The sequence below is a fragment of the Rhabdaerophilum calidifontis genome, assembly GCF_008641065.1.
GTDB lineage: Bacteria > Pseudomonadota > Alphaproteobacteria > Rhizobiales > Beijerinckiaceae > Rhabdaerophilum > Rhabdaerophilum calidifontis.
The window spans coordinates 1-224,699 of record NZ_VTRS01000003.1 but is presented as its reverse complement, the minus strand read 5'-3'; the positions used below and the strand labels follow the sequence as shown (position 1 = coordinate 224,699).

Annotated in this window: 205 protein-coding genes, 4 tRNA genes and 1 riboswitch (1 of these 210 running past the window's edge); of the genes, 117 read left to right on the top strand and 92 right to left on the bottom strand. The window is 69.1% G+C overall.

Features of this window, described 5'->3' with window-relative positions; all coding sequences use genetic code 11:
- The 4 genes in view from FWJ24_RS07480 to tgt are tightly spaced (at most 60 nt apart) and all read left to right on the top strand, a layout consistent with a single transcriptional unit that may run on beyond the window.
- On the top strand, positions 1–107 hold the end of the coding sequence (locus FWJ24_RS07480) for a peptidylprolyl isomerase (RefSeq protein ID WP_150287178.1). The gene continues 448 nt to the left of window position 1, outside the view; the window shows 107 of its 555 coding nt (coding positions 449–555); its start codon lies off the left edge, out of view; it ends in the stop codon at positions 105–107.
- Between the two features lie 24 nt (positions 108–131).
- Positions 132–596, top strand: a complete 465-nt coding sequence (locus FWJ24_RS07475; protein WP_150287177.1) for a peptidylprolyl isomerase — start codon at positions 132–134, stop codon at positions 594–596.
- A 60-nt stretch (positions 597–656) separates the two neighbouring features.
- Complete coding sequence (queA, locus tag FWJ24_RS07470) at positions 657–1,760, top strand: tRNA preQ1(34) S-adenosylmethionine ribosyltransferase-isomerase QueA (protein ID WP_150287322.1); 1,104 nt, start codon at positions 657–659, stop codon at positions 1,758–1,760.
- On the top strand, positions 1,757–2,893 hold the full coding sequence (gene tgt, locus FWJ24_RS07465; RefSeq protein WP_150287176.1) for a tRNA guanosine(34) transglycosylase Tgt: 1,137 nt from the start codon (positions 1,757–1,759) through the stop codon (positions 2,891–2,893). Before queA ends, tgt begins: the two co-directional genes overlap by 4 nt.
- A gap of 69 nt (positions 2,894–2,962) precedes the next feature.
- Here the strand turns inward: tgt and FWJ24_RS07460 are convergent, their stop codons facing one another.
- The 3 genes from FWJ24_RS07460 to FWJ24_RS07450 all read right to left on the bottom strand — a co-directional run bounded on the left by FWJ24_RS07460 (position 2,963) and on the right by FWJ24_RS07450 (position 8,250).
- Entirely contained in the window at positions 2,963–3,508 is a 546-nt protein-coding gene (locus FWJ24_RS07460; RefSeq protein ID WP_150287175.1) for a hypothetical protein, read from the bottom strand.
- Positions 3,509–3,727: 219 nt separating this feature from the next.
- Positions 3,728–6,574 carry a molybdopterin-dependent oxidoreductase gene (locus FWJ24_RS07455; RefSeq protein WP_150287174.1) on the bottom strand — a complete coding sequence of 949 codons (2,847 nt, stop codon included), beginning with the start codon at positions 6,572–6,574 and terminating at the stop codon, positions 3,728–3,730.
- Positions 6,571–8,250, bottom strand: a complete 1,680-nt coding sequence (locus FWJ24_RS07450; RefSeq protein WP_246155598.1) for an NAD(P)H-dependent oxidoreductase subunit E — start codon at positions 8,248–8,250, stop codon at positions 6,571–6,573. The genes FWJ24_RS07455 and FWJ24_RS07450 overlap by 4 nt, the downstream gene beginning before the upstream one ends.
- A 303-nt stretch (positions 8,251–8,553) precedes the next feature.
- On the opposite strand from FWJ24_RS07450, the gene FWJ24_RS07445 reads away from it, so the two are divergent.
- From FWJ24_RS07445 to folD, 6 genes are all read left to right on the top strand, one after another.
- Positions 8,554–9,807, top strand: a complete 1,254-nt coding sequence (locus tag FWJ24_RS07445) for a sarcosine oxidase subunit beta family protein (protein ID WP_150287321.1) — start codon at positions 8,554–8,556, stop codon at positions 9,805–9,807.
- Between the two features lie 11 nt (positions 9,808–9,818).
- Positions 9,819–10,295, top strand: a complete 477-nt coding sequence (locus FWJ24_RS07440) for a hypothetical protein (protein ID WP_150287172.1) — start codon at positions 9,819–9,821, stop codon at positions 10,293–10,295.
- A gap of 3 nt (positions 10,296–10,298) precedes the next feature.
- Positions 10,299–10,592 carry a sarcosine oxidase subunit delta gene (locus FWJ24_RS07435; RefSeq protein WP_150287171.1) on the top strand — a complete coding sequence of 98 codons (294 nt, stop codon included), beginning with the start codon at positions 10,299–10,301 and terminating at the stop codon, positions 10,590–10,592.
- Positions 10,589–13,528: a 2Fe-2S iron-sulfur cluster-binding protein gene (locus FWJ24_RS07430; protein WP_150287170.1), complete on the top strand. Its 2,940-nt coding sequence runs from the start codon at positions 10,589–10,591 to the stop codon at positions 13,526–13,528. The genes FWJ24_RS07435 and FWJ24_RS07430 overlap by 4 nt, the downstream gene beginning before the upstream one ends.
- Positions 13,521–14,096 carry a sarcosine oxidase subunit gamma gene (locus FWJ24_RS07425; protein ID WP_166443619.1) on the top strand — a complete coding sequence of 192 codons (576 nt, stop codon included), beginning with the start codon at positions 13,521–13,523 and terminating at the stop codon, positions 14,094–14,096. Before FWJ24_RS07430 ends, FWJ24_RS07425 begins: the two co-directional genes overlap by 8 nt.
- 88 nt (positions 14,097–14,184) lie before the next feature.
- Positions 14,185–15,051 (top strand): bifunctional methylenetetrahydrofolate dehydrogenase/methenyltetrahydrofolate cyclohydrolase FolD, encoded by an 867-nt coding sequence (gene folD, locus FWJ24_RS07420; protein WP_150287168.1) that lies wholly within the window; start codon positions 14,185–14,187, stop codon positions 15,049–15,051.
- Between the two features lie 28 nt (positions 15,052–15,079).
- Here folD and FWJ24_RS07415 read toward each other — a convergent pair.
- A tRNA-Lys gene (locus FWJ24_RS07415) sits at positions 15,080–15,154 on the bottom strand.
- A 147-nt stretch (positions 15,155–15,301) separates the two neighbouring features.
- Positions 15,302–15,748: a peptidoglycan-binding protein LysM gene (gene lysM, locus FWJ24_RS07410; RefSeq protein ID WP_150287167.1), complete on the bottom strand. Its 447-nt coding sequence runs from the start codon at positions 15,746–15,748 to the stop codon at positions 15,302–15,304.
- 137 nt (positions 15,749–15,885) lie between these two features.
- Between lysM and glmU the strand changes: the two genes are divergently transcribed.
- Entirely contained in the window at positions 15,886–17,265 is a 1,380-nt protein-coding gene (glmU, locus tag FWJ24_RS07405; RefSeq protein ID WP_150287166.1) for a bifunctional UDP-N-acetylglucosamine diphosphorylase/glucosamine-1-phosphate N-acetyltransferase GlmU, read from the top strand.
- Between the two features lie 137 nt (positions 17,266–17,402).
- Positions 17,403–19,229 (top strand): glutamine--fructose-6-phosphate transaminase (isomerizing), encoded by a 1,827-nt coding sequence (gene glmS / locus FWJ24_RS07400; RefSeq protein WP_150287165.1) that lies wholly within the window; start codon positions 17,403–17,405, stop codon positions 19,227–19,229.
- A 130-nt stretch (positions 19,230–19,359) separates the two neighbouring features.
- Here glmS and gltA read toward each other — a convergent pair whose 3' ends face one another.
- Together gltA and gltX are read right to left on the bottom strand one after the other, a co-directional pair.
- Positions 19,360–20,652 carry a citrate synthase gene (gene gltA, locus FWJ24_RS07395; RefSeq protein ID WP_150287164.1) on the bottom strand — a complete coding sequence of 431 codons (1,293 nt, stop codon included), beginning with the start codon at positions 20,650–20,652 and terminating at the stop codon, positions 19,360–19,362.
- Positions 20,653–20,820: 168 nt separating this feature from the next.
- On the bottom strand, positions 20,821–22,254 hold the full coding sequence (gltX, locus tag FWJ24_RS07390) for a glutamate--tRNA ligase (RefSeq protein WP_150287163.1): 1,434 nt from the start codon (positions 22,252–22,254) through the stop codon (positions 20,821–20,823).
- A gap of 125 nt (positions 22,255–22,379) precedes the next feature.
- Between gltX and FWJ24_RS07385 the strand changes: the two genes are divergently transcribed.
- On the top strand, positions 22,380–24,563 hold the full coding sequence (locus FWJ24_RS07385) for a ComEC/Rec2 family competence protein (protein WP_166443618.1): 2,184 nt from the start codon (positions 22,380–22,382) through the stop codon (positions 24,561–24,563).
- Here FWJ24_RS07385 and lexA read toward each other — a convergent pair.
- The 8 genes from lexA to FWJ24_RS07345 all read right to left on the bottom strand — a co-directional run bounded on the left by lexA (position 24,557) and on the right by FWJ24_RS07345 (position 33,150).
- The gene (lexA, locus tag FWJ24_RS07380) at positions 24,557–25,258 is read right to left on the bottom strand and encodes a transcriptional repressor LexA (RefSeq protein ID WP_150287161.1); all 702 of its coding nucleotides are present in this window, start codon (positions 25,256–25,258) and stop codon (positions 24,557–24,559) included. The two genes, FWJ24_RS07385 and lexA, sit on opposite strands and share 7 nt — an antisense overlap.
- A gap of 125 nt (positions 25,259–25,383) precedes the next feature.
- Complete coding sequence (locus FWJ24_RS07375; RefSeq protein ID WP_246155597.1) at positions 25,384–26,631, bottom strand: molybdopterin molybdotransferase MoeA; 1,248 nt, start codon at positions 26,629–26,631, stop codon at positions 25,384–25,386.
- Positions 26,628–27,116 carry a cyclic pyranopterin monophosphate synthase MoaC gene (gene moaC / locus FWJ24_RS07370; protein WP_150287160.1) on the bottom strand — a complete coding sequence of 163 codons (489 nt, stop codon included), beginning with the start codon at positions 27,114–27,116 and terminating at the stop codon, positions 26,628–26,630. Before moaC ends, FWJ24_RS07375 begins: the two co-directional genes overlap by 4 nt.
- Positions 27,113–27,925: an indole-3-glycerol phosphate synthase TrpC gene (trpC, locus tag FWJ24_RS07365; RefSeq protein ID WP_150287159.1), complete on the bottom strand. Its 813-nt coding sequence runs from the start codon at positions 27,923–27,925 to the stop codon at positions 27,113–27,115. Before trpC ends, moaC begins: the two co-directional genes overlap by 4 nt.
- Positions 27,922–28,959, bottom strand: a complete 1,038-nt coding sequence (trpD, locus tag FWJ24_RS07360) for an anthranilate phosphoribosyltransferase (RefSeq protein ID WP_150287158.1) — start codon at positions 28,957–28,959, stop codon at positions 27,922–27,924. The genes trpC and trpD overlap by 4 nt, the downstream gene beginning before the upstream one ends.
- Positions 28,960–29,071: 112 nt before the next feature.
- Entirely contained in the window at positions 29,072–29,668 is a 597-nt protein-coding gene (locus FWJ24_RS07355; protein WP_150287157.1) for an anthranilate synthase component II, read from the bottom strand.
- 25 nt (positions 29,669–29,693) lie between these two features.
- Complete coding sequence (trpE, locus tag FWJ24_RS07350) at positions 29,694–31,217, bottom strand: anthranilate synthase component I (RefSeq protein ID WP_150287156.1); 1,524 nt, start codon at positions 31,215–31,217, stop codon at positions 29,694–29,696.
- Positions 31,218–31,227: 10 nt separating this feature from the next.
- On the bottom strand, positions 31,228–33,150 hold the full coding sequence (locus tag FWJ24_RS07345; protein ID WP_166443617.1) for a peptidylprolyl isomerase: 1,923 nt from the start codon (positions 33,148–33,150) through the stop codon (positions 31,228–31,230).
- A 165-nt stretch (positions 33,151–33,315) separates the two neighbouring features.
- Here FWJ24_RS07345 and tpiA point away from each other — a divergent pair, with 165 nt between their 5' ends.
- The 8 genes from tpiA (at position 33,316) to kdsA (ending at position 40,599) form a co-directional block, all read left to right on the top strand.
- Positions 33,316–34,065, top strand: a complete 750-nt coding sequence (gene tpiA / locus FWJ24_RS07340) for a triose-phosphate isomerase (RefSeq protein ID WP_150287154.1) — start codon at positions 33,316–33,318, stop codon at positions 34,063–34,065.
- 87 nt (positions 34,066–34,152) lie between these two features.
- The gene (gene secG, locus FWJ24_RS07335; protein ID WP_150287153.1) at positions 34,153–34,536 is read left to right on the top strand and encodes a preprotein translocase subunit SecG; all 384 of its coding nucleotides are present in this window, start codon (positions 34,153–34,155) and stop codon (positions 34,534–34,536) included.
- 115 nt (positions 34,537–34,651) lie between these two features.
- The gene (locus FWJ24_RS07330) at positions 34,652–36,280 is read left to right on the top strand and encodes a CTP synthase (protein WP_150287152.1); all 1,629 of its coding nucleotides are present in this window, start codon (positions 34,652–34,654) and stop codon (positions 36,278–36,280) included.
- Positions 36,281–36,417: 137 nt separating this feature from the next.
- Positions 36,418–36,840 carry a DUF350 domain-containing protein gene (locus tag FWJ24_RS07325; RefSeq protein WP_150287151.1) on the top strand — a complete coding sequence of 141 codons (423 nt, stop codon included), beginning with the start codon at positions 36,418–36,420 and terminating at the stop codon, positions 36,838–36,840.
- 19 nt (positions 36,841–36,859) lie between these two features.
- Positions 36,860–37,603 (top strand): DUF1190 domain-containing protein, encoded by a 744-nt coding sequence (locus tag FWJ24_RS07320; RefSeq protein WP_150287150.1) that lies wholly within the window; start codon positions 36,860–36,862, stop codon positions 37,601–37,603.
- Positions 37,604–37,607: 4 nt separating this feature from the next.
- Complete coding sequence (locus FWJ24_RS07315) at positions 37,608–38,768, top strand: glutathionylspermidine synthase family protein (RefSeq protein WP_150287149.1); 1,161 nt, start codon at positions 37,608–37,610, stop codon at positions 38,766–38,768.
- Positions 38,769–38,892: 124 nt separating this feature from the next.
- The gene (locus FWJ24_RS07310; RefSeq protein ID WP_150287148.1) at positions 38,893–39,753 is read left to right on the top strand and encodes a VOC family protein; all 861 of its coding nucleotides are present in this window, start codon (positions 38,893–38,895) and stop codon (positions 39,751–39,753) included.
- A gap of 12 nt (positions 39,754–39,765) precedes the next feature.
- Positions 39,766–40,599: a 3-deoxy-8-phosphooctulonate synthase gene (kdsA, locus tag FWJ24_RS07305; protein ID WP_150287147.1), complete on the top strand. Its 834-nt coding sequence runs from the start codon at positions 39,766–39,768 to the stop codon at positions 40,597–40,599.
- A gap of 6 nt (positions 40,600–40,605) precedes the next feature.
- Here kdsA and FWJ24_RS07300 read toward each other — a convergent pair whose 3' ends face one another.
- Together FWJ24_RS07300 and queF are read right to left on the bottom strand one after the other, a co-directional pair.
- Positions 40,606–41,157 carry a TlpA family protein disulfide reductase gene (locus tag FWJ24_RS07300; RefSeq protein ID WP_150287146.1) on the bottom strand — a complete coding sequence of 184 codons (552 nt, stop codon included), beginning with the start codon at positions 41,155–41,157 and terminating at the stop codon, positions 40,606–40,608.
- 40 nt (positions 41,158–41,197) lie between these two features.
- On the bottom strand, positions 41,198–41,656 hold the full coding sequence (queF, locus tag FWJ24_RS07295) for a preQ(1) synthase (RefSeq protein ID WP_150287145.1): 459 nt from the start codon (positions 41,654–41,656) through the stop codon (positions 41,198–41,200).
- Between the two features lie 73 nt (positions 41,657–41,729).
- On the opposite strand from queF, the gene eno reads away from it, so the two are divergent.
- The 12 genes from eno (at position 41,730) to FWJ24_RS07235 (ending at position 52,383) form a co-directional block, all read left to right on the top strand.
- Positions 41,730–43,016, top strand: coding sequence for a phosphopyruvate hydratase (gene eno, locus FWJ24_RS07290; protein WP_150287144.1), 1,287 nt, complete (start codon positions 41,730–41,732; stop codon positions 43,014–43,016).
- 74 nt (positions 43,017–43,090) lie between these two features.
- A complete protein-coding gene (locus FWJ24_RS07285; protein ID WP_150287143.1) occupies positions 43,091–43,405 on the top strand; it encodes an FtsB family cell division protein in 315 nt (104 codons plus the stop codon).
- 248 nt (positions 43,406–43,653) lie between these two features.
- Complete coding sequence (gene pdhA, locus FWJ24_RS07280) at positions 43,654–44,733, top strand: pyruvate dehydrogenase (acetyl-transferring) E1 component subunit alpha (RefSeq protein ID WP_206110809.1); 1,080 nt, start codon at positions 43,654–43,656, stop codon at positions 44,731–44,733.
- Between the two features lie 39 nt (positions 44,734–44,772).
- Positions 44,773–46,149, top strand: a complete 1,377-nt coding sequence (locus FWJ24_RS07275; protein ID WP_150287142.1) for a pyruvate dehydrogenase complex E1 component subunit beta — start codon at positions 44,773–44,775, stop codon at positions 46,147–46,149.
- Between the two features lie 24 nt (positions 46,150–46,173).
- Positions 46,174–47,529, top strand: coding sequence for a pyruvate dehydrogenase complex dihydrolipoamide acetyltransferase (locus FWJ24_RS07270; RefSeq protein WP_150287141.1), 1,356 nt, complete (start codon positions 46,174–46,176; stop codon positions 47,527–47,529).
- Positions 47,530–47,553: 24 nt separating this feature from the next.
- On the top strand, positions 47,554–48,201 hold the full coding sequence (locus FWJ24_RS07265; RefSeq protein WP_150287140.1) for an SGNH/GDSL hydrolase family protein: 648 nt from the start codon (positions 47,554–47,556) through the stop codon (positions 48,199–48,201).
- 65 nt (positions 48,202–48,266) lie between these two features.
- A complete protein-coding gene (locus tag FWJ24_RS07260) occupies positions 48,267–48,503 on the top strand; it encodes an HP1242/YdcH family protein (RefSeq protein WP_150287139.1) in 237 nt (78 codons plus the stop codon).
- Between the two features lie 36 nt (positions 48,504–48,539).
- Entirely contained in the window at positions 48,540–49,979 is a 1,440-nt protein-coding gene (gene lpdA / locus FWJ24_RS07255) for a dihydrolipoyl dehydrogenase (RefSeq protein ID WP_150287138.1), read from the top strand.
- A 7-nt stretch (positions 49,980–49,986) separates the two neighbouring features.
- Positions 49,987–50,298, top strand: a complete 312-nt coding sequence (locus FWJ24_RS07250; RefSeq protein WP_150287137.1) for a hypothetical protein — start codon at positions 49,987–49,989, stop codon at positions 50,296–50,298.
- A gap of 83 nt (positions 50,299–50,381) precedes the next feature.
- The gene (locus FWJ24_RS07245; protein ID WP_150287136.1) at positions 50,382–50,633 is read left to right on the top strand and encodes a GlsB/YeaQ/YmgE family stress response membrane protein; all 252 of its coding nucleotides are present in this window, start codon (positions 50,382–50,384) and stop codon (positions 50,631–50,633) included.
- A gap of 124 nt (positions 50,634–50,757) precedes the next feature.
- Positions 50,758–51,819, top strand: a complete 1,062-nt coding sequence (gene lipA / locus FWJ24_RS07240) for a lipoyl synthase (protein ID WP_150287135.1) — start codon at positions 50,758–50,760, stop codon at positions 51,817–51,819.
- Positions 51,820–51,912: 93 nt separating this feature from the next.
- Entirely contained in the window at positions 51,913–52,383 is a 471-nt protein-coding gene (locus FWJ24_RS07235; RefSeq protein ID WP_150287134.1) for a type II toxin-antitoxin system RatA family toxin, read from the top strand.
- On the opposite strand, the gene FWJ24_RS07230 is transcribed toward FWJ24_RS07235, so the two are convergent.
- Entirely contained in the window at positions 52,375–52,890 is a 516-nt protein-coding gene (locus FWJ24_RS07230; protein ID WP_150287133.1) for a CinA family protein, read from the bottom strand. The genes FWJ24_RS07235 and FWJ24_RS07230 overlap by 9 nt on opposite strands.
- A gap of 24 nt (positions 52,891–52,914) precedes the next feature.
- Positions 52,915–54,132, bottom strand: coding sequence for a bifunctional 2-C-methyl-D-erythritol 4-phosphate cytidylyltransferase/2-C-methyl-D-erythritol 2,4-cyclodiphosphate synthase (locus FWJ24_RS07225; protein WP_246155596.1), 1,218 nt, complete (start codon positions 54,130–54,132; stop codon positions 52,915–52,917).
- Positions 54,133–54,345: 213 nt separating this feature from the next.
- Here FWJ24_RS07225 and dusB point away from each other — a divergent pair, with 213 nt between their 5' ends.
- From dusB to hflX, 7 genes are all read left to right on the top strand, one after another.
- Entirely contained in the window at positions 54,346–55,347 is a 1,002-nt protein-coding gene (gene dusB, locus FWJ24_RS07220; protein WP_150287132.1) for a tRNA dihydrouridine synthase DusB, read from the top strand.
- A complete protein-coding gene (locus FWJ24_RS07215) occupies positions 55,347–56,447 on the top strand; it encodes a two-component system sensor histidine kinase NtrB (protein ID WP_150287131.1) in 1,101 nt (366 codons plus the stop codon). Before dusB ends, FWJ24_RS07215 begins: the two co-directional genes overlap by 1 nt.
- Entirely contained in the window at positions 56,431–57,960 is a 1,530-nt protein-coding gene (ntrC, locus tag FWJ24_RS07210) for a nitrogen regulation protein NR(I) (protein WP_425468910.1), read from the top strand. Before FWJ24_RS07215 ends, ntrC begins: the two co-directional genes overlap by 17 nt.
- Before the next feature lie 125 nt (positions 57,961–58,085).
- Positions 58,086–60,410 carry a sensor histidine kinase NtrY-like gene (locus FWJ24_RS07205; RefSeq protein ID WP_150287129.1) on the top strand — a complete coding sequence of 775 codons (2,325 nt, stop codon included), beginning with the start codon at positions 58,086–58,088 and terminating at the stop codon, positions 60,408–60,410.
- Between the two features lie 2 nt (positions 60,411–60,412).
- Positions 60,413–61,777, top strand: coding sequence for a nitrogen assimilation response regulator NtrX (gene ntrX / locus FWJ24_RS07200; protein ID WP_150287128.1), 1,365 nt, complete (start codon positions 60,413–60,415; stop codon positions 61,775–61,777).
- Positions 61,778–61,947: 170 nt separating this feature from the next.
- Complete coding sequence (gene hfq / locus FWJ24_RS07195) at positions 61,948–62,190, top strand: RNA chaperone Hfq (RefSeq protein ID WP_150287127.1); 243 nt, start codon at positions 61,948–61,950, stop codon at positions 62,188–62,190.
- Positions 62,177–63,604 (top strand): GTPase HflX, encoded by a 1,428-nt coding sequence (hflX, locus tag FWJ24_RS07190; RefSeq protein WP_150287126.1) that lies wholly within the window; start codon positions 62,177–62,179, stop codon positions 63,602–63,604. The genes hfq and hflX overlap by 14 nt, the downstream gene beginning before the upstream one ends.
- Positions 63,605–63,651: 47 nt before the next feature.
- Here hflX and mazG read toward each other — a convergent pair whose 3' ends face one another.
- The 9 genes from mazG to FWJ24_RS07145 form a co-directional block, all read right to left on the bottom strand.
- Complete coding sequence (mazG, locus tag FWJ24_RS07185) at positions 63,652–64,515, bottom strand: nucleoside triphosphate pyrophosphohydrolase (protein ID WP_150287125.1); 864 nt, start codon at positions 64,513–64,515, stop codon at positions 63,652–63,654.
- Between the two features lie 10 nt (positions 64,516–64,525).
- Positions 64,526–65,677 carry an iron-containing alcohol dehydrogenase gene (locus tag FWJ24_RS07180; RefSeq protein WP_150287124.1) on the bottom strand — a complete coding sequence of 384 codons (1,152 nt, stop codon included), beginning with the start codon at positions 65,675–65,677 and terminating at the stop codon, positions 64,526–64,528.
- 149 nt (positions 65,678–65,826) lie between these two features.
- The gene (locus FWJ24_RS07175) at positions 65,827–66,660 is read right to left on the bottom strand and encodes an MBL fold metallo-hydrolase (RefSeq protein ID WP_150287123.1); all 834 of its coding nucleotides are present in this window, start codon (positions 66,658–66,660) and stop codon (positions 65,827–65,829) included.
- 7 nt (positions 66,661–66,667) lie between these two features.
- A complete protein-coding gene (locus FWJ24_RS07170) occupies positions 66,668–67,447 on the bottom strand; it encodes a TatD family hydrolase (protein WP_150287317.1) in 780 nt (259 codons plus the stop codon).
- A gap of 11 nt (positions 67,448–67,458) precedes the next feature.
- On the bottom strand, positions 67,459–69,012 hold the full coding sequence (metG, locus tag FWJ24_RS07165) for a methionine--tRNA ligase (protein ID WP_246155595.1): 1,554 nt from the start codon (positions 69,010–69,012) through the stop codon (positions 67,459–67,461).
- Between the two features lie 65 nt (positions 69,013–69,077).
- A complete protein-coding gene (locus FWJ24_RS07160; RefSeq protein ID WP_150287121.1) occupies positions 69,078–70,148 on the bottom strand; it encodes a DNA polymerase III subunit delta' in 1,071 nt (356 codons plus the stop codon).
- Positions 70,145–70,837 (bottom strand): dTMP kinase, encoded by a 693-nt coding sequence (gene tmk / locus FWJ24_RS07155; protein WP_150287120.1) that lies wholly within the window; start codon positions 70,835–70,837, stop codon positions 70,145–70,147. The genes FWJ24_RS07160 and tmk overlap by 4 nt, the downstream gene beginning before the upstream one ends.
- A complete protein-coding gene (locus FWJ24_RS07150) occupies positions 70,834–72,159 on the bottom strand; it encodes a D-alanyl-D-alanine carboxypeptidase family protein (protein WP_150287119.1) in 1,326 nt (441 codons plus the stop codon). Before FWJ24_RS07150 ends, tmk begins: the two co-directional genes overlap by 4 nt.
- 61 nt (positions 72,160–72,220) lie before the next feature.
- Positions 72,221–73,336 carry a septal ring lytic transglycosylase RlpA family protein gene (locus FWJ24_RS07145; RefSeq protein ID WP_150287118.1) on the bottom strand — a complete coding sequence of 372 codons (1,116 nt, stop codon included), beginning with the start codon at positions 73,334–73,336 and terminating at the stop codon, positions 72,221–72,223.
- 315 nt (positions 73,337–73,651) lie between these two features.
- On the opposite strand from FWJ24_RS07145, the gene FWJ24_RS07140 reads away from it, so the two are divergent.
- Positions 73,652–73,741, top strand: a tRNA-Ser gene (locus tag FWJ24_RS07140).
- Between the two features lie 51 nt (positions 73,742–73,792).
- Here the strand turns inward: FWJ24_RS07140 and FWJ24_RS07135 are convergent.
- Positions 73,793–74,233 carry a helix-turn-helix domain-containing protein gene (locus FWJ24_RS07135; protein ID WP_150287117.1) on the bottom strand — a complete coding sequence of 147 codons (441 nt, stop codon included), beginning with the start codon at positions 74,231–74,233 and terminating at the stop codon, positions 73,793–73,795.
- Between the two features lie 69 nt (positions 74,234–74,302).
- On the opposite strand from FWJ24_RS07135, the gene FWJ24_RS07130 reads away from it, so the two are divergent.
- A complete protein-coding gene (locus FWJ24_RS07130) occupies positions 74,303–75,532 on the top strand; it encodes an MFS transporter (protein WP_150287116.1) in 1,230 nt (409 codons plus the stop codon).
- 66 nt (positions 75,533–75,598) lie between these two features.
- Here the strand turns inward: FWJ24_RS07130 and FWJ24_RS14590 are convergent, their stop codons facing one another.
- A complete protein-coding gene (locus FWJ24_RS14590) occupies positions 75,599–81,046 on the bottom strand; it encodes a 3-keto-alpha-glucoside-1,2-lyase-like domain-containing protein (protein ID WP_166443616.1) in 5,448 nt (1,815 codons plus the stop codon).
- 383 nt (positions 81,047–81,429) lie between these two features.
- On the opposite strand from FWJ24_RS14590, the gene FWJ24_RS07115 reads away from it, so the two are divergent.
- From FWJ24_RS07115 to FWJ24_RS07105, 3 genes are all read left to right on the top strand, one after another.
- The gene (locus FWJ24_RS07115) at positions 81,430–82,323 is read left to right on the top strand and encodes a LysR family transcriptional regulator (protein WP_150287115.1); all 894 of its coding nucleotides are present in this window, start codon (positions 81,430–81,432) and stop codon (positions 82,321–82,323) included.
- Between the two features lie 115 nt (positions 82,324–82,438).
- Complete coding sequence (locus FWJ24_RS07110) at positions 82,439–84,208, top strand: type I secretion system permease/ATPase (protein WP_150287114.1); 1,770 nt, start codon at positions 82,439–82,441, stop codon at positions 84,206–84,208.
- A 9-nt stretch (positions 84,209–84,217) separates the two neighbouring features.
- Positions 84,218–85,552 carry an HlyD family type I secretion periplasmic adaptor subunit gene (locus tag FWJ24_RS07105; protein ID WP_150287113.1) on the top strand — a complete coding sequence of 445 codons (1,335 nt, stop codon included), beginning with the start codon at positions 84,218–84,220 and terminating at the stop codon, positions 85,550–85,552.
- 8 nt (positions 85,553–85,560) lie between these two features.
- Here FWJ24_RS07105 and FWJ24_RS07100 read toward each other — a convergent pair whose 3' ends face one another.
- Positions 85,561–86,478, bottom strand: a complete 918-nt coding sequence (locus tag FWJ24_RS07100) for a diguanylate cyclase domain-containing protein (RefSeq protein ID WP_150287112.1) — start codon at positions 86,476–86,478, stop codon at positions 85,561–85,563.
- A 460-nt stretch (positions 86,479–86,938) separates the two neighbouring features.
- Positions 86,939–87,958, bottom strand: a complete 1,020-nt coding sequence (locus FWJ24_RS07095; protein ID WP_150287111.1) for an ABC transporter substrate-binding protein — start codon at positions 87,956–87,958, stop codon at positions 86,939–86,941.
- A 186-nt stretch (positions 87,959–88,144) separates the two neighbouring features.
- Between FWJ24_RS07095 and FWJ24_RS07090 the strand changes: the two genes are divergently transcribed.
- Positions 88,145–88,933: a creatininase family protein gene (locus FWJ24_RS07090; RefSeq protein ID WP_150287110.1), complete on the top strand. Its 789-nt coding sequence runs from the start codon at positions 88,145–88,147 to the stop codon at positions 88,931–88,933.
- On the opposite strand, the gene FWJ24_RS07085 is transcribed toward FWJ24_RS07090, so the two are convergent.
- The 3 genes from FWJ24_RS07085 to FWJ24_RS07075 form a co-directional block, all read right to left on the bottom strand.
- Positions 88,921–89,298, bottom strand: coding sequence for a glycosyltransferase (locus FWJ24_RS07085; protein ID WP_150287109.1), 378 nt, complete (start codon positions 89,296–89,298; stop codon positions 88,921–88,923). The genes FWJ24_RS07090 and FWJ24_RS07085 overlap by 13 nt on opposite strands.
- A 15-nt stretch (positions 89,299–89,313) precedes the next feature.
- Entirely contained in the window at positions 89,314–90,144 is an 831-nt protein-coding gene (locus FWJ24_RS07080; protein WP_166443615.1) for a glycosyltransferase family protein, read from the bottom strand.
- 63 nt (positions 90,145–90,207) lie between these two features.
- Positions 90,208–91,713, bottom strand: a complete 1,506-nt coding sequence (locus FWJ24_RS07075) for a leucyl aminopeptidase (RefSeq protein ID WP_150287107.1) — start codon at positions 91,711–91,713, stop codon at positions 90,208–90,210.
- A gap of 248 nt (positions 91,714–91,961) precedes the next feature.
- Here FWJ24_RS07075 and lptF point away from each other — a divergent pair, with 248 nt between their 5' ends.
- Genes lptF through rsmA form a run of 5 tightly spaced genes read left to right on the top strand, consistent with a single transcriptional unit; the run spans position 91,962 to position 98,611 of the window.
- Entirely contained in the window at positions 91,962–93,134 is a 1,173-nt protein-coding gene (gene lptF / locus FWJ24_RS07070) for an LPS export ABC transporter permease LptF (RefSeq protein WP_246155594.1), read from the top strand.
- Positions 93,131–94,213, top strand: coding sequence for an LPS export ABC transporter permease LptG (gene lptG / locus FWJ24_RS07065; protein WP_150287316.1), 1,083 nt, complete (start codon positions 93,131–93,133; stop codon positions 94,211–94,213). Before lptF ends, lptG begins: the two co-directional genes overlap by 4 nt.
- A complete protein-coding gene (locus tag FWJ24_RS07060) occupies positions 94,213–96,789 on the top strand; it encodes an LPS-assembly protein LptD (protein WP_150287106.1) in 2,577 nt (858 codons plus the stop codon). The genes lptG and FWJ24_RS07060 overlap by 1 nt, the downstream gene beginning before the upstream one ends.
- Positions 96,789–97,775: a peptidylprolyl isomerase gene (locus tag FWJ24_RS07055; protein WP_150287105.1), complete on the top strand. Its 987-nt coding sequence runs from the start codon at positions 96,789–96,791 to the stop codon at positions 97,773–97,775. Before FWJ24_RS07060 ends, FWJ24_RS07055 begins: the two co-directional genes overlap by 1 nt.
- Positions 97,772–98,611, top strand: coding sequence for a 16S rRNA (adenine(1518)-N(6)/adenine(1519)-N(6))-dimethyltransferase RsmA (gene rsmA, locus FWJ24_RS07050; protein ID WP_150287104.1), 840 nt, complete (start codon positions 97,772–97,774; stop codon positions 98,609–98,611). The genes FWJ24_RS07055 and rsmA overlap by 4 nt, the downstream gene beginning before the upstream one ends.
- Before the next feature lie 14 nt (positions 98,612–98,625).
- Here the strand turns inward: rsmA and gmk are convergent, their stop codons facing one another.
- The 7 genes from gmk to FWJ24_RS07015 form a co-directional block, all read right to left on the bottom strand.
- The gene (gene gmk / locus FWJ24_RS07045; protein ID WP_150287103.1) at positions 98,626–99,297 is read right to left on the bottom strand and encodes a guanylate kinase; all 672 of its coding nucleotides are present in this window, start codon (positions 99,295–99,297) and stop codon (positions 98,626–98,628) included.
- 43 nt (positions 99,298–99,340) lie between these two features.
- Complete coding sequence (gene mltG / locus FWJ24_RS07040) at positions 99,341–100,690, bottom strand: endolytic transglycosylase MltG (protein ID WP_150287102.1); 1,350 nt, start codon at positions 100,688–100,690, stop codon at positions 99,341–99,343.
- Between the two features lie 102 nt (positions 100,691–100,792).
- Positions 100,793–102,058, bottom strand: a complete 1,266-nt coding sequence (gene fabF / locus FWJ24_RS07035) for a beta-ketoacyl-ACP synthase II (protein ID WP_150287101.1) — start codon at positions 102,056–102,058, stop codon at positions 100,793–100,795.
- 12 nt (positions 102,059–102,070) lie between these two features.
- Positions 102,071–102,307: an acyl carrier protein gene (locus FWJ24_RS07030; RefSeq protein ID WP_150287100.1), complete on the bottom strand. Its 237-nt coding sequence runs from the start codon at positions 102,305–102,307 to the stop codon at positions 102,071–102,073.
- Between the two features lie 159 nt (positions 102,308–102,466).
- The gene (gene fabG, locus FWJ24_RS07025) at positions 102,467–103,204 is read right to left on the bottom strand and encodes a 3-oxoacyl-[acyl-carrier-protein] reductase (RefSeq protein ID WP_150287099.1); all 738 of its coding nucleotides are present in this window, start codon (positions 103,202–103,204) and stop codon (positions 102,467–102,469) included.
- A gap of 145 nt (positions 103,205–103,349) precedes the next feature.
- Positions 103,350–104,285, bottom strand: coding sequence for an ACP S-malonyltransferase (gene fabD / locus FWJ24_RS07020; protein ID WP_150287098.1), 936 nt, complete (start codon positions 104,283–104,285; stop codon positions 103,350–103,352).
- A gap of 99 nt (positions 104,286–104,384) precedes the next feature.
- Positions 104,385–104,993, bottom strand: coding sequence for a uracil-DNA glycosylase family protein (locus FWJ24_RS07015; RefSeq protein WP_150287097.1), 609 nt, complete (start codon positions 104,991–104,993; stop codon positions 104,385–104,387).
- Between the two features lie 211 nt (positions 104,994–105,204).
- On the opposite strand from FWJ24_RS07015, the gene rpsF reads away from it, so the two are divergent.
- The 6 genes from rpsF (at position 105,205) to alr (ending at position 110,505) form a co-directional block, all read left to right on the top strand.
- Positions 105,205–105,657 (top strand): 30S ribosomal protein S6, encoded by a 453-nt coding sequence (rpsF, locus tag FWJ24_RS07010; RefSeq protein ID WP_150287096.1) that lies wholly within the window; start codon positions 105,205–105,207, stop codon positions 105,655–105,657.
- A complete protein-coding gene (rpsR, locus tag FWJ24_RS07005; protein WP_150287095.1) occupies positions 105,657–105,893 on the top strand; it encodes a 30S ribosomal protein S18 in 237 nt (78 codons plus the stop codon). Before rpsF ends, rpsR begins: the two co-directional genes overlap by 1 nt.
- 190 nt (positions 105,894–106,083) lie before the next feature.
- A complete protein-coding gene (locus tag FWJ24_RS07000; RefSeq protein WP_150287094.1) occupies positions 106,084–107,007 on the top strand; it encodes a YybS family protein in 924 nt (307 codons plus the stop codon).
- Between the two features lie 44 nt (positions 107,008–107,051).
- Positions 107,052–107,618: a 50S ribosomal protein L9 gene (gene rplI / locus FWJ24_RS06995; protein WP_150287093.1), complete on the top strand. Its 567-nt coding sequence runs from the start codon at positions 107,052–107,054 to the stop codon at positions 107,616–107,618.
- A 212-nt stretch (positions 107,619–107,830) separates the two neighbouring features.
- Positions 107,831–109,312: a replicative DNA helicase gene (locus FWJ24_RS06990; protein WP_150287092.1), complete on the top strand. Its 1,482-nt coding sequence runs from the start codon at positions 107,831–107,833 to the stop codon at positions 109,310–109,312.
- 80 nt (positions 109,313–109,392) lie between these two features.
- Positions 109,393–110,505, top strand: coding sequence for an alanine racemase (gene alr / locus FWJ24_RS06985; RefSeq protein ID WP_150287091.1), 1,113 nt, complete (start codon positions 109,393–109,395; stop codon positions 110,503–110,505).
- 3 nt (positions 110,506–110,508) lie between these two features.
- Here the strand turns inward: alr and FWJ24_RS14585 are convergent, their stop codons facing one another.
- Together FWJ24_RS14585 and FWJ24_RS06980 are read right to left on the bottom strand one after the other, a co-directional pair.
- Entirely contained in the window at positions 110,509–110,679 is a 171-nt protein-coding gene (locus FWJ24_RS14585) for a hypothetical protein (RefSeq protein WP_166443614.1), read from the bottom strand.
- Positions 110,680–110,808: 129 nt separating this feature from the next.
- Positions 110,809–111,033, bottom strand: a complete 225-nt coding sequence (locus tag FWJ24_RS06980) for a hypothetical protein (RefSeq protein ID WP_150287090.1) — start codon at positions 111,031–111,033, stop codon at positions 110,809–110,811.
- Positions 111,034–111,174: 141 nt separating this feature from the next.
- Between FWJ24_RS06980 and radA the strand changes: the two genes are divergently transcribed.
- The 4 genes from radA (at position 111,175) to FWJ24_RS06960 (ending at position 115,646) form a co-directional block, all read left to right on the top strand.
- Positions 111,175–112,584: a DNA repair protein RadA gene (gene radA, locus FWJ24_RS06975; protein WP_150287089.1), complete on the top strand. Its 1,410-nt coding sequence runs from the start codon at positions 111,175–111,177 to the stop codon at positions 112,582–112,584.
- A gap of 142 nt (positions 112,585–112,726) precedes the next feature.
- Positions 112,727–113,311 (top strand): CvpA family protein, encoded by a 585-nt coding sequence (locus tag FWJ24_RS06970; protein ID WP_150287088.1) that lies wholly within the window; start codon positions 112,727–112,729, stop codon positions 113,309–113,311.
- 54 nt (positions 113,312–113,365) lie between these two features.
- Positions 113,366–114,853, top strand: coding sequence for an amidophosphoribosyltransferase (purF, locus tag FWJ24_RS06965; protein WP_425468909.1), 1,488 nt, complete (start codon positions 113,366–113,368; stop codon positions 114,851–114,853).
- A 46-nt stretch (positions 114,854–114,899) separates the two neighbouring features.
- Entirely contained in the window at positions 114,900–115,646 is a 747-nt protein-coding gene (locus tag FWJ24_RS06960; protein ID WP_150287086.1) for an SDR family NAD(P)-dependent oxidoreductase, read from the top strand.
- Positions 115,647–115,655: 9 nt separating this feature from the next.
- Here FWJ24_RS06960 and der read toward each other — a convergent pair whose 3' ends face one another.
- Genes der through FWJ24_RS06945 form a run of 3 tightly spaced genes read right to left on the bottom strand, consistent with a single transcriptional unit; the run spans position 115,656 to position 118,347 of the window.
- Positions 115,656–117,029, bottom strand: coding sequence for a ribosome biogenesis GTPase Der (gene der / locus FWJ24_RS06955; RefSeq protein WP_150287085.1), 1,374 nt, complete (start codon positions 117,027–117,029; stop codon positions 115,656–115,658).
- 2 nt (positions 117,030–117,031) lie between these two features.
- Positions 117,032–117,703 carry a tetratricopeptide repeat protein gene (locus tag FWJ24_RS06950; protein WP_150287084.1) on the bottom strand — a complete coding sequence of 224 codons (672 nt, stop codon included), beginning with the start codon at positions 117,701–117,703 and terminating at the stop codon, positions 117,032–117,034.
- A 47-nt stretch (positions 117,704–117,750) separates the two neighbouring features.
- Positions 117,751–118,347, bottom strand: a complete 597-nt coding sequence (locus FWJ24_RS06945; protein WP_150287083.1) for an NnrU family protein — start codon at positions 118,345–118,347, stop codon at positions 117,751–117,753.
- Between FWJ24_RS06945 and FWJ24_RS06940 the strand changes: the two genes are divergently transcribed.
- Positions 118,346–119,659 carry a hypothetical protein gene (locus FWJ24_RS06940; RefSeq protein WP_246155593.1) on the top strand — a complete coding sequence of 438 codons (1,314 nt, stop codon included), beginning with the start codon at positions 118,346–118,348 and terminating at the stop codon, positions 119,657–119,659. The two genes, FWJ24_RS06945 and FWJ24_RS06940, sit on opposite strands and share 2 nt — an antisense overlap.
- A gap of 127 nt (positions 119,660–119,786) precedes the next feature.
- Positions 119,787–121,292, top strand: a complete 1,506-nt coding sequence (gene guaB / locus FWJ24_RS06935) for an IMP dehydrogenase (RefSeq protein WP_150287082.1) — start codon at positions 119,787–119,789, stop codon at positions 121,290–121,292.
- 12 nt (positions 121,293–121,304) lie between these two features.
- Here guaB and FWJ24_RS06930 read toward each other — a convergent pair whose 3' ends face one another.
- Positions 121,305–122,192, bottom strand: a complete 888-nt coding sequence (locus FWJ24_RS06930) for a hypothetical protein (protein ID WP_150287081.1) — start codon at positions 122,190–122,192, stop codon at positions 121,305–121,307.
- Between the two features lie 133 nt (positions 122,193–122,325).
- Positions 122,326–122,484, bottom strand: a complete 159-nt coding sequence (locus FWJ24_RS14580; RefSeq protein WP_166443613.1) for a hypothetical protein — start codon at positions 122,482–122,484, stop codon at positions 122,326–122,328.
- A gap of 273 nt (positions 122,485–122,757) precedes the next feature.
- Between FWJ24_RS14580 and FWJ24_RS06925 the strand changes: the two genes are divergently transcribed.
- From FWJ24_RS06925 to FWJ24_RS06905, 5 genes are all read left to right on the top strand, one after another.
- The gene (locus tag FWJ24_RS06925; protein WP_150287080.1) at positions 122,758–124,065 is read left to right on the top strand and encodes an RsmB/NOP family class I SAM-dependent RNA methyltransferase; all 1,308 of its coding nucleotides are present in this window, start codon (positions 122,758–122,760) and stop codon (positions 124,063–124,065) included.
- Positions 124,066–124,072: 7 nt separating this feature from the next.
- Positions 124,073–125,623, top strand: coding sequence for a glutamine-hydrolyzing GMP synthase (guaA, locus tag FWJ24_RS06920; protein ID WP_150287079.1), 1,551 nt, complete (start codon positions 124,073–124,075; stop codon positions 125,621–125,623).
- Between the two features lie 68 nt (positions 125,624–125,691).
- Entirely contained in the window at positions 125,692–126,105 is a 414-nt protein-coding gene (locus FWJ24_RS06915) for a hypothetical protein (RefSeq protein WP_150287078.1), read from the top strand.
- 69 nt (positions 126,106–126,174) lie between these two features.
- Positions 126,175–127,551, top strand: a complete 1,377-nt coding sequence (locus tag FWJ24_RS06910; protein WP_150287077.1) for a PepSY-associated TM helix domain-containing protein — start codon at positions 126,175–126,177, stop codon at positions 127,549–127,551.
- A 161-nt stretch (positions 127,552–127,712) separates the two neighbouring features.
- A riboswitch (cobalamin riboswitch) is annotated at positions 127,713–127,918 on the top strand.
- Positions 127,919–127,997: 79 nt separating this feature from the next.
- Positions 127,998–128,384 (top strand): DUF1636 family protein, encoded by a 387-nt coding sequence (locus FWJ24_RS06905; protein WP_150287076.1) that lies wholly within the window; start codon positions 127,998–128,000, stop codon positions 128,382–128,384.
- A gap of 23 nt (positions 128,385–128,407) precedes the next feature.
- Here FWJ24_RS06905 and dmeF read toward each other — a convergent pair whose 3' ends face one another.
- Complete coding sequence (dmeF, locus tag FWJ24_RS06900; RefSeq protein ID WP_166443612.1) at positions 128,408–129,421, bottom strand: CDF family Co(II)/Ni(II) efflux transporter DmeF; 1,014 nt, start codon at positions 129,419–129,421, stop codon at positions 128,408–128,410.
- 201 nt (positions 129,422–129,622) lie between these two features.
- On the opposite strand from dmeF, the gene FWJ24_RS06895 reads away from it, so the two are divergent.
- The 3 genes from FWJ24_RS06895 (at position 129,623) to FWJ24_RS06885 (ending at position 133,102) form a co-directional block, all read left to right on the top strand.
- Positions 129,623–130,585, top strand: coding sequence for a TAXI family TRAP transporter solute-binding subunit (locus tag FWJ24_RS06895; protein ID WP_150287074.1), 963 nt, complete (start codon positions 129,623–129,625; stop codon positions 130,583–130,585).
- Positions 130,586–130,691: 106 nt separating this feature from the next.
- On the top strand, positions 130,692–132,863 hold the full coding sequence (locus tag FWJ24_RS06890) for a TRAP transporter permease (RefSeq protein ID WP_150287073.1): 2,172 nt from the start codon (positions 130,692–130,694) through the stop codon (positions 132,861–132,863).
- Positions 132,860–133,102, top strand: coding sequence for a hypothetical protein (locus FWJ24_RS06885; protein ID WP_150287072.1), 243 nt, complete (start codon positions 132,860–132,862; stop codon positions 133,100–133,102). The genes FWJ24_RS06890 and FWJ24_RS06885 overlap by 4 nt, the downstream gene beginning before the upstream one ends.
- Positions 133,103–133,112: 10 nt before the next feature.
- Here FWJ24_RS06885 and FWJ24_RS06880 read toward each other — a convergent pair whose 3' ends face one another.
- Positions 133,113–133,796, bottom strand: coding sequence for an RlmE family RNA methyltransferase (locus FWJ24_RS06880; protein ID WP_150287071.1), 684 nt, complete (start codon positions 133,794–133,796; stop codon positions 133,113–133,115).
- A gap of 9 nt (positions 133,797–133,805) precedes the next feature.
- A complete protein-coding gene (locus FWJ24_RS06875; RefSeq protein ID WP_150287070.1) occupies positions 133,806–134,924 on the bottom strand; it encodes a Ppx/GppA phosphatase family protein in 1,119 nt (372 codons plus the stop codon).
- A 180-nt stretch (positions 134,925–135,104) separates the two neighbouring features.
- Here FWJ24_RS06875 and FWJ24_RS06870 point away from each other — a divergent pair, with 180 nt between their 5' ends.
- On the top strand, positions 135,105–135,482 hold the full coding sequence (locus tag FWJ24_RS06870) for a hypothetical protein (protein WP_246155592.1): 378 nt from the start codon (positions 135,105–135,107) through the stop codon (positions 135,480–135,482).
- A 4-nt stretch (positions 135,483–135,486) separates the two neighbouring features.
- On the opposite strand, the gene ureG is transcribed toward FWJ24_RS06870, so the two are convergent.
- The 10 genes from ureG to FWJ24_RS06820 form a co-directional block, all read right to left on the bottom strand.
- Entirely contained in the window at positions 135,487–136,113 is a 627-nt protein-coding gene (ureG, locus tag FWJ24_RS06865; RefSeq protein ID WP_150287068.1) for an urease accessory protein UreG, read from the bottom strand.
- Positions 136,110–136,802, bottom strand: coding sequence for an urease accessory protein UreF (locus FWJ24_RS14795; protein ID WP_150287314.1), 693 nt, complete (start codon positions 136,800–136,802; stop codon positions 136,110–136,112). Before FWJ24_RS14795 ends, ureG begins: the two co-directional genes overlap by 4 nt.
- Positions 136,795–137,427, bottom strand: a complete 633-nt coding sequence (locus tag FWJ24_RS06855; protein WP_150287067.1) for an urease accessory protein UreE — start codon at positions 137,425–137,427, stop codon at positions 136,795–136,797. Before FWJ24_RS06855 ends, FWJ24_RS14795 begins: the two co-directional genes overlap by 8 nt.
- A gap of 17 nt (positions 137,428–137,444) precedes the next feature.
- Positions 137,445–138,338: a protein-methionine-sulfoxide reductase heme-binding subunit MsrQ gene (locus FWJ24_RS06850; protein WP_150287066.1), complete on the bottom strand. Its 894-nt coding sequence runs from the start codon at positions 138,336–138,338 to the stop codon at positions 137,445–137,447.
- Between the two features lie 42 nt (positions 138,339–138,380).
- Complete coding sequence (locus tag FWJ24_RS06845; RefSeq protein WP_150287065.1) at positions 138,381–138,692, bottom strand: putative quinol monooxygenase; 312 nt, start codon at positions 138,690–138,692, stop codon at positions 138,381–138,383.
- A 62-nt stretch (positions 138,693–138,754) separates the two neighbouring features.
- Positions 138,755–140,464 (bottom strand): urease subunit alpha, encoded by a 1,710-nt coding sequence (ureC, locus tag FWJ24_RS06840; RefSeq protein WP_150287064.1) that lies wholly within the window; start codon positions 140,462–140,464, stop codon positions 138,755–138,757.
- Entirely contained in the window at positions 140,464–140,769 is a 306-nt protein-coding gene (locus tag FWJ24_RS06835; RefSeq protein ID WP_150287063.1) for an urease subunit beta, read from the bottom strand. Before FWJ24_RS06835 ends, ureC begins: the two co-directional genes overlap by 1 nt.
- 19 nt (positions 140,770–140,788) lie before the next feature.
- The gene (locus FWJ24_RS06830) at positions 140,789–141,358 is read right to left on the bottom strand and encodes a HupE/UreJ family protein (RefSeq protein WP_150287062.1); all 570 of its coding nucleotides are present in this window, start codon (positions 141,356–141,358) and stop codon (positions 140,789–140,791) included.
- Between the two features lie 21 nt (positions 141,359–141,379).
- The gene (locus FWJ24_RS06825; protein WP_150287061.1) at positions 141,380–141,682 is read right to left on the bottom strand and encodes an urease subunit gamma; all 303 of its coding nucleotides are present in this window, start codon (positions 141,680–141,682) and stop codon (positions 141,380–141,382) included.
- Positions 141,683–141,721: 39 nt separating this feature from the next.
- Positions 141,722–142,591 (bottom strand): urease accessory protein UreD, encoded by an 870-nt coding sequence (locus FWJ24_RS06820; RefSeq protein ID WP_150287060.1) that lies wholly within the window; start codon positions 142,589–142,591, stop codon positions 141,722–141,724.
- An 87-nt stretch (positions 142,592–142,678) separates the two neighbouring features.
- Here FWJ24_RS06820 and FWJ24_RS06815 point away from each other — a divergent pair, with 87 nt between their 5' ends.
- Positions 142,679–143,083 (top strand): DUF2177 family protein, encoded by a 405-nt coding sequence (locus FWJ24_RS06815; RefSeq protein WP_246155591.1) that lies wholly within the window; start codon positions 142,679–142,681, stop codon positions 143,081–143,083.
- Positions 143,084–143,168: 85 nt separating this feature from the next.
- Positions 143,169–144,983 (top strand): ABC-F family ATP-binding cassette domain-containing protein, encoded by a 1,815-nt coding sequence (locus FWJ24_RS06810; RefSeq protein ID WP_150287059.1) that lies wholly within the window; start codon positions 143,169–143,171, stop codon positions 144,981–144,983.
- Positions 144,984–145,010: 27 nt separating this feature from the next.
- Here FWJ24_RS06810 and FWJ24_RS06805 read toward each other — a convergent pair whose 3' ends face one another.
- Together FWJ24_RS06805 and FWJ24_RS06800 are read right to left on the bottom strand one after the other, a co-directional pair.
- Positions 145,011–146,243 (bottom strand): BaiN/RdsA family NAD(P)/FAD-dependent oxidoreductase, encoded by a 1,233-nt coding sequence (locus tag FWJ24_RS06805; protein ID WP_150287058.1) that lies wholly within the window; start codon positions 146,241–146,243, stop codon positions 145,011–145,013.
- A gap of 30 nt (positions 146,244–146,273) precedes the next feature.
- The gene (locus FWJ24_RS06800) at positions 146,274–147,467 is read right to left on the bottom strand and encodes a pyridoxal-phosphate-dependent aminotransferase family protein (RefSeq protein ID WP_150287057.1); all 1,194 of its coding nucleotides are present in this window, start codon (positions 147,465–147,467) and stop codon (positions 146,274–146,276) included.
- Positions 147,468–147,646: 179 nt separating this feature from the next.
- On the opposite strand from FWJ24_RS06800, the gene FWJ24_RS06795 reads away from it, so the two are divergent.
- Together FWJ24_RS06795 and FWJ24_RS06790 are read left to right on the top strand one after the other, a co-directional pair.
- On the top strand, positions 147,647–150,541 hold the full coding sequence (locus FWJ24_RS06795) for an FAD-binding and (Fe-S)-binding domain-containing protein (RefSeq protein ID WP_150287056.1): 2,895 nt from the start codon (positions 147,647–147,649) through the stop codon (positions 150,539–150,541).
- A 7-nt stretch (positions 150,542–150,548) separates the two neighbouring features.
- A complete protein-coding gene (locus FWJ24_RS06790) occupies positions 150,549–151,217 on the top strand; it encodes a GntR family transcriptional regulator (protein ID WP_150287055.1) in 669 nt (222 codons plus the stop codon).
- 53 nt (positions 151,218–151,270) lie between these two features.
- Here the strand turns inward: FWJ24_RS06790 and FWJ24_RS06785 are convergent, their stop codons facing one another.
- Both FWJ24_RS06785 and FWJ24_RS06780 read right to left on the bottom strand, forming a co-directional pair.
- Positions 151,271–152,284, bottom strand: coding sequence for a Bug family tripartite tricarboxylate transporter substrate binding protein (locus FWJ24_RS06785; RefSeq protein WP_150287054.1), 1,014 nt, complete (start codon positions 152,282–152,284; stop codon positions 151,271–151,273).
- Between the two features lie 104 nt (positions 152,285–152,388).
- Positions 152,389–153,054: a GntR family transcriptional regulator gene (locus tag FWJ24_RS06780; RefSeq protein WP_150287053.1), complete on the bottom strand. Its 666-nt coding sequence runs from the start codon at positions 153,052–153,054 to the stop codon at positions 152,389–152,391.
- A gap of 79 nt (positions 153,055–153,133) precedes the next feature.
- Here FWJ24_RS06780 and FWJ24_RS06775 point away from each other — a divergent pair, with 79 nt between their 5' ends.
- Together FWJ24_RS06775 and FWJ24_RS06770 are read left to right on the top strand one after the other, a co-directional pair.
- Positions 153,134–154,522: a malonyl-CoA decarboxylase gene (locus FWJ24_RS06775; protein ID WP_150287052.1), complete on the top strand. Its 1,389-nt coding sequence runs from the start codon at positions 153,134–153,136 to the stop codon at positions 154,520–154,522.
- A gap of 41 nt (positions 154,523–154,563) precedes the next feature.
- Positions 154,564–156,105, top strand: a complete 1,542-nt coding sequence (locus tag FWJ24_RS06770; protein ID WP_150287051.1) for a malonate--CoA ligase — start codon at positions 154,564–154,566, stop codon at positions 156,103–156,105.
- Between the two features lie 68 nt (positions 156,106–156,173).
- Here FWJ24_RS06770 and FWJ24_RS06765 read toward each other — a convergent pair whose 3' ends face one another.
- From FWJ24_RS06765 to FWJ24_RS06750, 4 genes are all read right to left on the bottom strand, one after another.
- Positions 156,174–157,460, bottom strand: coding sequence for a TRAP transporter large permease (locus FWJ24_RS06765; RefSeq protein WP_150287050.1), 1,287 nt, complete (start codon positions 157,458–157,460; stop codon positions 156,174–156,176).
- Positions 157,457–157,951 (bottom strand): TRAP transporter small permease, encoded by a 495-nt coding sequence (locus FWJ24_RS06760; RefSeq protein WP_246155590.1) that lies wholly within the window; start codon positions 157,949–157,951, stop codon positions 157,457–157,459. Before FWJ24_RS06760 ends, FWJ24_RS06765 begins: the two co-directional genes overlap by 4 nt.
- Before the next feature lie 70 nt (positions 157,952–158,021).
- On the bottom strand, positions 158,022–159,017 hold the full coding sequence (locus FWJ24_RS06755) for a TRAP transporter substrate-binding protein (protein ID WP_150287049.1): 996 nt from the start codon (positions 159,015–159,017) through the stop codon (positions 158,022–158,024).
- Between the two features lie 29 nt (positions 159,018–159,046).
- Positions 159,047–159,886 (bottom strand): 2-keto-4-pentenoate hydratase, encoded by an 840-nt coding sequence (locus FWJ24_RS06750; protein WP_166443610.1) that lies wholly within the window; start codon positions 159,884–159,886, stop codon positions 159,047–159,049.
- Between the two features lie 162 nt (positions 159,887–160,048).
- On the opposite strand from FWJ24_RS06750, the gene FWJ24_RS06745 reads away from it, so the two are divergent.
- Genes FWJ24_RS06745 through uxaC form a run of 4 tightly spaced genes read left to right on the top strand, consistent with a single transcriptional unit; the run spans position 160,049 to position 163,812 of the window.
- Complete coding sequence (locus FWJ24_RS06745; protein ID WP_246155589.1) at positions 160,049–160,738, top strand: GntR family transcriptional regulator; 690 nt, start codon at positions 160,049–160,051, stop codon at positions 160,736–160,738.
- Between the two features lie 20 nt (positions 160,739–160,758).
- A complete protein-coding gene (kduI, locus tag FWJ24_RS06740; protein ID WP_150287047.1) occupies positions 160,759–161,607 on the top strand; it encodes a 5-dehydro-4-deoxy-D-glucuronate isomerase in 849 nt (282 codons plus the stop codon).
- Between the two features lie 8 nt (positions 161,608–161,615).
- Entirely contained in the window at positions 161,616–162,395 is a 780-nt protein-coding gene (gene kduD, locus FWJ24_RS06735) for a 2-dehydro-3-deoxy-D-gluconate 5-dehydrogenase KduD (protein WP_150287046.1), read from the top strand.
- Positions 162,396–162,411: 16 nt separating this feature from the next.
- Entirely contained in the window at positions 162,412–163,812 is a 1,401-nt protein-coding gene (uxaC, locus tag FWJ24_RS06730) for a glucuronate isomerase (protein ID WP_150287045.1), read from the top strand.
- A 9-nt stretch (positions 163,813–163,821) separates the two neighbouring features.
- Here uxaC and FWJ24_RS06725 read toward each other — a convergent pair whose 3' ends face one another.
- Complete coding sequence (locus FWJ24_RS06725; RefSeq protein WP_425468908.1) at positions 163,822–165,231, bottom strand: FAD-dependent oxidoreductase; 1,410 nt, start codon at positions 165,229–165,231, stop codon at positions 163,822–163,824.
- 100 nt (positions 165,232–165,331) lie between these two features.
- On the opposite strand from FWJ24_RS06725, the gene FWJ24_RS06720 reads away from it, so the two are divergent.
- Genes FWJ24_RS06720 through FWJ24_RS06675 form a run of 10 tightly spaced genes read left to right on the top strand, consistent with a single transcriptional unit; the run spans position 165,332 to position 176,111 of the window.
- A complete protein-coding gene (locus FWJ24_RS06720; RefSeq protein WP_246155588.1) occupies positions 165,332–166,147 on the top strand; it encodes a GntR family transcriptional regulator in 816 nt (271 codons plus the stop codon).
- A complete protein-coding gene (locus tag FWJ24_RS06715; RefSeq protein ID WP_150287043.1) occupies positions 166,144–167,349 on the top strand; it encodes an ABC transporter substrate-binding protein in 1,206 nt (401 codons plus the stop codon). Before FWJ24_RS06720 ends, FWJ24_RS06715 begins: the two co-directional genes overlap by 4 nt.
- A gap of 9 nt (positions 167,350–167,358) precedes the next feature.
- A complete protein-coding gene (locus FWJ24_RS06710) occupies positions 167,359–168,231 on the top strand; it encodes a branched-chain amino acid ABC transporter permease (protein WP_150287042.1) in 873 nt (290 codons plus the stop codon).
- Positions 168,228–169,229: a branched-chain amino acid ABC transporter permease gene (locus FWJ24_RS06705; RefSeq protein WP_150287041.1), complete on the top strand. Its 1,002-nt coding sequence runs from the start codon at positions 168,228–168,230 to the stop codon at positions 169,227–169,229. Before FWJ24_RS06710 ends, FWJ24_RS06705 begins: the two co-directional genes overlap by 4 nt.
- On the top strand, positions 169,226–170,023 hold the full coding sequence (locus FWJ24_RS06700; protein ID WP_425468907.1) for an ABC transporter ATP-binding protein: 798 nt from the start codon (positions 169,226–169,228) through the stop codon (positions 170,021–170,023). Before FWJ24_RS06705 ends, FWJ24_RS06700 begins: the two co-directional genes overlap by 4 nt.
- Positions 170,016–170,717 carry an ABC transporter ATP-binding protein gene (locus tag FWJ24_RS06695; RefSeq protein ID WP_150287040.1) on the top strand — a complete coding sequence of 234 codons (702 nt, stop codon included), beginning with the start codon at positions 170,016–170,018 and terminating at the stop codon, positions 170,715–170,717. Before FWJ24_RS06700 ends, FWJ24_RS06695 begins: the two co-directional genes overlap by 8 nt.
- Before the next feature lie 3 nt (positions 170,718–170,720).
- Positions 170,721–171,650 (top strand): isocitrate lyase/PEP mutase family protein, encoded by a 930-nt coding sequence (locus tag FWJ24_RS06690; RefSeq protein ID WP_150287039.1) that lies wholly within the window; start codon positions 170,721–170,723, stop codon positions 171,648–171,650.
- Complete coding sequence (locus tag FWJ24_RS06685) at positions 171,647–173,404, top strand: hydantoinase B/oxoprolinase family protein (protein WP_150287038.1); 1,758 nt, start codon at positions 171,647–171,649, stop codon at positions 173,402–173,404. The genes FWJ24_RS06690 and FWJ24_RS06685 overlap by 4 nt, the downstream gene beginning before the upstream one ends.
- Positions 173,401–175,461 (top strand): hydantoinase/oxoprolinase family protein, encoded by a 2,061-nt coding sequence (locus tag FWJ24_RS06680; protein WP_150287037.1) that lies wholly within the window; start codon positions 173,401–173,403, stop codon positions 175,459–175,461. The genes FWJ24_RS06685 and FWJ24_RS06680 overlap by 4 nt, the downstream gene beginning before the upstream one ends.
- On the top strand, positions 175,458–176,111 hold the full coding sequence (locus FWJ24_RS06675) for a cysteine hydrolase family protein (protein ID WP_246155587.1): 654 nt from the start codon (positions 175,458–175,460) through the stop codon (positions 176,109–176,111). The genes FWJ24_RS06680 and FWJ24_RS06675 overlap by 4 nt, the downstream gene beginning before the upstream one ends.
- On the opposite strand, the gene FWJ24_RS06670 is transcribed toward FWJ24_RS06675, so the two are convergent.
- Positions 176,108–177,895 carry an ABC transporter ATP-binding protein/permease gene (locus tag FWJ24_RS06670; RefSeq protein ID WP_150287036.1) on the bottom strand — a complete coding sequence of 596 codons (1,788 nt, stop codon included), beginning with the start codon at positions 177,893–177,895 and terminating at the stop codon, positions 176,108–176,110. The genes FWJ24_RS06675 and FWJ24_RS06670 overlap by 4 nt on opposite strands.
- Positions 177,896–178,170: 275 nt before the next feature.
- Between FWJ24_RS06670 and FWJ24_RS06665 the strand changes: the two genes are divergently transcribed.
- Genes FWJ24_RS06665 through FWJ24_RS06650 form a run of 4 tightly spaced genes read left to right on the top strand, consistent with a single transcriptional unit; the run spans position 178,171 to position 181,048 of the window.
- Positions 178,171–179,118: an ABC transporter substrate-binding protein gene (locus FWJ24_RS06665; RefSeq protein ID WP_150287035.1), complete on the top strand. Its 948-nt coding sequence runs from the start codon at positions 178,171–178,173 to the stop codon at positions 179,116–179,118.
- Positions 179,115–179,468, top strand: a complete 354-nt coding sequence (locus tag FWJ24_RS06660) for a cupin domain-containing protein (RefSeq protein ID WP_150287034.1) — start codon at positions 179,115–179,117, stop codon at positions 179,466–179,468. The genes FWJ24_RS06665 and FWJ24_RS06660 overlap by 4 nt, the downstream gene beginning before the upstream one ends.
- 10 nt (positions 179,469–179,478) lie before the next feature.
- The gene (locus tag FWJ24_RS06655) at positions 179,479–180,252 is read left to right on the top strand and encodes an ABC transporter permease (RefSeq protein WP_150287033.1); all 774 of its coding nucleotides are present in this window, start codon (positions 179,479–179,481) and stop codon (positions 180,250–180,252) included.
- Positions 180,253–180,265: 13 nt separating this feature from the next.
- Positions 180,266–181,048 carry an ABC transporter ATP-binding protein gene (locus FWJ24_RS06650; RefSeq protein WP_150287032.1) on the top strand — a complete coding sequence of 261 codons (783 nt, stop codon included), beginning with the start codon at positions 180,266–180,268 and terminating at the stop codon, positions 181,046–181,048.
- Positions 181,049–181,063: 15 nt separating this feature from the next.
- Here the strand turns inward: FWJ24_RS06650 and FWJ24_RS06645 are convergent, their stop codons facing one another.
- From FWJ24_RS06645 to FWJ24_RS06635, 3 genes are read right to left on the bottom strand one after another with little or no spacing between them, the layout of a single operon-like run.
- Positions 181,064–181,456, bottom strand: a complete 393-nt coding sequence (locus FWJ24_RS06645; protein ID WP_150287031.1) for a GFA family protein — start codon at positions 181,454–181,456, stop codon at positions 181,064–181,066.
- An 8-nt stretch (positions 181,457–181,464) separates the two neighbouring features.
- Positions 181,465–182,235, bottom strand: coding sequence for a histidine utilization transcriptional repressor HutC (gene hutC, locus FWJ24_RS06640; RefSeq protein WP_150287030.1), 771 nt, complete (start codon positions 182,233–182,235; stop codon positions 181,465–181,467).
- 8 nt (positions 182,236–182,243) lie between these two features.
- Positions 182,244–183,605, bottom strand: coding sequence for a formimidoylglutamate deiminase (locus tag FWJ24_RS06635; protein ID WP_281291953.1), 1,362 nt, complete (start codon positions 183,603–183,605; stop codon positions 182,244–182,246).
- A gap of 85 nt (positions 183,606–183,690) precedes the next feature.
- On the opposite strand from FWJ24_RS06635, the gene hutI reads away from it, so the two are divergent.
- The 5 genes from hutI to FWJ24_RS06610 all read left to right on the top strand — a co-directional run bounded on the left by hutI (position 183,691) and on the right by FWJ24_RS06610 (position 189,847).
- Entirely contained in the window at positions 183,691–184,893 is a 1,203-nt protein-coding gene (gene hutI / locus FWJ24_RS06630) for an imidazolonepropionase (protein ID WP_150287029.1), read from the top strand.
- Positions 184,887–186,419, top strand: a complete 1,533-nt coding sequence (gene hutH / locus FWJ24_RS06625; RefSeq protein ID WP_150287028.1) for a histidine ammonia-lyase — start codon at positions 184,887–184,889, stop codon at positions 186,417–186,419. Before hutI ends, hutH begins: the two co-directional genes overlap by 7 nt.
- Positions 186,416–187,240, top strand: coding sequence for an N-formylglutamate deformylase (gene hutG / locus FWJ24_RS06620; RefSeq protein ID WP_150287027.1), 825 nt, complete (start codon positions 186,416–186,418; stop codon positions 187,238–187,240). Before hutH ends, hutG begins: the two co-directional genes overlap by 4 nt.
- A gap of 5 nt (positions 187,241–187,245) precedes the next feature.
- On the top strand, positions 187,246–188,910 hold the full coding sequence (gene hutU / locus FWJ24_RS06615; RefSeq protein WP_150287026.1) for a urocanate hydratase: 1,665 nt from the start codon (positions 187,246–187,248) through the stop codon (positions 188,908–188,910).
- A 67-nt stretch (positions 188,911–188,977) separates the two neighbouring features.
- The gene (locus FWJ24_RS06610) at positions 188,978–189,847 is read left to right on the top strand and encodes a D-amino-acid transaminase (RefSeq protein WP_150287025.1); all 870 of its coding nucleotides are present in this window, start codon (positions 188,978–188,980) and stop codon (positions 189,845–189,847) included.
- Positions 189,848–189,876: 29 nt separating this feature from the next.
- Here FWJ24_RS06610 and FWJ24_RS06605 read toward each other — a convergent pair whose 3' ends face one another.
- Together FWJ24_RS06605 and FWJ24_RS06600 are read right to left on the bottom strand one after the other, a co-directional pair.
- Positions 189,877–190,908: a glycosyltransferase family 4 protein gene (locus FWJ24_RS06605; RefSeq protein WP_150287024.1), complete on the bottom strand. Its 1,032-nt coding sequence runs from the start codon at positions 190,906–190,908 to the stop codon at positions 189,877–189,879.
- On the bottom strand, positions 190,908–191,720 hold the full coding sequence (locus tag FWJ24_RS06600; protein WP_150287023.1) for a UDP-2,3-diacylglucosamine diphosphatase: 813 nt from the start codon (positions 191,718–191,720) through the stop codon (positions 190,908–190,910). Before FWJ24_RS06600 ends, FWJ24_RS06605 begins: the two co-directional genes overlap by 1 nt.
- Before the next feature lie 438 nt (positions 191,721–192,158).
- Between FWJ24_RS06600 and FWJ24_RS06595 the strand changes: the two genes are divergently transcribed.
- Complete coding sequence (locus FWJ24_RS06595; protein WP_150287022.1) at positions 192,159–192,500, top strand: helix-turn-helix transcriptional regulator; 342 nt, start codon at positions 192,159–192,161, stop codon at positions 192,498–192,500.
- Positions 192,501–192,516: 16 nt separating this feature from the next.
- Positions 192,517–193,809, top strand: coding sequence for a type II toxin-antitoxin system HipA family toxin (locus FWJ24_RS06590; RefSeq protein WP_246155586.1), 1,293 nt, complete (start codon positions 192,517–192,519; stop codon positions 193,807–193,809).
- Between the two features lie 357 nt (positions 193,810–194,166).
- On the opposite strand, the gene FWJ24_RS06585 is transcribed toward FWJ24_RS06590, so the two are convergent.
- Positions 194,167–194,240, bottom strand: a tRNA-Gln gene (locus FWJ24_RS06585).
- A 336-nt stretch (positions 194,241–194,576) separates the two neighbouring features.
- On the opposite strand from FWJ24_RS06585, the gene FWJ24_RS06580 reads away from it, so the two are divergent.
- The 6 genes from FWJ24_RS06580 to FWJ24_RS06555 all read left to right on the top strand — a co-directional run bounded on the left by FWJ24_RS06580 (position 194,577) and on the right by FWJ24_RS06555 (position 202,062).
- Positions 194,577–195,629, top strand: a complete 1,053-nt coding sequence (locus FWJ24_RS06580; RefSeq protein ID WP_166443608.1) for a DUF2865 domain-containing protein — start codon at positions 194,577–194,579, stop codon at positions 195,627–195,629.
- A gap of 253 nt (positions 195,630–195,882) precedes the next feature.
- On the top strand, positions 195,883–196,911 hold the full coding sequence (locus FWJ24_RS06575; protein ID WP_150287020.1) for an extracellular solute-binding protein: 1,029 nt from the start codon (positions 195,883–195,885) through the stop codon (positions 196,909–196,911).
- 9 nt (positions 196,912–196,920) lie between these two features.
- Complete coding sequence (locus tag FWJ24_RS06570; protein ID WP_150287019.1) at positions 196,921–198,540, top strand: ABC transporter permease; 1,620 nt, start codon at positions 196,921–196,923, stop codon at positions 198,538–198,540.
- A gap of 84 nt (positions 198,541–198,624) precedes the next feature.
- Positions 198,625–199,356, top strand: a complete 732-nt coding sequence (locus tag FWJ24_RS06565; protein ID WP_150287018.1) for a CoA transferase subunit A — start codon at positions 198,625–198,627, stop codon at positions 199,354–199,356.
- 18 nt (positions 199,357–199,374) lie between these two features.
- Positions 199,375–200,028, top strand: a complete 654-nt coding sequence (locus tag FWJ24_RS06560) for a 3-oxoacid CoA-transferase subunit B (protein WP_150287017.1) — start codon at positions 199,375–199,377, stop codon at positions 200,026–200,028.
- Positions 200,029–200,181: 153 nt separating this feature from the next.
- Positions 200,182–202,062, top strand: a complete 1,881-nt coding sequence (locus tag FWJ24_RS06555; protein WP_150287016.1) for an AsmA family protein — start codon at positions 200,182–200,184, stop codon at positions 202,060–202,062.
- A 7-nt stretch (positions 202,063–202,069) separates the two neighbouring features.
- Here FWJ24_RS06555 and FWJ24_RS06550 read toward each other — a convergent pair whose 3' ends face one another.
- The gene (locus FWJ24_RS06550; protein ID WP_166443606.1) at positions 202,070–202,759 is read right to left on the bottom strand and encodes a Crp/Fnr family transcriptional regulator; all 690 of its coding nucleotides are present in this window, start codon (positions 202,757–202,759) and stop codon (positions 202,070–202,072) included.
- A 200-nt stretch (positions 202,760–202,959) separates the two neighbouring features.
- Here FWJ24_RS06550 and FWJ24_RS06545 point away from each other — a divergent pair.
- A tRNA-Phe gene (locus FWJ24_RS06545) sits at positions 202,960–203,035 on the top strand.
- Positions 203,036–203,189: 154 nt separating this feature from the next.
- Here the strand turns inward: FWJ24_RS06545 and FWJ24_RS06540 are convergent.
- The 3 genes from FWJ24_RS06540 to FWJ24_RS06530 form a co-directional block, all read right to left on the bottom strand.
- Entirely contained in the window at positions 203,190–205,274 is a 2,085-nt protein-coding gene (locus FWJ24_RS06540; RefSeq protein ID WP_150287014.1) for an SGNH/GDSL hydrolase family protein, read from the bottom strand.
- Between the two features lie 149 nt (positions 205,275–205,423).
- The gene (locus tag FWJ24_RS06535; protein ID WP_150287013.1) at positions 205,424–206,596 is read right to left on the bottom strand and encodes a TRAP transporter substrate-binding protein; all 1,173 of its coding nucleotides are present in this window, start codon (positions 206,594–206,596) and stop codon (positions 205,424–205,426) included.
- Positions 206,597–206,676: 80 nt separating this feature from the next.
- The gene (locus FWJ24_RS06530) at positions 206,677–207,216 is read right to left on the bottom strand and encodes a MarR family winged helix-turn-helix transcriptional regulator (RefSeq protein ID WP_150287012.1); all 540 of its coding nucleotides are present in this window, start codon (positions 207,214–207,216) and stop codon (positions 206,677–206,679) included.
- A gap of 204 nt (positions 207,217–207,420) precedes the next feature.
- Here FWJ24_RS06530 and FWJ24_RS06525 point away from each other — a divergent pair, with 204 nt between their 5' ends.
- The 5 genes from FWJ24_RS06525 to FWJ24_RS06505 all read left to right on the top strand — a co-directional run bounded on the left by FWJ24_RS06525 (position 207,421) and on the right by FWJ24_RS06505 (position 213,562).
- A complete protein-coding gene (locus FWJ24_RS06525) occupies positions 207,421–208,212 on the top strand; it encodes a crotonase/enoyl-CoA hydratase family protein (protein WP_150287011.1) in 792 nt (263 codons plus the stop codon).
- A 71-nt stretch (positions 208,213–208,283) separates the two neighbouring features.
- Positions 208,284–210,146, top strand: a complete 1,863-nt coding sequence (locus FWJ24_RS06520; protein ID WP_150287010.1) for a feruloyl-CoA synthase — start codon at positions 208,284–208,286, stop codon at positions 210,144–210,146.
- Complete coding sequence (locus FWJ24_RS06515) at positions 210,143–211,033, top strand: amidohydrolase family protein (RefSeq protein WP_150287009.1); 891 nt, start codon at positions 210,143–210,145, stop codon at positions 211,031–211,033. Before FWJ24_RS06520 ends, FWJ24_RS06515 begins: the two co-directional genes overlap by 4 nt.
- A gap of 8 nt (positions 211,034–211,041) precedes the next feature.
- On the top strand, positions 211,042–211,803 hold the full coding sequence (locus FWJ24_RS06510) for an SDR family NAD(P)-dependent oxidoreductase (protein ID WP_150287008.1): 762 nt from the start codon (positions 211,042–211,044) through the stop codon (positions 211,801–211,803).
- 7 nt (positions 211,804–211,810) lie between these two features.
- The gene (locus FWJ24_RS06505) at positions 211,811–213,562 is read left to right on the top strand and encodes an acyl-CoA dehydrogenase family protein (RefSeq protein WP_150287007.1); all 1,752 of its coding nucleotides are present in this window, start codon (positions 211,811–211,813) and stop codon (positions 213,560–213,562) included.
- Between the two features lie 24 nt (positions 213,563–213,586).
- On the opposite strand, the gene FWJ24_RS06500 is transcribed toward FWJ24_RS06505, so the two are convergent.
- Positions 213,587–215,014, bottom strand: coding sequence for a glycerol-3-phosphate dehydrogenase C-terminal domain-containing protein (locus FWJ24_RS06500; RefSeq protein ID WP_150287006.1), 1,428 nt, complete (start codon positions 215,012–215,014; stop codon positions 213,587–213,589).
- Positions 215,015–215,248: 234 nt separating this feature from the next.
- Here FWJ24_RS06500 and phnN point away from each other — a divergent pair, with 234 nt between their 5' ends.
- A complete protein-coding gene (phnN, locus tag FWJ24_RS06495; protein ID WP_150287005.1) occupies positions 215,249–215,833 on the top strand; it encodes a phosphonate metabolism protein/1,5-bisphosphokinase (PRPP-forming) PhnN in 585 nt (194 codons plus the stop codon).
- A 3-nt stretch (positions 215,834–215,836) separates the two neighbouring features.
- On the opposite strand, the gene FWJ24_RS06490 is transcribed toward phnN, so the two are convergent.
- The 8 genes from FWJ24_RS06490 to phnG form a co-directional block, all read right to left on the bottom strand.
- The gene (locus FWJ24_RS06490) at positions 215,837–216,541 is read right to left on the bottom strand and encodes a DUF1045 domain-containing protein (RefSeq protein WP_150287004.1); all 705 of its coding nucleotides are present in this window, start codon (positions 216,539–216,541) and stop codon (positions 215,837–215,839) included.
- 14 nt (positions 216,542–216,555) lie between these two features.
- Positions 216,556–217,695, bottom strand: a complete 1,140-nt coding sequence (locus FWJ24_RS06485; RefSeq protein WP_150287003.1) for an alpha-D-ribose 1-methylphosphonate 5-triphosphate diphosphatase — start codon at positions 217,693–217,695, stop codon at positions 216,556–216,558.
- Positions 217,696–217,707: 12 nt separating this feature from the next.
- The gene (phnL, locus tag FWJ24_RS06480) at positions 217,708–218,424 is read right to left on the bottom strand and encodes a phosphonate C-P lyase system protein PhnL (protein ID WP_150287002.1); all 717 of its coding nucleotides are present in this window, start codon (positions 218,422–218,424) and stop codon (positions 217,708–217,710) included.
- Between the two features lie 62 nt (positions 218,425–218,486).
- Positions 218,487–219,296 carry a phosphonate C-P lyase system protein PhnK gene (gene phnK / locus FWJ24_RS06475; protein ID WP_150287001.1) on the bottom strand — a complete coding sequence of 270 codons (810 nt, stop codon included), beginning with the start codon at positions 219,294–219,296 and terminating at the stop codon, positions 218,487–218,489.
- The gene (locus tag FWJ24_RS06470) at positions 219,293–220,216 is read right to left on the bottom strand and encodes an alpha-D-ribose 1-methylphosphonate 5-phosphate C-P-lyase PhnJ (protein WP_150287000.1); all 924 of its coding nucleotides are present in this window, start codon (positions 220,214–220,216) and stop codon (positions 219,293–219,295) included. Before FWJ24_RS06470 ends, phnK begins: the two co-directional genes overlap by 4 nt.
- On the bottom strand, positions 220,213–221,325 hold the full coding sequence (locus FWJ24_RS06465) for a carbon-phosphorus lyase complex subunit (protein WP_150286999.1): 1,113 nt from the start codon (positions 221,323–221,325) through the stop codon (positions 220,213–220,215). The genes FWJ24_RS06470 and FWJ24_RS06465 overlap by 4 nt, the downstream gene beginning before the upstream one ends.
- Positions 221,325–221,936 carry a phosphonate C-P lyase system protein PhnH gene (gene phnH, locus FWJ24_RS06460; protein ID WP_150286998.1) on the bottom strand — a complete coding sequence of 204 codons (612 nt, stop codon included), beginning with the start codon at positions 221,934–221,936 and terminating at the stop codon, positions 221,325–221,327. Before phnH ends, FWJ24_RS06465 begins: the two co-directional genes overlap by 1 nt.
- Positions 221,933–222,415, bottom strand: coding sequence for a phosphonate C-P lyase system protein PhnG (gene phnG / locus FWJ24_RS06455; protein ID WP_246155585.1), 483 nt, complete (start codon positions 222,413–222,415; stop codon positions 221,933–221,935). The genes phnH and phnG overlap by 4 nt, the downstream gene beginning before the upstream one ends.
- A 59-nt stretch (positions 222,416–222,474) precedes the next feature.
- Between phnG and phnF the strand changes: the two genes are divergently transcribed.
- Positions 222,475–223,254: a phosphonate metabolism transcriptional regulator PhnF gene (phnF, locus tag FWJ24_RS06450; RefSeq protein WP_150286997.1), complete on the top strand. Its 780-nt coding sequence runs from the start codon at positions 222,475–222,477 to the stop codon at positions 223,252–223,254.
- 15 nt (positions 223,255–223,269) lie between these two features.
- Here phnF and FWJ24_RS06445 read toward each other — a convergent pair whose 3' ends face one another.
- The gene (locus FWJ24_RS06445) at positions 223,270–224,433 is read right to left on the bottom strand and encodes a trans-sulfuration enzyme family protein (protein WP_150286996.1); all 1,164 of its coding nucleotides are present in this window, start codon (positions 224,431–224,433) and stop codon (positions 223,270–223,272) included.
- Positions 224,434–224,699 lie beyond the last annotated feature (266 nt).

The window sequence follows — 224,699 nt, the reverse complement described above, 5'->3', positions numbered from 1 at the left end:
GCATGGCGGCCGTCGACCGGATCAAGAAGGGCGATCGCGCGGCGAATGGCGCCGTCGCCAATCCGGACCGGATGCTCAAGGTCCGGCTGCTCGCGGATGTGAAATAAGCTCGCAAAGACAAGGACAAGACCATGGCTTCCCCCGAAGACACCCTCATCCTCGACACGACCAAGGGCGTGGTGACGATCGAGCTCCGCCCCGATCTCGCGCCCCAGCATGTCGCGCGGATCAAGACGCTCGTGCGCGAAGGCTTCTATGACGGCCTCGCCTTCCACCGCGTCATCGACGGCTTCATGGCGCAGGGCGGCTGCCCGGACGGCACCGGCATGGGCGGCTCGAGCTATCCCGACCTGCCGGCCGAGTTCAACGACGAGCCGCATGTGCGCGGGGTTTGCTCCATGGCGCGGGCGCGCAACCCGAATTCGGCCAACAGCCAGTTCTTCATCTGCTTCGATGACGCAACCTTCCTCGACAAGCAATACACCGTCTGGGGCAAGGTGATCGACGGCATGGAGGCGGTTGACCAGTTCGCGCGTGGCGAGCCGGTGCGCAACCCGGACCGGATCAACAAGGCGACGATCGGCGCGGATGCGTGAATGGCGGTCCCGGTCCGCGGCACATTGCCGCCGACCGGGATCCGCACCATCCTCTCCGCCATGCCGAGCCTCGCCGATTTCGATTATCACCTCCCGGAAGACCGGATCGCGCTCCATCCGGCGAGCCCGCGCGATTCGGCGCGGCTCCTCGTCGTGCGGCCGGGCGAGGTGCCGGCGCTCGCCGATCACGTCTTCACCGATCTGCCGGACCAGCTCTCCCCCGGCGATCTGCTGGTCTTCAACGATACGCGCGTGATCCCGGCCCGGCTCGAAGGAATCCGGCTCCGCGAGGAATCCAGCGTCCGGATCGAGGTGCTGCTCGTCCGGCGGATCGACGATTGCACCTGGGACGCTTTCGCCAGGCCCGGCAAGCGGCTGCGGCCGGGGGATCGTGTGACCTTCGGCGAGGCGGGGCGCGTCTGCCTCATGGGGTCGCTCTCGGCCGAGATCGTCGCCAAGGGCGAGGAGGGGATCGTCACCCTGCGCTTCGAGCGCACGGGCGCGCATCTCGACGAGGCGATCGCGGCGATCGGCGCGATGCCGCTGCCGCCCTATATTCTCGAGGCACGCCGGCGGGCGGGCACGGATGGGGGGAACAAGGATCATCGCGATTACCAGACGGTGTTCGCGCGGGTCGAGGGCTCGGTCGCGGCGCCGACGGCCGCGCTGCATTTCACCCCGGATCTCATCGAACGGCTCACTCGGCGCGGCATCGGCCATGTCTTCGTCACGCTGCATGTCGGGGCCGGCACGTTCCTGCCGGTCAAGGCCGAGCGGATCGAGGATCACCGCATGCATGCCGAATGGGGCGAGGTCAGCGCCGAGGCCGCCCGGCGCATCAATGCCGCGCGCGCCGCGGGCGGGCGGATCGTCGCGGTCGGCACCACCGCCTGCCGGCTGATCGAGAGTGCAGCCGGGGCGGAGGGAACCCTGGCGCCCTTCCTCGGCGAGACCGCGATCTTCATCCGACCGGGGCATGTCTTCCGTGCCACCGATGCGCTCATCACCAATTTCCACCTGCCGCGCTCGACCTTGATGATGCTGGTTTCGGCCTTTGCGGGGCTTCCGGTGATGCGCTCCGCCTATGCGCATGCGATCGCGGCGGGATACCGCTTCTATTCCTACGGCGATGCCTCGCTGTTGTTCCCGGCGCGGATGCCATGACGAATCCGGATTTCTCCTTCACGATCCAGGCGCGCGACGGCAAGGCCCGCACGGGCGTGATCGCCATGCCGCGCGGCGAGATCCGCACCCCGGCCTTCATGCCGGTCGGCACGGCCGGCACGGTCAAGGGGCTCACCATGGAGCAGGTGCGGCAGGCCGGCGCGGATATCGTGCTCGGCAATACCTATCACCTGATGCTCCGCCCCGGCGCCGAGCGCGTCCACCGGCTCGGCGGGTTGCACGCGATGATGCGCTGGGACTACCCGATCCTGACCGATTCCGGCGGCTTCCAGGTGATGAGCCTCGCAAGCCTCAGGACGCTGACCGAGGAGGGGGTGACCTTCCAGAGCCATATCGACGGCTCCAGACACGTCCTCACCCCCGAGCGCTCGATCGAGATCCAGCACCTGCTCGATTCCAACATCCTGATGCAGCTCGACGAATGCATCCGCCTTCCGGCGCCGGAGGCGGAGGTTGCGCGCGCGATGCGCCTCTCCTACCGCTGGGCGGAGCGCTCGAAGGCGGCCTTCGAGCGGCTGGTGAAACCGGGCGAAGGGCGGGCTTTGTTCGGCATCGTCCAGGGGGGCACGAATCCGGACCTGCGCCGCGAGAGCGCCGAGGCGCTCGCCGCGCTCGACCTGCCGGGCTACGCGATCGGCGGGCTTGCAGTCGGCGAGCCGCAGGCCGAGATGCTCGCGACCATCGCGGCGACGGAGCCCTTCCTGCCGGCCGGGAAACCGCGCTACCTGATGGGCGTCGGCACGCCGGACGATCTCGTCGAATCCGTCGCGCGGGGGGTCGACATGTTCGATTGCGTGATGCCCACCCGCGCTGGCCGCCACGGCACAGCCTATACCCGCTTCGGCAAGCTCAATCTCAGGAACACGAGATTCGCCGAGGATTCGCGCCCCCTCGATGCGGCTTCCGCCTGCCCCGCGACGCGGGATTATTCCCGCGCCTATCTGCATCATCTCACGAAATCCGACGAGATGCTGGGGCAGATTCTGCTCTCCTGGAACAACATCGCCTATTACGAATGGCTGATGGCCGAGGCCCGCGCCGCGATCCGCGCCGGCGCCTATGCGGATTTCCTGGCGGCGACCAAGGAGGGCTGGGCACGCGGCGAAGTCTAGAAGCGTGCCGTGCGGCCCGGGCAGGGCGCGGACCGCCTGCTCCGTCCGGCCGGGGCGAGGCGGTTCCGGCTAGCCGGCGGGCGTCGCGCCGTCGGCTGGTGCGAAGGAGCCGGAACGCGCAAGGCGGGTGACGAGATCCGGCACCAGCCGTTCCGAGAACCCGGCCGCGAAACCCCAGAAGATCATCTTCGCGTAATCGTTGGCCTTGTCGGGGCCGAAATCGTCGATCAGCGAGCCGATGGTCGTGCATTCCTTGCCGGGCAGGCAGGCGAAGCTCGGAAACAGCGCGCCGGTCACGATCTGCGAGGCGAAGACAAGGTAGAGGATCGCGGCCGCGATCGTGCCGATGACGGCCGGAACGAAGGAATAGATCAGCATGGTCCGCCGCCGGAAACTGGTCTTCTCCATCGCGAAGGCGGCGGGAAGATCGGCGAAATTGTACATCCGCGTCAGCGAGCTGACGAAGGCGCCGAGCGAACCGGCGAAGGTCGCGATAAGGAAGATCGAGGGTTCGGCGCCGGGCTTGTATCTGTAGAACAGGACGAACAGAAAGCAGGCGCTGACCAGCAATGCGCCGATGAAATTGTAGCTCAGGAAATCATCATAGAAGCGCAATGCCGCCTCGCTCAGCGGCGGCAACCGCCCGCGCGCGGACGTCAGTTGCGGTGTTGCACCTTGTGACGAGGCGTCTTGCGGCGTCTCGTCGCTTTTCGGAGCTTCGGGTTCGGCTCTGGGGCCGGCTCCCGGCGCGCTGGGGCTCATCGGGGTGCTCATGGCAGGCTCCCTTCTTATTCTTCTTATGCTTCACAACTCTCGGTTGCATTCATCCTTCTGTCAATCCGCAATGATTCGCGCGGCGCAGAACTTGAATTCCGGGATCTTCCCGAACGGGTCGAGCGCGGGGTTGGTCAGGGCGTTGGCCGGCGCCTCGGCGAAGGCGAAGGGCACGAAGACCATGCCCTCGGCCACCTCGCGGTCGGCGCGCAGCGTGGCGCGGATGGCGCCGCGCCGGGTCTCGACCGTGACCGGGCGGCCGGTTTCGAGCCCGCGCCGGGCGATTTCGGACGGATGCATCGCCACCAGGGCCTCCGGCTCGATGGCGTCGAGCGGCCGTGAGCGGCGGCTCATGGCGCCGGTATGCCAATGTTCAAGCAGCCGCCCGGTGGTCAGCACGAGCGGGAAGGCCGCGTCGGGCGGCTCGTCCGGCGGCAGCAGCGCCGCGGGCACCAGGCGCGCACGGCCGGTCGCGGTCGGGAAGCCGGCGCCGAACAGGATCTCCTGCCCGGCCGCTTCGGGGGAGGCAGCGGGATAGGTTACGGAGCCCTCACGCGCGATCCGCGCCCAGGGAAGCCCGGCGAGCGAGGGCATCACGCCGCGCATCTCCTCGTAGACGCGCCCGACCTCGACGCCGGTCTCCACGCCTTCGGCATCCGGCCGCTGGCCGTAATCCCAGCCGAGCCCGAGGCGGTTGGCGAGGCTCACCAGAATGTCGATGTCGCGCCGCGCCGCGCCGGGCAGCGGCAGAACCGGGCGGCCGAGCTGCACCTGCCGGTTGGTATTCGAGAAGGTGCCGAGCTTCTCGGCATGCGCGGAGGCGGGCAGCACGACATCGGCCTGCCAGGCGGTTTCGGTGAGGAAGATGTCCTGCACGACGAGGTGGTCGAGCCGCGCCAGCGCGGCACGGGCATGATGCTGGTCGGGGTCGGACATGGCCGGGTTCTCGCCCATGATGAACATGGCGCGGATGGTGCCGGCATGGATCGCATCCATCACCTCGACGACGGTCAGGCCGCGGGCGGGGTCGAGCGGCCGGCCCCAGAGATCCTCGTAGCGCACGCGGATCTCGGCATCCTCCACCGGGCGGTAATCGGGATAGACCATGGGGATCAGCCCGGCATCGGAGGCGCCCTGCACATTGTTCTGGCCGCGCAGCGGGTGCAACCCGGTGCCGGGCCGGCCGATCTGGCCGGTAACCAGCGCCAGCGCGATCAGGCAGCGCGCATTGTCGGTGCCGTGGACATGCTGCGACACCCCCATGCCCCAGAAGATGATCGAGGCCCGCGCCGTGGCGTAGCGGCGCGCCACCTCCCGGATCGTGCCGGCGTCGATGCCGCAGACCGGCGCCATCGCCTCGGGCGTGAAATCGGCCACCTGCGCCCGCAGCGCATCAATGCCGTCGACATGGGCGGCGATGTAATCCGGGTCGGTCAGCCCCTCGGCGAGGATCACGTTCAGCATCGCGTTGAGCAGCGCGACATCGCTGCCGGGCCGGAAGCGCAGATGGTGCGTGGCGTGGCGCGCGAGGGCCGAGCCGCGCGGATCAAGCACGAACAGCGTCTTCCCGGCCTTCGCCGCCTGCTTGAAATAGGTGGCGGCGACCGGGTGGTTCTCGGTCGGCCGCGCGCCGATCACCAGGATGCATTCCGCCTCGCGCACGGCGGTGAACGGCGCCGTCACGGCGCCGGAGCCGATTCCCTCCATCAGGGCCGCGACCGAGGAGGCGTGGCAGAGCCGCGTGCAATGGTCGACATTGTTGGTGGCGAAGCCCTGCCGCACCAGCTTCTGGAACAGATAGGCTTCCTCGTTCGAGCCCTTCGCAGATCCAAAGCCGGCAAATTGACTGGGGTCGCCTGCGGCAGCCTGCCGGGCGAGAGCGGCGCGAAAGCCCGAGACCGCCCGCGACAGCGCTTCCTCCCAACTCGCCACGCGGAACACGGCGGAAGGATCGGCCGGATCGACCGTGAGATCACTGCGTTTCGGCGCGTCGTCGCGGCGGATCAGCGGCTGCATGAGCCGGTGCGGATGGCGCGCGTAATCTTGCCCGAACCGGCCCTTGACGCAGAGCCGGCTCTCGTTCGCCGGCCCGTCGCGGCCGTCAACGCGGACGATCCGGTCATCCTTGACGGCGACGCGCGTCAGGCAGCCGACGCCGCAATAGGGGCAGACCGTGTCGACCTCGCGGTCGGGAACGATCGCGCGCCGCTGCGCGGCGGCATCGAGCAGCGTCTTCTCGGCCAGAGCGCCGGTGGGGCAAGCCTGCACGCATTCGCCGCAGCCGACGCAGGTCGAATGCCCCATCGGGTCGGCGAGATCGAAGACCGGCCGCGTCGCTGCGCCGCGGAAGCCCATGCCGATCACGTCATTGACCTGCACCTCGCGGCAGGCGCGGGCGCAGAGCCCGCAGGCGATGCAGGATTCGAGATTGACCGCGATCGCGGCGTGCGAGGCATCGTGCAGGGGGGCAGGCGCGTCTTGCGCTGCGCCATCCCGTATCTGGGAACCGGGGCCGCCGATGTCGCGGGGCAGGCGGTCCCGCCGCACGCCGAGCGCGTCGCTCCAGCGCCAGAAGGCGGAATCGGGGTCCGGCGTGGCATCGCGCGCGGGCATGGCGGATTCGAGCAGCTCGAACACCATCGCCCGCGCCCGCGAGATATCGGCGCCGCGCGTCTCGACCCGCATTCCATTTGCCGGCTCTCTAATACAGGAGGCGGCCAATGTTCGCTCTCCGGCGATCGCCACCAGGCAGGCGCGGCAATTGCCGTCCGGCCGGTAGCCCGGCGCGTCGAGATGGCAGAGATGCGGGATCCGCGTGCCGAGGCGCGCGGCGACCTGCCAGATGGTCTCGCCCGGCGCGGCCTCGACGCTCTCGCCGTCGAGCACGAAGCGGATCGGCCCGCTCATGACGCGTCCTCCGGGACGTGCGGCAGGCCAAGTGCCTCGGGGAAGAAGCGGATCAGGCTCGCGACCGGGTTCGGCGCCGCCTGGCCGAGGCCGCAGATCGAGCCGAGCCGCATCACATGGTCGAGATCGGCGAGCAGGCCCGGCTCCGGCGCCGCCCGATCGAGCAGCGCCCCCAGGCGGAGGGTTCCGAGCCGGCAGGGCGTGCATTGCCCGCAACTCTCGGCGGCGAAGAAGGCGAGGAGGTTGCACGCGATCACCCGCGGATCATCCTGGTCGGAAAAAACGATCACGGCATGCGAGCCGACGAAGCACCCATATTCGTCGAGCCGGCCGAAATCGAGCGGCAGATCCGCGAGACGGGCGGGCAGGATGCCACCCGAAGCGCCGCCAGGAAGATAGCCGACGAAATTATGTCCCTGCGCCATGCCGCCGCAATGCTCCTCGATCAGCGCGCGGGCGGTGATTCCGGCCGGCGCGACCCGGAGCCCCGGCATGCGGACGCGACCCGAGACCGAGTAGGAGCGGAGCCCGGCCGCCCCGTTCATGCCCTGCCGGGCGAACCATCCGGCGCCGTTCTCGAGGATGTCGCGCAGCCAGAACAGCGTCTCGACATTGTGGTTGAGCGTCGGCCGGCCGAACAGGCCGCGCTCGGCGATATAGGGCGGGCGATGGCGCGGCAGGCCGCGGCGGCCCTCGATCGATTCGAGCATCGCGCTTTCCTCGCCGCAGATATAGGCGCCGGCGCCGCGGCGGATTTCGATCGGGCAGGGGGCGGTGAGGCCGCAATCGTCGAGCGCGGCGACCTCGCGGGCGAGCAGCGCGCGGATTTCGGGATATTCGTCGCGCAGATAGAGATAGATCCGCGCGCAGCCCACCACATGGGCGGCGATCAGCGCGCCCTCGAGCACGCGATGGGGATCGCGCGCGAGGTGATGGCGGTCCTTGAAGGTGCCGGGCTCGCCCTCGTCGGCGTTGATCGTCATCAGCCGCGGACCGGCGAAGCCGCGGACGATCCGCCATTTGCGACCGGCCGGGAAGCCGGCGCCGCCGAGCCCGCGCAACCCCGATTCCGACAGCGCTTCGATCAGGGATTCCGGGGTGTGGATGCCGGCGCGGCATGCCTCGAGCAGGCGATAGCCGCCGCCGGCGCGATAGGCGGCGAGGTCGATGCCGGCGGGCAGGGCCGGGTCCGTCTCCCGCGCCAGCGCCCGGGCTGCGAGCGCCTCCGCCGTCGCGCGGCCGATGCCGTGATGACCGACCAGCGCCGCCGGCGCCTCGTCGCAGCGGCCGAGGCAGGGTGCGCGCAGCACGCGGATCCGTGCCGGGTCGACCGCGCCGTCGAGCGCGGCAAGCAGGGATTCAGCCCCCGCCAGCATGCAGGACAGGCTGTCGCAGACCCGGATCGTGACCGGCGGTGGCGGCGCCTCGCCCTCCTTCACGATATCGAAATGGTGGTAGAAGCTCGCGACCTCGTGGATCTCGGCCTCGGCGAGCCGCATCTCCTCGGCAAGCGCCCGGAGATGGCGCGCATGGAGGGCCCCGAACCGGTCCTGGATCCGGTGGAGCATCTCGATCAGCAGGTCGCGCCGGCGCGGCATCGTGCCGAGCAGTGCCCGGATCTCGGCCAGCGCGGCATCGTCGAGCGGGCGCCCCTTGCCCTGCCAACGGCGGCGCATGCCCGATTCCCGCTCCGGCGGCGCGCCGCTCATCCCGCGCCACCTCCATGCAGGGAGGCGGGTTTATGAGCCGGAAAGCGGGAAGGACGCTGAGGCATGACGGAAGAACCCTGATCCCTTCTAGAATGCGTCAAAGGCGTGCCGCTTGTCGACCGGAAAGGCCGGGCTGAGGGTGCGCGGCCGCGGGCCGTGCTCCCAGTCCGCCTCTTGCCTTTCCGGTGCGCCTCGGCTGGGATGGCATCAAGAGCCGGAACGGCGCGAATCTCCGCCGGAACCGGTCGAGAGGCAGGGGGAGCGGGACGGATCTTGCGGTTTTCGCTGTTCAATCTTGTCCGGCAGGGGCTTGCGGGCAATCGTGGCTGGCCCCGGCAATGGCGCGACCCGGCGCCGAAGCCGGCCTATGACGTCATCATCATCGGCGCCGGCGGGCATGGGCTCGCCACGGCCTATTACCTCGCGCGTGAATTCGGCATCCGCGATGTCGCGGTGCTCGAGAAGGGCTGGCTCGGCGGCGGCAATACCGGCCGCAACACCACGGTGATCCGCTCGAACTACCTCTGGGAGGAGAGCCAGAAGCTCTACGAGCACGCGCTGCGGCTCTGGGAGGGGCTGGCCGCCGAGCTGAATTACAACCTGATGTTCTCGCAGCGCGGGGTGATGATGCTCGCGCACAGCGCGCATGACGTTCAGATCGGGCGGCGGCATGTCCATGCCAACCGGCTCGGCGGCATCGACAACGAATGGCTGAGCCCGGAGGAGGCGAAGGCGTTCTGCCCGCCTCTGAACATTTCCCGCGATATCCGCTATCCGGTTCTCGGCGCGGCGCTGCAACGGCGCGGCGGCGTCGCCCGGCACGATGCCGTGGCCTGGGGCTATGCCCGCGCGGCCGACCGGCTCGGCGTCGACATCATCCAGAATTGCGCCGTGACGGGGATCCGCCGCGACGCGGCCGGCGCGGTGACGGGGGTGGAGACGGCGCGGGGCTTCATCGGCGCGCGGAAGATCGGGATCGTCGCTGCCGGCCACAGCTCGGTCGTGGCGGCGATGGCCGGGTTGCGGCTGCCGCTGGAGAGTTTTCCCTTGCAGGCGCTGGTCTCGGAACCGGTGAAGCCGTTCATGCCCTGCGTGGTGATGTCGAACACGATCCACGCCTATGTCTCGCAATCCGACAAGGGCGAACTGGTGATCGGTGGCGGCACCGACCAATATCCGTCCTATTCCCAGCAGGGCGGGCTGCATGTCACGCGCCACACGATCGAGGCGATCTGCGAGCTGTTTCCCGCCACGCGGCGGTTGCGGATGCTGCGCAACTGGGGCGGCATCGTCGATTGCACGCCGGACCGCTCGCCGATCATCGGCCCGACCCCCGTTCCGGGCCTCTATCTCAATTGCGGCTGGGGCACCGGCGGGTTCAAGGCGACGCCGGGTTCCGGCCATGTCTTCGCGGCGACGATGGCGCGCGGGGAGCCGCACCCGTTCGCGGCGCCCTTCTCGCTGGAGCGCTTCGCCACGGGGCGGCTGATCGACGAGGCGGCGGCCGCCGCCGTCGCGCATTGAGGGAGGGGGCGATGGCCCTGGCCGACGAGAGCGACAAGGACCGGTTCAACCGTTTCCGCGACAGTTTCGCCCGGGAGATCGCGGAACAGCAGAAGGTGATGGCCGCGATCACCACCATGGCGAGCGCGCTGATCGCGCTGCCGATTCTGTTCTTCAAGGATATTTTCAAGGAAACGGTCGGCCGGGGCGAGACCCTGCTGTCGCTGGTCCTGATACAGCCGCCGCTCGTGCGCGGCGCGGCCTATGCGGGCTGGCTCGCGCTCGTCGTCGCGATCTTCGCCGCGCTGATGTTCACGATCCTCGCCGGGCGCTACATCCACAACATCTACAAATACGATTATCCGCCGGATTATCTCGACGATCCTGCGACTGGGCAGCGGGACCGGAACCGGCTCGCGTTCAGCATGATGGGGGCCGTCTTCGCATTCTTGGCTGGGCTCGGGCTGATGATGGCCTTCATCCTCACCTATGCCAAGGCGACGGGCTAGCGCATGCTGCTGATCCGCTGCCCCTTCTGCCGGATGGAGCGTCCGGAGCTCGAATTCCGCCATGCCGGCGCCGCGCATCGCCTCCGTCCGGCCGATCCCGCGGCGGTTTCCGATCGGGATTGGGGGGAATTCCTCCATGATCGCGACAATATCCGGGGAATCACCGCCGAGCGCTGGCACCATGTCCATGGCTGCGGGCGCTTCTTCAACGCGCTCCGCGACACCGTGAGCGATGTCTTCCTCGCCACCTACGAGCCCGGCGCGCCGCGCCCGGATGTGCCCGGAGCCGGGCAATGAGCGGGCGGGGACATACCTTCCGTCTCGCCGCGGGCGGGCGGATCGACCGCCGGCGACCGCTCCATTTCCGCTTCGACGGGCGGGAAATGGCGGGGTTCGCCGGCGATACGCTGGCCTCGGCGCTGCTTGCCAACGGGGTTCATCTCGTCGGGCGGTCGTTCAAGTATCACCGCCCGCGCGGCATTCTCGCCGCCGGGGTCGAGGAGCCCAACGCGCTGGTGACGACCGATCACGGGCCGGGGCGGGTGACCCCCAATCTTCGGGCAACGGAGATTGTGCTCCACGAAGGGCTTGTCGCCATCAGCCAGAACCGCTGGCCGAGCCTCGATCTCGATCTCGGCGCGGCGAACGCGCTGCTGGCGCCTTTCCTCGCCGCCGGGTTTTATTACCGCACCTTCATGGGGCCCGATCTTGCCGGCCGGAATTCCGCCTGGCGCTGGCTCTACGAGCCGCTGATCCGGCGCATGGCCGGGCTCGGCCGGCCGCCCTCGGTGCCGGATCCGGATCGGTATGCCGGCCGCTTCGCGCATTGCGAGGTGCTGGTCGTCGGGGCGGGCGAGGCCGGGCTCGCGGCGGCGGTCGAGGCATCCGAGGATCCCGGGCAGCGCGTGCTGGTCTGCGACGAGCAGGCCGAGCCCGGCGGCTGGCTGCTCACCGCGTCCGGTGATCCCGGACCGGCGGGCCGGGCCGCGGCCGCCCGGCTCGACAGCCTGCTCGAAACCCTGCGCCGCCGGGTCAATGTCACGCTGCTGGCGCGCACGCAGGCCTTCGGTATCTTTGCGCAAGGGTTCGTCGCGCTCGAAGAGCGGCTGGGTGATCCGTTCGCGGCGACGTCCGCATGCAGGCCGCGTGCGCGGCTCTGGCAGGTGCGCGCCGGCCGGATCGTGCTCGCGACCGGGGCCATCGAGCGGCCGCTGGTCTTTCCCGACAACGATCGGCCGGGGATCATGCTCGCGGGCGCCGTCGAGACCTATCTGCACCGCTACGGCGTCAGGCCCGGCGACCGGGCCGTGATCCTCGCCGCCTGCGATTCCGGCTATGCGGCCGCCGAGGCGCTGCATCGCGGCGGGACCGAGGTCGCGGCGATCCTCGATCTGCGCCCGGGGGTCGATCCGGCGCTGCGGGCGCGGATGGAGGCGAAGGGCATCCATGTCCTGCCGGCCGCGACCATCATCGCCACCGAGGGCGCGCGCCGTGTCCGCGCGGTGGTCTCGGGGCGCATCGGCGCCGGCGGCGCTGTGGTTCCGGGGCCGCGCATCGCCTGTGATCTGGTGGCGATGGCGGGCGGCTATGCGCCTGCGATCCACCTGTTCTCGCAGGCGCGCGGCGCCTTGCGCTGGGATCCGGCGGTTCACGGCTTCGTGCCCGCCGGCGCCGCGCCGGGGCAGCGGATCGAATGCCGCGGCGCCTGCGCCGGGATTCTGCCGGAGGCGATGGTGGCGCCGGTTCATGGCGCATTGCCGGTCGCCGGCGATCCGGACCGGCGCAAGGCCTTTGTCGATTTCCAGAACGATGTCACCGCCCGCGACATCCGGCTCGCGACGCGGGAGGGCTTCGTCTCGGTCGAGCATGTCAAGCGCTATACTACCACCGGCATGGCGACCGACCAGGGCAAGACCGCCAATCTCAATGCGCTGGCGATCGTTGCGGGCGCAACCGGGCGGAGCCTGCCGGAGGCGGGGCTCACCACCTTCCGTCCGCCCTATGCGCCGGTGAGCTTCGGCGTGCTGGCCGGAACCGCGCGCGGCGAATTGTTCGAGCCGCTCCGGCGCACGCCGATCGATCCCTGGGCCTGCGCCGCCGGCGCGGTGTTCGAGCCGGTGGGGCTCTGGCGGCGGGCGCGCTTCTTTCCGCGTGCGGGCGAGGATGAAGCGGCAGCGGTCGCGCGCGAATGCCGGCATGTGCGCACGCATGTCGGGCTGTTCGACGCCTCCACGCTCGGCAAGATCGAGCTTGCCGGCCCCGATGCCGCGGAATTCCTCGAACGGCTCTACGTCAATGCCGTGCGCAATCTTGCGCCCGGCCGGTGCCGCTATGCACTGATGCTCGACGAAGCCGGGTTCGTGATCGAGGACGGGATCATCGCCCGTCTGGCGGCGGACCGCTTCCATGTCACGACCACGACTGGCGGCGCGGCGCGCGTGCTGACGCTGTTCGAGGATTATCGCCAGACGGAATGGCCGGAGCTGCGCGCCTGGCCGGTCTCGATCACCGAGCAATGGGCGGTGATCGCCGTGCAGGGGCCGAAGGCGCGCGAGGTGCTCGCGCCGCTCGTCGAGGGGCTCGATCTTGCCCCCGGCGCCTTCCCGCATATGGCGGTGGCGTCCTGCCGGGTGGCGGGCATCGCGGCGCGGCTCTTCCGCGTCTCCTTCACCGGAGAATTGGGATTCGAGGTCAATGTCCCCGCCGAGGAGGGGCGCGCGGTGTGGAAGGCGCTGCATCGCGAGGCCGAGAAGCATGGCGGCGCGGCCTATGGCACCGAGGCGATGCATGTTCTGCGCGCCGAGAAGGGGTATATCATCGTCGGGCAGGAGACGGACGGCACGGTGACACCCGACGATCTCGGTCTCGGCCGGCTTGTCGGGGCGGGCAAGGGCGATTTCGTCGGCAGGCGCGGGTTGTCGCGCGCCGCGCTCGCCGCGCCGGGGCGGCGGCAGCTCGTGGGCCTGCGGACGGAGGATCCCGCGCGGGTGCTGGAGGAGGGCGCGCAGGTGGTGGCGATGCCCGATCCGGCGCCCGGCACGCCCGCGCTCGGGCATGTCACCTCGGCCTATGCCAGCGCCTGGCTCGGCCATTCGATCGCGCTGGCGCTCGTCGCCGACGGGCGGGCACGGCTCGGCACGCGCGTCCATGTGCCGATGCCCGGCGGCGCGGTGGCGGCGCGGATCGTGCCGCCGGTCTTCATCGACCCGGATGGGAAACGCGTGCATGGATGAGGCCCCTTCGCCCGAGACGGCCGAGATGCCGCCGCTCCTCAACCGGCCGGGTTTCGCCCGGCTGCTGCCGGTTCTGGGGCTCGGGCGGCTCGTCTTCCGGGGCGTGCCGGCGGCGGAGGCGCGGCTCGGCGCCGCGCTCGGCCTGGCGCTGCCGGCGATCAACCGGATGGTGCATCGCGGCGAGCGGGGCGAGCCGGGGGCACGGGCGCTGATGCGGTTCGGCCCCGATGAATTGCTTCTGCTGCTGCCGCGCGGCGAGCTTGAGAGCGCGATCGCGGCCATCAGCCAGGCTTGCGCGGCCGAACCGCATATTCTGGTCGATGTCAGTGATCGCCATCTGGGTTTCGTGCTCGAGGGGCCTGCGGTGGCTGCGATCCTCCATTCCGGTTGCCCGCTCGATCTCGACCCGCGCGCCTTTCCGGTCGGCATGGCGACGCGCAGCCTGTTCCACAAGGCCGAGATCCTGCTCTGGCGCATCGCGCCGATGCTGTTCCGGATCGAGACCGGCCGTAGCTTCGCGCCCTATCTCGTCGCGCAGATCGGCGCGGGCGCGCGGGATCTCGGCTGAGCCCTCCGCCGGCCCCTTCCCGCGCCGGCGCGATCGCGATAGAGGGCGGGAGCGCGGCCGCTCGGGCCGCGATCCCGGGGAGGCGCGGATGACGGCACGGATCATCGACGGCAAGGCCATCGCGGCGGAATTGCGTGCCGGGCTCGCGGCCCGGGTTGCCGCGATCGCTGCCGCAGGCGAACGGGTGCCGGGGCTCGCGGTGGTGCTCGTCGGTGAGGATCCGGCGAGCCAGGTCTATGTCGGCTCCAAGGTGCGGCAGACGACCGAGATCGGCATGCGCTCCATCGAGCACAGGCTGCCGGCGGAGACCACCGAGGCGGAACTGCTGGCGCTGGTCGCGCGGCTCAACACCGATCCCGAGATCGACGGGATTCTCGTGCAATTGCCGCTGCCGAAGGCGATCAATGCCGACAAGGTGATCGAGGCCATCGACCCGGCGAAGGATGTCGACGGCTTCCACCCCGTCAATGTCGGGCGGCTTGCGACCGGCGGCCGCGCGCTCGTGCCCTGCACCCCGCGCGGGGCGATGCGGCTCGTGAAATCCGTCGGGACCGCGCTGTCTGGGCTGCATGCGGTGATCGTCGGCCGCTCGAACATTGTCGGCAAACCGATGGCGCAGCTCCTGCTTGCGGAGGATTGCACGGTGACGATCGCGCATTCGCGCACGCGCGACCTGCCGGCTTTGTGCCGGACGGCCGATATCCTTGTCGCGGCGGTGGGGCGGCCGGCGCTGATCGGCGCGGCGCATGTCAAGCCCGGCGCGATCGTCATCGATGTCGGGATCAACCGGGTTCCGGGCGCGGATGGCCGGAGCCGGCTCGTCGGCGATGTCGATTTCGCAGCGGTCCGGTCGGTTGCGGGCGCGATCACGCCGGTGCCGGGCGGCGTGGGGCCGATGACGATCGCCTGTCTGCTGGAGAACACGCTCGACGCCCATGCGGCGCGGCGGGGCTGAATCACATCGTTGATCTACAAGGCGGGAATGGTGAGCCGGGAGGGGATCGAACCCTCGACCACATGATTAAAAGTCACGTGCTCTACCGCTGAGCTACCGGCCCGGCGCCGCCCCGGAAGGGGCGCGCGGCGAGCCCGCGTGATAGAGGCTCCGCCGCGAGGGGTCAATCGGCGATTGCGGCGCCGGACCTGCGGCATCGGGTCCGCCGGGCAGGGAAAGGCCGGCCCGACGGCGCCGGGCCGGTCCTGGCTCAGGCGAGCGGCGGGATGCGCAGGATCTGGCCGGGATAGATCTTGTCGGGATGGCTCAGCATCGGGCGATTGGCCTCGAAGATCGCGGTATAGCTCGCGCCCTTGCCCTTGCCGTAATGAATTTCGGCGATCTTCCAGAGCGTGTCGCCCTTCTGGACCTCGTACATGATCGCGGCGGGAGCTTCGGCGGCCACGATCAGGTTCGATTGCACCTCGGAGACGCCGAGCGTGTTGCCCAGCGCGAGGATGATCTTCTCCGCTTCCTCGGTGCTCTTGGTTGCGCCGCCGACGGTGATCGCGTTGCCATTGACCTTGATGTCGAGGCCCTGGGCGTCGAGGCCGTGCTTGGCGATTTCCTTCGCGAGCTGGTCGGCCGGCGCGGCATTGGCCTCGCTCGCGCCGAACAATTTCTCGCCCACCGATTTGACGAATTTGAACAGACCCATGGTCCAACCTCCCGTTGCGCGCCTCAACCGGCGCGTCCGGGAGTTAACCCTTGGCAAATGGCCAAAACAAGGGGTATGCGCCGGAGGTTTTCGCGCCACCCGCGCGAGGGCACGCTTTTCGCCGGAGGATGGCTGGCATGGAACGGAACGATCGGACCCTCGCGCTCGTGCTCGCGGCGGGCGAGGGCACGCGCATGCGCTCGGCACGGCCGAAGGTGCTGCATCAGGTCGCGGGGCTCAGCCTGGTCGGACATGCGCTTCGCGCCGCCGGGACCGCCGGGTTCAGCAATCTCGCGGCGGTGATCGGCCCGGATCGCCCGGATGTCGCGGCGGAGATCGGGCGCGTGGCGCCGGGCACGGCGATCTTCGAGCAGCGCGAGCGGCGCGGCACGGCGCATGCGGTGCTCCAGGCGCGGGCGGCGATCGCGGCTGGTGGCGGCACACTGCTCGTCCTGTTCGGGGACACGCCGCTCGTCCGGCCCGAGACCATGCGTGCGCTTGCCGCCGCCGCCGCCGAGCCGGGTTGCGCGGTGGCGGTGATGGGTTTCGAGGCCGCCGATCCCGCCGGCTATGGCCGGCTCGTGACCGAGCTTGGCGAACTGGTCGCCATCCGCGAGCACAAGGATGCGAGCGAGGCCGAGCGGACGATACGGCTCTGCAATGGCGGGCTGATGGCGCTCAACGGCGAGGTCGCGCTGGCGCTGCTCGACGCAATTCGCCCCGACAATGCCCAGAACGAATTCTACCTCACCGATTGCGTCGCGCTGGCGCGGGCGCGGGGCTATCGCGCGCAGGTCGTCCTCGCGCCGGAGGAGGAGGCGATGGGCGTCAATGACCGCGTCCAGCTCGCCGCATGCGAGGCGATCCTCCAGCGCCGGCTGCGCGAGGCGCATCTGCGCGCCGGCGTGACGATGATCGCGCCGGAGACCGTGTTCCTGAGCCTCGATACCGAGATCGGCCGCGACACGGTGATCGAGCCGCATGTGGTGATCGGGCCGGGCGTGCGGATCGCCGCCGGCGCGGTGATCCACGCCTTCTCGCATCTCGAGGGCGCAATCGTCGGGGAGGGCGCCTCGGTCGGCCCCTTCGCGCGGCTGCGGCCGGGCGCGGATCTCGGCACCGGCGCCAAGGTCGGCAATTTCGTCGAGATCAAGAACGCCGATCTCGGCGCCGGCGCCAAGGTCAGCCACCTGACCTATCTCGGCGATGCCACGATCGGCGCCGAGGCCAATATCGGCGCCGGCACGATCACCTGCAATTACGACGGCTTCAACAAGTTCCGCACCGAGATCGGCGCGCATGCCTTCATCGGCTCGAATTCGGCGCTGGTCGCGCCGGTGACGATCGGCGCCGGGGCCTTCGTCGGCTCCGGATCGGTCATCACCGAGGATGTGCCGGCCGATGCGCTGGCCTTGGGGCGCGGCCGGCAGACGGTGAAGCCAGGCTGGGCCGTGACCTTCCGCGCGCGGCCGGAAAATGCCGCGAAAACGAAAGCGCGGACACCGAAAGGGGGCTGAGGCGCGCCTCCCTCCGGCACAACTGGCGCCGGGCTTGCACGGGCCCTGTTCACAAACGGTTTTTCAACGTGATTTGTGCCAATCCGGCCCGGCTGGCATGCATCACGCCACGAAACGGACCGGAAAGGGGCATTGGCATGTGCGGAATTGTCGGCATTCTCGGCAACGAGCCGGTGGCGTTCCAGATCGTCGAGGCGCTGAAGCGGCTCGAATATCGCGGCTACGATTCCGCCGGCGTGGCGACGATCGAGAACGGCGTCATTGCGCGCATGCGGGCCGAGGGCAAGCTCCGCAATCTCGAGGCACGGCTGCGCGAGGCGCCGCCGGCGGGCCATGCCGGAATCGGGCATACGCGCTGGGCCACGCATGGCCGCCCGACCGAGAACAACGCCCATCCGCACGCCACCGCGCGGCTCGCGGTGGTCCATAACGGCATCATCGAGAATTTCCGCGAATTGCGCGCGGAACTGGCGGCGGCGGGCCATGTCTTCGTCACCCAGACCGATACGGAAGTCGTGGCACATCTCGTCACCGATCTCATGGACAAGGGCCTGAGCCCGCAGGAGGCGGTGGCCGCCGCGCTGCCGCGCCTCCATGGTGCCTTCGCGCTCGGATTCGTGTTCGCGGGCGAGGCCGATCTCCTGATCGGCGCGCGGCGGGGCGCGCCGCTCGCGGTGGGGCATGGGCAGGGCGAGATGTATCTCGGGTCGGACGCGCTGGCGCTCGCGCCGTTCACCGACATGATCACCTATCTCGAGGACGGCGATTGGGTGGTGCTCACCCGCGCCGGCGCCACCATCTTCGACGAGAGCGGCCGGCGCGTGGCGCGCAAGGCGCAGCGCAGCCAGGCCGGTGCCTTCCTCGTCGACAAGGGCAATCACCGCCATTTCATGCTCAAGGAGATCTACGAGCAGCCGGAAGTGGTGGGCCGCACGCTTGCGCATTACGTCGACATGGCCGCCGGGCGGGTGGCCTTGCCCTTCGAGACGCCGTTCGATTGGACGAAGCTCTCTCGGCTCTCGATCTCGGCCTGCGGCACGGCCTTCCTCGCCGGCCAGGTCGCGAAATACTGGTTCGAGCGCCTCGCGCGGCTGCCGGTCGAGATCGATATCGCCAGCGAGTTCCGCTATCGCGAGGCGCCCCTCGCGCCGGGCGAGGCGATGATCGTGATCTCGCAATCGGGCGAGACCGCCGATACGCTCGCCACGCTCCGCTATGCCAGGGAGCAGGGCAACCATATCCTTTCGGTCGTCAATGTCCCGACCTCGACCATCGCGCGCGAGAGCGACGTGGTGGCGCTGACGCTTGCCGGACCGGAGATCGGCGTCGCCTCGACCAAGGCGTTTACCTGCCAGCTGACCGTGCTCGCGAGCCTCGCCATCGCCGCCGGCCGCGCGCGCGGCGTAATCGATGCCGCCCGCGAGGCCGAACTCGTCACCGAGCTGATGGCGGTGCCGGGCCTGATCGCCGAGGCGCTGCGCCACGAGGAGCGCATCGAGGCGCTGGGCCACGATCTCGCCAAGGCGAGCGACGTTCTCTATCTCGGGCGCGGCACCTCCTATCCGCTTGCGATGGAAGGCGCGCTGAAGCTCAAGGAAATCAGTTATATCCACGCCGAGGGCTATGCGGCGGGGGAATTGAAGCACGGGCCGATCGCGCTGATCGACGAAACCATGCCGGTCATCGTGCTGGCGCCGCGCGATCCCTGGTTCGAGAAGACCGTCTCCAACATCCAGGAGGTGGCGGCGCGCGGCGGGGAGATCGTGCTGATCGGCCCGAAGGGCACCGGCGAGGCCGCGGCGATTGGCACCATGGCCGAGATCGAGATGCCGGACATGGCGCCGACCTTCTCGGCCATTCCCTATGCGGTGCCGGTGCAGCTCCTCGCCTACCACACCGCCGTCACCATGGGAAAGGATGTGGACCAGCCGCGCAACCTCGCCAAGAGCGTGACGGTAGAGTGAGCCGCGGGCGCAGCCCGACAGGGCCGCTCCTCAAAGAATGCTGCACCCCACCCAGGAGGGGTGCCAACAAGAAAGGGCGCCCTTCGGCGCCCTTTCGTTTCTGACCCGGAACAATCTGGATGATGCCGGCTTACTTGCGCTGCGCCATCGGCGTGTAATCGCGGCGGGTCTCGCCGGTATAGAGCTGGCGCGGGCGGCCGATGCGCTGGCCCGGATCCTCGATCATTTCCTTCCACTGCGCGATCCAGCCGACCGTGCGCGCGAGCGCGAACAGCACGGTGAACATGTCGGTGGGGAAGCCCATGGCCTTGAGCGTGATGCCCGAGTAGAAATCGATGTTCGGATAGAGCTTCTTCTCGACGAAATACTCGTCCTTCAGCGCGATGCGTTCAAGCTCCATCGCGACATCAAGCAGCGGGTCGTCCTTGATGCCGAGTTCGCCGAGCACCTCGTGGCAGGTCTTCTGCATGATCTTGGCGCGCGGATCGTAGTTCTTGTAGACGCGGTGTCCGAAGCCCATCAGGCGGAACGGGTCGTTCTTGTCCTTGGCGCGCTTGATGTATTCCGGGATGCGGTCGACGGTGCCGATCTCCTGGAGCATCTGCAGCGCCGCCTCGTTGGCGCCGCCATGCGCCGGGCCCCAGAGGCAGGCGATGCCGGCGGCGATGCAGGCGAAGGGATTGGCGCCCGACGAGCCGGCGAGACGCACCGTCGAGGTCGAGGCGTTCTGCTCGTGATCGGCGTGCAGGATGAAGATCCGATCCAGCGCGCGGGAGAGAACCGGATTGACCTTGTATTCCTCGCAGGGAACCGCAAAGCACATCCGCAAGAAATTCGATGTATAATCGAGGTCATTCTTTGGATAGACGAAGGGTTGCCCGATCGAATATTTATAGGCCATTGCCGCCAAGGTCGGCATCTTGGCGATCATCCGCATCGAGGCGACCATGCGCTGATACGGATCCGAGATGTCGGTCGAATCGTGATAGAAGGCCGAAAGCGCGCCGACCGACGCCACCATCACCGCCATCGGATGCGCATCGCGGCGGAAGCCCTGGAAGAACCGCATCATCTGCTCGTGCACCATCGTGTGGCGCGTGACGCGGTAGTCGAAATCGCTCTTCTGGGTCGGGGTCGGCAGTTCCCCGTAGAGCAGCAGGTAGCAGGTTTCGAGGAAATCGCCGTGCTCGGCAAGCTGCTCGATCGGATAGCCGCGATAGAGCAGCACACCCTCGTCGCCGTCGATATAGGTGATCTTCGATTCGCACGCGGCGGTCGAGGTGAAGCCGGGATCGTAGGTGAACATGCCCGTCTGGGCATAGAGCTTGCCGATATCGACGACGGCGGGGCCGATCGAGCCTTCCTTGACCGGCAGATCGACGACCTTGTCGCCGATCTTGAGACTGGTCGAATGTGCGGTCATGGCGGGTCTCCTCATGGCGTTATGGGCATGCGGACGCCCCGATCACGCAGGCCCGGAGAGCGGCGCCGGCAGCGTTTTCGCGCTGCGGCGAAGCTGGTCGCAGTGAGCCGTAGCTTAACAAGCGTTCAGGTTCAAGCCGGCCTTCCGGCGAATATGCGCGGGCGCGAATCAGCGCGCCTGATCGCGCAGCCGGGCGAGGCTTTCCGCGCGCCCGAGCACGACGAAGACGTCGAAGATCCCTGGCGAGGTCGCCCGGCCGGTCAGCGCCGCGCGCAGCGGCTGGGCGAGGGCGCCGAGCTTCTGCCCGGTCGCCTCGGCCTCGGCACGGATGGTGGCCTCCAGGGTGGCGAGATCCCAATCGGCCAGCGCCTCGAGCCGTGGCAGCAGCGCCTTGAGCACCGCGCGGCCGCCCTTGTCGAGGATCTCGGCGGCCTTCGCATCCGGCACGAGCGGGCGCTCGGCGAACAGGAAGCGCGCGCCGTCGATCAGCTCGACCAGCGTCTTCGCCCGTTCCTTGAGCCCCGGCATCGCCTGGAGCCATTTGGCGCGCATGCTGTCGTCGAGCATGCCGGCGATGCGCTCGCCGCCCTCGACATGCGGCAGCACCGGCGCAATCGCCGCGAGGAGATCGGCATCCGCCGCCTGGCGCATGTAATGGCCGTTGAGATTCTCGAGCTTGGCGAAATCGAACCGCGCGGGCGAGCGTCCGACATTCCTGAGGTCGAAGGCCGCAATCATCTCCTCGGTCGAGAAGATTTCCTGGTCGCCATGGCTCCAGCCGAGCCGGACGAGGTAGTTGCGCAACGCCACCGGCAGGTAGCCCATCGCGCGGTAGGCCTCGATGCCGAGCGCGCCGTGGCGCTTCGAGAGCTTGGCGCCGTCCGGCCCGAGAATCATCGGAATATGCGCCATGGCCGGCACCTTCCAGCCCATCGCCTCGTAGATCTGCGTCTGGCGGGCGGCGTTGGTGAGGTGATCGTCGCCGCGGATCACATGCGTCACGCCCATGTCGTGATCATCCACCACCACGGCCAGCATGTAGGTGGGGGTGCCGTCGGAGCGCAGCAGCACGAGATCGTCGAGATTGTCGTTCGACCAGCTCACGCGGCCCTGCACGAGATCCTCGACGATCGTCTCGCCCGCGAGTGGCGCGCGCAGGCGGATGACCGGCCTGAGCCCGCGCGCTTCGGCCGCCGCGCGCTCCGCATCCGTGCGGTCGCGCCAGCGCCCGTCATAGCGCATCGGCCTGCCCTCGGCCTTCGCCTGCTCGCGCATCGCGTCGAGTTCCTCGGGCGTCGCGTAGCATTTGTAGGCGCGGCCGCCGGCCAGCATCGCCTCGGCCACGGCGCGGTGCCGGTCGGCGCGCGCGAACTGGTAGATCGCGTCGCCGTCCCAATCGAGGCCGAGCCATGTCAGCCCGTCGAGGATCGCGCCGATCGCCGCCTCGGTCGAGCGTTCGCGATCCGTATCCTCGATGCGCAGCAGCATCTTGCCGCCATGCCGGCGGGCATAGAGCCAGTTGAACAGGGCGGTGCGCGCCCCCCCGATATGCAGGAAGCCGGTGGGCGAGGGGGCAAAGCGCGTGACGATCGCGTCGGGCATCGGGCTGTCGCTCGGGTGGGAAAAGGGCAGGGGACCGCGTTGCGGCCAATGGGAGCGCGCTCTAGCATGGCCGGGAAGCGGACGGGAAGCAGATTATGCGCGGCCAGGGAAGCGCAGGCGCAGCCGTGAACGACGGAGGCCGTGTCGGATCGGCCGGTTTCGGGGTGCGGCCGGGCGCAGGCTTCCGCGCGGGCTTCGATTCGGCCGCGTGGCGGGCGGCGCTGACGGCGGCATTGGCGCGCGAGAGTGCGCATCGCACGCCGTTCCTGTGGCTGCCGGTTGCCTTCGGGCTCGGGATCCTCGGCTATTTCGCCGCGGCCGACGAGCCGCGCCTCTGGGCCGGGCCGGCACTGGCGCTCGTGCTTTTCGGTTTCGCCCGGCGGGCGGAAGGCGCAGCGCGGGCGCTGCTGATCGCCGCGCTCGCTGCGGTCCTCGGCTTCACGGCGGCCGCCATCCGCACCGCCTCCGTCGCGGCGCCGATGCTCGAACGCGAACGCATCGCCGAGATCCGCGGTTTCGTCGAGACGGTCGAGCCCGGAGCGGGGCGACAGCGGCTGACCATGCGGCCGGCGGCGATCGAGGGTCTGGAGGCCGCCCGCCTGCCGCATCGGCTCCGGATCGGCGCGCCGGGATCGGCGGGCGCAGCGGCGGGGGATTTCGTCGTCCTGCGCGCGCGGCTTGCCCCGCCGGCCGAGCCGGCACTGCCCGGCGGCTATGATGTGCGGCGTGAATTCTTCTTCCGCGGCGTCGGCGGGGTCGGATTCGCGATCGGCCCGGTGCGGCAGGAGGCGCCGCCCATGGCCGCGCCATGGGATCTCCGGCTCATCGCGGCCATCGACCGCGCCCGCAACGCGCTGACGGCGCGCATCGCCCGCGCGATCGGCGGCGAGGCGGGAGCGCTGGCGGCGGCGCTGATCACGGGCAAGCGCGGCCTGATCGGCAGCGAGACCAACGAGAACCTGCGCGCCGCCGGTCTTTATCACATCGTCTCGATCTCGGGGCTGCACATGGTGCTGGCGGCGGGGCTGGTGTTCTGGTCGGTGCGGGCCGGGCTCGCGCTCGTTCCCGGCATCGCGCTCCGCCACCCGATCAAGAAATACGCCGCCCTCGCCGCCATGGCGGGGGCGTCGGGCTATTGCCTCTTCTCCGGCGCCGAGGTCGCGACCGAGCGCGCGTTGATCATGACGCTGGTGATGCTGGGGGCGATCCTCGCCGACAGGCCGGCGCTCGCCATGCGCAATGTCGCGATCGCGGCGCTGATCGTGCTGGCGCGCGAACCGGAGAGCCTGACGGGGCCGAGCTTCCAGATGTCGTTCGCGGCCGTGGCGAGCCTGATCGCCGCAAACCAGATCTGGCGCGACTGGCAGGCCGGCCGGCCGGGCTCGGCGCGGGCGGCGCCTGCGGGGCTTCTCGCGGGGTTCGCGCGCCGGCTTGGGCTCGGCCTGCTCGGCATCGCCGCGACCACCCTTGTCGCGACGTTCGCAACGGCGCCCTTCGCCGCGTTTCATTTCAGCCGGATCAACCCTTATGGGCTGATCGGCAACATGCTGGCGCTGCCGCTCGTCTCGCTCGTCGTGATGCCGGCGGCCATGGCCGGCACGCTTCTGGTGCCGTTCGGGCTCGACCGCTTCGTCTGGCAGGTGATGGGCATCGGGATCGAGGGCGTTCTCGCAGTGGCGGAGTTCGTCGCGGCCTTCGAGCAGGCGAGCCTCGCCTGGCCCGGCATGCGCGGCGGGATGTTCTTCTGGCTCGTGGTCGGGCTGGTGCTGTTCGTCGCGCTGCGCAGCCGCCTCCGCCTCGCGGCGCTGGCCTGCCTCGCGCTGGCGGGGGTCTCGGCGGCGCCGCCGGCGTTGCCGGATCTCGTCGTCGATGCCAGCGGCCGGCTTGCGCTCCTGCGCGGCGCGGATGGCCGCTATCGTCTCATCGCCGCCGGCGCGCCGAACCGCTTCATCCTCCAGCAATGGCTTCCCGCCCTCGGCGACAACCGCGCCCCGGACGATCCGACGCTGCGGCAGGGCGTCGCCTGCGATTCCGCCGGCTGTGTCGGCCGTCTCGCGGACGGTCGACGCCTCGCGCTCGTTACCCGCCCGGATGCGCTGCGGGAGGATTGCCGGCGCGCGGATTTCGCGATCACGCCGCTCGCCGCGCCGCCGGATTGTGCCGGCGGGCGGGTGCTCGACGCGGCGCATTTCCGGCGCCACGGCGCGACGCGCGCATGGTTTGCCCCCGATGGCGGCTGGCGGCTCGAGAGGGCGCGCGACCCCGCGATCGACCGGCCGTGGCGGCCCCGGCCGGCGCCGAATCAGTAGCGCCGGATCAGGCTGACGAGCTTGCCCTGGACACGCACCCGGTCGGGCCCGAAGATCCGCGTCTCGTAATTCGGATTGGCGGCTTCGAGCGCGATCGAGGCGCCACGCCGGCGCAGCCGCTTCAATGTGGCCTCTTCGTCGTCGATCAGCGCGACGACGATGTCGCCGGTATCGGCGCTTTCCTGCTTGCGGATCACGACGAGATCGCCGTCGAAAATGCCGGCCTCGATCATCGAATCGCCGCGCACCTCGAGGGCGTAATGCTCGCCGTGGCTGAGGAAATCCGGCGAGATATCCACCGTGTGGCTGCGGTTCTGGATCGCCGAGATCGGCGTGCCGGCCGCGATGCGGCCCATGACGGGAATGGCGACGCCGCGCGGCGTATCCTCGGCCGGCGCCGCCGGCGCGGACCGGACGCGGCCGAGATCGCCCTCGATCACGCTCGGCGAGAAGCGCTGCCGGCCGGGCCGCGGCACATGCGCGTCCGGCAGGCGGATGACCTCGATCGCGCGGGCGCGGTTGGGCAGACGGCGGATGAAGCCGCGCTCCTCCAGCGCCAGGATCAGCCGGTGGATGCCGGATTTCGACCGCAGATCGAGCGCATCCTTCATCTCGTCGAAGGAGGGGGGCACGCCATTCTCCTGCAGGCGCTCATGGATGAAGCGCAGCAATTCGATCTGCTTCCGCGTGAGCATGACACCCCCAGCGCCCCCGGACGGGGAATCGGCTAAACAAACATGGAACATCTTTACCATGTTCGATGGGTGTTCCGCAAGTGTTCGTAATCAATCGGGTCGGCGGTTTTCCGGATCCGGCGCTGCTACCGGGCGAGGCGCAGGATCCGGCAGGGGTCGCCGCCGGCCGCGGCCGGGGCGCCCGGCGCGCGCAGGATGAGCGCCTCCGCCTCGGCATAGACCGTCAGCAGCGAGGAATCCTGGTCCGCCGCCGGGGTGGCGACGAGGCGGCCCGCGGCGTCGCGCGCGAGCCGCGCGCGCAGGTAATCGGCACGCAGATCGTTGGCGGGGAGGGGCGCGCCGAGGATCGCCGGCTCCTCCGCCGGGGCGCCGGCCGCTGCATCGCCCTGCAGCGCCGCGATGAGCGGCATCAGGAACAGATGCGCGCAGACCAGTGCCGAAACCGGATTGCCGGGCAGGCCGAGAAGCAGCATTGGGCCGAGGGTTCCGAAATTCAGCGGCTTGCCGGGGCGCATGGCGATGCGGAAGAAATCGAGCCGGGCGCCGCATTCCGCCGCGACATGGCGGACGAGATCGTGCCTGCCGACGGAAGCGCCGCCGATCGTCACCAGCGCATCCGCCGGCCAGGCGCCGGCACGGTCGAAACCGGCGGTGATCGCCGCCCGCCTGTCCGGCACGATCCCGAGATCGAGGATTTCCGCGCCCGCCCGGCGCGCCATGGCCGCGATCGCGAAACCGTTGCTTGCCACGATCGTGCCCTCCGGTCCGCCGGCGCCGGGTCGGACGAGTTCGTCGCCGGTCGCGAGAATGGCGATGCGCGGGCGCCGGAAGACCGGGATCTCGGCATGGTCCATCGCGCCGGCGAGCGCGATCCGGCCGGGATCGAGCCGGGTTCCGGCGCGTAGATGCACCGTGCCGGCGGAGAAATCGCGGCCGCGCCGGCGGATGAACGCGCCGGATGCGAGGGGAATCGTGCTCCGCACGCTTTCGCTGCCGGTGTCATCCGTTACCGTTTTGGCCTGTTCCTGCATCAGCACCGCATCGGCACCGGCGGGGAGGATCGCCCCTGTATAGATCCGCACCGCCTCGCCGGGGCCCAGCGTGCCGGCGAAGGCATGACCGGCCGCGCTCTCGCCGATGACCCGCAGCGCCCGGCCGGGCGGGTCGGTGTCGGCGGCCCGGAGCGCGAACCCGTCCATGGCCGAAAGATCCGCCGGCGGCTGGGTGCGGCGCGCGGCCAGGTCGGCCGCGAGCACACGGCCATCGGCCATCTCGACCGGCACCTGCTCGACCGCGCCGGGGCGGGCGCCCGCGAGGATCCGCGCCAGCGCCTCGGCCACCGGCAGCAGCCCTGCAGGCGCCGCCGCGCTCACGGCAGGGGCTCCGCCTGCCAGGTGCCGGATCTCCCGCCGGATTTCGCAAGAAGCCGGATGCCCTCGATCCGCATGCCGCGATCGACCGCCTTGGCCATGTCGTAGATCGTGAGGCAGGCAACCGCCACCGCAGTCAGCGCCTCCATCTCGACGCCGGTCTGGCCCGAGACGCGCGCGAGGCCGGTGACGCGCAGGCCGGGCAGGGCGGGGTCGGGCTCGATCTCGACCGCGACCTTGGTCAGCAGCAGCGGATGGCAGAGCGGGATGAGCTCGTGGGTGCGCTTCGCGGCCATGATGCCGGCGATCCGCGCCACCGCGATCACGTCGCCCTTCTTGGCCATGCCGGAGAGGATGAGATCGAGCGTCGCCGGCGCCATCGCCACCCGGCCTTCGGCGAGCGCCTCGCGGGCGCTGGCGGCCTTGTCGCCGACATCGACCATGGAGGCCGCGCCGGAATCGTCGAGATGGGTGAGGCGGGGGGTCATCCGGCGCTCTCCGCCGCGCCGGCGCCGATGAGCGCGCGGGTGGCGGCGGCGACATCCGCCTGCCGCATCAGGCTCTCGCCGACCAGGAAGGTCCGGATCCCGGCCAGCGCGAGCCGCCGGCAATCCGCCGCGGTGAAGATGCCGCTCTCGCCGACCAGGACATGCCCCGCCGGCACCATCGGCGCGAGGCGCTCGGAGGTCGCGAGATCGACATGGAAGGTCTTCAGATCGCGGTTGTTGATGCCGACGAGCCGCGCGGGGAGCTTCAGCGCACGCGCCATTTCGGCCTCGTCATGCACCTCGACAAGCGCATCCATGCCGAGGCCCTTCGCGGTGTCGATCAGGTCGCGCGCCAGCATGTCGTCGACGCTTGCCAGGATGACGAGGATGCAATCCGCACCCATCGCGCGGGCCTCCAGCACCTGATACGGATCGATCAGGAAATCCTTGCGGATGACAGGCAGCGCGCAGGCCGCGCGCGCGGCGACGAGATCCGCCGCCGAACCCTGGAAATAGGGCGTGTCGGTCAGCACCGAGAGGCAGCAGGCGCCGCCCGCCGCATAGGCGCGGGCAAGCGCGGGCGGATCGAAATCCGCCCGGATCAGCCCCTTGGACGGGCTCGCCTTCTTGATCTCGGCGATGAGGGCGAAGCGGCCAGCGGCATGCGCGGCCGCGAGCGCGGCGAGGAAGCCGCGGGGGGGCGGCGCCGTCTCCGCCTCTCGGCGCAAATCGGACGCGGGCAGGCGCGCCTTCGCGGCCGCGATCTCGTCGCGCTTGGTCGCCTCGATCCGGCGCAGGATGTCGCTCATGCCGGGGCCCCGTTCGCCGATGCCGCGTTCGAGGCTGCGATCACGGTGTCGAGCACCGCGCCTGCGGCGCCGCTGTCCAATGCCTGGGCGGCGAGGGAGGCCCCCTCCCGCAGGGTCTCGACCTTGCCGGCGACGAGCAGCGCCGCAGCGGCGTTGAACAAGGCGATGTCGCGATAAGCGTTCTTCTCTCCGGCCAGCACCGCCTTGAGGGCGGCGGCGTTCCGGCCGGGTTCTCCGCCCTTCAGCGCCGCGGGTTCGGCAAGCGGGAGGCCGGCCTCGGCCGGCTCGATCTCGAAGCGGCGGATCGCGCCGGCCTTCAGCTCCACGACATGGGTCGGGCCGGTGGTGGTGATCTCGTCGAGCCCGTCCGCGCCATGGACGACCCAAGCCGCCTCGGTGCCGAGATCGCGCAGCGTCTCGGCAATCGGTTCGAGCCAGGAGGGCGCGAAGACACCGAGCAGCAGCCGCCGCACCCCTGCCGGGTTCGAGAGCGGGCCGAGCAGGTTGAAGATCGTGCGCGTGCCGAGTTCGGTGCGCACCGGCGCGACATGGCGCATCGCCGGGTGATGCGCCGGCGCGACCATGAAGGCGAAGCCGGCCTTGGCGAGGCAGGCGGAAACCTCCGCCGGCGCGAGGCCGATCCGTACGCCCAGCGCCTGAAGCACATCCGCCGCGCCGGATTTCGACGAAGCGGCGCGGTTTCCGTGCTTGGCGACCGGCACGCCGCAGGCGGCCACGATCAGCCCCGCGAGGGTCGAGACATTCCATGAGCCCGAGGCATCGCCGCCGGTGCCGACGACATCGATCGCGCCGGCCACGGGGGGCACCGCCAGCATCCGCGCCCGCATCGCCGCGACCGCGCCGGTCAATTCCTCGACGGTCTCGCCGCGCACGCGCAGCGCCATCAGGAACCCGGCGGTTTGCGCCGGGGTCGATTCGCCGGACAGGATCTGGCTGAATGCCAGCTCGGCCTCGTCCCGGCTCAGCGGCAACCCGGCGGCAACCTTGGCGATCAGCGGCTTGAAGGCGTCCATATCAAAGCGGCCCTGGCGTGTGAAATCCTGAAATATCCGCGCGTCCGGGGTTCTTAGCGCGTCCGTCCGGCGGTGGCAAAGCCGGGCTCCGGCCGGTTCATGCCGCCCGCTCTCATGCCGCCCGCGTGCAGGCGTTGAACTCGCGTGCCAGGACGAGGAAGTTGCGGCAGATCTGCTGCCCCTGTTCCGTGGCGATCGATTCGGGGTGGAACTGCACGCCATAGACCGGCATCGCGCGGTGCTGGAGGGCCATGACGAGCCCGTCCGCATCGCGCGCGGTGGCGAGCAGCGTCTCGGGCAGGCTCGCGGCCTCGACGACCAGCGAATGGTATCTCGTCACTTCGAGCGGGCCGTTGATGCCGCGGAACAGCCCCTTGCCGTCATGGCTGATGCGCGAGAGCTTGCCGTGCATCGGCGTCGCGCGCACGACCCGGCCGCCGAAAACCTGGCCGATCGCCTGATGGCCGAGGCAGATGCCGAAGAGCGGTACCTTGCCGGCGGCGAGGCGGATCGCGTCGAGCGAGATGCCAGCCTCGTTCGGCGTGCAGGGGCCGGGGGAGACGACAAGGGCGTCGGGCTTGAGGGCAAGCAGTTCCTCCGCAGGCATCGCATCGTTGCGGAACACCTCGACCTTGGCGCCCTCGCGCCCCAGCGCATGGACCACGTTGAAGGTGAAGCTGTCGTAATTGTCGATCAGTGCGACGCGCATGGTTCCCGCCTCCGGCCCTGATTCCTCATTGCCCCCGCCGCCCGCGGCTTGCGAAGCGCACCGCTTCCTCCGCCGCCCGGAACAGGGCCTTGGCCTTGTTCTCGCATTCGCGCTGCTCGGCGGCGGGATCGCTGTCATAGACGATGCCGGCGCCGGCCTGGACATGCATCATCCCGTCCTTCACCAGCGCGGTGCGCAGCACGATGCAGGTATCCATGGCGCCGTCGGCGCCGAAATAGCCGATCGCGCCGGCGTAAGGCCCGCGCTTGTCCTTCTCCAGTTCGTCGATGATCTCCATGGCGCGGATCTTCGGCGCGCCGGACACGGTTCCGGCCGGGAAGCCGGCCGCCAGCGCATCGACGACATCGCGGCGCGGATCGAGCCTGCCCTCGACATTCGAGACGATGTGCATCACCTGGCTGTAGCGCTCGACGAAGAAGGAATCCGTGACCTTGACCGAACCGATCTCGGCGACCCGCCCGACATCGTTGCGGCCGAGATCGAGCAGCATCAGGTGCTCGGCGCGCTCCTTGCTGTCGTGGAGCAGCTCGTGCTCCAGCGCCCGGTCCTCGGCCGGGTCCGCGCCGCGCGGGCGCGTGCCGGCAATCGGCCGGATCGTGACCTTGCGCCGCCCTTCGGCCTCGTGGGTGACCCGGACGAGGATCTCCGGGCTCGAACAGACGATCTGGAAGCCGCCGAGATCGAGATAACAGAGATAGGGCGAGGGATTGACGCGGCGCAGCGCGCGATAGAGCGCGAAGGCATCGAGATCGAAGGGCGTCGAGAAGCGCTGGCTCAGCACGATCTGGAACGCGTCGCCGGCGGCGATGTAATCGCGCGCGCGCGCCACCATCGCCGCGTATTCCGCCGGGCTGGTGTTGGAGACGGCCTGCGGCAGCCGCGCTGCGGCATCATGCGGGGCGGGAGGGATCGCAAGCGGCGCCTCGAGCGCGGCGAGCGCCGCCTGCAGCCGGTCCGACGCCGCCTCGTAGGCCGCGCGCGGGCTCTGGCCCGGCCGGGGGAAGACCGGCGTGATGATCGCGATCTCATCCTTCACCGCGTCGAAGACCAGCACCAGCGTCGGGCGGATCAGCAGCGCATCCGGCACGCCGATCGGATCCGGCTTGGCCGGCGGCAGCCGTTCCATCTGCCGCACCATGTCGTAGCCGAGGAAGCCGAACAGCCCGCTCGCCATCGGCGGCAGGTCGTCGAGATGCGGAATGCTGCTCTCGGCGATCAGCGCGCGCAAGGTGTCGAGCGGCCGGCCGGAGAGCGTTTCCGTCACGCCGCCGCGCGTCAGTTCGCAGCTTTCGCCGGTGCAGCGCCAGAGGAGATCCGGCATCAGCCCGAGAATGGAATAGCGGCCGCGCACCGCGCCGCCCTCGACGGATTCGAGCAGGAAGCTCGGCCCCTCGCCGGCGAGGGGCTTCATCTTGAGATAGGCCGAGACGGGCGTTTCGAGATCGGCGACGAGCCGCAGGGCCAAAGCCTGGGCCTCGCCGGCCCGGAAGCGGGGCTCGAAACGGTCGAAGGCGGGCTCGATCTGCATGTCGGCCCCGTCAGTTCGCCTGGCCGAGCGCCTGGTTCAGCACCGCCTGATTGATGGAGACGCCGAGTTCCTGGCGGATCGCGGCGATATACTGCGCCATCATGTCCTCGGCGATGCCCTGGCCAAGCTCGCGGACGAAGCCGGAGCGCTCGTCCGCCGCCGGATCATAGGGGAGGAGGCTGGTGGTGCGGGCGATGAGGATCAGCCGGCCGGTGCCATCCGGGGCGGTTGTGCTGACCGGCTTCCCGACCGGCGCCGAGAAGGCGCGCTCCACCCCCGCCACCCCGAGGCCAGGCTCGCGGCTCGCGCGCCGTATCCCCGCATAGGGCTCGACCGGCCGGCCGAGTTCGGCGGCGATCGCGGCGAGGGCTTCGCCGTTCTCGATCCGCTTGACGAGGTCGTCGGTGAACCGCGCGAGCGCCTTGCCGCGCTGATCGGCGAGATAGCGCGCCCGGACCTCGGCCGCGACCTCCTCGAAGGTCTTGTCCCGCGCCGGCTCGACGCCGTTGACCTCATACCAGACATGGCCGCCCTCCCGGGTCTGGAGCGGCTCGTTGTCGAGGCCGATATCGGAAGCGAAGATGGCGTTGACCGCATCCGCCCCGCCCGGCACGGCGACCGCGTTGCCCTGACCGTCGCGGCCGCTGCGATCGAGCGCCAGGATCGTCACCGGCTTCAGCCCCGCCGCCTCTGCCGCCTCGGCAAGGCTCTTGCCGGCGAGGCGCTGGTCCTCGATCCGGCGGACAAGCTGGTCGAGCCGCGTCCGGATCGCCGGGTCGCGCCTGACCTTGTCGAGCCGCGCCTCGGCTTCGATCTGGGCGCGCACTGTCTCGAACGGCGCGACCTGACCCGGCTCGATGACGCGGACCCGGAACAGTACGAAGCCGAACGCATCCTTGAGCGGGGCCGAGACGCCGCCCTCGGGCAGCGCGAACACCGCGTCGCGGATCGCCGGGTCGGCGATCTCGCCGGCGCTCTTGCGGCCGAAATCGACATCCTTCGCGGCGAGCTTGCGCTCGGCGAGCAGCGCCTCGAAGCCGGTGCCGGCGGCCAGGCGCGCGGCGGCGTCGCGGGCTTCGGCCTCGGTATCGAACAGCACCCGGTCGATCTGCCGCCGCTCGGGCGGCCCGAAGCGTCCGCCCGGCACCTGCCGCGCGTAGAAGGCGCGCAATTCCGCCTCCGTCAGCCCCGCCTCGGCCGCGAAATCCGCCGGGCCGATCTGGAGCAGCGTCACGCGGCGGGTCTCGGTGGTGCGGAACTCGGCCTTGCGCTCCTCGAAGAAGCCGCGCAAGGCGGCCTCCTCCGGCGGCGCGGGTTCGGGCACCTTGTCCGCCGGGACGGTGACGACGTCGAGATTGCGCTCCTCGGCGCGGAACTGGTGCACCGCACGGCCGAGCGCCTCGGCGCCGGGCAGGGCACCGACAAGGCCGTTGTAAAGCTGCCGGCGCAGCACGAGTTCGGCCTGGCGCTGGAGAAAGGTCTGTTCGGAAATCCCCGCCTGCCGCAGCGCATCCGCGAGCCGCTCGCGGTCGAAGACGCCGCCGACCTTGAAATCCGGCGCCTCGACGATCGAGCGCGTCACCAGGGCCTGGTCGACCGCAAGGCCGAGCGCGCGCGCACGCTGGCTGAGCGCCGCCTCGTCGATCAGCCGGTTCAAGACCTGGCGATCGAGCCCGAAGGCACGGGCTTCGTCGGTCGTCACCACGCGGCGGGCCTGGCGCTGGATGCGCTGGATCTCGAGGTTGAAGGCCTGGCGGAAATCCTCGGCGCCGATCTTCGTCTCGCCGACGCTCGCCACCATGCGGTTGACGCCGCCGCGGAAGATGTCGCCGATGCCCCAGATCGCGAAGGAAACGATGAGCACGCCCATGATGATGGTGAGGACGACGCGTCCAAGCCATTTCGAGGAGGCGGTGCGGATGGCATTCAGCATGGGCGAGGGGCCTTCGGGGTCAAAAACGCGGCGGACCATAGGGAGCGCGCCGCGCCAAGGCAAGCGGGCCGATCGCGGCGAAACCATGGTGCCGGCGCCGTTGAAGCGCCTCGGCGGCCGTGCTAGGCGGCGGATTCTGTCGCAGCCCGCCTCCGGAGGAACACCATGCGCAAGCCCCTCATCGCCGGCAACTGGAAGATGAACGGCCTGCGCGCGGGTCTCGACGAAATCAGCGGCATGGGCCGGGCCTATACCCCGGCCCTGCGCGCCCGCGCCGATCTCCTCGTCTGCCCGCCGGCGACGCTGATCCACGCGGCCGCGGCGGCGGCGATCGGCACCGGAATCGCCATCGGCGCGCAGGATTGCCATGCCGCGTCCGCCGGCGCCCATACCGGCGATCTCGCGGCGGCGATGCTGTTCGATGCCGGGGCGAGCGCCGTGATCCTCGGCCATTCGGAACGCCGGACCGATCATCGCGAGACGGATGCAGAGGTGCGCGCCAAGGCCGCGGCCGTGCTCGCGGAGGGCATGACGGCGATCATCTGCGTCGGCGAGACGCGTGCCCAGCGCGAGGCCGGGCGGGCCGATGCGGTGGTCGGCCGGCAATTGCGCGGCTCGGTTCCGGCCGAGGCGCCGGCCGCGAGGCTGGTCGTCGCCTATGAGCCGGTCTGGGCCATCGGCACCGGGCTGACCCCCGGTCTCGACGACATCGCCGCGATGCATGCCGGGATCCGGCGCGTTCTCGGCCGGCTGCTCGGCCGCGAGGCGGCGAAGGCGGTGCGCATCCTCTATGGCGGTTCGGTCAAGCCGGCGAATGCGGGCGAGATTCTTGCCCTTGCCGATGTCGACGGCGCGCTGGTCGGCGGCGCGAGCCTCAGGGCGGCGGATTTCATGGAGATCGCCAAGGCAGCGTGAGGGGCTCGTTTTCTCCTTTCCCGTTGCCCATATTGCCGCTATGAGGCGCCTTCGCCCGATTTTCTGACCGCCCTGGCCGGACCCGACATGGAAACCGTTCTCATCGTCATCCATCTCCTGATCGTCACCGCTTTGTGCGGCGTCGTGCTCCTCCAGCGTTCGGAGGGCGGCGGGCTCGGCATGGGATCGAGCCCCTCGGCCTTCATGTCCGGGCGGGGGCAGGCCAACCTGCTGACCCGCACCACGGCGATCCTCGGCGCGGCCTTCTTCGTCACCTCGCTGGCGCTGGCGGTGCTGGCCGCGCGTGGCCGCGCGCCGGCTTCGACGCTCGACAGCATCGCGCCGCCGCCTCCGGTCCAGAACGCGCCGGCGCCGGCCCAGCCCGGCAGCGCACTCGACGCGCTGCGCAACCTCCAGGGCAGCCAGCCCCCGAGCGCGCCGCCCGGCGGCCAGCCGGCCCAGCGCCCGTAATTCCGCGGCGTCGCCGGGTCAGCCCGGCCGCCTTCGCCATCCGTCGCCGGCGCGTTGTGGACGGCGCCATTTTCCTTTGCGCGAATCACGCTCCCGGCCCTAAAGATCGGCCCCCATGACGCGATACGTTTTCATCACGGGCGGCGTGGTTTCCTCCCTCGGCAAGGGGCTTGCGGCGGCGGCCCTGGCGGCTTTGCTCCAGGCGCGCGGCTTCCGCGTGCGCATGCGCAAGCTCGACCCCTATCTCAATGTCGATCCCGGCACGATGAGCCCTTACCAGCATGGCGAGGTCTTCGTGACGGATGACGGCGCCGAGACCGATCTCGATCTCGGCCATTACGAGCGCTTCACCGGCCGCTCCTGCGTGCGGGCCGACAACATCACCACCGGCCGGATCTACCAGGAATTGATCGCCAAGGAGCGGCGCGGGGATTTCCTCGGCGCCACCGTCCAGGTGATCCCGCATGTGACGGATGCGATCAAGGAATTCGTCCTTTCCGGCAACGAGGATTACGATTTCGCGCTGATCGAGGTCGGCGGAACGGTCGGCGATATCGAGGGATTGCCGTTCTTCGAGGCGATCCGGCAATTGAAGAACGACCTGCCGGAGCGCCACGCGCTCTACGTCCATCTCACGCTGCTGCCCTATATTCCCAGCGCGGGCGAGCTGAAGACCAAGCCGACCCAGCATTCTGTGCAGGAATTGCGCTCGATCGGCATCCAGCCCGACATCCTGCTCTGCCGGACCGACAGGGAAATCCCCGAGGGCGAGCGCAGGAAGCTCGCGCTGTTCTGCAATGTCCGCGAGAGCGCCGTGATCGAGGCGCGCGATGTCGACGAGATCTATTCCGTGCCGCTCGCCTATCACGCGGAGGGGCTCGACACCGAGGTGTTGCGCGCCTTCGGGCTCGAGGCGCGGGCCGAGCCGGATCTTTCGCGCTGGACGCATATCGTCGAGACGCTGCGCAACCCCGAAGGCCAGGTCACGATCGCGATCGTCGGCAAATATACCGGCCTCAAGGATGCCTACAAATCGCTGATCGAGGCGCTGATCCATGGCGGGATCGCCAACCGGACGCGCGTTACCCTCGACTGGATCGACAGCGAGATCTTCGAGCGCGAGAACGCCTCGTCCTATCTCGAACATGTCCACGGCATCCTGGTGCCGGGCGGGTTCGGCTATCGCGGCGCCGAGGGCAAGATCCAGGCAGCGCGCTTTGCGCGCGAACGCAAGGTGCCGTATTTCGGCATCTGCTTCGGCATGCAGATGGCCTGCATCGAGGCGGCGCGCAATCTTGCCGGCGTCTCCGGCGCCTCCTCCACCGAATTCGGCGCCACCGACGAGCCGGTCGTCGGCATGATGACCGAATGGATGAACCGGGGCCAGCTCGAAAGCCGCGCCGCCGGCGGCGATCTCGGCGGCACGATGCGCCTCGGCGCCTATGAAGCGCGGCTCGTGCAGAATTCGCGCATCGCGCAGATCTATGGCGCGACCACGATCCACGAGCGCCATCGCCATCGCTACGAGGTCAACATGGCCTATCGCGCGCGGCTCGAGCGGGCAGGGCTCCTGTTCTCCGGCCTCTCGCCGGACGGGCTGCTGCCGGAGACGATCGAATATCCCGATCATCCCTGGTTCGTCGGCGTGCAATATCATCCCGAGCTGAAATCGCGGCCCTTCGAGCCGCATCCGCTGTTCGCGAGCTTCATTGCCGCGGCGATGGAGCAGAGCCGGCTGGTCTGAGCCGATTCCGGTTTCCGCCATGCGATCGCGCACAGCGCGGCGCGGGGGCGGGGGCTTTCCTTCCCGCCCGGCCTGAGGCATCCTGCCGCGGGGCCAAAACGCGTGGCGCACAAGACGCATGGCGCAGGGGGGCGACAATGATCCAGGCCGGTTCGGGGCTTTTCTCGTCGATCATCGGCATTCCCTGGTTCCTGCTCTATTTCGCGGTCGGCGCGGCGCTCGTGGCGCTGTTCGTCCTGGTCTACACCCGCGTGACCGGGCATGACGAATTCGCGCTGATCCGCGAGGGCAACTGGACGGCGGCACTCGCGCTTTCCGGTTCGGTGATCGGGTTCGTCATTCCCCTAGCCAAGGCGATCCAGCAGGCTTCGAGCATTCCGGACATGCTGATCTGGGGCTGCGCGGCCTTCCTCGTCCAGCTCGCGGCCTATGGCGCCGTGCGGATGCTGATCCCCGACCTTTCGGCGCGGATCGCCAGCAATACCGCCGCTGCCGGCACGATGCTGGCTTCGATCTCGATCGCCTCCGGCCTCATCAATGCCGCGTCGATGAGCCTCTGACACGGGGAGGGGGCAGGCCATGAAACGCTCGCACGCCATCGTCCTCGGCGCCACGGGCGTCATCCTCGCCGGCGCCTGGCTCGGCTCGGGCGGCTCCTCGTCCGACAGCAAGGAGGCCGCGATCTACAACGATGTCGACGAGTGCATCCGCGCCGGCGTGCTCTCGGGCGACACCTGCCGCGAGCAGTTCAACGAGGCCTCGAACAAGCATCTGGAGCGGGCGCCGAAATTCGCCTCGCAATCCGCCTGCGAGACCGAATACGGCGCGAGCCAGTGCAAGCCGGCGACGTTCAACGGCGCCGCGGTGTTCGTGCCGGCGATGATCGGCTTCCTGGTCGCGAACCATCTCGCCGGCAACCGGCAGGCCCAGGCGCTGATGCCGCCCTTGCGCCGGGCGTCGCCGTGCCCGCCGGGCCAGACGCCGGAGACCATGCCGGGCTGCTACGCGCCGCGCCCGCCGGGATCGTCGAGTTCGTCGGGCTCCTCCTCGTCCTCCTCGTCCTTCTCGTCGGGCTCCTCCCGATCCTGGAATTCCTACTCGACCGCCGGCGGCGACACGGTGAGCCGGCGTTCCGATGCGCCCGGCGGCGTCGCCAAGGTGCCCTCGAGCGCGGCAGCGGCGCCGGCCGCGCGCAGCGCGCTCGGCGCGGTCTCTCCGCGCAGTTCGAGCGTCTCCTCGTCCTCGTCCTCGTCCTCGTCCTCGACGACCTCGCGCGGCGGCTTCGGCTCGACCGGGCGCTCGGTCTCCTCGTCGAGTTCGTGATCCGATGCGGCGGGTTCCCATGCGCGCGCGCGCCGATTGGCGCGCCAAGGCCGAGCAGGTCGGCTTCACCTTCCATTCCGCCGAGGGCGTTCCCTATTGGGATGAAAGCGCCGCCTTCGCCTTCACGCTGCGCGAGATCGAGGAGGATATCGAGGCGCCCAGCGCCGAGCTCGAGGAGATGGCGCTCGATTTCGTCGGCGAGGCCATCGGCGACGAGGAGATCCTGACCCGGCTCGCCATTCCGCGCGCGTTCTGGAGCGAGATCCATGCGAGCTGGCAGCGGGGCGACCGCAACCTCTACGGCCGGTTCGATTTCGCCTATGACGGCAGGGGGCCGGCGAAACTGCTCGAATACAACGCCGACACGCCGACGGCCCTGCTCGAGACCGGCGTCTTCCAATGGCTCTGGCTCGAGGAGATGATCGGCACCGGCCAGTTGCCGAAGGGAGCCGACCAGTTCAACTCGCTCCATGACAAGCTGGTCGCGGCCCTCCGCGATTTCCGCGACGGCAAGCCCTACCGGCTGCATCTGACCTGCCTCGGCGGCAGCGAGGAGGATCGCGGCACGGTCGCCTATCTCGAGGAACTGGCGCAGCAGGCGGGGATGGCGACGCATTTTCTCGAGATCGGCGCGATCGGCCTGCGGGACGGGCGCTTCGTCGATGACGCCGACCGGCCGATCGAGATGCTGTTCAAGCTCTACCCCTGGGAATGGATGCTCCGGGAGGAATTCGGCAGGGCGGTTCCGGGCTCGGGCACCCAGTTCATCGAGCCGATCTGGAAGGCGCTGCTCTCGAACAAGGGGCTTCTCGCCTATCTCTGGAAGCGCGCGCCCGGCCATCCCAACCTCGTCCCGGCCTATTTCCCCGACGAGGCGCAGGCGGATCTCGGCGCTGCCTTCGTCGAGAAGCCGCTGTTCTCGCGCGAGGGCGCCAATATCCGGCTGTTCGAGAACGGCCGGCCGACGGGGGGGAGCGAGGGACCTTACGGCGCCGAGGGCGTGATCCGCCAGCAGCGGATCGTCATTCCCGAATTCGGCCATGGCCATGTCGTCCTGGGCGCCTGGATGGTGGCGAGCCAGCCGGCCGGCATGCTGGTGCGCGAGGATTCCTCGCCGATCACCGGCAATCTCGCGCGGTTCATCCCGCATTTCATTGCGCCCTGAGCGCGCCTCGCCGCTCCCGCTGCCGCCAAGGGCTGACAGACCGCCCCGGCGGATGCTAGAGGCTGCCGCTTCGCGAAGGCGCTGGTCCTTCCCGAGAATGTCCGCCTTCCCGAGAGGTTCCGGCATGACACGCGCGCTCGACCATCTCGTGATCGGCTCGCCCGACCTGGACGCGGCCGGCGCGCTGCTCGCCCGGCTGGGCTTCGTCGTCGGCGGCCGCAACCGCCATCCCTGGGGCACCGCGAACCGGATAATCCAGTTCGCGGACGAGACCTTTCTCGAGCTGATCACGGTCGCGGAGCCGGCAGCGATCCCGCCGCACGCGCCGGGGCTTTTCTCGTTCGGCGCCTTCGTCCGCGATGCGCTGGCGCGCGCGCCGGGGCTCTCGATGCTGGCGCTCAAATCGGCCGATGCCCGCGCCGATTGCGCGGCCTTCGCGGCGGCGGGGATCGGCGGTTTCGCGCCGTTCGATTTCGCGCGCAAGGGCATCGGGCCGGATGGCGGCGAGGCCGAACTCGCCTTCAGCCTCGCCTTCGCGGCCGATCCGGCGATGCCGGAATGCGGGTTCTTCACCTGCCAGCAAAGGCGGCCGGAGAATTTCTGGTCGAAGGCGGCGCAGGCGCATCCCAACGGCGCGCTTGGCCTCGTGCGCGTGACGCTCGTGTCCGAGAACCCGTCCGATCAGCACATCTTCCTTGCCGCCCTGACGGGAAACCGCGAGATGCGCGCGACCTCCTCCGGCATCGAGATCGCGGCCGGGGCCGGGGTGATCGAGGTGACCTCGCCCGAGGGATTCGCCTTCCGATACGGTGCGGCGGCGGGGCCGGCCGCGCCGCGCTTCGCCGGGTTCGAGATCGCGCTTGCAGGGCTCGAGGCGCTGCGCGCGGCGGCCGGAGCGGCGGGAATCGCGCTCCTGCCGCATCGCGACGGGCTGACATTGCCGCCCATGCATCTCGGCACCGCCATCCGATTCCTCGCTGTCTGAACCGGGAAGACCATGAACCAGAGCGCAACCGTATCCGTCGGCCCGGTCCGTTTCGGCAATCATCTGCCCTTCGCGCTGATCGCGGGGCCGTGCCAGATGGAGAGCCGCGACCATGCCTTCGACATGGCCGGACGGCTCAAGGAGATCTGTGCCGGGCTGGGGATCGGGCTTGTCTACAAATCCTCCTTCGACAAGGCGAACCGCACCTCGGGCAAGGCCGCGCGCGGGCTCGGGCTTGAGAAGGCGATGGGCGTCTTCGCCGATCTTCGCGGCCATCTCGGCCTGCCGGTCATCACCGACGTGCACGAGCCCTGGCAATGCGCGGAGGTCGCGAAGGCGGTGGACATGCTCCAGATCCCCGCCTTCCTGTGCCGGCAGACGGACCTGCTCGTGGCCGCCGCGGAGACCGGGCTCGCGATCAATGTCAAGAAAGGGCAGTTCCTCGCCCCCTGGGATATGCGCAACGTGGTGCAGAAGCTGCGCGATGCAGGCAATGACCGGGTTCTCGCCTGCGAACGCGGCGCCTCCTTCGGCTACAACACGCTGGTGACGGATTTCCGCGCCCTGCCGATCATGGCCGGGCAATGCGCCTGTCCGGTGATCTTCGACGCCACCCATTCGGTGCAGCAGCCGGGCGGGCAGGGCAGTTCCAGCGGCGGGCAGCGCGAATTCGTTCCCGTTCTGGCGCGGGCGGCGATCGCCGTCGGCGTCGCCGGGCTCTTCATCGAGACGCATCAGGACCCGGACAACGCGCCGTCCGACGGGCCGAACATGGTGCCGCTCGCCGAGATGCCGGCGCTCCTCGAACGGCTCAGGGCGTTCGACCTTCTGGCGAAGGCCGGCTGAGCCGGCTCATGCGGCGCCAGCCGCCGCCCGGACAAGCAGGGGGTCCAGCCGTTCCGCCACCCGCGACGGCGTGAGTTCCCCGGCGATCTTGCCGGCGAAGACCCCGTCGGCGCGGAAGATATAGGTCTGGGGAATGCCGCGATGCTTGAGCGCGCGCTGCCACAGGCGGCGGGAATCGAGCCCCAGCCGCGCATAGGGGTTGCCGGCCTCTGCGAGGTAACGCGCGGCGGCGGCCTCGCTGTCATCCGTCAGCAGGCCGAAGAGCCGCAGGCCCGGCCGCGCGGAAAGGCGCATCAGCTCGGCATGTTCGCTCCGGCAATAGGGGCACCAGGACGCCCAGACATTGAGCACGCTCACGCCCTCGAAGAAGCCGGCCCGCGCGAGGCCGGGGACGGGGCTGCCCTGCCATGTCACGCCCGGCACCGGCGGCAGATCCGCCGCCTCCGGCAGATGCGGCGTCAGCAGATCGAGCCGCCCGGTCTCGGCCGCGAGGAACACGCCGCCGAGGATCGGCACCGTGAGCGCCGCGCCGCCGAGGATCATCCGTCGCGTCGGCATCGTCTCGCCCTCCTTTCGGGTCGATCTGGCTGCGCCTGCTTCAGCGCCCGCGATAAGGCGGCACGCCCTGATCGGGCAGGAAGAGGTTCTTCGGGGCCTCGCCCTGCTGCCAGAACACGTCGATCGGGATGCCGCCGCGCGGATACCAATAGCCGCCGATGCGGAAGAAGCGGGGAGCGAGCAGATCCACCAGCCGCTTGCCGATGCCGATCGTGCAATCCTCGTGGAAGGCGCCGTGGTTGCGGAAGCTCGTCAGGTAGAGCTTGAGCGATTTCGATTCGACCAGCCATTCCCCCGGCACGTAATCGATCACCAGGATGCCGAAATCCGGCTGGCCGGTCACCGGGCAGATCGAGGTGAATTCCGGGCAGGTGAAGCGGGCGAGGTAATCGGTATCCGGATGCGGGTTGGGCACGCGGTCGAGCACCGCCGCCTCCGGCGAGGCGGGCATGGCGCTCGTCTTGCCGAGCTGGGTGGTCTCGAACGATTTTCCGGCCATGGCGGCATTCCCCTCGGCGAACTTTCCGTCTAGGAAGCGGCGCATCTAACGCGAAAGCCCGGAGAATTCCACCATGACCCTCATCGTCGACGTTCTCGCCCGCGAAATCCTCGACAGCCGCGGCAATCCGACGGTCGAGGTCGATATCGTGCTGGAAGACGGCACGATCGGCCGCGCGGCGGTTCCCTCCGGCGCCTCGACCGGGGCGCATGAGGCGGTGGAATTGCGCGACGGCGGCGCCCGTTATCTCGGCAAGGGCGTCACGAAGGCGGTCGAGAACGTCGTCAGCGAGATTTCGGAGGCGATCACCGGCATGGATGCCGAGGATCAGGTCGGGATCGATCAGGTGATGATCGAACTCGACGGAACGCCCAACAAGGGCAAGCTCGGCGCCAACGCGATCCTCGGCGTTTCGCTCGCCGTCGCCAAGGCCGCCGCGGAGGCGCGCGGCCTGCCGCTTTACCGCTATGTCGGTGGCACCTCGGCGCGGACACTGCCGGTGCCGATGATGAACATCGTCAATGGCGGCGCGCATGCCGACAACCCGATCGATTTCCAGGAATTCATGATCATGCCGATCGGCGCGGAGAGCTTTGCCGAGGGGCTGCGCATGGGCGCCGAAGTGTTCCACACGCTCAAGAAGGCGCTCAAGGATGCCGGCCACAACACCAATGTCGGCGATGAGGGCGGCTTCGCGCCGAACCTGAAGAGCGCGGAAGCGGCGCTCGATTTCGTGATGACCTCGATCGAGAAGGCCGGCTACCGCCCGGGCCGCGACGGCGATGTCGCGATCGCGCTCGATTGCGCCGCAACCGAGTTCTTCAAGGACGGGGTCTACGATTACCACGGCGAGAAGAAGAAGCGCGATATCAAGGCGCAGGTGAAATATCTCGAGAAGCTCGTCAACGAATACCCGATCGTCTCGATCGAGGACGGCATGGCCGAGGACGATTGGGAGGGCTGGAAGCTGCTCACCGACCGGATCGGCGGCAAGTGCCAGCTCGTCGGTGACGATCTCTTCGTCACCAATGTCGCCCGGCTGGAGCGCGGCATCCGGGGCGGCTGCGGCAATTCCATCCTGATCAAGGTCAACCAGATCGGCTCGCTCACTGAGACGCTCGCCGCGGTCAATATGGCCCAGCGCGCGGGCTACACGGCGGTGATGAGCCATCGCTCGGGCGAGACGGAAGATTCCACCATTGCCGATCTCGCGGTGGCGACGAATTGCGGGCAGATCAAGACCGGCTCGCTCGCCCGCTCGGACCGGACGGCGAAATACAACCAGCTCCTGCGCATCGAGGGCGAACTCGGCGATACCGCGCTCTATGCCGGCCGTTCGGCGCTCAAGGCGCTCGGCTGAGGCCAGACGGCGGCGGATTTGGTCGCCCCCGCCGTCTCTACCCTTCCTTAACCGCGTGCGGCGAAACTTGATCCATGATCATCCGCACGCGCCGCCGCCGCATCGGCTTCCTGTTCGTCTTCCACGGGCTCGCCTGGAGCTTCGCCGCCTATTTCATGCACTCGGCGCAGACCGGCGATCGCGGCCTCGTCGCCAAGGCGGAGGCCAAGGCGCGCACCGAGGCGATCGCCGTGAAGATCGCCGAGGCCAGGGCCGAGCGGCAGGCCTGGGAACGGCGAGTCTCGCAGCTTTCCGGGCCGGAAATCGACCGTGACCTGCTCGACGAGCGCCAGCGCGCGATGCTCAACACCGTGCATCCCAACGACGTCGTGATCCTGCTCGACCGCTGAATCCTATCCTCTGCGGGCTCTGCGCCCACTGCATGGCTTGCCGGCTCACGGACGCGGCCGGACGGCCCATTTCCATTGTGCAATGCAATAATTCGCGACGATTTCGGGGCTGCCATGCATTTTTGGCATTGACCTGTTGCCCGCGGGGCAGGTTTCCTGTGGGGGGTGTTTGTGGCAGAACGCTTCCGCCTCAAGGCATAAGCACGGTTCACGTGCGATCAGGGTGAAACAAGCAAGGCGAGGGTATCATGGCTCCCAAAGCGGCCCAGAGCGCGAGCACGGCAAAGGTGGCGGGCGCAGCCCCCGCTGCGAAGGCCATGGCGGCGAAGGCCGCCGCCAACGGGTCGGCCTCCTCCCACGGACCGAAACCCTTCACCCGCGAGCAGGACCTTCTCGCCTATCGCGAGATGCTGATGATCCGCCGCTTCGAGGAGAAGGCGGGCCAGCTCTACGGCATGGGGCTGATCGGGGGCTTCTGTCACCTTTACATCGGCCAGGAAGCGGTCGTCGTCGGCATGCAGATGGCGACGCAGCCGGGCGATCAGGTCATCACCGGCTATCGCGATCACGGACACATGCTCGCCTGCGGCATGGATGCCAAGGGCGTGATGGCGGAACTCACCGGGCGCCGGGGCGGCTATTCCAAGGGGAAGGGCGGCTCGATGCACATGTTCTCGATCGAGAAGCAGTTCTTCGGCGGGCACGGCATCGTCGGCGCGCAGGTCAGCCTCGGCACCGGCCTCGCCTTCGCCAACCGCTACCGCGACAACGGCGCGGTGAGCCTCGTCTATTTCGGCGACGGCGCCGCGAACCAGGGCCAGGTCTACGAGAGCTTCAACATGGCGGAGCTTTGGTCGCTGCCCGCCGTCTATATCATCGAGAACAACCGCTACGCGATGGGCACGGCGGTGACGCGTGCCTCGGCGCAGACCGATTTCTCGAAGCGCGGCGTTTCCTTCAACATTCCCGGCGAGCAGGTCGACGGCATGGATGTTCAGGCGGTCCACGAGGCCGGCAGCCGGGCGATCGCGTTCGCCCGCGCCGGCAAGGGCCCCTACATCCTCGAAATGCAGACCTACCGCTATCGCGGCCATTCGATGTCCGACCCGGCGAAATACCGGACCAAGGACGAGGTCGAGCGGATGAAGAACGAGCATGATCCGATCGAGCAGGTGCGCGGCCGCCTGCTCGGCACGCATCGGGTCCCGGAGGACGAGATCAAGAAGATCGACGCCGAGGTGCGCGTCATCGTCAACGAGAGCGCGGAATTCGCAACCGTCGATCCCGAGCCGGACGCGTCCGAGCTCTGGACCGATATCGTGCGCTGACGCCTCGCCCCTCGTTTTCTCCTGCTGACGGATTGCACCATGCCGATCGATGTCCTGATGCCCGCCCTGTCTCCCACCATGGAAAGCGGAACGCTTGCCAAATGGCTCAAGAAGGAGGGCGACCGGATCAAGGCCGGCGACGTGATCGCCGAGATCGAGACCGACAAGGCGACCATGGAAGTGGAAGCCGTGGATGAGGGCGTGCTCGCCAAGATCCTGATCGGCGACGGCACCGAGAATGTTGCGGTCAATACCCGCATCGCCATCATCGCCGGGGAGGGTGAGGATGCCGCCGCCGCTTCGAGCGGTGCGCCGGCCCAGGCCGCAGCACCGGCGCCTGCCGCGGTGCCTGTTCCCGCCGCGAGCGTACCCGCCGCGCCGCGCAGCGCGGCGCCCTCTTACGATGCCTCGGGCGAAATCCCCGCCGGTACGGAAATGGTCAAGACCACCGTGCGCGAGGCGCTCCGCGACGCCATGGCCGAGGAGATGCGGCGCGACGATTCCGTCTTCGTCATGGGCGAGGAGGTTGCGGAATATCAGGGCGCCTACAAGGTGACGCAGGGGCTCCTGCAGGAATTCGGCGCGCGTCGGGTGATCGACACCCCGATCACCGAGCACGGTTTCGCCGGCGTCGGCGTCGGTGCGGCGCTGGCGGGGCTCCGGCCGGTCGTCGAGTTCATGACCTTCAACTTCGCCATGCAGGCGATCGACCACATCATCAATTCGGCGGCGAAGACGCTCTACATGTCCGGCGGCCAGCTCGGCTGTCCGATCGTGTTCCGGGGCCCCAATGGCGCGGCGGCGCGCGTGGCGGCGCAGCACAGCCAGGATTACGCGGCCTGGTATTCGCAGATCCCCGGCCTCAAGGTGATCCAGCCCTGGTCGGCTTCGGATGCGAAGGGCCTGCTCAAGGCCGCGATCCGCGACCCGAACCCGATCGTCTTCCTCGAGAACGAGATCCTCTACGGCCAGAGCTTCGAGGTGCCGAAGCTCGATGATTTCGTGCTCCCCATCGGCAAGGCCAAGGTGGTGCGCACGGGGCGCCATGTCACCCTCGTCTCGTTCGGGATCGGCATGACCTACGCGATGAAGGCGGCAGATGCGCTGGCTGGCGAGGGGATCGAGGCGGAGGTGATCGACCTGCGCACGATCCGCCCGATGGATGTCGCCACGGTCGTGCGTTCGATCCAGAAGACCAATCGCTGCGTCGCCATCGAGGAGGGCTGGCCGCAATCCGGCGTCACCGCCGAGATCGGTATGCGCATCATGGAGGAGGCGTTCGATTATCTCGATGCGCCGGTCGCACGCGTCACCGGCAAGGACGTGCCGATGCCCTATGCCGCAAATCTCGAAAAGCTCGCGCTGCCGAATGTCGGCGAGGTCGTCGCGGCGGCGAAGGCCGTTCTTTACCGCTAAGCATCAGGACAGGGAGCCCGCACCATGCCCATCAACATCCTGATGCCCGCGCTGTCGCCCACGATGGAGAAGGGCAACCTCGCCAAATGGCTCAAGAAGGAAGGCGACAAGATCAAGTCCGGCGATGTCATCGCCGAGATCGAGACCGACAAGGCGACCATGGAGGTCGAGGCGGTCGATGAGGGGATCCTCGCGAAGATCGTCGTGCCGGAGGGCAGCCAGGATGTCGCGGTCAACGCGCTGATCGGGATCATCGCCGCCGAGGGCGAGGATGTGAAGGCGGCCGCCGGTGGGGGCGGGGCCCCGGCTCCGGCCAAGGTTGAACAGAAACCCGCGCCGGCGCCGGTCGCCGCGGCTGTCGCTGCGCCGCCGGCCCCGGCCATTCCCGTTGCCGGAGATGCGGCAATGCCCGCTGCCGCATCCGGCGCCCGCGCCTTCGCCTCGCCGCTCGCCCGGCGGCTCGCGAAGGAGGCCGGCATCGATCTCGCCGCCGTGAAGGGCTCCGGCCCGCATGGTCGGGTGGTGATGGCCGATGTCGAGGCGGCGAAATCGGGGGGCGGTGCGAAGATCATTCCCATGCCGGGGGCTGCGGCGCCGCAAGCCGCGCCTGCCTCCGCGGCCGCGCCCAAACCCGCGCCCGCGATGTCCGACGAGCAGGTCAAGAAGCTTTACGCAGAGGGCTCCTACGAGGAGATCCCGCACGATGGCATGCGCAAGACCATCGCGCGGCGGCTGCAGGAATCGAAATCGACGATCCCGCATTTCTATCTCACGGTCGATTGCGAACTTGATGCGCTGCTGGCGCTCCGCGAGCAGATCAACGCCGCCGCGCCGGTGAAGGACGGCAAGCCCGCCCACAAACTCTCGGTCAACGACATGGTGATCAAGGCAATGGCGATGGCGCTGCGCGCGGTGCCGGACGCCAATGTCTCATGGACCGAAGGCGCGATGCTCCGGCACAGGCATGCGGATGTCGGGGTGGCGGTTTCCATCCCCGGCGGGCTGATCACGCCGGTGATCCGCGATGCCTGCCACAAGACGCTCTCCGCCATCTCCAACGAGATGAAGGATCTTGCCGCCCGCGCCAAGGCGCGCAAGCTCAAGCCCGAGGAATATCAGGGCGGCACGACCGCCGTCTCCAATCTCGGCATGTTCGGGGTGAAGGATTTCGCCGCCGTCATCAACCCTCCGCACGCGACGATCCTCGCCGTGGGGGCGGGCGAGAAGCGGCCGGTGGTGAAGAACGGCGCGCTCGCCATTGCCACGGTCATGAGCGTCACGCTCTCGACCGATCATCGGGCGGTCGATGGCGCGCTCGGCGCCGAACTGCTCGCGGCGTTCAAGAACTATATCGAGAACCCGATGGGGATGCTGGTCTGATCCGGCGCTGTCGGGGTCGATCCGATGAAAACCATCCTCGCCTATGGCGACAGCCTCACCTGGGGCACCAACGCGGCGCCGGGCGGGCCGCCGCGCCACGCGATGGCGGATCGCTGGCCGGGCGCGCTCGCCGCCGGGCTCGGGCCGGGCTTCGAGGTGATCGCCGAGGGGCTCGGCGGCCGCACCACGGCCTATGACGATCATGTCGCGGATTGCGACCGCAACGGCGCGCGCATCCTGCCGACCATCCTGCACAGCCATCGCCCCGTGCATCTCGCGATCCTGCTGCTCGGCACCAATGATCTCAAGCCGGCGGTGGCGGGCTCGGCGAGCGCCGCCTTCCTCGGCATGAAGCGCTGCGTCGAGATCGTTCAGAAGCATTCGCCGCGCCTGCCGGGCTTCGCCGGCACGAAGGTGCTGATCGTCGCCCCGCCGGCGATCGTGGCGACCGCCGATACGTTCTTCACCGAGATGTTCGCGGGCGGCATCGCGGAATCGCGCAAGCTCGCGGGGTATTACGAGGCGCTGGCGGCGGAGATGAGCTGCGCCTTCTTCGATGCGGGGCAGGTCGCGAGCGCGTCGCCGTTCGACGGCGTGCATCTCGACGCCGCGAATACGCGCGCGATCGGCACGGCTTTGGTGCCCATCGTACGCGCGCTGCTTGCGGATTGACGACGATCAAGGAGAGGAGGGGCGAGGCGGTCCAGCGTGGCATCACCCAAACGAAGGAGAGGGGCATGAGCCACACGCCGCACGAACTCAACGCGGAATTTCCCGAATTCGCCGCCAGGATCAGCGCGCTCAAGGTCTCGGACGCGCATTTCGCGAGGCTCGCGGCGGAGTATCACGAGGTCAACCGCGCCGTGCACCGCGCCGAGACGCGGGTCGAGCCGGTCGAAGACCTCGCCATGGACGAGCTGCGCAAGCGCCGCCTGCGCTTGAAGGACCAGATTTACGCCATTCTCACCGCCTGATGCGGCCGGGCATGGCCAGGAGAGGAACGGAAGGTCATGTCCGCCTATGACATCATCATCATCGGCTCCGGGCCCGGCGGCTATGTCGCCGCGATCCGGGCCGCGCAGCTCGGCTTCAAGGTCGGCATCGTCGAACGCGAGCATCTGGGCGGCATCTGCCTCAACTGGGGCTGCATTCCGACCAAGGCGCTGCTGCGCACGGCCGAGATCTACCATTTCGCCAATCACGCAAAGGATTACGGCCTCACGCTCGAAGGCCGGATGACCTACAATCCGGCCGATGTCGTCAAGCGTTCGCGCGGGGTTTCCGGGCGGCTCAATGGCGGCGTCGGGTTCCTGATGAAGAAGAACAAGATCGACGTGATCTGGGGCGAGGGCAGGCTCACCGGGCCGGGCGAGATCGTGGTGGGGGCGCCGACAAAAAAGGCGATGGAGCCGCAGCACCCCGCGCCGAAAGGCACGAAAGGCGCGGGCACCTATTCCGCCAAGCACATCATCATCGCGACCGGCGCGCGCCCGCGCGTGCTGCCGGGGATCGAACCGGACGGCAAGCTGATCTGGACCTATTTCGAGGCCATGGTGCCGCCCGCCATGCCGAAATCGCTGATCGTAATGGGGTCCGGTGCCATCGGCATCGAGTTCGCCTCCTTCTACCGCACCATGGGCTGCGAGGTGACGGTCGTCGAGGTGATGGGGCAGGTGATGCCGGTGGAGGACGCGGAAATCGCCGCCATCGCCCGTAAATCGTTCGAGAAACAGGGGATGAGGATCCTCACCTCGACCAAGGTGACCAAGGTCACGAAGGGCGCCGACAGCGTCACCGCCCTTGTGGAGGACGACAAGGGCGCGAGCCAAGAGATCACCGCCGAGCGGATGATCTCGGCGGTCGGGGTCGTCGGGAATATCGAGGGCCTTGGCCTCGAATCCCTGGGGGTCAAGACAGAGAGAGGCTGTATCGTGATCGACGGCTATGGTCGCACGAACGTGCCGGGTCTTTACGCCATCGGCGATGTCGCCGGCCCGCCGATGCTCGCGCACAAGGCCGAGCATGAAGGCGTGATCTGCGTGGAAGCCATCAAGGGCCTGCATCCCCACCCGATGGACAAGGCGAAGATCCCCGGCTGCACCTATTGCCATCCGCAGGTGGCGAGCGTCGGCCTCACGGAGGCCAGGGCGAAGGAGGGCGGGCGCGAGGTCAGGGTCGGGCGGTTCTCCTTCGGCGCCAACGGCAAGGCGATCGCGCTCGGGGAGGATAACGGCCTCGTCAAGACCGTGTTCGACGCGAAGACCGGCCAGCTTCTCGGCGCGCATATGGTCGGGGCGGAGGTGACCGAACTGATCCAGGGCTTCGTCGTCGCGATGAATCTCGAGACGACTGAGGAAGACCTGATGCATGTGGTCTTCCCGCATCCGACGCTGTCGGAGATGATGAAGGAGAGCGTGCTCGACGCCTATGGCAAGGCGCTCAATGCGTGATCGAGGCATGATCCGCCGTCTGGCGGGGGCCGCTCTCGCGGCCATCATCCCGATCATGAGCCCGATTCTGGGGGCGGCGATGGCTTCGAGCCCCGATTCCTGGCAGGAATCGTGGCAGAAGTCCGAAGCCGCCTGCCTCAAGGCCGCGAAGCTCCGGCAGGCCAAGGCGCAAGCGGCGATTCCCTTCGAGGGCGCCGTGCTTCGCATCGTCACCGGCCGCTACCCGCAGCCGCATATGCAGAACGCCGCCGCGACCCTCTATTGCCTCTACGACAAAAGGAGCGGGAAGGCCGAGATTTCCGAGCCCAACGCGCCGTGACGGATTGATCGCCGCGCGTCCGGTGGCATGATATGCTCGGCGCGGGGCGAGGTGCTCCGACACGGCCACAGGAGACCCGACCGATGCCCGGAATTCCCCCCATCATCATAACGCTCGTGCTCGGTGGCATCGCCGGCTGGCTGGCGAGCCTGATCGTCGGCGGGTCCGGCGGCATCATCCGCAACGTCGTCGTCGGCCTCGTGGGCGCCGTGGTCGGGCATTACCTGCTCGGCGCGCTCGGCCTGCGGCTCGGCGGGCCGTTCCTGCACTCGCTGCTGGCCGCCATCATCGGCGGCGTGATCGTGATCATCGCCGGGCGGTTCCTCGGGCGCTGAGCGTCGGCGCCGTGTGGGCCGGCGCCGGCCCCGCGCATGCGGGAGCGTCAGGGAGGGCATGCGCGCCGGCGCTTGCCAGCGCGGGCTGCGGGCCGTAACTGACGCTCAAGAAGCGCGAGGGCCCATGGCGACGATCGATTTCCTCAACAAGGATCCGCGGAAAACGCGCGGCAGCGTCCATTCGCCGGAAGGGGCGGCACGCGTCGCCGCGATCGCGGCCGAGGCCGAATCCCGGCTGCCCGTGCCGCCGCCGGAACTCCGCCATCCCGAGAAGGCGCATCGGCCGGACAACCCGATCCAGCGCAAGCCGGACTGGATCCGCGTTCGCGCGCCGGGCACGCCCGGCTGGCGGGAGACGCATGGCATCGTCAAGGAGAACGGCCTTGTCACGGTGTGCGAGGAGGCCGGCTGCCCGAATATCGGCGAGTGCTGGGACAAGAAGCACGCCACCTTCATGATCATGGGCGATACCTGCACGCGGGCCTGCGCCTTCTGCAATGTCAAGACCGGGCTGCCCGGCGCGCTCGATGCCAACGAGCCGGATTACGTCGCCACCGCGACGGCGAAGCTCGGGCTCAGGCATGTCGTCGTGACCTCGGTGGACCGGGATGACCTCGAGGATGGCGGTGCCGAGCATTTCGCGCGCACCATCCGCGCGATCCGTGCCCGTGCGCCGGGAACGACGATCGAGATCCTGACGCCGGATTTCCTGCGCAAGGAGGGGGCGCTCGAGGTGGTGGTCGCCGCGCGGCCGGATGTGTTCAACCACAATCTCGAGACCGTGCCGTCTAAATACCTCAAGGTTCGCCCCGGCGCGCGCTATTTCCACTCCATCCGCCTTCTCCAGCGCGTGAAGGAACTGGACCCGACCATCTTCACCAAGTCCGGCATCATGGTCGGGCTCGGCGAGGAGCGGAACGAGGTGTTGCAATTGATGGACGATCTGCGCTCGGCGGATGTCGATTTCCTCACGATCGGCCAATATCTCCAGCCGACGAAGAAGCATCATCCGATCATCCGCTTCGTGCCGCCGGATGAATTCAAGGGCTACGAGACCATCGCCTATACCAAGGGGTTCCTCATGGTTTCGGCCTCGCCGCTCACGCGATCCTCGCACCATGCGGGCGAGGATTTCGCGAAGCTTAAGGCGGCGCGGGCGGCGAAGTCCGGCAGTTTCGCAGGCTGAATCGATGCCATGCGTTCTGCTCCCGGGCCGCCCCGGTGCGGGCAAGGTGACATGCGCACGCGCATTCCGCCGGACTGCAGGGGGTGAGCGCTGATGCCGCGCTTCGAGACTACGCGTCCGGTGCGGCATGCCGCCGAGACCATGTTCGATCTCGTCGCCGATATCGAGCGCTACCCCGAATTCGTGCCGATGTGCGAGCGGCTCGCGGTGCGCCGGCGCGCAGAGAGCGGCGAAGGGGTGACGCAGCTCATCGCCGACATGACGATCGGCTACAAGATGATCCGCGAGACCTTCACCACCCGCGTGACCATCGATCGGCCGCGCTTGCGGATCGCGGTCGAATATGTCGACGGGCCGTTCCGGCATCTGGAAAATCGCTGGACCTTCCTGCCGCGCGCCGATGGCGCGCCGGGCTCAGATGTGCGCTTCTTCATCGATTACGAGTTCAGGAGCCGCACCTTCCAGATGCTCGCCGGGGCGGTGTTCGAGAAGGTGTTCCGCAAGATGGCCGAAGCCTTCGAGGCGCGGGCGGATGCGTTGGCGCGGCGGAGCCTTTCAGGCTGAGGCGCGCGTCGCGGCCGCGAGATCGCGCAGCATCACGAGCGCGTCGCGGGTGGCGGCGCGGCGGATGCCGGCGCGGCCGAGTTGCGGGTCGTAGCGTCGCTCAAGCCGGCTCACCCTGCCGTCAGCGGCCGCGGCGGCGAGGTGAACGAGGCCGACGGGCTTGGCGGCGCTGCCGCCGCCGGGGCCGGCAATGCCGGTGATCGCCACCGCGAGCGCCGCACCGGATGTGCGGAGCGCGCCTTCGGCCATCGCCGCGGCAACCTCCGCCGAGACGGCGCCGACCTCCGCGATCAGTGCCGCCGGCACGCCGAGCATCGCCGTCTTGGCCGCATTGGAATAGGTGACGAAGCCGCGATCGACCACGTCGGACGAGCCGGAAATTGCGGTCAGCGCCGCCGCGACCAGGCCGCCGGTGCAGGATTCCGCCGTGGCGATCGTCTGGCCGTTGGCGCGTGCGGCAGCCAGCACGGTGCGGGCAAGGGCGGGCAGGCTGGGCGGTTTCGGCATCGCTCCTCCGCCCGGATCATCGCCTCAGAAGCCGACATTGGCAATTGCGATCGCGGCGATTCCCTCGCCACGGCCGGTGAAGCCGAGCCGCTCCGAGGTCGTCGCCTTGACGCCGACGCGCGCCGCCGCCAGCCCGAGCACGGCGCCGATCGCCGCCTGCATCGCCGCGCGGTGCGGGCCGATCTTCGGCGCCTCGCAGACGATCGTGCAATCGACCGCGACGATCTGCCCGCCGGCTTCCGCGACGCGGCGCGCGGCATCGGCGAGGAAGAGCCGTGAATCCGCGCCGCGCCAGCGCGGGTCGGAAGGCGGGAAATGCTGGCCGATATCGCCGTCGCCGATCGTGCCGAGCAGCGCGTCGGTCAGCGCGTGCAGCACCGGATCGGCGTCCGAATGCCCAGAAAGCGCCCGGCCATGGGCGATGCGCACGCCGCCGAGCATCACATGATCGCCGGCCGTGAAGGCATGGACATCGTAGCCGATCCCGCTGCGCGTCTCGTCGGCCGGGCGGGCGAGCAGCCGCGCGGCGCGCGCGAGATCCGCCTCCTCGGTGATCTTCATCAGATCCGGATCGCCGGCGAAGGCGACAACCGGGTGGCCGAACGCGGCGGCGAGGCCGGCATCGTCGGTGAAATCGTCGCGCCCGCCGGCCGCCGCCCGGGCATGGGCGGCACGGATCAGGCCGAAGCGGAAGGCCTGCGGCGTCTGGACCAGGCGCGCGGCGCCGCGATCATGATGGCCGGCGAGGGCGCCGCCGGCATCGAGAACCGCGAGCGTATCCGGCACGCGCAAAACCGGCATCGCCGCGCCGGCATCCCGCGCCGCGAGGATGGCGCGCAGGATCACCAGTTCGGACAGCAGCGGCCGCGCCGCGTCATGGATGAGGACGATCCCCTCCGCGTCGAACCCGGCTTCCGCCAGCGCTGCGAGCCCGGCCGCGACACTCGCCTGCCGCGTCGCCGCGCCCGGCGTGGCGGCGAGACGTTCCGGCGCCACGCCCGACAGCCGCGCCGCCTCGGCATAGCGCGCCGCGTCGTCGGGATGGATGACGGTGACGATGCGGCCGATGCCCGGCACGGCGCCGAGCCGGGCCAGCGTCTCGGCGAGGACGGTGCGGCGGCCGAGCAGCCGGTATTGCTTCGGGATTTCGCCGCCGAAACGGGCGCCGCGCCCGGCAGCGACGACGATCGCGGCGGTTGCGGCGGGCGGGGACATGGCGGCGGACATGCTGTCGGCGGACATCGCGCGTTCCTTGCGGGGATTTGCCGGGCGCGTCAACCGCCCGACGTCACCGGCCTCGCTTGCCGGGGGGCGGCGAATGCCGTAACGGGGCCCCGTCCCCGGGGCCCGAGGAGACGGCCCAGGCAAACGCGGGCATGCGTGCTCCCGGCGCGATCTGCCCGCCCGGTGGCGGATTGCCTTGTTTTTGTGCAGCATGCCGCAAAGGATGACAGGATGGCGTCGCCCGGCCTCAGCATCGGTCCTCACGCGCTCGCCGTTCCGGCGCTGCTCGCGCCGATGTCGGGCGTGACGGATCACGGCTTCCGGCGGATCGCGGCTAGGTTCGGCGCGGGCGCGGTCGTGAGCGAGATGGTCGCGGCGGATCAACTCGCCGCCGGCGACGAGGAGGCCCGGCTGCGCGCCGAGGGGGAGGGGCTCGCCCTGCATATCGTCCAGCTCGCCGGTTGCGAGGCGGCGGCGATGGCGGAGGGGGCGCGGATCGCCGAAGGCGCCGGCGCGCATGTCATCGATATCAATATGGGCTGCCCGGCGAAGCGCGTCACGCGCGGCTGGTCCGGCTCGGCGCTCATGCGCGATCTCGACCATGCCGAGCGGCTGATCGCCGCCGTGCGCGGCGCCGTCTCGGTGCCGGTGACGCTGAAAATGCGGCTCGGCTGGGACGAGGCCAGCCTCAGCGCCCCGGATCTCGCGCGCCGCGCCGAGGCGAACGGGCTGGCGCTCGTCACCGTGCATGCCCGCACCCGGCAGCAATTCTACAAGGGCCGTGCCGATTGGGGCGCGGTGGGCGCCGTGCGCGCCGCGACCCGGCTGCCGCTGGTCGTCAATGGCGATATCGGAACGCCGGCCGAGGCTGCGGCGGCGCTGGCGGCTTCGGGCGCCGATGCGGTGATGATCGGCCGCGCGGCGCTCGGCCGGCCCTGGCTCGTCGGCGAGATCGGTCATGCGCTGGCGGGCCGCGCCTGGCCGCGCCCCGATGCGGCCGCGATGGCCGCGGCGGCGCTCGAACATTATGACCTGCTGCTGGCCAGTCTCGGGCGCGAGGCCGGCATCCGCCATGCGCGCAAGCATGTCGCGGCCTATGCGGATGCGGCGCGCGCGCGGGGGGTGCCGGTGGCATCTGCCGAGCTGGCGGCCATCTTGCAGGAACGGGATGAACGGCCGGTGCGGCGCTTCCTCGCGGGGCTCCGCGCACCGGCATGCGCGGAGGCGGCCTGATGGCCGCGATCAGCCGGGAACGCAGCGTGTCGCGCAATCTGATCGAAGCCATGCCGATGCCGGTCGTCGAACTCGATGCCGGCGATCATGTCGTCTTCGCCAATTCGGCAGCGGAGCAGATGCTGGGCCATGGCCGCGGCCGGCTGCGCGAGAAACGCATCGCCGAGATCCTGCCGCCGGGCTCGCCGCTGATCGGGCTCGTCGAGCATGTCCGCGCCCATGGCGGCTCGGTGACCGAATACGGCATCGATTTCTCGGCGAGCCGTGGCGGACGGCCCGATCAGGTCGCGGATGTCTACGGCGCGCCGCTCGCGGAGGAGGGCGGCGTGCTGCTGGTGATCCAGCCGCGCGCGATCATGGACAAGATGAACCGCCAGCTCACCCATCGCGACGCGGCGCGTTCGGTGGGGGCCATGGCCTCGATGCTGGCGCATGAGATCAAGAACCCGCTCTCGGGCATCCGCGGCGCGGCGCAGCTCATCGAGAGAAGCCTGCCGGAGGCGGAAAAGCCGCTCTCCACGCTGATCCGGGCCGAGGTCGACCGCATCGTCCGGCTGGTCGAGCGGTTCGAAGTATTCTCGGACGGACGGCCGCTGCCGCTGGCGCCGGTCAACATCCATGAGGTGCTCGACCATGTGAGCCGGCTGGCCTCGAGCGGATTCGCGGCCCATATCCAGTTCGAGCACCGGTTCGACCCCTCGCTGCCGGAGATCGGCGCCAACCGCGACCGGCTGGTCCAGGCGCTGCTTAACCTTGTCAAGAACGCCGCCGAAGCCATTGGTGAAAATGCAGAAGATGGCCGTATCATTCTTTCGACCGCCTTCCGCCCCGGCGTTTCGGTGATGATGCCGACCAGCGCGCAGCGTGTGGCCTTGCCGTTCGAGGTCTGCGTCTACGACAACGGTCCCGGCGTGCCGGAGCATCTGCTGCCGCATCTGTTCGAGCCCTTCGTCACCTCGAAGGCGAGCGGAACTGGCCTCGGTCTTGCACTGGTGGCGAAGGTCGTCAGCGATCACGGCGGCGTCATCGAATGCGAGCGCCTCAAGGGGCAGACCCTGTTTCGCATCCTCCTGCCGATGCACCATGATCGCGAGCGATGAAGGCCACGCCGCACAGGCGCGGAAAGCGGAGGAATCGGGCGGAATGGCGCGTATGATCCTGGTGGCGGATGACGACCTGGCGATCCGGACGGTGGTGTCGCAAGCGCTGGCGCGGGCGGGCTACGATGTCCGCGCGACCGGCAGCGCGCATGTGCTCTCGCGCTGGGTCGAGGCCGGGGACGGCGATCTCGTGATCACCGATGTCGTGATGCCGGACGAGAACATCTTCGAGGTCCTGCCGCGCATGAAGGCGGCGCGGCCGGACCTGCCGATCGTGGTGATGAGCGCGCAGAACACCTTCATGACCGCGATCCGCGCCTCGGAGCGCGGCGCCTACGAATATCTGCCGAAGCCGTTCGATCTCGATCAGCTCGTGCGCATCGTCGGCCAGGCGCTCGCCGGCTCGGAGGCGCGCCGCGCCCCGGCTGAACCGGCGAAGGGGGAGGGCAGGCCCGACGAGATCCCGCTCGTCGGCCGATCGGCGGCGATGCAGGATGTCTACCGCGTGCTGGCGCGGCTGATGAACACCGATCTCACGGTGATGATCACCGGCGAGAGCGGCACCGGCAAGGAGCTGGTCGCCCGCGCGCTGCACGATTTCGGCCGGCGGCGGAAAGGGCCGTTCGTCGCGATCAACATGGCGGCAATTCCGCGCGATCTGATCGAGAGCGAGCTGTTCGGCCATGAGAAGGGGGCCTTCACCGGCGCGCAGGCCCGCTCCACCGGCCGGTTCGAGCAGGCCGAAGGCGGAACTCTGTTCCTCGACGAGATCGGCGATATGCCGATGGAGGCGCAGACCCGGCTGCTGCGGGTGCTCCAGCAGGGCGAATACATGACGGTCGGCGGCCGCACGCCGATCCGCACCGATGTCCGCATCGTCGCGGCGACCAACAAGGATCTCGTGACGCTGATCGAGAAGGGGCTGTTCCGGGAGGATCTCTATTACCGGCTCTCGGTGGTGCCGATCCGCCTGCCGCCGTTGCGCGAGCGGCTCGGCGACATCCCTGATCTCGTCCGCCATTTCCTCGCCCAGGCCGAGAAGGAGGGGCTGCCGCGCAAGGTGGTGGACCAGGCCGGGCTGGAGCGGCTGAAGCGCCACGATTGGCCGGGCAATATCCGCGAACTCGAGAATCTGGTCCGCCGGCTCGCCGCGCTGCACCCGGACGATGTGATCGGCCCGGCGGCCATCGAGAGCGAACTTGCGAGCGTGCGCCGGGCGCTGCCGCGCGAGCCGGAATCGCGCATCATCGAGGCGGTTCCGAGCGGGGATTCGCTCGAAGCGTTTTTCCGCGCGCATCTCAAGGGCTATTTCAGCCGTTTCGGCGACGAATTGCCGCCGCCGGGGCTCTATGACCGGTTTCTGGTAGAGTTCGAGCGGCCGCTGGTCGCGGCGGCGCTCGCAGCCACCAACGGCAACCAGGTGCGTGCGGCCGATCTGCTCGGGCTCAACCGCAACACCCTGCGCAAGAAGATCCGCGAACTCGGCATCCGCATGACGAGCGCGGTGGGGTGAATGCCGCAGATTTGTCGCAATCGAACAACAGTGTTGCGCGCAGGAGTCATTCCCGCTTAAAGCTGGGGATGTGAACCGGCCTTCGGCGTCCGCCACAGCCCGCAACGGAGCGCGACACCTTCCCGATGAGCGAGAACGGATCGCCCCCCCGGTCGGGAGAGGAGGCCCCGCGCGGCGCGCGGGATGCCGGCGGTGCGGAAGCGTCCGCCGCCGCCGCCCCGCCGCAGCCCGACGAGACGATCGGCTCGTTTTTCGCGACGAGCGTCGTCGCCGTGGCGCTGATCGCCGCGATCGGCACCTTCCTGTTCCTGATCGGCTCGTTCGGGCTCGAACCCAATATCCGCACGGTCTCGGCGTTGCTCGGGGTCGATCTGCTGTTGATCCTGGCGCTGCTCGCGATCGTGATCCGCCAGCTCTGGCGACTGCGGCAGGCGAACCGCGCGCGGGCGGCGGGGGCGCGGCTGCATCTGCGGGTGGTCGGGCTGTTCAGCCTCGTCGCGGCGGTGCCGACGACGATCATCGCCGGCGCCGGGCTTGTCGCGCTGGAGCGCGGGCTCACCCCCTGGTTCTCCGGGGATCTCTCGAAACTCGTCCAGCAGGCCGAGGTGATCTCGCGCGATTTCCAGCAGCAGATTTGCCAGAATCTCGGCCGCGAGATGCGGCTCATGGCCGCCGATCTCGATCGCGCCATGGTCTCCGGCTTCTTCCTCAACAACAGCCAGGGCTTCCATGCCTTCATCAACGGCCGCGCCAGCGCGCTCGGCTTTCCCTACACGGTGATCTTCCGCGAGGACGGCACGCTGGTCGACCGTGCCGACATCACCGAGCGGACGCTCGATCCGCCGCGGCCGGCGCCGGAGGATTTCCGCTATGCCGCGACGGACGAGCCGCCCTGCCTGTTCTCGCGCGAGGCGATCGGCGGGCTGATCAAGCTCGCGAGCTTCGGGCCCGACACCTATCTCATGGTGGCGCGCGCCATCGATCCGCGCATGCTGGAATTCCCGGTCGTGGCGCGCTCGGGCGTGCTGCAATACCAGACGCTCGAAGCGCGGCGCAACGCGACGCAATTCGGCATCGCCCTGGTCTTCGCGCTGCTGACGCTGATCGGGCTGCTCGCCGCCGTGCTGCTCGGGCTCGGCTTTGCCGATCGGCTCGTCGACCCGATCCGCCGGCTGATGCAGGCCACGGATCAGGTCTCGGCCGGCAATCTCTATGTCCAGGTACCGCTGGCCAAGATCGGTTCCGATCTCGGCCAGCTCGGCGCGACCTTCAACAACATGACCACGGTGCTGCGCGAGCAGCGCGACAGCCTCGTCGATGCGAGCCGCGTCATCGACGAGCGCCGACGCTTCATCGAGGCGATGCTCGCCGGCGTGCCGGCCGGGGTGATCGGGCTTGATCCCGAGGGGCGCGTCTCGCTGATGAACCCGATGGCGCGGCAGATCCTGGCGCTCGACGGCCGCGAGGTTCATGGCGCGGCGACGGACGAGATCCTGCCGGAGATCGACGGCTTCATCGCCGAGGCGCGGGCCGCCGGCGCCCAGCGCCTCGTCCAGCACGAGGCGACGATCAGCCGGCGCGGCAAGGAGCGCACGCTCTCCGTTCGGGTGACGGGCGATTCCGCCGACGGCCTCGTCATCACGCTCGACGACATCACCGATCTCGTCACCGCGCAGCGCAGCGCCGCCTGGGCGGATGTCGCGCGGCGCATCGCGCACGAGATCAAGAACCCGCTGACGCCGATCCAGCTCTCGGCGGAGCGCATCCGCCGCAAATTCGGCAAGGTCATCACCGAGGACCGGGCGGTGTTCGACCAATGCACCGACACGATCATCCGCCAGGTCGAGGACATCAAGCGGATGGTCGACGAATTCTCCTCCTTCGCCCGCATGCCGAAGCCGCAACCGACCGACGAGGACATCGTGCGCGTGCTCCGGGAAGTGATCTTCATGATGCGCGTCGGCAATCCCGGCGTCACCTTCGACGAGGGGCTGCCGGAAGGCCCTGTCACGGCCCGGTTCGATCGGCGCCTCGTCGCGCAGGCGGTGCAGAACCTGCTCAAGAACGCCTGCGAGGCGATCTCCGAGAGCCCGGCGGGTGCCGCCGGCACGGGGCGGATCTCCGTGAGCCTGGTCGAGGCCAATGCGGTCGAGATCGTGCTCGACATCCGCGACAACGGCAAGGGCTTCCCGCGCGAGAACCGGCAGCGGCTGCTCGAACCCTACATGACGACCCGCGAGGGCGGCACCGGGCTGGGCCTGCCGATCGTCGCCAAGATCTTCGAGGAGCATGGCGGGCGGATCGAATTGCTCGATCCGCCGGCCGAGAACGGTGAGAATCCCGCCGGCGCGCTCGTCCGTATCCATCTGCCGCGCGTCGCGCGGATCGAGACCGAGCCCGGCCGGGCGGCCGAGACGGGCCGGCCGGCCCCCATCCTGCAAGGTGAATGAGCATGGCGAGTGACATCCTGATCGTCGATGACGAGGCCGATATCCGCGATCTTGTCGCCGGCATTCTCGACGACGAAGGCTACCGCACCCGCACCGCGCGCCATTCCGACGAGGCGCTGGTGGCGATCGAGGCGCGGCGCCCCAACCTGATCTTCCTCGATATCTGGATCCAGGGCTCGCGGCTCGACGGGCTGCAATTGCTCGAGGCGATCAAGGAGCTGCATCCGGAGATCCCGGTCGTCATGATCTCCGGCCACGGCAATATCGAAACCGCCGTCTCGGCGATCAAGAAGGGCGCCTACGATTTCATCGAGAAGCCGTTCAAGGCCGATCGGCTGGTGCTCGTCGCGCAGCGCGCGCTCGAAGCCTCGGCGATGAAACGTGAGATCCGCGATCTGCGCACGCGCTCGGGCGAGCCGGACGGGCTGGTCGGCACCTCCACGGTCATGAGCCAGCTCCGCCAGCAGGTCGAGCGCGTCGCGCCGACCAATGCCCGCGTGCTGATCGCCGGCCCGCCCGGCTCGGGCAAGGAACTGACCGCGCGGACGATCCACCAGCTTTCCGGCCGGTCCGGCGGGCCGTTCGTCGTCATCAACGCCGCGGCGATCACGCCCGAGCGGATGGAGGAGGCGCTGTTCGGCGTCGAGGCCGGCAAGGGCCGGGCGCGGCGCATCGGCGCGCTCGAGGAGGCGCATGGCGGCACGCTTTTCATCGACGAGATCGCCGACATGCCGCGCGAGACGCAATCGAAGATCCTGCGCGTGCTCGTCGATCAGAATTTCCAGCGCGTCGAGGGCTCGACCCGGGTGCATGTCGATGTGCGGATCATTTCCTCGACCAGCCGTGACCTCCAGCAGGAAATCGCCGCCGGCAGGTTCCGCGAGGATCTCTACCATCGGCTTGGCGTGGTGCCGCTCCGCGTACCGGCGCTCGCGGAGCGGCGCGAGGATATCCCGGCGCTGATCGAGCATTTCATGCAACAGATCGCCATCGCTTCGGGTTTGCCGAAGCGGCGCATCGCCATGGATGCCATGGCCATCCTGCAAACGCATGACTGGCCGGGCAATGTCCGCCAGCTTCGCAACAATATCGAGCGATTGATGATTCTCGCCACCGGCGATCCCGGTCAGGACGTGACGGCGGAGATGCTGCCGCAGGATGTCGGCTCTTCGGCGCCCGCGACGCCGAACGGCGCCGGCGGCGAGCGCCTGCTCTCCATGGCGCTGCGCGAGGCGCGCGAGGTGTTCGAGCGGGAATATCTCGTCGCGCAGATCAACCGTTTTGGCGGCAACATCTCGCGCACGGCCGAATTTGTCGGCATGGAACGGTCAGCCTTGCACAGAAAGTTGAAGTCACTTGGAATCTGAGGTCATTCATGCAGTATGAACATGCTTTGCTGCGGCGCAGCAATCGGGAGCCTCCCGGCTTGCCCGAAGCGGTTTCGCGACTAAACTGCGCGGGATTCCGGCCGGGCGGAAACCGGACTGCGCCGAGCAAGCCAATCATGACCAGCCAGCACAAAGACAGGTGACGACAAATGGCGACGGAACGGGGCCCCTCCCTTCAGGACAACTTCCTCAACCACGTCAGAAAGAACAAGATTTCCGTCACGATCTTCCTGGTCAACGGCGTGAAACTGCAAGGTGTCGTTACCTGGTTCGACAATTTCTGCGTCCTTCTCAAGCGCGATGGCATTTCGCAGCTTGTCTACAAGCACGCGATCTCGACGATCATGCCCGCGGCGCCGATCCATCTGCCGGGGCCGAATGACGAGGAATGACGGGGCCGAACCGGGCGGGCCCCGCAAGGGCCGCGCGAAGCCGCCCGGTTTCGAGCCGGAAAAGGCGATCGCGCTCGACACGCGGACGCTGGTCGTCGGCCCCTATCCCGCCGCCCGCAGCGCGGCCGGGGAGGGGCTTCACCTGCGCCGGCCGGAGTCGCGGCTCGACGAGGCGGCGGGGCTGACGGCCGCGATCGACCTTGCGATCGTCGATGCGGTGATCGTTCCGATCCGCGAGCCGCGGCCGGCCACCTTCCTCGGCCGGGGCAAGGTCGAGGAGATCGCGGCGCGGATCGAGGCCGACGAGATCGCGCTCGTCGTGATGGATTGCGCGCTCTCGCCGGTCCAGCAGCGCAATCTCGAACAGGCGTTCAAGGCCAAGGTGATCGACCGGACGGGGCTGATCCTCGAGATCTTCGGCCGCCGCGCCTCGACACGCGAGGGGCGGCTCCAGGTGGAACTTGCGCATCTCGCCTACCAGAAATCGCGGCTCGTCCGCTCATGGACCCATCTTGAACGCCAGCGCGGCGGTTTCGGCTTTCTCGGCGGGCCGGGTGAAACACAGATCGAGACCGACCGCCGCCTCATCCAGGAGCGGATCAGCCGGATCGAGCGCGATCTCGAGGATGTCAGGCGCACGCGGGCCCTGCACCGGGCGAGCCGGGACAAGGTGCCGTATCCGACAATTGCGCTGGTCGGCTATACCAATGCCGGAAAATCAAGTCTTTTCAATCGCCTGACCTCGGCTGAGGTGCTCGCGAAGGACATGCTCTTCGCCACGCTCGACCCCACGACCCGCGCGATCGCGCTCCCGCATGGCCTCCGGGTCGTGCTGTCCGACACCGTGGGTTTCATCTCCGATCTGCCGATCGAGCTCGTTGCAGCCTTCCGCGCGACATTGGAGGACGTGGTCTCGGCCGAGATCATCCTGCATGTCCGGGACATCGCCAATCCCGACACCGAGGCGCAGGATCTCGACGTGCGCCAGGTGCTCGGCGATCTCGGCATTGCCGGCGCCGCGGCGAAGCGGATCATCGAGGTGTGGAACAAGGCCGACCTGCTCTCCGCGGAGGAGGCGGCGCGGCTTGCGCGGCTCACGCTGGCGCGCGGGCAGGGGCGTGATGCGCAGGGCGGGCCGATCCTCGTCTCGGCGTTGACCGGGGCGGGGATGCCGATGCTGCTTGCGGCCATCGAGGCGAAGCTCGCCGAGGGCCGCGCCGTGCTGCGGCTGACCCTCGATGCCGCCGACGGCGCCGGCCTTGCCTGGCTCTACGATCATGCCGAAGTGCTCTCGCGCCGCACCGGTCGCACGGGTCGGGTCTCGCTCACCCTGCGGGCGGGCGAGGGGGAGGCGGGGCGCATCCGCCGGCGCTTCCCCGACGCCAAGCCTGTCCCCGACGCCAAGCCTGCCTGATCTCAAGCCTGCCTGATCTCAAGCCGGGGCATGCTGCGGCCGCTCTATCAGCCCCGGGCACCGTCCGTCTTGTCGCGGGCGCGGGCCTCGTTCCAATAGGCATCCATTTCGGCAAGCGAGGCGTCCGCCGGGGTCCGACCCTCGGCGGCGAGCCGCGCCTCGACATGGGCGAAGCGGCGGCGGAACTTGGCATTCGTGCCTTCCAGCGCCGAATCGGGGTCGATCCCGGCATGGCGCGCGAGATTGGCGATCACGAACAGCATGTCGCCGATCTCCTCGGCGATCTCCGCCCTGTTTCCGGCCGCCAGCGCCGCGGCGGTCTCGTCGATTTCCTCGCGGAGCTTGGCGAGCACCGCATGCGGGTCTTTCCAGTCGAAGCCGACCGCGCCGGCCTTCTCCTGGAGCTTCACGGCGCGGGCAAGGGCGGGGAGGGTGGGCGGAAGGCCGTCGAGCAGGCTCCGCGCCGGTTCCGGCATCCCCGCAGCGGCGCGCGCGCGCGCCTTCTCCGCGCGTTCCTCGGCTTTGATCGCCTCCCACAATTCCTTGACGAGGCCGGGATTGCGGGCCCGATCGGCGCCTGCGGGGCCGAAGACATGCGGATGGCGGCGGATCAGCTTCGCCGTGATCGCCTCGACGATATCGGGGAACGCGAAATGCCCGGCCTCCTCGGCCATCCGGGCATGGAACACCACCTGGAGCAGCAGATCGCCGAGTTCGTCGCGCAGATCGACAAGATCGCCGCGCCGGATGGCATCTGCCACCTCATGCGCTTCCTCGATCGTGTAGGGGGCGATGGAGGCGAAATCCTGGGCTACATCCCAGGGGCATCCGGTCTCGGGGTCGCGCAGCGCCGCCATCAGCGCCAGCAGGTCGGCGATCTCGCGCGATGGGGTGGGAGGTGCGGCGGGCATCGGCGAGGCCTCACCAGGCGGCCGCGTAGATCGTGGCGGCGTCGTTTTCGGTGAGCGGGCGGGGATTGTTGATCAGCAGGCGCGTCTGCTTCATGGCATCGCGCACCAGCACCGGCAGCGCCTCCTGGGGGATGCCGACATCGCGCAGCCGGCGCGGCACCTCCAGCGCCTGCGCCAGGGCTTCGAGCGCCAGAACGAAGGCCTCACCACGCTTCTCCGCCGGCAAGCCGGCGAGATCGGGAAAGGCATCGCCGGCGATCTCGGCATAGAGCCCGCCGGCCTCCGGCATGTTGAAGCGCAGCACATGCGGCAGCACGAGCGCGTTCGACAGCCCGTGCGGCACATGAAAATGCCCGCCGATCGGGTAGGCGAGGGCATGCACGGCCGCCACGGGCGAATTCGCGAAAGCCTGGCCGGCGAGCAGCGAGCCGAGCAGCATGGCGGCGCGCGCCTCGCGGTTGCCGCCGTTGGTCGCGGCCTCCCGGATATTGGCGCCGAGCAGCCGCAGCGCCTCGCGCGCCAGCGTGCGGGAGATCGGGTTGTTGTTGGCCGAGCCGGAGGAATAGGCCTCGATGGCGTGGACCATGGCGTCGATGCCGGTGGCAGCGGTGATCGCCTTCGGCAGGCCCAAAGTCAGCTCGGCGTCGAGGATCGCCATATCCGGCAGGAGGAGGGGGCTCACCACCCCCTTCTTCTCCGCGGTGCCGGTGGTGAGGATCGCGATCGGCGTCGCCTCCGAGCCGGTGCCGGCCGTGGTCGGCACCGCGACGAGCGGCATGCGCGGCCCCTTGGCGGCATTGACGCCATAGATCGCGGAAAGCGGCTCGTTGGAGCGGCTGATCAGCGCGATGATCTTGGCGACGTCCATCGGCGAGCCGCCGCCCAGCGCCAGCACGCCGGTGGCGCGGTGGCGCTTGGCGATCTGCACGCCGACCAGCGCGTTTTCCTCCGGCGGGTCCGGCGCGACATCGTCGAAGATCGCGACCGCGATGCCGTTCATCGCGAGATTGCGCAGGATCGGGTCGACGAGGCCGAGGCGGCGCAGCCCCTTGTCGGTGACGAGCAGGATCCGGTCGCCGAGGATCGGCCGGACATGGCCCGCGATTTCGCGCGTGGCGCCGATGCCGGCGACGATCGCGGGAGGGGTGTGGAAGGTGAACATCGCCGGCTTCCGTCAGGCCCGAGGACAGGCGGTCGCGGACAGGCGCGAAAGCCCAATACCGCGATTCGCATAAGACATATTATGGAACTGAATCATGCAGGGCCGGCTCGTGCCTCCTGCCATGATTCGGGGTCGTTTCACGTTCCGGTTCATGCGCTTGTGCTCGTTTCCTCAGAAACTGAATCGTCCCAGGCGATCTGCAACCCATCGTAGGCAGGTTCGATCCCCTTGGGCAACTCGCGCACGAGGCGGCCGTAATCGAGATCGGTGTGGAGATTGGTCAGAACCGCGCGCGCCGGTCGCATCCGCGCGATCCAGCCCAGCGCTTCGCCAAGGCTGAAATGCGTCGGATGCGGCGTGTCGCGCAAGGCGTCGAGAACCCAGCAATCAAGGCCGGAGACGGCGGCGAGGCTCTCGGCGGGGATCGCCGAGACATCCGGCGCATAAGCGAAGCCGCCGATCCGGAACCCCAGCGCGTCGATATTGCCGTGTTCGAGTCGGAACGGCTGGAGCCGGACAGGCCCGCCGGCGCCGTCGATCGTGAAATCCGTGCCCGCCGCGATCAGGTGATCGGTCAGGATCGGCGGGTAATCGGAACCGGCGGGCGTCGCGAAACAATAGCCGAAACGGGCATGGAGCAAGGCCAGCGTCCGCTCGTCGGCATGGATCGGGATGCGCCGGCGCATGGCGAGCACCAGCGGCCGCAGATCGTCGATCCCGTGCGTGTGGTCGGCATGCTCATGGGTGAAGACCACGGCGTCGAGCGCCCGCACGCCGGCATCGATGAGCTGCTCGCGCAGATCCGGCGAGGTATCGACCAGGATGCGGGTTGTGCCGCCGCCGTCATGGCGCTCGATCAGGATCGAACAGCGCCGCCGGCGGTTGCGCGGCTCGGCGGGATCGCATTTGCCCCAGCCCTGCGCGACGCGCGGCACGCCGCCCGAGGAGCCGCAGCCGAGGATCGTGACGAGCATCCGCGCCATGGTGGCCTCACACAGGCGGCAGGCGACGGAAGAGCCGCGCCGTGTTGGCTTCAAGCGCTGGTGCGAGCGCCGCGAGGCTGGTGCCGCGCGTCTCGGCGAGCACGCGGGCGGTCTCGGCGGTGAAGGCGGGCTCGTTGCGCCGGCCGCGATGCGGGACCGGCGCGAGATAGGGTGCGTCGGTCTCGACGAGGATCCGGTCCTCCGGCGCCGCGCGGGCGATGGCGCGGATATCCTCCGAATTCCGGAAGGTCAGAATGCCGGAAAAGGACAGGTAGAGCCCGAGCGCAAGGCCCCGCCGCGCGAGTTCCGCCCCCGAGGAGAAGCAATGCAGCACCGCCGTGAAGGCACCGCGCGCCATTTCCGCTTCGAGGATGGCGATCATGTCGGCATCGGCGGCGCGGGCATGGATCACCAGCGGCAGGCCGGTTGCCCGTGCCGCGGCGATCTGGAGCCGGAACGAGGCGGCCTGCAGGTCGCGCGGGGCCTTGTCGTAATGGTAATCGAGCCCCCCTTCCCCGATCGCCACGCATTTCGGATGTTCGGCGGCGGCGAGGAGATCGGCGAGGGTCACATCCGGCTCCTCCGCCGCGTTGTGCGGATGCGTGCCGACCGAGAACCAGACATTGGGAAAGCGCTCGGCGAGCGCGCGATAGGTCGCGATCTTGCGGACCCGCGTCGCGATGGTGATCATCCGCCGCACGCCCGCCGCTTCCGCTCGCGCCACTACCGCCTCGATCTCCTCGGCGAAATCCGGGAAATCGAGGTGGCAATGCGTGTCGGTAAGGATCGGGAGGGCGCTCACGCCCCCTCTCCTTCCCGGTCCTCGACATAGCGCGGGAAGAGCGCGCTCGGCTCCGGCAGCACGGTGCCGGGTGCGATTGCGAATACCGCGGCGGCATGCGCGAAGAGCCGCGCCCCGGCCGGAACGGCGAGCAGGTCGAGCAGCTTCCCCGCCGCGAGCGGCATGAAGGGCTGCGTGAGGAGGCCGATCACCCGCAGCACCTCCGCGGTCACCCAGAGCACCGTCTCCATCCGCGCCGGATCGGTCTTGCGCAGCGCCCAGGGCGCCTGGGCCGCGAAATAGCGGTTGGTGTCCGCCACCAGCTTCCAGGTCGCGGCGAGGATCGCATGCAGCGCGAAATCGCCCATCGCCGCCCTTGCCTCGCCCGGCAGCGCGTAGGCGGCGGCGAGCAGGGCTTCGTCCTCGGCGGAAAACGGCCCCTTCGCCGGCACCCGGCCCGCGCAATTCTTGGCGACCATGGAGAGCGAGCGTTGCGCGAGATTGCCGAGATCATTGGCGAGATCGGCGTTGAGCCGCGCGACGATCGCCTCGTGCGAATAGCTGCCGTCCTGCCCGAACGGGATCTCGCGCAGGAAGAAATAGCGGAAGGCGTCCTGCCCGTAATGCTCGGCCATGGCGAGCGGGTCGAGCACGTTGCCGAGCGATTTCGACATCTTCTCGCCGCGATTGAACAGGAAGCCATGCGCGAAGACGCGGCGCGGCACCGGCAGCCCGGCCGACATCAGGATCGCCGGCCAGATCACCGCGTGGAAGCGCACGATGTCCTTGCCGACGAGATGCAGCCCCGCCGGCCAATAGGGCCAGCGTGCCGCCGCCTCGTCCGGAAAGCCGCAGGCGGTGATGTAATTCGTCAGCGCATCCACCCAGACATACATCACATGCCGGGGATCATCCGGCACCGGCACGCCCCAGGTGAAGGTGTTGCGGCTGATCGAGAGATCATGCAACCCGCGGCTCACGAAGCTTATCACCTCGTTGCGCCGCGTCTCGGGGCCGATGAAGTCGGGATGGGCGGCGTAGAGGTCGAGCAGCTTCTGCTGATAAGCCGAGAGGCGGAAGAAATAGCTTTCCTCCTCGACCCATTCCACCGGCGCGCCGGTGGGGGCGAGGCGTTTGCCGCCCTCTCCCTGCGTCAGCTCCTCCTCGTCGAAGAAGGCTTCGTCCCGGACCGAATACCAGCCCTTGTAGGTCGAGAGATAGATGTCGCCGTTCGCGGCCATCCGGCGCCAGATCGCCTGGCTCGCGGCGTAATGGCGCGGCTCGGTGGTGCGGATGAAATCGTCGTTGGTGGCGCCGAGCGCCCGGCCCATGGCGCGGAACGCCTCGGAATTGCGGTCGGCCAGCGCCTGCACCGCCACGCCCTCGCGCTCGGCGGTCTGGATCATCTTGAGGCCGTGCTCGTCGGTTCCGGTCAGGAAGAACACGTCGTGCCCGTCGAGCCGCATGAACCGCGCGATCGCGTCCGCCGCCATGAGTTCATAGGCATGGCCGAGATGCGGCTTGCCGTTGGGGTAGGAGATCGCGGTCGAGATGAAGAAGCGGTCGGTCACGGCGGAAGGCTCTTTCGCACGTCCTGGGGAATCGCCGGAGGGAAGCGCCGGCATTCCCGTCTTTATCAGCGTGCAAGGCCGGAAACCAGCGCCGCGGCATCCTCGAACAGCGTGATCGCGAAGGCGCGCCGGTCGAGATTGAACGCTTCGACCCGGTCGCGGTTCTCCCCGAACGCCGCCCAGAAATCGCCGATCGCCGCCGCGCCCGGCCTGTCCCCGGCCGCGACCGCCCGCGCGAGCAGCTCGGCGAGCCAGGTCTCGGTCTCGTCGGCGAGATCGAGGAACGGCTCCTCGCCCTCGGCGCCCGCCCGCAGCGCCTCCGCGACCCGGCCGATCTCGGCCTGGCGGCGCTCCGGCAGCGCGGCGAAGGCGTGGTGGATCGCCTCGATGCGGGCGGCGATGGCCGGGTCGGCGAGCCGCAGCGCACGCCGGACCGAACCGCGCGCGCCGGCGAGCCGTGCCGGGTCCGGCGCCGCACCGGTGAGGCCGGCGACGATCCGCGCCAGATCCGCCACCCCGAGCGGCGCGAGCGGGATCACACGGCAGCGCGAGCGGATGGTCGGCAGCAGCCGCCGCGGCTGATGGGCGACGATCAGGAACAGCGCCCGCTCCGGCGGCTCCTCCAGCGTCTTGAGCAGCGCATTGGCGCTGGCGGCGTTGAGATCGTCGGCGCAATCGACGATCACGATGCGCCAGCCGCCATGGGCCGCCGTCTTCGAGAACAGCGCCAGCGCCTCGCGGGTTTCCTCGACGCCGATCTCGGTGCGGAAGCGGCGGGTCTTGGGATCATGCCGGCGCCGCAGCACCGCCAGATCGGGATGGGCGTTTCCGGCGACGAGCTGGGTGACGCGCGCGCCTTCCGGCATGTCGAGCGTGGCGGTGCCGCCCTGCCCGCCAGCGCCGCCGAGCAGGAAGCGCGCGATGCGATAGGCAAGGGTCGCCTTGCCGATGCCTTCCGGCCCCGTCAGCAGCAGCGCGTGATGCAGGCGCCCGCCAGCGGCGAGATCGAGAAAGGCGCGTTCCGCGGCCGCCTGGCCGATCAGCGACAGCATTTCGCGCGGATGCGGCCGGCCGGGCATCCGGTCGATCTCGGGCGCTGCCTCGGCGGGCGGCGGCAGGAAGCGCAGCGCGGTCATGCCGGCGCGGCGGCGGCGAGCCGCGTCGCGAGCGCCGCGCCGATGCGCGCGGCGAGATCCGCTTCCGGCTCCGTGCCGTCGAACACCAGCACGCGATCTGGCTCGCGCGCCGCGATCGCCAGGAACCGGCTGCGGACCGCCGCGTGGAAGGCAAGGTCCGCCGCCTCGAACGGATCGCCGGCCGCCCCCCGCCGGCGCGCCTGCGCGCGGGCGAGCCCGGCCTCGGGCGGCAGGTCGAGCAGGATGGTGAGATCGGGCGCCAGCCCGCCGGTGGCGAGCGCGATCGCGGTTTCGATCGCGGCATCCGGCAGGCGCCCGCCCTGATAGGCGCGGGTCGAATCCGCGAACCGGTCGCAGAGCACGATCTCGCCGCGCGCCAGCGCCGGGGCGATGACGGCGCGGATATTCTCGCGCCGCGCCGCCGCGAACAGCAGCAACTGGGTCCATGGATCGCCGGCCGCATTGTCCGGGCCGAGCAGCAGGGCGCGGATCGCCTCCGCGAGCGGGGTGCCGCCGGGTTCGCGCGTCAGAGTCACCCGATGCCCCGCTTCGGCCAGGGCCTGGGCGAGATGCCGGATCTGGGTCGATTTTCCCGCGCCCTCGCCGCCCTCGAACGTGACGAACAGGCCGCCGCCGTCGCGAAGTGCTGCCCTGCTCTCTCCCGGATATGCCTCCCCCGCGCCGCTCATGGGCGTTTCCCCGCCTCTGCGGCCGGCGGGCGGTCCGCGCCGGGATCGGCGGGGCGGGAGCGGAGGCCGAGCTTCACGAGCAGCCAGGAGAGGGAGCCGGCGAGCCCCTGCCGCGTCGCTTCGATCGCCGCGTCGCGCGCGCGCTGGAGCAGCCCGCCTTGCGGAACCGCGCTGCCGGCCTCGAGCGGCGCCTCCTGGATCACCCTGCCGTCGACGAGGATCTCAAGCCGGGCAAGGCGCGCACCGGCTTCCACCGGCGCCGGAACCGGCCCGCGCCAGGCCAGCCGCAGCACGGTCGTTTCCGGCGCGCCGCGCAGCAGCGGCAGGCGGATCTCGCGCGGGGTGACGAGCGGCACCTCGCCGGCGGCGCCGCCATAGACCCCGATCGCGCCGACCTGCGCGCCGGGGGCGAACAGCGTGCGGATTTCGAACCGCCGAAAGCCCCATTCGATCAGCTTGCGCGATTCGAGCGCCCGCTCCTGCACGGTTTCGAGCCCCGCCACCCCCAGGATCAGCCGCCGCCCCTCCTGCACCGCCGAACCGATCAGCGCCTGCCCCGTCTCCGGCAGGAAGCCGGTCATCAGGCCATCGGCGCCGATCTCCATGGCGAGCAGCGGATTGCGGTTCGTCTGGCGGTTGCGCCCGAGCGGCATGTCGCGCTGGCCGAAGAGCGGGTAATATTCCGGATAGGCCTCGATGACATGCGCGGCGAGCCGCACCAGATCGCGCAGGGTCGCGACCTGCCCCTCGGCGGCGAATCCGGTCGCGTTGCGGAAATGCAGGGTATCGAGCCCCAGTTCGCGGGCATGGCCGGTCATCATCTCGGCGAAGCGTGCCTCCCGCCCGGCGATATTCTCGGCGAGCGTCAGCGCCGCGTCATTGGCGCCGGCAACGAGGAGGCCGGTCAGCAGTTCGCCGACCTTCACGATCTTGTTCGGCGTCAGCAGCATGTTGGGATTGCCGGACACCGCGCCGCCGCGCCGCCAGGCATCGACCGAGACCACCATCTCGCTCTCGAGCGTCAGCCGTCCGGCCTTCAATTCGCGGAAGACGAGCGTCGCCGTCATCAGCTTGGCGAGCGAGGCCGGCGCGATCCTCTGCTCGGCATTGCGCGCGAACAGGATCGTGCGGGTCGAGAGATCGTAGAGGAAGGCCTGTTTCGCGCTGGTCTCGAACGGCGCGCCCTTCTCGCCCCCGCGTTCCGGGCCACCGCGTTCTTGGGCATGGGGCGCGGCGCCGGGGCGGAACGGCGCGGCGATGCCGCCCGCCAGAACGGCGAGGATCACGAAGGGCAGCGTGAAACGTCGGAATCGTGCGTGCAAACCGGCCTCCCGCGCCTATTTGACGGAGCGCCGGCCGGTTTTCAACCGTGGTTGCGGAGGATCAGTTGGCGCGCGCCGGCGCCCAGGCTTCGATCTCGCCGATGCGCGAGAACGGATGGCCACTGCCGAAGCGCGTGCGCATGTCGCTCATCTCGACAAAGGCGAGGTCGGTCGGGCGATGGGCCGGCAGCGCCTCCGGCGCGGCGAGGCGGCGCGGGGGCGCGGGGGCCGTCGCCGGCAGCGCGCCCGGCGACAATGGCCGCGCGGCGCCGGCGATCGTTTCGAGGTCGAAGGGCCGCGCCGGCGGGATCGGCGCGTTCTCGACCGGGGTGTAGCGTGCGGCCCCGCCGGCATTCGGCGCGGTGCCGGGCGCCGCCGGAACCGCGCGCGGCGCGGCTTCCGGGGCGGTCGCGGCGAAGGAGAGGAGCGAGCTGCTGCCGGTCGGCGCGGCGGAAGACGGTGTCGCTGCGGGCAGCGGCGCCGCGGAGGCGACCATCGTCGCCGGCGCGGTTCCGCCCGGTGTCCGGGCGGGCCCGTTCGTCGAAAGCGAGGCGACCAGCTTCTGGTCGTCCGAGCCGGCGAGCGCGGCGGGGCCGAGATAATCGACCTTCACCCGTGCGGTGCCGATATGGCGGAAGCGCAGCAATTCGGCCGTGCGCTCGGAGACATCGAGCACGCGGCCGCCGTGATAGGGGCCGCGATCGTTGACGCGCACGATGATCGAATGGTTGTTCGTCAGGTTGGTGACGCGGGCATAGCTCGGCAGCGGCATGGTGGGATGCGCGGCCGAGATGGATTTGCGGTCATAGACCTCGCCATTGGCGGTGCGGCGGCCATGGAACGCGATGCCATACCAGCTGGCATTGCCCGTCGTGGTATAGCCGACGGGCCGCTCGCGCGGGACATAGCGCCGGCCGGCGACCATGTAGGGCCGGCCGACCTGATAGCGGCCCCCGCCCTTGGGCGCGTCTTCGTCCATGCCGACGACGCGCGGGCTGGCCTTGCCGTATTTCGGATCGGAAAAGGCACCGATCTCGCGCGATTGCTGCGCGGTGCGCTGGGGCTGCTTCGCGCAATTGGCGACGAGAAGCGCCAGCGCGGACACCATCACGACACGGCCGGCGAGCGCCGCGAGGCGCGGCGCCGAAACATCGTTCTTGCGAATGCGTTGCCGCATGCGCCCCCACCCTTCACCGGCCCGCGGCCGTTTCCCCTGCGGATCCCCACCGGACCCGGCATCACGATTCCGTGACGCGACCGCGCCACAGAACCGGTCGATTACGGCGGGTTAATGGCGGCGGCCAGCACGGTCAAGCCGGCTCGCCATCCGTGATGTGCGAAGCGTTAACGCGGCAGGCCGGTCTGCGCCGATGCGCGCCGGTCTCCGTCCGCCCCCGCGTGCCTCTTGCTGCCTCCCTCCCCGTGCGGCTCGCCGCCCCCCTCCCCGCGCGGCTTGCCTCGCGGGGCCGAACCGTGCTTTTCCTGCCCTGCGGGATGGGTGGCCGAGTGGTTTAAGGCAGCGGTCTTGAAAACCGCCGTGGGCGCAAGTTCACCGTGAGTTCGAATCTCACCCCATCCGCCAGGATTTTCGTATCGAAAGAACGCACGGTTTCCCCGCTGCCGGGCGCAGGCCCTATCGCGGCTCGGGTCTCTTCCGCTTTGCCGCCGCCGCGCCGAGCCTGCCGCGCCGGCTCGCGACCTCGACGAGGCGGCGGAAGCTGGGGCATTCCATATGCGAGGGCGCGGGGCATTCGGCGACATGCCGTAGCGTGTCGCGCAGCGCCTTGAGATCACGGATCTGCCGGTCGATCGCGTCGGCCTTCTGGTGGAATACGGCGCGCGGCAGGTCCGGCATGCCGTTGCTGCCGAACATGCCGGCGATCTCCTCCAGCGAGAACCCGGCCGTTTTGCCCATCGAGATCAGCGCAAGCTGCAACAGCACCTCGGGCGGAAACTGCCGCCGCAGCCCGTGCCGCGCGGCGGCGGAAATCAGCCCGATCGCCTCGTAATAGCGCAGCGCCGAAGGCTTCACGCCGCTGCGTGCGGAGACTTCGCCGATATCCAGGAATTTCATGCTTGACCTCAAGTCGGCTTGAAGTGGCAGCCTGCACGTGAACCGACAATCCGGCAAGAGGTCACGAACATGGATGTACAGGATCCGGCTCCCGCGGCGCGCGGGCAAACCGGAATCACGGTGGCGCTGGGGCTCGCGATGCTGCTGGCATCGCTCGGCACCAGCATCGCCAATATCGCACTGCCGGCGCTGGTCGAGGCGTTTGCGGCGCCGTTCGCACCGGCGCAGGGCGTGGTCGTCGCCTATCTCGGGGCGCTGACGATATCGGTCGTCGTTGCCGGCCGGCTCGGTGATCGGGCCGGCCTGAAACCCGTGCTCGTCGCGGGTCTGGGCCTGTTCCTGGCGGCTTCGGCGCTCTGCGGCATGGCGCCGGACCTGCGGGCGCTGATCGGCGCGCGGGCGCTTCAGGGCATCGGCGCCGCTGTTCTGATGACTTTGCCCCTGGCGATGATGCGCGAGGCTGCAAGCGAGGCGCGTCTCGGGCGGGCCATGGGCCTTCTCGGCACGGTTTCGGCGCTGGGAACGGCGCTCGGCCCGTCGCTCGGCGGGCTGCTGCTGCCTGTGACGGGATGGCGCGGCCTCTTCTGGGTGCTGGTGCCGCTCGCGGCGATCGCCTTCGTTCTCGCGCTCGCGGTCCTGCCAGCATCCCCTCGTGCGGCGCGAATCCCCGCCGCGCGGGCATGGTCGATGCCGGTCCGGAGCATCGCCCCCAATCTCGTCGTCAACCTGCTGGTGGCCGCCGTCATGATGACGACGCTGGTGGTTGGCCCCTTCTATCTCGGCCTGGGGCTCGGGCTCGGGGAAGCGATGGTCGGCCTCGTCATGGTGGTCGGCCCCGTGATCTCGATCTTCAGCGGCGTTCCCGCGGGCCGGCTGGTCGATGCCTGCGGCAGCGATCGCGTGCTCGCCGGCGGGCTCGTCCTGCTCGCTGCCGGCGCCCTCCTGCTTGCCATCCTGCCGGGTCTGATCGGGGTTGCCGGTTATGTATGCGCCATCCTCGTCCTGACGCCCGGTTACCAGCTCTTTCAGGCCGCCAACAACACGGCCGCGCTGGCGGATGTGCCCAGGGATGGCCGCGGCACGGTTTCCGGCCTGCTCGGCCTGTCCCGCAATATCGGCCTGATCGCGGGGGCGTCCGTCATGGGTGCCGTCTTCGCCTTTGGCGCCCGGACCGGGGATTTCAGCCGCGCGACCTCCGCCGTGATCGCGGCCGGGATGCGGCTGACCTTCCTGCTGGCGACGGGCATGATGATCGCCGCGCTCGGCATCGCGCTTCTGGCGCCGCGCCGTGCGCGATGACCGTTCGCCCGGTGAGGAGAGCCCGCGGGGCGGCGTGGCGGCGGACCGCCACGCCGGGGTTCCGCCTCAGATGAAGCGGAAATCCTCGGCGCCGAGCGCCGAGAGCTGGACATTGCGCAGGGTCAGCGCGGTTTCGTCGTCGATGGTGATGACGACATCGCCGCCCACCTGCTCCGCCGCGCCGAGGAGCGCGGCGGCGTCGGCGAACAGCGCGGACGAGACCGAGAGAATGTCCGCGTCCGGGCCGGAAGCGGCGAAATCCTCGATCACGTCGCGGCCGAACCCGGCCTTGAAGATGAAGACGTCGCGCCCTGAGCCGCCATTGAGGACATCATCGCCCGCCCCGCCCTGCAGGCGGTCATTGCCGCTGCCGCCGGCGAGGACATCGTCGCCGGCGCCGCCGTTGAGGATGTCGTTGCCGCTGCCGCCCTCGATCCGGTCATTGCCGTCGCGGCCGTGGAGTTCGTCGTTGCCGGCGCCGCCCTGGACATGATCGTCGCCCGCGCCGGCATAGACGCCGTCATCGCCGTCGCTGCCGATGACCACGTCGTTGCCGCGCCCGAGCTTCGCGAACTCGATGCCCGTGAACGTGTCCCGCGCGCCGGCGGCGGTGGTGGCGGTGCCGGCCGCGAAATCGAAGGTGATCGCGTCGGTCTCCCATTGATAATCGAGAATGTCGCGCCCGGCGCCGCCGCGGATCACGTCGTTGCCGACCTTGCCGAGGAACTGGTCGTTGCCCTCGCCGCCATCGGCGATATCGGCGCCGGCGCCGGCCTTGACGATGTCGTTGCCCGCGCCGCCGATCAGCACGTCGTCGCCCGCCCCGCCCTTGACGAGGTCGTTGCCCGCGCCGCCATTGAGCATGTCGTCGCCCGCCCCGCCGTCGAGATCGTCATCGCCGCCATTCCCGGCGAGATCGTCGTCGCCGGCGAGACCCTGGATCAGATCATCGCCCGCGCCGCCGGCGAGGCTGTTGTCGCCGGCCGTGCCGATGATCGTCTGGCCGGCGGGCGGCGGAGCGGCCGGCTTGAGATCGACCACGACGACATCGTCGAAACTCAACCCCTGGTTGCTCCAGGAATAGAGCCCGAACGTGCCCTTCTCGTTGCCGTGATCCTCGATCGCATAGGCGAAGATCGGCTCGCCGTTGAGATAGGCGGTGATCTTCTGGTCGAGGATGTCGACGCGCAGGCGCATCGCCTCGCCGGGCTCGTATTTGCCCGGCACCTGGCCGAGGATCTCCTCGACGCCATTGCGCATGCGGAGAAGATTGAACACGCTGCCTGCGCCGTTGCTCGGGTCGCGGTCGAGCACGCCGTCGGCGTCGAGTTCGAGTTTGTAGTAGTTCTGCGCATCGGTGTAGTGGAACAGGAAGCCGAGCCCGTCATTGTCGGGTGTCTGGATCGTCGCCTCGATCGAGTAATCGTCCCATTCGCGCGCGGCGGGGTCGTTGTAGAGCGCGTAGGTGCCGACCCGCAGCACGTTGACGCCGTCGCCGAGCGGCGACCAGCCGCGCTGCCAGTAATCCGGGTTGGTGGCGCCGTCCCAGGTCAGTTCGCGGCTCTGGAGATCGGTGGTCTGAACCAGCCGGCCGTCCTGAACCAGCCATTCGGAGGCCTTGCCGTCGGCGCCGATGCCGCCGAACTCGCCCTCGTCGACGATCGTCCAGCGCGCGAGCGCGGCGTTCGAGGCGAAGGTCTCGGAGACGAGGAGCGCGTGCTTGCCCACGATCTCGACATTGACGCGATCGCTCGCGACCTTGCCGCTCGCATCGGTGACCGTCAGGGTCAGTTCGTGGCGGCCGGCGCCGAGCGCAACCGTCGGATTGGCGCCGGTCGCGATCTCCTTGCCCTGCGCGTCGGTCCAGCGCCAGCTCACGATGTCGGCGAGGCCGAAGGAGCCGTCGCCGTCGAGCGTGACCTCGACCTTGCCGTCGCCGTCCCGGTCGAACAGCCGCTGATCCTCGCCGGCATGGGCGGCGAGATCGGCGCGGGTGACGGCGATGTTGTCGAAGATCGAGGAGCGCTGGCCGCTGGAATAAAGGCCGATCGTGCCGCCCTCGAGCGGATTGGCGGCATCGACCACCGGACCGCCGAACACGTTCCGGTCGCCGAGGAAGACGTTGATGGCGTTGTCGACGATCGCGATCTTCAGCTTCAGCTCGACATTGAACTGGTAGCCCATATGCGCCTCGGCCAGCACGGTCTCGACGCCGTCCTGCACCTTCACGAGCTGGCGGCGGTTGCTCTCGCCGTCCATGGTGAAGCGGTAATGGTTCTCGTCGTCCTGATAGTAGAAGACGAGGCCGATCGTGTCGTTGTCCATCGAGGTCAGGCTGGCCTCGAACACGTAATCCGACCAGGTCTCCGAGCCTTCGCCGGTCCAGACGAGCTTGTTGCCCGCGCTGTCGGACATGTCCCAGAGCGCCGCCTCGGGGGCCGGCAGGCCGGCCTCGGCGTCGGGCCGTGAGAAGACCGTGCCCTTGAGCAGGAAGGCGCCGGTCGCGCCGCCCTGGGTGAGGCCCAGCGTCGCCGGCCCGTAGGTGGGAGCGAGGTTCGGCGTCGTGAAATCGAACTGCGTCGAGTAGATGGTCGGCGGCGTCGGGGCGATGCCGCCTGCAACCGGGCCGCCCAGCGCCGCGATCTCGGCCGGGCTGTAGACCTTGTCGGTCACGAGCAGGCTCGAGACATAGAGCGGCGAATTCTCGCCGTCCTCGTCCGAGAACATCAGCGCGCCCTTGGAGATGTCGAGGCCGAAGCGGTCGGCCGCGACGATCTGCGTGCCGACCAGCGCGCCGTTGATGAATTTCGACAGGGTCATCGAGCCGTTGCCGTTGTCGGCGAAGGTGAAGGCCAGGCGCTGCCAGGCATCATACTGGAAGGCGCCGGGATAATTGCCCGAGATGCCGATGCCGCCGGTGCCGTCGGCATTGCTGCGGATGAAGAGTTCGCCGTCCGAGGCATTGCCGATATCGGTCTGGAACAGCGCCGTGAAATGCGCGGCGGTCGCCTTCGGCACGTAGAGATCATAGATCAGGCTGTAGGAGGTGATGATCGTGCCGCTCGGCACGCCGGGCAGCGGCGTGAGGAAGAATTTCTCGGCATTCGAGAGCGCCGGCACGAAGGCAACCTTGTCACCCGCGCCGAGTTCGGGAATGCCGAAGCCGGCGGCATCGCCGACGACGATCTCGACCCCCTGCTTCGGGCCCGAGCTCCAGCCGGCGGCATCGCCGTCGTTGAAGGTCTCGACGAGCAGGGTCTCCTCGCCGCGCACGATGACCAGGACATTGTCGGTGCTCTTGACGCCGTTCGGATCGGTGATGGTCAGCGTCAGCTCGTGCTTGCCGAGCCCGAGCTCGACCGCGGGCTTCGCGCCGGTCGCGACGATATCGCCGTTCTTGTCGGTCCAAGTATAGGTCAGCGCCTCGGATTTCGGGTTGAGCGAGCGCGAGGCGTCGAGCATCACCTGCGCCGTGTCCGCGCCCTCGCCGGCCTCGACGACGAGATCGTCGCCGGCCTTGGCCATGGCGAAGAGATCCGGCGCGCCGACATCGACATTCTCGAATGTCTCCTGATGGCCGCGATATTCGCCGGTCAGGCCGTCACGGTCCAGCTCCGGCTTGACGCGATAGCCGTCGAGATAATCGTCGAATTCGGTGAAATAGGTTTCGGTCGAGATCGAGTTGTTGGCCGGATCGACCACCACGAGCCGGATCGCGCCGTTGCCGCCGCGATTGCCGAGCGCCTCGTTGCCGTTGCCGGTGATCTCGCGCGAGATGCCGTTCTGGTAATTCACCAGCATCTCGAATACGGGGTTGCCGTACTGCGAGTAGCTGACATTGGTTTCCGCGCCGTCTCCGAAAATATGACCTGAGAAGGTCATGCTGATATTCGGATATTTGGCGAGCAGCTCGCGATAGATCGTCTCGCCGTCATTGGCGCCCTGCGGGTCGCGGCCCATGCCGTAATCGTAGCCGGCGCCCTCGTCGTAGAGCGGGCCGCCGAGCGGATCGTGTCGGCCGGCGTAATCGGTCAGGGCATGCGAGGCGATGATGACGCGATGGTCGAGATGGTCCTCGATGACATCGCCGGCCCAGCGGATCACGTCGTTGCGCGGCCCGAATTCCATCGAGAGCACCAGCCATTTCGTGCCGTCCGGCGCGGTGAAGGTGCTGTAGCTGTTGCGGCTGCTCGCCGGCTCCTGATCATAGACGCCGCCGAAATTGTCCGGGCTGGTCGCCTCCTGCTTGTCCGGCGAGAAGCGATCGTCGAGATGGACCGAGGAATGGTCGGCCGCCGAGCCGCCCGCCGCCTGGTCGTGATTGCCCGGCAGCAGCGAATAGGGGATCTTGCCGTCGAGCTTGCGCAGCGCCGCCTCGGCGATGTTCCATTCCCCCGGCTGGTTGTTCTGCGTGATATCCCCGACATGGATCATGAACTGGATGTTGTGGCTGTCCTTGTTGTCGACCAGCCATTGCGTCATGTCGCCGAAGATGTGCGCCAGCGCGGGGTTGCTGGTGTAATCCTGCGTGTCCGGGAACACGGCGATGGTGTAGGCATTCTCGCCTGCCACGCGGACGCGGAAGAAATCGCTGACCGAATGGCCTTCGGCATCGGTCGCCGTCACCTTGACGTCGGAGAAGCCGAGATCGCCGAAATCGAGCACCAGCTTGCCGTCGGCGCCGATGGTCGCGTTCACCACCTCGCCGATCGCGGTCTGGACGGTATAGGTCAGGCCGCTGCCCTGGAACACATTCGCAAGATCGATCACCGCGTTCTCGGCATCCGGCGTCACCATCATATCCTGGATGCGGTTGACGAGCGCGACCGGCTCCGCCGGCGGCGGTGTGCTCTTGTCGATCATGGAGCCGGGTCCGAAGGTCGGGGCGAGGCTCTGGCCGTCGAAATCGAACTGGGTCGCGTGGCCGGTCGCCGGCGCCGCGCCGAGGATGCCGCCGACCGAGACGCCGCCGAGCCCGGCGATCTCGCCCTCGCTCATCACCTGATCGGTGAACAGGAAGCTGTTGAGCGTGCCCTTGCCGGTCTCGCCGTCCTCGTCGGCCAGGATCAGGAAGCCATTATCGCCGATCGTGAAACGCCCGGCATTGACAACCTGCTGGTCGACCTTCACGCCGTCGATGAACTTCCTCATCGTCGCGGTGCCATCGCCGGCATTCTCCACCGTCACGGCGATGCGGTGCCAGGCATCGAGCGGCGCCGCGCCGTCATAATCGCCGGAAATCCCGATGCCGAAGGTCGAGCCCGTCTTGCGGAGGAAGAAATCGCCGTCGCTCGCGTTGGAGAGATCGGTCTGGAACAGGGCCGCGTAGCCGCCCATGTCGCCGGACTTCATGAACAGGTCGAACACCATGGTGTAGCTCGAGACCGACCCCGCGATGCCGGGATCGACCACAAAACCGTCCTGCGGGGTCGAGGCCGGGAAGGCCAGGACGCCGGAATCCGTGCCGTCCGGCAGGAGCTGGCCGAGAGTGGAGGCGTTGTTGAAGCTTGTCATGTCCGATCCCCGTGTGATCCGCAGGCCGCTGGCACGCCGGGCAGGGTTCCGGGCTCGGGCGGCCGCCGACCGGCGGGGCCTTGCACGCCGGGTCCCGCCCTGGCGGAACTTCCGTCGCGATCGAGCCCGGAACGGCCCGACGTCGAATGGCGGCAGGAGTATGGGCGGCGCATGACAGCTTCTTGAACCAAGCCCTTGCGCTTCCATCGTTTCTATCAATGGGCCTTATTGAAAACATGGCGGGTTCCGGAAGGGGCGCCGGGGCCGTCAAGCCGGACCCGCGTCACAAATCCGCAATCGAAGGCAAGGAAGGTGCCGGCCGATCAGCGGTCCGGATCGATCGGAACTCGCGGGCCGCCCTTGTTGCTTCCGAGGCCGTTCGAGTGTCCATCACGCAGCTCCGCGCCTTTCACGTGGTCGCCGTATGCGGCGGCTTCTCGCGCGCCGCCCGCGAGATGGCGGTCAGCCAATCGACGCTGTCCGCGCAGGTGCGCCAGCTCGAAGCGGCGTCCGGCATCCAGCTTTTTCTGCGCAAGCCGCGCGGCGTCCTCCTGACGCCGGACGGGCAGGCGCTGTTCGACGTCACCAAGCGGCTCTTCGCCGCCGAACTGGAAGCGCGAACCTTCCTGCGCCGGGATACCCGCCAGGCCGGCGGCCATCTCCGCCTCGCGGCGGATGGAGTCTTCCACCCGGTGCCGATCCTCGCCCGCTTGCAGAAGGGGCGCCCGCACCTGACCTTCACGCTCAATATCGGCAATTCCGAGCAGGTGATCGAGCAGCTTCTCGACCATCGCGTCGATGTCGGCATCACCGCGCGCCTGCCCGCGGACCGGCGCCTGCATGTCCGGCCCATGCTGAGCATGGGGATCGGGGTGTTCATGCTCGCAGGCCACCCCTGGGCCGCGCGGACGGGCATCGCAATCCGCGAACTGGCCGGCCATGCCTTCGTGCTGCGCGAGCGCGGCTCCGTCACGCGCGAGGTGTTCGAGCAGAACCTCGCCGAGCACGGCGTCGCGATCGGCCCGGCGCTCGAGGTCACGACGCCGGAAGGCGTCCGGGAGATGGTCGCCGGCGGGTTCGGGCTCGGCATCGTCGCGGATCGCGAGTTTGGCCACGACACCCGGCTGCGCTTCGTGCCGCTGGCGGATGCGCGGATCGCGATCGACGAATACATGATCTGCCTCGAGGAGCGGCGGCGCATTCCGCTGGTGCGCGATTTCCTCGCCTGCGCCGGGGCGCTGTTCGGGCCGCAGGAGATGCAGGCATGCGCGCCATGAACGGCACGAGCGCCATCCCGGCTGTCGTCCTGCCCGCTTCCGCCCCGTCCGGATTTTCCTCCGCTATGCCCGCTGCGGGGCGCGCGCGGCATTCTCGTTCAGGAACCGCTTCCTCATGAGCACATGGATTGCCTCATCGACCGCCAGGCCGCGCGTGTCGCCCACCGCCGAACTGGGGCAGGCCTTTGCCGCCCTGCGCGGCTGGCTGGTTGCGGTGGCTCTGTTCTCGGGGCTCATCAACCTGCTGGCGCTGACCGGGTCGCTGTTCATGCTCCAGGTCTATGATCGGGTGCTGACCAGCCGCTCCGTGCCGACCCTGGTGGCGCTGGCGGTGATCGCCGCCCTGCTCTACGCGTTCCAGGGCATTCTCGACATCATCCGGTCACGGCTCCTGGTGCGCATGGGCTCGCGCGTCGACCAGATTCTCGGCGCGCGCGTCTACGCGGTGACGCTTGCGCTGCCGCTGCGCGGCGGGCGGAGCGGCGACGGGCTCCAGCCCTTGCGCGATCTCGATACGATCCGGGCCTTCCTCGCCGGTCAGGGGCCGGTCGCCATCCTCGATCTGCCGTGGATGCCGGTTTATCTCGCGCTGGTCTTCGCGCTGCATCCGGCGCTCGGCCTGCTTGCGAGCGCCGGCGCGCTCCTGCTCGTGGCACTGACGATCGCGACCGAGATCCTGTCGCGTGGGCCGGCGCGCCGCAGCCAAGGCGAGGCCGTCCGCCGGCAGGCGCTGGCGGTCGCCGGGCAGCGCAATGCCGAGGTGCTGCGCGCCATGGGCTTCGGGCACCGGCTTGCCGCGCGCTGGCTTGGGGTCAATGCCCGCCATCTCGCGGCGCAGGAGCAGGCGAGCGACGTGACCGGCGGTCTCAGCGCGACGTCGAAGGTGCTGCGCGCATTGCTGCAATCGGCGCTGCTCGCGGCCGGCGCCTGGCTGACGATCGCCGGCGAGCTTTCCGGCGGCGCGATGATCGCAAGTTCGATCATCGCGTCGCGGGCGCTGGCGCCGATCGAACTCGCGATCGCGAACTGGAAATCCTTCCTCGGCGGCCGCGAGAGCCGCAAGCGGCTGGCGACGCTGCTCGCCGCGGTGCCGGACGGGCCGGACCCGATGCCGCTGCCGGCACCGCGGCGTGACCTGTCGGTCGAGGGTCTGTCCGTCGCGCCGCCGGGCGCGACGCGGCCGATGGTGCAGAATGTGAGCTTCCAGCTCCAGGCTGGCCAGGGGCTGGGGCTGATCGGCCCGAGTGCTGCGGGCAAGTCGAGCCTTGTGCGGGCGCTGGTCGGGGCCTGGCCGGCGATGCGCGGCGCGGTGCGGCTCGACGGCGCGGCGCTGGAGCAATGGGACCCGGCCGCGCTCGGGCGGCATATCGGCTATCTGCCGCAGGATATCGAGCTGTTCGACGGCACGGTGGCCGAGAATATCGCCCGATTCGACGAGGCGACCGAACCGGCCGCGATCATCGCCGCGGCGCAGGCGGCCGGGCTGCACGAGACCATCCTGCACCTGCCGGAGGGTTATTCGACCCGCATCGGCGAAGGCGGTTCGGCGCTCTCGGCCGGCCAGCGCCAGCGGCTCGGCCTCGCCCGCGCGCTTTACGGCGATCCGTTCCTCGTGGTGCTCGACGAGCCGAATTCCAACCTCGACGCCGAGGGCGAGGCAGCGCTGACGCGCGCGATCCGCGGCGTGCGCGAGCGCGGCGGCATCCTGATCGTCGTCGCGCACCGGCCGAGCGCGATCGCGGCGGTCGATCTCGTGGGAATCATGGCGCAGGGCATGCTCCAGGCCTTCGGCCCGAAGGAGGAGGTGTTGCGCAAGAATGTCCAGCAGAGCGGCGCGACGCCGCACCCGTCCGGGCTCGCCGTGGTCGGCGAGCCGGGGGCCTGAGGAAAGACAATGTCCGGTTCCATGCCTTCTGCCACGCCCCCCGCCCTGCCCTCAGCGCTGCCGGCGATGCGGCGGCTCGTCGCTTTCGGCATCGTGGTGGCGGCGCTGCTGGTTTTGGGCTTCGGCGGCTGGGCGGCGGTCGCGCGGCTTGCCGGCGCGGTGGTTGCGCAGGGCACGGTGGTCGTCGAAACCCATCTCAAGAAGGTGCAGCACCCGCATGGCGGCGTGGTCGGTGCCCTCCATGTGCGCGAGGGCGCCGAGGTGCGGGCCGGTGAATTGCTGCTCAGCCTCGACGACACCGTGACGCGCGCCAATCTCGCGATGGTGACCAAGAGCCTCGACGGGCTGGAGGGGCGCCGGGCCCGGCTGGAGGCCGAGCGCGACGAGGCCGACACGATCGTCTTTCCGGCGGACCTGCTGGCGCGCGCGGCGCATGAACCCGAGATCGCGCGGCTCGTTGCGGGGGAGCGGCGTCTGTTCGAGGCCCGCCGCGCGGCGCGCGGCGGGCAGAAGGCGCAGCTCGGCGAGCGGATCGCCCAGCTTCGGCAGGAAATCGCGGGTTTCGAGGCGCAGATCGCCTCGAAGGACGCGCAGATCGCGCTGATCCTCGGCGAGCTGAAGGGGGTCTCCGAACTCTATGACCGCAATCTGGTGCCGCTGACCCGCCTCGCCGCGCTCCAGCGCGAGGCGGCGCGGCTCAATGGCGAGCGCGGCCAGATCGTCGCGGCGGCGGCGCAGGCGCGCGGGCGCATCGCGGAAACGGAATTGCAGATCCTCCAGCTCGATCAGGAGCTTCGCACCGAGGTGCTCAAGGAGCTGCGCGAGATCGAGACCCGGTCCGGCGAGCTGGTCGAGCGCAAGGCGGCCGTCGACGACCAGCTGCGGCGCATCGAGATCCGCAGCCCGCAGGACGGCGTGGTCCACCAGCTTGCGGTGCATACGGTCGGCGGCGTGATCGGGCCGGGTGAGGTCGTGATGCTTGTCGTGCCGCGCGCCGACGCGATGACGATCGAGGCGCAGATCGCCCCGCAGGATATCGACCAGGTCACGCGCGGCCAGCCGGCCATGGTGCGGCTCTCGGCCTTCAGCCAGCGCACGACGCCGGAGCTTGCCGGCCGGGTGATGCTCGTTGCGGCGGACCTCACCCGGAACCCGCAGAACGGTGCCGCCTATTATATTGCCCGCATCGAACTGCCTGAAAGCGAACTCTCGCGCCTCCAGGGGCTCAGGCTGGTTCCCGGCATGCCGGCGGAAGTGCATATCCAGACCGGGGAACGCACCGCCCTCTCCTATTTCCTCAAGCCGCTGAGCGATCAGATCGCGCGCGCGTTCAAGGAGGATTAGCCGTACGGTCAGCCGGTGCGGCGCACCGAGTCGATCCGGATCTCGGCGATGCCGTGCTCCAGGGTGCCGCGCGAGAGCGTGACCCGGTTGCGGCCGGCGGATTTCGAGGCATAGAGCGCGATATCGGCCTCCTTGACCACCTGCTCGCCGCTCATCCCCGGCGCGCCGTTGGCAACGCCGATGCTGGTCGTGACATCGAGCGGCCCGGCGGAGGTCTCGAAGGGCGCATTGGCGGTGGCGAGGCGGATGCGCTCGGCGATGAAGCCGGCCTCGGAAATTGGCGCGCGGACAAGAAGCCCGAATTCTTCGCCTCCAAGCCGCGCGGTCATCTTGTCGATCGCGGCGGCGCGGCGGGCGAATTCGCGCAGCACCTCATCGCCGGCATCGTGGCCGTGGGTGTCGTTGATGCGCTTGAAATGGTCGAGATCGAACATGATCAGCGAGAAAGGCCCGCCCGCCTCGACGAGCTTTTCGAGATCGGAGAAAAAGGCGCGGCGGTTCCTCAGCCCGGTCAGGGCGTCGTAGGAGGCGAGATGGATCAGTTCGCGCTGGGCGTTGATCAGCCGTCCCGCCGCCCGCAGCCGCGCGAGCAACTCGCTCGGGCGCGGCGGCTTGGTCACGAATTCGTCGGCGCCGCAATCGAGCGCCTCGACCAGCTTCGCCTCGTCGCGCGAGGAGGAGAGCACGATAACATAGACCGGCCGGTTCTCCGCCACCGCGAGCTTCGCCTCCCAGCACAATTCGAAACCGGACATGTTGGCGAATTCGATCGCCGTGATCAGTACCTCGAACTCGGCACCCGAGCGGATGAAATCGAGCGCGATGTCCGCGTCGCCGGCGCAGACGACCTGATGGCCGTCCGGCTCGACGATTCCGGCGATGATTTTGCGGCCGATGGCGCTCGGCTCGGCGATGACGATGCGCATGGGGTGAGGAGTGCTCCCGGACGTCCTCCCGACCCATAAACGCCTATCTTAAAAATTGCGCTAATTTTCGAAGAAAACAACCTTTGATTGCTACCAGCCCGCGCGACCTGCGGAGATACGAACGCGCCGTGCGTCGATATCGCAACGCCGGCCGGAGGTGGCTTGCCGCCCGGCTGCGCGAAATATTGATCGTGCGGCAGAAGCCGGCCGGCGGCTGGCTGCGCGCCCTGCCATTGTCCCGCCGCGAGACCTTACCCTGGCGTGTTGTGCGCGCTGGCGCGCATCCGCATTGTCTCAGTTGGAGACGCGAATGCCCGCCCGCTCGATCACGCCCTTCCCGCGCGGGCGTTGCATCCGGCGCATGCTGCCAGTTCTTGCGTCAGCGCGCAGGAGGCGGGGCTGATCCAGCGCATGGCGAGGAGGATCGCGATGCCGGCGCCGTCCCGCTGCGGGGGCAAGCTCAGATGCCGGTGCCCTTGTTGACGAATTGCAGGCTGTAGGCGCGGGAGATGTCGAGCCCGGCGGGGAAGATACCGGCGGCGGTCATGTCCCGGTAGAAGGTCAGCCAGCGCGCGCCGGTCATGGCGCCGATCCCGAGCTTGAGCGCATCGCCGGAGAGCACGATGCCCTTTTCGTTCATCGACCGGACCGCGAAGGCGATCCTGTCATCGGTCATGTCGGGATTGTTCTTCTTGATCAGCGCGTTGGCGGCGGCGCTGCCTTCGCCGTTCTTCATGTAGGCGGCCCAGCCCTCCAGCGTGGCGGTGACGAAACGCTGCACGAGATCGGGCTTCTCCTCGACCATCTTCCGGCCGATCGCGATCGTGGCCGAATAGGGGGCGTAGCCGGAATCCGCGAGAAGATGCACCACCGGCTTCACCCCGCCCTCCTTCTCGATCACGTAGGGCTCGGCGGTCAGGTCGCCCTGCTGGCACATCGCCTTGTCGGCGAGGAAGGGCGCGGTGTTGAACGCATAGGGGCGGATCTGGGTGTCAGAATAGCCGAACCTTGCCTTGAGGAACGGGTAGAAGGAGGCGCGCCCGGCCGCGCTGATCAGCATAGGCTTGCCCTTGAGCGCCGCGAGGCTGTCATTGCCCTGGCCGGAATGGCAGATGATCACCTGCGGATCCTTCTGGAAGATCGCAGCGATGCAGAGGATGGGCAGATTCTGCTCGACATGGCGGATCGCCTCGAAGCCGGAGGACATGATCATGTCCACGGCGCCGGCGATCAGGAGCTGCGACGGGCTCAGTCCCGGCCCGCCGGCGCGGATATCCGCCTCGATGCCGTATTTCCGATAGATTCCATTGGCGACGGCGAAATAGAACCCGCCCTGTTCGGCCTGGGCGCGCCAGTTGGTCTGGAAGCTCACTGTGTCATGCGTCTGCGCCCGGACCCGCGCGCCGAAAACAGGCGCCAGCAGCGCGCCGCCGGCAAGACCGAGCGCCCTGCGCCGATCGATGCGGAATTTCATGGTCATGATCTGCGCCTCTGCCTGCCGTTTCATGCAGCGCCCGCGCGCCGGCTCGATCCCCCAAGCAACCCCTATGCCGGATATTTCTCGCGCACGGAAGCGGGCGGCCCCTGGCACGCTTCAGGTCTCATGCGCCTGCTTGGCGCCGCCGCGGCCGATCCGCTATCCTGCCCGCGGAGCAAGGTCCGGGACATGCGCAAGGCCCACTGGTTCGATTTCACGGCACGCGAATTTGAGGCGCTCGACACGGCGCGCGCGATCGCGATCCTCCCCATCGCCGCCACCGAGCAGCATGGCCCGCATCTTTCGGTGGGAACCGACACGCTGATCGCCGGCGGGCTGGTGGCCGAGGTCAAGAAGATCCTGCCGGCGCAGCTCCAGGTGCTGTTTCTCCCCGTCTTCTGGGTCGGCAAGTCGAACGAGCATCTGCGCGCTCCCGGCACGATCACGCTCTCGGCCGAGACGCTGATCCGCGCCTGGACCGAGATCGGCGAAAGCGTCGCGCGGGCGGGCATCCGCAAGCTGGTGATCGTCAATGCGCATGGCGGCAATGTCGAGGTGATGGGCATCGTCGCGCAGGAATTGCGCGTGCGCTGCGACATGCTGGTGGTGCAGACCGCCTGGCACCGCCTCGGCGTGCCGGAGGGGCTGTTCTCCGAGGCAGAGACCCTGTTCGGCATCCATGGCGGCGATTACGAGACCAGCGTGATGCTCCATGTCGCGAAGGACAAGGTGTGCATGGAGCGGGCGGAGAATTTCGTGCCGGCCTCGGTGCGGATGGCGCAGGAATACCGGCATCTGCGCATGACGGGGCGCACCGCCATGGCCTGGATCGCCGAGGATGTCCATCCCGAGGGCGTTGCGGGGGAAGCGCATCTCGCCACCGCCGCCAAGGGCCGCAAGGCGGCGGAATTCCAGGCGGCGCGGTTCGTCGAGCTGCTTGAGGACGTGGCGCGTTTCCCGCTCGATCAGCTCGCCTGACGCGCCGCCAGCATCCGCCGGTAGAGCACCTCCAGCCGCGCTGCGTGTGCCTCCGGAGACGGCGGATCGGCCTGGTAGGCCGCCCAGGCCGCGGCGCCCATCGCGGCGGCCCGGCTCTCGTCCGCCAGCCGGTTGAGGGCCGCTCCGAGCGCGCCGCTCTCGGGCTCGATGACCAACCCGTCGATGCCGTCGCGGATCCGGGCCGAGCCCCCCGCCCGCGCGGAAACGATCGCCGGGATGCCGAGCGCCTGGGCCTCCGCGATCACCATCGGCCCGGTCTCCGGCCAGAGCGAGGGCGCGACGAGGCAGCGCGCCTCCGCCGCCAGCCGCGCACGGACCTCGGCGCGCGGCAGCCAGCCGGTGATCTCGGCAGTCGGGTTTTAGGCCAGGATCGCCGCGCGCATCGGGCCCTCGCCGATGAAGAGCGCCGGCACTCCCGCCATCCGCGCCGCGCGGGCGACGAGCAGCACGCCCTTCTCTTCCGTCAACCGGCCGCAATAGACGATCCTGTTGCCGGGATGTGCGCGCGGCGCCGGGGCGGGCGCGGTCTCGATCGGGTTCTCGATCACCTCCTGCCGCCATGCGCCGGGCAGGTCGGCGCCGATCGTCCGGCGTCCGGCCTCGGAAACGTGGATCGCGGTGACATCCTGCCCGGCCAGCGCCCGCGCCGCGGCGAAGCTCCGCGCGATCCGGACAGCCTTGTGCGCCCTGCTCCGCGGATCGCAGGGCGCGAGAAGGCAGGGCAGCGACATCGGCCTCAACGTGCAGGGCTCACGCCGGTCGAAGCGGAACTTCAGGCCCGTGGGACAGGCGATGAAATAATCATGCAGCGAGATCGCCAGCGGCAGGCCGGCGGCCCGGATCGCCGCAAAGGCTGCGGGCGAGAAGCCCCTTGTCCATTGATGGACATGGATGAGCGTATCCGGCCCGCGGAGAGGAGCCAGCACGGCGGCGAGATCGCGGGCCGCAGCGCGGTTCCAGATGCCGTCGCGCGCCGCGCTGGCAAAGGGCTTGTCCCAGACATCCCGCCCGCCGAGGCCGATGCGCGTCAGGTTCGCAACGCCCTCGAACCGGGCATCCCCGCTTTGCCCTACCGCGTGGAGATAGGTGATCGCGTGCCCACGCCGCGCCAGCGCCACGGCCGAAGCGATCGCCACCTGCGGCGCGCCGCCTTCGGCGAAAGCGTGATCGGCAAGGATGACGATGCGCATGCGGCCTTCCATGCCGGGTGCCTAGCAGGAAAACCTTCGTTTCGCGTTAGCGGGCCATGCCGCCTAGCCCTCGCAATGCAGGGCGACGAGCCGGTCGAGCAGCCGCACGCCGAAGCCGGAGGCCCAGCCGCGATTGATCTCGGTCTGGGGCGAGCCCATCGCCGTGCCGGCGATGTCGAGATGCGCCCAGGGGCAGCCGTCGACGAAGCGCTGGAGGAATTGCGCGGCAGTGATCGCGCCGCCGTTGCGGCCGCCGGAATTCTTCACATCGGCGAATTTCGAATCGATCTGCTTGTCGTATTCCGGGCCGAGCGGCATGCGCCAGAGCTTTTCGCCGGTCTCCTGCCCGGCCTTGAGGAGGCGTGCGGCGAGGTCGTCGTCGTTCGAGAACAGGCCGGCATGCTCCTGCCCGAGCGCGACGATGATCGCGCCGGTCAAGGTCGCGAGATCGACCATGAATTTCGGGTTGAACCTGTGCTTCACGTGCCAGAGCAGATCGGCGAGCACGAGCCGCCCCTCGGCATCGGTGTTGATGATCTCGATCGTCTGGCCGGACATCGAGGTGACGATATCGCCGGGGCGCTGGGCGTTGCCGTCGGGCATATTCTCGACAAGGCCGATCACGCCGATGACATTCGCCTTCGCCTTGCGCAGGGCGAGCGTCTGCATCAGCCCGACGACCGCGGCCGCGCCGGCCATGTCGCCCTTCATGTCTTCCATGCCCTGGGCGGGCTTGATCGAGATGCCGCCGGTATCGAACACCACGCCCTTGCCGATGAAGGCGGCCGGTGGCGCCTTCTCGTCGCGGGCCCCGAGCCATTTCAGGATGACGACGCGGCTCTCCTGCTCGGAGCCCTGCCCCACGCCGAGCAGCGCGCGCATGCCGAGCTTCTTCAGCGCCTTCTCGTCGAGCACGTCGATCTCGACGCCGAGCTTCTCGAGCGCGGCGGCGCGGCGGGCGAATTCCACCGGGGTCAGCACGTTCGGCGGTTCGTTGACGAGGTCGCGGGCGAGTTCGACGCCGGAGAACGCCGCTTCGCGCGTCTTCGATTCCTTGCGCGCGGCGGCGGCGACGCTGCTCAGGATCTGGATGGAGGCCGGCCCGTCTTCGGAATCCTCCTCCTTCTTCTTCGTCTGGTAGCGGTCGAAGCGGTAGGCGGCGAGGCGTAGGCCGAGCGCGAGATCGGCCGCCTCGCCACCGTTGAGCGGCCGTTCCGGCAGGTTGGCAAGCAGCGAGACCACCCGCCCCTTCGGCAGCCTGGCATGGATCTGGCCGCCGATCCGCACGAAATCGCGCGGCTTCGCGGCCTCGCCCTCGGCGGTGCCGACGAGCAGCAGATGCGCCGGGCGCTCGCCGAGCCCCGGCTCCGCCGGCAGCGCGAGCATCTGCCCGGCCTTGCCGGCGAAGGATTCCGCCGCCGCCGCCGCCTTGATCCGCGCCGCGACGCCGCGGCCGAGCCGCGCGGCGCTCTCCGCGCCGAGCGCGCCGTCCTTGCCGAGGAAGACCACGACGACGGGAGCCAGAGCCTCGTCCGGGCCGGCGAAGGTGATCTTCAGGGGAGCGGGCATTCTCGAACCTCTCGGGCGCTTTTCGGCCGGCGCGCGGCGGGATTCCGACCGGGAATCAGGGCAATACCAGGATAAGGTGGAACGGCGCACCATGTCCCGCAAGATCATTCCCCGCAAGGCCGGCCGTGGCCGGCCGTCACCGGCCTTGCCGCGCCTTTTTCGCCGCTGCCTTGCCGTTGCCCGGATTTCGGGGCAGAGATCGCGGCGGGAATGGCGGCGACCCCGCAATCCGCCGTCCGGGGACAGGAATGCCGCTCGTCGAGCGCTACATCTTTCGCATCGCGACAAGCGCGTTTCTCGCCTGCCTCGGCGCGCTGACGGCGGTGATCTGGCTCACGCAGGCGCTGCGCGAGCTCAACCTGCTGACGAGCAAGGGCCAGACGATCCTGATCTTCTTCCAGGTGACGCTGTTCGGCCTGCCGGCGCTGGTGATGATCGTGGCGCCGCTCGCGCTGTTCATCGCCATCCTCTACACGCTCAACCGCCTCAACGGCGACAGCGAGCTGATCGTGATGAATGCGGCCGGGATCTCGCCGATCCGCATCTTCCGCCCCTTCGCCATCCTGACGCTGATCACGAGCCTCGTCGTCGCTGCGATGACGCTCTACGCCATGCCGGAGAGTTTCCGCGCCCTGCGCAATCTCGTGACCAAGATCCGCGCCGATGTCGTCTCGCGCATCGTCCAGGAGGGCAAGTTCGTCAGCCTCGACCAGGGAATCATCTTCCATTTCCGGGAGCGGCTGCCCGGCGGGGCGATGGGCGGGGTGATGATCCACGATTCCCGCGATCCCCGCCTCGCCTCGACCTATCTCGCCGCGCGCGGCCAGATCGCGGAGGTCGAGCAATCGCTCTATCTCGTGCTCGAGCGCGGCTCGATGCAGCGGCAGGATCGCGAGCAGCGCGAGAGCGCGGTGATCGCCTTCGAGCGCTATGTCTTCGATCTCGACCAGTTCGAGCAGGCGGCGGGCGGCCCGGTCTCGCTCAAGCCGCGCGAGCGCACGACCGGCGAATTGCTGTTCCGGCTCGACCGCAACGACCCCTATGTCGCCGCGATCTATGGCCGGTTCCGCGCCGAGCTGCATGACCGCTTCACCAACCCGCTCTATCCGTTCGCGACCCTGGCGATCGCCTTCGCCGCGCTCGGTTCCGCGCGCACCACCCGCCAGGGGCGCGACGCGGCGATCGCCGGGGCGGTGGCGGCGCTGGTGCTGATGCGGATCGCCGGATTCGGCGCCGCGAGCCTCGCCGTGCGCAGCCAGGCCGGGGTGGCGCTGATGTATCTCGTGCCGCTCGGGGTGACCCTCGGCGGCCTGATTCTCGCCTATCGCGCCTTCTGGCCGCTGCGTCGGCGGCGGTTCGCGGCCTTCGACTGGACGGGGCTCCTCGCCCGGCTGCGCCCGGCGGCGGGAGGCGCGCGATGATCGGCGCGACGCTCGGCCTCTATTTCGCGCGGCGCTTCATCGTGGCGTTCAGCATCGTGTTCGCGACGGTGTTCGCGCTGATCTACATGCTCGATTTCGTCGAATTGATGCGGCGCGCGGGCGATGCCGTCGGCGCCGGCACCGGCACGATGGCCAAGCTCGCCTTCTTCCGCGCGCCGGCGATCGCCGAGCAGGTGATTCCCTTCAGCATCCTCTTCGGCTCGATGGTGGCCTTTATCGGCCTGTCGCGCCGGCTCGAACTGGTGATCGCGCGCGCTGCCGGGCTTTCGGCCTGGCAATTCACGCTGCCGGCGCTCGCGGTGGCGATCCTGACCGGGTTCGCGGTGATGATGGCCTACAACCCGGTCGCGACGCTGCTGAAGGACCGTGCCGGCGCGCTCGAGGCCCAGATCTTCCGGCGCGGCGGCGTCACGCTCGGCGGCGAGATCTGGCTGCGCCAGCGTTCCGTCGACGGCGAGGCGATCCTGCGCGCGAGCGCCTATGACCCCGAGACCAACCGCCTGCGCGGCGTGACGGCCTTCGTCATGGACGATGCCAACCGGCTCGTGGAACGGATCGAGGCCCAATCCGCCGATCTCCGGCGCGGATATTGGCGCTTCCGCCAGGCGCGGGTGATTTCGGTCGATGTCGAACCGGGGCAGTTCGAGACCTATCTCGTCGCCTCGAACCTGACAGCGGACGAGATCCGCTCGGCGCTCGGCCCGGCCGCGGCTGTGTCATTCTGGTCGCTCCCCGCGATCGTCGAGCGGCTGGAGCTTGCCGGGCTCGATGCGACACGCTATCGCCTGTTGTATCAGACGTTGTTGGCACGGCCGGCTTTGCTGGCCGCCATGGTTTTGCTTGCCGCTTGTTTTTCGTTAAAGTTTTTACGGTCTGGTGGTCTGGCACAGATGGTGTTGGGTGGCGTGAGCGCAGGGTTCGGCCTCTATATCGCGACATCGATCGCGGGAGACCTCGGGAATGCGGGGGTCGTTTCGACGACCTTCGCGGCCTGGGTGGCCCCGTCTGTCGCCTCCGCGCTCAGCGTGCTGACCCTGCTGCACCGGGAAGACGGCTGATGATTCCGCTTCTTCCCCACGATCCGCGATTCTGGTTAACGATCCGCAAAGGCCTGCTGGCCGGCGTCGCCACCGCCGTGCTCGGCGCTGCCCTGCCGGCTCCGGCCGCCGCGCAGACCTTCAACGACCGCCTCGCCGCCCGCCAGCAGGCGGACAAGCAATCGCGGATGCTCGTCGATGCCCGTGAGGTGGTCTATGACCGCAACAACGATCGGGTCGCGGCCGTCGGCGACGTGCAGATCTATTATCAGGGGCGGATCCTCGAGGCGGATCGCGTCACCTATGACCGCAAGTCCAAGCGCGTCTACGCCGAGGGCAATGCCCGCCTCACCGAGACCGACGGTACCAAGACCTATGGCGACCGCTTCGACCTGACCGAGGATTTCCGCGACGGCTTCGTCGATTCGCTGCGCGTCGAGACGCCGACCGACAACCGCTTCTCCGCGAGCCGTGCCGAGCGGACCGGCGGCGAGACGACCGTGTTCCAGCGCGGTACCTTCACCTCCTGCGCGCCCTGCAAGGACAACCCGGAACGGCCGCCGCTCTGGCAGATCCGTTCGGCGCGGATCATTCACAACAATTCCGAGCAGCGCGTCTATTACGAGAACGCGACGCTCGAATTCTGGGGCGTGCCGGTTGCGTGGTTCCCGTTCTTCTCGGCGCCGGACCCGACAGTGGCGCGGAAATCGGGCGTGCTCGCGCCGCGCTTCGTGTCGCGCACGAATCTCGGCTACGGCGCCTCCGTGCCGCTCTATTGGGCGATCGCGCAGAATTACGACATCACCTTCACGCCGACCTACATGTCGCGGCAGGGTTTGCACGGGGACGTGCTCTGGCGGCACCGGCTGGCGCACGGCTCCTACAATATCCGCGTCAACGGCATCTGGCAGCAGGACCGGCTCGCCTTCGAGCGACCCGCCTATGTCGGCGCCGGCGACCGCACCTTCCGCGGCTCGGTCTCGACCAAGGGGCGGTTCCTGCTCAACGAGAAATGGACCTTCGGCTGGGATGCCTCGCTCGCCACCGACAAGTTCTATTTCACCGATTACAAGATCAAGCCGGGCAATATCAGCGAGACCTTCTTCCGTGAGGTCGTGTCCTCGGTCTATCTGCGCGGGCGCGGCGAGCGGAGCTGGTTCGACCTCTCGGCCTATCATTTCCTCGGGCTCTCGACTTCCGATTGGCAGCCGCAGATCGGGGCGACGACGCCCGCCTTCGATTTCGACCGGCGCTTTACCCCGGGAACGATCGGTGGCGAGCTGCGCCTCACCGCGAATGCCGCCGTCATCAGCCGCGACGCGGCGCTGTTCCAACCGATCCAGCAGGCGGGGCAGCCGAACTTCACCCCGCAACAGCTGCTCTACAGCGCCAGCGAGGGCTATTACTTCGCCTGCCGCTATACCGACACCCAGACCAAGCAGGTGACCGGCGCCTACCGGCCGGGAAGTTGCCTGCTGCGCGGCTTCGCCGGCCAATATGCGCGCGCCTCCACCGATCTCACCTGGCGCCGCCGCTTCATCGATCCGATGGGGCAGGAATGGACCCCCTTCGTCGGGTTCCGCGCCGATGTCGCGACGCTCCAGGTCAACCAGAACGGCTATAACGGGCCGAACGACACCTTTGGCGGGCTCGGCTACGGCAATCACCAGCAGGGCAATTTCTTCGGCGGCAATGCCGACAATTTCCTGGCCCGCGCGATGCCGACCATCGGGCTGGAATATCGCTATCCGTTCTTCGCGCTGTCGGATTTCGGCACGCATTATTTCGAGCCGATCGCGCAGCTCATCGTCCGGCCGAACGAACAGCGCATCGGCAACCTGCCGAACGAGGATGCGCAGAGCCTCGTCTTCGACGAGAATTCGCTGTTCTCCTGGAACAAGTTCTCGGGATACGACCGCGTCGAGGGCGGCACCCGCCTGAATTACGGCGCGCGCTATTCGTTCAACGGCAGCAACGGCATGTATGCGAGCGTTCTCGTCGGCCAGTCGCTGCATCTTGCGGGCCGCAATTCCTTCGCGCAATACGATCTCGTCAATACGGGGCGCGACAGCGGCCTCGAATCGGGGCAGTCGGATTTCGTCGGCGCGGCGACCTTCCAGCCGAACGCGACCTCGGCCTTCACGACGCGGGCGCGGTTCGACGAACAGAATTTCGGCCTGAAGCGGCTCGATGTCGAGGGGCGGACGACGCTCTACGGGCGCGCCACCCTTTCGGCGACCTATTCCCGCATCGCGCCGCAGCCCGAACTCGGCTACACCCAGCGGCGCGAAGGCATCGCGCTCTCGAGCCGGATCCTCCTGCCGAAAAGTTTCTACGCCACCGGATCGGTGCTGTTCGATCTCGACCGCTACCTCACGCAGCGGATCGTCAACCCGGCCGCCGATACTTCGCGCTGGAGCGTGAGCGGCGCCTCGGTCGGCCTCGGCTACCGCGACGAATGCACGGATTTCGCGATCCAGGCCAGCCGCTCCTACAATTACTCGAACGGCCAGGACCCGCATGTCACGACCGTGCTGATGCGGCTCGTGCTGCGTGATGTCGGCGGGACCTCGATCTCGCAGAGGACGAACAATTGATGCATGCCAAGGCCGCCCGCGGCGCGCCGGCCCGGTCCGTGCCGCTTCCGCTCATCCCGTTGCCGCCCTCGCCCCTTCCGCTTGTCCGCCACGCCGCGATACTGGCGGTCCTCGCGCTGCTGCTGGCGGGCCTCGCCGGCCGGCCGGCCGCCGCGCAGGCGGTGCTGGCGCTCGTCAACAGCCGGCCCGTGACGAGCTTCGATGTCGAGCAGCGCATCCGCATCGCCCAGATCGTCGACCGGCGCCGGCTCGACCGCAAATCGGCGCTGACCGAACTCGTGGATGATCAGGTGAAGCTGATCGAGGCGCGGCGGATCGGCTATCGCGTCACCGAGGAGGGCGTCGAGCAGGAATTCACCAAGATCGCGCGCGGAAACCGGCTTTCGGAACGCGAATTCGAGGATGTGCTGAAGCGGAGCGGGCTTTCCGCCAATGCCCTGCGCGACAAGATCCGCGCCGATCTCGCCTGGTCGATCCTGCTGCGCGACCGGATCCGGCGCGGCACCCAGGTCTCGAACGAGGAAGTCGAGCGCGAACTCGCCGAGCGCCAGCGCAATGCCGGCGTCGTCACCGAATTCGACCTTCAGCCGGTGGTGTTCGTGGTGCCGCGGGGCGGATCGCCGGCCGCGGCCGAGCGCGCTGCCGCCGCCGCGCGCGCGCGCTTCACCTCCTGCGAGACCGGGCTCGACGAATTGCGCACGGCGAAGGACGTTGCGTTGCGCCCGGCCATGCGGCGGACCAGCGCCGAACTGCCGAAGCCGCTGCTGGACCTGCTGAACAAGACCCCCGTCGGGCGCATGACGCCGCCGCAGCGCAGCGATCAGGGGATCGAGATCGTCGCGGTCTGCGGCAAGCGCGAGCGCGACAACAGCGCCACACAGCGGGCGAATATCGCGGCGGAACTGGCCGAAAAACGGATTTCCAGCAATACCAAGGCCTATCTCGAGGAGTTGCGGAAAAAGGTCGAGATCCGCTACCCGCGATGATCGACGCTCTGCCGCCGCTGCGCGAGGTCATCCGGGCGCATGGGCTCGAGGCGCGCAAGTCGCTCGGCCAGAATTTCCTGCTCGATCTCAACCTGACGGCGAAGATCGCCCGGCTCGCCGGGCCGCTCGCGGAGCATGTGGTGGTCGAGATCGGCCCCGGTCCGGGCGGGCTGACGCGGGCCCTGCTCGCCGCCGGCGCGGCGCATGTCATCGCGGTCGAGCGCGATCCGCGCTGCATCGGCGCGCTGGAGGCGGTGGCGGCCGCCTATCCCGGCCGGCTCACCCTGGTCGAGGCCGATGCGCTCGCCTGGGACCCGCGGCCGCTGCTCGCGGGCCGGCGGGCGCGGATCGTCGCCAACCTGCCCTACAATATCGGGACGCAATTGCTGATCGGCTGGCTGCGCGCCGAACCCTGGCCGCCCTTCTACGATTCGATGACGCTGATGTTCCAGCGCGAGGTGGCGCGGCGGATCATCGCGACGCCGGCGAGCCCGGAGGAATACGGCCGGCTCGCCATTCTCGCCAATTGGCGCTGCGAGACCCGGGTGGTGCTCGATCTGCCGCCGGCGGCCTTCACCCCGCCGCCCAAGGTCAGCTCGAGCGTGGTCTCGCTCGTGCCACGTGCGGCGCCGGCGCCCTGCCTGCTCACGGCGCTCGAACGGGTGACGATGGCCGCCTTCGCCCAGCGGCGGAAGATGCTGCGCCAGAGCCTGAAATCGCTCGGTCCGGTGCCGGCCCTCCTGGCGGCGGCCGGGCTCGACGGGTCGGAGCGGCCGGAGACGCTGCCCATCGCGGCGTTCCTGGCGCTCGCCAACGCGCTGGCGCTTCAGGGCTGAGCCGTTTGCCGGTTTCACGCCTCCGGCCGCGCGAGTACGGCGCGGAGATCGGCAAGCAGGGTCTCGATCGCTTCGGGGAGGCCCGGCTGACGGTGCCGGCGCGCGCGCTCCACCGCCAGGATCTGCTTCAGCTCCGCAAGGCAGGTCTGAAGATCGGCGTTGACCAGCACATAATCATAGTCCGCCCAATGCGCGATTTCGCCCTCGGCGGTCCGGAGCCGCCGGCGGATCACCGGTTCCGGATCCTCGGCGCGGCGCTGGAGCCGGCGTTCGAGCTCGGCGATCGAGGGCGGCAGGATGAAGACCGACACGACATCCGCGCGCATCTTCTTGTAGAGTTGCAAGGTGCCCTGGACGTCGATATCGAAGAGGATGTCGCGCCCCTCGGCGAGCGCAGCCTCGACCGGCGCGCGCGGCGTGCCGTAAAAATTGCCGTGGACCTCGGCCCATTCGAGCAGGTCGCCGCGCTTGCGCATGGCCTCGAAGGCCGCGACGTCGAGGAAATGGTAATGCACGCCTTCGACCTCGCTCGGCCGGCGCGGGCGTGTCGTCACCGAGATCGACAGCCGGATCGCCGGGTCATCCTGGAGGAGGAGGCGCGAGAGCGCCGATTTTCCCGCTCCCGAGGGCGAGGAGAGAACGAACATCACGCCACGGCGCATGGCGGCCGGGCTCGTTGCTGGCATGGTCTTGTCCAATCGCGGTCCTCCGGATTCCCGGACGAGACGCTTATTGCGGATCGGCCCTTCCCGGCAAGGGCTGTGCGGGGCTCTGGGCGCGGCGCGCCGGCTCGGCCCGGCCCGGCGCCGCGAGCGGCCGGGTCGTGCCGGTCGCGGCCGGGGCGAATCCGGTGACGGGCGCGGCCCCCTCGTTGATCTGAGACCGGTCCCCGGCCGGCGGGGCGGGGGATGCGGGCGCACCCTCCGCCGGCGGGCGGCTGGCCTCGATCTGGCGCCAGCGCGCGACATTGCGGTTGTGCTGTTCGAGCGTCTCGGCGAAGGCATGGCCGCCGGTGCCGTCGGCGACGAAATAGAGATCCTTGGTGCGCGAGGGATTGGCGGTCGCCTCGATCGCGGCGCGGCCGGGATTGGCGATCGGCCCCGGCGGCAGCCCGGTGATCACATAGGTGTTGTAGGGGGTCGGGCGCAGGATCTCGTCGCGGTTGATGCCACGGCCGAGCGTCGCCTTGCCGCCGACAAGGCCGTAGATGATCGTGGGGTCGGATTGCAGCTTCATGTTCTTGCCGAGGCGGTTGTAGAACACGCCCGCGACGCGGCTGCGCTCGTCGGCGCGGCCGGTCTCCTTCTCGACGATCGAGGCTAGGGTGATCAGTTCGCGCGGGTTGCGCAGCGGCAGATCCTTGGCGCGGCGCTTCCAGGCTTCGTCCGCCACCCGGCGGTGCTCGCGCTGCATGCGGGCCAGCAGCGCCTCGCGCGTGGTGCCGCGGTTGATCTTGTAGGTCTCCGGCAGCAGCGTGCCCTCGGCCGGAATCTGCGCGATCTCGCCTGTCAGGAGATCGTTCTCCTTCAGCCGCTCCACGATCTGCTCGCTCGTCAGTCCTTCAGGGATCGTGATCGTGTGCTCGACCGAGCGGCCGGAGGAGAGGATGTCGATCACTTCGTTCATCGAGACCTGGCGCTTGAAGAGATATTCGCCGGCCTTGGCGCGCAGGCTCTTGTCGTCGGTCGCGAATTTCGACTGGACGTCGCGCCAGAGCAGCGCGATCCAGAACAGCGTCGGCCGGGCGATCACGCCCTCGCGCTCGAGCAGGTCGACGATTTCCTCGCTGGACGAGCCGCGCTCGATCACGACCGACTTATCGGCGACGAGCGGGCCGGGCGCGACGAATTCCTTCCGCGCCACGACGAGCACACCGCCGAGTGCCAAAGCCGCGATCAGCGCCACGGTCATCAGGCCGGAGAACAGGCCGACGAGGCCCTGCCTGCGTCGCCGCGGCGGCGGGGGCGGTGCGATGGCGGCGTTGACCGCCTCGCCGACAGCCGGCCGGCGGCGGCTGCCGAACCAGCCGCGCCGGGCGGTCTCCCCCTCCCCCGGATTGTCGTCAGGCTTGCGCGCCATCCAGATCCCGCCTTCTCATGCAATGTCCGACCGGCACCCCCGGCGCCGCGTTCCGAATGTGTCCGCGATCCCCCTATCCGGGAGGAATATGGCGAAAAGGGGTTATGCGTCGAAGCGGCGCATGACCAGCGAGGCATTCGTGCCGCCGAACCCGAAGGAGTTCGACAGCGCGACATCGATCCTGCGCCGGCGCGCCGTGTTGGGCACGAGGTCGATCGCGGTCTCGACGGACGGATTCTCGAGATTGATCGTCGGCGGCGCCACCTGATCGCGGATCGCGAGGATCGAGAAGATTGCCTCGATCGCTCCTGCCGCGCCGAGCAGATGCCCTGTGCAGGATTTGGTGGAGGACATCGCCACGCTACCGGCATGGTTGCCGAGCAGCCGCGTCACGGCGCCGAGTTCGATCTCGTCGCCGAGTGGCGTCGAGGTGCCATGCGCATTGATGTAATCGAGATCGCCGGGCGCGAGGCCGGCGCGTTTCAGCGCCGCGGCCATGCAGCGATAGGCGCCGTCGCCATCCTCGGAGGGCGAGGTGATGTGATAGGCGTCGCCGGAAAGGCCGTAGCCGACGATCTCGGCATGGATCCGCGCGCCGCGCGCCAGGGCATGCTCGAGCGCCTCGACCACCACCACGCCGGCGCCCTCGCCCATCACGAAACCGTCGCGGTCCCTGTCATAGGGCCGCGAGGCGCGGGTGGGATCGTCGTTGAACCCGGTCGAGAGCGCCCGGCAGGCGGCGAAGCCGGCCATGGCGATGCGCGAGATCGGCGATTCGGTGCCGCCCGCAACCATGACATCCGCATCGCCGAGCGCGACGAGCCGCGCCGCGTCGCCGATCGCATGCGCGCCGGTCGAGCACGCGGTCACGACCGAATGGTTCGGCCCCTTGAGCCCGTGCGCGATCGAGATATAGCCCGAGGCAAGGTTGATGAGGCGGCCGGGAATGAAGAAGGGCGAGACGCGGCGCGGCCCCTTCTCGTGCAGCGTGATCGCGGTCTCGGAAATGCCGCCGATGCCGCCGATGCCGGAGCCGACCATGACGCCGGTGCGGATCTGCTCGTCATGGCTCGCGGGATGCCAGCCGGCATCGTCCAGCGCCTGCCTGGCGGCGGCCATCGCGAAGACGATGAACTCGTCGACCTTGCGCTGGTCCTTCGGGTCCATCCAATCGTCGGGATTGTATTCGCCCGGCCCGGTTCCGCGCGGGATCTGGCAGGCGATGCGGGCCGCGATATCCGCGACCTCGAAGGTTTCGATCCGCCGCGCGCCGGATTCACCGGCCACGACTCTGCGCCAGCTCGGCTCGACGCCGCATCCAAGCGGCGACACCATGCCGAGACCGGTAACGACAACGCGGCGGAGCATGCGCCTGTCCGGTCAGGCCGCGTTCTTTTCGAGGAATTTCACGGCATCGCCGACCGTGACGATGGTCTCGGCGGCATCGTCGGGGATCTCGACCCCGAATTCCTCCTCGAACGCCATCACCAGCTCGACGGTGTCGAGGCTGTCCGCGCCGAGATCATCGATGAAATTCGCGCCTTCGACGACCTTCTCCGGATCGACGCTGAGATGCTCAACGACGATCTTCTTCACGCGCTCGGCGACATCGCTCATGGCGGACTTTCCTTTTCAACACTCATCATCGCGGAAGGCCCGTCCGGCAGACCCGGCGGGCTGAACCCGGCGCCTTCCCTTCCAAAGGCGCGCCGGAATGTCAACGTGCAGCGCCGCATCCGCTGCGGAAAAAGCGGCTGCGCACGCCTGTCTTCCCGCTCAGATCCGCGCCATCGCGCCGTTCACATGCAGCGTCTGGCCGTTGACATAGCCGGCCGCATCGGAGGCTAGAAAGGCGACGGCAGCGGCGATCTCCTCGCCCTTGCCCATGCGGCCGGCCGGGATGTTGGCCATGATCGCCTCGCGCTGCTTGTCGTTGAGCGCATCGGTCATCGCGCTCTCGATGAAGCCGGGCGCAACGCAGTTCACCGTGATGTTGCGGCTCGCGACCTCGGCGGCGAGGCTCTTGGTCATGCCGATCATGCCGGCCTTGGCGGCGCAGTAATTCGCCTGGCCCGGATTGCCGGTGACGCCGACCACCGATGTGATGCCGATGATCCGGCCGAATCGGCGCTTCATCATGCCCTTCACCGCGCTCCGCGCGAGGATGAAGGAGGAGGTGAGGTTCACCGCGAGCACGCTATCCCATTCCTCGTCCTTCATGCGCATGAAGAGGTTGTCGCGGGTGATGCCGGCATTGTTGACGAGGATGTCGAGCCCGCCCATCGCCGCCTCCGCGGCCGGAACCAGCGCCTCGACCGAGGCGCGGTCGGCAAGGTTCGCGGGCGCCACATGCGCGCGCTCGCCGAGCGCGGCCGCCAGCGCCTCGAGCGCCGCTGCCCGCGTGCCGGAGAGCGCGACGACGGCGCCCTGCGCGTGCAGCGCCCGCGCGATCTCGGCGCCGATTCCGCCCGAGGCGCCGGTGACCAGGGCCTTCCTGCCGGTGAGAGAAAACATGGGGAAACTCCGTCGAAAAGCGGGCCGGGTGTTCGCGGCGCGGATTGGTTCAGACCAGGCGAGACCTATCCGTTTCGCGCCGGTTCCGCCAGCATCGTTCGGTCAGTTCCATCAGCCTGCCGGCCGGAGCGCTGGGAAAGCCGCATCAATCGCCATGGGCCGCGACATCCTCCGGCGTGCCGATGCTCACCGCGTCGCTACCCGCCACAAGCCGTTTGGCGATGCCCGTCAGCACCTTGCCGGTGCCGCATTCGATGAAGCGGGTTACGCCGGAGGCGCCGAGCCAGAGCATGCTCTCGCGCCAGCGCACGGAGCCGCAGACCTGATCGACGAGATTCTTCCGGATCGCCTCGGGGTCGGACACCGGTCCGGCGGTGACATTGGCCACGACCGGCACCTGCGGCGCCCGGATCTCGGCATCGGCGAGCGCCGCGCGCATCCGCTCCGCCGCCGGCGCCATCAGCCGTGAATGGAAGGGCGCCGAAACCGGCAGCGGGATCGCGCGCTTGACGCCTCTTTCCCTCGCGATCGCGCAGGCGCGGTCGATCGCGGCCTTGTCGCCGGAGAGCACCACCTGGCCGCCGCCATTGTCGTTGGCGACATCGCAGACCGCGCCCTGCGCCGCCTCGCGCGCGATCTCGGAGGCGAGTTCCCATTCCGCGCCGAGCAGCGCCGCCATCGCGCCCTCACCCACCGGCACCGCCGCCTGCATCGCGTCGCCGCGGATGCGCAGCAGCCTTGCCGTCTCGGCCAGGTTCAGCGCGCCGGCGGCGCAGAGCGCGGAATATTCGCCGAGCGAATGGCCGGCGACAAAGGCGGCGTCTCGTGCAAGGTCGAGCCCCTTCTCGACCTCCAGAACCCGGATCACGGCCAGCGAATGCGCCATCAGCGCCGGCTGGGCATTGGCGGTGAGGGTCAGTTCCGCCTCCGGGCCCTCGAACATCAGCCTCGAGAGTTTCTGGCCGAGCGCGGCGTCCACTTCCTCGAACACCGCGCGCGCGGCGGGGAACGCTTCGGCGAGCGCCTGCCCCATGCCGATGGCCTGGCTGCCCTGCCCGGGAAAGAGGAACGCGGTCTTCATGGCTTGTCCCTTCGCTTGCCGCCCTTGATCCGCCCGCCGGGCCGGTCAGGACCGCCGGGGCGAAAAGTCCGGCGCTCTTCGTGCCATGCGGGTGCGAAGTCAAGCCGGCTTCGGCCCATCGCCCCCGGATCCGGCCGGCGCGTGCAGGATTTCCGCGATCCGGACCCGCAGCGCCGGCAGCAATTCCGCCTCGAACCACGGATTGCGACGGAACCAGGCGATGTTGCGCGGGCTCGGATGGGGCAACGGTACAAGCCGTGGAAACGTCTCACGCCAGAGGGCGACGCGATCGGCAAGCCTTTCACCGCGCGCCGGCCCGAGATGCCATTCATTGGCATAGGTGCCGAGCAGCAGGGTCATCTCGATGTTGGACAAGAGCGCCATCAGCGGGGCGCGCCAGAGCGGCGCGCATTCCGGACGGGGCGGCAGGTCTCCGCCGCTGCCCGTGCCGGGAAAGCAGAACCCCATGGGAATGATGGCGAAGCAGTCGGGATTGTAGAAGGTCGCGCGGGCAACCCCGAGCCAATCCCGGAGGCGATTGCCGGAAGGATCATCGAAGGGAATGCCCTTCGCATGCGTGATCCGTCCCGGTGCCTGCCCCGCGATGAGGATGCGCGCCCGCGCGCCGGCCTGCAGGATGGGGCGCGGCCCCAGCGGCAGGCCCTGACACGCCGTGCAGGACCGGATTTCGGCGAGAAGAGCGTCCATCCTGCTCCGAATAATGCTTGTCTTTCGCCTGCAAAAGCCGTATCAGGCGCGCTTCCGCTGGGCCGGTGGCTGAACGGAGAGCCCGTCTTCGCGCGTGGCAGGGTCTTCCGACCCGTTCTCCCGTGTCAACGCCTTCGTGATTTCTCGTTGGGCCTTCCAAGGTCCGAAGGGCTTCGCGCCGAGCGGAAGTGAAATGTGAAAGAAGGCTATCATGGCATTGTATGAACACGTCTTCCTGGCGCGCCAGGACGTGACCGCCCAGCAGGTCGAGGCGATGACCGAGACCTACAAGGCCGTCATCGAGCAGCATGGCGGCGCGGTTACCAAGGTGGAATATTGGGGCGTCAAGTCCCTTGCCTACCGGATCAAGAAGAACCGCAAGGCCCATTACGCGCTGTTCAACCTCGAGGCGCCCTCGGCGGCGATCGTCGAGATGGAGCGCCAGATGGCGATCAACGAGGACATCCTGCGCTTCATGACCGTCAAGGTCGACGCGCTCGAAGAAGGCCCCTCCGCGATGCTCCAGCGCCGGGACCGCGACGAACGCGACCGGGGCGAGCGCGGGGACCGCGGTGATCGCGGTGATCGGGGAGATCGCGGCCCCCGCCGGCGCGACCGCGATGAGGGTGACGGCGCCGAGGGCGCGAGCGAGGAGTTCAACTGATGTCGCAGCCCGCCCGCCGCCCGTTCTTCCGCCGCCGCAAGACCTGCCCGTTCTCGGGCGCCGCCGCGCCGCGGATCGACTACAAGGACGTGAAGCTCCTGTCGCGCTACATTTCCGAGCGCGGCAAGATCGTGCCGTCGCGCATCACGGCCGTTTCGGCGAAGAAGCAGCGCGAACTCGCCCAGGCGATCAAGCGCGCGCGCTTCCTCGGCCTGCTGCCTTACGTGATCAAGTAAGCATCCGAAGCCCTAGAGGCTTCCGAACTCTGCGAAGGACCGGCGTGCCGGACCTTCGCCTCAGGCTCCATCCTTCGTCGCCGTGCCGGGCCGGTGCCCCGCGCGGTCTGCTGGAGCGGAACCGGCCGGCCTGACCGGGATCCGCTTCTAACCGCCGGCCTCCGGGCTGGTTCGCGGGACAGCTCGACCGATGTCTCTGGCGCAGGCCATCCTTGTCGCCCTGCTGGCGGGCTTCACCACGGCGCTCCTTTCGGGGCTGCTGACGCCGCTCGCCGCGCCGATCCTGCTCCTCTCCGTGCTCGCACCGGCGCCGCTGCTGATCGCCGGTTTCGGCTGGCATCCGCTGGTCGCGGCGCTCGGCGGCATCCTGGCCGGGCTTATCGCCCAGCTCGCCGCGGGCATGCCGGCGGCCCTGGTCGTCTCCGGCATGCTCGCGATCCCCGCCTTCGGGATCACGGCACGGGCAGCGCAGGTCTTCCTGCCGGCGGAGGGACGGCCGGGGCGCGACGGGCTCGATCTCGGCCGGCTCGCGCTGCTGACAATCATGTATGTCGCGCTGGCGATGGCCGTGGCCGCCTTCCTGTTCCAGCCCGATTACGCCGCGCTCCAGGCGCAGCTCCGGCGCGCGCTCGAACTCGCGGCGCGCCGGATCGGCGCCGAGCCGCCGGGCGGCGACCTCCAGGCGCTGGTCGAATTGATGGCGGGGCTGATCCTGCCCCTCTCGGGGCTCGTCAACGTGCTGACGCTCGCGATCTCGGCGACGCTCGCGATGCAGATCGCCGAGCGTGCCGGGCGGCTCGCCTATCCCAGGCCGGATTTCCGGCGATTCCGGCTGCCGGGCGGCGCGCTGATCCTGTTCGGGCTGTCGTTCTTTCTGGCGCTGTCGCCGGGCTATCCGGGATTGTTCGGCGAATTGGTGGTGGTCGGCCTTGCTGCCGCCTTCACGCTCCAGGGCCTTGCGGTTCTCCATGTCCGGACCCTCGGGATGGCGGCGCGCGGCATCCTCCTCACCGCTATCTGGGCCGCGCTCGTCATCTTCGGCCTGCCCGCCCTGCTGCTGATCCTCCTCGGGATGATCGACCATCTCGCCGATTTCCGGCGCGGCCGGCTCTGAACACACCACATGCAACCGATCACGGAACTCAAAAGGAGAGACCCATGGAAGTGATCCTCTTGGAACGCGTGGCCAAGCTCGGCCAGATGGGCGAGGTCGTCCGCGTCAAGGACGGCTATGCCCGCAATTTCCTGCTGCCGCGCGGCAAGGCGCTGCGGGCTACCGACGCGAACAAGGAGAAGTTCGCCGCCCAGCGCGCGCAGCTCGAGGCGCAGAACCTCGAACGGCGCAAGGACGCCGATGCCGTCGCCGCCAAGCTCGACGGCCAGGCCTTCGCGCTCATCCGTCAGGCGGGCGAATCCGGCGTGCTCTACGGCTCGGTCTCGGCACGCGATCTCGCGGAAATCCTGACGGCCGGCGGCTTTACCGTCGCCCGCGGCCAGATCGCGCTCAACACGCCGATCAAGACGCTCGGCCTTCATCAGGTCGGCGTCGTGCTGCATCCGGAAGTCACGGTGAATGTCACGATCAACGTCGCCCGCTCGATCGAGGAAGCCGAGCGCCAGGCGCGCGGCGAGAACGTGCTCGAACGCGAGGCGGACAATCTCGACGATCTCGGCCTCGAGATCGGCGCGGCGCTCGCCGAAGCGGGGCCGATGGCGGAACTCTGAGCCCGGCGGGCCTGCGGCCCCGGTCCCGGGTTCCGTCAAGCCCAAAGCGCATGGTATCGATTCCTGGCTGTGGGAATCTTGTGCGCAAACCGGCGAATCTGGAAAAATCAGCCCCTCGGCTTCCGGGGGGCTTTTTTGTTCTCCTCCCGCGGGGGATGGAGAAGGTCGCCTTCAGCCCGCCCCGCGCCAGAACCGAGGAAGCGCAGCCGCCCATGGCCAATCTCGCCCGTCTCGATCCGCAACCGGCCGAACCGCTGCGCCTCGCCCCGCACAATCTCGAGGCGGAGCAGGCGCTGCTCGGTGCGATCCTCGTCAACAACGAGGCGTTTGATCGCGTTTCGGATTTCCTGCGGCCGGAGCATTTCTTCGAGGCGCTTCATGCGCGCATCTTCGAGGTGATGACCAAGCTCCTGCGTGCGGGCAAGGTTGCGACCCCGATCACGATCAAGACCTATCTGCCCGATCTCGATCTCGGCGGCGTCACGGTGCCGCAATATATCGTCCGGCTGGCCACCAGCGCGACGACGATCATCAACGCGGCCGAATACGGCCGCACCATCCACGACCTTGCGCTCCGGCGCAACCTCATCACCATCGGCGAGGAGATGGTCAACCGCGCCTTCGATGCTCCGGTAGAGGAGACGCCGCGGGCGCAGATCGAGGATGCCGAGCGCCGCCTCTACGGCCTCGCCGAGGCGGGACGCTTCGAGGGCGGGTTCCAGAATTTCTCGTCCGCGCTCCAGCAGGCCATCCACATGGCGGGCGAGGCCTACAGGCGCGATGGCGGGCTCTCCGGCACCGCGACGGGCCTGCGCGATCTCGACAACAAGATGGGCGGCCTCCAGCGCTCGGACCTGATCATCGTCGCCGGCCGCCCGGGCATGGGCAAATCCTCGATCGCGACCAATATCGCCTACAACATCGCCAAGGCCTGGCGCGGCGAACGCCAGGAAGACGGCACGATCAAGACCGTCAATGGCGGCATCGTCGGCATCTTCAACCTCGAAATGAGCGCCGAGCAACTCGCAACCCGCATCCTCGCCGAGCAGAGCGGCATCCCCTCGTTCAAGATCCGGCGCGGTGATATCACCCAGGAAGAATTCGGGCGGCTGCACGAGGCGGTCGCGGCGATGCAGAGCCTGCCGCTTCATATCGACCAGACCGGCGGCCTCTCCATCGCCCAGCTCGCGACGCGGGCGCGCCGGCTCAAGCGCCAGCACGGGCTCGATTTCCTCGTCGTCGATTATCTCCAGCTCCTGTCCGGCGCCTCGAAGAAGGGCGACAACCGCGTCCAGGAACTGACCGAGATCACCACCGGGCTGAAGGCGCTCGCCAAGGAGCTCGATGTGCCGATCATGGCGCTCTCCCAGCTTTCGCGTCAGGTCGAAAGCCGCGACGACAAGCGCCCGCAACTTTCCGACCTTCGCGAATCCGGCTCGATCGAGCAGGATGCGGACGTGGTGCTCTTCATCTATCGCGAGGAATACTACCTGCAGAACCGTGAGCCGAAGCCCGGCACCGAGGAACATCTCAAATGGCAGGCCGAGATGGACCGGGTCCATGGCAAGGCCGAGGTGATCATCGGCAAGCAGCGCCACGGCCCCACCGGCACCGTGCAGCTCCAGTTCGAGGCCAACATCACCAAGTTCTCGGATCTTGCGAAAGAGGATTATCTGCCGGAAAGGCTCGAATAACAGCGAATTCCTCGCCAATTCCGCTCAATATTAGTGGAAGTGCGCTGGAAGAATGCCGATTTCCGGTGTAGCCTCCCGTCATGGATGATCATGCCGGCCTCCTGACCATCGATCGCGCGGCGCTGGCCGCGAACTGGCGCCTGCTGGCTGTGCGTGCCGGGGGCGCGGAATGCGCCGCGGTCGTCAAGGCCGATGCCTATGGCCTCGGCCTCGAGCATGCAGTGCCGGCGCTGGCCGCGGCCGGGTGCCGCAGCTTCTTCGTCGCGCATGTCGGCGAGGGCTTCATCGCGCGGGCTTATGCGCCGGATGCGGCGATCTATGTGCTGAACGGTTTTGCCGCCGGGCGGATTTCCACCTACCGCTCCCACAGGCTCAGGCCGGTGCTGGGCTCCGCCGCCGAGATCGAGGCATGGCATCAGCTCGGCGCGGGGTGTGAGCCGGCGGCGCTGCATGTCGATACCGGCATGAACCGGCTCGGATTACGGCCGGAGGAGGCGCGGGTGCTGATCGAGGCGGGCAACCTCGCCGAACGCGGGATCGGGCTTCTGATGACGCATTTCGCATCCGCCGAGATCGCCGATGCGCCGGAGAATGCCGCGCAGATCACGCGCATCTCGGATCTGGCCGCCCTGATGCGAAGCCGGGGCGGCGCGAATGCCGCGATCCCGGTCTCGCTCGCCAATTCCTCCGGCCTGTTCCTGCCGGGCGCGCCTTTCTTCGATCTCGCCCGGCCGGGCTACGCGCTCTATGGCGGCAACCCGGTGCCGGGGCGCCCAAACCCGATGCGGCCGGTGATCCGGCTCGAGGCGCCGATCGTCCAGATCCGCGCCGTGCCGGCGGGCGAATGCGTCGGCTATAACGGCAATTGGCGTGCCGCGCGCGCGAGCCGCATCGCGACGATTTCCTGCGGCTATGCCGACGGCTATCCGCGCAATGCCGGCAACAGCCCCGATCACCCCGGCGGCCGGGCGATCGTCGCGGGGCGGGAATGTCCCTTCGCCGGCAATGTCTCGATGGACCTGATCACGCTCGACATCACCGCCCTGCCGGAGGGCGCGGTCCGGCCCGGCGATATGGCGACGCTGATCGGCGACGGTCTCGATCTCGATGCGGTCGGCCGCTCCGCGCGCACGACCGGTTACGAGATCCTCACCAATCTCGGCCGGCGCTACCGCCGGGTGATACGGGATTGAGCTTCAGGCGAGCTTGTCGAGCAGACGCGAATAGGGCAGCGCCGAGCGTGCTTCCGGTGTCGTCGCGGCGCCGGCGACGAGCGCCGCGGTCTGCTGCATCATCTGGGCGGCGGCCTTGAAGGCCGCGATGCTGGCATTCATGCCGGCATTGAGGCCGGGAAGATCCACGGACATGTTCCGAACTCCTGAGCCTGTCCCGGCGCCAATCCGGGCGATGCGCCAAGCGCCCGCCACAATGCCGGCCGCGCCTCAAGGCGGGATCAAGAAAGCCGCTAAAATGCGCGCTTCCCCGCCGGTCCGCCGTCAGACCAGCCGGTCGATCTGGCGGGCGAATGCGAGCGGAACCCGGACATCGTAGGGGCTTCCGGCCTCCGCGACATTTTCCGTCGCCGTGAGGGCGGCGTCCGGCGCCGCCTCCTCCCGCACGCGGCTCTCGGCGAGGCTCTCGGCGGGGTCGATGCCGCGCTTCGCCTTCGCGATATCGGCGCAATCGGCGCAGGGATAGCCGTTGACGATCTCGATTGGCATGGACGGGACCTCCGGCCTCCCCATCGCGGCGGGATGGCATGCATGGACAAGGCCCGGCGAAGCTTGTTAGCTCGATTTCAACAAATTCCTAAAACCGAATCACGTCCGCGTGAGCGCGGATGCAGCCGAAACCCGCAAGCCGTGGCCAAGCGCAACACCTCCTTCATCTGCCAGGCCTGCGGTGCGGTCTACCAGCGCTGGCAGGGCCGCTGCGAGGCGTGCGGGGAATGGAATTCCATCGCCGAGGAGCCGGGAACCGCCTCCGCCGCGCCGGTGGCCTCCGGCGGCGCGCGGCTCAAGAAGGGCCGCGCCTTCGCGCTCGAGGGGCTTTCCGGCGCGGCGATGGACGCGCCCCGCCTCGCCGCCGGCATCGCCGAGCTCGACCGTGTCACCGGCGGCGGATTCGTGAAGGGCTCGGTGATCCTGATCGGCGGCGAGCCGGGGATCGGCAAATCGACGCTGCTCATCCAGGCCGCGGCCGCCTGCGCGCGCGGCGATGGGCGCGGCGGGGCGCGCTGCGTCTATATCTCGGGCGAGGAATCGGCGGCGCAGGTGCGGCTGCGCGCGCAGCGGCTCGGCCTCGCCGACGCGCCGGTCGAACTCGCCGCAGAGACCAATGTCGAGGATATCCTCGCGACCCTGGCGAGCGGAACGCCGCCCCGGCTCGTGATCATCGATTCGATCCAGACGATGTGGACCGAGGCGGTCGAGGCCGCGCCGGGCACCGTGACCCAGGTGCGGGCGGCGGCGCAGGGGCTGATCCGCTTCGCCAAGGCGTCCGGCGCTGCGATCATCCTCGTCGGCCATGTGACGAAGGACGGGCAGATCGCCGGGCCTCGCGTCGTCGAGCACATGGTCGATGCGGTGATGAGCTTCGAGGGCGATGCGGGGCATCATTTCCGCATCCTGCGCGCCGTGAAGAACCGCTTCGGCGCAACCGACGAGATCGGCGTGTTCGAGATGGGCGGCCAGGGGCTCGTCGAGGTGCCGAATCCTTCGGCGCTCTTCCTCGGCGCGCGCGACGCGAAGGTGTCGGGCACCGCGGTCTTCGCCGGCATGGAGGGCACGCGGCCGATGCTGGTCGAGATCCAGGCGCTGGTGACGCCGACGGCGCTCGGCACGCCGCGCCGCGCCGTGGTGGGCTGGGACCAGAACCGGCTCGCCATGGTGCTCGCGGTGCTGGAGGCGCGCGGCGGTGTGCGGCTCGGTCAGCATGATGTCTACATGAATGTCGCCGGCGGCTTCCGCATCCTCGAACCGGCGGCCGATCTTGCGGTGGCGGCGGCGCTGGTCTCCTCGCTCGCCGATACCCCGATCCCACCGCAGGCGGCGCTGTTCGGCGAGATCAGCCTTTCCGGCCTCGTGCGGCCGGTGCCGCAGGCGGCGAGCCGGCTGAAGGAGGCGGCCAAACTCGGCTTCACGACGACGATCCTGCCAGCCGGCGCGGCGGAGGCGGCGCGTCAGGCGGGACTCGGCGTGAAGCCGATCGAGCGGATCGCCGATCTCGTCGCCGAGATCGCCGGCGCCGCGCCGCGCCGGCGCGAGCGTTGAGCCGTTCAGGCTGGAAAAGCGTCAGAACCCGGGGTGACGGCGGGGCGCGAAGCCATTATACCCGGCCCATTCCTGCCGCGCCGCTGCGCCGGCGGGCTTTGGCCGCTGGCGCGCGCCGCCCGGTCCAGTGCAAGAGGAAGGCATGCCGGTCACCATTCTTGATCTCGTCGTTATCGGAATCGTCCTGATCTCGGGCCTGCTTGCCATGGTGCGCGGCTTCACGCGCGAGGTTCTGGCAATCGGCTCCTGGGCGGTGGCGGCGGTGGTCGCCTATCTCGCCTTCCCCAAGTCGGAGCCCTATGTGACGCAATATATCGTCAAGTCGCCGCCGGCGCTCGTCAACGGCATCGCGCTCGGCGCGGTGTTTCTCGCAACGCTGTTCGTCGCCTATATCGTGACGTCGAAACTCTCGGATTTCATCCTCGACAGCCGTGTCGGCGCGCTGGACCGGACTCTCGGCTTCATCTTCGGCGCGGCGCGCGGCTTCCTGCTCGCGGTGATCGGGTTCGGGTTCTTCTCCTGGCTCGTCAACGACAAGCAGCAGCCGGCCTGGGTCGCGGACGCGCGGTTCCGGCCGATCCTGGTCTCGAGCTTCGAGAAGCTGAAGGGCATGCTGCCCGACAATCTCGACCAATCGATCACCGATCCGCGGAAGCGGGCGACGGAAGAGTTCAAGTCCGGCGGCGCGGCCAATCCTGCTCCGGTGCCGCCGAAGCCGGTGCAATGAAGCCTGCCGCCTGAAGGCCGCGCCCCCTCGGGCGGAATGGAGGAAGACCGAAGCATGGCCGCTGACGAAACGGATGCCCGCGCCTTTTCGGACGATCACGATTGGCTCGATGCCGACCATCCGCGCGAGGAATGCGGCGTCTTCGGCATTTTCGGCCACCCGGATGCCGCCGCCATCACCGCCCTAGGGCTGCATGCGCTCCAGCATCGCGGCCAGGAGGCGGCGGGGATCGTCTCCTTCGACGGTGCGCGCTTCCATTCCGAGCGGCGGCTGGGGCTTGTCGGCGATCATTTCTCGAAGAAGAGCGTGATCGACCAGCTGCCCGGCATGGTGGCGATCGGCCATACCCGCTATTCGACGACCGGCGAGACGATCCTGCGCAATGTCCAGCCGCTCTTCGCCGAACTCGCCGGCGGCGGCTTCGCGGTCTGCCATAACGGCAACCTGACGAATGGCCTCACCCTGCGCCGGCAGCTGATCGCCGAGGGCGCGATCTACCAGGCGACTTCGGATACCGAGGTGATCCTGCATCTTGTCGCGCGGTCGAAGCGCAACCGCTTCATCGACCGGTTCATCGACGCGCTGGCTCAGATCGAGGGCGCCTATGCCTTCGTCGGCATGACCAACAAGAAGCTCGTCGGCGCGCGCGATCCGCTCGGCATCCGGCCGCTGGTGCTCGGCCGGCTCGACGGCCACCCGATCTTCGCCTCGGAGACCTGCGCGCTCGACATCATCGGCGCGCGGTTCGAGCGCGAGGTCGAACCGGGCGAGGTGATCGTCGTGCACGAGACGGGCGAGATCGAGTCGATCCGCCCCTTCCCCGCGCGCCGGCCGCGGCCATGCCTGTTCGAATATGTCTATTTCGCGCGGCCGGATTCGGTCGCCGGTGGCCGCAATGTCTACGAGGTGCGCAAGAATATCGGCGCGATCCTCGCCGCGGAGAGCCCGATTGCGGCCGATGTCGTCATTCCCGTGCCGGATTCCGGCGTGCCGGCCGCGATCGGCTTCGCCCAGGCTTCCCGGATCCCGTATGAACTCGGGATCATCCGCAACCATTATGTCGGCCGCACTTTCATCCAGCCCACCCAGAGCGTGCGCGAACTCGGTGTCCGGCTCAAGCATTCCGCGAACCGCGCGGTGGTTTCGGGCAAGAGCATCGTGCTGGTCGACGATTCGATCGTGCGCGGCACAACCTCGCGCAAGATCGTCTCCATGATGCGCGAGGCTGGCGCGCGCGCGGTGCATTTCCGCATCGCTTCGCCGCCGATCAAGCATCCGGATTTCTACGGCATCGACATGCCGGACGAGGCGAAGCTGCTCGCCGCGCAGATGGGGCTTGAGGAGATGCGCGCCTATCTCGGCGTCGAGAGCCTGGCCTTCATCTCGATCGACGGGCTCTACCGCGCGCTCGGCGAGCCGGGGCGCGACAATGCCGCCCCGCAATTCACCGATCATTATTTCACCGGCGATTACCCGACGCCGATCGCGGATCTTGTCGGCGAGGGTGCGAAGCAGCTTTCCCTGCTGGCGGAGGCGAGCTAGGCCCCTGTCGGGTCGCGCGTTTCACGCTGTTGGCTTGGATGACATCATGACCGGACAGGTTCTTAAGGGGCGGATCGCGCTCGTTACCGGCGCCTCGCGCGGGATCGGGCGCGAGGCCGCGCTCGCCTTCGCGCGCGCCGGCGCGCATGTGGTCGCGCTGGCGCGCAGCCAGGGCGGGCTCGAGGAGCTCGACGACGCGATCCGCGATGCCGGCGGTTCGGCGACGCTCGTGCCGCTCGACCTGACGGATTTCGACGCGCTCGACCGGCTCGGGCTCACGATCCACGAGCGCTGGGGGCGTCTCGACGTGCTCGTCGGCAATGCCGCGATGCTGGGGCCGATCGGCCCGCTCAACCATATCGAGCCGAAGATGTTCGAGCGCGTCTTCGCGGTCAATGTCACGGCCAATTACCGGCTCATCCGCGCCATGGATCCGCTGCTGCGCGCCTCGGATGCCGGCCGGGCGATCTTCCTTTCTTCCGGCGCGAGCTTCAACGCCCATGCCTATTGGGGGCTCTACGGCGCCACCAAGGCCGCGCTCGACACCATGTGCCGCGACTGGGCCGAGGAAATCCGCAACATCACCAATATCAAGGTGATGCTCGTCAATCCGGGCCGCACCCGAACCCGCATGCGCGCCGAGGCCGCGCCGGGCGAGGATCCGACGACGCTGCCTCCGCCCGACGCGATCGCGCCTTTCCTGGTCGAGATGGCTGCGCCCGCCTGGCAGGAGAGCGGCAGGATGTTCGATTTCCCCTCCCGCCGGGTGCTCGATTTCCGCGCGCCGGCCTGAGGCCGGGGGTCAGCGCTTCCGGTCCTCGAACGGGTTTTCGCTGGTGCGCATCGCGAGGCGGATCGGCACCCCCGGCAGGTCGAAGGCTTCGCGGATCGCGTTGACGAGGTAGCGCCGATAGCTCTCGGGCAATTCGTCGAGCTGGTTGCCAAACAGCACGAAGGAGGGCGGGCGCGCCTTGGCCTGCGTCATGTAACGCAGCTTGATCCGGCGGCCCGAGACCGCCGGCGGCGGGTGATTGGCCTTCACGCCTTCGAGCCAGCGGTTGATCTTCGCGGTCGGCACGCGGCGGTTCCAGATCTCGTGGATGCGCAGGACCGCCTCCATCAGGCGCTCGATCCCCTGCCCGGACAGTCCCGAAACCGGCACGATCGGCACGCCGCGCACCTGCGGCAGCAGCCGCGCCGCCTCCTCCTTGAGCAGCGAGAGCGCCGCGCCGCGCTGCGCGATCAGGTCCCATTTGTTGAGTCCGATCACCACCGCCCTGCCCTCGCGCTCGCAGAGATCGACGATCGTCAGATCCTGCTTCTCGAAGGGGATCGTTGCGTCGAGCAGCACGACGACGACCTCGGCGAACTTCACCGCGCGGATCGCATCCGCCGCGGCGAGCTTCTCGACCTTGTCCTCGATACGCGCCCGCTTGCGCAGGCCGGCGGTGTCGAAGACCTTGAAGGCGCGGTTGCGCCAGGTCCAGTCGAGGCCGATCGAATCGCGGGTGATGCCGGCCTCCGGGCCGGTCAGCAGCCGCTCCTCGCCGAGCATGGCGTTGATGAGCGTCGACTTTCCGGCATTCGGACGCCCGACGATGGCGAAGCGGATCGGGCGTGCGGGATCATCCTCCTCCCCCGCCTCTGCACCCTCGCCCGGCCCGGCGCCGGGATCGAGATGCAGGTCCACGAGCGGCCGGAGCGCGTCGTAGAGATCGGCCATGCCCTCGCCGTGCTCGCCCGAGAGCCCGACGGGTTCGCCGAAACCGAGTTCGTAGGCATCGAGGATGCCCGGCGTCGCCGCCTTGCCCTCGGCCTTGTTGGCGCCGACGATCACCGGCTTGCCGGAGCGTCGGACGAGATCGGCAAAGAAGCGGTCATCCGGCGTCAGGCCGGCGCGGGCATCGATCAGGAACAGCACGCAATCGGCGTCGCGGATCGCGGCCTCGGTCTGCTCGCGCATCCGGGCGGTCAGCGAGCCCTCCGCCGCCGCTTCGAGGCCGGCGGTATCGATCACGGTGAAGGCGAGATCGCCGATCCGCGCTTCGCCCTCGCGCCGGTCGCGCGTCACGCCCGGCCGGTCGTCGACGAGGGCGAGCTTCCTGCCGACGAGCCGGTTGAACAGCGTCGATTTGCCGACATTCGGCCTGCCGACCAGCGCGAGCGTGAAGGGCATTGTCAGGATTTCGGCGCGCCGCCGGCGCGCACCACGGCGAGCAGCAATTCCGCACGCTGGCGCAGCGCGGCGGGGGCCTCGCTGTCGAGGATGATCGCCTGGAGCGCGTCGAGCGCCTTGTCGGCCTGGCCGGTGCGGTAGGCTGCGAGCGCGATGCCCTCGCGCGCGGAATGCCGGAAGGGCTGGCCGGGGGCGCTCATCGGCGCGAGCCGCCGCTCGACCTCGGCGAAATCGCCGTGATCGACCAGGATGAACGCGGCGCGAAGCTTCGCCAGTTCGCGCCAGAGAGCCGGCAGAGCCGCATCGGCGGCGAGTGCGTCGAAGGCCGAGACGGCATTGGCGCGCGCGGCCTCGTCCCGGGCCGAGGCCGCGAGTTCACCCGCGAGGCGGAACCGGGCCAGCGCCGGATAGCTGCCGTCCCGCTCGCCGGCAAGTGCGGTCAGCCCCGCGTTGCCCTCCGCCCGGCCGGCGGCGATCTCGGCGATGGCGCTCTCGAACCGCGCGCCGCGCGCCGCGCGCTCCTCGAAGGTGTAGGTGTCGTAGACGCGCCAGCCTGCGACGGCGGCGACGATGGCGAGCGCCGCCAGCGCGAATTTGGCGCCATGGCGCTTCCAGTATTCGAGCGCCTTATCGCGGCGGACTTCCTCGTCCACCTCGCGGAAAATATCCGACATCAGAGCCTCATGCGGCGAAGGAACCGGTCAAGCCCGCCCGTTTACCCTCAAAGCGGCAGGATCGCCACCCCAATCAGCACCTGGTGCAGGCCGAACACGAAGGCCGCCGTCGCGGCGCTGCCGATCGCCACGGCGAGGAAATCGTTGCGCGCGCCGGGCGTAATCGTTGCAGCACCGGGGACGATCTCGCCGGTGCCGGCGCGCTTCAGCGTGATCCGCGCCCAGACAGCCCAGGCGAGGAAGCTGCCGAACAGCAGGATCGAGCCGAGATCGCCGTTGGCGAGCAGATGCGCGAAGGCCCAGATCTTGATCGCCGCGAGCATCGGATGCTTCGCCCGCGCCTGGATGCGGCCGGGCAGATAGGTCGCGGCGAGCAGGATGAAGGCGAGCCAGACCAGCGGAATCGCCAGATGCGCCATGCCGCGCGGCGGCTCCCAGACCGGGATATAGCCGCCGGCGCGATAGGCGGCGAAGCCGTGCACGATCAGCGCCAGCCCCATCAGCGCCACCAGCGAATAGAGCCCGCGATAGACCCCCTCACCGAACCGCGCCACCAGCCGGCTGCGCATGCCGGGCAGCCGCGTCACGACATGGCCGCCGAGGAAGATTACAAGTCCGAGAACGAGCGGCGCGAGCGTCGCCATGGGTTTCTCCTGCGAGGGGTCGAACAGCGGCGCCGATCTTGCCCCGCGACCGGCGATGATGGCGGAACGTCCCGAGTTGAAGCGCAACGGCACCGGTTTCGCAAGCGGGAAACCCTGGCTTTGCGCCCTGTTCGTGCTGGCCTGCGCCGTTCCGGCACAGGCGGCGGAAACGGGTTTCGTGGCGGTGCCGGTCGGGCCGGAGATCACGATCTTCGATCCGGGGCGCGGCGATGCCTGCGACGGCCATGACGTGCCGGACATGCCGCTGCGCGCCTTCCGCGGCGTCGATGGCCGCGTCCATGCCTTTGCGCTGCATTACGAGAACCGGCGCCTTTCCGGCGCCTCGATCCTCACCCTGCGGCCGGAATGCGCGGTGGTCTATCGCGGCGCCGGCAATCCGGACCCCGCCGCCCATGACGACCGCGCCTGGCTCGCCGCGACCTGGACCGGCGACGGACGCGTGATCCATGGCCTGATCCATCATGAATTCCAGGCGCACCGGCATCCCGGTCGCTGCCGCTTCACCGAATACCTGCCCTGCTGGTGGAACAGCATCCTGCCGGCGCTTTCGACGGATGGCGGGCGGCGGTTCCGCAAGGGCGCCGTGCCCGTCGCCGCGACGCCCTTCGGGCAGGAACAGGACCAGGGGCGGCATCGCGGCTTCTTCAACCCCTCGAACATCATCGGCCGGGACGGGCATCTCTTCGCGCTGATCGCGACCACCGGCTGGGACGCGGCGGCGGGGCGCGGTGTGGCGCAGCCGGCGGGCGCCTGCCTGTTCCGCACGCGCCGGCCCGATGCCGGACCGTTGGAGACCGGGGTCTGGGCGGCCTTCGACGGCGCCGGGTTCGGCGCGCGTTTTCCCGGCCCCGATGCCCCGGGCGGCGACGCCGGCGGCGGCGCATGCCGGGTGCTGCCGCCCTTCCCGGCTCCGGTCGGAGCGATCGTCCGGCACCGGGAAAGCGGCGCCTATCTCGCGATCTATCAGGCGGCGGCCGGCATGCCGGCCCTGCCCGGCGAGCGCCATCCGGATTCGGGCTTCTATCTCGCCGCGTCGCGCGATCTTCTCGTCTGGAGCGCGCCGGTCCTCGTGCTGGAGACGAAAAGCTATTACGATTCCCCCTGCGGCGCGGCGGTGCTGCGCAATTATCCGGTGCTGATCGACGAGGCGGCGGAAAGCCGCAATTTCGAGGATATCGGCGATGCGGCGCTGCTCGTCTTCGCCGAGACCCGCGCTTCGGGCTGCATGCCGACCGCGGATCGGCGGCTCCTCGCGCGCAGGATCCGGATTTCCACCTTCCTGCGGCAGTAATCGCTTCCCTTTGCCGGGCGAGCCGTGTTAGGGGCACGCGTCAACGGAAATCCCGCACGCCCGGCCTCCTGTCGTTCCGGCTTTGCCAGACGCGGGCGCCGCTTACCCGCTCGAAGGAGACGTTGACATGACCCGCGCCGCGACCCGCACCATTCCCGAGGCGCTGACCTTCGACGATGTCCTGATGCGCCCCGGCCATTCCGAGGTGCTGCCCGCCGAGACCGATCTGCGCAGCCGCGTCACCAAGTCGATCTCGGTCAACCTGCCGATCCTCTCCTCGGCGATGGACACGGTCACCGAGGCGCGGCTCGCCATTGCCATGGCCCAGGCCGGCGGGCTCGGCGTCATCCACCGCAATCTTTCGCCCGAACAGCAGGCCGACGAGGTGCGTCAGGTCAAGCGCTTCGAGAGCGGCATCGTCATGAACCCGCTGACGATCGCCCCGGACGCGACGCTCGGCGAGGCGCTCGCCGTGATGAAGGCAAAGGGAATCAACGGCCTGCCGGTGGTCGTCAATGGCGGCCCCGGCCAGCCCTCGAAGGTCGGCAAGCTTGTCGGCATCCTGACTCATCGCGATGTCCGCTTCGCCGAGAACATGGACCAGCCGGTGCGCGAATTGATGACCGGGCACGAGAACCTGGTCACCGTGCGCGAGGACGTGACGCCCGAGGAAGCGCGGCGGCTCTTCCACCGGCACCGGATCGAGAAGCTGCTCGTCATCGACCAGCACTACCATTGCGTCGGCCTGCTGACGGTGAAGGATATCGAGAAGGCCAAGCTCAACCCCAATGCCTGCAAGGACGAGCAGGGCCGGCTGCGCGTCGCGGCCGCGACGACGACCGGGGATGACGGCTATCTGCGCTCGGAAATGCTGATCGATGCCGGCGTCGACCTCATCGTCGTCGATACCGCCCATGGCCATTCACAGAAGGTGCTCGATGCGGTGGGACGCATCAAGCGGCTTTCGAACGCGGTGCAGGTGGTGGCCGGCAATGTTGCCACCGCCGCCGGCGCGCGGGCGCTGATCGATGCCGGGGCGGATGCGATCAAGGTCGGGATCGGGCCGGGCTCGATCTGCACCACGCGCATCGTCGCCGGCGTCGGCGTGCCGCAGCTCACCGCGATCATGGACGCGGCCGAGGCCGCCGCAAAGGACGGCATCCCCGTCATCGCCGATGGCGGCATCAAGTTCTCCGGCGATATGGCCAAGGCGCTGGCCGGCGGAGCGTCCTGCGTGATGATCGGCTCGCTGCTCGCGGGCACCGACGAGAGCCCCGGCGAGGTCTATCTCTACCAGGGCCGCTCCTACAAATCCTATCGCGGCATGGGCTCGCTCGGCGCCATGGCGCGCGGCTCGGCCGACCGTTATTTCCAGGCCGAGATCAAGGACACGATGAAGCTCGTGCCGGAGGGGATCGAGGGTCAGGTGCCCTACAAGGGGCCGGTTGCCAATGTCGTCCATCAGCTTGCCGGTGGGCTGAAGGCGGCGATGGGCTATGTCGGCGCGCGCACCATTCCCGAATTGCAGGAGAAGGTCGAGTTTATCCGCATCACCAATGCCGGCCTGCGCGAGAGCCACGCCCATGACGTGACCATCACGCGCGAGAGCCCGAACTACCCGACACGGGTGTGACGGGGCTTGCCTCTACCAGAGCCTGAACTTGGTCACGGTCACAAAGCCGGAGACCTCGAGCCCCACTCCGGCCAGGGGCACGTCGACGACAACCACGTTTGGCGGGCCGTTGAGGTTCACGCCGGCAGCCTCAAGCGCCGTCTTGCTCTGCTTGAATGCCTCGACCCATTTGTCAGGATGGGCCTTGATGAGGGCCTTGAGTGCCTCTGGCGATTTTGCGCCAAGCTTGATGATCGGTTCGATGACCGGCTTGAGCTTGGCAAGCTTGCCGGCTTTTGTCAGATCTCCGAGGCGTTCGCCGACCGAGAAGTTGATGTCCCACCCTTCGGTTTTTAGGCCGCTGATATCCTGTGGCTCCTTGACGCCAGTCATATAGATGATGGCAACATTGGTGCCGGCGCCCAGGCCGGGCCCCCAGCGTGTCGTCTCGCCCATCAGGTCGAAATTGCGGAAGGTCGTGTCCATTGACCAGACCGTGCCCAGCAGCGTGTCCGTGCCCCAGATCAGCGCGTGCCCGCCGCCCTTGATGCCGATCCCGATCCAGGAATTCGCCCTGACCTCGAGATCAGGTCCTGGTGCCGTTGGCGACGGCGGCAGGCCGATTTTCGGCAGGTAGATGATGCCGGGCTGGTCCGCGCCGGAGAACATGTAGTTCTTGCCGTCATGGGTCGTGCGCCGGCAGCCGACTTTTTCCCTCAAGTACCAATTCACCTCGACCGGGCGGCTTGTCAGGAAGTTGAACTGGCAGAGGTCCCGCGCCGCCAATTTGGCCTGCCGGGCGTTTTCCGTCTTGGCCAGCGTCCACCAAGAATCGCTGTTCCTGACCTTGTAGGGCACGCTGTTCGGCGGCACGTAATCGAGCGCGCTCGGCAAGGGCGACGGCTTACGGATAAAGACCACGATCAGTCCCCCTCGTGTTCGGCCGTGGCGCCCGTGATCCGCAGGGGCGACAGCACCAGATTCGGGGTGCAGGATCGCACAAAAAAGGGCCCGCACAATGCGGGCCCGCACATCGCGTGTTATCGGCGCCGCGTTAGCGGCAGCCGCGCTTGCTGCCGCATTCGAGCTGGGTCTTGGCGTCGAGCTTGCGCGCGGGCGCCGCGCCCGGATCGCCGGCCGGCGGGGTGGTCGAGCAGGCCGCAACCGCGACGAGCAGGGCGGCGGCAAGGGCGCCACGAACGATCTTCGACATCCTGAAATCTCCTGGAAATGGGCGGCCGCACGCGCGGAGCCGGCGTGGACGGCGTCCCGCCGAATTGTGGCGAAACCGTGGCGAGGCCCGTCTCCCCGGCCGCGCGGCAGCAAAAATGCCACGCTGTTGCGGGAAAGCCGCCGCGCGCGGCGGCGTCTGGAACCATGATCGCCGCGCGGAAACCGTCCGGCATCATGATCGCGGCATGCGGATTTCCACGCCCTCCCCGCGCGACCGCTTGACAGCGGCGCGGGCTTCACGCCAAGCCGGACCATGACCCCCGAAGCCCGCCTTTCGGCCGCCATCGATCTCGTCGACACGATCCTGCGCCAGAAGCGCCCGCTTGCCCATGCGTTGAAGGATTGGGGCGCCGCCAACCGCTATGCCGGTTCGGGTGACCGCAACGCGGTCGGCAATCTCGTGCACGATGCGCTGCGGGTCAAGGCCTCCGCTGCCTGGCTGATGGGCGCGCGCGAGGCGGAGGTGCCGGCGCGCGCGGTCGTCCTCGGCATGCTCGCGCGGCTCCGCGGCCTCGATGTCGAGGCGATCGCCGCCCTGTGTTCCGGCGCGCGCTTCGCGCCGGCGCCGCTCGAGGCCGGCGAGCGGGCGGCGCTGGCCGCGGCCGATCTCGCCGGGGCGCCGCCCGATGTGGCGGGAGATTATCCGGCCTGGCTCGACGGCGAACTCGCCGCGAGTTTCGGCGGCGATCGCATCGCCGAGGCGGCGGCGCTGGCGGCGCGGGCGCCACTCGACCTGCGCTGCAATGCGCTGAAGATCATCCGGCCGGAGGCGCTGAAGGCGCTCGGCCATCTCGCGCCGGAACCGACCCCGCTTTCGCCGCTCGGGCTCAGGATCGCGCCCAATGCCGAGGGCCGGGTGCCGCATGTCCAATCCGAGCCGGCCTTCCTCAAGGGCGCGGTCGAGGTCCAGGACGAGGGCAGCCAGCTCGCGAGCCTGCTTGCCGGGGCGCGGCCGGGCATGCAGGTGCTCGATCTCTGCGCTGGCGGCGGCGGCAAGACGCTGGCGCTCGCCGCCGAGATGAACAACAAGGGCCAGATCTTCGCGACCGACGGCGATGCCCGCCGCCTCGCGCCCATCCATGAGCGGCTGAGCCGGGCCGGCGTGCGCAACGCCCAGATCCGCACCCCGCGCGCCGGCGTGATGCCGCTCGACGATCTGGCCGGGCGGATGGATCTCGTGCTGGTCGACGCGCCCTGCACCGGCAGCGGCACCTGGCGGCGGCATCCGGATGCGAAATGGCGCATCCGGCCCGCAAGCCTCGATCTGCGGCGCAGCGAGCAGCGCGCGGTGCTCGATCTGGCCCGGCACCATGTGAAGCCGGGCGGGCGCCTCGTTTATGTCACCTGCTCGCTGTTCGACGCCGAGAACGGCGCGCAGATTGCGGATTTCCTGGCCGCCCATCCCGATTTCGCGGTTGTTCCGCCGGCCGCCAATGCCGCGGCGGCGGGCCTCGCGCCGCTTGCCGTCCATGCCGAGCCGCGCGGGCTCGGCCTTCTCCTCTCCCCCCTCCGCACCGGCACCGACGGCTTTTTCGTCGCCGCCCTCACCCGCAAGGCTTGACCGGAAGATGCATCACGACGCGATCCTCATCATCGATTTCGGCTCCCAGGTGACGCAGCTCATCGCGCGCCGCGTGCGCGAGACCGGCGTCTATTGCGAGATCCACCCCTACCAGAACGCGGAAGCCGCCTTCCTCCGGCTGCGGCCACGCGGGATCATCCTTTCCGGCGGGCCGGACAGCGTCACGCGCGACGGCAGCCCGCGCGCGCCGCAAATGGTGTTCGATTCCGGCCTGCCGATCCTCGCGATCTGCTACGGCCAGCAGACGGCGGCCGTGCAGCTCGGCGGCGCAGTCGAGGGCGGGCATGCGGCGGAATTCGGCCGCGCCGATATCGAGGTCCGCGCGCCCTCGGCGCTGTTCGAGGGGATCTGGGAGGTCGGCGGGCGCTATCCGGTCTGGATGAGCCATGGGGATCGGGTGACGCGGCTGCCGGACGGGTTCTCCGTCAAGGCGACCAGCGAAAACGCCCCCTTCGCGATCGCTACCGACGAGGCACGGCGCATCTACACCACGATGTTCCATCCCGAGGTGGTGCATACGCCGGATGGCGGCCGGCTGATCGCGAATTTCGTCCACCGAATCGCGGGGCTGAAATCCGACTGGACCATGTCGGCCTATCGCGAGGAGATGATCGCGAAGATCCGCGCCCAGGTCGGCACCGGCCGGGTGATCTGCGGGCTCTCCGGCGGAGTGGATTCCTCGGTCGCGGCGGTGCTGATCCACGAGGCGATCGGCGATCAGCTGACCTGCGTCTTCGTCGATCACGGGCTGATGCGCAAGGGCGAGGCGGAAGAGGTCGTCTCGCTCTTCAAAGGGCATTACAATATTCCGCTTGTTCACGTTGATGCGTCGGAACTTTTCCTGAATTCGCTTTCCGGGGTCTCCGATCCCGAGGCAAAGCGCAAGACGATCGGGAAGCTGTTCATCGATGTGTTCGAGGCGGAGGCGCGCAAGGTTGGCGGCGCGGCATTCCTCGCCCAGGGCACGCTCTATCCGGATGTGATCGAGAGCGTCTCCTTCTCCGGCGGGCCTTCCGTGACGATCAAGAGCCACCACAATGTCGGTGGGCTGCCGGAGCGGATGAACATGACGCTCGTCGAGCCCTTGCGCGAATTGTTCAAGGACGAGGTGCGGGCGCTCGGCCGCGAACTCGGGCTGCCGGAGCGTTTCGTCGGCCGCCACCCCTTCCCCGGCCCCGGCCTTGCGATCCGCATTCCGGGCGAGATCACGCGCGAGAAGCTCGACATCCTGCGCGAGGCGGATGCGATCTATCTCGACGAGATCCGCAAGGCCGGGCTCTACGACGCGATCTGGCAGGCTTTCGCGGTGCTGCTGCCGGTGCGCACCGTGGGCGTGATGGGCGATTACCGCACTTATGACCATGTCTGCGCGCTGCGCGCGGTGACCTCGACCGACGGCATGACGGCGGATTTCTTTCCCTTCGACATGGCCTTCCTCGGCCGCGCCGCGACGCGGATCATCAACGAGGTCAAGGGTATCAACCGCGTGGTCTATGACGTGACCTCGAAACCGCCCGGCACGATCGAATGGGAGTGATGCGAGGCTCGGCAACCGCGCCGGCTCTGCGCCTTGTCGCCTTCATGGCTTTGGCCTAACAATCGGTCATGGCCTCTGGAGGGAGAAGCACGGGTTTCGCACGCGCCATGATCGGCGCGGTGACGGCCTATGTCATCTTCCTTCAGGCGCTGGGCGGTGCGATCGCGGGGTCGAACCACCCGGCGCGCATGACGACCGGGCTCGATATCCCGTTCGTGCTCTGCACGTCCGATGGCATGAAACCCTCCGACGCGGCGCCTCGCACGCCGGAAAAGCCGGACAGCCCGGCGGGCAATTGCTGCGGCTGGGCTTGCGCCAGCATGCCGGCCGCTCTCGACCAGCCCCTGCGAGGCTTCGTCGCCGCCTGGGGGGCACGGCCATTCCGGATCGCGATCTTCGCGATCGACGAGCCAGCCCTCTCCACCGAACCGCGCGTCGCCCGCTCCAACCCCGCGCGCGGCCCTCCCCCTCTCCAAGTCTGACCGGTCGTTCCTCGCCCTCCGCGCGAACCGCGCGGAAGCGTTGCCGCATCTTGTTTCTGGAGAGAATCCATGTCCGATATCACCGCCTCGGCGTCCGTCGCGGACGCTGCGCCCGCACGCGCGGGCCTGATCTATCGCGCCCTGTGGCGCTGGCACTTCTTCGTCGGGCTCATCATCCTGCCCTTCGTCCTGCTGATCCTCGTCACCGGCGCGATCTACCTGTTCAAGGCCGAGATCAACGATCGCCTCCATGCCGATCTGCGCATCGTCGCACCTCAGAGCGTTGCGCAGAAGGCGCCGTCGGAACTCGTCGCAAAGGCACTTGAAGCCTATCCCGGCACCCTGCGGGGATATGTGCCCCCCGCGGCGCCGGACAGGTCGGCGGAAGTCAAGATCGCCGGCTCGGATGGCGTGAGGAACACGCTCTATGTCGACCCCTATTCCGGCACGGTGCTCGGTCGTCTATGGGATGCCGGTCATGCCGGATCGCCCTTCATGTATGTGGTGCGCAAGCTTCACAGCCTGAAATATGTCGATTGGTGGGCTGAACGCATCATCGAGGGCGTCGCCGGCTGGATGATCCTGATGGCCGCTTCGGGCATTTACCTGTGGTGGCCGCGCGGGCAGAAGGGCGGTGTGTTCAGCGTTCGCGGCGAGCCGGGCAAGCGCGTATTCTGGCGCGATCTTCATGCCGTGACCGGGATTTTCGTCAGCCTCTTCATCGTCTTCCTGGCGATGACCGGCCTGCCGTGGTCGGGCTATTGGGGCAAGAAGTTCTATGCCTTCTCCTATGCCGTGGGGATGGGAATGCCCGATGGCTATTGGGACAAATACCCGGTCTCCACCATCCCGCTGAAGGATGCGGTGGACCGCGCCCCCTGGATCATCGAGAACCAGCCGGTGCCGCTATCGAAAACAGCCGCCGGGGTGCCGGCGAAGCTCGACGATGTCGTCAGGACCGTAACCGAGCTTGGAATCGCGCCCGGCTACGCGATCAACATCCCGACCAAGCCGGATGGCGTGTTCACCGCTTCCGTCTACCCCAACGATATCACCAGGGAGCGCGTCATCCATCTCGACCAGTATAGCGGCAAGGTGCTGTTCGACATGGGGCTCCAGGATCTCGGCTTTTTCGGCCGCATGGCGGAATGGGGCATCAGCATCCATATGGGTCAGGCGTTCGGCCTCGCAAACCAGCTCGTCCTGCTCGCTTCGCTGGCGGGCATGGTCCTGCTGACGATCTCCGGCCTCGTGATGTGGTGGAAGCGCCGTCCCGCCGGCACGCTCGGCGCGCCCGGCCTGCCGAAGAATGCGTCGATGCCCAAGGGCCTGCTGGTTCTTGCGGTGATCGCCGGCGCCTTCTTCCCGATGGTTGGCCTCTCGATGCTGGCCTTCGTCGCCTTCGAACTGCTCGGGCTTGGCGCCCGATCGCTGCGTTCGGCTTGACACGAGATGCGCCCCGCCAGATCGATGGCGGGGCGCCGCACCGGTTCGGCATCGGGCTCCGGCAATCGGCTTCACCCGTTTCGGCCCCCGAATGGCCGTGACTTGGGTGCGGCGCAGAGCGATCCGCCGCCTGTCGCACTTGACAACGGGCCGGCCTTGCCGCTTCTCGGGACCGCGCAGGTTCCTGTCCATGACAGGCGAAGAGGGAATGCGCAGGCGGGCCGCAAGGGCTGCCGAAGCGCAGCCGCCCCCGCGACCGTGACCGGAGAGAGGCTCCACGCCACTGGCCCTGGCCGGGAAGGCGGATCCTCGCTGGGGAAACCCTGAATCCGCGAGCCGGGAGACCTGCCTGCGCGTGTTTCGGGCGGACGGGGTGTTCCGCGACCGGTCCTGCGCTCGCGCATGCCGCGTCAACCCCTTCGCATGTTCTGGCGCGAAGGGTCATCATGGCGGACGCCATCCTTTATGTCTGCACCACCTGCCGCCGCGGCACGAACGAGGACCCCTGCCCCGGCGCGCGGCTGATGCGGGCGATCGCCGCGCGGGAAGCGCCGGCGGGCGTCGAGATCCGCGGCGTCGAATGCCTCTCGGCCTGTTCGAACGGCTGCGCGGTGGCGCTCGCGGCGCCGGGCAAATGGACCTATCTCTATGGCGGGCTCGATCCCGAGACGCATGCGGACGAGATCCTGCGCGGCGCGGCGCTCTATGCCGCCAGTTCCGACGGCATGCCGCCCTGGCGCGAGCGGCCGGAAATTTTCCGCCGCAACGTCATCGGCCGGACGCCGCCTCTCCTGCCCGCGCCCCCTGCCGCCGCCCCCGCCGCCGAGGGCTGAGCCCGGCGGGCTTGCTCGTCCTGTTACGGATGTCCGGCCGGCATCGGGCAGACCTCGATGATCGGATGCTCGATCGCGGCATGGGCCGGCAGGCGCCGCCGGTATTCTTCCGGTGTGCGCAGCGTCGGGGAGTGGACGGAGGCGACCATGGTCCGCACGCCCGTGCCCACCGACCAGACATGCAGGTCGATCACCCGCGTCTCGCCGTCGCTCTCGAGTGCCCGTGCGACCGCGTCGCGGATCTCCGCCGGGGCCTCCCAGTCGAGCAGGATCTTGCCGCTCTCCTTCAGCAGCCCCCAGGACCAGATCAGGATGACGCCCGAGGCGATGCAGGCCACAAGCGGATCGAGCCAGCCGATTCCCTGATACCAGCCGATTCCGAGCGCGATGATCGCAGCCACCGAGGTCATCGCATCGGCGATGACATGCAGGAAGGCGGCGCGGAGATTGACGTCCTCGTGCTGATCATGGCCGCCGTGATGATGGCCGCCGTGATGATGGCCGCAATCGTGATGGACATGGTGATGTCCGGATCCGGAATGGTCATGGCCCTGTTCGGCGTGCGGATGGCCATGCGCATGCCCGTGGCGGCTGTGGAGCAGGAGCGCCGAGGCGAGATTGACGATCAGACCGATCACCGCCACGAGCATCGCCTCGCGGAAGGCGATCTCGGTCGGCGCGAGGACGCGCTCCGCGGCCTCGAAGGCCACCAGCACGGCGGCTGCGGCGAGCAGGATCGCGCTTGCGAAGGCCGAAAGCGCACCGAACTTGCCGGTGCCGAAACTGAACCGCCGGTCAAGCGCGTAGCGCCGTCCGACGATATAGGCGGCCGCCGAGATGCCGATTGCGAGCACGTGGGTTCCCATATGAACGCCGTCGCCGAGCAGGGCCATCGAGCCGGTCCAGAGGCCGGCGGCGATTTCCGCCACCATGCACAGCCCGGTCAGCGCGACGACGAGAAGCGTGCGCCGCTCGGCATCCCGGCGGACATGCTGGCGGAAATGGTGCTCCAAAACCGGCGACGCGGTTTCGCTCATTGGCTTGCTCCTTTGTTGCCGGCGCCCCGCGCCGGGAGCGATTCTGGCTGATGCCGGCCCGTGCTTCAACCGGTCTCGGGCGGAATTTGCCATTGCGTTATCCAAAAGCTCGGCGATACCCTTTGCAGAGGCGCGATCCGGCGCCGATGACGCCGGCGCGGGTTCAAAAACGGGGGATCACACCATGACAGGGATCACACCATGACATTGTCACGCAGGACCATCCTGACCGGCGCCGCCGGCCTCGCGCTGCTGGGCGCCGGCGTTCCGGCCCGGGCGCAGGCGAAATTCTTCCGCATCGGCACCGGCGGCACGGCCGGCACCTATTACCCGATCGGCGGCATCATCGCCAACGCGATCTCGGGCGAGAAGATCAATGCCAGCGCGGTTGCGTCGAACGGCTCGGTCGCCAATGTCAACGCCATCATCGGCGGCGCCTCGGAATCCGGGTTCAGCCAGGCCGATGTCGCGAGCTGGGCCTATTCCGGCACCGGGATCTATGAGGGCAAGGCGAAGGTCGAGGAGCTGCGCGCGATCGCCAATCTCTATCCCGAGACGGTGCATATCGTCGTCAAGAAGGGCCTGAACGTGAAATCGCCCGCCGATCTCAAGGGCAAGCGCTTCTCGATCGACGAGCCCGGCTCCGGCTCGCTCGTCAATGCGCGCGCGATCCTCGCCGCCTACGGCGTCGGCGCCAACGACTTCAAGGCCGAGTTCCTGAAGCCCGGCCCGGCGATCGAGAAGATGCGCGACGGCTCGCTCGACGGCTTCTTCTTCACCGGGGGCTATCCGTTCGGCGCGCTGACCGAGTTCGGCGCGACGCATGGCTTCGAGCTGGTGCCGATCGACGGGCCGCAGGCGGCGGAACTGAAGAAGAAGTTCAGCTTCTTCGCCGACGATGTCATCCCCGACAATGTCTACAAGGATACCAAGGGGGTGAAATCCCTCGCCGTCGGCGCGCAATGGGTGACGAGCGCCAAGGTCGATGCCGATCTCGTCTACGAGGTCACCAAGGCGCTGTGGTCGGACAAGACGCGCGCCGCGCTCGATGCCGGCCACGCCAAGGGCAAGGCGATCCGCAAGGAGACGGCACTGGCCGGGCTCGGCATTCCGCTCCATCCCGGCGCGGAGCGCTTCTACAAGGAAGCCGGCCTGCTGAAGTGAGGGCAGCCGCGGCCGCAGGCGCCATGAAGTCCCGCATGCGCGGGACTTCATCGTTTCGGCGGCAGGTTCAAGGGCGGCAGATTCAGGGGCAGGAAGCGGGGGCAGCATGAGCGCGCAGGCCGAACTCGACCTCAGGAAGGCGCAGGAACTCGAGGAGGCGCTCGATTCCGAGATCCGGTTCCGGCCGCTCCAGCCGCGCGCCGGCTGGCTGGTGGCGGGGGCGCTGCTCGCGCTGTCGCTGTTCCATTACTACACTGCCGGCTTCGGCCTCCTGCCCGAGACGACGCATCGCGGCATCCACCTCGCCTTCGTCCTCGGGCTGATCTTCCTCGTGTTTCCCGGCGGGAAGCCGAAGCCGCTGCCCGACGCGCCGTCGCTTCTCAGGCCGTTCGGAATCGGGATCCAGGATTGGCTGCTCGCGGCGGCGGCGGTTGTCTCCAGCCTCTATGTGCCGTGGATCTTCGAGGATCTCGCCTTCCGCGTCGGCAATCCGCTGCTGACGGACTGGCTGATGGGCACGCTGGCGGTGGTCGTGCTGATCGAGGCGACGCGGCGCGCGATCGGCTGGCCGCTGCCGATCATTGCCGGGGTGCTGATCCTCTACGCGCTTTACGGCGCCGGCCTGCCTGGAATTCTCGCGCATCCCGGCAACAGCTGGAAGGCGGTGATCAACCATCTTTACCTCACCTCGCAGGGCATCTACGGCGTGGCGCTCGGCGTGGTGGCGACCTATGTGTTCCACTACGTGCTGTTCGGCGTGCTGGCGACGCGGATCGGGCTCGGCAAGCTCTTCATCGATCTCGCGACGGCGCTGGCCGGGCGCTATTCCGGCGGGCCGGCCAAGGTCTCGATCTTCGCCTCGGGCCTGTTCGGGATGATTTCCGGCTCGTCGATCGCCAACACGGTCACGGTAGGGTCGCTGACCATCCCGATGATGATCCGCATCGGCTATCCGCGCCATTTCGCCGGCGCGGTGGAGGCGACCGCGGCGACCGGCGGGCAGATCACGCCGCCGATCATGGGTGCGGCGGCGTTCCTGATGGTCGAATATCTCAACCTGCCCTACCAGACCATCATCCTTGCGGCGATCGTGCCGGCGGCGATGCATTTCTTCGGCGTGTTCTGCCAGGTGCATTTCGAGGCGAAGAAGCTCGGAATGCGCGGCCTCTCGGCCTCCGAGCTGCCGCGGGCCTGGGCGGTGCTGCGGAGTGGCTGGCCGGCGCTGACCCCGCTGATCGTGCTGCTGATCGTGCTGTTTTCCGGCTTCACGCCCTATCTGGCGGCGTTCTGGGGCATCACGGCCTGCCTCGTCGTCGGGTTCACCGGGCGCGACCCGGCGGTCGCCCTCGCGCTGCTTGCCGGCATGATCGGCGCGATCTGGACCGGGCATCTCACGGAATGGAGCGGGCTTCTGACCCTGTTCGGTCTCGGCGCGGCGGCGAGCGCGGTCTTCCTGCTGCGCGCGCCGGACGGCCGGGCCCGGATCCTCGACATGATCGACGCCTTCGTCACCGGCGCGAAATACGCGATCGGGGTCGGCGCGGCGGCGGCCTGCGTCGGCATCATCGTCGGCATCGTCACGCTGACCGGGGTCGGCTTCAAGCTCTCGAACATCGTCACCGGCTTCGCGGGCGAACTCGCGGGGCTGCTCGGCGCCGTGCTGCCGGCCATCCTCTACGATGCCGGGGCGCTGACCCTGTTCTTCACCCTGGTGATGACGGCGATCGTCTGCCTGCTGCTCGGCTGCGGCATCCCCACCACCGCCTGCTATATCATCATGGTGACGATCGCCCAGCCGGCGCTCGGCAAGCTCGGTGTCGAGCCGATCGTCTCGCATTTCTTCGTCTTCTATTACGGGCTGCTCGCGGATGTGACCCCGCCCGTGGCGCTCGCCGCCTATGCCGGCGCCAGCATGGCCGGGGCCGATCCGTTCCGGACCGGCAACACCGCCTTCCGGCTCGCCACCGCCAAGGCGCTGGTGCCCTTCGTGTTCGTCTATTCGCCGGCGATGCTGCTGGTGACGAAGAATTTCACCTGGCTTGCCTTCTGGGAGACCACGCTCGGCTGCGTCGCCGGCATCATCCTGCTGGCGGCGGCGCTGACGGGATACGGGCTTGCCGCGATCCGCGGGGTCGAGCGCTGGGCGCTGGTCCTCGCCTCGGTGCTCGTCATCATGCCGAGCCGGAGCGCGACGCTTGTCGGCCTCGCGATCGCGGCACCGGTCGTCATCCGCCAGATCCTGCTCGCCCGGCGCAGGTCGAACGTCGAACCGGCATGAGCCGGCGCGATGCCCTGCCCTCGGTGGAGCGGCGCGCGCGGCGGATCGCCACGCGCCTCGGCCTGCATCTGATGAAGGCGCAGAAGCCCGACAAGCGCGTGCTGGCGCATGGCGGCTACATGCTCCGCGACGCCGCGACGATGAAGATCGTGTTCGGGGACGCGGATTATCTCTTCTCCGCGAGCCTCGACGAGGTCGAGGCCTGGCTTGAGGCGGCGGAAGGCGCGGCCGAAGCCTGAGCGCGGCCGATCAGCCTCTGAACCCGGTGGCGAGCAGGTAGAGTTCGCTCGAATCCGCGCGGCTCGCGGCGGGCTTGACGTGGCGCACGGTTGCGAAATCGCGCTTCAGCTCGGTGATGAGCTGGCCGGTCTCGCCGCCCTGGAACAGCTTGCAGAGGAAGAACCCGCCCGGCGCCAGCACCTCGCGCGCGAATTGCGCCGCCATCTCGGCCAGGCCGATGATCCTGAGATGATCGGTCTTCTTGTGCCCGGTCGTGTTGGCGGCCATGTCGGAGAGCACGCCATCCGCCGCCCCGCCGAGCCGCGCCTTGAGGATCGCGTCCGCCTCCGGCAGGGTGAAGTCGAGCTGGAGGAAATCCACGCCGGGGATCGGTTCGATCTCCAGCAGGTCGATGGCGACGATGCGCGTATCCGCCGGCGTCGAGCCGATGCGCTCGGCCGCGACCTGACACCAGCCGCCCGGCGCCGCGCCAAGATCGACGATGCGCTGGCCCTTGCGCAGCAGCTTGTAGCGGTCATCGATCTCGATCAGCTTGAAGGCGGCGCGGCTCCGCCAGCCCTCGGCCCTGGCGCGGGCGACATAGGGGTCGTTGAGCTGGCGGCTCAGCCATTTCTGCTGCGCGGTGGTGCGCTTGCGCGCGGTCCTGAGCCGCACGGCAAGGTCTCGCCGGCCGGATTTGGGATTGTCGGTCATGGCCCTGCCCTAGCGCGCGGCGGCGCGGCGGAGAACCCCGTCCTCGCGCATCATCTCCATCAGCATGCCCTCGCGCAGGCCGCGATCGCCGATCCGCACCCGCCGCGCGGGGAAGGCGCGGCGGATGGCTTCGAAGATCGCGCAGCCGGCGAGCACGAGATCGGCGCGCTCCCGGCCGATGCAGCCGTTCTCCTGGCGCTCGCGATAGCTCATCGCCAGCAATTCCTGGATCACGGCGTCGACATCGCCCGCCTCCATCCACAGCCCGTCCACCCGGCGCCGGTCATAGCGTTCGAGCCCGAGGAACAGCCCGCCGAGGGTCGTGACCGTGCCGGAGGTGCCGAGCAGGTGGAATCCGGGTTCGCTCGCCGCGGCGCGGGCTTCCGCCGCGAAGGGGGCGAGCAGCGCCGCGGTCTCGGCGATCATCTTTTCGAAGGTGCGCGCGCAGACCGTGATGCCGCCATGCCGCTCGGCAAGTGTCACCACGCCGAGCGGCATCGAGGTCCAGGCGCGGATGCGGGAGCGGATATCGCGCTGGCCGCAATTCTTCACCGATAGCCAGACGATCTCGGTCGAGCCGCCGCCGATATCGAAGAGGATGATGCTCGAGGCGGCCTCATCGGCGAGCGCGGCGCAGCCGGCGGCGGCGAGATGCGCCTCGCCCTCGCGGTCGAGGATATCGAGGCGCAATCCGGTCTCGCGCTCGACGCGGGCGAGGAATTCGCGGCCATTGGCGGCGGCGCGGCAGGCTTCGGTCGCCACAAGACGCGCCCGACTCACCATGCGCTCGTCCATCTTGCGGCGACAGACATGGAGCGCCTCGAGCGTGCGGGCCATCGCTCCTTCGGAAAGGCGCCCGCTCTGCGAGACGCCCTCGCCCAGCCGCACGATGCGCGAGAAGGCATCAACGACGCGGAAGGCCGGCCCCTCCGGTCGCGCGATCAGCAGCCGGCAATTGTTGGTGCCGAGATCGAGCGCGGCGTAGCGCCGCGCGAAGCGCCAGGCGGCGGAATCGGGCCGGCAGGGTGCGGCCGGCAGGGAGGGCGGGCGGGCATCGAGGGCCGGCGCCGTCGCGGTTCCGTCCGCGGCAAGCGGCACCGGATTCGCCTGATTGTCACCCTCCGCCATTCGGCATTCTCCTCCCCCGTGCATTTAAACGCCGTGCAACCGGTTTGGAAAGGGTCGTGGGTGCCGCGGCAGGTTTTCGGCCGCGCTTTGGCCGCAAAACCGGCCGAGGCTTGATCCCGATCAAGGCCCGCCCGGCGCCTTTGGCGGCTAATGCGGGGGGATCAGCCTAGGAGAGAGCCCATGCCGATGATGCGCGTCACCCTCCATCTCGCCCGCTCGAAGGAGCATCCGCAAGGGTCGAGTGCGCATGGCTACGAGATCGTCGCGCCGCTCGACGCCGAAGGGCGGCTTGATCCCGATCTGTGGAAGGAGAACCGCGCCGCCTGTCGCGTCCGGCGGTTCTGGGCTGATGAGGAATACGATCTCGGCCATCTCGTCCATCGCGGCGGCGGCCGGGGCGGTTCCTGGGCCTTCACCTACGACATCGCCGGCGACGAGGACGACGAGGCCGGCTACCGGCTCGGCAATCACCGCTTCGACATCGGCGAATATGTCTCGATCCGCGACGATGACGGCGTGATGCACACGTTCGAGGTCGCCTTGGTCGAACCGGCCTGAGCGCTCAGGCGGCGTCTGGAAGCCCGCCTCTCGCCCGGATGAAGCGGACCACCGCATCCACTCCTTCGCCCCTGCGGAGATTGGTGAAGACCACCGGGCGGCTGCCGCGCTGCGCGGCGGCGTCGCGCGCCATCACGTCGAGATCGGCGCCGACATAGGGGGCGAGGTCGGTCTTGTTGATGACGAGCAGGTCGGAGCGGGTGATGCCCGGCCCGCCCTTGCGCGGGATCTTCTCGCCTTGCGCGACATCGATCACATAGATCGTCAGATCCGCGAGTTCGGGCGAAAAGGTCGCGGCAAGATTGTCGCCGCCGGATTCGATCAGGACCAGGTCGAGGCCGGGAAAGCGCCGGCGCAGTTCGGCGATGGCGTGGAGATTGATCGAGCAATCCTCGCGGATTGCGGTGTGCGGGCAGCCGCCGGTCTCGACGCCCAGGATCCGCTCGGGCGGCAGCGCCTGAAGCCGGACGAGGATCTCGGCATCCTCGCGGGTATAGATATCGTTGGTCACCACTGCGAGATCGAGCTGCGCGCGCAGACGGGTGCAGAGCGCTGCCGTCAGCGTGGTCTTGCCGGCACCGACCGGGCCGCCGATGCCGACCCGCAGCGGGCCATGGGGAGACGTGTTCATGAGCGGAACAACCTGGATTCCTGGGTTTCGTGCATGAGGCTCATCAGATCGACGCGAAATGCCATGCCGCCGAGATCGGCAAGGCCCGCTGCGCCGCCTGCTTGCGTCGCGGCGAGGATCACCGGCCGCAAGGCTGCAAGCCGGACCTGCGCCGCGCTCTGCCCGATCAAGGCCAGCCGGATGCCGGCTGCGACGAGATTGCCGGCGAAGGCCTGGAGATAGCCGGCGAGCAGGCCCTCGAGCGGCTGGGCGTGCAGCCGCCCGGCCATCCCCACAGCCACAGGCAGCGGCAGTCCGCCGGGCGCGAAAGCGGCGAGCGGCGGCAGATCGGGATGGGGATGCGCCGCGCCGACCAGCGCGTGGAAGGCCGCGCCCTGCTGCGCGGTTTCAAGCCGGCGCTCGGCCGAGAGAGAGAGCGCGATCCCCAGTTCCGCGAGCGCGACAAGGCCCGCGATCCGCGCGTCCGGCTCCGCCAGGCCGGCACGGCGCCAGCTCTCGGCGAGCAGGATCGCGTCGTTGCGGCCGGCCCCCAGGGTCAGGATATCGGCGATCCAGGCGGCGAGCGTCGCCTCATCCCGAACCGCGCCCGCCGCCTGCGCGGCCTCGATGCCGTGCGAATAGGCGTAGCCGCCGATCGGGAAGGCCGGCGAGAACCATTGCAGGCGCTGGAGTTCGGCGGCGTCAGCCATGCCCGTGGCGATGGCCGTGTCCTTGACCGTGCCCGTGATCATGTCCGTGATCATGCCCACAGCCACAGCCCGCGCCGTGTGCGTGGTGGGAATGACGATGCGCATGATCGTGATGGTCATGCCCGTGATCGTGGTCATGAGCGTGATGATGATCATGGGTATGATGATGATCATGGGCCCCATGCCCGCCCCGCGCCTGGAGATAGGCGCCGCCCTCGGGGTCGAACGCGGCCTCGATCGGCCGCAGCCGGCCGCCGAGCCCCGCAACCATCGCTTCGATGACGTGGTCGCGGCGGATGCGCAGCCGGCCGCCGGCAATCTGCACCGGCAGGTGGCGGTTGCCGAGATGCCAGGCGAGGCGCAGCAGGTGTTCGGGGCTTTCGGCACGGATTTCGGCCAGCGGCTCGGGGGCCCCTACGATCTCGATCAGGCGGCCATCGGCAAGGCGCACGGCATCGCCGGTGCGAAGGGCGACCGCTTCCGGCAGATCGAGCAGGAATTGCAGCCCGCCGATCGTCTCAAGCGTGATCCGGCGGCGGTGGCGGTCGTCGAAATCGAGCACGACGGAATCCGCCGCCTCCCCGCTCCAATCGCCGCGGGCGATGATCTCGGTCGCGTTCAGCACGTGAAACTCCAGCGTGTTCAGACCTTTCGGCCGGGAATGGGCCGTTCCGGAACGCGGCTCCGCTGGCAGAGAACCACGAGGATCGCGAGGACCGGAAGGCTCGTCGCGATCATTCCTACAACAAGGGTGGGGCGGGGTTGAAGCCCTGCCATGAAATTCGCCGCCAGGATGCGATCAGCCGGAACCCCGGTTGCGAGCGCATACCAGAGATATTCGAGCGCCATCGTTGCGGCCATGGCCCCCGGCACGAGCGCGAGCAGGCGCGGCGGATCGAGCGGAACGCCGGCCCGGCGCATCAGGCGCAGGCTGATCAGCGCCAGGAATATGCCCGTCATCACGGCATGTTCGAAAATGTCGATCTTGGCTTGCAGCGCGCCATGCCAGAGCGCGAGCAGCGTCAGCGGATGGATCAGCGCGTGGAGCCGGTTCCAGCGTTGCGCGCCGAGCCGGCGGATCGCGCTGTCGAACGAGGTCGCGCCCAGGGCCGCCATGGCGAGAAGGCTGAGGAAGCCGATCGTCAGATAGAAGCGCCGCGCGATCTCGCTGGCGACCCGGAGAAGATCGAAGCCCTGCTCGAACACGTAAAGACCGAGATGGACGAGCGCGTAGCCGAGCGCGGCCACGCCGAGCATGCGCCGGACCGCGAGCACCCTGCCCCAGCCGGTGATCAGCCGCAGCGGCGTGACCGCCAGCGTCACCAGCAGTAGCCTGAGCGACCACAGCCCGGTCTCGTGCAAGGCGGCGGTGACGGGCTTCGCGCCCAGGCCACCGGTCATCAACCGGGCGGCGATCACCAGCCCCGGCAGCAACACCGCCACAAGCACGACGGCCTTCAGCGGCGCGAACCGGCCCTGCCGGTCGGTCCAGGGCAGCATGCGCGGGGCGGCACGGCGATGCAATTCGCTCGACATGGCGGGTTCATGCCACGGCTCCGGGCCACGGGCCAGTCACGGCTACATGATCCGCCAGCGATCGCCGCCCTCGATGCCCTCGACCACCGGCGGCTCGGCGAGGCACGGCGCGGCGATCGACATGGTCGTGCGGAAATGCGCGGCGATCATGTGCGCGTCGATTGCGGCGCGGTCGCGCCATTCCTCGACAAAGACGAAATGATCGGGATCGGTCACGCTTTCATGCATGTCGTAGCGGATGCAGCCCGCCTCCCGCCGGGTCTCGGCGATGCAGATGCGGAGGGCGTCGAGGAAAATGGTGCGGGCTTCCGGGCGGATCCGCACGCGGGCGATAACGATGACGGGCCGGGACATGGATCCTCCATTGGGTGCCTTGATCCCGGATCTACCCGGATGAAGCCCGGCCGGATGCCATGTCAGAACAGGAAATAGCGCTGCGCCATGGGCAGCACGCTCGCGGGCTCGCAGACCAGCAATTCGCCATCGGCCCGGACATGGTAGGTCTCGGGGTCGACGGAAATATCCGGCATCGCGCCGTTATGCACCATGCTCGCCTTGGAAATGCCGGATCGGACATTCTCCACCGCAACCATGCGCTTGGCGGTGCCAAGTCGCCTGTCGAGCCCGGCATCGAGCGCGGCCCTGCTCACGAAGGTCAGGCTCGTGTTCGTCCGCGCCTTGCCGTAGGCCCCGAACATCGGCCGGTAATGCACCGGCTGCGGCGTGGGGATCGAGGCGTTGGGATCGCCCATCGGCGCGAGCGCGATCATGCCGCCCTTGATGACCATCTCCGGCTTGACGCCGAAGAAGGCCGGCGCCCAGAGGACGAGATCGGCGAGTTTGCCCGGCTCCACCGAGCCGATATGCTTCGCAACGCCATGCGCGATAGCCGGGTTGATCGTGTATTTGGCGATGTAGCGCTTGGCGCGGGTGTTGTCGTTGCCGGCATCGCCCGGAAGGCTCCCGCGCTGCTTCTTCATCTTGTCGGCGGTCTGCCAGGTGCGGATCACCACCTCGCCGATGCGGCCCATGGCCTGGCTGTCGGAGCTCATCATCGAGAGCGCGCCGAGATCGTGGAGGATATCCTCTGCGGCGATGGTCTCCTTCCGGATTCGGCTCTCGGCGAAGGCGAGATCCTCGGCGATCGCGGGGTCGAGATGGTGGCAGACCATGAGCATGTCGAGATGCTCGTCGATCGTGTTCACCGTGAAGGGCCGCGTCGGGTTGGTGGAGGACGGCAGCACGTTCGGCAGGCCTGCGACCTTGATGATGTCCGGCGCGTGGCCGCCCCCTGCTCCCTCGGTGTGGAAGGCGTGGATCGTCCGGCCCTTGAAGGCAGCGATCGTATCCTCGACGAAGCCCGATTCGTTGAGCGTGTCGGTGTGGATCATCACCTGGATGTCCATCTCGTCCGCCACGGAGAGGCAATTGTCGATCGCGGCGGGCGTCGTGCCCCAATCCTCATGGAGCTTGAGCGCGCAGGCACCGCCGAGCACCTGCTCCTCCAGGGCGGCGGGCAGCGCGGCATTACCCTTGCCGGCGAAGCCGAGATTCATCGGAAACGCGTCCGCGGCCTCGATCATCCGCGCGATATGCCAGGGGCCGGGCGTGCAGGTGGTGGCGAGCGTGCCATGCGCCGGGCCGGTGCCGCCGCCGAGCATCGAGGTGATGCCGGAAGCGAGCGCCTCCTCGATCTGCTGCGGGCAGATGAAATGGATATGGCTGTCGAACGCGCCGGCTGTGACGATCTTGCCCTCGCCGGCGATGATCTCCGTGCCCGGCCCGATGACGATATCGACACCCGGCTGGATATCCGGGTTGCCGGCCTTGCCGATCTTCACGATCAGCCCGTCCCGGATCGCGATATCGCCTTTGACGATTCCCCAATGGTCGAGGATCACGGCATTGGTGATGACCGTATCGACCGCGCCGGCCGCGCGCGTTGCCTGGCTCTGGCCCATCCCGTCGCGGATCACCTTGCCGCCGCCGAACTTCACTTCCTCGCCATAGGTCGTGAAATCGCGCTCCACCTCGATGACGAGATCGGTATCCGCGAGGCGGATTTTATCGCCTGTGGTGGGGCCGAACATGTCGGCATAGATCGCGCGAGGGATATGGGTGGGCATCAGAGTTTCCCCATCACGGCCTGCCGGAAGCCGTAGACCTCCCGCTTGCCGGCGATTTTCACGAGGGTGACCTCGCGGCTCTGGCCCGGCTCGAAGCGCACGGCCGTGCCGGCGGGAATGTCGAGCCGGAAGCCGCGCGCCGCCGCCCGCTCGAAGCGGAGCGACGGGTTCGTTTCGAAGAAATGATAATGGCTGCCGACCTGAATGGGCCGGTCGCCCGTGTTGGCCACGGTGATGCGCAGGGTCTCGCGGCCGGCATTGAGTTCGATCTCGCCGGGCGCGGTGATGATTTCACCAGGGATCACGGATTGTCCAGCCATCGCGTCAGCCGATGGTCGCGAGCGCGAGACCGGCAGCGGCGATCGTGCCGCCGGCGATGCGGTAGAAGATCGGGCGATCGAGCCTCGCCACCGCCTGGCCGAGCCCCAGCCCGATCGCGTGCAGGATCGCGGTCGCGGCGAGAAACCCGGCCGCATAGCCGGGCGTGAGCGCGCCCTCGATCCCGTGCGCGAAGCCATGCGCGAGGCCGAACAGGGCCACGAGGCCGGCGGCGGGCAGCCGCGGCACCGGTTGCGCAACCAGCAGCGCGAGGCCGAGCCCGATCACCGAGGCGAGGATCATCGCCTCATAGGCCGGCAGCGCCGCGAGTTTCGCCGCCCCGGCCACAAAACCCGCGAGCATCGCCCCGAGAAAGGCACCGGGCAGCGCGATCCGCGCCCGCCCGCCCAGAAAGGCGGCGACGAGGCCCACGGCGATCATCGCAAGGCAATGGTCGAGCCCGCCGAACGGATGGGCGAAGCCGCTCGCGAAATCGTGGGCGCCGGCATCGGCACCCACATGGGCGAGTGCCGGCGTCGCGGTGAAGGGAAGAACAAGCGAAAGCAGGCGTCGCATCGCAATCTCCAGGCGGCAGGATCAGCGGATCGGATGATGAACGGTGACAAGTTTCGTGCCATCGGGGAAGGTCGCCTCCACCTGCACGTCATGGATCATCTCGGCGATGCCGGGCATCACCTGCTCGCGCGTTAGCACCTTCGCCGCCGCCGCCATCAGATCCGCGACCGAGCGGCCGTCGCGCGCGCCCTCGGTAACGAAATCCGCGATCAGCGCCACCGCTTCCGGATGGTTGAGCTTCACGCCCCGTTCGAGCCGCCGCCGCGCTACCATCGCGGCCATGGCGATCAAGAGCTTGTCCTTCTCGCGCGGTGTGAGGTTCATGCAGGCTCCATCGGCAGGCCGGCCCGAGCGGCCGGCGGGTCAGAGGGCGAGACTGCGCGGGAGATCGGCCCCGAGCCGCCGCGCCAGCAGGCGTGCGAGGTCCAGGGTCGCCACCCGCAGCCGTGCAGCATCGTGGCAAGCCAAACGCACGAGCACAAGCCCGCCAAGATCGCTCGCGCCGCCCTCGAACCCGGCTTCACGCGGGATCGCCGCACGGATCGCGTCGAGATCGTCGCCGGCGGCCGGGCGGGCGAAGAGCAGCGTCGCCAGCGCGACATGGGATCCGAGCGCGCCGGGGCGCAGGAGATGCGCGGCGAAATCGCCCTCGATCCGGGTTTCGTCGGCGAGGATCAGCACGCGGGCGCGGCGCACGCGCCAACTTTCGCGCAGGCTGCCTGAAAGATAGGCTTCTCCCGCTGCGCGACGGCCGAAGACCAGCATCTCGGCCAGCAGCAGGGTCGCGTCGGGGGCGAGATCGATCGTGAAGCGCCGTTCGAGCCGGGCGCCGTCCTGGAGGATGGTCTCCTGCGGCAGCCAGAGGGCGCGCGCACCGACTTCCACCGCCAATTCGGCGGTGATCCGCGTCTCGGCGCCGGCGGAGCGGTAGATCCGCTCGGCGGCAGCGCTGGTCAGCACGAGGCCGGCATCGGCCCCGATCCGCGCGGCGATGGCCACGCGATCCCCGCCCGCGAGCCCGCCGGCGACATTGACGATCACCGCCTCCGGCAGCGGGCCCAGCGGCCGGGGGAAGCGGAAGCGCAGCGCTCCGGCTTCGTGGCGGTCCAGGATCGCGCTCGCCCCGCCGCGCCCCCCGTCGCGCGCGCCGACCTCCAGCGCGAGCCGTGCATCGACCCGCAGCGCGGGCGGGAGGTCCTCCGCGGCGCCGGACGGCAGGGCTTCGGCCGTCATCGCCCCTCCCCGCGCCACCGCGCCGGCGCCGATGATCCGCGCCGGGCCGCCACCCGTATCAAAGAGAGGCGAAACGGGGGGGCACCGATGATGAAAACGCCGCTGATGCTCTTCGCCCTCGCGGGCGGGGTCTTCCTCGTCATCGACCTTCTCTGGCTCGCCTGGCTCGGGCGCGGGCTCTATGTTGCAGAAATCGGGCCGCTCCTGCGCAAAACTCCGAATCTCGCTGCCGCAGCGGCATTCTACATCCTTTATCTCGCGGGGCTGACGTTGTTCGTCACGCTGCCCGCCTTCACGGCCGGGATGCCGGCGCAGGCGCTGCTCGCCGGCGCGGCGTTCGGGCTCGTCGCCTATGCGACCTATGACCTCACAAGTCTTGCGGTGATCGAGGGGTTCACGCTGCGCATCGCGCTGATCGACATGGCCTGGGGCGCCGCGCTGACGGCGTTCTCCGCCTGGGCGGCGGTCCTGCTCGCGCGCCAGTTCGCTTGACCCCCGCGCGTTCCGCTTGCCGTTCGCGCCGCGCCGGCCTATCGCGGACCGGCCGGGGCCGCCCGGCTTCCGGGAAGGGACAGATTTGGCTCCGCCGCTCCTCCAGCTCAGCGCCATCCGCCTCACCTTCGGCGGGCGAAACCTGCTCGACGGCGCCGATCTCATCGTCGAGCCGGGCGAACGGATCTGCCTCGTCGGCCGCAATGGTTCGGGAAAATCGACGCTGCTCGCGGTGGCGGCGGGGCTTGTCGAGCCCGATGCCGGCACGCGCTTCCTCCAGCCCGGCGCGCGGATCGGTGTGCTCGGGCAGGAGCCGGATATGCGCGGCTTCGCGACAAGCCTCGCCTTCGCCGCCGCCGATCTGCCGCCCGGTGCCGGCGACCATGCCGCGCGATTCCTGCTGCACGAACTCGGGCTCTCGGGCGAGGAGGATCCGCGCGCGCTCTCCGGCGGCGAGGCAAGGCGCGCCGCGCTCGCGCGGGCGCTGGCGCCGGAGCCGGATCTGCTGCTCCTCGACGAGCCGACTAACCATCTCGATCTTCCCGCCATCGAATGGCTGGAGGCCGAGCTCAACCGCCGCGCCGCGGCACTGGTGCTGATCAGCCATGACCGGCGCTTTCTCGAGAAGCTCAGCCGCGCGACGATCTGGCTCGACCGGGGAACGACACGGCGGATCGAGAAGGGGTTCGCTGCCTTCGAGGCGTTCCGCGACGCGGCGCTGGCCGAGGAGGAAGCCGCGCAGCACAAGCTCGGCCGCCGGATCGCCAACGAGGAACATTGGCTGCGCTACGGCGTCACGGCGCGGCGCAAGCGCAACGAACGTCGCCTCGCCCGGCTGCACGCGCTCCGCCGCCAGCAGCGCGAGCATGTCCGGGTCGCCGGCAAGCCTGAACTGCGTGCATCCGAGGCCGAGAAAGGCGGCAAGCTCGTGCTCGAGGCCGAACGGATCGGCAAACGCTTCGACCATCGCGCGATCGTCCGGGATCTTTCGCTGCGTCTCTTCACCGGCGACCGGATCGGGATCGTTGGCGCGAATGGCGCCGGCAAGACGACGCTCGTCGCGCTCCTCACCGGCGAGATGGCGCCGGATTCCGGCAACCTGCGCCTCGGCGCCGGGCTCGCGGTCGCGCGGCTCGAACAGAAGCGGGATTCGCTCGCGCCGGACACCACGCTCGCCGACGCACTGACGGGAGGCGGCACGGATACCCTGATCATCGACGGCAAGCCGAAGAATGTCATCGGCTACATGAAGGATTTCCTGTTCCCGCCCGAGAAGGCGCGCACGCCGCTGCGGGTGCTCTCCGGCGGCGAGCGCGCGCGGCTGATGCTGGCGCGGGCGCTGGCGCGGCCCTCGAACCTGCTGGTGCTCGACGAGCCGACCAACGATCTCGATCTCGAAACGCTCGACATGCTCGAGGAGATGCTCGCGGCCTATTCCGGGACGGTGATCCTGATCAGCCATGACCGCGATTTCCTCGATCGGACAGTCGAGCGCGTGCTGGTTCCGGAGGGCGACGGACGCTGGACGATCTATGCCGGCGGCTATTCCGACATGCTCGTGCAGCGCCGCGCCGAGATTCCGGTGCGCAAGGTGCCGGCGCGGGCGGCAGACGGAGCTCGGGAAGACGAGGCGCCGCGCGCCCTTGCCGGGGAACGGGTGGGCCGCAAGCTCACACTATCCGAGAAGAACCATCTGGAAGCCATTCCGCAATCTATCGAAAAGCTTGAAGTCGTGATCGGGAAGCTGAAGACCCGCCTCGCCGATCCCGATCTCTATTCCCGCGACCGCAAGGCGTTCGACGAGGCGGGCGCGCTGCTCGCGCGCGCCGAGGGCGAACGCGCCAGGCTCGAGGAGCGCTGGCTCGAACTCGAACTGATCCGCGAGCAGGGCGGCGCCTGAGCCGGCCGGCATGGCGGCGCTGCCGCCTCACCCTGCCCCGCTGCGCGCGGCGAGGCGGCGGATTGCGCCTTCCGCCGCCGCCCTGCCGGTCGCAAAGCTCGCCTGGAGCAGGTAGCCGCCGGTCGGAGCGTCCCAATCGAGCATTTCGCCGGCCGCGAACACGCCAGGCCGGGAAGCAAGCTCGAAATCAGCGCCGAGGGCGGCGAAGCGCAGGCCGCCGGCGGTGGAGATCGCGCGGTCGAGCCCCGCCGTGGCGGTGATCGTCAGCGGCAGCGCCCGGACGAGGCCGGCGAGCACGGCGGGATCCTTCGGAATGCCGCCCGCCGCCAGGGCGGATTCGAAAACCAGGGTCACGGCGTTCGGCTGCAAGCCGGCGGCGCGGCGCAGCTTCGAGGCCAGCGAATCCTTCGGCCGCGCCGCCTCCAGCCGTGCCGCAATCCATTCGGCGCGGAAATCCGGCCGCAGGTCGAGCACCAGCCGGGCGCTGCCCGCACGCACCAGCGCGGCGCGGATCGGCCGCGACAGGGCGTAGATCACCCCGCCTTCGAGCCCCGATTCGGTGATGATCGCCTCGCCGAACGCGCCTTCGCCGTCAACCCGCGCCAGGATGCGCTTGAGCGGCGTTCCGGCATGCCGGCGCATCACCGCCGACCAGCCGATCCGCACGCCGCAATTCGCCGGTTCGAGCGGCGCGACATCGGCGCCGAAATGGCGCGTCCAGCCGCCATCGGCGCCGAGCCGCGGCCAGCTCGCGCCGCCCAGCGCGAGGATGGTCGCGTCCGGCATGGCGCGCGCCTCGCCGGCGGGCGTCGCGAAGCGCAACGCACCATTCTCGGCCCAGCCGAGCCAGTCATGACGGAGATGGAACCGGATTCCGAGATCCGCCAGCCGCGCGAGCCAGGCGCGCAGCAGCGACGAGGCCTTCATCGCCCTTGGGAAGACGCGGCCGCTCGAGCCGATGAAGGTCTCCTGCCCGAGCCCCTCCGCCCAATCCCGCAGGGCAGCCGGCGGAAAGGCGCGGATCGCCGCTGCGAGCGCCGGCGGCGCAGCGCCGTAGCGGCCAAGGAACGGTTCGAGCGGCTCCGAATGCGTGAGATTGAGCCCGCCGCGCCCGGCCATCAGCAATTTCCGCCCCGGATTGGGCATGCGCTCGAAAAGATCGACCGTGATGCCCGCCCCCGCCAGCGTCTCGGCAGCGAAGAGGCCAGCCGGGCCGCCGCCGATCACCGCCACACGCGGATTCTGCCTGATGCTCGCCATCCCGCCTTGGTGGCGGGCATCCGCGCGAAGTCAAGCCAGTTCGGCCGTGGCTCCACCGCTGACATTGCCCTGGAGGAAGGCCATCGCGGCCTCGACCCCGCCCGGCCGGTGCGGGATGCCCTCGGCCGCGAGGCCCATCTCGACCCCCGCCAAAGTGCCGGCGACCATCAGATCATGGAAATCGCCGAGATGGCCGATGCGGAACACCCTGTCGGCGAGGATGCCGAGCCCATTGCCGAGGCTCATGTTGAAGCGTTCGAGGATGGTCCGGCGCAGCGCATCCGCGGAATGGCCCTCGGGCAGGAACACCGCCGTAAGCGAGGCGGAATGGTCGGAGGGCTTGCGGCACACGGTCTCGAAACCCCAGTGCCGCACGGCGCGGCGCGTCGCCTCGGCGGCGCGGGCATGGCGTGCGAAGACGTTGTCGAGCCCTTCCGCCTCCAGCAGGTCGAGCGCGACCCTGAGGCCCTGGATGAGGTTGGTCGCCGGCGTATAGGGGAAGAAGCCCTTGTCGTTGGCCGCGATCATCTCCTCCCAATCCCAGAAGGCGCGCGGGAACCGGCTCGTCCGCGCCGCGGCGCGTGCCTTGTCCGAGACGGCGTTGAAGGAAAGCCCCGGCGGCAGCATCAGCCCCTTCTGCGAGCCTGCGACCGTAACATCGACCCCCCATTCGTCATGGCGGCAATCGATCGAGGCAAGCGAGGAGATCGTGTCCACCATCAGGAGCGCGGGATGGCCGGCGGCGTCGATCGCCTTGCGGATCGCCGCAATGTCGCTCACGCAGCCGGTCGAGGTTTCGTTATGGACGACGCAGACCGCGCGGATCGCATGCGCCCTGTCCTCGCGGAGCCGCGCCTCGATCGCGGCGGGATCGGCGCCGGAGCGCCAGTCCGAGCGCAGGAACTCGGCCCTGATCCCGAGCCGCGCCGCCATCCGGCTCCACAATGTCGCGAACCAGCCGGTCTCGTACATCAGCACCGCATCGCCGGGCGAGAGCGTGTTGACGAGCGCGGCCTCCCAGGCGCCGGTGCCCGAGGCCGGGAAGATCACGACCGGTTTGCGTGTCCGGAACACCGCGCGGATCCGGGTCAGAACCTCCAGGGCAAGTCGCTGGAATTCCGGGCCGCGATGGTCGATCGTCGGCTTCGCCATCGCCGCGAGAACGGCGAGCGGGGTATTGGTCGGCCCCGGAATCTGCAGAAAATGGCGGCCCGTCGCAATCATTGCTTCCCTCCGGTTCGGCGCTGCGGCGGCGTCCCGGCAGCCCGGTCCCGACCGCGGGCGGTTGATAAAATGTATTTTGTATTATAAATTCATTTCGAGCAAGCGGGCCGCGCAGGGTTCCTCCACGGGAATGTTGCGCCGCCCGGACGCCCGCGACAGTTCAAGCACGGGAGCAGGATATGCACGGCACGCTGGGTGGGCGCGACACTGGGTTGGAACGCCGCCTCGCCCGCGCCATCGCCGGCGAGGTGGCCTTCGACGCCTTCACCCGCGGGCGCTATGCCACCGATGCCTCGATCTACCAGATCATGCCGGCGGGGGTCGTGTTCCCGAAATCCGCCGAGGATATCGCCGCCACGCTGGCGATCGCGCGCGAGGCGGGGCTCTCCGTCACGATGCGCGGCGGCGGCACCTCGCAGAACGGCCAACCGATCAATGCCGGCCTGATCGTCGATTGCGCGCGCTATTTCGGCGCGATCCTCGATTACGATCCCGCCGCGCGCCGGGTTCGGGTTGCGCCGGGGCTGGTGCTGGAGGCGCTGAACGCGCGCCTGCGGCGGGACGGGCTGTTTTTCCCCGTCGAGCCCTCGACGGCGAGCCGCTGCACGATCGGCGGCATGGCCGGCAACAATTCCTGCGGCGCGCGCTCGCTGCGCTACGGCAAGATGGTCGACAATGTCCACGCCATCGAGGCGCTGACGGCGGATGGCACGGCGATGCGCTTCGCCCGCCCCGGCGCGCCGCCTGCCCCGCTCGAAGCGGCGATGCTCGCGCTGGCCGAGCGCGAGCGGGAGGAGATCCTCGCCCGCTTTCCGCGCGTGCAGCGCCGCGTCGGCGGCTACAATCTCGACGCGCTGCTCGCGCCCGAGCCGAACCTCGCACATCTGCTGGTCGGCTCCGAAGGCACGCTCGCCGCGTTTACGGCGATCGAGCTGGCGCTGGCGCCCCTGCCCGCCCGGCGGGTGATGGGCATCTGCCATTTTCCGCATTTCCGCGCCGCGATGGAGACGACGCGGCATCTCGTCGCGCTTGAGCCGGTTGCGGTCGAGCTGGTCGACAACAACGTGCTGACCCTCGGCGCGGAGATCCCGCTGTTCCACGCGACCCTCTCCCGGATCACGCGGGGGCGGCCCGATTGCCTGCTGATCGTCGAATTCGCCGGCGAGGAGGATGCCGCCCTCGAGGCGGCGCTGGCGCGGCTCGATCAATGCATGGCCGATCACGGTTTTTCCGACTCGGTGGTGGCGGTGCGCGATCCGGCGGCGCAGAAAACGGTGTGGGAGATGCGCGAGGCCTGCCTCAACATCATGATGTCGATGAAGGGCGCGGGAAAGCCGGTCTCCTTCATCGAGGATTGCGCGGTGCCGCTCGAACATCTCGCGGATTATGCCGATGCGGTCACGGCGCTGTTCGAGAAGCACGGCACGCGCGGCACCTGGTATGCCCATGCCTCGGTCGGCTGCCTGCATGTCCGGCCGATCCTCGACATGAAGCGCGAGGCCGGGGTGAAGGCGATGCGCGCGATCGCCGAGGAGACGGCGGCACTGGTGCGGCGCTTCAAGGGCTCCTTCTCGGGCGAGCATGGCGACGGGATCTCGCGCTCGGAATTCATCGCGCCGATGTTCGGCCCGCGGCTCGCCCGCGCCTTCGAGACCGTCAAGGCGACATTCGACCCGGAGGACCGGCTCAATCCCGGCAAGATCGTCCGCCCGCACCGTTTCGACGACCGCGCGCTCATGCGCTATCCGCCGGGTTATTCCGCCGCCCTGCCCGGCCCGGCGGCGCTGGACTGGTCGGAATGGGGGGATTTTTCCGGCGCGGTCGAGATGTGCAACAACAACGGCACGTGCCGCAAGCGGGTCGGCGGCGGCATGTGCCCCTCCTATCGCGTCACAGGCGACGAGAAGCACCTGACGCGCGGCCGCGCCAACACGCTGCGGCTCGCGCTTTCCGGCCAGCTCGGCGCGGAGGCTTTGTTCTCGGAGGCGATGCACGAGACCATGGCGCTCTGCGTCGGCTGCAAGGCCTGCCGGCGCGAATGCCCGACCGGGGTGGACATGGCGCGGATGAAGATCGAATTCCTCAGCCATTGGCATGCGCGGCACGGTCTCCCGCTCCGCGAGCGGCTCGTCGCCTTTCTGCCGCGCTATGCCCCCCATGCCGCCCGGCTCGCGCCGCTCCTGAACCTCGGAAACCGCATCACGGTCCTCCGGCAGCTGATGGAGCGCGCGACCGGCATCGCGGCGGCGCGCGCCCTGCCCCGCTGGCAATCCCCCTATCGCGAGACCGGCCCCGTGGCACACCCTGAAGACGTGCGTGGCGACGGGCGGGATCTCATCCTGTTCGCCGATGTGTTCAACCGCCATTTCGAGCCGGAGAATCTGGCGGCGGCGCACCGCGTCCTTGTCGCGGCCGGCTACCGGCTCCATCGCGTCGAGCCGGCGGAGGGCGGCCGGCCGCTCGATTGCGGGCGGACCTTCCTCTCGCTCGGGCTTGTCGAGGAGGCACGGAAGGAAGCGCGGCGAACCTGCACGGCATGGCTGCCCTTCCTTGCGCGCGGCTGCCGGGTCGTCGGGCTCGAACCCTCCTCGATCCTCGGCTTCCGCGACGAATACCGCGTCCTGCTGCCGCCCGATCTCGCCGGGCCGGTCGCGGCGGCGACCTTCCTGTTCGAGGAGGTGCTGGCGGCGGATGCCGATGAAGGCCGGATCGCCCTGCCCTTCGCCGGCCAGAACGGGCGGATCGCGCATCTGCACGGGCATTGCCACCAGAAGGCGGCCGGCGCAATGGGCGCGGTCGAAGCCTGCCTGCGGCGTGTCCCCGGCCTCGCAATCCGGGTGATCGACAGCGCCTGCTGCGGCATGGCCGGCGCCTTCGGCTACCAGGCCGAGACATTGGCCGTCAGCAAGGCCATGGCGGAACTCGCGCTACTGCCGGCGGTGCGGGCGGCCGGCGCCGGCGATCTCATCGTCGCCGACGGAACCTCCTGCCGGCACCAGATCGCCGATCTCGCCGGGCGCGAGGCGCTGCACGTTGCGCGCGTGCTCGACAGCGCGCTGCAAATTTCGGTATAGAGCACGAATGAACAGGATCGCGCGGATCGACGGAATCGAACGCCGTTATCTCCATGACGAGGTGGCCGCCCGGCTGCGCGCGCTGATCCTTTCCGGGGAGCTTGAACCGAAATCCCGCGTCAACGAGATGGATCTCTGCGCGCGGTTCGGCATTTCACGCACGCCCCTGCGCGAGGCGATCAAGATCCTCGCGACCGAGGGGCTGCTCGAATTGCTGCCCAATCGCGGTGCGCGCGTCGGCTCGGTGAGCCAGGCCGAGATCGAGGAAATGATCGAGGTCGTCGCGGCGCTCGAAGCCAGCGCCGGGGAGCGTGCCTGCCGGATGGCGGAGGAGGCCGAGATCGACGCGATCGAGGCCCGGACGCTGATGATGGCCAAGGCCATGGCGCGCGGCGACGAGGCGGCGTATTTCCGGCTCAACCGCGAGATCCACGAGGCGATCATGGCGGCGGCGCGCAATGCGACGCTCGCGCAGATTTACGGCAATCTCTCGAGCCGCATCCAGCGCATGCGCTACACCGCGCACAAGACGCCGGAGCAATGGGCGCGCGCGATGGCGGAGCACGAACGGATGGCGGCGCTGCTGCGGGCCCGCGACGGTGAGGCCCTGGGTCGGCTAATGCGCGACCATGTCCGCTCCAAGGCCGAGGTGATCGCGGCCGCCTACGGGAAATAACGGCCCCGGCGGGCCGCACCCGCCGGGACTTCTGCACGACGCCTGCCCGCCGGTCAGTTGATCTTCGGAACCTTGGCGTCGGCGACGACCTTGCCCCAGCGCTTGATCTCGGAATCGACGAATTTCTCGAAATCCGTGCCCATGAGGTTCGGCACGGGCGAACCGTTCTTCGCCCATTGCTCGCGGATCTGCGGCATCTGCAGCGCCCTGGCGATTTCGTCCTGCATGCGCTTGACGATCTCCGGCGGCGTGCCGCGGATCGCGAACACGGCGTACCAGGTCGAGACCTCATAACCCGGCAGCCCGGCCTCGGCGGCGGTCGGGACATCGGGGATCGAGGCGTTGCGCTCCTTCGCCGCCACGGCGAGCCCCAGCAGGCTGCCGCCCTGGATCTGCGGCGCGGACGAGCCGAGGCCGTCGAACATCACATGGACCTTGCCGGCAACCAGATCCTGCATCGCCGGCCCCGCGCCACGATAGGGCACGTGGACGAGATCCACCCCGGCTAGGATCTTGAACAATTCCCCCGCGAGGTGGTGCGTCGTGCCGTTGCCGGCCGAGGCGAAATTGATCTTGCCGGGATTGGCCTTGGCATAGGCGATCAGATCCTTGAGCGTCTTCACCTCGGGTAGCGCTTTCGGCGAGAAGGAGACGACCTGCGGCGGCGCACCGATCACGGCGATCGGCACGAAATCCTTCTGGAGATCGTAGCCGAGCGACGGATAGATCGCGGGGGCGATCGTGTGGTGCGCGGCGCCGACGAAGAAGGTGTAGCCGTCCGGCGCCGCCTTCGCAGCCTGCGTCGCGCCGAGGGTGCCGCCCGCGCCGCCGCGATTCTCGATCAGGACGCGCTGGTTGAGTTGCTGGTCGAGTTGCGCAGCGAGCGGCCGGGCGAAGGCATCCGTGCCGCCGCCGGCGGGGAACGGGTTGATCAGCGTGATCGGCCGCGCGCTCGGCCAGGCCTGGGCGAGCGCCGGCGCGGCGGTGCCGGCGAGGCCGGCGGCCGCCAGGGCAGCGAGCGTGAAGGCGCGGCGCGAGAGCCTTCGGGGTTCGGTTCGGCGTTTCATGGTCACTCCTGTCGTTTCCTCGGTCCGCTCGCCTTGCCGGCGATGTCGGTCTGGTGGTCCGGCCTGTCGGGGCCGGATAGGCATGTCGTCAGCGAGGCGGCCGCTCAGGCCGCGCCAAGCCGGGCGAGCCCGGCCACGAGATCGGAAAAGCGCTCGCCCTGGACGCGGATATGGGCACGCAGCAGTTCCGCAACCTGCTCGCCCTCCCCGGTCCGGATGGCGGCAACGATCGCCTCGTGTTCGGCGAAGGAGGTGGCAAGCCTGCCGCGCACCCTGAGCTGAAGCCGGCGATAGGGGCGGAGGCGGCGCTGGAGCGCGCGGCATTGCTCGGCAAGGAACGCATTGCCCGAGGCTGCGTAGATCGCCTGATGGAACGTTTCATTGGCCGCGTAATAGCGGTCGCTATCGTCGCGATTGGCGCCGCAGGCGGCGTGCGCATCGGCAAGTGCCTCGATTTCGGCGGCGCTGACCCGCCGCGCGGCGAGGCGGCCGGCCATGGCCTCGAGTTCCGCCATGACCTCGAACATCTCGTAGAGCCGCTCCGGCGTCAGGCTGGCAACGATGGCGCCGCGTCGCGGGCGGATCTCGACCAGGCCGGAGGTTGCGAGCTGGTTCAGCGCCTCGCGAACCGGGGTCCGCGAGACCGCGAACCGCGCCGCCAGCGCCGTCTCGTCGAGACGCTCGCCGGGCAGCAGCGCCCCGGCGACGATCTCATCCTCGATGGCGGCGCGCAGCTTGCGGGAGATGGGGGTCGGGGCGGCATCGAACATCAATCTTGTATACATGATGATTGACTTCGCATGCAAGAGGCGGTTACGAGAAGCCATCCAACCTTGGCCGGAGCCCCGCATGAATATCGGCTTCCTGCAGGATCTGCTCAATTCGGTCGCCGAACAGGGGCGCCTGTTGGTCGATCGCGCGCGCGGCACGGCCGGCGGCGCGCGGCTTGATCGCCTCCCGCTCGCGGAACTTGCGCGGCTGCTGCTGTCCTCGCGGGGCGAAGCCTCGGGCGTCGCCCTCGCCCGGATGATCATCGCGCGCTATGCTGCGGCGGCACCGGAGGCACGGCGGGCCTTCCTTGCGGCGCTTGCCGAGGATTTCGCGCCCGATCCGGCTGCCATCCGCCGCGCCTTCGCGGCCTATGACACGGAGCCGGGGCCGCGCCAGCATGCTGCCCTGCTGGCGGCGGTGGAGCCGCCGCGCCAGGAGGTGATCCGGCGCCTCAATCTCGCGCCGGGCAATACGCTGGGGCTCGTGCGCCTGCGCGAGGACGTGCTCGACGCGCTTGCCGGCGACCCGGCGCTCGCCGCGCTCGACCGCGATTTCGTGCATCTGTTCTCATCCTGGTTCAACAGGGGTTTTCTGGTGCTGAAGCGGATCGACTGGTCGAGCCCGGCGGGCATCCTCGAGAAGATCATCCGTTACGAGGCGGTGCATGCCATCGAAAGCTGGGACGATCTGCGCCGCCGGATCGAGCCGGAGGACCGGCGCTGCTTCGCGTTCTTCCATCCGGCGCTGGTCGACGAGCCGCTGATCTTCGTCGAGGTGGCGCTGATGCGCGAGAAACCGGCGGCGATCGAGCCGATCCTCGCCGGCAACCGCGTGCCGCTGCCGGCGGGCGAGGCCGAGGTCGCGGTGTTCTACTCGATCTCGAACTGCCAGAAGGGTCTTGCCGGCATTTCCTTCGGCAATTTCCTCATCAAGCAGGTGGTCGAGGAATTGCGGCGGGAATTGCCGCAGCTCTCGACCTTCGTGACGCTGTCGCCGGTGCCTGGCTTCCGCAGATGGGTCGAGGCCGGGCTCGCCGGCGGGGATCCGGATTTCATCGCCGCGGGGGAGCGCGCCGTCATCGCGGCGCTCGACGAGGGCGAGACCGACCCCGCCGGGCTCGAAACCGCCGCGCGCGTGCTGGAGCCGCTGCTCGCGCGCTATTTCCTCGAGGCGCGCGACCCGCGCGGGCGCGTCATCGACCCCGTGGCGCGGTTCCATCTCGGCAACGGGGCCCGTCTCGACCGGCTCAACCTGTTCGCGGATTTCTCCCCGAAGGGCTGGCGCGAATCCTATGCCGCCATGGTCAATTACCTCTACGATCTGCCGACGATCGAGGAAAACCACGAACGCTTCGCGAGCCAGGGCGAGGTCGTTGCCTCGCCGGGCGTGCAGAAGGCGCTGCGCCGCGCGCCCCGTACGGCGCCCCGCGCGCCCGCCGCGCGCCCCGCCGATCCCAGCCCCGCCTGATTCCAGTCCGCCTGCTTCCCGCCCCGCCGAGCCCGAAACCCATGACCAGCAGCGCCCGCAACCACCTCTTCGCCGAGATCCGCGCCCGGATGCCGGCGCCCGACGCGCCCTTCGCGTATCTGCCGGACGGGCGGCTCTATCGTTATGCTGATGTCGAGGCCGTCTCGGCGCGGTTCGCCGCGGCGCTGGTCGCGCTCGGCGTGAAACCGGGCGACCGGGTCGCGGTGCAGGTGGAGAAGAGCATCGAGGCCCTGATGCTCTATCTCGGCGCGGTCCGGGCCGGCGCGGTGTTCCTGCCGCTCAACACCGCCTATACCCCGGCCGAGATCGCCTATTTCCTCGGCGATGCCGAACCGGCGGTGTTCGTCTGCGATCCGGGTCGCGCCGAGGCGCTCGCGCCGGTGGCGCGCGAGGCCGGCGCGCGGCTCGAAACGCTCGGTGCCCCGGCATCGCCGGACGGCGCGGCGGGCACGCTCTCCGATCGTGCGCTTGCAGCCTCACCGGACTTCGCGGATGTCGCGCGCGCGCCCGACGATCTCGCCGCGATCCTCTACACCTCCGGCACGACCGGCCGCTCGAAGGGGGCGATGCTCACCCATGAGAACCTCGCCTCGAACGCGCGGGTTCTGGTCGAGACCTGGCGCTTCACCAAGGCGGATGTGCTCATCCACGCCCTGCCGATCTTCCATACCCACGGGCTCTTCGTCGCGACCAACGTGATCCTGTTCTCCGGTGCCGCGATGATCCTCCAGCCGAAATTCGACGCCGACGCGGTGATCGCCGCCCTCCCCGCCGCAACCTGCCTGATGGGCGTGCCGACCTTCTATGTGCGTCTGCTCGACCATCCCGGCCTCGACGCTAAGGCGACGGCGCATATGCGGCTCTTCATCTCCGGCTCGGCGCCGCTCCTCGCCGAGACCCATCGCGCCTTCCGCGCCCGCACCGGCCACGCGATCCTCGAACGCTACGGCATGACCGAAACCAACATGAACACCTCGAACCCCTATGACGGCGAGCGGATCGCCGGCACGGTGGGCTTCCCGCTCCCGGGCACGGCGCTGCGCGTTACCGAGCCGGAGACCGGCTCGCCGCTCGCGCCCGAGGAGATCGGCATGATCGAGGTGCGGGGCCCGAATGTCTTCAAGGGCTATTGGCGCAACCCGGAGAAGACGGCGGCCGAGTTCCGCGCCGACGGCTTCTTCATCACCGGCGATCTCGGCAAGATCGATGCGCGCGGCTATGTCCACATCGTCGGCCGCGGCAAGGACCTGATCATCACCGGCGGCTACAATGTCTATCCCAAGGAGATCGAGGGCGAGATCGACGCGCTGCCGGGCATCGGCGAAAGCGCGGTGATCGGTCTGCCCCACAAGGATTTCGGCGAGGGCGTGACCGCCGTGGTGGTGCCGGCGAAGGGCGCGAGCCCGAGCGAGGCCGCGATCCTGGCGGCGCTCGAGGCGCGGCTTGCGAAATTCAAGCTGCCCAAACGCGTCATCCTGGTGCCGGAACTGCCGCGCAACAGCATGGGCAAGGTCCAGAAGAACGTGCTGCGCGAGACCTACAAGGATCTTTACGCCCGCTGATCTCTCCACGGCCGCGTCCGTCGGGCGCGCGGGCCGGGCTGCGGTCCGCGCGCATGCCGGTGCCGCGTTTACTTGAACATTGCCGGCAGCCAGAGCGAGATCGCCGGAACGTAGGTGACGAGCATCAGCACCGCGAAGGCCGCGCCGTAGAACGGCCAGATCGTCCGCATCGCGTCCCAGATCGAGATCCGGCCGATGGCGCAGGAGACGAACAGCACCGCGCCGACCGGCGGCGTGCACAGGCCGATCCCGAGATTAAGGATCAGGATCGCGCCGAAATGCACCGGATCCATGCCGAAGGCGGTCACCACCGGCAGGAAGATCGGCGTGGTGATGATGATCAGCGGCGACATGTCCATGAAGGTGCCGAGGAAGAGCAGCAGCAGGTTGATCAGCAGGAAGACGACGATCGGGTTGTCAGAGATCGACTTCATGAAGGCGACCATGGCCGCCGGAACCTGGAACAGCGCCAGAAGCCAGCCGAACGAGGCAGCGCAGCCGATGACCAGCAGCACCATCGCCGTCGTCCGCACCGCGCCGTAGGTCGCTTCGAGGAAGCCGTTCCAGTCCATGCCGCGATAGACGAGAACCGCGACGAGGAAGGCATAGACCGCCGCCACGCAGGAGCTTTCCGTGGCCGTGAAGACGCCGGAACGGACCCCGCCGAAGATGATCGCGATCAGGATGATGCCGGGAATCGCCGCCACGGCGTAGACCGCCACCATCCGCCAGCCGGGAAAGGGGTCGCCGTGGTAGCCGCGCCGGCGCGCCATCCACCATGTCGTCACCATCAGCGCCGCGGCCAGCAGCAGACCCGGCAGGATTCCCGCCGTGAACAGATCGGCGATCGAGATCGAGCCGCCCGCCGACAGCGAATAGATGATCATGTTGTGCGAGGGCGGGATCAGCAGGGCGATCACCGCCGAGACCGCCGTGAGGCTGACGGAGAACGAGCGATCGTAGCCGCGCTTCTCCATCTGCGGGATCATCAGCCCGCCGATCGCCGAGGCATCGGCCACCGCCGAGCCGGAAATCCCGCCGAACAGCGTCGAGGCGGCGATGTTCACCTGGCCGAGGCCGCCATGCATGTGGCCGAACAGCGAGCCGGCGAACCGCACCAGCCGCTCCGCGATGCCGCCGCGGATCATCAGATCCCCGGCGAAGATGAAGAACGGGATCGCCATGAGCGCGAAGGCGGAAATGCCGGCATTGAGCCGCTGGAACACGATCAGCGGCGGCATGCCCATGTAGAGCACGGTGAGGAGCGAGGAGATTCCCAGGCAGAACGCGATCGGCGTCCCGATCAGCAGCAGCACCACGAAGGTGCCGAACAGGATCAGCAATTCGGGGGTCATCGCGCATCCTCGATCGTTTCGTCCGCAAGGATCAGCCAGAGCTGCTCGATCGAGAAGAAGGCGAGCAGAACACCGCCGAAGACGAGCGGCAGGAAATCGATCCCGCCCGGCCAGCCGAGCACCGGCAGCGTCGCGGTCCAGGTGCCGATCACGAGCTGCAGCCCGTAGATCGCCATCGCGATCCCGAAACCCAATACCGCCGCCATCGAGATGAAGGCCATGATCCGCGCGATGGTGGGCGGCGAGACATCACGCAGCACATCGAAGCCGAGATGGTAATTGTCGCGCACGCCCACGGCCGAGCCGAGCAGGATGAACCAGCCCATGAGCTGGATCGAAAGCGGCTCGGTCCAGGTGGGGCTGTCGTTGAGCACATAGCGGCCGAAGACCTGCCAGGCCACGGCGAGCGTCATCCCCACCAGCCCCGCGGCCGAGAGGATGATCGCCGCTTCGGCCGTGCGGCGGGACAGGGAACGGAGCAGGGCCTTCACGGCAATCCTCGTTCGTCGGAAGCAAGAGAAAAAGCGGCGGCGGGCCCGCCCGCCGCCGCCGAGTCGGGCCTTACTTCTCGGCCTGAATCTTGGCGACGAGATCCTTCAGCGCCTGGTCCTTCACGAATTTCTCGTAGACCGGCTTCATCGCATCGATGAAGGGTTGCTTCTCGACCGTGTTGATCACGGCGCCTCCGGCGCGGACCTTGGCCTCCGAGGCCTTCTCGCGCGCATCCCAGAGCTTGCGCATCTCGGCCACGCTCTCCTTGGCGGCGGCCTTGACGATCGCCTGATCGGCCGGGCTCAGCTTGTCGAAGCTCTTCTTCGACATCACCAGCACTTCCGGAGAGAGCGAATGCTCGGTGAGCGAGTAGAACTTGGCGACCTCGAAATGCTTGGTCGATTCAAAGGACGGCCAATTGTTCTCGGCGCCATCGATCAGCTTCGTCTGAAGGCCTGAATAGACCTCGCCGAAATTCATCGGCGTCGCGTTGGCGCCGAGCGCCGAGACGAGGCTGATGAACATGTCCGATTGCTGGACACGGATCTTCATGCCCTTCATGTCGGCGGGCGTGTTGATCGGCTGCTTCGAATTGTAGAAGGAGCGCGCGCCGGAATCGTAGAAGGCAAGGCCGACGAGATCGTGCTTCTCGAATTCCTTGAGGATCGAATCCCCGATCAGGCCGTCCATCACCTTGCGCATGTGCGCGACCGAGCGGAAGATGAAGGGCAGCGAGGGCACGTTGGTCGCCGGGATCAGGTTGTTGAACGGCGCCATGTTGATGCGGTTCATGTCGATCACGCCGAAGCGCGTCTGCTCGATCGTGTCCTTCTCCTGGCCGAGCTGGGCGGAGTGGAAGACATTGATCTTGATGCGGCCATTGGTGCGTTGCTCGATGAGCTTGCCCATGAACTTCACCGCCTCGACGGTCGGATAGCCGTCGGGATGGATGTCGGTCGAGCGCAGCGTCACCTGGGCCGATGCCGAACCGGCGCCGAATGCCAGGACCGCCGCGAGGGCGGCGCCGGCGGCGAGCCGGCGGGTCAGGGTCGCGAATTTCGCCATGGATCGTTCCTCCTTCTTGCGGGGCCTTCTCACCCCGTCATTCCATCGATGGCAGGATGCGCCGCAGCCGTCGCGGCCACGGCTTTCGCGCCGAACCGCAGGTCCGGCGTGAATTCGAACGCGACTTCGTCGCCGGCGCGCACGGCGTGGATGCCGGTGGTCTGGCCGGTCGAGACCAGATCGCCGGGGCCGAGGCCGCGGCTGCGCGTCGCGAGATGCGCGACCAGAAAGGCGAGCGCGCCGAGCGGTCCGCCGGCGAGCCGCGCGGCGTCGCCCGCCCCCGCCAGTGAAGCATTGACGAAGCTCCGCGTCACCAGCGCCTCGAGCGGCATCGTCGTCCAGCCGGGGATCTCGGGACCGAGAACGATGCCGTTGTTGTTGCCGAAATCGCTGATCACCGAGCATGGGCCGAGATCGTTGATCGCGGCGAAGGGGCTGCCGGCGAGTTCCGCCCCGGCATGCAGGGCCGCCACCGCATCGCGCAGCCGCGCGGGGTCCGATGCTTCTTCCGGCGCGATCACCCGGCCGATCCGGATCACGAATTCGGCCTCGACAGCGGCGAACCCGCCCTCGAAGACCGGAAAGGCCAACGCGGCACCGGAGCGCACATCATGCAGGTTGCGCGCGAAGACAGGCCCTGCCAGCCGCTCGGCGCCGAGGCGTTGCCGCCATTCCGGCGCGATCCCCGCAACCTTCCAGCCGATGACCCTGTCATCCCAGCCGGCGATCGCAGCGTCCTGCACCGCATAGGCCTCGCGGAGGCTGCCGGGCAGCGTGCCGGGGAATTCGCCGAGCGGCGCGGCGGCGCGGCGTGACCGCCGGAACGCGCCCGCGATCGCCTCGGCTTCCGGTGAGGGGGTCCCCCGCATGCCCTTCCATCCCTCGCGGGTCCGGCCCGCTTCGCGCCGGCTGCCCCGGCCTGATCTTGTCGTTCCGCGATGCGCGGGGTTGACCCGATATCGCGCTTGGCTCATCTTGCCAATTGTTAGTATGGACTTGTATGGTAGATCAAGAGCCAAAGCAAGCAACCGATGCAAGCCCCCCTCGCCGCCCCGATCCCGATCCGCATGCCGAGCGCCACGCGCGTGGTGACGGAGGAATTGCGCCAGGCGATCGTGCGGCTCGAATTCCCGCCCGGAACACGGCTTTCGGAGGGCGAGATCGCGAGCCGCTACAATGTCTCGCGTCAGCCGGTGCGTGAGGCGCTGATCTCGCTGAGCCGGATCGGCCTTGTCCAGGTCCTGCCGCAGCGCGGCACGCTCGTGACGCGGATTTCGACGCGGCACATGAAGCAGGTCATCATCGCGCGCGAGGCGCTGGAGACGGCGGTGGTCGCGCGGGCCTGCGAGCGGTTCGATCCGATGATCCGCGCCTCGATCGATTCCATCCTCGAAACGCAGGCGCGCGCCGCCGCAGAGGGCGATCACCTGACGATCACCGCCGCGGACACGCAATTCCACGGCGCCCTCGCCTCCGGGGTCGATTGCGACATGATCTGGCAGATGGTGCTCGACGTGAAGGTCCATATGGACCGGGTCCGGCACCTGACCTTGCAGGACCGGGAATCGATGCGCGTCCTCGTCCAGCAGCATCGCGCGATCGTCGCGGCGATCGATGCGCGCGACCCCGAGCGCGCGGACCGGGCGATGCGCACGCATCTTGTCGAGATCCTGCGCGATCTCCCGCGCGTTCTCGCCGAACGCAGCGATTATTTCGAATAACCCCAGCCCCAGGACATCCCATGTCGATCGATATCGAGATCCGCCACGCCGTGCACCCCGAACAGGCGGAAACCTTCGGCACCGAAGAGCTGCGCCGGCATTTCCTCGTCACGGACCTGTTCCGGCCCGGCGCGCTCAAGGCCGTCTACACGCATTATGACCGGATGATCCTGCTCGGAATCATGCCGGACACCAGCCCGATCGCGCTCGGCGCCGAACTCGCGGATCTCGTCAAGGCGCCGCATCTGCTCGCGCGGCGCGAAATCGGCATCTTCAATATCGGCGGGCCCGGCCGGGTCGAGGCCGGCGGGGAGATATACGATCTCGACGCCAATGACGCGCTCTACCTGCCCGCCGGCACCGAGAATGTCCGGTTCCTGAGCGCCTCGGCCGGCAATCCGGCGCTGTTCTACGCCAATTCCGCCCCCGCGCATGCGGCTTATCCCGCCCGCCGGCTCGGCGCCGCGGAACTCGCGGGCGACCGGCTCGGCACCGAGGCGGCGGCAAACCGCCGCGTGCTGACCAAGTACATGCACCCGGACGCCTTTCCCACCTGCCAGATCGTCATGGGCCGCACGGCGCTCGAAAACGGCAATGTCTGGAACACGATGCCGCCGCATACCCATGACCGGCGGATGGAGGCCTATCTCTATTACCAGCTCGCCGAGGGGCAGGCGGTGTTCCACATGATGGGGCGGCCGGAGGCGACCCGCCATCTCGTGGTGCGCAACCAGGAGGCCGTTCTCTCCCCGCCCTGGTCGATCCATTGCGGCTGCGGCACGGGGGCCTATGCGTTCATCTGGTCGATGGCCGGCGACAACCAGGCTTTCACCGACATGGACGGCGTGCCCGTCCCGCGCTTGCGCTGAGGCCGGCGATGCCCGTTTCCGCCGCATCCCCTGCTGCCGTTTCCTTCGACCTTACGGGGCGGACCGCGCTCGTCACCGGCGCCAATACCGGCCTCGGCCAGGCGATCGCGCTCGCCCTCGGCGGGGCCGGCGCGCGGCTCGTGCTGGTCGGCCGCTCGCCGATGGACGAAACCGTCGCCGCTCTCGACGCGCTCGGCGCCGGGCACCACGTGATCCGCGCCGATCTCGCCGAGACCAGCGGGCTCGACGCGATCGTCGCCGAGGCCGAAGGCTGGAGCGGCGGCCTCGACATTCTCGTCAACAACGCGGGGATCATCCGCCGCGCCGACGCGCTCGATTTCACCGAGGCGGATTGGGATGCGGTGATCGACGTCAATCTCAAGAGCGCCTTCTTCCTCGCGCAGGCGGCGGGGCGGCGGATGGTGCCGCGCGGACGCGGCAAGATCATCAACATCGCCTCGCTTCTCTCCTTCCAGGGCGGCATCCGCATCGCCTCCTACACGGCGGCGAAGAGCGGCCTCGCCGGGCTGACGCGGCTTCTCGCCTGCGAATGGGCGGGGCGCGGCGTCAATGTGAACGCCATCGCGCCGGGCTATTTCGAGACCAACAACACCGACGCGCTGCGCGCCGATCCCGACCGCAACGCCGCGATCCTGGCGCGCATCCCGGCCGGACGCTGGGGCGATCCGGGCGATCTCGGCGGCGCGGCGGTCTTCCTTGCCTCCTCCGCTTCGGATTATGTGCACGGCATCGTGCTGCCCGTCGATGGCGGATGGCTCGCGCGCTGAACTTGAGGACGAGACCATGCTGCATCCCGACCGGCTCTTCCCCGCCGACCCCAATGTCCGGGCCATCGCCCGCAGGCTCTATGACAGCGTCAAGGATCTTCCGATCGTCTCTCCGCACGGGCACACCGATCCCGCCTGGTATGCGCTCAACGAACCGTTTCCCGACCCCGCGAAACTGTTCGTGGTCCCGGACCATTACATCTTCCGCATGTTGCACTCGCAGGGCGTGCGGCTCGAGGATCTCGGCATCGGCCGGCGCGACGGCGCGCCGGTCGAGACGGACAGTCGCAAGATCTGGCGGCTTTTCGCCGCGCATTACCATCTGTTCCGGGCGACGCCGACGCGGATCTGGCTCGACCACGCCTTCGAGACGCTGTTCGGGCTGACGGATCGGCTCTCCCCCGCCAATGCCGATCATTTCTATGACGTGATCGACGCGGCGCTCAAAACCGATGCCTGTCGCCCGCGCGCGCTCTACGAGCGCTTCAATATCGAGGTGATCTCGACGACCGATGGCGCGCTCGATGATCTCGCGCATCACCGGGCGATCCGCGATTCCGGCTGGAAGGGCCGCGTCCTGCCGGCCTATCGCCCGGATGCCGTCGTCGATCCGGAATTCGCAGGGTTCCGCGACAATGTCGCCCGGCTCGGCGAGATCACCAACGAGGACACGAAATCCTTCGCCGGCTATATCGCCGCACATCGCAAGCGCCGGGCCTATTTCAAGAGCATGGGCGCCACCTCCTCCGATCACGGCCATCCGAGCGCGGCGACGGCCGATCTTTCGAGCCGCGAGATCGAGGCGCTCTACCGGCGAGTTCTCCGGCCGGATGTCACGCCGGAGGATGCGGAACTCTTTCGCGCCCAGATGCTGACCGAGATGGCGGCGATGAGCCTCGAAGACGGATTGGTGCTGCAGATCCATCCCGGCGCCTTCCGCAACCACAATCGCGACCTGTTCGAGAGCTTCGGGCGCGACATGGGGGCCGATATCCCGCAGCGGACGGATTATGTCCGGGCGCTCAAGCCGCTGCTCGACCGCTTCGGCAATGCGCGGGAGCTCGGCATCATCCTCTTCACGCTCGACGAGAGCGTCTACAGCCGCGAGCTTGCGCCACTCGCCGGGCATTACCCGGCGCTCCGGCTCGGCCCGGCCTGGTGGTTCTTCGACGCGCCGGACGGCATGATGCGCTACCGCGAGCTCGTCACGGAGACGGCCGGGTTCTACAACACGGTCGGCTTCAACGACGATACCCGCGCCTTCCCCTCGATCCCCGCCCGTCATGACGTGGCGCGTCGCGTCGATTGCGCCTTCCTCGCGAGCCGCGTCGCCACGCATCGGCTCGACGAGGACGAGGCGTTCGAACTCGCGCATGACCTCGCCTACCGGCTCGCCAAGCAGGCCTACAAGCTCTGAACCAGCCCGCTATGCCGCGGCCTGAGCGACAAGCCGCGCGGCCGCCGCGCCGGCGACGAATCCGTCGGCGACGGCCGTCAGCAATCCATTGCCGGAGAGATAGCCGGATGCCTGCCGCCCGGAGACGCCGATCGCCGCTCCGCCCGCCGCGAACAGGTTCGGAAACGGCGTACCATCGGTTCGCAGCACGCGGCGATCCGCGTCAACGCAGAGCCCGCCCTGGGTATGGAACAGCGCGCCGGTAACCCGGACGGCGTGAAAAGGGGGCGCGAGCGGAGCGATTCCGCGCCAGTCGCGGCCCCATGCGTCGGTGAGGCCGGCCGACTTCGCCGCCTCGACCGCGCTGAAGCTGGCGCGGAACGCCGGTTCCGGCACGCCGATCCGCCCGGCGAGGGTCTCGATATCGGGCGCGGTGAGGATCGCGCCCTGCGCCTCGGCCCGGCGGAAATCCTCGAACTGGCGGGCGATGCCGGCGATCCGCGCGTCGAAGATCGAGAAGCCGATGCCTCCCGGCTCGGCGAGCAGTGCCGCGGCGTGCTCGGAATAGCCGCATGCCTCGTTCGCAAAACGCTGTCCGGCCTGGTTTACCTGGAAGCCGCCCTCGGTCATGGTAGCCCAGGTGATGAGGATGCCGTGCGGATGCGCCACCGAGCCATGCCCCTGATGCCCCGCGAGATCGCCGGTCCGCGCGCCGAGTGCCCGGCCCCAGGCGAGCGCGTCGCCGCGATTGCCGGGATGGCCGAAATAGAGCGCTCCCGCCATCGCCGGGATATGTTCGGCGACGAGCGCCGGGTTGCCGCCATAGCCGTTGCAGGCGAGGATCAGCGCCGCGATCCCGAAAGTTTCGGTGCTGCCGTCCGGCCGGACGATTCCGAGGCCGAGAATGCGCCCGTCCGGGGCCGCGACCAGGGTTTCCGCGCGCGCTTCGGTGACGAGATCGGCGCCGGCGGCCTCGGCGGCCGCGCGCAGCCGGTCGACCAGTTCGGCGCCGGAGCGCGAGGGCAAACCGTGCATGCGCCGCACCGAATGGCCGGGATAGGTGAAATCCTCGACGACCGTGAACGGCAGCCCATACGCGATGCCGAGCCATTCGAGCGCCGGGCCGATGGCACCGACGACGGCCCGCACCCGTTCGGGATCGGGCTCGTCATGCGCCTTGCGCCGGATATCGGCCGCGAAAAGCGCTTCGGAATCGGCGATCCCCGCCATGCGCTGGAAGCGGGTTCCGGCCGCTGGAATGAGTCCGGCCGACAGCGCCGTGGAGCCGGCCGGAACGGCGTTGCGCTCGATCAGCAAGGCGGGCATGCCCGCCGCCCGCGCCCGCAGCGCCGCGACGAGTCCGGCCGCGCCGGCCCCCACGATTACCAGCCCCGCCGCACGCGGCGGCCCCGCCTCCTCGCTCCAGATCACCCTGGCCAATGACCATCCTCCTGCCCGCGATCGGGGCTTGACGGACGGAATTTGTCATAGAAATAATACATGACGCAAGATGCATCCGGATCGGATGGGGAAGGACGCCGTGGTTTCCATCGAGCCCTCCAAGACCCAGCGCCTCTACCTCCTGCTCAAGGATCAGATTCTCTCCGGCGTGCTGCCGCCCGGCCATCGCCTGCCGAGCGAGCCGGATCTCGCGGTGCAGCACCGGCTCTCGCGGGTGACGGTGCGGCGCGCGCTCGACGGTCTCGCGCGCGAGGGTCTGATCCGCCGCCAGCCGGGCGCGGGCACGTTCGTGCTCGATACCTCGCCGCGCAAGAGCGTGATCGGCGATCTCTCGAACATGCTCGCGCATCTTGTCGAGATGGGACGGACGACACGGGTGCGGCTCGTTGCCTTCCGCTACGGCACCGCGCCGGCGCCGGTCGTCGAGGCGCTGCGGCTCGCGGAGAACGAGATCGTCCAGCACGCGGTGCGCGTGCGTTATATCGACGATACGCCGTTCTCGCATCTGACGACCTATGTGCCGGAACGGATCGGCCGGCATTATTCCGAGGCGGAACTCGCCTCGACGCCGCTCCTGGCGCTGCTCGAGCGCTCCGGAATCGCGCTCGAGCGCGCGGTGCAGACGATCACCGCGACGCTGGCGGGACCGGAGATCGCGGCCGAGCTCGGCGTCGAGGTCGGCGCGCCATTGCTGGCGATGACGCGCGCGGTTCATGACAGCGACGGTCGGGGCGTCGAATATCTCTCGGCGCTCTACCGGCCCGACAAATACGCCTTCCAGATGGAGATGAGCCGGACGGGAATCGGCCCCGACCGGCGCTGGAGCCCCAGCGGCACCGGTTACGCGCCTGCCACCGGCCGCCGTGCGGCCAGCCAATCGAGGAGGAGAGCATGACGATGATCGACCGCAGAACGATCCTCAAGGGCGCCGCCGCCGGCGCCGCCCTTGTCGCCAGCCCGGCCGTGCCACGCGCGCAGGCGCCGGCCGTCAAGATCGGCATTCTCCAGCCGGTGACCGGCGCGCTCGCGCAGGACGGCGAGCACGGCCGGCTCGGCGCCGAGATCGCGCTCGCCGAGATCAACGCCGCCGGCGGCATCAAGTCGATGGGCGGCGCCAGGCTCGAAATGGTGTTCGGCGACGCCCGCTCGAACCCGGAGGCCGGAACCCAGGAGGTGGAGCGCATGCAGGGCGAGGGCGTCGCCGCCATCGTCGGCGGTTTCGCCTCGCCCATCTGCCTCGCGGCCAGCCAGGCGGCAGCGCGCTACGACATCCCCTATCTCGTCGATGTCGGCGTCTCGGACCAGATCGTGAAGCGCGGGCTGAAGAACACCTTCCGCTTCGGTCCCGGCTTCGGCGCGGTGACGAGCGCCGCGCTCGACAACCTGGTCAAGATCAACGACGAGGCGGGCAAGCCGGCCAGAACGGTGGTGATCGTGCACGAGGACGGGCTGTTCGGCTCCGGAATGGCGAAGCTGCTCCAGGCCGAGCTGCCGAAGCGCGGCTTCGAGATCCTCGAAACGGTCGCGCATCCGACCCCCTCGCGCGACATGGCGAATGTCGCGCTGCGCATCCGGGCGCTGAACCCGGATCTCGTGATCCCCTCTTCCTATTACGGGGAATTCGTGCTGCTGGCGCGGACGATGCAGCAGCAGCGCATCCGGCCCAAGGCGATCTATGCGGTGCTCAACGGCGCGGCCTCGAATTTCCGCTTCGTGACGGAATTCCCGGCGGCGGCCGAGCTGGTGATGGATTGCAACCATTGGCCGGACCACCGCAACCCGAAAACCGCGCAGGTGCGCGCCGAGGCGCAGCGCGCCGGCAAGTTCTGGCTCTACAACACGCCGCTCAACTATTCCTCGGTGATGCTGCTCGCCGACGCGATCGAGCGCGCCGGCTCGGCGGATCGCATCAAGATCATCGAGGCGCTGAACAGCTCGACCTTCGCCGGCCATATCATGCCCTATGGCCCGACGAAATTCGTCGAGGGCCAGAACCAGGGCGCGCAGGCGGTGAACACCCAGGTGCAGGGCGGCGACATCAAGATCGTCTTTCCGGCCGCCTTCGCGAATGCGAAGCCGATCTTCCCGGCACGCTGAGGGGGCGGCGTGCTCAAGGCCGAGATCCTGCTCGCGGCGCTGGCGAACGGCCTCCTCACGGGGGCCGTCTATGCGCTGATCGCGCTGGGCCTGACACTGGTCTATGGCGTGCTGCACATCATCAACTTCGCGCATGGCGCGACGCTGACGGCGGCGATGTTCGCGGTCTATGTCGCGCATCAGACCTTCGGGATCGATCCCTATCTCGCGATCCCGCTGCTCGCGCCGCTGTTCTTCGGGCTCGGTTACAGCCTCCAGCGCTGGGTGATCGGGCCGGCGAGCCATGGCGATGACGGCAACATCCTGCTCGTCACGCTGGGCTTGTCCATCGTCATCGAGAACGCGCTGCTGGCGGTGTTCCGCTCCGATACCCGCTCGATCGAGGTACCCTATGGCTTCGAGGTGGTGGAACTGGGGCCGCTCATCCTGTCGCTGCCGAAGGTGATCGCCTTTGCCGGTGCCTTCGCGGTGGCGGGGCTGCTCTGGCTCGTCATCGCCAGGAGCGATATCGGCAAGGCGATCCGGGCGGTGGCGAAGGAGAAGACCGGCGCCGCGCTGTGCGGCATCCCGGTCGGGCATGTCTACGCGGTCACGTTCGGGATCGGCGCCGCCTGCCTCGCCGTCGCCGCCTGCCTGCTGATGCCGACCTTCCTCGTCAATCCGCGCATCGGCAATGCCTTCGTGCTTGTCGCCTTCACCATCGTGGTGCTGGGCGGGATGGGCTCGATCGGCGGCGCGCTGGCTGGCGGGCTGATCATCGGCGTGGTCGAGAGCCTGTCCGGCCTCTATCTCGGCGAGAGCCTCGGGCAGATCGGCATCTTCCTGATCTTCCTCGTCGTGCTGCTGTTCCGGCCGACCGGCCTGTTCGGAGCGCGGGCGTGACGAGGCTCGCGATACGCCGCTTGGCCTGCGGGCCCTGGCTATCGTTGGCCGCCGCGGCGCTTCTGCTCGCGGTGTTGCCGGCGCTCTTCGCCTCCAGCGCAGCGCTCAATTTCCTCGGCTTCGTGATGGTGATCGCGCTCGCCGCGCTGGGCTGGAACCTGCTGGCCGGCTATGGCGGGCAATTCTCGTTCGGCCATGCCGCCTTCTTCGGCATGGGGGCCTATGCGATGGCGCTGCTCCAGGTGCGGCTCGGGCTCAATCCCTGGCTGGCGCTGCCGGTTGCGGTGGCGCTCGGCGGGCTGACCGGGCTCGCGACCGGGTTCCTGTCCTTCCGCGCCGGGCTGCGCGGCTCCTATTTCGCGCTGGTGACGCTCGCTTTCGCGGAAGTGTTCCGCATCCTCGCCAATGCCATGGCCTTCACCGGCGGTGCGGCCGGGGTGCTGGTGCCGCTGCGGATCGGCGCGGCGCAGTTCCAGTTCGCCGACAAGGCCACGTTCTACTGGGTCGCGCTCGGCTTCGTGATTGCGGCCATGGCGCTGACCCGGCTCGTCGAGCGTTCGCGCTTCGGCGCCCAGCTGGTGGCGGTGCGCGAGAACGAGGAGGCGGCACGCGCCCTCGGGGTCGATACGGTGCGGGTCAAGCTGAAGGCGATCACGCTTTCGGGCGCGGTGACGGCGGCTGCGGGCTGCCTCTATGCGCAGAAATCCCTCTATCTCGACGCCAATATCGCCTTCGGCCCCTGGATCTCGGTCGAGGCGCTGCTTGCGCCGATCATCGGCGGGCTCGGCACCGTGTTCGGTCCGCTCGCCGGCACCTTCCTGCTGCTCGGGCTCGGCGAGGGCACCAAGACCTTGCTCGCCACGCTCACCGGCAGCGCGGTGCCGGGGGCGGATCTCGTCCTGTTCGGCGCGTTGCTGATCCTTGCGGTGGCATTCGCGCCGCGCGGGATCATGGGGGTGGTCGCGGGCGCGGCTGCCCGGATCGGAGGAGCGCGATGAGCGCGCCGATCCTCGAATGCCGTGGCGTGACGATGCGCTTCGGCGGCCTTGTCGCGATCGACGGCGCGGATCTTGCGGTCGAGACCGGCGAGATCACCGGACTGATCGGCCCGAACGGCGCCGGCAAGACGACGCTTTTCACGGTGATCTCCGGGTTCCAGCGCCCGAGCGCCGGCCGGGTGCTGTTCGAGGGGACGGATGTCACCGCCCTGCCCGCGCATCGGCGCGCGGCGGCGGGGATCGCGCGGACATTCCAGATCGTCCAGCCCTTCGCGGGGCTCGACGTGCGCGAGAACATCACCGTCGGCGCCTATCTGCGCCACGCCGCCCGCACCGAAGCCCTGGCGCATGCCGAGGCGGTGGCGGAGCGGGTCGGTCTCGGACCGATGCTCGACCGCCCCGCCGCGGCGCTGACCATCGCCGGGCGCAAGCGGCTCGAACTTGCGCGGGCGCTCGCCACCGAACCGCGGCTCCTGCTGCTCGACGAGGTGCTGGCCGGGCTTAACCCGAGCGAGATCCGCGACATGATCCCGGTCATCCGGCGGATCCGCGACGAGGGCGTGACGATCCTGATCGTCGAGCACGTGATGCAGGCCGTGATGCAGCTCTGCGACCGGGTGCATGTGCTGGCGCAGGGGCGGATGATCGCCGCCGGACGCCCGGCCGAGATCGCGGCCGATCCCGGCGTGATCGAGGCCTATCTCGGCCATGGCGCGGCGGCGCGGATGCGCGCGCATGGCGTCGCGCCATCCGAGGCCGCCGTGCCCGCCGCGGCGGGAGGTGCGGATGCTTGAGGTCGAGGCGCTCACCGCCGGCTATGGCGGCATCCCGGTGCTGCGCGATGTCTCCCTGACAATCGATTCCGGCGAGATCGTCGCGGTGCTCGGCGCCAATGGCGTCGGCAAGACGACGCTGAACCGCGCGCTTTCCGGCCTGATCCGCCCCGATGGCGGGGCGATCCGCTTCGAGGGCACGCGGATCGAGCGGCTTGCGCCGCCGGAGATCGTCCGCATGGGGCTGATCCATGTGCCGGAGGGGCGCAAGATCTTCCCGACGATGAGCGTGCGCGAAAATCTCGAACTCGGCGGCTATGCCCGCGCGCGGACGCGGCGGGCCGCCAATCTCGACCGCGTCTTCGCGCTGTTTCCGCGGCTCGGCGAGCGCCGGCGCCAACTCGCCGGCACGCTGTCGGGCGGCGAGCAGCAGATGCTGGCGATCGGCCGCGGGCTGATGGCCGAGCCGCGACTGCTGATCCTCGACGAGCCCTCGCTCGGGCTCTCGCCGCGGCTTGTCGAGGATCTGTTCGCGCTCGTCGTGCGGATCGCGGCGGAAGGGCTCGCGATCATGCTGGTCGAGCAGAATGTCGTGCAATCGCTCGAGATCGCGGGGCGGGCCTATGTGCTCGAGAACGGGCGGGTCGCCCTTGCCGGGCCGGCAGCGGCGCTGCGCGCCGATCCCGCCCTCGAACGTGCCTATCTGGGGATGTAAGCGATGGTCAGCGTCATAACCGTCACCGATCCGGCCCTCCGGGGCGAAGCCCGGGATACCCCGCCGGAATCCCTGCGCGCGCGGCTGGGGCGTAAGCCGATCCTTGTCGCGCCGGGGATCTATGACGCGCTGACCGCGCTGCTCGCGGCCGGGGCCGGGGCGGAGGCCGCCTATGTCTCCGGCGCCGCGATCGCCTATACGCGGCTCGGCCGGCCGGATATCGGCCTTGTCGCGATGACCGAGATCGCCGAAACCGTCGCGCTGATCCGCGACCGGGTGGCGACACCGCTGATCGTCGATGCCGATAACGGCCATGGCAACGCGCTCAACATGCAGCGCACGATGCGGCTGTTCGAGCGCGCCGGCGCCAATGCACTCCAGATCGAGGACCAATCCTACCCCAAGCGCTGCGGGCATCTCGCCGAAAAGCGGCTGGTTGCGCCGGCGGAAATGGCGGGGAAGATCCGTGCCGCGGTCGATGCCCGCCATTCGCGGGAGACGCTCGTCATCGCGCGCACCGATGCGATCGCGGTCGAGGGCTTCGCGGCGGCGATCGATCGCGCCCATCTCTACGCCGAGGCTGGCGCCGACCTGCTGTTCGTCGAGGCGCCGGGCTCGCGCGAGGAACTCGGCCGGATCGCCGCGGCACTCGGCAAGAGGCTGCCGCTGATGGCCAACATGGTCGAGGGCGGGCGGACGCCGCTGATGGGAGCGGCGGATCTCGACGCGCTCGGCTTCGCGCTCGTCATCTTCCCCGGCGGAGTGGTCCGCGCGCTGGCGCGCCAGGGCCAGGCCTTCTACGCCGCGCTCCTCGCCGAAGGCACGAGCGCGGGGTTCCGCGACGCGATGTTCGATTTCGACGCGCTCAACGCACTGATCGGCACTCCCGAGATGCTGGCGCTCGGCAAGAGCTATGAAGGCGAAACCGCATGACCGGCCCGGCCCCCGCACATGGCCTCGACCCCGTAACCTTCGCGATCCTGACCGGGCGGCTCGAACAGATCGCCGACGAGATGGACGCGACGCTCTACCGCTCGGCCTTCAACCCGATCATCGCCGAGGCGCGGGATGCCTGCCACGGCCTCTACCATGCCGAGAGCGGCGCGACGCTGGTCCAGGGCCAGAAGGGGTTGCCGATCTTCGTCGGCGCGATGGCCTTCGCGGTGCGGGCGGTGATCGACCGCGTGGCGCGCGAGGGCGGGCTTGCGGCGGGCGATACGTTCCTCTTCAACGATCCATATCTCGGCGGGACGCATCTCAACGATTTCCGCCTCGTGCGGCCGCTGATGCGCGAAGGCCGGCTCTTCGCCTGGCTGGCCTCGGTGGGACATTGGCTCGATATCGGCGGCAATGTGCCGGGCGGCTACAATCCGAGCGCGACCGAGAGTTTCCAGGAGGGGGTGACGATCCCGCCCGTGCGGCTGTTCCGGGCCGGCGTGCTCCAGCAGGACATCGTCGACATCCTCGCCGCGAACAGCCGCGTGCCGCGCTCGAACTGGGGCGATCTCAACGGCCAGCTCAACGCGCTCGATCTCGGCGAGCGGCGGTTCCACGCGCTGCTCGACGAATACGGCGACGCCACCGTCGCGGCGGCGCTCGACGCCGCCACCGCGCGGGCGGAGGCACTGATGCGCGCCCATATCGCCGCCCTGCCCGACGGCACCTACCGGTTCGAGGACCATCTCGACAATGACGGCATCGTCGACGCGCCGCTGACCATCGCGCTCGACCTCACCATCGCCGGCGAGACGATGCGGCTCGATTTCTCGCGCTCCTCGCCGCCCTGCCGCGGGCCGGTCAACATCGCGCGCTCCACCGCGGTCGCAGCCTGCTATGTCGCCTTGAAGCATGTCTTCACCGATGTGCCGGCCAATGCCGGCTGCCTGAATCCGATCCGCTTCGAGATCCCGGACACGACCTTCCTCGGCGCCGCTGCGCCGCGCCCGGTCGCCGGCTATACCGAAACGATCCTGCGGATGATCGGCGTCGTGTTCGGCGCGCTCGCGGCCGCCGCGCCCGAGCGCGCCACCGGCGCGCCGTTCGGGACGATCAACGCGCTCTCGGTGGCCGGCCACCGGCCGGACGGGCAGCGCTGGGTGCTGTTCTCGTTCTTCGGCGGCGGACTCGGCGGCAGCCCGGCGAGCGACGGGCTCAACCACGCCAACAACCCGATCTCCACCGCCACCATGCCGCCGGCGGAAATTCTGGAAGCGGCCCATCCGGTGATGGTCACCGAATGGGCGCTGCGGCCCGACAGCGCCGGGCCCGGCCGGAATCGCGGCGGGTTCGGCGCCTGCTACGCGTTCGAAATCCTCGACCCCGGCGGCGCCGAGGCGGCGCTGCTCGGCGAGCGCGGCCGCTTCGCGCCCTTCGGCGTGGCGGGCGGCGGCGCAGGTGCACTCAACCGCTTCGCATGGCAGGATGGCGCCGGCGCGCATGCCCCGCCCATGGCGTCCAAGATCACCGGGATCCGGCTCGGCCGGGGCGACCGGCTGCGACTCGAGACCCCCGGCGGCGGCGGATGGGGCGATCCGCTGACGCGCCCGGAAGAAGCGGTGGCCCGCGATGTCCGCCGCGGGCTGCTGACGCCGGCGGCGGCGCGGCGCGATTACGGCGTCGCGATTGATGCCGCCGGGACGGTCGACGCCGCCGCGACCGCGGCCCTGCGCGCCGGGAGGTCGGCATGACCCGCTCCGCCCGGCTCGTCGGTGTCGATGTCGGCGGCACCTTCACCGATCTCGCCTGTTTCGATGCGGAAACCGGCCTGTTCCGCACCGCCAAGGTGCCGTCGAATCGCGGCGATGAGGCGGTCGGGTTCATGGGCGGGCTCGGCGCGTTCGGCGCCCCGGCGGCGCTCGACGCGATCGTCCACGGCACCACGGTCGGCACCAACGCGCTGCTCGAGCGCAAGGGCGCGCGGATCGGCATCATCACCACGGCGGGGTTCCGCGACGTGATCGAGATGCGCCGGCGCGACCGGCCGCAGACCTGGGGCCTGTGGGGGGATTTCGAGCCGGTCGCGCCGCGCGATTTCAGGCTCGAAGTGCCCGAGCGCGTTCTGGCGGACGGAACGATCCGCCAGGCGCTCGACCCGGCAGCGATGCGCGCCGCCTGCGCGCGGCTGCTCGCGCTCGGTGCCGAGGCGCTGGCGATCGTCTTCATCAACGCCTATGCCAACCCCGCCAACGAGAAGGCGGCGCTCGCGGTGGCGCGGGAGATCTGGCCCAACCCGCATGTGACGGCCTCGCACGAGATCCTGCCCGAGATCCGCGAATTCGAGCGCAGTTCCACCACCGCGCTCAATGCCTATCTCCAGCCCGTCGTCGCCTCCTATCTCGGGAAGCTCGAAGATGCGCTGGCGCAAGCCGGGTTCGGCGGCTCCTTCCACATCGTGCAATCGAATGGCGGCGTGATGTCCACCGCCGCGGCCCGCGCCTTCCCGGTCCGGACCGCGCTCTCGGGGCCGGCGGCCGGGGTGATCGCGGCGGCGGCGATCGCGCGGGCCGCCGGCTTCACCGACATCATCACCGGCGATCTCGGCGGCACCTCCTTCGATGTCTCGCTGGTCGCCGGCGGCGAGGCGGCGCTGGCGGCGCAGACAACGATCGATTTCGGCCTGGTGATCCGCAATCCGATGATCGAGATCACCACGATCGGCGCCGGCGGCGGCTCGATCGCGCATGTCGACCGGGGCGGGCTGCTTGCTGTCGGGCCGGAAAGCGCCGGCTCGCGCCCCGGCCCCGTCGCCTATGGCCAGGGCAATTCCCGCCCGACGCTGACGGATGCCAATATCGTGCTCGGGCGCATCAATGCCGAGCGGCCGATCGGCGGCGCGCTGCAGCGGCTCGACAGCGAGGCCGCCGCGGCGGCGATCGCGACGGCGATCGGCGCCCCGCTCGGGCTCACGGTGGAGGACGCGGCCGAGGCTATCATCCGCGTCGCCAATGCGCGGATGGCGGGGGCGATCCGCCTCGTCTCGATCGAACGCGGGCATGATCCGGCGAAGTTCACCATCCTGCCGTTCGGCGGCGGCGGGGCGCTGCATGTCGGGGCGCTGATCCGCGAGGTCGGCCTCCGGGGGGCGCTGGTGCCGCGCTATCCCGGCATTACCTCGGCGCTCGGCTGCCTGATCGCCGATATCCGCCACGACGCGGTGGAGACGGTCAATCTCGAACTCGACGGGCTCGACGCGGCCGCGCTCGCGGCGCGGATGGCGACGACGGGGCGCATGACGCGGCAGGTCGTCGCGCAGGCGGGGCTGCCGATCACCGAGATCGAGGTCGGATTCGCGCTCGACATGCATTATCTCGGCCAGACGCATACGGTCGCGGTGCCGCTGCCGGCCCGGCTCGACGCGGCGGGCGTGACGCTCGATATCGGCATGGTGCGCGCGGCATTCGAAGCCGCCTATCATGCGGCCTTCTCGCGGCTGCTGCCCGGGCTGCCGGTGCGGATCGTCAATCTGCGCACCACGGCCACCGGACGCCGCCCGCCCTTCGATCTCATGGCGCTGGCGCCGCCGGCAGGTGCCAGCCTCGCCGCAGCCGGTCGCGGCACGCGGCCGGTCTATTTCGGCGGCGAATGGCGCGAGGCCGCGATCTTCGAACGGCTCGACCTGCCGCCGGGCGCCGTCATTCCCGGACCGGCGATCCTGGAGCAGCCGGATGCGACGATCGTCGTCGATCCGGGGCTCGTCGTCCGCGTCGACGCCTTCGGCAACCTGCTGATGGAGCGCCTGCCATGACCTCCGATGCCGCGACCTCCGATGCCATCTCCGCGCCGATGGCCGGAACGGCCCTGCTAATCTGCGATCTCCAGAACGATTTCCTGCATCCGGACGGCGCCTATGCGCGCGGCGGCCAGACGGCGCCGGAAATCGCGGCGCTGCCGGCGCGCGTCGCGCCGCTCGCCGCGGCGATCCGCGCGGCGGGTGGCGTGGTGGTCGCGACGCAATTCACCCTCCAGCCGGGACGCGGCGGCGAGCCGCTGATCTCGCCGCATCTCAAGGCGCTGCGACCCTTTCTGCGCCGCGGCGATTTCGCGCCGGGAAGCTGGGGCAATGCCACGGTCGAGGCGCTGCAACCGGTTGATGTCGTCATCGAGAAGATCGCCTATTCCGCCTTCTACATGACGCGGCTCGAATGGGTGCTGCGCCGGCTCGACATTACCCGCCTCATCCTGTGCGGCATCGTCACGAATGGCGGCATCGCCTCGACCGCGCGCGACGCCCATGTCCGCGATTTCGAGGTCGTGGTCTGCGCCGATGGCTGCGCCGCCTTCTCGCCCGCGCTGCACGCGGCGGCGATCGAGGGGCTGCGGCCGGTGGCGCGGATCGACAGGATCGCCGAGATGCTGCCGCCGGAACCGGATCGGCGACATCGGAAAACGGCCTAGCCTGGCGTGCCGGCTCGCGCGCGCGCCGCAAGGCCGAGCCGCGCGGGAGCGCGCAACTCGCGGAAGACGGCGCCCCGGGTGGTCTGTTCAAGGGCGATCCTGCGGTCATGGAACTGTTCGAGCCCGGGCCGGTGGCCAATCGAGATCACCGTGGCATCGGCCAACGCAGTGTCGAGCAGCCCGAGCATCGCACGCTGCCCCTCCTCGTCGAGCGCCGAAGTGAATTCGTCGAGGATAACGACATCCGGCCGCTGGATCAGCAGCCGCGCCACGGCGACGCGCTGGCGCTCGCCGCCGGAGAGGATGCGCTCCCAGGCCGCCTCGTCGTCGAGCCGGGCCGCGAGCGCGCCGAGCCCGACATTGTCGAGCGCGGCGCTCAGCAGCGCGTCCCCCACCGAATCGGGCGGGGCGGGGTAGGTCAGCACGCTGCGCAGGGACCCGGTGGGAAGATAGGCCTGCTGCGGCACGAAGCTGATCCGCGCCCCGCGCGGCAGAAGGATCCGCCCCGAGCCCTTGCGCCAGAGCCCGGCCATGGCGCGGACCAGCGAGGATTTGCCGGTGCCGCTCGCGCCGCTCATCAGCACCTTCTCGCCGCGCGCGATCACGGCCGAGCCATCGGCGATCACGGTCTCGCCGCCGGAATGGACAAGGCGCAGCCGGTCGAAGACGATCGTGTCCGCGTCATGGGCGAGAAGCGCGACCCGCGTCGTCCCGTCGGCGCCATCCGCCTCCTCGAGCGCGGCGAGCAATTCGTCGACGCGCAGGACCGAGGCATACCATTCCGCGATGCGGACGAAATTGTCGACGAACCAGATCAGCGCGCCCTGCACGGCCACGAAGGCGGAAACCACCTGCATCACCGCGCCGAGCGTGAGCGCGCCGGACAGGTATTTCGGCGCCACGAGCAGCAGCGGCAGGATGGGGAACAGCGCGCCATTGGCATTGAGCACCAGCCCCACCCGCGCCTGCTGGCGGATGATGGCGAACCAGCCCGCCGCGACCTGCCCGAAGCCCCGGAGCGCCGCCGCACGCTCGGCCGGGTCGCCGCGCAGCAGGCCGATGCTCTCCGCGTTCTCGCGCAGCCGCGTCATCCCGGCGCGGAACCGGGCTTCCTGCTCGTTCTTGGCCGAGACGCGCAGGATGAGCGGCCTGCCGACCAGGGCGATCAGCCCCGTCACCAGCAGCGCATAGAGGATCGCCGCCAGCGCCATGTAGCCGGGAATGGTCACCGCCATGCCGAAGAGCGGGAGGGTCGTCGAGCCGGCCACCTGCCAGAGGATCGCGGCGAAGGTGATCGCGGTTGCGCAGGCGCCGAGGAAGCCGATCGCGAACTCGACCAGCGGATCGACCGCCAGCCGGACATCCTCGGCGATTCGGTATTCGGGGGCGCCCTGATCCGGCGCGACGAAAGGCAGGCGATAGGCGCGCTCGCGCGTGATCCAGCGGCCAAGGATCGCGCCGGTCAGCCATTCCCGCCAGCGGACCTGAAGGGCCATGCGCGTGATGACCAGCGCCGTCGCCGCCGCCATCGAGAGCAGGATCACCAGCGGCAGCCAGCCGGCCGTCATCCACACGGCGGCGAGATCGCGCTTCTCCAGCGCGTCGAAGAAGGCGCGGCTCCAATGGTTGAGGCCGACCTGGGCGGCAAGCGTCGCGAGCAGGAAGAACACGATGCCCGCGCTCAGCAGCCAGGCGCGCAGGCACGCCCTTCCGCCCCAGAAATGCCGGCCCAGCGCCAGGAAGCGCGTTTCGGGCGGCTGTTCCGGCGGCTCGGCGCGCAGCATATCAGGCGGAGCCGCCGCCCGCGCGCAGCGGGGAAGGCCGTCGGGGTTTTATCTGATGCGCCATTCTCGTCCCGATCGCCTGAAAAACCGGCATTTTTCCGGAGAGCACCGCATCCGGCGCACAAAGTAAAGCCCCCAGGTTTCACCCTTGCGCCAGCACCGTGTGATCGCCGAAGGCCGGAGCGCGGCATGCTGCTTATGTCTAGACAATTAAGCGGGCGGGTGGTTCAATCCTTGCTAGGCGGCAAAAGCCGACCAAAACACGGGAGACGGGCATGAACAGGACCATTCTCGCCGCGGCGCTCGCCGCGCTCGCCATGACGGTACCGGGCGCCGTCGCGCAGGAGACGAAGATCGCGATCGGGATCTCGGGCTGGACAGGATTCGCGCCGCTGACGCTCGCCAAGGAGGCCGGAATCTTCAAGAAGAACGGGCTCGACGTCACGATCAAGAAGATCCCGCAGGCCTCGCGCCATCTCGCCATCCTCTCCGGCGACATCCAATGCGCCGCGACCACGGTCGAGACCTGGATCGTCTGGAACGCCAACGGCGTGCCGACGACGCAGCTCTTCCAGCTCGACAAATCCTACGGCGCGGACGGCATGGCGGTGCGCAATTCGATCGCCTCGATCAAGGATCTCAAGGGCAAGAGCATCGCCGCCTCGGCGCCCGGCACCGCCCCCTATTTCACCCTCGCCTGGATGCTGAAAAAGAACGGGCTTACGGTGAAGGACGTCAATGTCGTCAACATGGAGCCCGGCCCGGCCGCCCAGGCCTTCATCGCCGGCCAGAACGACGCCGCGATGACCTACGAGCCCTATCTATCCTCGGTCCGCGCCGCGCCGGAGGCCGGCAAGATCATCGCCACCACGCTCGATTACCCGATGGTGATGGACACGTTCGGCTGCACGCCGGATTTCATCGCCAAGAACGAGAAGGCGGTGAAGGCGCTTGCCGAGAGCTATTTCGAGGCCCTCGACATGATCGCCAGGGAGCCGGCCAAGGCAAACCAGATCATGGGCGCGGATGTGAAGCAGACCGCCGAGGCCTTCGCGAAATCGGCCGCCTATCTGCGCTGGCAGGACAGGGCGGCGAACAAGGCCTTCTTCGCCGGCGAGCATGCGAAATTCTCCGACGAGGCGGCCGACCTGCTGCTCGAACTCGGGATCATCAAGCAGAAGCCCGACATGGCCAAGCTCGCCGATCCGCGGTTCATCCAGTGAGCGCCGTTGTCAACCTCGCCGACAAGCTCGCGACATTCGAGGCGCATTGGTCACCCCGGATCGTCGCGAGCTATAATGGCAACGACATCATGGTCGTGAAGGTCAAGGGCGAGTTCGTCTGGCATTCGCACCCGGAGACGGACGATCTCTTCCTCGTGCTCAAGGGCCGGCTTACAATCCGGATGCGCGATGGCGACGTGACGCTCGGGCCCGGCGAACTTTATGTCGTGCCACGGGGCATCGAGCATTGCCCATTCGCCGAGGAAGAGGTGCACATGCTGCTGATTGAGCCGCGCGGCACGCCGAACACCGGCGATGAACGCACCGCCGCGACCAAGGTCGCGATCTGAAAGCATCGCCATGCGCCCTCTCGAACCGATCTCCGCCGGCCGCAGGCTCGCGCTCGGCATCCTCTTCTTCGTGCTGTTCTTCGCCGCCTGGGCCTTGGCGACGCTCGGCGGCTTCGTGCCGAAGATCTTCCTCGCCGATCCGCTGACCATGGTGCGTGATGGCGCGCGGCTGCTCACCGATTTCGGCTTCGCGGCCGATATCCTGATCACGATCTGGCGCGTCGTCGGCGGGTTCGTGCTGGCGGCCTTGGTCGCGGTGCCGCTCGGCATCCTGATGGGCGCCTACAAGCCGATCGAGGCGTTCTTCGAGCCCTTCATCTCCTTCGCACGCTATCTGCCGGCCTCGGCCTTCGTGCCGCTGCTCATCCTGTGGGCGGGGCTCGGGGAGACGCAGAAGCTGCTCGTCATCTTCATCGGCTCGGTGTTCCAGATCGTGCTGATGGTGGCGGTGAATGTCGGGCAGACGCGGCGCGATCTCGTCGAGGCGGCCTATACGCTCGGCGCCGGCGATTACGGCATCGTCCGCCGGGTGCTGATCCCGATGAACGCGCCGGAGATCGCCGAGATCCTCCGCCTTGTGCTCGGCTGGGCCTGGACCTACGTGATCGTGGCGGAGCTGATCGGCTCCTCGGCCGGGATCGGCCACATGATCATCGACAGCCAGGCGCTGATGGCCACCGGGCAGATCATCTTCGGCATTCTCGTCATCGGACTGATCGGCCTCGTCTCGGATTATCTGTTCAAGCGCCTCAACCAGACGCTGTTTCCCTGGAGGCTCGCATGACGGGCGGCTGCGCATGAGCAAGCTCGTGATCGAAGGGCTCGGGCGGGTGTTTCCGGGCGTGAGAGGCGGCGCGCCGGTCACCGCGCTGCAGCCGACGGATCTCGTCGTCGCCGACAACGAGTTCGTCACGATCCTCGGCCCCTCGGGCTGCGGAAAATCCACCCTGCTCCGGATCGTCGCCGGGCTCGACCGGCCCAGTTCCGGCCGTGTCGTTCTCGACGGGCGTGAGATCAGCGGACCGGGGCCGGATCGCGGCATGGTGTTCCAGAGCTACACGCTCTTCCCCTGGCTGACGATTGCCGAGAACATCGCGTTCGGCTTGCTGGAAAAGGGGCTCGGCGCCGCCGAGACGCGCGCAATCGTCGCGGCCTATGTCGACAAGGTCGGGCTCAGGGGCTTCGAGAACCATTGGCCGAAGCAGCTCTCGGGGGGCATGCAGCAGCGCACCGCGATCGCCCGCGCGCTCGCCAATGATCCGGCGATCCTGCTGCTCGACGAGCCCTTCGGCGCGCTCGACAACCAGACCCGCGCGCTGATGCAGGAATTGCTGCTCGGCATCTGGGAGCGCGAGCGAAAGACCGTGCTGTTCGTGACCCATGACATCGAGGAGGCGATCTTCGTCGGCTCGCGCTGCCTGGTGATGAGCGCGCGGCCGGGCCGGGTGAAGGCGGATATCCCGATCCCCCTCCCCCATCCGCGCCATTACACGATGAAGACCAGCCCGGATTTCTCGGCGCTCAAGGCGCGGCTCACCGAGGAGATCCGCGCCGAAGCCGTGCTCGCCGCGGCGCATTGAGCCGGCCGTGGCCGCCTAATCCTCGAACGGGCCCGTATCATCCCGGTCGCGCAGGTAGCGCCGCGCGAGCGGAAAGGCCGGCAGCCAGGCTTCCCGGCGCAGGGTCCAGAGCTCGTAGGTCGGTGTGAACTGATCGGGCGCGTCGAGTGCGCCGAGATGGATCTCGATCTCCGCGCCGGTTTTCCCGAAGACGGAGGAGCCGCAGCGGGGGCAGAAATGCCGCCCGCGATATTTGCCGGTGCCGCCGCTGATCGTCACCGCCTGCTGCGGAAAAATCGCCGAGGCGTGGAACAGCGCGCCGTGATGCTTGCGGCAATCAAGGCAATGGCACAGGCCGACCCGCAAGGGACGCCCGGACGCGACGAAGCGCACATCCCCGCACAGACATCCGCCAGCGTGCTGCTCCATGCCCCCGCCTATTCCGCCGCCAGCGCCATTAAACCCTGCGCCGGGCCGAAGCGGCTCGTCAGCCGGTGGCGGTCGCCGGGATAGGTCAGCAGCGCCCAGGTCACCGGCACGCCGCCCTGCCAGGTGCGCCGCTCGATCTGGAGGCAGGCCGATTTCCGCGCGATCGCCAGGGCCTTGGCGATCCGGGCCTCGGCGGGGATGGCGGCGATGACATGCTCGGCATCGGTCCAGGCGACCCGGTTCAGCAGCCAGGAGCCCGGTGGCGCTGCGCTGAAATCCTCCGCCTCGGCTTCCGGCACGGTCAAGAGGTCGATCAGCCGCTCCTCGTGCACGAAGGGCGTGCCGTTCGCGAAATGGACGAGCGTCAGCGCCAAGACCCGGCCGCCGGACCGCGACCGGCCGAGCCGCGCCCGATCCTCCGCATCCGGCCGGCGGACGAGGCGGTCGAGGATCTCGAAGCGATAGCTCATGCCGGCGGCGGCGACTTCCGCCTGGATGTCGTGGATCTTCAGCACCATCTGCTGCGAGGTCGGGCTTGCGACGAAGGAGCCGGAGCGCCGCCGCCGGACGATCAGCCCTGCATGGGCGAGCGCCGAGAGCGCCTTGTTCACCGTCATCCGCGAGCATTGATAGCGCGCCTGCAATTCGTGTTCCGGCGGCACGCGGCTGCCCGGCCCCCAGGTGCCGGAGGTGATCTCGGCGCTGAGATCGCGCTGGATTTCGAGATAGCGGGGCAGCGGCGCCGCTCCGCCCTTGCCTACGGCCCTGTTCGCAGCCATGGCGCACCTCACAATCCGGACAGGCGCCGGAGCGTCCGGCGATAGGCGGCCTCGATCGGGCCGCGCCGGACGTGCCGCCCGGCCTCGACCAGCCGCCGACCCCCGACATGCACCTCGCGAATCGCCGCGGCACCCGCGACGAAGATATAGGCGTCCATCAATGCATCGCCATCGAGATGTGCGAGATCGACGGCCTCCCGGTCGAGAACCACGAAATCCGCCGCCGCGCCGGGCGCGAGCTGGCCCTCCCCGATCCGGAGCGCGCGGGCCCCGCCCGCCGCCGCCCGCGCATAGAGCATGCGGCCGGTCGATTCTCCCGCGCGACGCGCGGTGACATTGCGGCTGCGCGTGCCGAGCCGCTGGTTGTATTCGAATTGCCGCAATTCGCCGGGCGCCGTGATCTCGATGTTGGAATCGGAGCCAATGCCGAATGCGCCGCCGCAATCGAGAAAGCGCGGCCCGTCGAAGATGCCGTCGCCGAGGCTCGCCTCGGTGATGGGGCAGAGCCCGGCGGTCGCGCCGCTGCGCGCCAGCGCCTCGCTCTCGCGCGCGGTCAGATGCGTGGCGTGGATCAGACACCAGCGCGCGTCGAGCCCGGCATGGACGAGCAGCCATTCGACCGGCCGCATGCCCGACCAGGCAAGGCAATCCTCGACCTCGCGCAGCTGCTCGGCGGCATGGATATGCACCGGCAGATCCGGATGGGTGGCGAGGACCGCCCGCAATTCCTCCGGTCCCACCGCGCGCAGCGAATGCGGGGCGATGCCGAGATTGGCGCCAGGCAGGCCGCGGACGAGCTTTTCCGCCGCGAGGACGAGCCGCGCGAAACGGTCGGGCCCGTTGAGGAAACGGCGCTGCCCCTCATGCGCGGGCGCGCCGCCGAAGCCGCCATGAACATAAAGCGAGGGCAGCAGGGTGAGGCCGATCCCCGTCGCTTCCGCGGCGAGTGCGATCCGCCATGCGAGCTCGGCGATATCGGCATAGGGCGTGCCGTCGCGATCATGGTGCAGGTAATGGAACTCGCCGACACGGGTGAAGCCGCGCTCCAGCATCTCGAGATAGGCGAAAGCGGCGATCGCCTCGACATCCTCCGGCGTCAAGGCGCCGAGAAAGCGATACATCACCTGCCGCCAGGTCCAGAACGTGTCGTCCGTCGGGCCGCGCGTCTCGGCAAGCCCCGCCATGCCGCGCTGGAAGGCGTGGGAATGCAGGCTCGCGAGCCCGGGAAGCACGATCCCGGCGAGGCGCTCCGCCCCGGCGGGAGGGGCACCATGCGCGATGTCGATGATCCGCCCCTCCTCGACATGGAGAAGCACATCGGCGGCCATGCCGGCCGGCAGCAGCGCGCGATCGCAATGGTAGACAGGCACGGCGATTTCCCCCTCGGGACGGCTGGACTCTAGCAATCAACCGCGATTATGTATAGACAAATAAACCGTCGCGGAGACGTTGAGGATGCGCTTCGACCGGCTCTGGATCAATGCGCGGATCGCGACCATGGCTGCCGGCGCGCCGCCCCTCTGCCCCGGCGCGCTCGGCGCGCGCAACGGCCGCATCGCCTGGCTCGGGCCGATGGCGGCGCTGCCGACGCACGAGGCGACCGAGACGATCGATTGCGGCGGGCGCTGGATGCTGCCTGGCCTCGTCGATTGCCACACCCATCTCGTGTTCGGCGGCGACCGTTCGCGCGAGTTCGAATTGCGGCTCGAAGGCGCGAGCTACGAGGCGATCGCGCGCGCGGGCGGCGGCATTCTCGCGACGGTGCGGGCGACGCGGGCGGCGGACGAGGCCGCGCTTGTCGCCTCCGCCCTGCCCCGGCTGGACCGGCTCCTCGCCGAGGGCGTCACCACGATCGAGATCAAGTCCGGATACGGGCTCGACCGCGACACGGAGGCGCGGATGCTGCGCGCGGCGCGGCGGCTCGGCGCCATGCGCGCGGTTGCGGTCGTCACATCCTTTCTCGGCGCGCATGCGCTGCCGCCGGAGGCGCGGGACGATCGCGCCGGCCATGTCGCGCGGCTTTGCGACGAAATCCTGCCGGCGCTGGCGGCCGAGGGGCTTGTCGATGCCGTGGACGGGTTCTGCGAGGGGATCGCCTTTACGCCGGAGGAGATCGCGCAACTCTTCGCGGCGGCCCGGCGGCTCGGGCTGCCGGTGAAGCTCCATGCCGATCAGCTCTCCGATCTCGGTGGCGCGGCGCTGGCGGCGCGGTTCGGCGCGCTCTCGGCGGACCACCTCGAATATACCGCCGAATCCGGAGTGGAGGCCATGGCGCAGGCGGGAACGGTGGCGGTGCTGCTGCCCGGCGCCTTCTATGTCCTGCGCGAGACGCAGCTGCCGCCGGTGGCAGCCTTTCGCCGGCACGGGGTGGGCATGGCGCTCGCGACCGATTGCAATCCCGGTTCCTCGCCGCTGACCTCGCTGCTGCTGGCGATGAACATGGGCGCGACCCTGTTCCGGCTCACCGTCGCCGAATGCCTCGCCGGGGTGACGCGCGAGGCGGCGCGCGCGCTGGGCCGGCTCGCCGAGATCGGTACGCTCGAACCCGGCAAGGCCTGCGACCTCACCCTGTGGGATATCGAGGCGCCGGCCGAACTCGTCTACCGCATCGGGTTCAACCCGCTCCATTCCCGCGTCTTCCGAGGCCAGCCATGCTGATCCTGAATCCAGGCCATGTGCCGCTCGCGCATTGGCGCGCGATCCTCGCCGGGGCGCCGGCTGCGCTCGCCGCCGAGGCCCGTCCGGCCGTGGCCGCGAGTGCCGCGGCGGTGCGGGCGATCGTCGCGCGCGGCGATCCGGTCTACGGCATCAATACCGGGTTCGGGAAACTCGCGAGCGTGCGGATCCCGGCCGAGGATCTCGCGACCCTCCAGCGCAACATCGTGCTGAGCCACGCCGCCGGAACCGGCGAGCCGGTGCCCCGCGCCGTCGTGCGCCTGATGATGGCGCTGAAGCTCGCGAGCCTCGGACGCGGCGCATCGGGCGTGCGTCCCGAAACCGTGGAGATGCTCGAAGCGATGCTCGCGGCCGATCTGCTGCCGGTGGTGCCCGGCCAGGGCTCGGTCGGTGCCTCGGGCGATCTCGCGCCGCTTGCGCATCTGACGGCGGCGATGCTGGGCGTCGGCGCCATCGACATGCCGGACGGGCGGGTGCCGGCGGCGGCGGCCCTGGCGCAAGCGGGGCTCGCGCCGCTCGCGCTCGAAGCCAAGGAGGGGCTGGCGCTGCTCAACGGCACGCAATTCTCCACCGCCCTTGCGCTTTCCGGACTGTTCGAGGCGGAGGATGCGCTGCGCTCGGCGCTCGTCACCGGCGCGCTGACCACGGATGCCGCGCGCGGTTCGGACACGCCCTTCGATCCGCGCATCCACGCGCTGCGCGGCCATCGCGGCCAGATCGAGACGGCAGCGGCGCTGGGGCGGCTGATGGCGGGCTCGCCGCTGCGCGCCTCGCATCTTACGGGCGACGACCGCGTCCAGGACCCCTATTGCCTGCGCTGTCAGCCGCAGGTGATGGGCGCCTGCCTCGACCTTCTCCGTCAGGCGGCGGCGACGCTCGATACCGAGGCGAACGGTGTTTCCGACAATCCGCTGATCGTCGCGGAAACCGGCGAGGCGCTCTCCGGCGGGAATTTCCACGCCGAGCCGGTGGCCTTCGCCGCCGACATGCTCGCGCTGGCCCTGTGCGAGATCGGCGCCCTCGCCGAGCGGCGGATCGCAATGCTGGTCGATCCTGCGCTGTCCGGGCTGCCGGCCTTCCTGACGCCGAGGCCGGGGCTCAATTCCGGGTTCATGATCCCGCAGGTGACGGCCGCCGCGCTGGTCTCCGAAAACCGGCAGATGGCCTACCCGGCGAGTGTCGATTCAATCCCCACCTCCGCCAATCAGGAGGATCATGTCTCGATGGCCGCTCATGGCGCGCGCCGCCTCCTCGCCATGGCGGCGAATGTCCGCGCCGTGATCGCGATCGAAGCGCTCGCCGCGGCGCAGGCGCTCGAATTCCGGCGGCCGCTGCGCTCGTCGGCGGCGCTGGAGTCGGTTCACGCCGCGATCCGGAATGCGGTGCCGCGCCTCGACGAGGACCGGCATTTCCACCCCGATATCGCGGCCGCGCTAGCGCTCGTCGCGGCACGCGGGCTGATCGAGGCCACCGGCCTGCCGCTTCCGGGACTCGGAGAGATTCCATGAACACGCTGCCGGACTGGCTCGAACTCCGCCGCGCGGGCGGACCGCTGATCGTCTCGATCCCCCATACCGGGACCGAAATCCCGCCGGAGATCGAGGCCCGCCTCGTCTCGCCCTGGCGCGCGCGCAAGGACACGGATTGGTGGATCGAGACGCTCTACGATTTCGCCGAGGATCTCGGCGGGACGATCCTCCGGACGCGGATCTCGCGCAGCGTGATCGATGTCAACCGCGATCCTTCCGGCGCCTCGCTCTATCCCGGCCAGGCGACGACCGAACTCTGCCCGACCACCACCTTCGACGGCGAACCGCTCTATCGCGCCGGCGCGGAACCCGATGCAGACGAGATCGCCCTCCGGCGCGCAACCTGGTTCGACCCCTATCATGCCGCGCTCGCCGGCGAGATCGCGCGGCTGCGGGCGCGCCATCCGCGCATCGTGCTCTATGATTGCCATTCGATCCGCTCGGTGATCCCGCGGCTGTTCGAGGGCGAATTGCCGGTCTTCAATATCGGCACCCATTCCGGCGCGTCCTGCGATCCGGCGCTGACGGCCCGGATCGAGGCGATCGCCGACCGCTCCGGGATGAGCCGCGTCACCAATGGCCGCTTCCGCGGCGGCTACATCACCCGGCATTATGGTAACCCGGCAAGCGGCCTGCACGCCGTGCAGATGGAACTCGCCTGCCGGGGCTACATGCCGGAACGCCCCGGCCCGGTTGCAGAGGCGGATTGGCCGCCGCCCTTCGATCCCGCCCATGCCGCCCCGGTCCGCGCCGTTCTCGCCGGCATCTTCCAGACCTGCATCGCTTTTGCCAGAGGCTGACGCTCATGTCCCGCATCGACAATGCCCGCATCATCCGCGCCCCGCGCGGCCCCGACCTCTCGGCGAAGACCTGGCTCACCGAGGCGCCCCTGCGGATGCTGATGAACAATCTCGATCCCGATGTCGCCGAGAAGCCCGGCGAGCTGGTCGTCTATGGCGGCATCGGCCGCGCGGCGCGCGACTGGGAGAGCTTCGACCGCATCGTCGCGGCGCTGCGGCGGCTCGAAGAGGACGAGACATTGCTCGTGCAATCCGGCAAGCCGGTCGGAGTGTTCCGCACCCAGCCGGATGCGCCGCGGGTGCTGATCGCCAATTCGAACCTCGTGCCGCGCTGGGCGACCTGGGAGCATTTCAACGCCCTCGATCGCAAGGGGCTGATGATGTATGGCCAGATGACGGCCGGCTCCTGGATCTATATCGGCACGCAGGGAATCGTCCAGGGCACCTACGAAACCTTCGTCGAGATGGGCCGGCAGCATTACGGCGGCGATCTTTCCGGCCGCTGGATCCTCACCGCCGGGCTCGGCGGCATGGGCGGGGCGCAGCCGCTCGCGGCGACGATGGCCGGGGCGAGCATGCTCGCGGTAGAATGCCGCCCCTCCTCGATCGAGTTCCGGCTCAGGACCGGCTATCTCGACCTTGAGGCGCCGGATCTCGACCAGGCGCTTGCGATCATCGAGACATCCTGCCGCGAGCGGAAGCCGGTTTCGGTCGGACTTCTCGGCAATGCGGCGGAGATCTTCCCCGAACTCGTGCGGCGCGGCATCCGCCCCGATTGCGTGACCGACCAGACCTCGGCGCATGATCCGGTGAACGGCTATCTCCCGAAGGGCTGGACGCTGGCCGAATGGGAGGCGAAGCAGCAATCCGACCCGGCCGCCGTGACGCGCGCCGCCAAGCAATCCATGGCGGGGCATGTCCGCGCCATGCTGGACTTCCACCGGATGGGGGTGCCGACGGTCGATTACGGCAACAATATCCGACAGATGGCGCTCGACGAAGGCGTGGCGGACGCCTTCGCCTTTCCCGGCTTCGTGCCGGCCTATATCCGCCCGCTCTTCTGCCGTGGCATCGGCCCGTTCCGCTGGTGCGCGCTCTCGGGCGACCCGGAGGATATCCACCGCACCGATGCCAGGGTCAAGGAACTGATCCCCGACAATCCGCATCTCCACACCTGGCTCGACATGGCGCAGAAGCGCATCCGCTTCCAGGGCCTGCCGGCGCGCATCTGCTGGGTGGGGCTCGGCGACCGCCACCGGCTCGGGCTCGCCTTCAACGAGATGGTGGCGCGGGGCGAACTCAAGGCGCCGATCGTCATCGGCCGCGATCACCTCGATTCCGGTTCGGTCGCCTCGCCCAACCGCGAGACCGAGGCGATGATGGACGGGTCAGACGCGGTGTCGGACTGGCCGCTGCTCAATGCGCTGCTCAACTGCGCCTCCGGCGCCACCTGGGTGTCGCTCCATCACGGCGGCGGGGTCGGCATGGGCTATTCGCAGCATGCCGGCATGGTGATCGTCGCCGACGGCACCGAGGCGGCCGCGCGGCGCATCGCCCGCGTGCTCTGGAACGACCCGGCGACCGGCGTGATGCGCCATGCCGATGCCGGCTATGCGATCGCGCGCGAATGCGCGCGGGATCAGGGGCTCGACCTGCCGGGGATTCTCTGAAGCGGTTGCCACCCGCGCCGGAACGGCCTAACCCGGCATACCGGCCATGCATGCGGAAGAGGTCAGGATGCCTGTCGAACCCGATTCCCGGATCGTCTATTGCCGCGGCCGCTTCGTGCCGATCGCCGAAGCCGCGGTACCGATCATGGATCGCGGCTTCCTGTTCGCCGACGGCATCTACGAGGTGACGGCGGTGCTCGGCGGCCGGCTAGTCGACAACGTCCCGCATCTCGAACGGCTCGACCGCTCGCTCGGCGCGATCGGGATCCGCAACCCGCTGAGCCTCGCCAGCTGGACGGAGATCCAGCGCGAGCTGATCCGCCGCAACGCGCTTGACGAAGGCGCGATCTATATCGAGGTGACGCGCGGGGTTCATGAGCGCGAATTCACCTGCCCGCCGGATCTCGAACCGACAATCGTCGCCTTCACCCAGGCGCGGGCGCTCGGCGCCAATCCGCTCGCCGAGACCGGGGTAGCGGTGATCACCCTGCCCGATCTGCGCTGGAAGCGCCGCGACATCAAGTCGGTGGCGCTGCTGCCGCAGGTGCTCGCGAAATTCGCCGCACGCGAGGCCGGTGTCGCCGAGGCCTGGATGGTCGAGGACGGATTCGTGACCGAAGGCGCCTCCTCCACCGCCTTCATCGTCACCGAGGCGGACGAGATCGTCACCCGCCCGCTCTCGAACGCGGTCCTGCCCGGCATCACGCGGCGCAGCGTGATGCGGCTCGCCGAGGCGCACGGGCTGCGGATCGTCGAGCGCCCCTTCTCGCCCGAGGAAGCGCTGGCCGCGCGCGAGGCGTTCTACACCTCGGCCTCCGCCTTCGTGATGCCGATCATCCGCATCGACGACCAGATGATCGGCGGCGGCCAGCCGGGGCCGCTGGCGCGCGCATTGCGGCGACTTTATCTCGATATGGCGGCGCGCGAAGCCGTCTAGCTTGCCGTGGCCGCGCCGGCAGCGTTGCCTCAGGCAGCCTCCGCCTGACGCGCGGCATGCGTCTCGGCGGCATGGGCGAGCGTGTCGCGGAACTGCTGGATCGAGGCTTCCCAGGAATAGCGCGCGGCGAGATCGAGGCAGGCCTCGCGCGGGATCGTGAGGCATTCGAGCGCGGCGGCGCGCAGATCCTCCGACAGCACCCCGGCGCCGGTTCCGGCCAGAATGTCCTTCGGCCCCATCACGGGATAGGCTGCGACCGGCAGGCCCGAGGCCAGCGCCTCGAGGATCACGACGCCGAACGTGTCGGTCACGCTGGGAAAGACGAAGACATCGGCCTGCGCGTAGAGATCGGCAAGCTCCTGCCCGGTGCGCGCGCCGAGGAAGACGACGCCGGGATAGCGGGATTCGAGGGCGGCGCGCTGCGGCCCGTCACCGATCACCACCTTGGTTCCCGGCAAATCGAGCGCCAGGAACGCCTCGAGATTCTTCTCGACAGCAACGCGCCCGACATTGAGGAAGATCGGCCGCGGCCAATCGACCGTCGAGGCGATGCGCGGCCGGTAGAGCCGGAGATCGACCCCGCGGGACCACGGCATCAGGTTGCGGAAGCCGCGGGCGCGCAGATCCGCCTCCAGCGAGGCGGTCGAGACCAGAACGGCATCCGCCGCGCCGTGGAACCGGCGCAGCATCGCATAGGAAAGCGCGACCGGGACCGGGGCCCGCGCCCGCAGATATTCGGGAAAGCGGGTATGATAGCTCGTCGTCAGCGGCGTGTTGGACTGGAGGGAGGCGCGGCGCGCGGCGAAGCCGATCGGCCCCTCGGTCGCGACATGCACGACATCCGGCCGAAAGGCGGCGATCCGCTCGGCCAGCGCCGAGGCGCGCGCCAAGGCGAGCCGGATCTCCGGATAGCCCGGCATCGGCAGGGTGGGAAATTCGTCGGGCGTGACGAAGCGCGTCTCCATGCCGAGCGGCACGGCAAGGGCGCGCACCTGCTGCAGCGTGCGGACGACGCCGTTGATCTGCGGCTCCCAGGCGTCGGTGGCGACAAGAACGCGCATCAGGCGGCCCGCGGCTGGGGAATGCCGCGCACCAGCGGGGTGCCGGCGGCGGCTTCCGCGCGCAGGATGTCCGCGAAGCGCAGGATGCGCAAGGTGCCGTCGAAATCCTCGACCAGCGCCGTGCAGCTCTCGACCCAATCCCCGGTATTGAGATAGCGCACGCCTTCGATCTGCCGGTCGGAGGCGTGGTGGATATGGCCGCAGATCACGCCATAGGCGCCGGCCTTGCGCGCCTCCTCGGAGAGCACTGCCTCGAATCGGCCGATGAAATTGACCGCGTTCTTCACCTTGAGCTTGGCCCAGGCGGAAAGCGACCAATAGGGCAGCCCGAAGCGGCGGCGGACGCGGTTGACGATGCTGTTCGACCAGAGCGCGACCTCGTAGGCCCAATCTCCGAGCAGCGCCAGCCAGCGCGCATGCGCGACCACGACGTCGAACTGGTCGCCATGCAGGACGAGATAATCGCGGCCGTCGGCGGTACGGTGGATCGCGCGGTCGGCGATCTCGATATCGCCGAAGGTGAGGCCGAGATAATCACGCAGGAATTCGTCGTGGTTGCCCGGCAGGTAGATCAGCCGCGCGCCCTTGCGGACGCGGCGCAGCAGCTTCTGCACCACGTCGTTCTGGATCTGGGGCCAGTACCAGCCGTTCTTCAGCCGCCAGCCATCGACGATGTCGCCGACGAGATAGATGGTGTCGGCGTCATAGCGGCGGATGAATTCGAGCAGCATCTCCGCCTGGCAGCCCGGCGTGCCGAGATGCAGATCCGAGATGAAGAGCGTCCTGACCCGCGTCGAATCGGTGTCGGCCATCGGGGCACCTCCTGCGGCCCGCGATGCCACGCGCGTGTATCATTCCAATGACAACGATGACGAACGGCCCGAATGGATGAGGAAAAAATCCCTCTCGCTCGGCTTTCCAGAGCCGGGGCGGCGCCCGGAACCCTGACTCGGGGCCGATCAGTGCTATTGTTCGCGCCCTGGACGGAATGGTCCGGTGCGGCGGGCGAAGGCGCCATGTCGGTCAAGCGGTTCTCGCAGGCGCCGACCAATTGCGGATTGCACCGCGGGAAGCACCATACGACCGGGCGGGCGGTGTTCGAGGGGGTGCGGCTTCTGTCAAGCATGGCGCCTTGAGGTTCCTGAAACCGCGATTTTGGGGTCTTGAGGCCCCAAGTCTTGAATTGTTAGGAATTCTCTGTTAGGCGTCTCAAGATGCCGAAATTTCCGTTTATGGAGCCTTGAGGCGCCATGACTGCCCGCAATCCCTTGCTTGCCGCACCACCCTATGAGGTCGAGCAGGCGCTGAAGACCCTCGGCGCGAATATCCGCACGGCGCGGCTGCGGCGCAATCTCTCCATTGCCGAGGTTGCAGCCAAGATCGGCGTTGACCGGCATGTGATCGGTGATGCCGAACGCGGCAAACCGTCTACGGGGATCGCCATCTATGCCGGGCTGCTCTGGGCCATGGGGCTGGCCGATCAGCTGGGCCGCGTCGCCGATCCGCTGAGCGACGAGGAGGGCCTGACGCTGGCCAAGGCGCAGGGCCGCGACAAGGCCGGCGGCCGGAAGGCGCTCGACAATGATTTCTGACGCATCGGCCCCGAAAGTGGAACCCGGTTTCGGGAACAAGCCGATGCGCAAAGCAACGTCAACAGGGGCGGATGAGTGCTTCGTCTATGTCACGCTGCCGGGTGAGACCGAGGCGATCACCGCCGGACGCTATGTGCGCGAAACGAACCGGCAAGGCGTCACCACCGGGCGCTTTGTCTATGGCCGAAGCTATCTCGCCCGTGCCGATGCTGTTGAGATCGATCCGGCAGAACTGAAGCTCGGCGCGCGCACCTATGAAACGGTGCGGATGAAGGGCTTGTTCGGCGCGTTGCGGGATGCCGGCCCGGACTATTGGGGGCGCCGCGTCATCGAGAAGCACGCCGGGCTGGCCGAACTTGGCGAACTCGACTACCTCCTTCATTCGCCCGACGACCGCGCGGGAGCACTCGGTTTCGGCCTGGGACAAGCGCCACCTGCACCCGTGCGCGTCTTCAACCGCACGCTCGATCTCGCCCGTCTTCAGGAGATCGCCGACCGGCTGGTGAACGACGAGCCGCGTGCCACGGACACCGAGGCGGCGCAGGTGGAAGAGTTGCTGCGGCTTGGCACCTCGATGGGTGGCGCGCGGCCGAAGGCCGTTGTCGAGGATGCGGACGGGCTCTGGCTCGCCAAGTTCAACCGCGCCGACGACAAGTGGAACATGGCGCGGGTTGAGCATGCCATGCTCCTGCTGGCGCGCGCTTGCGGCCTTCTCACCGCAACAAGCCGTATCGACACCATCGGCGACCGGGATGTGCTGCTGGTCAAGCGCTTCGATCGCGAGAAGGTCGCCAAGGGTTACACGCGCGCCCGCATGGTAAGCGCCCTCACGCTGCTACGCGTAGACGAAACCCAGCGCGAGCGCTGGTCCTATGTCGTGCTGGCAGAGGAATTGCGTCGGATCAGCGCCGACCCGAAGCGTGATGCGGCCGAACTCTTCCGGCGCATGCTGTTCAACGCCCTGATCTCGAACATTGACGATCACCCGCGCAATCACGCCGTGATCGCACCGCAGCGCGAATGGCGGCTTTCACCAGCCTATGATCTCACGCCGTCCGTGCCGGTCAGCACCGATCGTCGTGACCTTGCGATGGCGGCGGGCGATCTTGGCCGCTGGGCCAATGCCCGCAACATGCTGAGCCAGGCGCCACGCTTTCTCCTCGATCCTGCCGAGGCCAGCGCCATGGTCGACGCCATGGAGGGGGCCGTCAAAGGCGGCTGGCATGCGATTGCGCGCGGCGCTGGCGTGTCCGAGCCGGATTGCGCGACCATCGCCAATGCCTTCGCCTATCCCGGCTTTCGCCTGTAGAAGCCCGAAGGGTTGTGAAGCCGTGTTCCGGTTAAGCCGTATCGCGCGCGAAGTGAGAGCCAAGCAAAAGACCACTTCGAAACCCTTCGCCTGCTTGAACCTATGCGGGCGGCGGCAGCGCGATCCATCCAGCGGCAAAGGTACGAACTAGGTTCGCACCCCGGTTAGCGCGGTATCAGTCTGCGAAGGGATCAAGGATCGCGACGCCTGCTGAGTTTTCTCGTATCGAACTGCCGATGAAACGATGGCGAACTCACCGCCACCTTCCGGCAACTATTTGATATCCTTGCGGAAGCCGTTGCCACACCCATCCCGGTGAGAACCCCTGAGGGCGTCATTCCGGCGAAAAATAGGATCTGGCTGGGGGACCTGGATTCGAACCAAGACTAACGGAGTCAGAGTCCGCTGTTCTACCGTTAAACTATCCCCCACGAAAACCGCTATCCGATCAATAGGTTGCCGATGATCGCCGGCGCGGGAACGGTGCCGTTTCCGAGGAAGCGCGTTCTTGCAGCATTCCGCCCGCGAAGTCAACCGCCGCGCGTCGGCCCGGCATCGGGCTTGCGGATGCGACGAGAGCGCGCGGCTTTGCGCGCCGGGACGGGCAATCCTGTTTCGAAACGGCACAGTTTCGGCTTGCGTCCCGGCGGAAGTCGCCCTCTTTTAGGATTTGATTTACCCTCGCGCGCTGCCGGCGCCGGGGCGTCTGGGAGTTGCGTCGCGTCATGCCGCCAGCCATGTCACTGATTCGGGTCCGGGGCGGCGCGTTGCGCCAGGTTCGGGAGGGAGCGCCGCGCCGGGCGATGATCGCGGCGCTCGGCCTGCTGATCGCGGGGAGCAGCGGCGCGATCCTCGTCCAGGCGGCGGAAAGCCCGCATGTCCGGGCGCATATCGTGCAGTTCAACCGGCCGATCCGCCAGCAGGTGGAATATCACCTGCCGCGCGAGATGCTCCGCCTCGCGCCGCTCCGCCGCGAGGAGCGGATGCCTGTCCATCATGCGCCGGGCGCCGGCCGGGCCATCGAGACCTCGCCGCCGGCCGCGCGGACGGCGATCGTCAGACCGCCGGTTGCCAGGGCAGCCGCCATCAAGCCCAATCTCCAGAAACGTGCGGAAGGCGCGATCCGGGCCCGGCATGCGCTGATCCGGCGCGGCATGCCCGCGACAACGCCGTACTGCGTGCGGCTGTGTGACGGTTTCGCCTTCCCGCTCGGCGCGGTCGGGGCGAGCCTGCGCGCGCAGGAAGCGGCGTGCCGCAATTCCTGCCCCGGCGCCGAGACCGCGCTCTATTCCCTGCCCGCCGGCGCCCGCGATCTCGACCAGCTCCGGCAGGGCACCGCGCGCTACACCGCACTCGCCTCGGCATTCCGCTACCGGGAACATCTGAACCCTGCCTGCGCGTGCCACCCGGTCGGCGCGACGCAATCCTCCGCCGCGCTGCTCGCGGATCCGAGCCTCCGGCGCGGCGATCTCGTGATGACGCGGATCGGCATGCGGCATTTCGACGGATCGGCGCGCTTCCCCTACCCCGCAGCAGCATTCTCGGACGCGCTGCCCCGGGTGCCGAAGCGTGAGATCGCCATCGTGCGCGCGCTGGAAATGGCCTCGGTTCGCGGCATGCTCGCCGAGGAGGCCGCCCCGCGCACCCGCGCCCGCGTGATCGCCGGGCTCAAGGCGGAGGCCGCCCGCGCCGAAACCCTCCATCACGCGGCGCGCGGCAGCGCTGCGCCAGGCTTCGCGGCATTGAGCGCGCGGGAGGCGCGCGCACCCACGATCCTGCCGGTGGTTCGTCGCGCCCCGGGGCTTGTCGCGCTGAACTGAACCGCGCCGGCCTGCGACCGGAAGCCGCGCGCCGAGGACGCGCGAGCGCCTCCGCTGCAATCTCCGTACGAGATCAGGACCTTCAGGGTCAAATTCAGATCGATTCCAGAATATCTGCTTTCTGGAATAATTCCAACATACTGTTTTTCCTTGTCTTTTCTCTTGACGCCTCGGCTGCGCGCCGGAAAGAGAGAAGCATTCGGCACGATGCCGGGTGGCCGCGGGCCTTGCACCCGCGCGAAGGAGGACAGCAATGGCAATTCGTTTCCCGATCCGGGCAGGTCTCGCAGCCGGCGCCCTTGCGCTCGCCGGCGCCGCGGCGCAGGCCGCCGAGGTCAATCTCTACACGCATCGCGAACCGGGATTGATCAAGCCGATCCTCGACCAGTTCACGGCCGAGACCGGCATCAAGGTCAATGTCGTCTTCGCCGCCTCGGGGCTCGCCGAGCGCATCCAGTCCGAGGGCGAGCGCGGCCCGGCCGATCTGCTGCTCTCCGTCGATGTCTCGACGCTGACGCAGGCGGTGGCGCTCGGGATCACGCAGCCGATCGTCACGCCGGCGCTGGCGCAGGCGGTGCCGGTGCCGCTGCGCGCGGCGGACGGCTCCTGGGTCGGCGTCTCGATGCGCGCCCGCGTCATCTATGCTTCGAAGGACCGCGTGAAGGATGCGGCGCTGAGCTACGAGGATCTCGCGGATCCGCGCTTCAAGGGCAGGCTCTGCACCCGGCCGGGCACTCATGCCTACAATACCGGGCTCGTTGCGGCGGCAATCGCGCATATGGGCGCCGACAAGGCAGAGACCTGGCTCAAGGGCCTGCGCGCCAATCTCGCCAAGAAGCCGGCCGGCGGCGATCGCGACGTCGCCAAGGATATCGCGGCCGGGACCTGCGATATCGGCGTCGCCAACACCTATTATTACGGCCTGATGCAGAAGGATCCGAACCAGAAGGCCTGGGCCGATGCGGTGCGGGTCATCCTGCCGAAATTCAAGGATGGCGGCACGCATGTGAACATTTCCGGCCTGGTTCTGACCAAGACCGCGAAGAACAAGGCCGAGGCGCTCAAACTCGCCGAATGGCTGGTCGGCAAGCGCGCGCAGGAGGCATATTCGGCCAAGAACTTCGAATATCCGGTGGTCAGTAAGGTGGCGGTCGAGCCGATCATCGACGGGTTCGGGAAGCTCGCCATCGATAGCGTTCCGCTCGACACCATCGCCAAGAACCGCAAGGCGGCGTCGGAACTCGTCGAGAAGGTCGGCTACGATCTCGGCCCGCAGAGCTGAGCCGATCTCATGCACGGCACGCCGATGCCGATCGGGGCGGCCCTGCGGCCGTCCCGGCCGAGGCCCCTGCCCTGGCTCGTCGCGAGCCTGGTGCTGGGGCTGTTCGTGCTCGCGCCGGCGACCGGCTTCCTGAGCCTGATGGCCGGGCCCGCTGGCGCGGCGCTGCTCTCCCCCACCCAGCTCAACGCCCTGCGGGAGACCGGGCTGCTGCTCGCGGGAATCGCGCTTCTTGCCGGCACGATGGGGGCCGTCTCGGCCTGGCTGGTGGCGATCTACGATTTTCCGCTGCGCCGCCTCGTCGAGGTCCTGCTCGTGCTGCCCTTGGCGCTGCCAACCTATCTCGCGGCCTTCATCGCGGTCGATCTTCTCGATTTCTTCGGGCCCGTCCAGGGGCTCTGGCGCGCGCTGACCGGCGCCCGCAGCCTCGCGGAATACCGGTTTCCCGAAATCCGCTCGCTGCCCGGCGCGGTGCTCGTGATGGCGCTGGTGCTCGCGCCGTATGTTTACGTGCCCTGCCGGCTCGTCTTCCTGCATTCCGGCCGGTCGGTGATCGATGCCGCGCGGCTGCTCGGCGCCCGCGGCCCGGCGCTGTTCCTGCGGGTCGGGCTGCCGGTTGCGCGCCCGGCGATCCTGGCCGGATTGCTGCTTGCGCTGCTCGAAACCATCAACGATGTCGGCGCCACCGAGCATCTCGGGGTTTCGAGCCTGTCGGTCGCGATCCGTGATATCTGGCTGAACCGCTCTGATCTGCCGGGCGCGGCGCGGCTCGCGGGGCTGCTCGTGCTGCTGGCGGCGCTGCTGGCGCTCGCGGGGCGCGCGGCGCGGCCCGGCAATGTCGCTCCGCCGCGCGGCGCCGCGATGCCGCGGCCGATCCGCCTCTCCGGCCCAGCGGCCTTTGCCGCGCTGACGGCGGCGGGGTTGCCGGCCCTGCTCGGCTTCGTCGTTCCGGCCGGGTTCCTGATCTCGCGGGCAATACTCTATGCCGGCCGGCAATCGCTCGACCCGGATTTCCTGGCGGCCGCGGCGTCGAGCGCGATGCTTGGCGCCGGCGTGGCGCTGGCGGTGGCGCTGCTCGCGGGGGCGGTTGCGATCGCCGCGCGGCTGGCGCCGGGCCTTGCGCCGGCCCTGCGGCTGACGGCGGCGGGCTATGCCGTTCCCGGCACGGTGCTGGTGCTGGCGCTGTTACCGGTGCTGCGCTTCGCCGATGACGCGCTGGAGCGGATCGGGGCGGGGCCGCTTTTCGCCGGCACCGCCGCCGCGCTGGGCCTCGCGCTCACGATCCGCTTCCTCGGCATCGGAACCGGTCAGGCGACGCTGGCGCTGGCGCGCCTGCCGCGCTCGATCGATTGGGTGGGGCGTGTCCACGGCATGCGCGATCCCGCGCTCGCGGTGAAGGTGCATCTGCCGGCGATGCGACCGGGGCTGGCGCTCGGCGCCATCCTGGTCTTCATCGACACGGTCAAGGAATTGCCGGCGACGCTGCTGCTGCGGCCGCTGAATTTCGAGACGCTGGCGACGCGCGCCTATGGCCAGGCAAGCGCCGGCACCTTCGAGCATGCCGCGCTGGATTCGCTTGCGATCCTGCTGCTTTCGGGGCTCGCGGCAACCCTGCTGATCCGGCGGCCATGACGCGCCGGTATGGTGGTCTGGGGCCTAGGCAAGGCCATGCCTTTCCCCTAAACAGGCCGCGTTCGGTTCATCTGGGGATCTTTCATGCGCAAGGTCTATAAGGACGCGAAGAGCGCCCTCGCCGGTCTTCTCAAGGACGACATGACGATCATGGCCGGCGGCTTCGGGCTGTGCGGCGTCGCCGAGACCCTGGTCGAGGCGATCAAGGAATCGGGCGTGAAGGGCCTGACGGTGATTTCCAACAATGCCGGCGTCGATGGCATCCATCTCGGCAAGCTGCTGGAGACACGGCAGATCCGCAAGATGATCTCGTCCTATGTCGGCGAAAACAAGATCTTCGCCCAGCAATATCTCGCGGGCGAACTCGAACTCGAATTCAACCCGCAGGGCACCTTGGCCGAGCGCATCCGCGCTGGCGGCGCCGGCATCCCCGCCTTCTTCACGGCCACCGGCGTCGGCACCGTGATCGCCGAGGGCAAGGAGGAGCGGGAATTTCCCGACCTGCCGCGTTTCGCCGGCCGCAAATACATCCTGGAGACCGGGCTCTGGGCCGATCTGGCGCTCGTCCATGCCTGGAAGGGCGACAGCGAGGGCAACCTGATCTACCGGAAGACCGCGCGCAACTTCAACCCGATGATGGCGACGGCCGCGACCGTCACCGTCGCGGAGGTCGAGCATCTCTTCCCGGCGGGCGAACTCGAACCCGACCAGATCCATACGCCGGGCATCTATGTGAAACGGATCGTGCATGTGCCGGATGCGCCCAAGCGCATTGAGAACCGCACCACCCGTCCCCATCCCACCCCGAATCACTGAGACCGGGAGCGTTTCACCATGGCTTGGTCCCGCGAAGAAATGGCCGCCCGCGCCGCGAAGGAGCTGAAGGACGGCTTCTACGTCAATCTCGGCATCGGAATCCCGACGCTCGTCTCGAACTTCATCCCCGACGGGATCTCGGTCGCGCTCCAGAGCGAGAACGGCATGATGGGCATAGGCCCCTTCCCCTATGAGGGCGAGGAGGATCCGGACCTGATCAATGCCGGCAAGCAGACCGTGACGGAACTGCCGATCACCTCCTATTTCTCCTCGGCCGACAGTTTCGCGATGATCCGCGGCGGACATATCGACATCTCGATCCTCGGCGCGATGCAGGTCGCCCAGAACGGCGATCTCGCCAACTGGATGATCCCCGGCAAGATGGTGAAGGGCATGGGTGGCGCGATGGATCTCGTCGCCGGCGTCAAGCGGGTCGTCGTCGTCATGGAGCACGAGGCGAAGGGCAAGGACGGCACCGCCGAATCCAAGCTGCTCAAGCGCTGCACCCTGCCGCTGACCGGCGCCGGCGTCGTCGACATGGTGATCACCGATCTCGGCGTGTTCGAGATCGACCGCAGCGGCAAGTCGCCGATGCGGCTGCTCGAATGCGCGACCGGGGTTTCGGTGGACGATATCCGGGCCCGGACCGAGGCGGATTTCGTCGTGGCGTGAGCAAGCCGGCCGTTCGCCGGCTTGCCCGCGCCCCGGCAACCGTGACATCATGATAGTGTTTGTTGCATCGCCCGAGGCCGGCACGCAGGCGCGTGCCGCAACAGGTCTGGTCGGATCGCGCCACGGGCGGCCGGCATCCGGGACGGGACGGTGATGAACGCGCCTCTGCCCCCCTCTTCGCGCCGGAACTTTCCGCGCTGGCGCTGGCCCTTGCCGCGGCTGCCGGCCGGCAGCGATCTTCGGCGCGGCGCCGGAAGGCTGGCGATCACCCTCGGCGTGATCGCGGCCGTGGCGCTCGCGGCGATGGGCGGGATCATCGCCAGCCGCGATTTCGGCGCCATGGAACGCGCGGTTCTGGCGCGGATCGAGGCGGAAACCGGCGCCCGTTTCCGATACGAGGCGCGCCGGCTCGTTGCCTGGCCCAAGCCCAAGGTGGTGTTCGAGGACGTGCGCTTTGAGGATGACGCCGCGCGGGTCGCGCTGCGCGCGCCGCAGATGGTGCTGCGTTTCGACCTCGCGGATCTGCTCGACGGCACGATTTCCGGCCCGTCCTTCACCCTGGTCCGACCCGAGATCCGGCTCGACGGCACCGATCTGCGGCTGGCCTCCGGCTCGCCGCGGGCGATGCTTGCGCCGGTCCGCGCGCTGGCGGGGCGTTTCGAGCGGATCGGCGGGCTCGACCGGCTGCGGCTCGGCATCGAGGACGCGACGATCCTGCTCGCCGGCGCCGCGCCGGATGGTGGTTTGGTCGCGCTGCACCAGGTGGATCTCGATTTCGGCGTCTCGCTGCGGCGCGCGCGGATGGAGATCAGCGCCCGCGCCGGCCGGGACGGATTCGCGATCGAGGCCGGGCTGCCGCTGCTCGGTGCCCTCGGCCAGGGCCGGGCGCGCCCCGCCAGCCTGCGCCTGACGCGCGGCGCGGCGCACCTCGCCTTCGCCGGGGCGATGCGCAACGACGCCGATATCGCGTTTTCCGGCCGGATCGAGGCGAGCCTCGATCCGCGGCTCGAGCGCGCGCTCTTCGCCGGCGCCCGGCCGCGGGCCGTTGCGGCGGAGACGATGCCCGTGGCGCTCCGGGCGCAGATGCATCTCGATCCGCGCGGGATCGGCCTCGACCAGCTCCGGATCACCCGCGGGGATCGCCATCTCAGCGGCATTGCGACCCTGCGCGAGGTGAATGGTCGCTGGTCGCTCTCCTCCACGCTCGCCGGCGATCTGGTCGATGGCAGCGCGGCCGGCGCCGTTCTTGCCGGGCTGCGGAGCGCGAAGGGAGAATGGTCCGAGGTGCCGCTGGCGCTCAACCCGGCGCCCTGGCTCGATCTCGATATCCGCCTCTCGACGGCGGAGCTGCGCCTCGGCCGGGTGCGGCTCACCCAGGCGGCCATCGCGGTGCTGACGCGCGGCAGCCGGACCGAATTCGCGATTGTCGACAGCCGCCACGGCGACGGCACGCTGAAGGCGCGCGTCGCGACGCTCGAACACGAGGGCGAGCCGGAATTGCGCCTTCATGTCGCCGGCGACCGGATCGACGCGCGTGCCTTCCTCATCGAGAGCCTCGGCTTCGACCGGGTCTCCGGCGCCGGCAGTTTCGTGCTCCAGGCGGAGGGGCGCGGGCGCAGCCCGGCGGCGATCATCCGCAGCCTCGCCGGAACCGGTCAGGTCGAGATGCGCGGCGGCGAGGTCGCCGGAATTGATCTCGCGCGCCTTCTCCAGCGCAGCGGCGACGGTGCGAGCGAGCAGGCGCTCGTGGCGGCGCTCGGCGGCCGCACGGCCTACGAGCAGATCAAGGTCAATGTCGCAATCCGCAACGGCCGCATCGAGCCGGTAGGATCCAGCTTCCTCTCGGCGCGGGTGGCGGCGACGCTCGAAGGCGCGATCGATCTCGCGCAACAGCAGGACAGGCTGATCATCCTGCTCCGGCGCCGGCAGGAGATTCTCGGGCAGAACGGGGAATTCTTCGCCTTCAGGCTCGACGGTCCGCTCTTCGCGCCGCAATTCCGGCCGGATCTCTCGCTGATCGGCAACCGCAGCTGAGCGGCGCTCAACCGGCCTCGCGCATCGCCTGGGCAATGCGCTGGCGCAGCGTTTCCGGATCGAGCAGGACCAGCGCGCCGCGGGTGCGCTCGAGCAGGTTCTCGGCCTTCATCGCGCCGAGTTCGCGCGTGATCTGCTCGCGCCGGCAGCCGACGCGGGCCGCGAGCACGTGATGCACCGGCGGCGGCGAGACGACCCGCGCCGGCGCGGCATGGGGGCGGGGCGCCGAAAGCCGCAGCAATTCCGCGTAAAGGCGGTGGCGGATGTCGAGCACGGTATGCTCGAGCAGCCGCGTGTTGAGATCGCGGACGCGGCTCGCCAGGAGCCGCAGCAGCCGCTCCGACAACACCTTCGAGGCCAGCACCATCTCGCGGAACACGCCGGCAGAAACGATGCAGATCTCGGCGCGCGTCAGCGCCGTGACATTGGCGGACCGGGGCGTGCCGTCGATGGCGGCGAGTTCGCCGAAGAAATCGCCGCCGCGCATATCGGCGAGGATAACCTCCTTGCCGCCGGCGGTGCGGATCTGGATCCGGACATCGCCGCTCGCCAGGAAATAGACATCGCTGGAGACATCCTCGAAATCGACGAGGATCTGCCCCTCCTCGACCCGCTTCCAGATGCAGCGCCGCTCGAAGGGCTTGAGATCGAGATCGGCGGCGGCCTTGAAAAACGGAATTGTCGCAAGCGATTGCATCGAAGCCCCCCGGTGACGCATGCATGCAGGCACGCTAGACGAGCGCGCCGGCGAAGGAAATGCCGAATGTCTCCCGGTTTCCCGCGTTCCGCGGCGTGCGGCAGCGCACAATGGCCGCGCCGCAATTTCCTCCGCGAGGGGCTGGACAGCCGCCGCGCCTTTCCCTAAAAGCTCGGCTCTCGCGCGGGCAAGCCCGCGCCGCCCAGGTAGCTCAGTTGGTAGAGCATGCGACTGAAAATCGCAGTGTCGGTGGTTCGATTCCGCCCCTGGGCACCATTTTATCCGGTCCCTGCCCTCTGCGTGGCCGCCCCCGGCAAGCCGCTGCATGCGCGCCGGAGCCGGGCAGGCTGACGCATCATCGACCGGCACGGCGCGCCTGCTCGCCGCGCTTGTCGGCAGGCCGGAGCTGAAGCGGCTCTGACCCCGCCGCTCATTCCGCCGGCGGCGCAAGGCCCAGCCCGGCGCGCAGCGCCGGCAGAACGGCATCGGCGATCGCCGCATGGCCGAGCGCATTTGGATGGAAGGCACCGGAGAGCGTGGCTGCGACCAGCGGCTGCTCGCGCAGATGCCCCTTGATATGCACATCGCGCAGATAATGCCCGGTCAGGAAACCGTCATTCGGCGTCACGAACCAGCGCAGGCGCGGGCGATAGGCGCGCCATTGCGACGGCCGGAAGGTCGCCGGATCCCAATTGGCGCCGCGCCAATTGGGCCGCAGAATCGGGAAATCCCCGCTACCGGAATTGCGCGCCCAAGCCTCGTCGAGATCCGCGCCAGCGACCCCCCGCGTGCAGATGCCGTGGCCCTTGAAGCGCGCGACATGGCTGTTGACATAATGCCAGCGCGGATCGTCCAGCGCCGCCACCATCTCGCCGAGCGCGGCATCGAGCCGGTTGACGAAGCGCCGGCCCTCGCGCCCCGTTTCCGGGCCGATCTTCAGCGCCTCGTGCACCGTCATGCCGAAATCGACGCTCGGACAGACGTCGTCCGGCTCGGAATCGCGCCGCACCGTGATATGCGGATAACCGGTCTGGAGCACCAGGGGCGGTTGTCCGTCTCCGGCGATGTAGCGACGCAGGATTCCGGCCAACCGGCGGTGATTGTCGCGCAGCGCGGGGCGCAGGATACCGTTCTCGGTCACCGCATGGTCGATGCGGTGCAGCGCATCCGCGAAATCGAGCGGATCGAGCTGCTTGAGCCAGAGGCGGTAAAGAAACCGGGTCGAATCCCAGGTCGATGCGATGACCTGCTTGGCGATGACCCGCGAGAAGCCGAGATCGTTGCCGCCGATCGACAGCAGCACCGCGTCCGGCGGGCGGCTGCGCCATTCGGCGCAGCGCGGCAGGCGCCGCCAATCGACGGGATCATAGTCCCCGGCATCGAAATATTCGTAATCGGCGGCGCGCCGGCAATAATCGCGCAACAGCTTCACGAGCTGCGGGGCATCGTCACGGAACCCGGCCGGCACGTCGTCGCGCGCGGCCCAGAAGCCGAGCAGCCCCTCGTCGATCTCGGCGCCGGTGCAGGCATAGCCGGTGAAGGTGACCACGAGATGCGGCTGTTCGAGCGCCAGTGCCAGCGCCGTCTTGACCTGCTGCGAATAAAGCGAGCGGTGGCATTGGCCGTTGAGCCAGGTCGGGCTGCTCATGCCGCCGCCCTGGTTGACGGCGCGGCCGACCCGGAGCGGATAAAGTTGCTTGTTGCCATTCGGCAGGTGCGAGGATTTGTCGTAATCGGAAACATGCGTGACCTCGTCGCCGAAGGTCACCGGCTTGTCGGGGTTGCCCTCGCCGGAGGCGAAGGAATCGCCGATCCCCGCGATGAAGACATGGCGAAGCCGCTGGCCGCTCGCGCGGCCGAGCACGGCACCGTCGGCGCCCGTCACTTCGAGCAGGAAGGGTCTTTCATAGGGCACATGACGCAGCCGCACGGGCTCCTCGCCGGTACAGGGCGCGGTCGCATCCGCAAACCCGCCATCCCAGGCGGCACGCCAGCGGCAGGGCGCGGCGCGCGCGGCGGGCGGCTTGGTGAAGCGCACCAGGATATCGGCGCGGCGAGGCTCCATGTAGCGCTCGGGATCGGCGGCCGGATAACCGGGCAAGGTGCAGGAATAATGGTTGCGGCTGCCGGTGCGGAAGCAATTGTGATCCCGCCCGACCATCGCCACGGTCCAGCCATAGCGTTCGACCTGGTCGCGGTCGGTGCCGTCGAACTTGAGCGCGCGCGCGGCCGCAAGCCGCTGGAGCGCGTCCTCGAGCGCGAAGGCAGGTTCGCCCTTCCGGGCCGCAGCCGGCATCGCGCGGTAGACGCGCAGCAATTCGCGGAAATGCTGCTCCGTGCGCAACAGCCGGAAACGGTTCGCAGCCTCCCATGCGAGCCCCGGAACGTCCTGCGCACCGGCCGGCGCGGCGAACCAGACGAGGCAGAGACCGAGCGCGATGCGGCGGCAGAGCGGAAAAACGCGGATGACAGGCAGGCAGACGCGCATGAAAGCGCCAACGACGCGAATGGCCATGGGATCCCCCCGAAATCGTGTTCTTGAAATAAAATTGCCCGAAATCCTGCCGGGCGGGCAATCATAACACGGCGCGCAAGGAAGAAAAGCCGTGCCGGCGCGCGAACGCCGCCGGCGCAAGCCGGCGGCGCCGGGAAATCGTCCGTCCGTCAGCGGCTGCGGCGATTATAGACGTAATTGTCGTAGCTCGAATCGCCGATCCGGGCGTAAAGCTCGTTCTCGTCGAGGAATTTCTTCCAGTGCGGATAGATCTTCGCGAAAGCGGGGCTCTTCGCCTTCAGCTCCTCGAAGGCCTGGAACGAGGCATCGTAGCAGGCGTCGAGAATCTCCTTCGAAAAGAACCGCACCTGCGCCCCGGCCGCGGCGAGATTGCGCAGCCCGCCGGAATTGATCGTGTCATAATGCGCGACATGCAGCGTCCAGGTTGCGGTGGCGGCCGTTTCGAGCACCGCCTTGTAGAGCTTGGGCAGCTCGTCCCATTTCTTCTTGTTGACGAAGCACATGATGGTCGCCTGCGGCTCCCACCAGCCCGGCGCGTAATAATAGGGCGCGACCTTGTGCAGCCCGAACTTGAAATCGTCGTATGGCCCGGCCCATTCGGCCGCATCGATGACGCCGCGTTCGAGGGCCGGGTAGATGTCGCCCGGCGGAAGCTGCTGCGGCACCACGCCGAGCTTCGCCATCACGACGCCGCCGAGGCCGGGGATGCGCATCTTGAGGCCCTTGAGATCCTCGACCTTGTTGATCTCCTTGCGAAAGAAACCGCCCATCTGCATCGTCGAATTGCCGACGGGCAGGCCATGCGTGCCGCGCGCGTTGAAGAACTCGTTGAGAAGCGGGAGTCCGCCGCCCTTGAACAGCCAGGCCGCCTGCCCGCGCGTGTTGAAACCAAAGGGCAACGTCGCCCCGAAGGCATAGGCCGGGTCCTTCCCGAAGGAATAATAGGACAGCGTGAAGGCGCATTCGACCGTGCCGTTCTCCGCCGCGTCGAGCACCGCCGGACCGCCGGGAACCAGTTCGCCGGTGCCGAACATCTGGATCTGGAACTTGCCATCGGTGGCCTCGGCGACGCGGCGTGTGAAATCGTTCGCGGCTTCGAGAACGGAATCGACATTGCGTGGCAGGAAAAGCGGCATGCGCCATTTCAGCTCGGGCAGGCCCTGCGCAAGCGCGGGCGTCGCCAGCCCGGCCGCCGAGCCGGCGACGAGGCCGCCGACAAGGGCGCGCCGCGAGGGGGCGGAAGAACCGGGCGCAGACGCGCTGGGCTTCACAGGCTTGGGCACGACGGATTCGCGCCCGGCATCAACCGGCTTGTTGGTCATCATCGTTCCTCCCAAGACGGCCGGGCATCTTCATGCGCCGCGGTCCATTTCGTTATATTGAATAACGTTCTTGACCTTTGTCAACCGCCCGCGTGCTCTGAACACTCCCCGTGATCGGCCCTGAGCGCCCGGACGATGCCCCGCAGCGCCGGAAACAGCGCGCCATAGGCTTCCTCGCCGATCGCGCGGCGGATGCGCGCCTCATGCGCTTCGGAATCGGCGTGCAGCCGCGCCACCAGCGCCGCGCCGGCCGCGCTGAGCGAGAGCGCGAAGGAGCGGCGGTCATGCGGCATGGGCGTGCGCAGCGCCAGGCCGCGCGCCTCAAGCTCCTTGATCATCGCGACGAAATTCGTCTTCTTGATCCCCAGCGCATCGGCCACCTGCGTCTGCGACAGGCCCGGATTGTTCTCCATGATCGTCAGCACCGAATATTGCGCCGGGCTGATCGCATGCGCGGCGACGGCGCGGTAGAAATCCTGGAATACCGCGATCTGCGCCCGCCGCAGCGCGTAGCCGATCCGGCGCTCGAGCGCGCCATAGGCAACGACGGATTCCTCCGCCGCGCGATGCTCCCGCGCCGCCATGTCCTCCTGCTCTCCCGTGTCCTCCCGCGCTGCCATGTCGGGCGTCCCCCTTGATACCTTGCCGGCTCGCGCGTAGCCCGCCGGCGGGGAAAGGTCAAAGCACGGCACCTCGCCGCGTGGCAGGAAAGGGTATTGGTTCCCCTTCCAGAGACCGCTTGACAGGATTTATTGGTTATGGACAATAACTATATAACCGAGAAGCTGGGCATTGGGCCCGGCCCCGGCGGGAGGAATGTCGCCATGCTCGCGCTGCCACCCACCCTGTCCGTCACCCGCGAGGACGCGGTGGCCATCGTCCGCCTCTCGCGGCCGGACAAGCGCAACGCACTCGACGATGCGACGGTGCTGGGGCTCGAGCGCTTCTTCGCGACGCTCGACGAGACGATCCGCGCCGTGGTCCTGCATGGCGAGGGCGCGCATTTCTGCGCGGGGCTAGACCTGGGTGAAGTGACCGGCGAGGCCGATCTCTTCCGCGGCATCCAGCATTCGCAGATGTGGCACCGCGCTTTCCACGCCATCCAGTTCGGCCGCGTGCCGGTCTTCGCGGTGCTGCACGGCGCGGTGGTCGGCGGCGGGTTCGAACTGGCGGCGGCCTGCCATGTCCGCATCGCCGAGTCTTCGGCCTATTTCGCCCTGCCCGAGGGCCAGCGCGGCATCTTTCTCGGCGGTGGCGGCGCGATGCGGCTGCCGCGCCTGATCGGCGTGCCGCTCGTCCAGGACCTGATGCTGACCGGACGCACGCTCTCCGCCGAGGAGGCCGTCCGGGCGCGCGCGGCGCAATATCTCGTCGAGCCCGGAACCGGCCTCGCCAAGGCTCTCGACCTCGCGCGCAAGGCCGCGTCCAACGCGCCGATGACGAATTTCGCGGTGCTGCACGCGCTGCCGCATATCGCCGAGGCCAACCCGTCGAGCGGGCTCTTCACCGAATCGCTGATGGCGGCGATCGCCGAGACGACGCCGGAGGCGCAGGCGCGGCTGCGCGCCTTTCTCGAAAAACGCGCGGCCAAGATCACGCATGATGGCGGCGGGTAAGCCCGCCTGCCAGCCGCAGGCCCGGAAGAGGCCGCGGTGCCGGAGGAAGCCGAACATGCCCGAGGAAACCCATGAATGACGTCCACGACGTACCGATCGGCCCGGTCACGGCCACGATCGAATCCCGGCCCGACGGTTCGATGCTTGTGCGCGCGACGGAGCCGCCGCCTGCCTGCGACGCGCGGCTGACGGACCGGCTCCACCATTGGGCCGCACACGCGCCGGAGCGCGCCTTCCTCGCCGAGCGTGACGGAACCGGCGCCTGGCGGCGGCTCTCCTTCGCCGAGGCCGAGGCACAAAGCCGCCGCATCGGCGCCGCGCTGCTGGCCCGGAACCTTTCCGCCGAGCGGCCGATCGCCATCCTTTCCGGCAACGATACCGAACAGGGGCTGCTCGCCCTCGCCGCGATGCGCGCCGGCATTCCCTTCGCGCCGATCTCGCCGGCCTATTCGCTGATTTCCGGCGATTTCGCGAAATTGCGCGCGATCCTCGCGCTGCTGACGCCGGGGCTGGTCTTCGTCGCACGGGCGGCACCGTTCGCGCGCGCCATCGCGGCCGCCGTGCCGCCGGGGGTCGAAATCGTCGCGACCTCCGGCACCCTGCCCGACCGGGTCGTGACGCCGTTCACCGCGCTGCTCGAGGGCGGAGACGAGGAGGCCCTCGCCACGGCCGAGGCCGCGACCGGCCCGGACACGATCGCCAAGATCCTGTTCACCTCGGGTTCGACCGGCCAGCCCAAGGGGGTGATCAACACGCAAGCCATGCTCTGTGCCAACCAGGCGATGCTGCGTCATTGGCTGCCTTTCGTGGCCGAGGAACCGCCGGTGCTCGTCGATTGGCTGCCCTGGCATCACACCTTCGGCGGCAACCACAATTTCGGCTTCGCGCTCGCCAATGGCGGCACGCTTCATATCGACCACGGCAAGCCGGTTCCGGGCGGGATCGACGAGACCATCCGGAATCTGAAGGAAATCGCTCCGACGATCTATTTCAACGTGCCCAAGGGCTTCGAGGAACTGGTGATCCGCATGCGCGACGACGATGCGCTGCGCCGGAACTTCTTCAGCCGCCTCAGCATCAATTTCTACGCCGGTGCGAGCCTGCCGGCCCATGTCGCCGAGGGGCTCGACGCTCTCGCGCGGCGGACGATCGGCAAGCGCATCCTGATGATGACCGGCCTCGGCGCGACCGAAACCGCGCCCGCCGCGCTCGTCTGCTCGAAAGAAACCGCGCGGCCAGGCCGCGTCGGCCTGCCGCTGCCGGGGCTCGAACTCAAGCTCGTGCCCAATGCCGGCAAGCTGGAGGCGCGGATCAAGGGACCGACCGTCACGCCGGGCTATTGGCGCAACCCCGAGCAGACGGCCAAGGCCTTCGACGCGGAAGGCTTCTATTGCTTCGGCGACGCGCTCAAATTCGCCGACCCGACCGATATCCGGCAGGGCTTCGTGTTCGACGGCCGCGTCTCGGAGGATTTCAAGCTTGCAACCGGCACCTGGGTCAGCGTCGGGCCGCTGCGCGCCGGGCTGATCGCCGCCTTCGCGCCGCTCGTCCGCGATGCGGTGATCGCCGGGCATGACCGCGACGACGTGACGGCGCTGATCTTCCCCGACATGGCGGCCTGCCGCGCCGCGCTGGGGGCGGAAGGCGCCGGCCTCGACGACGCGGCGCTCCTCGCGCATCCGGCCCTGCGCGCGCGGTTCGCCGCGCGGCTTGCGGCGCTGCGGGCCGAGGCAACGGGCTCCTCCAACCGCGTGCAGCGGCTGATGCTGCTCGCCGAACCGCCCTCGCTCGACGCCAGCGAGATCACCGACAAGGGCTCGATCAACCAGCGCGCCGTGCTGGCCCGGCGCGCGGCTTTGGTCGAGGCGCTTTATGCCGAACCGCCCTCCCCTGCGGCGATCCTGCCGGGGGACCCGACCGGAGACATGCGATGACCCGCAAGCAGGATAGGCGGCTCGACCTCGCCAATCTCGTCGCGATCGATATTCATACCCATGCCGAGGTCTCCTGCCGGCAGGAGCCGGATGTCGCCTGGCTGCCTTACGAGGAGGCGGCGGGGAAATATTTCAAGATCGGCCAGCGCCCGACCATCGCCGAAACCCTGCGGCTCTACCGCGAATGGAAGATCGGGCTCGTGATGTTCACGGTTGATACCGAATTTCAGATCGGCAACCGCCGCATTCCCAACGAGGAGATCGCCGAAGCCGCGCGCGACAATGCCGATATCATGATCGCCTTCGCCTCGATCGATCCGCACAAGGGCAAGCTCGGCGTGCGCGAGGCGCGCGAGCTCGTCGAGAGCGGCGCGGTGAAGGGGTTCAAGTTCCACCCGACCTGCCAGGGCTTCTTCCCGAACGACCGCCTCGCCTACGGACTCTATGAGCTGATCAACCATTACAAGCTGCCGGCCCTGTTCCATACCGGACATTCCGGCATCGGCACCGGCATGCGCGGCGGCGGCGGGATGCGGCTCAAATTCTCCCAGCCGATCCATATCGACGATGTCGCGGTCGATTTCCCCGACATGACGATCATCCTCGCCCATCCGTCCTGGCCCTGGACCGACGAGGCGCTGTCGATGGCGCTGCACAAGCCCAATGTCTACATCGACCTCTCCGGCTGGATGCCGAAATATTTCCCGCCGCAGATCGTGCAATACGCCAACGGGCCGCTGAAAACGAAGATGCTGTTCGGATCGGATTTCCCGCTGATCAGCCCCGATCGCTGGATCGCGCAGTTCCGCGAGGCCGGGTTCAAGCCCGAGATCCACGATCTGATCCTGAAACAGAACGCGATCCGCGCGCTGGGGCTCGCGGGTTAGGAGGAGCGATGGATATCCGGGGTCATGCCGCGATCGTCACCGGCGGCGGTTCGGGGCTCGGGGCGGCCTGCGCCGAACGGCTCGCCGCGCTCGGGGCGCGGGTGGGGATCGTCGATCTCGACGGCGGCGCGGCGGCCGCAATCGCGGCCAGGACGGGCGGGATCGCGCTCGCCGGCGATGTCGCCGACGCGGCCGCGATGGAGGCGGCTGTTTCCGAGGCCGGGGCACGCCTCGGCCCCCTGCGCCTGCTCGTCAATTGCGCGGGGATCGGCACGGCGAAGCGCGTGCTCGGCCGGGAGGGGCCGATGCCGCTCGCGGAATTCGAGCGCGTGATCCGGGTCAATCTCATCGGCACCTTCAACATGATCCGGCTCTGCGGCGCGGCGATGGCCGGGGCGGAACCTCTTGCCGATGGCGAGCGCGGAATCATCATCTCCACCGCCTCGGTCGCGGCCTTCGAGGGCCAGATCGGCCAGGCCGCCTATTCGGCCTCGAAGGGCGGGATCGCGGCACTCACGCTGCCGCTGGCGCGGGAATTCGCCGGGTTCGGCATCCGCGTGCTGACCATCGCGCCGGGCCTGTTCCTGACGCCGCTGCTGCGCACCCTGCCCGAGGCAGTGCAGAAGAGCCTCGGCGATTCGATCCCTTTCCCGCGACGGCTCGGGGATGCGGACGAATTCGCGTCCCTGGTCGCGCATATGGTCGAGAACCGGTTCCTGAACGGCGAGATCGTCCGGCTCGACGGCGCCTTGCGCCTGCCGCCGAAATGAGGCCGGCATGACCTATCGCGCGCCGGTCGAGGCCATCCGCCTCTCGCTCGAAACCGCCGGCGGGCTCGGCGAGGACATGGCGGCGGGCCGCACCGGCGAATTGACTCCGGACATGCTCGGCAATGTCCTCGCCGAGGCGGCCCGCTTCGCCGAGACGGAACTTGCACCGCAGAACGCCCCGGGCGACCGGATCGGCGCGCGCTTCGAGAATGGCCGCGTCGTCCTGCCGCCCGGCTGGCCGACGCTCTACCGCGCCTGGCGGGAGGGCGGATGGAACGGCGTCGACCTCCCCGCCGCCTGGGGCGGAATGGGGCTACCGACCCGGCTCGCCGCCGCGACGACCGAGATCTTCACATCGGCCTGCATGGCCTTCTCTCTGCTGCCGGTGCTGAACCAGGGCGCGACCGATGCGATCGAGGCGCATGCGGACGAGGCCCTCAAGGCGCGCTACCTGCCGAAACTCGTCTCGGGCGAATGGACCGCGACGATGAACCTCACCGAGCCGCAGGCGGGATCCGATCTCGGGCTGATCGCCACCCGCGCGACCCCGCAGGAGGACGGCACCTTCCGGCTCGCCGGCGCCAAAATCTTCATCACCTATGGCGCGCATGATCTCGCGGAGAACATCGTCCATCTCGTGCTGGCGCGGATCGACGGCGCGCCGGAGGGGACGCGCGGCCTGTCGCTGTTCCTGGTGCCGCAGCGGATCCCCGACGCAAGCGGCGCGCCCGGCCCGGAAAACGATGTGATCTGCACCGGAATCGAACACAAACTCGGCATCCATGCGAGCCCGACCTGCACCATGCGGTTCGGCGAGCGCGACGGCGCGGTCGGCTGGCTCGTCGGCGAGGCGAATCGCGGCCTCGCCGGGATGTTCACGATGATGAACAAGGCGCGGCTCTTCACAGGCCTTCAGGGGATAGCCGTCGCCGAGCGCGCCCTCCAGCTTGCCCGCGCCTTCGCGGCAACCCGGCGCCAGGGTCGCGCGCCGGGCGGCGCCGGGCCGGAACCGGATGCGATCATCGCCCATCCGGATGTGCGGCGCATGCTGATGACAATGCGGGCGCTGACCGCCGCGGGGCGCGCGCTGGCCCATGACGCCGCCCGCGCCATCGATCATGCCCGCCTCGACCCGGACCAGGCCGAGCGCGCCGGGCTGCTTACGCCGCTCGTCAAGGCCTATGGCGCCGAGATCGGCTGCGAGGTCGCCTCGCTCGCGATCCAGGTTCATGGCGGGATGGGCTATGTCGAGGAGACCGGGGCCGCGCAGCTCTTCCGCGACGCGCGGATCACCCCGATCTACGAGGGGACGAACGGCATCCAGGCGATCGATCTCGTCCTGCGCAAGGTGCTGCGCCCCGGCTCGACCCTCGCCGAAACCTGGATCGGCGCCTGCGCCGCCCATGGCCGTGCCGCCGCGGCGGCCGGACTCGGTGCGACCGGTGCCATTCTCGGCGAAGCCGCCGACGCGCTCGGCGCGGCGACGCGCTGGCTGCGCGCCGAGGCCGGCAGGCCGGAGCATCTTCTCGGCGCGGCGACGCCCTATCTCGCACTCTTCGCGCGGGTCGCCGCGCTCGATGCGCTGACGCGGGTGGCGGTGGCGGCGCGACGGCGGCAGGAGGGGGGCGCGGACGCGCCGCATCTCGCCGCCGCGATCGCCGATGCGCGCTTCTATGCCGAGAATGTCGCGGTGATGGCCCCCGGCCTTGCGCGGATCGTGTGCGCGGCGCAGGTCGATCCGGTTGAAACGCTGCTGTAAGCCCTCCCGGCGGAGCCGGCCGGATCAGGACAGGGCCGGCGTTCCGGTTCGGCCGGTCTCGCCGGCATTGCCGGCCCTGCCGCGCGTGGGGATCTGATCGGAGAGATAGAGCGCGAGCGCCACGCGCTCGCTCGGGCTCAGGGCCAGGCCGAGTTTGCTCCGCCGCCAGAGGATATCGTCGGCGGTGCGCGCGAATTCGCGGGCGACGAGATGGCTGATCTCGCGGTAATGGAGGCCGGGGCCGAAGGCACGGCCGAGTTCCTCGGCGTCGAGCGCGCCGTCGAGCAGCGCCTCGGCCCGGCTGCCATAGGCGCGGGCGAGCCGTCCGGCGGTCGCGGTGCCGAGATAGGGATGACGGCGCGCAAGTTCGGCCGCATGCGCCGCGATGTCGCCCGCCGGAATGTCGCCGCCCGGCAGGGGCACGCGCCGCGTCCAGCCGAGACGGGCGGCGCCGAGCCCGAGGCCGGGCGCGAGGCGGGTCAGCGCCTCCTCGGCGCGGGCGCGGGCAAGAAGGGCGGGCCCGGCCTCGATGCGCAGGCGCGGCGAACCCGGTGCCGGCGTCTCGACTCGGATCGCGGCCGGCTCGGCGGCCGGGGCCGGTCCGGCATGCGCCATCACGATGTCGCGCCGCCGCAGGGGCTGGAGCAGGAATCGGTTTGCGGCCGTCAGCAGGGCTTCCCCCGCCGCGCCGGGATCGGCATGGCCAGCGAGGCCGGCCAGCGGCGTCAGCAGCGTCGTCCCGGCCTCGAAGGGCAGGCAGGCGAGCGCCGCCGCGCCCTCCTCCGCGAGCCGCAGGCCGCGCGGCGGGATCAGCGCCCGGCCGAGCACCAGTTCGACATGATGCGCGCCGGCGCCGCGCGGCCCGGCCTCGACCAGCGCCCGCGCGCGGATATCGCGGCGGAGGCCGCCGCGATCGAGCGTCAGCCCCCAGCCCGGCCCGACCGGCTCCGCCGCAACGAGCCGCGTGCGCGTCTCGATCACGGCGCCGCGCTCATGCGCATCGACGGCCGCGAGCACCGCGAGGCGGGTGGCGTCGATCCAGAATTCGCCAGCCTCGATGGCATGCCCCCAGGTCCGGGCGAGCAGCGCCCCAGCGGGATCGGCGCCGAGATCGAGGCCCCGCCCCGGCGCCGGGCTTCCGCCCCCGCCGGTCAGCCGGCGTGCCGCATCGCGCAGCCGCCCCGGCCAGCGCGCGGGCGGCTCGGCATGCGGGGTGACGAGCGGGATCAGCCGCACGAGATGGGGCGCGGTCGAGCGGAGGATGTCGCGCTCGACGGCACCCGTCCGGTCACCGGCGGCGGGGACGAGCTGCGCGGCCCAGCCCGCAAGATCGCCGGCGAGATCATCCACAGCCGCGAGATGAACGCGGAGCCCCTGCCCGGCCGCCTCCCGCGCGATCGCGCATCCTTCAAGACCGCCGCCAATGACGGCCAGGTCAAATACCTCGTCCATGGGCGCTCCGGCCGCTCGAATCGCGGCGACACACGCTTTTGCGGCATGCTAGAGCATCTTTACGGCCAACAGGAAACCCGGCGCGTGCGATTCCTGCCGAAAACCGCAGCATATTCGCTCTCCGCGTCATCAGCGCGTCACCCGGCGGCGCATGGATCGGAAGATCGCCGATTCCGGCTGCCGGACGGATCAGAACCGAACCCCTCATGCCCACCCGCCATGCCGAGCGCCACCATGCCCGAGATTGCCAGTTCCGCTTCCGCCACGGCACCGGAAACCGGGATTCTGGTTCTGGTGGTCGGCCCTTCCGGCGCCGGCAAGGACACGCTGATGAACGCCGCCCGCGCGAGCCTCTCGGCGCGATCCGGGCTCGTCTTCGTGCGACGGGCCATCACCCGTCCGCGTGATGGCGCCACCGAGGATCATCTCCCGATGACCGAGGCGGAATTCATGGCGGCCGAGGCGGCGGGCGCGTTCTGCCTCGCCTGGCAGGCGCACGGGCTCCGCTACGGGGTGCCGGCCGCGATTATCGACGAGCTTCGCCTCGGGCGGACGGTGATCGTCAATCTCTCGCGCGCGGTCATTCCCGCCGCCGAGGCGCTGTGGCCGCGCGTTCTGGTGCTCAACGTCACCGCGCCGCCGGCGCTGCTCGCATCGCGGCTCGCCGCGCGCGGCCGCGAGGATGCGGCGGATATCGCGGCCCGCCTCGCGCGTGAGGCGCCGCTCGCGCCGGCGCGCGCGAAACTCGTGACGATCGTCAATGACGGGCCGGTCGAGGCCGGCGCGGCGGCCGTGCTCGCGGCGCTGCGCGGCGGCTGAGGATCAGGCCCCGGCGAGGGGGAAGCGCGCGAGGATACGGAAGGGGCGCGCGCGATCCTCCTGCCGGAACAATGTCACATTGTCGATCGCCACCGGGCCGCCACCGACCCGGCGGGCATGAGCCGCGCGCAGGGCCGCGCCGATCGCGGGGCGCAGGGGCGCCTCGATCGGGCCGGTCAGCGTCATGTGGAACCAGAATTCCTCGCCGACGTAATGATAGCCGTAGCGCTCGAGATAATCGCGCTGGCGCTCGCTCAGCGGCGCGGCCAGCCGCCGGGCGCGCTCCTCGGCGGAAAGCGGGGCGCGGAAGACATCAAAATCCTTCACCACGGCGAAGGCGAATGCGTCGAGCGCCGTGGTGTCGCCGACGGGGCGGAGCGCGAAATTGCTGTCGAGTTCGGTCACGGCGAGGCCGTCGAGCAGCACCGGCGCCGTGCCGGCGGCGAAGGCGGCGCAGGCGTCGAGCAGATCCGCCTCGCCGAAGCCCTCCGCCAGCACGATCGGCGCCTTGAGCGTGGCGTGGAAGCCGTATTTGCGCGGATGCCAATCGGCATTGATCTTGCCGTTGACCGCCGCGAGTTCCGGCGGATCGAACGGAACGTCGCGGCCGGTGGCGGCGTCGTAGCCGATCACGCTGGTCCCGAAGGCCCAGAGCGCGGAAGCGGGATCAGGCGCGTAATAGAGCGCGTAGCGGGGGGGAAGCGACATGCCGGCTCCGGGGTTCAGAAGGCGCGCCGGCCGGCCGACCAGACCGCGTCGAGCACCGGCGTGTCGGCGACGATCCGGAATCGGATGATATCGGCGCGCAGGCCGGGCTTGAGATGGCCGCGATCCTTGAGCCCGAGGATGTCGGCGACCTTCCAGGTCACCATGCCCATCGCCTCCGGCAGGGCGATGGCGTGGCGGGTATTGAGGATGTTCACCGCCTGGAGCAGGCTCGACGGCACGTAATCGGAGGAGAGCCCGTCGAGCACGCCGCGCTCGGCGAGATCCGACACCGAGACCCCGCCGGAATGCGAGCCGCCGCGCACCACGTTCGGCGCGCCGGCAACCGTCGCCAGCCCGCGCGCCTTGGCGGCCTCCGCCGCCTCGATCGTGGTCGGGAATTCCGAGATCACCGCGCCGGAGGCGACGCCGGCCTCGACATGATCGACGGTGGTGTCGTCATGGGTGGCGATCGGGATGCCGCGGGCACCGAACATCGCCACCACCCGCTGCCAATTGGCGGGCACGTTGCGCGCCTCCTCGGCGCGTTCGACGAGATCGGCCTCGAATTCCTCGTTCGACTTGCCGGTGCCGAGCGAATAGGTCCGCAAATGCTCGATATTGCGCCATTGCCGCTGGCCGGGCGTGTGGTCCATCAGCGAGACGAGCTGGACGAGCGGATCCTCGGCATAGGGCTCGATATCGGCGATGAGGTCCGGGCTCGTCAGCTCGCAGCGCATATGCACGCGATGATCGATGCGGAAGAGGCCGAGGCGCTTGCCCTCCTCCAGCGCCGCCATCACATCCTGGAAGATATCGCGGCGATAATTCTTGGTGGAGAAGGGCGTGCCGGCGCAGATCGCGTCATAGACCGTGGTGACCCCGGCCGCAGCCATCTGCGCGTCATGGACCAGGGCCGCCGCGAGCCCGTTCGGCCAGAAGACCTTGGGGCGCGGCATGAAGTGCTTTTCCATGTTGTCGGTGTGCATCTCGACCAGGCCGGGGGCGACGTAATCCCCGCCGGCATCGATCGCGCCCGGCAGGGCCGAACGGCCTTGATCCACGGCGCGGATACCGCCTGCGTCGAAGACGATCGACCCCTCGACAATCTCGGTTTCGAGGATCAGCCGGGCATTGGTCAGGACGGTTTCGCTCATGGGGGTTCCGTGTCAGGCGGCGGCCTTGAAGGCGGTGATGTCGAGTGCGCGCGTCGCGACCCTGTCGCGCACATCCTCGTCGTGGAAGATCCCGACGATGGCGGTGCCCCGCGCCCGCGCCTCGTTGATGAGATCGACGACGACGGCCCGGTTGGCGGCGTCGAGCGAGGCAGTCGGCTCGTCGATCAGCAGGATCGGCGAGGGCGAGACGAAGCTTCTGGCAATGTTCACGCGCTGCTGCTCGCCGCCGGAGAACGTCGCCGGCGCGAGGTTCCAGAGCCGTTCCGGCAGGTTGAGCCGGGCAAGGATCGCCTGCGCCTTCTCCGTCGCCTCGGCCTCGCTCCCGCCGCGCGCGAGCACGGGATCACGGACGATGTCGAGCGCGGTGACGCGCGGGATCACGCGCAGGAATTGCGAGACGAAGCCCATGGTCCGCCGGCGGACCTCGAGCACGGCCCGCGGCGGCGCGCTGGCGATGTCGATGACCTCGCCCCCATGGCGGATGGCAATGGAACCCGCATTCGGCAGGTAATTGCCGTAGAGAATGCGCAGCAGGCTGGATTTGCCCGTGCCAGACGGCCCGGCGAGGACCAGCGCCTCGCCGGCACGGACGCTGAAGGTCACATCCCGGAACACGGGCAGCCGGGCCCCGCCCTGGTTGTGCAGGGTGAACGTCTTGGAGACGCCCTCGACGCGGATCATCTCGGCGGGGGTCATGGCGGGACTCATGATGCGGCTTTCCGGGCTGTTCTCGTCAGGGGATGTGACGGGCGGATGACATGCGGCGCTCCTCATGCGGAGAGGATCGCCGAGGTGAGAAGCTGGGTGTAGGGATGCTGCGGATCGTCGAGCACCTGGTCGGTCAGCCCCTGCTCGACGACGCGGCCCGCCTTCATCACCATCAGCCGGTCGGTCAGCAGCCGCGCCACCGCGAGGTCATGGGTGACGATGATCGCCGCCAGCCCGAGATCGCGCACCAGCACGCGGACGAGATCGAGCAGCCGCGCCTGGACCGAGACATCGAGCCCGCCGGTGGGTTCGTCCATGAAGACGAGCCGCGGCCCCGAGACCAGGACGCGCGCGATCTGCAGCCGCTGCTGCATGCCGCCGGAGAACTGCACCGGCCGGTCATCGATGCGGCCGGGATCGATCTCGACGCGGGCGAGCCAGTCCGCGGCCGCGGCGCGGATCCGGCCGTAATGCCGGTCGCCGCGATCCATCAGCCGTTCGCCGACATTGCCGCCGGCCGAGACATGCATCCGGAGCCCGTCGCGCGGGTTCTGGTGTACGATGCCCCATTCGGTGCGCATCATGGCGCGGCGCTCCTGCTCGGAGACCGAGAAGATGTCGAGCATGCCGCCGGCGCGGCCCGCGAAACGAACCTCGCCCTGGTCGGGGCGGTCGATGCCGGCGAGGCAGCGTAGCAAGGTCGACTTGCCCGAGCCGGATTCGCCGACGATGCCGAGCACCTCGCCCGGCCAGAGATCGAAGCTCACGCCGGCGCAGCCGATTCGCTCGCCGTAGAAGCGCGAGACATCGCCCGCCGAGAGGATGGGCGCCGGATCGGCGCCGAGCTGGGCCGGGTTCACCGCGAGCGTCATGCCGCGTCCTCCTTCTCGACCAGATGGATCGAGGCCGCCGCCGCGAGCATTGGGCCGTGATGCCCCTCGGCCCGCCGGGTCTCGCAATGATGGCTGTCGGAACAGACGAACATCCGCCCGCCGCGATCATCCGTCACCACCTCGTCGAGATAGGTGTCGGTGGCGCCGCAGAGGCCGCAGGGCTCCGTCCAGGACTGGATGCGGAACGGATGATCCTCGAAATCGAGGCTCACCACCCTGGTATGCGGCGGAACGGCGTAGATGCGCTTCTCGCGCCCGGCGCCGAACAGCTGGAGTGCGGGGCACATGTCCATCTTCGGGTTGTCGAATTTCGGGATCGGCGACGGCGCCATCACGTAGCGGCCATTGACGGCGACGGGGTAATCGTAGGTCGTCGTCACCTCGCCGAACCGGGCGATGTTCTCGTAGAGCCGCACATGCATCAGCCCGTATTCGGCCCAGGCATGCATTTTCCGCGTCTCGGCCTCGCGCGGTTCGAGCCGCCGAAGCGGCTCGGGCAGCGGCACCTGGTAGACCAGTATCTGGCCGGCGGCGAGCGGCTGTTCGGGAATGCGGTGACGGGTCTGGATGATCGTCGCCGCGGCGGTCGCCTCCGTGGTCCGCGCCGCGGCGGTGCGCTCGAAGAAGCGGCGGATCGAAACCGCGTTGGTGGTGTCGTCGGCGCCCTGGTCGATCACCTTCAGCGTGTCCGCCGGGCCGATGATCGCCGCGGTGATCTGGATGCCGCCGGTGCCCCAGCCGCGCGCGAGCGGCATCTCGCGCGAGCCGAACGGCACCTGATAGCCCGGCACCGCCACGGCCTTGAGCAGCGCGCGGCGGATCATCCGCTTGGTCTGCTCGTCGAGATAGGCGTAGTTGTAGGCGGCGGTTCTGCCGTCGTCATAGGCGCGCCGGGTCATTCTGCTGCCTCCGGAAGATGGTCCTGCCCCTTGGCGAGGCGGGCTTCGCGTTCCGCCCTGATCCGGCGGATCAGCTCCAGTTCGCCCTGGAAATCGACATAATGCGGCAGTTTCAGATGCTCGACGAAGCCCGCCGCCTCGACATTGTCGGCGTGATAGAGCACGAATTCCTCCTGCTGCGCCGGATAATCCGCCGCTTCTCCGAGGTCCCGCGCCTTGAGGGCGCGGTCGACCAGCGCCATCGACATCACCTTGCGCTCGGCATGGCCGAAGGCGAGGCCGTAGCCGCGGGTGAATTGCGGCGGGATATCCTTCGATCCCGCGAACTGGTTGATCATCTGGCACTCACTCAGTGTCAGATCGCCGAGATCGACCGCGAAGCCCAGCTCCTCCGGCACGAACGAGACCGCGACTTCCCCGAGCCGGATCTCGCCGGCGAAGGGATGGGCATTGCCGTAGCCGCGCTGCGTCGAATAGCCGAGGCCGAGCATGAAGCCCTCGTCCCCGCGCGCCATGGCCTGAAGCCGCACATCGCGCCCGGCCGGGAAGCTCACGGAGGCGCGGGTGAGGTCGAACGGCGCGGGGTCGCCCTCCGGCGGCGCCTCCGCCTCCATCAGCCCCTCCTGGCCGAGAATGTCCGGCACGCGCGGCATGGTCTCGGCGAGTGGCGCCGGCGCCGGGGTGAGCGCGGGCGTCTCGCCCCCCTCCTCCAGCGCAAAATCGAACAGGCGATGGGTGTAATCATAGGTCGGGCCGAGCACCTGCCCGCCCGGCAGATCCTTGTAGGCGGCCGAGATGCGGCGGCGGATCGCCATCGCCCCGGTATCGAGCGGCAGCGAGGCGCCGAAGCGCGGCAGCGTCGTGCGATAGGCGCGGAGCAGGAACGCCGCCTCGATCGTGTCGCCCTGCGCCTGCTTCAGCGCCAAGGCCGCGAGATCGGGATCATAGAGCGAGCCCTCGTTCATGACCCGCGCCACCGCGAGCCCCATCTGCTCGCGGATCTGCGCCGGGGCGATCTCCGGCACGGCAGGATCGCCGCGCCGGGTTTCGGCGAGCAGTTCATGCGTGGCGAGGATTGCCGCCTCGCCGCCTTTCACCGCGACATACATCAGCGCGTCTCCCCGGTTTCGATGCGCGTCGAGCGCGGCAGCCCCGCGATCCGCCGCCCGGCCGTGAACAGGCAATCGACGCCGAGCGGATAGCGGGCATGATTGGCCGCGGCCGCGCGCCAGAATTCCGGCACCGGCCCCTGCGGCGCGAACCGCCGGCTGCCGGGAATGCCGGGGCCTGCCAATATGACCGGCAGGCCGCCCTCAAGGCTCGTGCACTGGATGAAGATCGTCGTGGAACGATCTGGAAACTGGTCATCTCCGGGGTGGAAGTCGAACAGTTCCGGCGCCTCCGCCCCCGCCGTGATCACCGCATAGGCGCTGTCCGCGGGGGTCGTGGTCAAGGGCGCGCCGGCATGGAAGCGCAGCCAGCGCCCCGCCGCCCCCGCCGCAAGCGCCGGCGGCAGCCAGACCGGTGTCTCGTAATCCGCCAGCGTCAGCAGCGCGATCGCCGTCGCCGGCTCCAGCCCCGGGGGCGGGGTCAGCGCCGGATCGAGTTCCGCGACGAGCCCCGGCTCCGAGAGCGCGCCGAGAACCGTTCGGAAGGCGCGCTGCGAATCGAAAACCGGATCCGCGAAGCCGGCTTGCAGGATTTCCGCGTTGCCCGTCATCCTTCCCCCCGCACCATGGTGAAGAACTCGACCCGCGTCGCCGCCGCCTTGCGCGAGGCGAGCGCGCGCAGCGCCTGCTGGTCGAGGGCGAGCCGGGCGAGCCCGGCCGCGATCACCGGGCCGCGCTGCGCATCCTGCGCCAGCGCATCGATCAGGGCCGCGAGCCGGGCCTTGGTCTTGTCGCGCCCCAGCGCATAGGAATAGCCGAGCGTGCCGTCCTCCAGCCGCACGACACAGCGCGTCACCGTCGCCTCGCCGAGATTGAAGCGCCGCCCCGTGCCGCCGGCGCGCCCCTCGACTATGACGGTGCCGGTTTCCGGCGCCTTCAGCGCCTCGTGCGGCGGCGCGCCGCCGACGGTTTCGAGCAGCGTCTCGATCTCCTGCCGCGGGGCGCGGGCCAGGATGGCGAGCCGGCGCTGGCGGGATTCCACAAGCGGATCGGGTTCCATGGGGATGCCTTCGGGATGGGTGCTTTGCATGGCGCGGCTTTCATGCCATGATCATGCCTAAAGGTCTAGACTTTTAAAGTGACATTCGCATGACGCTCCCCCCCGGCCCCCCCGTCCTTCCTGCCCTGCCGGAGCAGGACGCCGCCCGCCGCGACGGTTCGGCCTGGCAGGCGATCGCGCGCGAGATCGAGGCGCGGATCCGCTCCGGCGCGCTGGCGACGGGGATGCTGCTGCCCTCGGCGCCGGAACTTGCCGCGCAATATCAGGTCAACCGGCACACGGTGCGGCGGGCCTTCCAGCATCTCGCCGAGATCGGGCTCGTCAGCGTGACGCGCGGCCGCGGCACGGAGGTGGTGGCGCCGCGCATCCCCTACCGGATCGGGCGGCGGGTCAGCCTGCGCTCCAATGTCGGCGAGGCGGGGCTCGCGGTCTCGGTCCAGCTGCTCGATACGGAGCCGGGCGAGGCCCGCGCCGCCGTGCGCGAGGCGCTCGGGCTGCGGCGCGGCGCGCCGGTCTGGCAGTTGCGCACCCTGAGCCTCGCCAATGGCGTGCCGTTCTCCTATGCGCGCCACACCGTCTCGCGCGAGCGCTTCCCGGATTTCCCCCGAGCACTGCGCGATGCGGGAGTCTCGATCTCCGGCGCGCTGACGGCGCTCGGAATCGTCGATTATCTGCGCCTTTCGACGCGGCTCTCGGCGCGCGGCGCGACGCCCGAGGAGGCGGAACGGCTCGCGCTCGCGCGCGGTGCGGCGGTGATGCAATCGATCGGCCGCGACGGGCTGCCGGACGGGACGCCGATCCATCTCGCCGAGACCGTGTTCGCCGGCGCGCGCATGGAAATGGTGGTCGAGGCCGGCCCGGCCGATTGAGCCGCCGGCACCGGTTCAGCTGCCCATCGCGCGGTCGAGATCGGCGTAGAGATCCTCGACATCCTCGATTCCCGTCGAGAGGCGGAGCAGATCGTCGGGGCACGGGGTGTCCGGCCCCTCGATCGAGGCGCGATGCTCGATCAGGCTTTCGACGCCGCCGAGCGAGGTCGCGCGCTTCCACAGCGCCACGCGCGCCGCCGTGCGGATGGCCATCTGCGCGCCGCCGCGCAGACGGATCGAGAGCATGCCGCCGAAGCCGCCACGCATCTGCCGCGCGGCAATGGCATGGCCGGGATGGGCCGGCAATCCCGGATAGAGCACCTGGTGCACCGCCGGGTGGTTCGAGAACCGCGTCGCGAGTTCCATCGCGCCGGCGCTCGCGGCGGCGACGCGCAAATGAAGCGTCCGCATGCCGCGGATCAGCAGGAAGGCCTCGAACGGGCCGAGGATCAGGCCGTGGCTGCGCCGCACGCGCTGGATGCGCGCCCAGAAATCGTCCTCGCGCCGCGTCGCCAGCGCGCCGGCGAGGACATCGGAATGGCCGTTGAGATATTTGGTCGCGGAATGCATCACGAGATCGGCACCGAGATCGAGCGGCCGGGTCAGCACCGGCGTCGCGCCGGTCGAATCGACCGCGACCCGCGCGCCGGCCGCATGCGCCAGCGCCGCAGCGGCCGCAATATCGGTGATCGTCCAGAGCGGATTGGCCGGGGTTTCGAGCCAGACCAGCTTCGTCTCCCCCGGCCGGAGCGCGGCGCGCAGCGCGTCGGGATCCGACATGTCGACGAAATCGGTCCTGAGCCCCCATTCGGCGGCATCCGTCAGCAGCCAGTTGCGGAGCGCCCAGTACATCACCTTCGGCGCGACGACATGGTCGCCCGGCCGCAACGCGAGAAAGGTCGCCACGGCCGCCGACATGCCCGACCCGAAGGCCAGCGCCGCGGTCGCGTTCTCGAGCCGGGCGATCACCGCCTCGGCCTCGCGCACGGTGGCGTTGTCGGGCCGGCCATAGACATAGCCGGAGCGGTATTGGTTGTCCGGGTCGCGCAGGAAGGTTGTCGCCACATGCAGCGGCGGCACCACGGCACGCGTGCCGGCATCGACATGGCCGAGCGCCTGCACGGCTTCGGTGCGGGCGGAATAGCCGCGCGGCGGCGTTGGGGGGGGCGTGTCGCTCACTTGGGACCTCAGGAGCCGCGCCGGCAGGCGGCGCACCGGAATGGGGCAGTGATCCTGTCCCTTCCGCGCGGCGGCGGCAACCGGAAAATGTGCCGGCGACGGGGCGGTTTCGGCTTGGCCGATGGCGGAAGCGCGCTATGCTTGCTGCCTGCTTTTCCTGTCAACCCGGGTTCCCCATGCAGATCGATCCGCGCATCCTGGCGCTGAAGGAGGAGGTCACCTCCTGGCGCCGCGACATCCACCGCCATCCGGAGATCCTCTACGCG

Excerpts from the sequence above, each read along its gene's own strand:
- FWJ24_RS07475 (WP_150287177.1), top strand. The coding sequence starts at position 132 with ATGGCTTCCCCCGAAGACACCCTCATCCTCGACACGACCAAGGGCGTG.
- queA (WP_150287322.1), top strand. The coding sequence starts at position 657 with ATGCCGAGCCTCGCCGATTTCGATTATCACCTCCCGGAAGACCGGATC.
- tgt (WP_150287176.1), top strand. The coding sequence starts at position 1,757 with ATGACGAATCCGGATTTCTCCTTCACGATCCAGGCGCGCGACGGCAAG.
- FWJ24_RS07455 (WP_150287174.1), bottom strand. The coding sequence starts at position 6,574 with ATGAGCGGGCCGATCCGCTTCGTGCTCGACGGCGAGAGCGTCGAGGCC.
- FWJ24_RS07450 (WP_246155598.1), bottom strand. The coding sequence starts at position 8,250 with ATGCGCCGCCGTTGGCAGGGCAAGGGGCGCCCGCTCGACGATGCCGCG.
- FWJ24_RS07440 (WP_150287172.1), top strand. The coding sequence starts at position 9,819 with ATGGCCCTGGCCGACGAGAGCGACAAGGACCGGTTCAACCGTTTCCGC.
- FWJ24_RS07435 (WP_150287171.1), top strand. The coding sequence starts at position 10,299 with ATGCTGCTGATCCGCTGCCCCTTCTGCCGGATGGAGCGTCCGGAGCTC.
- FWJ24_RS07430 (WP_150287170.1), top strand. The coding sequence starts at position 10,589 with ATGAGCGGGCGGGGACATACCTTCCGTCTCGCCGCGGGCGGGCGGATC.
- FWJ24_RS07425 (WP_166443619.1), top strand. The coding sequence starts at position 13,521 with ATGGATGAGGCCCCTTCGCCCGAGACGGCCGAGATGCCGCCGCTCCTC.
- folD (WP_150287168.1), top strand. The coding sequence starts at position 14,185 with ATGACGGCACGGATCATCGACGGCAAGGCCATCGCGGCGGAATTGCGT.
- lysM (WP_150287167.1), bottom strand. The coding sequence starts at position 15,748 with ATGGGTCTGTTCAAATTCGTCAAATCGGTGGGCGAGAAATTGTTCGGC.
- glmU (WP_150287166.1), top strand. The coding sequence starts at position 15,886 with ATGGAACGGAACGATCGGACCCTCGCGCTCGTGCTCGCGGCGGGCGAG.
- glmS (WP_150287165.1), top strand. The coding sequence starts at position 17,403 with ATGTGCGGAATTGTCGGCATTCTCGGCAACGAGCCGGTGGCGTTCCAG.
- gltA (WP_150287164.1), bottom strand. The coding sequence starts at position 20,652 with ATGACCGCACATTCGACCAGTCTCAAGATCGGCGACAAGGTCGTCGAT.
- gltX (WP_150287163.1), bottom strand. The coding sequence starts at position 22,254 with ATGCCCGACGCGATCGTCACGCGCTTTGCCCCCTCGCCCACCGGCTTC.
- lexA (WP_150287161.1), bottom strand. The coding sequence starts at position 25,258 with ATGCTCACGCGGAAGCAGATCGAATTGCTGCGCTTCATCCATGAGCGC.
- moaC (WP_150287160.1), bottom strand. The coding sequence starts at position 27,116 with ATGACCCCCCGCCTCACCCATCTCGACGATTCCGGCGCGGCCTCCATG.
- trpC (WP_150287159.1), bottom strand. The coding sequence starts at position 27,925 with ATGAGCGACATCCTGCGCCGGATCGAGGCGACCAAGCGCGACGAGATC.
- trpD (WP_150287158.1), bottom strand. The coding sequence starts at position 28,959 with ATGGACGCCTTCAAGCCGCTGATCGCCAAGGTTGCCGCCGGGTTGCCG.
- FWJ24_RS07355 (WP_150287157.1), bottom strand. The coding sequence starts at position 29,668 with ATGCGCGTCGCACTGATCGACAATTACGACAGCTTCACCTTCAACGTG.
- trpE (WP_150287156.1), bottom strand. The coding sequence starts at position 31,217 with ATGCAGATCGAGCCCGCCTTCGACCGTTTCGAGCCCCGCTTCCGGGCC.
- FWJ24_RS07345 (WP_166443617.1), bottom strand. The coding sequence starts at position 33,150 with ATGCTGAATGCCATCCGCACCGCCTCCTCGAAATGGCTTGGACGCGTC.
- tpiA (WP_150287154.1), top strand. The coding sequence starts at position 33,316 with ATGCGCAAGCCCCTCATCGCCGGCAACTGGAAGATGAACGGCCTGCGC.
- secG (WP_150287153.1), top strand. The coding sequence starts at position 34,153 with ATGGAAACCGTTCTCATCGTCATCCATCTCCTGATCGTCACCGCTTTG.
- FWJ24_RS07330 (WP_150287152.1), top strand. The coding sequence starts at position 34,652 with ATGACGCGATACGTTTTCATCACGGGCGGCGTGGTTTCCTCCCTCGGC.
- FWJ24_RS07325 (WP_150287151.1), top strand. The coding sequence starts at position 36,418 with ATGATCCAGGCCGGTTCGGGGCTTTTCTCGTCGATCATCGGCATTCCC.
- FWJ24_RS07320 (WP_150287150.1), top strand. The coding sequence starts at position 36,860 with ATGAAACGCTCGCACGCCATCGTCCTCGGCGCCACGGGCGTCATCCTC.
- FWJ24_RS07315 (WP_150287149.1), top strand. The coding sequence starts at position 37,608 with ATGCGGCGGGTTCCCATGCGCGCGCGCGCCGATTGGCGCGCCAAGGCC.
- FWJ24_RS07310 (WP_150287148.1), top strand. The coding sequence starts at position 38,893 with ATGACACGCGCGCTCGACCATCTCGTGATCGGCTCGCCCGACCTGGAC.
- kdsA (WP_150287147.1), top strand. The coding sequence starts at position 39,766 with ATGAACCAGAGCGCAACCGTATCCGTCGGCCCGGTCCGTTTCGGCAAT.
- FWJ24_RS07300 (WP_150287146.1), bottom strand. The coding sequence starts at position 41,157 with ATGCCGACGCGACGGATGATCCTCGGCGGCGCGGCGCTCACGGTGCCG.
- queF (WP_150287145.1), bottom strand. The coding sequence starts at position 41,656 with ATGGCCGGAAAATCGTTCGAGACCACCCAGCTCGGCAAGACGAGCGCC.
- eno (WP_150287144.1), top strand. The coding sequence starts at position 41,730 with ATGACCCTCATCGTCGACGTTCTCGCCCGCGAAATCCTCGACAGCCGC.
- FWJ24_RS07285 (WP_150287143.1), top strand. The coding sequence starts at position 43,091 with ATGATCATCCGCACGCGCCGCCGCCGCATCGGCTTCCTGTTCGTCTTC.
- pdhA (WP_206110809.1), top strand. The coding sequence starts at position 43,654 with ATGGCTCCCAAAGCGGCCCAGAGCGCGAGCACGGCAAAGGTGGCGGGC.
- FWJ24_RS07275 (WP_150287142.1), top strand. The coding sequence starts at position 44,773 with ATGCCGATCGATGTCCTGATGCCCGCCCTGTCTCCCACCATGGAAAGC.
- FWJ24_RS07270 (WP_150287141.1), top strand. The coding sequence starts at position 46,174 with ATGCCCATCAACATCCTGATGCCCGCGCTGTCGCCCACGATGGAGAAG.
- FWJ24_RS07265 (WP_150287140.1), top strand. The coding sequence starts at position 47,554 with ATGAAAACCATCCTCGCCTATGGCGACAGCCTCACCTGGGGCACCAAC.
- FWJ24_RS07260 (WP_150287139.1), top strand. The coding sequence starts at position 48,267 with ATGAGCCACACGCCGCACGAACTCAACGCGGAATTTCCCGAATTCGCC.
- lpdA (WP_150287138.1), top strand. The coding sequence starts at position 48,540 with ATGTCCGCCTATGACATCATCATCATCGGCTCCGGGCCCGGCGGCTAT.
- FWJ24_RS07250 (WP_150287137.1), top strand. The coding sequence starts at position 49,987 with ATGATCCGCCGTCTGGCGGGGGCCGCTCTCGCGGCCATCATCCCGATC.
- FWJ24_RS07245 (WP_150287136.1), top strand. The coding sequence starts at position 50,382 with ATGCCCGGAATTCCCCCCATCATCATAACGCTCGTGCTCGGTGGCATC.
- lipA (WP_150287135.1), top strand. The coding sequence starts at position 50,758 with ATGGCGACGATCGATTTCCTCAACAAGGATCCGCGGAAAACGCGCGGC.
- FWJ24_RS07235 (WP_150287134.1), top strand. The coding sequence starts at position 51,913 with ATGCCGCGCTTCGAGACTACGCGTCCGGTGCGGCATGCCGCCGAGACC.
- FWJ24_RS07230 (WP_150287133.1), bottom strand. The coding sequence starts at position 52,890 with ATGCCGAAACCGCCCAGCCTGCCCGCCCTTGCCCGCACCGTGCTGGCT.
- FWJ24_RS07225 (WP_246155596.1), bottom strand. The coding sequence starts at position 54,132 with ATGTCCGCCGACAGCATGTCCGCCGCCATGTCCCCGCCCGCCGCAACC.
- dusB (WP_150287132.1), top strand. The coding sequence starts at position 54,346 with ATGGCGTCGCCCGGCCTCAGCATCGGTCCTCACGCGCTCGCCGTTCCG.
- FWJ24_RS07215 (WP_150287131.1), top strand. The coding sequence starts at position 55,347 with ATGGCCGCGATCAGCCGGGAACGCAGCGTGTCGCGCAATCTGATCGAA.
- ntrC (WP_425468910.1), top strand. The coding sequence starts at position 56,431 with ATGATCGCGAGCGATGAAGGCCACGCCGCACAGGCGCGGAAAGCGGAG.
- FWJ24_RS07205 (WP_150287129.1), top strand. The coding sequence starts at position 58,086 with ATGAGCGAGAACGGATCGCCCCCCCGGTCGGGAGAGGAGGCCCCGCGC.
- ntrX (WP_150287128.1), top strand. The coding sequence starts at position 60,413 with ATGGCGAGTGACATCCTGATCGTCGATGACGAGGCCGATATCCGCGAT.
- hfq (WP_150287127.1), top strand. The coding sequence starts at position 61,948 with ATGGCGACGGAACGGGGCCCCTCCCTTCAGGACAACTTCCTCAACCAC.
- hflX (WP_150287126.1), top strand. The coding sequence starts at position 62,177 with ATGACGAGGAATGACGGGGCCGAACCGGGCGGGCCCCGCAAGGGCCGC.
- mazG (WP_150287125.1), bottom strand. The coding sequence starts at position 64,515 with ATGCCCGCCGCACCTCCCACCCCATCGCGCGAGATCGCCGACCTGCTG.
- FWJ24_RS07180 (WP_150287124.1), bottom strand. The coding sequence starts at position 65,677 with ATGTTCACCTTCCACACCCCTCCCGCGATCGTCGCCGGCATCGGCGCC.
- FWJ24_RS07175 (WP_150287123.1), bottom strand. The coding sequence starts at position 66,660 with ATGGCGCGGATGCTCGTCACGATCCTCGGCTGCGGCTCCTCGGGCGGC.
- FWJ24_RS07160 (WP_150287121.1), bottom strand. The coding sequence starts at position 70,148 with ATGACCGCGCTGCGCTTCCTGCCGCCGCCCGCCGAGGCAGCGCCCGAG.
- tmk (WP_150287120.1), bottom strand. The coding sequence starts at position 70,837 with ATGAGCGGCGCGGGGGAGGCATATCCGGGAGAGAGCAGGGCAGCACTT.
- FWJ24_RS07145 (WP_150287118.1), bottom strand. The coding sequence starts at position 73,336 with ATGCGGCAACGCATTCGCAAGAACGATGTTTCGGCGCCGCGCCTCGCG.
- FWJ24_RS07135 (WP_150287117.1), bottom strand. The coding sequence starts at position 74,233 with ATGAAATTCCTGGATATCGGCGAAGTCTCCGCACGCAGCGGCGTGAAG.
- FWJ24_RS07130 (WP_150287116.1), top strand. The coding sequence starts at position 74,303 with ATGGATGTACAGGATCCGGCTCCCGCGGCGCGCGGGCAAACCGGAATC.
- FWJ24_RS14590 (WP_166443616.1), bottom strand. The coding sequence starts at position 81,046 with ATGACAAGCTTCAACAACGCCTCCACTCTCGGCCAGCTCCTGCCGGAC.
- FWJ24_RS07110 (WP_150287114.1), top strand. The coding sequence starts at position 82,439 with ATGAGCACATGGATTGCCTCATCGACCGCCAGGCCGCGCGTGTCGCCC.
- FWJ24_RS07105 (WP_150287113.1), top strand. The coding sequence starts at position 84,218 with ATGTCCGGTTCCATGCCTTCTGCCACGCCCCCCGCCCTGCCCTCAGCG.
- FWJ24_RS07100 (WP_150287112.1), bottom strand. The coding sequence starts at position 86,478 with ATGCGCATCGTCATCGCCGAGCCGAGCGCCATCGGCCGCAAAATCATC.
- FWJ24_RS07095 (WP_150287111.1), bottom strand. The coding sequence starts at position 87,958 with ATGACCATGAAATTCCGCATCGATCGGCGCAGGGCGCTCGGTCTTGCC.
- FWJ24_RS07090 (WP_150287110.1), top strand. The coding sequence starts at position 88,145 with ATGCGCAAGGCCCACTGGTTCGATTTCACGGCACGCGAATTTGAGGCG.
- FWJ24_RS07080 (WP_166443615.1), bottom strand. The coding sequence starts at position 90,144 with ATGCGCATCGTCATCCTTGCCGATCACGCTTTCGCCGAAGGCGGCGCG.
- FWJ24_RS07075 (WP_150287107.1), bottom strand. The coding sequence starts at position 91,713 with ATGCCCGCTCCCCTGAAGATCACCTTCGCCGGCCCGGACGAGGCTCTG.
- lptF (WP_246155594.1), top strand. The coding sequence starts at position 91,962 with ATGCCGCTCGTCGAGCGCTACATCTTTCGCATCGCGACAAGCGCGTTT.
- lptG (WP_150287316.1), top strand. The coding sequence starts at position 93,131 with ATGATCGGCGCGACGCTCGGCCTCTATTTCGCGCGGCGCTTCATCGTG.
- FWJ24_RS07060 (WP_150287106.1), top strand. The coding sequence starts at position 94,213 with ATGATTCCGCTTCTTCCCCACGATCCGCGATTCTGGTTAACGATCCGC.
- FWJ24_RS07055 (WP_150287105.1), top strand. The coding sequence starts at position 96,789 with ATGCATGCCAAGGCCGCCCGCGGCGCGCCGGCCCGGTCCGTGCCGCTT.
- rsmA (WP_150287104.1), top strand. The coding sequence starts at position 97,772 with ATGATCGACGCTCTGCCGCCGCTGCGCGAGGTCATCCGGGCGCATGGG.
- gmk (WP_150287103.1), bottom strand. The coding sequence starts at position 99,297 with ATGCCAGCAACGAGCCCGGCCGCCATGCGCCGTGGCGTGATGTTCGTT.
- mltG (WP_150287102.1), bottom strand. The coding sequence starts at position 100,690 with ATGGCGCGCAAGCCTGACGACAATCCGGGGGAGGGGGAGACCGCCCGG.
- fabF (WP_150287101.1), bottom strand. The coding sequence starts at position 102,058 with ATGCTCCGCCGCGTTGTCGTTACCGGTCTCGGCATGGTGTCGCCGCTT.
- FWJ24_RS07030 (WP_150287100.1), bottom strand. The coding sequence starts at position 102,307 with ATGAGCGATGTCGCCGAGCGCGTGAAGAAGATCGTCGTTGAGCATCTC.
- fabG (WP_150287099.1), bottom strand. The coding sequence starts at position 103,204 with ATGTTTTCTCTCACCGGCAGGAAGGCCCTGGTCACCGGCGCCTCGGGC.
- fabD (WP_150287098.1), bottom strand. The coding sequence starts at position 104,285 with ATGAAGACCGCGTTCCTCTTTCCCGGGCAGGGCAGCCAGGCCATCGGC.
- FWJ24_RS07015 (WP_150287097.1), bottom strand. The coding sequence starts at position 104,993 with ATGGACGCTCTTCTCGCCGAAATCCGGTCCTGCACGGCGTGTCAGGGC.
- rpsF (WP_150287096.1), top strand. The coding sequence starts at position 105,205 with ATGGCATTGTATGAACACGTCTTCCTGGCGCGCCAGGACGTGACCGCC.
- rpsR (WP_150287095.1), top strand. The coding sequence starts at position 105,657 with ATGTCGCAGCCCGCCCGCCGCCCGTTCTTCCGCCGCCGCAAGACCTGC.
- FWJ24_RS07000 (WP_150287094.1), top strand. The coding sequence starts at position 106,084 with ATGTCTCTGGCGCAGGCCATCCTTGTCGCCCTGCTGGCGGGCTTCACC.
- rplI (WP_150287093.1), top strand. The coding sequence starts at position 107,052 with ATGGAAGTGATCCTCTTGGAACGCGTGGCCAAGCTCGGCCAGATGGGC.
- FWJ24_RS06990 (WP_150287092.1), top strand. The coding sequence starts at position 107,831 with ATGGCCAATCTCGCCCGTCTCGATCCGCAACCGGCCGAACCGCTGCGC.
- alr (WP_150287091.1), top strand. The coding sequence starts at position 109,393 with ATGGATGATCATGCCGGCCTCCTGACCATCGATCGCGCGGCGCTGGCC.
- FWJ24_RS14585 (WP_166443614.1), bottom strand. The coding sequence starts at position 110,679 with ATGTCCGTGGATCTTCCCGGCCTCAATGCCGGCATGAATGCCAGCATC.
- FWJ24_RS06980 (WP_150287090.1), bottom strand. The coding sequence starts at position 111,033 with ATGCCAATCGAGATCGTCAACGGCTATCCCTGCGCCGATTGCGCCGAT.
- FWJ24_RS06970 (WP_150287088.1), top strand. The coding sequence starts at position 112,727 with ATGCCGGTCACCATTCTTGATCTCGTCGTTATCGGAATCGTCCTGATC.
- purF (WP_425468909.1), top strand. The coding sequence starts at position 113,366 with ATGGCCGCTGACGAAACGGATGCCCGCGCCTTTTCGGACGATCACGAT.
- FWJ24_RS06960 (WP_150287086.1), top strand. The coding sequence starts at position 114,900 with ATGACCGGACAGGTTCTTAAGGGGCGGATCGCGCTCGTTACCGGCGCC.
- der (WP_150287085.1), bottom strand. The coding sequence starts at position 117,029 with ATGCCCTTCACGCTCGCGCTGGTCGGCAGGCCGAATGTCGGCAAATCG.
- FWJ24_RS06950 (WP_150287084.1), bottom strand. The coding sequence starts at position 117,703 with ATGTCGGATATTTTCCGCGAGGTGGACGAGGAAGTCCGCCGCGATAAG.
- FWJ24_RS06940 (WP_246155593.1), top strand. The coding sequence starts at position 118,346 with ATGGGTTTCTCCTGCGAGGGGTCGAACAGCGGCGCCGATCTTGCCCCG.
- FWJ24_RS06945 (WP_150287083.1), bottom strand. The coding sequence starts at position 118,347 with ATGGCGACGCTCGCGCCGCTCGTTCTCGGACTTGTAATCTTCCTCGGC.
- guaB (WP_150287082.1), top strand. The coding sequence starts at position 119,787 with ATGACCCGCGCCGCGACCCGCACCATTCCCGAGGCGCTGACCTTCGAC.
- FWJ24_RS14580 (WP_166443613.1), bottom strand. The coding sequence starts at position 122,484 with ATGTCGAAGATCGTTCGTGGCGCCCTTGCCGCCGCCCTGCTCGTCGCG.
- FWJ24_RS06925 (WP_150287080.1), top strand. The coding sequence starts at position 122,758 with ATGACCCCCGAAGCCCGCCTTTCGGCCGCCATCGATCTCGTCGACACG.
- guaA (WP_150287079.1), top strand. The coding sequence starts at position 124,073 with ATGCATCACGACGCGATCCTCATCATCGATTTCGGCTCCCAGGTGACG.
- FWJ24_RS06915 (WP_150287078.1), top strand. The coding sequence starts at position 125,692 with ATGGCCTCTGGAGGGAGAAGCACGGGTTTCGCACGCGCCATGATCGGC.
- FWJ24_RS06910 (WP_150287077.1), top strand. The coding sequence starts at position 126,175 with ATGTCCGATATCACCGCCTCGGCGTCCGTCGCGGACGCTGCGCCCGCA.
- FWJ24_RS06905 (WP_150287076.1), top strand. The coding sequence starts at position 127,998 with ATGGCGGACGCCATCCTTTATGTCTGCACCACCTGCCGCCGCGGCACG.
- dmeF (WP_166443612.1), bottom strand. The coding sequence starts at position 129,421 with ATGAGCGAAACCGCGTCGCCGGTTTTGGAGCACCATTTCCGCCAGCAT.
- FWJ24_RS06895 (WP_150287074.1), top strand. The coding sequence starts at position 129,623 with ATGACATTGTCACGCAGGACCATCCTGACCGGCGCCGCCGGCCTCGCG.
- FWJ24_RS06890 (WP_150287073.1), top strand. The coding sequence starts at position 130,692 with ATGAGCGCGCAGGCCGAACTCGACCTCAGGAAGGCGCAGGAACTCGAG.
- FWJ24_RS06885 (WP_150287072.1), top strand. The coding sequence starts at position 132,860 with ATGAGCCGGCGCGATGCCCTGCCCTCGGTGGAGCGGCGCGCGCGGCGG.
- FWJ24_RS06880 (WP_150287071.1), bottom strand. The coding sequence starts at position 133,796 with ATGACCGACAATCCCAAATCCGGCCGGCGAGACCTTGCCGTGCGGCTC.
- FWJ24_RS06875 (WP_150287070.1), bottom strand. The coding sequence starts at position 134,924 with ATGGCGGAGGGTGACAATCAGGCGAATCCGGTGCCGCTTGCCGCGGAC.
- FWJ24_RS06870 (WP_246155592.1), top strand. The coding sequence starts at position 135,105 with ATGCCGATGATGCGCGTCACCCTCCATCTCGCCCGCTCGAAGGAGCAT.
- ureG (WP_150287068.1), bottom strand. The coding sequence starts at position 136,113 with ATGAACACGTCTCCCCATGGCCCGCTGCGGGTCGGCATCGGCGGCCCG.
- FWJ24_RS14795 (WP_150287314.1), bottom strand. The coding sequence starts at position 136,802 with ATGGCTGACGCCGCCGAACTCCAGCGCCTGCAATGGTTCTCGCCGGCC.
- FWJ24_RS06850 (WP_150287066.1), bottom strand. The coding sequence starts at position 138,338 with ATGTCGAGCGAATTGCATCGCCGTGCCGCCCCGCGCATGCTGCCCTGG.
- FWJ24_RS06845 (WP_150287065.1), bottom strand. The coding sequence starts at position 138,692 with ATGTCCCGGCCCGTCATCGTTATCGCCCGCGTGCGGATCCGCCCGGAA.
- ureC (WP_150287064.1), bottom strand. The coding sequence starts at position 140,464 with ATGCCCACCCATATCCCTCGCGCGATCTATGCCGACATGTTCGGCCCC.
- FWJ24_RS06830 (WP_150287062.1), bottom strand. The coding sequence starts at position 141,358 with ATGCGACGCCTGCTTTCGCTTGTTCTTCCCTTCACCGCGACGCCGGCA.
- FWJ24_RS06825 (WP_150287061.1), bottom strand. The coding sequence starts at position 141,682 with ATGAACCTCACACCGCGCGAGAAGGACAAGCTCTTGATCGCCATGGCC.
- FWJ24_RS06820 (WP_150287060.1), bottom strand. The coding sequence starts at position 142,591 with ATGACGGCCGAAGCCCTGCCGTCCGGCGCCGCGGAGGACCTCCCGCCC.
- FWJ24_RS06815 (WP_246155591.1), top strand. The coding sequence starts at position 142,679 with ATGATGAAAACGCCGCTGATGCTCTTCGCCCTCGCGGGCGGGGTCTTC.
- FWJ24_RS06805 (WP_150287058.1), bottom strand. The coding sequence starts at position 146,243 with ATGGCGAGCATCAGGCAGAATCCGCGTGTGGCGGTGATCGGCGGCGGC.
- FWJ24_RS06800 (WP_150287057.1), bottom strand. The coding sequence starts at position 147,467 with ATGATTGCGACGGGCCGCCATTTTCTGCAGATTCCGGGGCCGACCAAT.
- FWJ24_RS06795 (WP_150287056.1), top strand. The coding sequence starts at position 147,647 with ATGCACGGCACGCTGGGTGGGCGCGACACTGGGTTGGAACGCCGCCTC.
- FWJ24_RS06790 (WP_150287055.1), top strand. The coding sequence starts at position 150,549 with ATGAACAGGATCGCGCGGATCGACGGAATCGAACGCCGTTATCTCCAT.
- FWJ24_RS06785 (WP_150287054.1), bottom strand. The coding sequence starts at position 152,284 with ATGAAACGCCGAACCGAACCCCGAAGGCTCTCGCGCCGCGCCTTCACG.
- FWJ24_RS06780 (WP_150287053.1), bottom strand. The coding sequence starts at position 153,054 with ATGTTCGATGCCGCCCCGACCCCCATCTCCCGCAAGCTGCGCGCCGCC.
- FWJ24_RS06775 (WP_150287052.1), top strand. The coding sequence starts at position 153,134 with ATGAATATCGGCTTCCTGCAGGATCTGCTCAATTCGGTCGCCGAACAG.
- FWJ24_RS06770 (WP_150287051.1), top strand. The coding sequence starts at position 154,564 with ATGACCAGCAGCGCCCGCAACCACCTCTTCGCCGAGATCCGCGCCCGG.
- FWJ24_RS06765 (WP_150287050.1), bottom strand. The coding sequence starts at position 157,460 with ATGACCCCCGAATTGCTGATCCTGTTCGGCACCTTCGTGGTGCTGCTG.
- FWJ24_RS06755 (WP_150287049.1), bottom strand. The coding sequence starts at position 159,017 with ATGGCGAAATTCGCGACCCTGACCCGCCGGCTCGCCGCCGGCGCCGCC.
- FWJ24_RS06750 (WP_166443610.1), bottom strand. The coding sequence starts at position 159,886 with ATGCGGGGGACCCCCTCACCGGAAGCCGAGGCGATCGCGGGCGCGTTC.
- FWJ24_RS06745 (WP_246155589.1), top strand. The coding sequence starts at position 160,049 with ATGCAAGCCCCCCTCGCCGCCCCGATCCCGATCCGCATGCCGAGCGCC.
- kduI (WP_150287047.1), top strand. The coding sequence starts at position 160,759 with ATGTCGATCGATATCGAGATCCGCCACGCCGTGCACCCCGAACAGGCG.
- kduD (WP_150287046.1), top strand. The coding sequence starts at position 161,616 with ATGCCCGTTTCCGCCGCATCCCCTGCTGCCGTTTCCTTCGACCTTACG.
- uxaC (WP_150287045.1), top strand. The coding sequence starts at position 162,412 with ATGCTGCATCCCGACCGGCTCTTCCCCGCCGACCCCAATGTCCGGGCC.
- FWJ24_RS06715 (WP_150287043.1), top strand. The coding sequence starts at position 166,144 with ATGACGATGATCGACCGCAGAACGATCCTCAAGGGCGCCGCCGCCGGC.
- FWJ24_RS06700 (WP_425468907.1), top strand. The coding sequence starts at position 169,226 with ATGAGCGCGCCGATCCTCGAATGCCGTGGCGTGACGATGCGCTTCGGC.
- FWJ24_RS06695 (WP_150287040.1), top strand. The coding sequence starts at position 170,016 with ATGCTTGAGGTCGAGGCGCTCACCGCCGGCTATGGCGGCATCCCGGTG.
- FWJ24_RS06690 (WP_150287039.1), top strand. The coding sequence starts at position 170,721 with ATGGTCAGCGTCATAACCGTCACCGATCCGGCCCTCCGGGGCGAAGCC.
- FWJ24_RS06685 (WP_150287038.1), top strand. The coding sequence starts at position 171,647 with ATGACCGGCCCGGCCCCCGCACATGGCCTCGACCCCGTAACCTTCGCG.
- FWJ24_RS06680 (WP_150287037.1), top strand. The coding sequence starts at position 173,401 with ATGACCCGCTCCGCCCGGCTCGTCGGTGTCGATGTCGGCGGCACCTTC.
- FWJ24_RS06675 (WP_246155587.1), top strand. The coding sequence starts at position 175,458 with ATGACCTCCGATGCCGCGACCTCCGATGCCATCTCCGCGCCGATGGCC.
- FWJ24_RS06670 (WP_150287036.1), bottom strand. The coding sequence starts at position 177,895 with ATGCTGCGCGCCGAGCCGCCGGAACAGCCGCCCGAAACGCGCTTCCTG.
- FWJ24_RS06665 (WP_150287035.1), top strand. The coding sequence starts at position 178,171 with ATGAACAGGACCATTCTCGCCGCGGCGCTCGCCGCGCTCGCCATGACG.
- FWJ24_RS06655 (WP_150287033.1), top strand. The coding sequence starts at position 179,479 with ATGCGCCCTCTCGAACCGATCTCCGCCGGCCGCAGGCTCGCGCTCGGC.
- FWJ24_RS06650 (WP_150287032.1), top strand. The coding sequence starts at position 180,266 with ATGAGCAAGCTCGTGATCGAAGGGCTCGGGCGGGTGTTTCCGGGCGTG.
- FWJ24_RS06645 (WP_150287031.1), bottom strand. The coding sequence starts at position 181,456 with ATGGAGCAGCACGCTGGCGGATGTCTGTGCGGGGATGTGCGCTTCGTC.
- hutC (WP_150287030.1), bottom strand. The coding sequence starts at position 182,235 with ATGGCTGCGAACAGGGCCGTAGGCAAGGGCGGAGCGGCGCCGCTGCCC.
- hutI (WP_150287029.1), top strand. The coding sequence starts at position 183,691 with ATGCGCTTCGACCGGCTCTGGATCAATGCGCGGATCGCGACCATGGCT.
- hutH (WP_150287028.1), top strand. The coding sequence starts at position 184,887 with ATGCTGATCCTGAATCCAGGCCATGTGCCGCTCGCGCATTGGCGCGCG.
- hutG (WP_150287027.1), top strand. The coding sequence starts at position 186,416 with ATGAACACGCTGCCGGACTGGCTCGAACTCCGCCGCGCGGGCGGACCG.
- hutU (WP_150287026.1), top strand. The coding sequence starts at position 187,246 with ATGTCCCGCATCGACAATGCCCGCATCATCCGCGCCCCGCGCGGCCCC.
- FWJ24_RS06610 (WP_150287025.1), top strand. The coding sequence starts at position 188,978 with ATGCCTGTCGAACCCGATTCCCGGATCGTCTATTGCCGCGGCCGCTTC.
- FWJ24_RS06605 (WP_150287024.1), bottom strand. The coding sequence starts at position 190,908 with ATGCGCGTTCTTGTCGCCACCGACGCCTGGGAGCCGCAGATCAACGGC.
- FWJ24_RS06600 (WP_150287023.1), bottom strand. The coding sequence starts at position 191,720 with ATGGCCGACACCGATTCGACGCGGGTCAGGACGCTCTTCATCTCGGAT.
- FWJ24_RS06595 (WP_150287022.1), top strand. The coding sequence starts at position 192,159 with ATGACTGCCCGCAATCCCTTGCTTGCCGCACCACCCTATGAGGTCGAG.
- FWJ24_RS06575 (WP_150287020.1), top strand. The coding sequence starts at position 195,883 with ATGGCAATTCGTTTCCCGATCCGGGCAGGTCTCGCAGCCGGCGCCCTT.
- FWJ24_RS06570 (WP_150287019.1), top strand. The coding sequence starts at position 196,921 with ATGCACGGCACGCCGATGCCGATCGGGGCGGCCCTGCGGCCGTCCCGG.
- FWJ24_RS06565 (WP_150287018.1), top strand. The coding sequence starts at position 198,625 with ATGCGCAAGGTCTATAAGGACGCGAAGAGCGCCCTCGCCGGTCTTCTC.
- FWJ24_RS06560 (WP_150287017.1), top strand. The coding sequence starts at position 199,375 with ATGGCTTGGTCCCGCGAAGAAATGGCCGCCCGCGCCGCGAAGGAGCTG.
- FWJ24_RS06555 (WP_150287016.1), top strand. The coding sequence starts at position 200,182 with ATGAACGCGCCTCTGCCCCCCTCTTCGCGCCGGAACTTTCCGCGCTGG.
- FWJ24_RS06550 (WP_166443606.1), bottom strand. The coding sequence starts at position 202,759 with ATGCAATCGCTTGCGACAATTCCGTTTTTCAAGGCCGCCGCCGATCTC.
- FWJ24_RS06540 (WP_150287014.1), bottom strand. The coding sequence starts at position 205,274 with ATGGCCATTCGCGTCGTTGGCGCTTTCATGCGCGTCTGCCTGCCTGTC.
- FWJ24_RS06535 (WP_150287013.1), bottom strand. The coding sequence starts at position 206,596 with ATGACCAACAAGCCGGTTGATGCCGGGCGCGAATCCGTCGTGCCCAAG.
- FWJ24_RS06530 (WP_150287012.1), bottom strand. The coding sequence starts at position 207,216 with ATGGCAGCGCGGGAGGACACGGGAGAGCAGGAGGACATGGCGGCGCGG.
- FWJ24_RS06525 (WP_150287011.1), top strand. The coding sequence starts at position 207,421 with ATGCTCGCGCTGCCACCCACCCTGTCCGTCACCCGCGAGGACGCGGTG.
- FWJ24_RS06520 (WP_150287010.1), top strand. The coding sequence starts at position 208,284 with ATGAATGACGTCCACGACGTACCGATCGGCCCGGTCACGGCCACGATC.
- FWJ24_RS06515 (WP_150287009.1), top strand. The coding sequence starts at position 210,143 with ATGACCCGCAAGCAGGATAGGCGGCTCGACCTCGCCAATCTCGTCGCG.
- FWJ24_RS06510 (WP_150287008.1), top strand. The coding sequence starts at position 211,042 with ATGGATATCCGGGGTCATGCCGCGATCGTCACCGGCGGCGGTTCGGGG.
- FWJ24_RS06505 (WP_150287007.1), top strand. The coding sequence starts at position 211,811 with ATGACCTATCGCGCGCCGGTCGAGGCCATCCGCCTCTCGCTCGAAACC.
- FWJ24_RS06500 (WP_150287006.1), bottom strand. The coding sequence starts at position 215,014 with ATGGACGAGGTATTTGACCTGGCCGTCATTGGCGGCGGTCTTGAAGGA.
- phnN (WP_150287005.1), top strand. The coding sequence starts at position 215,249 with ATGCCCGAGATTGCCAGTTCCGCTTCCGCCACGGCACCGGAAACCGGG.
- FWJ24_RS06490 (WP_150287004.1), bottom strand. The coding sequence starts at position 216,541 with ATGTCGCTTCCCCCCCGCTACGCGCTCTATTACGCGCCTGATCCCGCT.
- FWJ24_RS06485 (WP_150287003.1), bottom strand. The coding sequence starts at position 217,695 with ATGAGCGAAACCGTCCTGACCAATGCCCGGCTGATCCTCGAAACCGAG.
- phnL (WP_150287002.1), bottom strand. The coding sequence starts at position 218,424 with ATGAGTCCCGCCATGACCCCCGCCGAGATGATCCGCGTCGAGGGCGTC.
- phnK (WP_150287001.1), bottom strand. The coding sequence starts at position 219,296 with ATGACGCTCGCGGTGAACCCGGCCCAGCTCGGCGCCGATCCGGCGCCC.
- FWJ24_RS06470 (WP_150287000.1), bottom strand. The coding sequence starts at position 220,216 with ATGACCCGGCGCGCCTATGACGACGGCAGAACCGCCGCCTACAACTAC.
- FWJ24_RS06465 (WP_150286999.1), bottom strand. The coding sequence starts at position 221,325 with ATGTATGTCGCGGTGAAAGGCGGCGAGGCGGCAATCCTCGCCACGCAT.
- phnH (WP_150286998.1), bottom strand. The coding sequence starts at position 221,936 with ATGACGGGCAACGCGGAAATCCTGCAAGCCGGCTTCGCGGATCCGGTT.
- phnG (WP_246155585.1), bottom strand. The coding sequence starts at position 222,415 with ATGCAAAGCACCCATCCCGAAGGCATCCCCATGGAACCCGATCCGCTT.
- phnF (WP_150286997.1), top strand. The coding sequence starts at position 222,475 with ATGACGCTCCCCCCCGGCCCCCCCGTCCTTCCTGCCCTGCCGGAGCAG.